Annotated in this window: 174 protein-coding genes, 2 pseudogenes and 1 riboswitch (1 of these 177 cut by a window edge); of the genes and pseudogenes, 76 read left to right on the top strand and 100 right to left on the bottom strand. The window is 70.8% G+C overall.

Translation table 11 applies throughout. The features are described 5' to 3' along the window. Positions 1-292: 292 nt before the first annotated feature. Positions 293-934, bottom strand: coding sequence for a DNA-3-methyladenine glycosylase (locus tag IQ210_RS20290; RefSeq protein ID WP_194080453.1), 642 nt, complete (start codon positions 932-934; stop codon positions 293-295). Between the two features lie 168 nt (positions 935-1,102). Between IQ210_RS20290 and IQ210_RS20285 the strand changes: the two genes are divergently transcribed. The 3 genes from IQ210_RS20285 to IQ210_RS20275 all read left to right on the top strand — a co-directional run bounded on the left by IQ210_RS20285 (position 1,103) and on the right by IQ210_RS20275 (position 3,132). Then, positions 1,103-1,885: a sporulation protein gene (locus tag IQ210_RS20285; RefSeq protein ID WP_194080452.1), complete on the top strand. Its 783-nt coding sequence runs from the start codon at positions 1,103-1,105 to the stop codon at positions 1,883-1,885. Positions 1,886-1,929: 44 nt separating this feature from the next. Next, complete coding sequence (locus IQ210_RS20280) at positions 1,930-2,469, top strand: YbhB/YbcL family Raf kinase inhibitor-like protein (RefSeq protein ID WP_194080451.1); 540 nt, start codon at positions 1,930-1,932, stop codon at positions 2,467-2,469. 156 nt (positions 2,470-2,625) lie between these two features. After that, positions 2,626-3,132: an HNH endonuclease gene (locus IQ210_RS20275; RefSeq protein ID WP_194080472.1), complete on the top strand. Its 507-nt coding sequence runs from the start codon at positions 2,626-2,628 to the stop codon at positions 3,130-3,132. Positions 3,133-3,203: 71 nt separating this feature from the next. On the opposite strand, the gene IQ210_RS20270 is transcribed toward IQ210_RS20275, so the two are convergent. The 3 genes from IQ210_RS20270 to IQ210_RS20260 form a co-directional block, all read right to left on the bottom strand. Next, positions 3,204-4,154, bottom strand: a complete 951-nt coding sequence (locus IQ210_RS20270; protein WP_194080450.1) for an SPFH domain-containing protein — start codon at positions 4,152-4,154, stop codon at positions 3,204-3,206. A 132-nt stretch (positions 4,155-4,286) separates the two neighbouring features. After that, positions 4,287-4,718: an NfeD family protein gene (locus IQ210_RS20265; protein WP_194080449.1), complete on the bottom strand. Its 432-nt coding sequence runs from the start codon at positions 4,716-4,718 to the stop codon at positions 4,287-4,289. A gap of 49 nt (positions 4,719-4,767) precedes the next feature. Further along, complete coding sequence (locus tag IQ210_RS20260; protein WP_059197192.1) at positions 4,768-5,565, bottom strand: ABC transporter ATP-binding protein; 798 nt, start codon at positions 5,563-5,565, stop codon at positions 4,768-4,770. Positions 5,566-5,704: 139 nt separating this feature from the next. Here IQ210_RS20260 and IQ210_RS20255 point away from each other — a divergent pair, with 139 nt between their 5' ends. Next, complete coding sequence (locus tag IQ210_RS20255; protein WP_228047998.1) at positions 5,705-6,493, top strand: hypothetical protein; 789 nt, start codon at positions 5,705-5,707, stop codon at positions 6,491-6,493. A 244-nt stretch (positions 6,494-6,737) separates the two neighbouring features. Here the strand turns inward: IQ210_RS20255 and IQ210_RS20250 are convergent, their stop codons facing one another. The 4 genes from IQ210_RS20250 to IQ210_RS20235 all read right to left on the bottom strand — a co-directional run bounded on the left by IQ210_RS20250 (position 6,738) and on the right by IQ210_RS20235 (position 9,345). Beyond that, positions 6,738-6,977 (bottom strand): chaplin family protein, encoded by a 240-nt coding sequence (locus IQ210_RS20250; protein ID WP_079312516.1) that lies wholly within the window; start codon positions 6,975-6,977, stop codon positions 6,738-6,740. A 188-nt stretch (positions 6,978-7,165) separates the two neighbouring features. After that, positions 7,166-7,408: a chaplin ChpE gene (chpE, locus tag IQ210_RS20245; protein WP_059197195.1), complete on the bottom strand. Its 243-nt coding sequence runs from the start codon at positions 7,406-7,408 to the stop codon at positions 7,166-7,168. Positions 7,409-7,565: 157 nt separating this feature from the next. Then, on the bottom strand, positions 7,566-8,207 hold the full coding sequence (locus IQ210_RS20240) for a response regulator (RefSeq protein ID WP_059197196.1): 642 nt from the start codon (positions 8,205-8,207) through the stop codon (positions 7,566-7,568). Beyond that, entirely contained in the window at positions 8,200-9,345 is a 1,146-nt protein-coding gene (locus IQ210_RS20235) for a GAF domain-containing sensor histidine kinase (RefSeq protein ID WP_194080447.1), read from the bottom strand. Before IQ210_RS20235 ends, IQ210_RS20240 begins: the two co-directional genes overlap by 8 nt. A 263-nt stretch (positions 9,346-9,608) precedes the next feature. Between IQ210_RS20235 and IQ210_RS20230 the strand changes: the two genes are divergently transcribed. From IQ210_RS20230 to IQ210_RS20220, 3 genes are all read left to right on the top strand, one after another. Next, positions 9,609-10,307, top strand: coding sequence for an SDR family NAD(P)-dependent oxidoreductase (locus IQ210_RS20230; RefSeq protein ID WP_194080446.1), 699 nt, complete (start codon positions 9,609-9,611; stop codon positions 10,305-10,307). Then, positions 10,304-11,479 carry an S-adenosylmethionine:tRNA ribosyltransferase-isomerase gene (locus IQ210_RS20225; protein WP_194080445.1) on the top strand — a complete coding sequence of 392 codons (1,176 nt, stop codon included), beginning with the start codon at positions 10,304-10,306 and terminating at the stop codon, positions 11,477-11,479. Before IQ210_RS20230 ends, IQ210_RS20225 begins: the two co-directional genes overlap by 4 nt. 278 nt (positions 11,480-11,757) lie before the next feature. Further along, positions 11,758-12,498 (top strand): transglycosylase SLT domain-containing protein, encoded by a 741-nt coding sequence (locus tag IQ210_RS20220; RefSeq protein WP_194080444.1) that lies wholly within the window; start codon positions 11,758-11,760, stop codon positions 12,496-12,498. Between the two features lie 107 nt (positions 12,499-12,605). Here the strand turns inward: IQ210_RS20220 and IQ210_RS20215 are convergent, their stop codons facing one another. Beyond that, entirely contained in the window at positions 12,606-15,137 is a 2,532-nt protein-coding gene (locus tag IQ210_RS20215; protein WP_194080471.1) for an ABC transporter ATP-binding protein/permease, read from the bottom strand. A gap of 237 nt (positions 15,138-15,374) precedes the next feature. Between IQ210_RS20215 and IQ210_RS48495 the strand changes: the two are divergent. Next, a pseudogene (locus IQ210_RS48495) lies at positions 15,375-16,919 on the top strand (streptophobe family protein); the annotation flags it as partial. Positions 16,920-18,184: 1,265 nt separating this feature from the next. After that, positions 18,185-19,396: a phosphoserine phosphatase SerB gene (serB, locus tag IQ210_RS20205; protein WP_194080443.1), complete on the top strand. Its 1,212-nt coding sequence runs from the start codon at positions 18,185-18,187 to the stop codon at positions 19,394-19,396. A 73-nt stretch (positions 19,397-19,469) separates the two neighbouring features. On the opposite strand, the gene IQ210_RS20200 is transcribed toward serB, so the two are convergent. From IQ210_RS20200 to IQ210_RS20190, 4 genes are all read right to left on the bottom strand, one after another. Next, entirely contained in the window at positions 19,470-19,988 is a 519-nt protein-coding gene (locus tag IQ210_RS20200; RefSeq protein ID WP_194080442.1) for a SixA phosphatase family protein, read from the bottom strand. A 100-nt stretch (positions 19,989-20,088) separates the two neighbouring features. Next, positions 20,089-20,295, bottom strand: coding sequence for a hypothetical protein (locus IQ210_RS20195; protein WP_059197204.1), 207 nt, complete (start codon positions 20,293-20,295; stop codon positions 20,089-20,091). A 241-nt stretch (positions 20,296-20,536) separates the two neighbouring features. Next, on the bottom strand, positions 20,537-20,653 hold the full coding sequence (locus IQ210_RS47920) for an SGM_5486 family transporter-associated protein (protein WP_097262240.1): 117 nt from the start codon (positions 20,651-20,653) through the stop codon (positions 20,537-20,539). Between the two features lie 48 nt (positions 20,654-20,701). Next, positions 20,702-22,039, bottom strand: coding sequence for a CynX/NimT family MFS transporter (locus IQ210_RS20190; protein ID WP_194080441.1), 1,338 nt, complete (start codon positions 22,037-22,039; stop codon positions 20,702-20,704). A 70-nt stretch (positions 22,040-22,109) separates the two neighbouring features. Here IQ210_RS20190 and IQ210_RS20185 point away from each other — a divergent pair, with 70 nt between their 5' ends. Further along, positions 22,110-22,799, top strand: a complete 690-nt coding sequence (locus IQ210_RS20185) for a FadR/GntR family transcriptional regulator (protein WP_194080440.1) — start codon at positions 22,110-22,112, stop codon at positions 22,797-22,799. A 3-nt stretch (positions 22,800-22,802) separates the two neighbouring features. On the opposite strand, the gene IQ210_RS20180 is transcribed toward IQ210_RS20185, so the two are convergent. The 3 genes from IQ210_RS20180 to fabG form a co-directional block, all read right to left on the bottom strand. Continuing rightward, on the bottom strand, positions 22,803-23,138 hold the full coding sequence (locus IQ210_RS20180) for a hypothetical protein (protein ID WP_194080439.1): 336 nt from the start codon (positions 23,136-23,138) through the stop codon (positions 22,803-22,805). 150 nt (positions 23,139-23,288) lie between these two features. Continuing rightward, positions 23,289-24,074: an enoyl-ACP reductase FabI gene (gene fabI / locus IQ210_RS20175; RefSeq protein ID WP_194080438.1), complete on the bottom strand. Its 786-nt coding sequence runs from the start codon at positions 24,072-24,074 to the stop codon at positions 23,289-23,291. Positions 24,075-24,079: 5 nt separating this feature from the next. Beyond that, positions 24,080-24,784, bottom strand: coding sequence for a 3-oxoacyl-[acyl-carrier-protein] reductase (gene fabG, locus IQ210_RS20170; protein ID WP_194080437.1), 705 nt, complete (start codon positions 24,782-24,784; stop codon positions 24,080-24,082). Positions 24,785-25,025: 241 nt separating this feature from the next. On the opposite strand from fabG, the gene IQ210_RS20165 reads away from it, so the two are divergent. From IQ210_RS20165 to tyrS, 3 genes are read left to right on the top strand one after another with little or no spacing between them, the layout of a single operon-like run. Further along, positions 25,026-26,549: a TldD/PmbA family protein gene (locus tag IQ210_RS20165; RefSeq protein WP_194080436.1), complete on the top strand. Its 1,524-nt coding sequence runs from the start codon at positions 25,026-25,028 to the stop codon at positions 26,547-26,549. Beyond that, on the top strand, positions 26,546-27,946 hold the full coding sequence (locus tag IQ210_RS20160) for a metallopeptidase TldD-related protein (protein ID WP_194080435.1): 1,401 nt from the start codon (positions 26,546-26,548) through the stop codon (positions 27,944-27,946). Before IQ210_RS20165 ends, IQ210_RS20160 begins: the two co-directional genes overlap by 4 nt. A gap of 56 nt (positions 27,947-28,002) precedes the next feature. After that, complete coding sequence (gene tyrS, locus IQ210_RS20155) at positions 28,003-29,271, top strand: tyrosine--tRNA ligase (protein ID WP_194080434.1); 1,269 nt, start codon at positions 28,003-28,005, stop codon at positions 29,269-29,271. 112 nt (positions 29,272-29,383) lie between these two features. Here the strand turns inward: tyrS and IQ210_RS20150 are convergent, their stop codons facing one another. Then, the gene (locus IQ210_RS20150) at positions 29,384-29,662 is read right to left on the bottom strand and encodes a GlsB/YeaQ/YmgE family stress response membrane protein (RefSeq protein ID WP_194080433.1); all 279 of its coding nucleotides are present in this window, start codon (positions 29,660-29,662) and stop codon (positions 29,384-29,386) included. Positions 29,663-29,906: 244 nt separating this feature from the next. Between IQ210_RS20150 and IQ210_RS20145 the strand changes: the two genes are divergently transcribed. Together IQ210_RS20145 and IQ210_RS20140 are read left to right on the top strand one after the other, a co-directional pair. Further along, a complete protein-coding gene (locus tag IQ210_RS20145) occupies positions 29,907-30,335 on the top strand; it encodes a DUF3099 domain-containing protein (RefSeq protein WP_194080432.1) in 429 nt (142 codons plus the stop codon). Between the two features lie 215 nt (positions 30,336-30,550). After that, positions 30,551-30,772 carry a hypothetical protein gene (locus IQ210_RS20140; protein ID WP_097262261.1) on the top strand — a complete coding sequence of 74 codons (222 nt, stop codon included), beginning with the start codon at positions 30,551-30,553 and terminating at the stop codon, positions 30,770-30,772. On the opposite strand, the gene moaA is transcribed toward IQ210_RS20140, so the two are convergent. The 3 genes from moaA to IQ210_RS20125 form a co-directional block, all read right to left on the bottom strand. After that, positions 30,769-31,758, bottom strand: coding sequence for a GTP 3',8-cyclase MoaA (gene moaA / locus IQ210_RS20135; RefSeq protein ID WP_256786181.1), 990 nt, complete (start codon positions 31,756-31,758; stop codon positions 30,769-30,771). The two genes, IQ210_RS20140 and moaA, sit on opposite strands and share 4 nt — an antisense overlap. A 176-nt stretch (positions 31,759-31,934) precedes the next feature. After that, a complete protein-coding gene (locus IQ210_RS20130) occupies positions 31,935-33,554 on the bottom strand; it encodes a solute symporter family protein (RefSeq protein WP_194080430.1) in 1,620 nt (539 codons plus the stop codon). After that, positions 33,551-33,907 carry a DUF485 domain-containing protein gene (locus IQ210_RS20125; RefSeq protein WP_194080429.1) on the bottom strand — a complete coding sequence of 119 codons (357 nt, stop codon included), beginning with the start codon at positions 33,905-33,907 and terminating at the stop codon, positions 33,551-33,553. The genes IQ210_RS20130 and IQ210_RS20125 overlap by 4 nt, the downstream gene beginning before the upstream one ends. Positions 33,908-34,235: 328 nt before the next feature. Between IQ210_RS20125 and IQ210_RS20120 the strand changes: the two genes are divergently transcribed. The 5 genes and pseudogenes from IQ210_RS20120 (at position 34,236) to IQ210_RS20100 (ending at position 40,463) form a co-directional block, all read left to right on the top strand. Next, the gene (locus IQ210_RS20120; protein WP_194080428.1) at positions 34,236-35,765 is read left to right on the top strand and encodes a S8 family peptidase; all 1,530 of its coding nucleotides are present in this window, start codon (positions 34,236-34,238) and stop codon (positions 35,763-35,765) included. Positions 35,766-35,844: 79 nt separating this feature from the next. Then, complete coding sequence (locus tag IQ210_RS20115) at positions 35,845-37,356, top strand: S8 family peptidase (RefSeq protein ID WP_194080427.1); 1,512 nt, start codon at positions 35,845-35,847, stop codon at positions 37,354-37,356. Positions 37,357-37,427: 71 nt separating this feature from the next. After that, a complete protein-coding gene (locus IQ210_RS20110) occupies positions 37,428-37,946 on the top strand; it encodes a hypothetical protein (RefSeq protein WP_194080426.1) in 519 nt (172 codons plus the stop codon). 57 nt (positions 37,947-38,003) lie between these two features. Further along, positions 38,004-39,352, top strand: a pseudogene (locus IQ210_RS20105) (CoA transferase). Positions 39,353-39,452: 100 nt separating this feature from the next. Then, positions 39,453-40,463 (top strand): CopD family protein, encoded by a 1,011-nt coding sequence (locus IQ210_RS20100; RefSeq protein WP_194080425.1) that lies wholly within the window; start codon positions 39,453-39,455, stop codon positions 40,461-40,463. A 3-nt stretch (positions 40,464-40,466) separates the two neighbouring features. Here IQ210_RS20100 and IQ210_RS20095 read toward each other — a convergent pair whose 3' ends face one another. The 8 genes from IQ210_RS20095 to IQ210_RS20060 form a co-directional block, all read right to left on the bottom strand. Continuing rightward, positions 40,467-41,510: a zinc-dependent alcohol dehydrogenase family protein gene (locus tag IQ210_RS20095; protein WP_194080424.1), complete on the bottom strand. Its 1,044-nt coding sequence runs from the start codon at positions 41,508-41,510 to the stop codon at positions 40,467-40,469. Between the two features lie 36 nt (positions 41,511-41,546). Beyond that, the gene (locus tag IQ210_RS20090; protein ID WP_194080423.1) at positions 41,547-42,266 is read right to left on the bottom strand and encodes a lysoplasmalogenase; all 720 of its coding nucleotides are present in this window, start codon (positions 42,264-42,266) and stop codon (positions 41,547-41,549) included. Next, positions 42,215-43,081 carry a sterol desaturase family protein gene (locus IQ210_RS20085; protein ID WP_194080422.1) on the bottom strand — a complete coding sequence of 289 codons (867 nt, stop codon included), beginning with the start codon at positions 43,079-43,081 and terminating at the stop codon, positions 42,215-42,217. Before IQ210_RS20085 ends, IQ210_RS20090 begins: the two co-directional genes overlap by 52 nt. 113 nt (positions 43,082-43,194) lie before the next feature. Beyond that, complete coding sequence (locus IQ210_RS20080; RefSeq protein WP_194080421.1) at positions 43,195-43,905, bottom strand: VIT1/CCC1 transporter family protein; 711 nt, start codon at positions 43,903-43,905, stop codon at positions 43,195-43,197. A 25-nt stretch (positions 43,906-43,930) separates the two neighbouring features. Next, positions 43,931-45,157 carry an amidohydrolase family protein gene (locus IQ210_RS20075; protein ID WP_194080420.1) on the bottom strand — a complete coding sequence of 409 codons (1,227 nt, stop codon included), beginning with the start codon at positions 45,155-45,157 and terminating at the stop codon, positions 43,931-43,933. Beyond that, positions 45,154-46,437, bottom strand: a complete 1,284-nt coding sequence (locus IQ210_RS20070) for an amidohydrolase family protein (protein ID WP_194080419.1) — start codon at positions 46,435-46,437, stop codon at positions 45,154-45,156. Before IQ210_RS20070 ends, IQ210_RS20075 begins: the two co-directional genes overlap by 4 nt. Positions 46,438-46,447: 10 nt before the next feature. After that, positions 46,448-47,332 (bottom strand): SDR family NAD(P)-dependent oxidoreductase, encoded by an 885-nt coding sequence (locus IQ210_RS20065; protein ID WP_194080418.1) that lies wholly within the window; start codon positions 47,330-47,332, stop codon positions 46,448-46,450. Beyond that, positions 47,332-48,129, bottom strand: a complete 798-nt coding sequence (locus IQ210_RS20060; RefSeq protein WP_194080417.1) for an acetoacetate decarboxylase family protein — start codon at positions 48,127-48,129, stop codon at positions 47,332-47,334. The genes IQ210_RS20065 and IQ210_RS20060 overlap by 1 nt, the downstream gene beginning before the upstream one ends. Before the next feature lie 100 nt (positions 48,130-48,229). On the opposite strand from IQ210_RS20060, the gene IQ210_RS20055 reads away from it, so the two are divergent. The 7 genes from IQ210_RS20055 to IQ210_RS20025 all read left to right on the top strand — a co-directional run bounded on the left by IQ210_RS20055 (position 48,230) and on the right by IQ210_RS20025 (position 56,871). After that, complete coding sequence (locus IQ210_RS20055; RefSeq protein WP_194080416.1) at positions 48,230-48,844, top strand: TetR/AcrR family transcriptional regulator; 615 nt, start codon at positions 48,230-48,232, stop codon at positions 48,842-48,844. A 157-nt stretch (positions 48,845-49,001) separates the two neighbouring features. Next, positions 49,002-51,830: an MXAN_6230/SCO0854 family RING domain-containing protein gene (locus IQ210_RS20050; protein ID WP_194080415.1), complete on the top strand. Its 2,829-nt coding sequence runs from the start codon at positions 49,002-49,004 to the stop codon at positions 51,828-51,830. 106 nt (positions 51,831-51,936) lie between these two features. Then, positions 51,937-52,938, top strand: a complete 1,002-nt coding sequence (locus IQ210_RS20045; RefSeq protein WP_194080414.1) for a DEDDh family exonuclease — start codon at positions 51,937-51,939, stop codon at positions 52,936-52,938. 181 nt (positions 52,939-53,119) lie between these two features. Next, the gene (locus IQ210_RS20040) at positions 53,120-53,353 is read left to right on the top strand and encodes a hypothetical protein (RefSeq protein ID WP_079083468.1); all 234 of its coding nucleotides are present in this window, start codon (positions 53,120-53,122) and stop codon (positions 53,351-53,353) included. 81 nt (positions 53,354-53,434) lie between these two features. Next, on the top strand, positions 53,435-54,238 hold the full coding sequence (locus tag IQ210_RS20035) for an SURF1 family cytochrome oxidase biogenesis protein (protein ID WP_194080413.1): 804 nt from the start codon (positions 53,435-53,437) through the stop codon (positions 54,236-54,238). An 84-nt stretch (positions 54,239-54,322) separates the two neighbouring features. Beyond that, a complete protein-coding gene (locus IQ210_RS20030; protein ID WP_194080412.1) occupies positions 54,323-56,110 on the top strand; it encodes a glycoside hydrolase family 15 protein in 1,788 nt (595 codons plus the stop codon). 5 nt (positions 56,111-56,115) lie between these two features. After that, positions 56,116-56,871, top strand: coding sequence for an SDR family oxidoreductase (locus IQ210_RS20025; protein WP_194080411.1), 756 nt, complete (start codon positions 56,116-56,118; stop codon positions 56,869-56,871). Positions 56,872-56,926: 55 nt separating this feature from the next. Here the strand turns inward: IQ210_RS20025 and amaP are convergent, their stop codons facing one another. Genes amaP through IQ210_RS20000 form a run of 5 tightly spaced genes read right to left on the bottom strand, consistent with a single transcriptional unit; the run spans position 56,927 to position 59,213 of the window. After that, a complete protein-coding gene (amaP, locus tag IQ210_RS20020) occupies positions 56,927-57,505 on the bottom strand; it encodes an alkaline shock response membrane anchor protein AmaP (RefSeq protein ID WP_194080410.1) in 579 nt (192 codons plus the stop codon). 5 nt (positions 57,506-57,510) lie between these two features. Next, complete coding sequence (locus IQ210_RS20015; RefSeq protein ID WP_194080409.1) at positions 57,511-58,149, bottom strand: DUF6286 domain-containing protein; 639 nt, start codon at positions 58,147-58,149, stop codon at positions 57,511-57,513. Continuing rightward, a complete protein-coding gene (locus IQ210_RS20010; protein ID WP_194080408.1) occupies positions 58,146-58,520 on the bottom strand; it encodes an Asp23/Gls24 family envelope stress response protein in 375 nt (124 codons plus the stop codon). The genes IQ210_RS20015 and IQ210_RS20010 overlap by 4 nt, the downstream gene beginning before the upstream one ends. Beyond that, positions 58,517-58,717: a hypothetical protein gene (locus IQ210_RS20005; protein WP_194080407.1), complete on the bottom strand. Its 201-nt coding sequence runs from the start codon at positions 58,715-58,717 to the stop codon at positions 58,517-58,519. The genes IQ210_RS20010 and IQ210_RS20005 overlap by 4 nt, the downstream gene beginning before the upstream one ends. Before the next feature lie 31 nt (positions 58,718-58,748). Next, positions 58,749-59,213, bottom strand: coding sequence for an Asp23/Gls24 family envelope stress response protein (locus tag IQ210_RS20000; protein WP_194080406.1), 465 nt, complete (start codon positions 59,211-59,213; stop codon positions 58,749-58,751). Between the two features lie 87 nt (positions 59,214-59,300). Between IQ210_RS20000 and IQ210_RS19995 the strand changes: the two genes are divergently transcribed. Then, positions 59,301-59,981, top strand: a complete 681-nt coding sequence (locus tag IQ210_RS19995) for a nucleopolyhedrovirus P10 family protein (protein WP_194080405.1) — start codon at positions 59,301-59,303, stop codon at positions 59,979-59,981. 13 nt (positions 59,982-59,994) lie between these two features. Here IQ210_RS19995 and IQ210_RS19990 read toward each other — a convergent pair whose 3' ends face one another. The 3 genes from IQ210_RS19990 to IQ210_RS19980 all read right to left on the bottom strand — a co-directional run bounded on the left by IQ210_RS19990 (position 59,995) and on the right by IQ210_RS19980 (position 63,073). Next, positions 59,995-60,789: an enoyl-CoA hydratase/isomerase family protein gene (locus IQ210_RS19990; protein ID WP_194080404.1), complete on the bottom strand. Its 795-nt coding sequence runs from the start codon at positions 60,787-60,789 to the stop codon at positions 59,995-59,997. 128 nt (positions 60,790-60,917) lie between these two features. After that, complete coding sequence (locus IQ210_RS19985) at positions 60,918-61,139, bottom strand: helix-turn-helix domain-containing protein (protein ID WP_004002281.1); 222 nt, start codon at positions 61,137-61,139, stop codon at positions 60,918-60,920. A 335-nt stretch (positions 61,140-61,474) separates the two neighbouring features. Beyond that, positions 61,475-63,073 carry an ABC-F family ATP-binding cassette domain-containing protein gene (locus IQ210_RS19980; protein ID WP_194080403.1) on the bottom strand — a complete coding sequence of 533 codons (1,599 nt, stop codon included), beginning with the start codon at positions 63,071-63,073 and terminating at the stop codon, positions 61,475-61,477. Between the two features lie 190 nt (positions 63,074-63,263). Between IQ210_RS19980 and ypfJ the strand changes: the two genes are divergently transcribed. Then, positions 63,264-64,157: a KPN_02809 family neutral zinc metallopeptidase gene (gene ypfJ, locus IQ210_RS19975; RefSeq protein WP_194080402.1), complete on the top strand. Its 894-nt coding sequence runs from the start codon at positions 63,264-63,266 to the stop codon at positions 64,155-64,157. A 115-nt stretch (positions 64,158-64,272) separates the two neighbouring features. Further along, complete coding sequence (locus IQ210_RS19970; RefSeq protein ID WP_194080401.1) at positions 64,273-64,686, top strand: VOC family protein; 414 nt, start codon at positions 64,273-64,275, stop codon at positions 64,684-64,686. A gap of 14 nt (positions 64,687-64,700) precedes the next feature. On the opposite strand, the gene IQ210_RS19965 is transcribed toward IQ210_RS19970, so the two are convergent. The 3 genes from IQ210_RS19965 to IQ210_RS19955 all read right to left on the bottom strand — a co-directional run bounded on the left by IQ210_RS19965 (position 64,701) and on the right by IQ210_RS19955 (position 68,635). Beyond that, positions 64,701-66,107 (bottom strand): hypothetical protein, encoded by a 1,407-nt coding sequence (locus tag IQ210_RS19965; RefSeq protein ID WP_194080400.1) that lies wholly within the window; start codon positions 66,105-66,107, stop codon positions 64,701-64,703. Positions 66,108-66,265: 158 nt separating this feature from the next. Continuing rightward, positions 66,266-67,393: an alpha/beta hydrolase gene (locus IQ210_RS19960; protein WP_194080399.1), complete on the bottom strand. Its 1,128-nt coding sequence runs from the start codon at positions 67,391-67,393 to the stop codon at positions 66,266-66,268. Between the two features lie 510 nt (positions 67,394-67,903). Then, entirely contained in the window at positions 67,904-68,635 is a 732-nt protein-coding gene (locus tag IQ210_RS19955; protein ID WP_194080398.1) for a class II aldolase/adducin family protein, read from the bottom strand. A 198-nt stretch (positions 68,636-68,833) separates the two neighbouring features. On the opposite strand from IQ210_RS19955, the gene IQ210_RS19950 reads away from it, so the two are divergent. The 10 genes from IQ210_RS19950 to cobI all read left to right on the top strand — a co-directional run bounded on the left by IQ210_RS19950 (position 68,834) and on the right by cobI (position 82,503). Beyond that, a complete protein-coding gene (locus IQ210_RS19950) occupies positions 68,834-69,583 on the top strand; it encodes a lysozyme (protein ID WP_194080397.1) in 750 nt (249 codons plus the stop codon). Positions 69,584-69,737: 154 nt separating this feature from the next. Continuing rightward, positions 69,738-70,982, top strand: a complete 1,245-nt coding sequence (locus IQ210_RS19945) for an inorganic phosphate transporter (protein WP_194080396.1) — start codon at positions 69,738-69,740, stop codon at positions 70,980-70,982. A gap of 25 nt (positions 70,983-71,007) precedes the next feature. Then, on the top strand, positions 71,008-71,229 hold the full coding sequence (locus IQ210_RS19940) for a hypothetical protein (protein WP_059197252.1): 222 nt from the start codon (positions 71,008-71,010) through the stop codon (positions 71,227-71,229). A gap of 160 nt (positions 71,230-71,389) precedes the next feature. Then, a riboswitch (cobalamin riboswitch) is annotated at positions 71,390-71,530 on the top strand. Positions 71,531-71,643: 113 nt separating this feature from the next. Further along, positions 71,644-72,585 (top strand): cobalamin biosynthesis protein, encoded by a 942-nt coding sequence (locus IQ210_RS19935; RefSeq protein ID WP_194080395.1) that lies wholly within the window; start codon positions 71,644-71,646, stop codon positions 72,583-72,585. Next, positions 72,582-74,090, top strand: a complete 1,509-nt coding sequence (locus tag IQ210_RS19930; protein WP_194080394.1) for a cobyric acid synthase — start codon at positions 72,582-72,584, stop codon at positions 74,088-74,090. Before IQ210_RS19935 ends, IQ210_RS19930 begins: the two co-directional genes overlap by 4 nt. Further along, on the top strand, positions 74,087-77,743 hold the full coding sequence (cobN, locus tag IQ210_RS19925; protein ID WP_194080393.1) for a cobaltochelatase subunit CobN: 3,657 nt from the start codon (positions 74,087-74,089) through the stop codon (positions 77,741-77,743). Before IQ210_RS19930 ends, cobN begins: the two co-directional genes overlap by 4 nt. Next, complete coding sequence (locus IQ210_RS19920; protein ID WP_194080392.1) at positions 77,740-79,731, top strand: putative cobaltochelatase; 1,992 nt, start codon at positions 77,740-77,742, stop codon at positions 79,729-79,731. The genes cobN and IQ210_RS19920 overlap by 4 nt, the downstream gene beginning before the upstream one ends. After that, positions 79,731-80,330 (top strand): cob(I)yrinic acid a,c-diamide adenosyltransferase, encoded by a 600-nt coding sequence (cobO, locus tag IQ210_RS19915; protein WP_194080391.1) that lies wholly within the window; start codon positions 79,731-79,733, stop codon positions 80,328-80,330. Before IQ210_RS19920 ends, cobO begins: the two co-directional genes overlap by 1 nt. Further along, on the top strand, positions 80,330-81,772 hold the full coding sequence (locus tag IQ210_RS19910; protein ID WP_194080390.1) for a cobyrinate a,c-diamide synthase: 1,443 nt from the start codon (positions 80,330-80,332) through the stop codon (positions 81,770-81,772). The genes cobO and IQ210_RS19910 overlap by 1 nt, the downstream gene beginning before the upstream one ends. Next, positions 81,757-82,503, top strand: a complete 747-nt coding sequence (gene cobI, locus IQ210_RS19905) for a precorrin-2 C(20)-methyltransferase (protein WP_194080389.1) — start codon at positions 81,757-81,759, stop codon at positions 82,501-82,503. Before IQ210_RS19910 ends, cobI begins: the two co-directional genes overlap by 16 nt. A gap of 17 nt (positions 82,504-82,520) precedes the next feature. Here cobI and IQ210_RS19900 read toward each other — a convergent pair whose 3' ends face one another. After that, on the bottom strand, positions 82,521-83,249 hold the full coding sequence (locus IQ210_RS19900; protein ID WP_194080388.1) for a ZIP family metal transporter: 729 nt from the start codon (positions 83,247-83,249) through the stop codon (positions 82,521-82,523). A 92-nt stretch (positions 83,250-83,341) separates the two neighbouring features. On the opposite strand from IQ210_RS19900, the gene cobM reads away from it, so the two are divergent. The 6 genes from cobM to cobC are packed head-to-tail and all read left to right on the top strand — an operon-like array spanning position 83,342 to position 89,668. Continuing rightward, complete coding sequence (gene cobM, locus IQ210_RS19895; RefSeq protein ID WP_194080387.1) at positions 83,342-84,160, top strand: precorrin-4 C(11)-methyltransferase; 819 nt, start codon at positions 83,342-83,344, stop codon at positions 84,158-84,160. Next, the gene (gene cbiE, locus IQ210_RS19890; protein ID WP_194080386.1) at positions 84,157-85,392 is read left to right on the top strand and encodes a precorrin-6y C5,15-methyltransferase (decarboxylating) subunit CbiE; all 1,236 of its coding nucleotides are present in this window, start codon (positions 84,157-84,159) and stop codon (positions 85,390-85,392) included. The genes cobM and cbiE overlap by 4 nt, the downstream gene beginning before the upstream one ends. Beyond that, entirely contained in the window at positions 85,389-87,089 is a 1,701-nt protein-coding gene (gene cobJ, locus IQ210_RS19885) for a precorrin-3B C(17)-methyltransferase (RefSeq protein ID WP_194080385.1), read from the top strand. The genes cbiE and cobJ overlap by 4 nt, the downstream gene beginning before the upstream one ends. Beyond that, entirely contained in the window at positions 87,086-87,673 is a 588-nt protein-coding gene (locus IQ210_RS19880; protein WP_194080384.1) for a precorrin-8X methylmutase, read from the top strand. The genes cobJ and IQ210_RS19880 overlap by 4 nt, the downstream gene beginning before the upstream one ends. Further along, on the top strand, positions 87,670-88,602 hold the full coding sequence (locus tag IQ210_RS19875; RefSeq protein WP_194080383.1) for a sirohydrochlorin chelatase: 933 nt from the start codon (positions 87,670-87,672) through the stop codon (positions 88,600-88,602). The genes IQ210_RS19880 and IQ210_RS19875 overlap by 4 nt, the downstream gene beginning before the upstream one ends. Next, positions 88,592-89,668: an Rv2231c family pyridoxal phosphate-dependent protein CobC gene (gene cobC / locus IQ210_RS19870; protein WP_194080470.1), complete on the top strand. Its 1,077-nt coding sequence runs from the start codon at positions 88,592-88,594 to the stop codon at positions 89,666-89,668. The genes IQ210_RS19875 and cobC overlap by 11 nt, the downstream gene beginning before the upstream one ends. Positions 89,669-89,691: 23 nt before the next feature. On the opposite strand, the gene IQ210_RS19865 is transcribed toward cobC, so the two are convergent. The 7 genes from IQ210_RS19865 to IQ210_RS19835 form a co-directional block, all read right to left on the bottom strand. Further along, complete coding sequence (locus IQ210_RS19865; protein WP_194080382.1) at positions 89,692-90,747, bottom strand: LacI family DNA-binding transcriptional regulator; 1,056 nt, start codon at positions 90,745-90,747, stop codon at positions 89,692-89,694. A 183-nt stretch (positions 90,748-90,930) separates the two neighbouring features. After that, complete coding sequence (locus IQ210_RS19860; RefSeq protein ID WP_194080381.1) at positions 90,931-91,836, bottom strand: SCO1860 family LAETG-anchored protein; 906 nt, start codon at positions 91,834-91,836, stop codon at positions 90,931-90,933. A 254-nt stretch (positions 91,837-92,090) separates the two neighbouring features. Next, on the bottom strand, positions 92,091-93,182 hold the full coding sequence (locus IQ210_RS19855; RefSeq protein WP_194080380.1) for an amidohydrolase family protein: 1,092 nt from the start codon (positions 93,180-93,182) through the stop codon (positions 92,091-92,093). A 30-nt stretch (positions 93,183-93,212) separates the two neighbouring features. After that, positions 93,213-93,989 carry a PIG-L deacetylase family protein gene (locus IQ210_RS19850; RefSeq protein WP_194080379.1) on the bottom strand — a complete coding sequence of 259 codons (777 nt, stop codon included), beginning with the start codon at positions 93,987-93,989 and terminating at the stop codon, positions 93,213-93,215. Positions 93,990-94,044: 55 nt separating this feature from the next. Next, positions 94,045-94,842: an amino acid ABC transporter ATP-binding protein gene (locus IQ210_RS19845; RefSeq protein ID WP_194080378.1), complete on the bottom strand. Its 798-nt coding sequence runs from the start codon at positions 94,840-94,842 to the stop codon at positions 94,045-94,047. Continuing rightward, the gene (locus IQ210_RS19840) at positions 94,839-95,672 is read right to left on the bottom strand and encodes an amino acid ABC transporter permease (protein WP_194080377.1); all 834 of its coding nucleotides are present in this window, start codon (positions 95,670-95,672) and stop codon (positions 94,839-94,841) included. The genes IQ210_RS19845 and IQ210_RS19840 overlap by 4 nt, the downstream gene beginning before the upstream one ends. Positions 95,673-95,676: 4 nt before the next feature. Then, complete coding sequence (locus IQ210_RS19835; protein WP_194080376.1) at positions 95,677-96,540, bottom strand: transporter substrate-binding domain-containing protein; 864 nt, start codon at positions 96,538-96,540, stop codon at positions 95,677-95,679. A gap of 219 nt (positions 96,541-96,759) precedes the next feature. Between IQ210_RS19835 and IQ210_RS19830 the strand changes: the two genes are divergently transcribed. From IQ210_RS19830 to thpD, 6 genes are all read left to right on the top strand, one after another. Beyond that, complete coding sequence (locus IQ210_RS19830; RefSeq protein WP_194080375.1) at positions 96,760-97,860, top strand: pyridoxal-phosphate-dependent aminotransferase family protein; 1,101 nt, start codon at positions 96,760-96,762, stop codon at positions 97,858-97,860. Between the two features lie 223 nt (positions 97,861-98,083). Continuing rightward, positions 98,084-98,527, top strand: a complete 444-nt coding sequence (locus IQ210_RS19825) for a DinB family protein (protein ID WP_194080374.1) — start codon at positions 98,084-98,086, stop codon at positions 98,525-98,527. A 305-nt stretch (positions 98,528-98,832) separates the two neighbouring features. Then, positions 98,833-99,363, top strand: coding sequence for a diaminobutyrate acetyltransferase (gene ectA, locus IQ210_RS19820; RefSeq protein WP_194080373.1), 531 nt, complete (start codon positions 98,833-98,835; stop codon positions 99,361-99,363). Positions 99,364-99,409: 46 nt separating this feature from the next. Then, positions 99,410-100,681 carry a diaminobutyrate--2-oxoglutarate transaminase gene (gene ectB, locus IQ210_RS19815; RefSeq protein ID WP_194080372.1) on the top strand — a complete coding sequence of 424 codons (1,272 nt, stop codon included), beginning with the start codon at positions 99,410-99,412 and terminating at the stop codon, positions 100,679-100,681. A gap of 44 nt (positions 100,682-100,725) precedes the next feature. Beyond that, positions 100,726-101,124, top strand: coding sequence for an ectoine synthase (locus tag IQ210_RS19810; RefSeq protein WP_194080371.1), 399 nt, complete (start codon positions 100,726-100,728; stop codon positions 101,122-101,124). Between the two features lie 5 nt (positions 101,125-101,129). Next, positions 101,130-102,017, top strand: a complete 888-nt coding sequence (gene thpD / locus IQ210_RS19805) for an ectoine hydroxylase (RefSeq protein WP_194080370.1) — start codon at positions 101,130-101,132, stop codon at positions 102,015-102,017. Between the two features lie 89 nt (positions 102,018-102,106). Here the strand turns inward: thpD and IQ210_RS19800 are convergent, their stop codons facing one another. The 5 genes from IQ210_RS19800 to IQ210_RS19780 form a co-directional block, all read right to left on the bottom strand. After that, the gene (locus IQ210_RS19800; protein WP_194080369.1) at positions 102,107-103,354 is read right to left on the bottom strand and encodes a maleylpyruvate isomerase family mycothiol-dependent enzyme; all 1,248 of its coding nucleotides are present in this window, start codon (positions 103,352-103,354) and stop codon (positions 102,107-102,109) included. A gap of 25 nt (positions 103,355-103,379) precedes the next feature. Beyond that, positions 103,380-103,985, bottom strand: a complete 606-nt coding sequence (locus IQ210_RS19795) for an RNA polymerase sigma factor (protein ID WP_194080368.1) — start codon at positions 103,983-103,985, stop codon at positions 103,380-103,382. A 40-nt stretch (positions 103,986-104,025) separates the two neighbouring features. After that, positions 104,026-105,120 (bottom strand): aminotransferase class V-fold PLP-dependent enzyme, encoded by a 1,095-nt coding sequence (locus IQ210_RS19790; protein ID WP_194080367.1) that lies wholly within the window; start codon positions 105,118-105,120, stop codon positions 104,026-104,028. Between the two features lie 61 nt (positions 105,121-105,181). Then, positions 105,182-105,898, bottom strand: a complete 717-nt coding sequence (locus IQ210_RS19785; protein WP_194080366.1) for a DsbA family oxidoreductase — start codon at positions 105,896-105,898, stop codon at positions 105,182-105,184. Positions 105,899-106,198: 300 nt separating this feature from the next. Further along, positions 106,199-107,158 carry a GlxA family transcriptional regulator gene (locus tag IQ210_RS19780; protein ID WP_228047991.1) on the bottom strand — a complete coding sequence of 320 codons (960 nt, stop codon included), beginning with the start codon at positions 107,156-107,158 and terminating at the stop codon, positions 106,199-106,201. A 70-nt stretch (positions 107,159-107,228) separates the two neighbouring features. Here IQ210_RS19780 and IQ210_RS19775 point away from each other — a divergent pair, with 70 nt between their 5' ends. Continuing rightward, the gene (locus IQ210_RS19775) at positions 107,229-108,650 is read left to right on the top strand and encodes an MFS transporter (protein WP_407699711.1); all 1,422 of its coding nucleotides are present in this window, start codon (positions 107,229-107,231) and stop codon (positions 108,648-108,650) included. On the opposite strand, the gene IQ210_RS19770 is transcribed toward IQ210_RS19775, so the two are convergent. Together IQ210_RS19770 and IQ210_RS19765 are read right to left on the bottom strand one after the other, a co-directional pair. Beyond that, a complete protein-coding gene (locus tag IQ210_RS19770) occupies positions 108,589-109,197 on the bottom strand; it encodes a DUF1349 domain-containing protein (RefSeq protein ID WP_194080363.1) in 609 nt (202 codons plus the stop codon). The genes IQ210_RS19775 and IQ210_RS19770 overlap by 62 nt on opposite strands. Positions 109,198-109,243: 46 nt before the next feature. After that, positions 109,244-110,773: an aldehyde dehydrogenase (NADP(+)) gene (locus IQ210_RS19765; RefSeq protein ID WP_194080362.1), complete on the bottom strand. Its 1,530-nt coding sequence runs from the start codon at positions 110,771-110,773 to the stop codon at positions 109,244-109,246. A gap of 133 nt (positions 110,774-110,906) precedes the next feature. Between IQ210_RS19765 and IQ210_RS19760 the strand changes: the two genes are divergently transcribed. The 3 genes from IQ210_RS19760 to IQ210_RS19750 all read left to right on the top strand — a co-directional run bounded on the left by IQ210_RS19760 (position 110,907) and on the right by IQ210_RS19750 (position 113,716). Beyond that, positions 110,907-111,680: an IclR family transcriptional regulator gene (locus IQ210_RS19760; RefSeq protein ID WP_194080361.1), complete on the top strand. Its 774-nt coding sequence runs from the start codon at positions 110,907-110,909 to the stop codon at positions 111,678-111,680. 21 nt (positions 111,681-111,701) lie between these two features. Continuing rightward, entirely contained in the window at positions 111,702-112,172 is a 471-nt protein-coding gene (locus tag IQ210_RS19755; RefSeq protein ID WP_194080360.1) for a GNAT family N-acetyltransferase, read from the top strand. 95 nt (positions 112,173-112,267) lie between these two features. Next, on the top strand, positions 112,268-113,716 hold the full coding sequence (locus IQ210_RS19750; protein WP_194080359.1) for a peptidoglycan D,D-transpeptidase FtsI family protein: 1,449 nt from the start codon (positions 112,268-112,270) through the stop codon (positions 113,714-113,716). Between the two features lie 103 nt (positions 113,717-113,819). On the opposite strand, the gene IQ210_RS19745 is transcribed toward IQ210_RS19750, so the two are convergent. Then, positions 113,820-115,277 carry an NCS2 family permease gene (locus IQ210_RS19745; RefSeq protein WP_194080358.1) on the bottom strand — a complete coding sequence of 486 codons (1,458 nt, stop codon included), beginning with the start codon at positions 115,275-115,277 and terminating at the stop codon, positions 113,820-113,822. A gap of 235 nt (positions 115,278-115,512) precedes the next feature. Here IQ210_RS19745 and IQ210_RS19740 point away from each other — a divergent pair, with 235 nt between their 5' ends. The 4 genes from IQ210_RS19740 (at position 115,513) to IQ210_RS19725 (ending at position 119,586) form a co-directional block, all read left to right on the top strand. After that, on the top strand, positions 115,513-116,079 hold the full coding sequence (locus tag IQ210_RS19740) for a SigE family RNA polymerase sigma factor (RefSeq protein ID WP_194080357.1): 567 nt from the start codon (positions 115,513-115,515) through the stop codon (positions 116,077-116,079). Further along, complete coding sequence (locus IQ210_RS19735) at positions 116,076-116,936, top strand: hypothetical protein (protein ID WP_194080356.1); 861 nt, start codon at positions 116,076-116,078, stop codon at positions 116,934-116,936. The genes IQ210_RS19740 and IQ210_RS19735 overlap by 4 nt, the downstream gene beginning before the upstream one ends. Positions 116,937-117,041: 105 nt before the next feature. Beyond that, a complete protein-coding gene (locus tag IQ210_RS19730; RefSeq protein ID WP_194080355.1) occupies positions 117,042-117,872 on the top strand; it encodes a pectate lyase in 831 nt (276 codons plus the stop codon). A 31-nt stretch (positions 117,873-117,903) separates the two neighbouring features. Then, positions 117,904-119,586 (top strand): rhamnogalacturonan lyase B N-terminal domain-containing protein, encoded by a 1,683-nt coding sequence (locus IQ210_RS19725; protein ID WP_194080354.1) that lies wholly within the window; start codon positions 117,904-117,906, stop codon positions 119,584-119,586. Between the two features lie 98 nt (positions 119,587-119,684). Here the strand turns inward: IQ210_RS19725 and IQ210_RS19720 are convergent, their stop codons facing one another. The 22 genes from IQ210_RS19720 to IQ210_RS19615 all read right to left on the bottom strand — a co-directional run bounded on the left by IQ210_RS19720 (position 119,685) and on the right by IQ210_RS19615 (position 145,619). Then, entirely contained in the window at positions 119,685-120,839 is a 1,155-nt protein-coding gene (locus IQ210_RS19720; protein WP_194080353.1) for a right-handed parallel beta-helix repeat-containing protein, read from the bottom strand. A gap of 130 nt (positions 120,840-120,969) precedes the next feature. Beyond that, positions 120,970-121,767 carry an HAD family acid phosphatase gene (locus IQ210_RS19715; RefSeq protein ID WP_194080352.1) on the bottom strand — a complete coding sequence of 266 codons (798 nt, stop codon included), beginning with the start codon at positions 121,765-121,767 and terminating at the stop codon, positions 120,970-120,972. Between the two features lie 108 nt (positions 121,768-121,875). Next, positions 121,876-122,988 (bottom strand): right-handed parallel beta-helix repeat-containing protein, encoded by a 1,113-nt coding sequence (locus IQ210_RS19710; protein ID WP_194080351.1) that lies wholly within the window; start codon positions 122,986-122,988, stop codon positions 121,876-121,878. 39 nt (positions 122,989-123,027) lie between these two features. Further along, complete coding sequence (locus tag IQ210_RS19705) at positions 123,028-124,077, bottom strand: dienelactone hydrolase family protein (RefSeq protein WP_194080350.1); 1,050 nt, start codon at positions 124,075-124,077, stop codon at positions 123,028-123,030. Next, complete coding sequence (locus IQ210_RS19700) at positions 124,064-125,302, bottom strand: pectate lyase family protein (RefSeq protein WP_194080349.1); 1,239 nt, start codon at positions 125,300-125,302, stop codon at positions 124,064-124,066. Before IQ210_RS19700 ends, IQ210_RS19705 begins: the two co-directional genes overlap by 14 nt. Beyond that, on the bottom strand, positions 125,295-126,317 hold the full coding sequence (locus tag IQ210_RS19695; RefSeq protein ID WP_194080348.1) for a pectinesterase family protein: 1,023 nt from the start codon (positions 126,315-126,317) through the stop codon (positions 125,295-125,297). Before IQ210_RS19695 ends, IQ210_RS19700 begins: the two co-directional genes overlap by 8 nt. A gap of 1 nt (position 126,318) precedes the next feature. Beyond that, on the bottom strand, positions 126,319-127,446 hold the full coding sequence (locus IQ210_RS19690; protein ID WP_194080347.1) for a pectinesterase family protein: 1,128 nt from the start codon (positions 127,444-127,446) through the stop codon (positions 126,319-126,321). A gap of 159 nt (positions 127,447-127,605) precedes the next feature. Next, positions 127,606-128,940, bottom strand: a complete 1,335-nt coding sequence (locus IQ210_RS19685; RefSeq protein WP_194080346.1) for a pectate lyase family protein — start codon at positions 128,938-128,940, stop codon at positions 127,606-127,608. Between the two features lie 39 nt (positions 128,941-128,979). Then, the gene (locus IQ210_RS19680) at positions 128,980-129,777 is read right to left on the bottom strand and encodes a rhamnogalacturonan acetylesterase (RefSeq protein WP_194080345.1); all 798 of its coding nucleotides are present in this window, start codon (positions 129,775-129,777) and stop codon (positions 128,980-128,982) included. Positions 129,778-129,877: 100 nt separating this feature from the next. Beyond that, positions 129,878-131,221, bottom strand: coding sequence for an ABC transporter substrate-binding protein (locus IQ210_RS19675; protein ID WP_194080344.1), 1,344 nt, complete (start codon positions 131,219-131,221; stop codon positions 129,878-129,880). 97 nt (positions 131,222-131,318) lie between these two features. Continuing rightward, positions 131,319-133,313 carry a pectinesterase family protein gene (locus IQ210_RS19670; RefSeq protein WP_194080343.1) on the bottom strand — a complete coding sequence of 665 codons (1,995 nt, stop codon included), beginning with the start codon at positions 133,311-133,313 and terminating at the stop codon, positions 131,319-131,321. 33 nt (positions 133,314-133,346) lie between these two features. Beyond that, complete coding sequence (locus IQ210_RS19665; protein WP_194080342.1) at positions 133,347-134,852, bottom strand: glycoside hydrolase family 43 protein; 1,506 nt, start codon at positions 134,850-134,852, stop codon at positions 133,347-133,349. Next, positions 134,849-135,694 (bottom strand): DUF6807 domain-containing protein, encoded by an 846-nt coding sequence (locus tag IQ210_RS19660; RefSeq protein WP_194080341.1) that lies wholly within the window; start codon positions 135,692-135,694, stop codon positions 134,849-134,851. The genes IQ210_RS19665 and IQ210_RS19660 overlap by 4 nt, the downstream gene beginning before the upstream one ends. After that, positions 135,694-136,833, bottom strand: a complete 1,140-nt coding sequence (locus IQ210_RS19655) for a Gfo/Idh/MocA family protein (protein WP_194080340.1) — start codon at positions 136,831-136,833, stop codon at positions 135,694-135,696. Before IQ210_RS19655 ends, IQ210_RS19660 begins: the two co-directional genes overlap by 1 nt. After that, positions 136,830-138,113 (bottom strand): pectate lyase family protein, encoded by a 1,284-nt coding sequence (locus IQ210_RS19650; RefSeq protein WP_194080339.1) that lies wholly within the window; start codon positions 138,111-138,113, stop codon positions 136,830-136,832. The genes IQ210_RS19655 and IQ210_RS19650 overlap by 4 nt, the downstream gene beginning before the upstream one ends. Positions 138,114-138,597: 484 nt before the next feature. Then, the gene (locus IQ210_RS19645) at positions 138,598-139,491 is read right to left on the bottom strand and encodes a carbohydrate ABC transporter permease (RefSeq protein ID WP_194080338.1); all 894 of its coding nucleotides are present in this window, start codon (positions 139,489-139,491) and stop codon (positions 138,598-138,600) included. After that, on the bottom strand, positions 139,488-140,423 hold the full coding sequence (locus IQ210_RS19640; protein ID WP_194080337.1) for a carbohydrate ABC transporter permease: 936 nt from the start codon (positions 140,421-140,423) through the stop codon (positions 139,488-139,490). Before IQ210_RS19640 ends, IQ210_RS19645 begins: the two co-directional genes overlap by 4 nt. A gap of 99 nt (positions 140,424-140,522) precedes the next feature. Then, positions 140,523-142,262 carry an L-arabinonate dehydratase gene (gene araD, locus IQ210_RS19635; protein WP_194080336.1) on the bottom strand — a complete coding sequence of 580 codons (1,740 nt, stop codon included), beginning with the start codon at positions 142,260-142,262 and terminating at the stop codon, positions 140,523-140,525. Continuing rightward, positions 142,259-143,167, bottom strand: coding sequence for a dihydrodipicolinate synthase family protein (locus tag IQ210_RS19630; RefSeq protein WP_194080335.1), 909 nt, complete (start codon positions 143,165-143,167; stop codon positions 142,259-142,261). The genes araD and IQ210_RS19630 overlap by 4 nt, the downstream gene beginning before the upstream one ends. Continuing rightward, positions 143,164-143,832 (bottom strand): GntR family transcriptional regulator, encoded by a 669-nt coding sequence (locus tag IQ210_RS19625; RefSeq protein WP_194080334.1) that lies wholly within the window; start codon positions 143,830-143,832, stop codon positions 143,164-143,166. Before IQ210_RS19625 ends, IQ210_RS19630 begins: the two co-directional genes overlap by 4 nt. 149 nt (positions 143,833-143,981) lie before the next feature. Continuing rightward, positions 143,982-144,743 carry an MBL fold metallo-hydrolase gene (locus IQ210_RS19620; RefSeq protein ID WP_194080333.1) on the bottom strand — a complete coding sequence of 254 codons (762 nt, stop codon included), beginning with the start codon at positions 144,741-144,743 and terminating at the stop codon, positions 143,982-143,984. A 285-nt stretch (positions 144,744-145,028) separates the two neighbouring features. Continuing rightward, positions 145,029-145,619 (bottom strand): TIGR03086 family metal-binding protein, encoded by a 591-nt coding sequence (locus IQ210_RS19615; protein WP_194080332.1) that lies wholly within the window; start codon positions 145,617-145,619, stop codon positions 145,029-145,031. Positions 145,620-145,746: 127 nt separating this feature from the next. Between IQ210_RS19615 and IQ210_RS19610 the strand changes: the two genes are divergently transcribed. Beyond that, complete coding sequence (locus IQ210_RS19610) at positions 145,747-146,997, top strand: MFS transporter (protein WP_194080331.1); 1,251 nt, start codon at positions 145,747-145,749, stop codon at positions 146,995-146,997. Here the strand turns inward: IQ210_RS19610 and IQ210_RS19605 are convergent. Next, positions 146,934-148,097, bottom strand: a complete 1,164-nt coding sequence (locus tag IQ210_RS19605; RefSeq protein ID WP_194080330.1) for a hypothetical protein — start codon at positions 148,095-148,097, stop codon at positions 146,934-146,936. The two genes, IQ210_RS19610 and IQ210_RS19605, sit on opposite strands and share 64 nt — an antisense overlap. Beyond that, the gene (locus IQ210_RS19600; protein ID WP_194080329.1) at positions 148,094-149,038 is read right to left on the bottom strand and encodes a 5-dehydro-4-deoxyglucarate dehydratase; all 945 of its coding nucleotides are present in this window, start codon (positions 149,036-149,038) and stop codon (positions 148,094-148,096) included. Before IQ210_RS19600 ends, IQ210_RS19605 begins: the two co-directional genes overlap by 4 nt. A 174-nt stretch (positions 149,039-149,212) precedes the next feature. On the opposite strand from IQ210_RS19600, the gene IQ210_RS19595 reads away from it, so the two are divergent. The 8 genes from IQ210_RS19595 to IQ210_RS19560 all read left to right on the top strand — a co-directional run bounded on the left by IQ210_RS19595 (position 149,213) and on the right by IQ210_RS19560 (position 156,887). Continuing rightward, positions 149,213-150,022 (top strand): NAD-dependent epimerase/dehydratase family protein, encoded by an 810-nt coding sequence (locus IQ210_RS19595; protein WP_194080328.1) that lies wholly within the window; start codon positions 149,213-149,215, stop codon positions 150,020-150,022. Between the two features lie 308 nt (positions 150,023-150,330). After that, positions 150,331-151,098 carry a DeoR/GlpR family DNA-binding transcription regulator gene (locus IQ210_RS19590; RefSeq protein ID WP_194080327.1) on the top strand — a complete coding sequence of 256 codons (768 nt, stop codon included), beginning with the start codon at positions 150,331-150,333 and terminating at the stop codon, positions 151,096-151,098. A 77-nt stretch (positions 151,099-151,175) separates the two neighbouring features. Beyond that, positions 151,176-152,546, top strand: a complete 1,371-nt coding sequence (locus IQ210_RS19585; RefSeq protein ID WP_194080326.1) for an ABC transporter substrate-binding protein — start codon at positions 151,176-151,178, stop codon at positions 152,544-152,546. Beyond that, complete coding sequence (locus IQ210_RS19580; RefSeq protein ID WP_194080325.1) at positions 152,543-153,481, top strand: carbohydrate ABC transporter permease; 939 nt, start codon at positions 152,543-152,545, stop codon at positions 153,479-153,481. The genes IQ210_RS19585 and IQ210_RS19580 overlap by 4 nt, the downstream gene beginning before the upstream one ends. After that, positions 153,478-154,314: a carbohydrate ABC transporter permease gene (locus tag IQ210_RS19575; RefSeq protein WP_194080324.1), complete on the top strand. Its 837-nt coding sequence runs from the start codon at positions 153,478-153,480 to the stop codon at positions 154,312-154,314. The genes IQ210_RS19580 and IQ210_RS19575 overlap by 4 nt, the downstream gene beginning before the upstream one ends. Next, on the top strand, positions 154,311-155,300 hold the full coding sequence (locus tag IQ210_RS19570) for a zinc-dependent alcohol dehydrogenase family protein (protein WP_194080323.1): 990 nt from the start codon (positions 154,311-154,313) through the stop codon (positions 155,298-155,300). Before IQ210_RS19575 ends, IQ210_RS19570 begins: the two co-directional genes overlap by 4 nt. A 72-nt stretch (positions 155,301-155,372) precedes the next feature. Continuing rightward, a complete protein-coding gene (locus tag IQ210_RS19565; protein ID WP_194080322.1) occupies positions 155,373-155,597 on the top strand; it encodes a hypothetical protein in 225 nt (74 codons plus the stop codon). An 87-nt stretch (positions 155,598-155,684) separates the two neighbouring features. Then, a complete protein-coding gene (locus IQ210_RS19560) occupies positions 155,685-156,887 on the top strand; it encodes a TerD family protein (protein ID WP_194080469.1) in 1,203 nt (400 codons plus the stop codon). Between the two features lie 75 nt (positions 156,888-156,962). Here the strand turns inward: IQ210_RS19560 and IQ210_RS19555 are convergent, their stop codons facing one another. After that, complete coding sequence (locus tag IQ210_RS19555) at positions 156,963-157,853, bottom strand: LysR family transcriptional regulator (RefSeq protein WP_228047989.1); 891 nt, start codon at positions 157,851-157,853, stop codon at positions 156,963-156,965. A gap of 72 nt (positions 157,854-157,925) precedes the next feature. Here IQ210_RS19555 and IQ210_RS19550 point away from each other — a divergent pair, with 72 nt between their 5' ends. Next, positions 157,926-158,354: a YybH family protein gene (locus IQ210_RS19550; RefSeq protein WP_194080321.1), complete on the top strand. Its 429-nt coding sequence runs from the start codon at positions 157,926-157,928 to the stop codon at positions 158,352-158,354. A gap of 13 nt (positions 158,355-158,367) precedes the next feature. Here the strand turns inward: IQ210_RS19550 and IQ210_RS19545 are convergent, their stop codons facing one another. From IQ210_RS19545 to IQ210_RS19525, 5 genes are all read right to left on the bottom strand, one after another. Continuing rightward, positions 158,368-159,384, bottom strand: coding sequence for a 1-aminocyclopropane-1-carboxylate deaminase (locus IQ210_RS19545; RefSeq protein WP_194080320.1), 1,017 nt, complete (start codon positions 159,382-159,384; stop codon positions 158,368-158,370). A gap of 27 nt (positions 159,385-159,411) precedes the next feature. Continuing rightward, the gene (locus IQ210_RS19540) at positions 159,412-160,041 is read right to left on the bottom strand and encodes a GntR family transcriptional regulator (protein WP_194080467.1); all 630 of its coding nucleotides are present in this window, start codon (positions 160,039-160,041) and stop codon (positions 159,412-159,414) included. A 102-nt stretch (positions 160,042-160,143) separates the two neighbouring features. Then, a complete protein-coding gene (locus IQ210_RS19535) occupies positions 160,144-161,724 on the bottom strand; it encodes a TROVE domain-containing protein (protein ID WP_194080319.1) in 1,581 nt (526 codons plus the stop codon). 350 nt (positions 161,725-162,074) lie between these two features. Continuing rightward, the gene (locus IQ210_RS19530) at positions 162,075-163,514 is read right to left on the bottom strand and encodes an alkaline phosphatase PhoX (protein WP_194080318.1); all 1,440 of its coding nucleotides are present in this window, start codon (positions 163,512-163,514) and stop codon (positions 162,075-162,077) included. Between the two features lie 175 nt (positions 163,515-163,689). After that, entirely contained in the window at positions 163,690-165,126 is a 1,437-nt protein-coding gene (locus tag IQ210_RS19525; RefSeq protein WP_194080317.1) for a hypothetical protein, read from the bottom strand. Positions 165,127-165,441: 315 nt separating this feature from the next. On the opposite strand from IQ210_RS19525, the gene IQ210_RS19520 reads away from it, so the two are divergent. Then, positions 165,442-167,271, top strand: coding sequence for an endonuclease/exonuclease/phosphatase family protein (locus IQ210_RS19520; protein ID WP_194080316.1), 1,830 nt, complete (start codon positions 165,442-165,444; stop codon positions 167,269-167,271). A 57-nt stretch (positions 167,272-167,328) separates the two neighbouring features. Here the strand turns inward: IQ210_RS19520 and IQ210_RS19515 are convergent, their stop codons facing one another. From IQ210_RS19515 to IQ210_RS47915, 5 genes are all read right to left on the bottom strand, one after another. Then, positions 167,329-168,030, bottom strand: a complete 702-nt coding sequence (locus tag IQ210_RS19515) for an antibiotic biosynthesis monooxygenase (protein WP_194080315.1) — start codon at positions 168,028-168,030, stop codon at positions 167,329-167,331. 73 nt (positions 168,031-168,103) lie between these two features. Then, positions 168,104-168,637, bottom strand: coding sequence for a DUF3618 domain-containing protein (locus IQ210_RS19510; protein ID WP_194080314.1), 534 nt, complete (start codon positions 168,635-168,637; stop codon positions 168,104-168,106). Then, on the bottom strand, positions 168,634-169,044 hold the full coding sequence (locus tag IQ210_RS19505; protein WP_194080313.1) for a phage holin family protein: 411 nt from the start codon (positions 169,042-169,044) through the stop codon (positions 168,634-168,636). Before IQ210_RS19505 ends, IQ210_RS19510 begins: the two co-directional genes overlap by 4 nt. A 52-nt stretch (positions 169,045-169,096) precedes the next feature. Beyond that, the gene (locus IQ210_RS19500; RefSeq protein ID WP_194080312.1) at positions 169,097-169,768 is read right to left on the bottom strand and encodes a hypothetical protein; all 672 of its coding nucleotides are present in this window, start codon (positions 169,766-169,768) and stop codon (positions 169,097-169,099) included. Further along, positions 169,765-169,893, bottom strand: coding sequence for a hypothetical protein (locus IQ210_RS47915; RefSeq protein WP_256783600.1), 129 nt, complete (start codon positions 169,891-169,893; stop codon positions 169,765-169,767). Before IQ210_RS47915 ends, IQ210_RS19500 begins: the two co-directional genes overlap by 4 nt. A 166-nt stretch (positions 169,894-170,059) precedes the next feature. On the opposite strand from IQ210_RS47915, the gene dapA reads away from it, so the two are divergent. Continuing rightward, positions 170,060-170,956 (top strand): 4-hydroxy-tetrahydrodipicolinate synthase, encoded by an 897-nt coding sequence (gene dapA, locus IQ210_RS19495; protein WP_194080311.1) that lies wholly within the window; start codon positions 170,060-170,062, stop codon positions 170,954-170,956. A gap of 1 nt (position 170,957) precedes the next feature. Here the strand turns inward: dapA and IQ210_RS19490 are convergent, their stop codons facing one another. Together IQ210_RS19490 and IQ210_RS19485 are read right to left on the bottom strand one after the other, a co-directional pair. Continuing rightward, positions 170,958-172,175, bottom strand: a complete 1,218-nt coding sequence (locus tag IQ210_RS19490; protein ID WP_194080310.1) for a WD40 repeat domain-containing protein — start codon at positions 172,173-172,175, stop codon at positions 170,958-170,960. After that, entirely contained in the window at positions 172,172-172,720 is a 549-nt protein-coding gene (locus IQ210_RS19485) for a SigE family RNA polymerase sigma factor (RefSeq protein ID WP_194080466.1), read from the bottom strand. The genes IQ210_RS19490 and IQ210_RS19485 overlap by 4 nt, the downstream gene beginning before the upstream one ends. Before the next feature lie 164 nt (positions 172,721-172,884). Here IQ210_RS19485 and IQ210_RS19480 point away from each other — a divergent pair, with 164 nt between their 5' ends. Further along, positions 172,885-173,379: a hypothetical protein gene (locus IQ210_RS19480; RefSeq protein WP_194080309.1), complete on the top strand. Its 495-nt coding sequence runs from the start codon at positions 172,885-172,887 to the stop codon at positions 173,377-173,379. A gap of 83 nt (positions 173,380-173,462) precedes the next feature. Beyond that, positions 173,463-174,341, top strand: coding sequence for a DUF4231 domain-containing protein (locus tag IQ210_RS19475; protein WP_194080308.1), 879 nt, complete (start codon positions 173,463-173,465; stop codon positions 174,339-174,341). A gap of 64 nt (positions 174,342-174,405) precedes the next feature. On the opposite strand, the gene dapD is transcribed toward IQ210_RS19475, so the two are convergent. Both dapD and IQ210_RS19465 read right to left on the bottom strand, forming a co-directional pair. Further along, on the bottom strand, positions 174,406-175,395 hold the full coding sequence (gene dapD / locus IQ210_RS19470; protein ID WP_194080307.1) for a 2,3,4,5-tetrahydropyridine-2,6-dicarboxylate N-succinyltransferase: 990 nt from the start codon (positions 175,393-175,395) through the stop codon (positions 174,406-174,408). A gap of 642 nt (positions 175,396-176,037) precedes the next feature. Then, the gene (locus IQ210_RS19465) at positions 176,038-177,315 is read right to left on the bottom strand and encodes an MFS transporter (protein ID WP_194080306.1); all 1,278 of its coding nucleotides are present in this window, start codon (positions 177,313-177,315) and stop codon (positions 176,038-176,040) included. Between the two features lie 142 nt (positions 177,316-177,457). Between IQ210_RS19465 and IQ210_RS19460 the strand changes: the two genes are divergently transcribed. Next, the gene (locus IQ210_RS19460; RefSeq protein ID WP_194080305.1) at positions 177,458-178,345 is read left to right on the top strand and encodes a winged helix-turn-helix transcriptional regulator; all 888 of its coding nucleotides are present in this window, start codon (positions 177,458-177,460) and stop codon (positions 178,343-178,345) included. Here the strand turns inward: IQ210_RS19460 and IQ210_RS19455 are convergent. The 3 genes from IQ210_RS19455 to IQ210_RS19445 all read right to left on the bottom strand — a co-directional run bounded on the left by IQ210_RS19455 (position 178,320) and on the right by IQ210_RS19445 (position 180,293). Then, positions 178,320-178,871, bottom strand: a complete 552-nt coding sequence (locus IQ210_RS19455) for a TetR/AcrR family transcriptional regulator (RefSeq protein WP_194080304.1) — start codon at positions 178,869-178,871, stop codon at positions 178,320-178,322. The genes IQ210_RS19460 and IQ210_RS19455 overlap by 26 nt on opposite strands. After that, a complete protein-coding gene (locus IQ210_RS19450) occupies positions 178,871-179,191 on the bottom strand; it encodes a DMT family transporter (protein WP_194080303.1) in 321 nt (106 codons plus the stop codon). Before IQ210_RS19450 ends, IQ210_RS19455 begins: the two co-directional genes overlap by 1 nt. A 64-nt stretch (positions 179,192-179,255) precedes the next feature. After that, positions 179,256-180,293 (bottom strand): sulfotransferase family protein, encoded by a 1,038-nt coding sequence (locus tag IQ210_RS19445; protein WP_194080302.1) that lies wholly within the window; start codon positions 180,291-180,293, stop codon positions 179,256-179,258. Between the two features lie 232 nt (positions 180,294-180,525). Here IQ210_RS19445 and IQ210_RS19440 point away from each other — a divergent pair, with 232 nt between their 5' ends. After that, positions 180,526-181,341 carry an AbfB domain-containing protein gene (locus IQ210_RS19440; RefSeq protein ID WP_194080301.1) on the top strand — a complete coding sequence of 272 codons (816 nt, stop codon included), beginning with the start codon at positions 180,526-180,528 and terminating at the stop codon, positions 181,339-181,341. A gap of 6 nt (positions 181,342-181,347) precedes the next feature. On the opposite strand, the gene IQ210_RS19435 is transcribed toward IQ210_RS19440, so the two are convergent. The 3 genes from IQ210_RS19435 to IQ210_RS19425 form a co-directional block, all read right to left on the bottom strand. Next, entirely contained in the window at positions 181,348-182,295 is a 948-nt protein-coding gene (locus tag IQ210_RS19435; RefSeq protein ID WP_194080300.1) for a hypothetical protein, read from the bottom strand. Then, a complete protein-coding gene (locus tag IQ210_RS19430; protein ID WP_194080299.1) occupies positions 182,292-182,681 on the bottom strand; it encodes a hypothetical protein in 390 nt (129 codons plus the stop codon). Before IQ210_RS19430 ends, IQ210_RS19435 begins: the two co-directional genes overlap by 4 nt. A gap of 183 nt (positions 182,682-182,864) precedes the next feature. Further along, positions 182,865-182,882, bottom strand: the 3' portion of a protein-coding gene (locus tag IQ210_RS19425) for a metal-sulfur cluster assembly factor (RefSeq protein ID WP_079308860.1). It continues 315 nt past the right edge of the window; 18 of the gene's 333 nt are visible here — the last part of the coding sequence; its start codon lies off the right edge, out of view; its stop codon occupies positions 182,865-182,867.

Here is a 182,882-nt window from a genome sequence, read left to right as displayed (position 1 = left end):
ATCTTGCGTTTCCGACTCTATCAGATCCTTTCGGCGTCCGATTCCCTGTCGGCGGGATTTGCCGGAGGCTTCTGGCTTTCGCCTGTCGGCCTTTCGACATTCACTACGTTAGCCCATCCTCTCGCCAACTCATAATCGAGTTCAGAGAGTTCGAATTCGAGCATGCGGGCACGTCGAATTCACCCTCGCTGAGAGGATGTCGTAGGTAGTGGTTTGGCCGCTTCCGGCTGCAGGCGATCGCCGTACCCGGTTCAAGCGGCTCGGGCTACATTACGCACCTCGCAAGGGCGCGTCAACTTGACCGACGCCTCGGCGTATGGGCCCGATAAGGGCTCACCGTCGGGTCGTTGGCGACCCAGTAGCGCCAGGGGTGGACGCCCCCGCCGCCCGAGACTCCGGTGCGTGGGCCGTTGCGTACCTGGTCGGAGGGGACCGGAGTGCCGGTCAGGACCCTCAGGGGGGTGTCGGCGGAGGTGCACGCGTCCGTGCCGTCGAGGGAGCGGTCCACGCCCAGGGCGGTGGCCAGGCGTGCGGGCCCTTTGGCCAGTTCCTTGTCATTTCGGGCCGAGAGTCGACGTTTACGTGCGAGCTCGGCGCCTTCGATCACCTCGCCGGCGCGGAGCAGGACCGCGCTCGCCCTGCCGTCCGGACCGCACACCAGGTTCATGCAGAACCACATGCCGTAGGTGAAGTAGACGTACACGTGACCGGGCGGACCGAACATCACGCCGTTGCGGGCCGTGCGGCCGCGATAGGCGTGGGAGCCGGGGTCGTTCTGGCCGTCGTATGCCTCGACCTCCGTGAGGCGCAGGGCGATCGGACCGTCCGGGGTGGTGCGTACGAGGATGCGGCCGAGGAGGTCGGGGGCGACCTCCAGTACGGGTCGGTCGAAGAACTCGCGTGGGAGGGGCGTACGGTCGGGGGTCGCGATCATGCCGTCCGAGGGTAGTGCAGACGGGTGGCGGCGACGGGGTGGTCACGGGGCGTTCGCCTTGCAAGGGTGAGGGCGCGGAACCGGCCGCGGTCGGATCGCGTTTGTAGGGATCGAGGATCTACGCGCGCGTGGGACGCGCGCGAAGCAGGACGACGTATAGGGAGAGTCATGGCGTTCAAGAAGCTGCTCGCGAGCCTGGGTGCCGGCGGGGCTTCGGTCGAGACGGTGCTGACCGAGGTCAACGTCGTGCCGGGTGGTGTCGTCCAGGGTGAGGTGCGGATCCAGGGCGGGTCCGTGAACCAGGAGATCGAGGGGCTGTCGGTCGGGCTCCAGGCCAAGGTCGAGGTCGAGAGCGGCGACGAGGAGTACAAGCAGAACATCGAGTTCACCAAGGTGCGGCTCGGTGGTGCCTTCGAGCTCCAGGCCGGGGCCGTGCACGCGGTGCCGTTCGGGCTCGAGATCCCGTGGGAGACGCCGATCACGATGATCGACGGTCAGGCGCTGCGCGGGATGAGCATCGGTGTGACGACCGAGCTGGCGATCGCGCGTGCCGTGGACTCCGGTGACCTGGACCCGATCAACGTGCACCCGCTGCCGGCGCAGAAGGCGATCCTCGACGCCTTCATCCAGCTGGGCTTCCGCTTCAAGAACGCGGACATGGAGCGCGGTCACATCCGGGGTACGCGGCAGAAGCTGCCGTTCTACCAGGAGATCGAGTTCTTCCCGCCGCAGCAGTACCGGGGTCTGAACCAGGTCGAGCTGAGCTTCGTGGCCGATCAGAGCGCCATGGACGTCGTCCTGGAGATGGACAAGAAGCCGGGGCTGTTCAGCGAGGGCAGTGACACCTTCCGGTCCTTCCAGGTGGGGCTCAACGACTACCAGGGCACCGACTGGGCGGCTTACCTCAACCAGTGGCTGTCCGAGGTCGGCAGCAAGCGCAACTGGTTCTAGGCTCGGGATTGCTGATTTCCGGCAATCGATCAGGAGGTACCGAGGTGTCCGAGCTCAAGCGGCGGCCTCTCCCCCATGACTTCCACCCGCCCGTCCCGTCGTTCACGGTGACGAGCGAGGACATCGAGGAAGGGGCGACGCTCAAGGACGCTCAGGTCTACGCGGCCGGCAACACCTCGCCGCAGCTGCGGTGGGAGGGCTTTCCGCCCGAGACCAAGAGCTTCGCCGTGACCTGCTACGACCCCGACGCCCCCACGGGCAGTGGGTTCTGGCACTGGGTCGTGTTCGACATCCCCGCCTCGGTGACCGAGCTGCCGGTGGGTGCGGGCAGCGGCAAGTTCGAGGGGCTGCCCGAAGGTGCCGTGCACGCGCGCAACGACTACGGCAGCAAGGACTTCGGTGGTGCCGCGCCGCCGCCCGGGGACGGTCCGCACCGGTACGTCTTCACGGTGTACGCGGTGGACCAGGAGAAGCTCGGTCCGGATGCCGATGCCTCTCCCGCCGTCGTCGGCTTCAATCTGCGGTTCCACACGCTCGGGCGTGCCCAGTTGATCGGTGAGTTCGAGAACCCCGAACAGAGCTGAGCGATCCGAGCGTTCATGGAACGTTTGCCCGCCCCTGGTCTTGGAAGTGATCAGGGGCGGGCACTTTTATTTCGTTGTCCATCTCGGCGTGCCCGGCCAGAGTTGATCCCAGCCCGCCAAGGAGGTGGGCGGGTGAGCGCAGGAGGTGGGCTGGTCATGCGGGACACGCTGGTACTGAACGCGAGCTTCGAGCCGCTGTCGACGGTGACGTTGAACCGAGCCGTCGTTCTGGTGCTTCAGGACAAGGCCGTTGTCGAGCAGTCTCACCCCGAACTGCGGATGCGCGGAGCCGCGGTGGACATACCGGCGCCCCGGGTGATCCGCCTGTGCAGGTACGTGAGGGTGCCGTTCCGAAGACAAGCTCCGTGGTCGAGGCGGGGTGTGCTGATCAGGGACCGGCACCGGTGCGCGTACTGCGGGCGCAGGGCGACGACCGTGGACCACGTGGTGCCGAGGGCGCAGGGTGGCCAGGACTCGTGGTTGAACACGGTGGCCTCGTGCGCGGAGGACAACCACCGTAAGGCGGACCGGACTCCGGAGCAGGCCGGGATGCCGTTGCTGAGGCAGCCGTTCGAGCCGACGCCGGCCGATGCGATGTTGCTGTCGCTGGGGGCCGACGACTTCCAGGCGCTGCCGGACTGGTTGGCGGTGGAGGCCGCGTAACGCCGTTGCCCACCAAAGACTTTGGGGCTCGCCTTCCTCAAGAAGGCGAGCCCCGTCGTCGTTTCCCGGTCTCAGTCGATCGGCGGCTTTTCCCTGCGTTCCGCGCCACCGTTGCCCGTTGAGCCGCCGCCTCCCGAACCGCCGCCCAGGGGGCCGAAGTTGCCCATGGCGCCGGACAGGCCCTTGAGGGCGTCGCCGATCTCGCTGGGGACGATCCAGAGCTTGTTGGCGTCGCCTTCGGCGATCTTCGGGAGCATCTGGAGGTACTGGTACGAGAGCAGCTTCTGGTCGGGGTCGCCGGCGTGGATCGCCTCGAAGACCGTACGGACGGCCTGGGCCTCGCCTTCTGCGCGCAGGGCCGCGGCCTTGGCTTCACCCTCGGCGCGCAGGATCTGGGACTGCTTCTCACCCTCGGCGGTGAGGATGGCGGCCTGGCGCGTACCTTCCGCCGTGAGGATCGCGGCGCGCTTGTCGCGGTCGGCGCGCATCTGCTTCTCCATCGAGTCCTGGATGGAGGTGGGCGGCTCAATCGCCTTGAGTTCCACGCGGTTTACGCGGATGCCCCACTTGCCCGTCGCCTCGTCGAGGACGCCCCGCAGGGCCGCGTTGATCTCCTCGCGGGAGGTCAGGGTCCGCTCCAGGTCCATGCCGCCGATGATGTTGCGGAGCGTGGTGACCGTCAGCTGCTCAATTGCCTGGATGTAGCTGGCGACTTCGTAGGTGGCGGCCCGCGCGTCCGTCACCTGGTAGTAGATGACCGTGTCGATGTTCACGACCAGGTTGTCCTGGGTGATCACCGGCTGGGGCGGGAACGGGACGACCTGTTCACGCAGGTCGATGCGGTTGCGGATGGTGTCGATGAACGGGACGACGATGTTGAGGCCCGCATTGAGTGTCCGCGTGTAACGGCCGAAGCGCTCGACGATGGCGGCGCTGGCCTGTGGGATGACTTGGATGGTCTTGATCAGGGCGATGAAGACCAACACCACCAGGATGATCAAGACGATGATGACCGGTTCCATCGTCGCTTCCCCGTACCCTTCTCCGCCTCGGCGCTTTCGGAAGATCTTATGGTTGTTGAAGATCTTGCTGGTCGAGTCTGACAGACCGTCGAGCAACTCGGGGGCTGTTCGGTTCAGTTGAGTCGTACGAGGTCAGATGACGATCGCGGTCGCTCCCTCGATCTCCACGACGTCCACTTCTTGTCCTACTTCGTAGGCGCGGCCGGCGTCGAGAGCGCGGGCCGACCAGACCTCTCCGGCCAGCTTGATCCGGCCGCCGGAGCCGTCCACGCGTTCCAGTACGACCGCCTGTTTGCCCTTCAACGCCTCCACGCCGGAGACGAGTTGGGGTCGTTGCGCGCTGTGCCGGGCGGCGATGGGCCGTACGACGCCGATGAGGGCGACCGAGACGACGACGAAAGCGAGCACCTGCACGACGACGCCGAAGCCCAGACCTGCGAGGATCGCGCCGGCGACGGCGCCCACCGCGAGCATGCCGAACTCCGGCATCGCCGTCACCACGAGGGGGATTCCGAGCGCGGCCGCGCCGATGAGCCACCACACCCATGCGTCGATGTCGTTCACATGGTCATGGTAGGACCGCGGGTCGTGCCGCGGACAGGGCGCGAGGGCGTCAGGCCATCGGCAGGCCCTGTGCCGTCCAGCGCTCGCCGACCTGCTCGACGACGAGCGGGAGGCCGAAGCACAACGACAGGTTGCGGGAGGTGAGTTCGAGCTCCAGCGGGCCCGCGGCGAGGACCTTGCCCTGACGGATCATCAGGACGTGAGTGAAGCCGGGGGCGATCTCCTCGACGTGGTGGGTGACCATCAGCATCGAGGGGGCGATCGGGTCGCGGGCGAGGCGGCCGAGTCGGCGTACGAGGTCCTCGCGGCCGCCGAGGTCGAGGCCGGCGGCGGGCTCGTCGAGGAGGAGGAGCTCGGGGTCGGTCATCAGGGCGCGGGCGATGAGGGTGCGCTTGCGCTCGCCCTCGGAGAGCGTGCCGAACTTGCGCTCCAGGTAGTCGCTCATGCCGAGGCGGTCGAGGAAGGCGCGGGCGCGCTGCTCGTCGATCTCGTCGTACTCCTCCTGCCAGCCGGCCGTCATGCCGTACGCGGCGGTGAGCACGGTCTGGAGGACGGTCTGGCGCTTGGGGAGCTTGTCGGCCATGGCGATGCCGGCCACGCCGATGCGGGGGCGCAGTTCGAAGACGTCGGTGCCGGGCTTGCCGAGGGTCTCGCCGAGGATGGTCGCGGTGCCCTTGCTGGGGTAGAGGTAGCTGGACGCGACGTTCAGGAGGGTGGTCTTGCCGGCGCCGTTGGGGCCGAGGATGACCCAGCGCTCGCCCTCCTTGACCGACCAGGAGACCTGGTCCACCAGAGCCCGGCCCTCACGGACCACGGATACGTCCTGAAGCTCCAGAACATCGCTCATGAGCGCGTTGTCTCCCCTTGCAGTGTGACCGGTCTCGGCGTCTCGGCTGTGGCGTGCGCGCGGTGGGCGCAGTCCTCAAGGAAATCTACGCCACCGGTCGGGCGGTCCATTCCATCGGTCCGGTCCTTAGGGTGGGGGCATGCTCTCGGAACCTCGCTCTGGACGCCTTGCCGCTTGGGGAAACGCCCTTTTGGCCGGACTTGTGTCACCTGACGACGCCGTGCTCGCCGCTGTCGGGGACGACGCGGTGCACCGGGTGGAGGGGCTGCCCGGTGAGTCGGGGCCGGTCGGGCTGACGCTGGCGTTGGGGCGGTTGCGGGCGCTCGGGGTGACCGGGTTGCGGGTGGCGCTGCCGGCGTCGGGGCATCCGCTGGGGCTGAGTGGACCGCCGGAGTTCAACGCGCGGGCGTTGGAGGCCGAGGAGGCGGTGATCTGTCACGGGGCCGCGCTCGGGTTGGTGCCGGAGGTGTACGAGGCCGGGCCTGACGGCGATGTGCATGTCGAGGTCGTGTGGCATGTGCTGCCGGTGCGGGAGGCTTCGCCCGCCGATGTGCCGTCGCTGGGTGAGGCGGAGCGGGAGCTGGCGGAGGCCCTTCGGGAGGCGACCGAGGTGTTGACGCGGCTGGATGTGGCCGGGTCGGGGCCGGTGGCGGAGGCGGCGATCGATGCGTACCGGGCGCGGGCCGAGCGGGGGCGGGAGGTGTTGGCGCCGGGGTATCCGCCGCGGGCGGTGCGGGTGCTGGAGCTTGCGCAGCGGGTGGGGTTGTTGATCTCCGTGGCGTATGAGAACGGGCACGGGGGTGCGGTGACGGCCGGCGAGATGGCGGCACGTTCCGCTGCGCTGCGGCCGGTGGAGCGGGTGGCTCGGCGGGCGCAGGTCGCGGCGTACAACGCGTATGTGGAGGAGCTGGAGCGGGGGGTGCGCTGAGCGGGGCTGTGGCTGAAGTGGGCGGGGTTTCACTCGCCCGCGTTGGCGGGGTGCCGCTGCGCCCACCCGTGCCGCCCCAGCGGCACGACTGCCCGCAGCTACGGCGAGTGGACCCACCTAAGGGGCGCGGGGAACTGCGCGACCAGCCCCCACTCACCCGCAGCCGAAGAACCGTACGTCACACAGACCAAGGGCCTCTCAAGTCGCCCTTGACTTGAGAGGCCCGACCGGCTCAGACCCGACGTCAGTCGTTCGCGCCGGTGTTGCCGAAGGCGGGGTTCAGGCCGGCGATGCCGTTGACCGTGTTGCCGACGACGTTGACGGGGACGTGGACCGGGACCTGGACGAGGTTGCCCGAGCCGACGCCCGGCGACTTCACGGCCGCGCCGTCGGCACCCGCGTCGGCGACAGCGGCACCGGCGGCGGCACCCGTGGCGATACCGGCGACGGTGAGGGCCACGGCGGCCTTCTTGGCGATGTTCATGAGAAGCGTTCCTCCTGCGTTTGCGTGTCCGACCCGGCCGCGGGTCGTGCCTGGTCAACGCGGAGGCCTGCGCGAACGGTACGGGAATCCGACTTCAACTGCCCGTTCGGATCATTGGCACGAAAAACTGACCGGCCTCCCGGGAGTGCCCGGGAGGCCGGAGGTCACTGCCGCTCCTGAGGCGGAGGTCAGTGGTTGACGCCGAGGTTGCCGAACGCGGGGTTGAGGATGCCCACGACGTTCACGCTGTTGCCGACCGCGTTGACCGGGATGTGGATCGGGGCCTGGACGAGGTTGCCCGAGGCGACGCCCGGCGAACCCACGGCCTTGCCGTCGGCGTGCGCGTCGGTGGCGGAGGCCATGCCGGCACCGGCGGCGATCAGTCCGCCGGCCACCATCGTCACGGCCGCTGCCTTCTTCAGGTTCTTCACTTCTGAGCCCTCCCTGGTGATCGCCGCGGCAGTCGCCGCAGCACGCACTGGAGAACGGTGGAGATCCACGAAGGGTGCGCCGTCCGGGTGACATTCCCACGACGGTATGAATCTCACTCCGGAGCGGAACCCTCCGTATTGCCGTCCGGCAGGTGGATCAACCGGTCACTCCGTGACGTACCGCCCACAGCGCGGCCTGAGTGCGGTCCGCCAGGTCGAGTTTCATCAGGATGTTCGAGACGTGGGTCTTGACCGTCTTCTCGGAGAGGACGAGGGCGCGGGCGATCTCGCGGTTGGAGCGGCCGTCAGCGATCAGGCCGAGCACCTCGCGCTCCCGTTCGGTCAGCGAACCCGCCCTCCCCTGTCCGGAGTTGGCCTCCTCCTGGGAGAGCAGGGCGCCCGCGACCTCGGGCTGGAGCAGGATGTGCCCGGCGTGGACGGAGCGGATGGCACCGGCGAGGGCGTCGGGGTCGACGTCCTTGTAGACATATCCGGCGGCTCCCGCGCGCAGGGCCGGGATCACTGTGCGCTGCTCGGTGAAGCTGGTGACGATGAGCACGCGCGCGGGGTTGTTCAGCTCCCGGAGCCGGCGCAGCGCCTCGACGCCGTCCATCCCCGGCATCTTGACGTCCATGAGGACGACGTCGGGCTTCAGCTCCTCGGCGCGGGCGACGCCCTCGGCGCCGTCGGACGCCTCGCCGACGACCTCTATGTCGTCCTGTACTTCGAGGAAGGTGCGCAGCCCGCGGCGGACCACCTGGTGGTCGTCGACGAGCAGCACCTTGATTGCGTCAGCCACCAGGGACCTCCATCTCGATCGTGGTGCCCTTGCCGGGCGCCGATTCCACGGTCAGCGCGCCGCCGACCCCGCTCGCCCGGTCCCGCATGGAGACGAGGCCGAGGTGGCGTCCCGCGCGGCGGGTCGTCTTCGGGTCGAAGCCGCTGCCGTCGTCGGTGACGCTCAGGACGGCTCCGGTGCCGCGGCGGGCCAGGGTCACGTCGACGTGCTCCGCCCCGGAGTGCCGCAGGGCGTTGTGCAGGGCCTCCTGGGCGACGCGCAGGAGGGCCTCCTCCTGGGCGGCGGGCAGGGCGCGTACTCCGCAGCTGTCGAAGGTCACGCGCGCGGTGTGGGCGCGGTCGAGGACCTGGATCTGGGTGCGGAGGGTGGCGACAAGACCGTCCTCGTCGAGGGCGGCGGGGCGCAGCTCGACGACGGCGGCGCGCAGTTCGTCGGCGGCCTCGGCGGCGAGGACGGCGACCTGTTGCAGCTCGCCCTTGGCGCGGGAGGGGTCGCGGTCGACGAGGGCGGCGGCGGCCTGGGCGGTCAGGCGCAGGGAGAACAGCTTCTGGGCGACCGCGTCGTGCAGTTCGTGGGCCAGCCGGGAGCGTTCCTCGGCGATGGTCAGTTCGCGGCTGCGCTCGTACAGGCGGGCGTTGGTGAGGGCGATCGCGGCGTGCTGGGCGAGGATCGAGAGGAGTTCCTCGTCCTCCGCGGTGAAGCCGCAGGTGCCGTCCGGCTTCGGACAGTTCTTGTTCGCCAGGAAGAGCGCGCCGATGACGTCGTCGCCGTCCCTGATCGGCAGGCCCAGGAAGTCCGACATGTCGGGGTGGGCCGAGGGCCAGCCCTCGAAGCGGGGGTCCTTGCGCACGTCCGCGAGGCGCTCCACCTTGGCTTCCTGGAGCATCGCGGCGAGGATGCCGTGCTGCCTGGGGAGCGGGCCGATGGCCTTCCACTGCTGGTCGCTGACGCCGTCGACGACGAACTGGGCGAAGCCTCCGTGGTCGTCGGGGACGCCGAGGGCGGCGTACTGCGCGTCGAGCAGCTCTCGGGCCGAGGCGACGATCGTCTTGAGGACGTCGCGCACCTCTAGATGCCTGCTCATGGCCAGCAACGCGGAGCTCACCGCGGCCAGACCGGACCTGGGGCCTTGACTCATGCCCTCACGGTACCGGCGGGGTGTGACAGTCCGTATCCGACCTGTGGCGGCGGCCGCCTAGGGCGGTGGGCTTAGGGCCAAGGGCCCGGACGGGGGCTTAGGGCGAAGGACCCCACCTGTTCGCGACCCTCGTCCGACGCGCGCGGGACCGTCCCGTTCCTACGTTGAGGCCACACCAAGTGACCTCGACGTCGGGGCCACGACAAGTGACCTCACCCTTCCTGCGGCGAGGGCACATCGAAGTGACGACGAGGGGACGTGTCATGCCGGTAGCGATCATCACGGGGGCGTCGCGGGGGCTGGGGCGGGCGCTCGCCGAGGCGCTCGCCGCGCGGGGCTGGGATCTGGTGCTCGACGCCAGGAACGCCGAGGTGCTGCGGAAGACGGCGGCGGATGTCGGGGCGTACGGCACGCGCGTGACGGCGCTGCCGGGCGACGTCGCGGACGCCGGGCACCGGGCCGCGCTGGTGGCGGCCGCGCGGGAGCTCGGCGGTCTCGATCTGCTGGTGAACAACGCCGGGGTGCTGGGCGCCGAGCCCTTGGTGCCGCTCGGCGAGCACTCCCTGGACGGCTTCCGCACGGCCCTGGAGATCAACGTGGTCGCGCCGCTGGGGCTGCTCCAGGAGGCGCTGCCCGAGCTGCGCGCGGCTCCCTCGGGGGCGGTCGTCAACGTGAGCTCGGACGCGGGCGCGGAGGCATACCGGACCTGGGGGGCGTACGGCGCCACGAAGGCGGCGCTGGACCAGCTGTCGGCGGTGCTGGCGGTCGAGGAGCCGGCGCTGCGGGTCTGGTGGGTCGACCCGGGCGGCATGCGCACCGACATGCTGGCCGCCGCCGAGCCCGACGAGGATCTGTCGGGAACGCCGACACCCGCGGACATCGCCCCTGCCTTCGTACGGCTCCTCGACCGGCGTCCGGCGAGCGGCCGGTACACGGCCGCCGCGCTGCTGGAGGCACGGTGACCCTGGCGCTGCGCGTCCCGGAGGAGCTGTCGGCCCGTGTCCCCGCCGAGCAGCGCGGCCCGGGCCTGGACCGGGACGCCGTACGGCTGCTGGTGTCGCGCGGTACGGAGGTGTCGCATCACGCGTTCCCGGAGCTGCCGTGTCTGCTGCGGGCCGGGGACCTGCTGGTCGTGAACACCTCGCCGACGCTGGCGGCGGCCGTGGACGGACGGATCGGCCACGCGCGCGTGGTGGTGCACTTCTCCACGCGCGGGGACGACGGACGCTGGGCGGTCGAGCTGCGGGAGCCCGACGGGCGGGGCACCACACGCGCGCGTGCGGGCGGGCCCGCGGGTACGGAGGTGCGGTTGCCCGGGGGTGTGCGGCTGACGCTGGAGGAGCCGCTGAGCGGGCGGAGCGAGCGGCTGTGGTGGGCGCGTACGCACTCCAGGGCGGGTGTGACCGGGGCGGAAAAGCCCGGGGCGGGAGAGCCCGGAGCAGATGTGGACGGGGCAAGAGTGCCTGGAGCAGGCGTGCCCGGGCTGCTGCGGGAGTACGGGCGGCCGATTCGTTACTCCTATACGGAGCGCGACCAGCCGCTGTCCGTGTATCAGACGGTGTTCGCGCTGCCGCAGCCCGGCGGGGTCGGCAGTGCGGAGATGCCGAGCGCGGCGCGGCCCTTCACGGCGCGGTTGGTGGCGGAGCTGGTGAGCCGGGGTGTGCAGTTCGCGCCGATCACGCTGCACACGGGCGTGGCGTCGGCGGAGGCGCACGAGCCGCCGTATCCGGAGCGGTTCGCGGTGCCGGAGGCGTCGGCGCGGCTGATCAACGCGGTGAAGGCGGGGGACGGCCGGGTCGTCGCCGTGGGGACGACCGCCGTGCGGGCGGTGGAGTCGGCGGCCGGCGCCGACGGGGTCGTACGCGCGCGTGAAGGGTGGACCGACCTCGTGGTGACCCCGGAGCGCGGTGTGCGGGTCGTGGACGGGCTGCTGACCGGGCTGCACGAGCCGGAGGCCTCGCATCTGCTGATGCTGCGGGCGGTGGCCGGAAGCGCGGCCGTCGACCGCGGTTACGAGGAGGCGCTGCGCGGGCTCTACCTGTGGCACGAGTTCGGGGACGTGCATCTCCTCCTTCCGGCGGAGGCCGGGGCGGGGGCTCCTCACACAGAGCATTGCTTCAGCAACTGCCGGTGAGACTGTTACGCGTCCGATGTGAGCCCGCGCATAGGGCGCACATCACGTACGAAGGGCAATAGGAGATAAACAGGTCCCGGGTGAGCGGGACAGACGTTCCTGTCTGTCCCGTTTTGCCCTTCCCTGATCCACTACCCGGGATCGTACGTCACACCTTTGCCACACATTTTTGCGGCCGCTAAGAATGGCTGCCGTCGCTCAGCGCCGCGGGTTCCGCCCGCGGCGTTTGTGCCGCAAGGACGCAGAGCGACTCCGCGCTATTCGAAGAGGTCCACCCCATGTCGCAGAAGTTCACCCGTGGTCATAGTCGCGCGCTGACGAAGCGCCACAAGGTCGCCATCGCCGGTGTCGCCACGCTCGGCGCCGCCGCCCTCGCGTTCTCCGCGGTGCCCAGCAACGCGGACACGACCACGAGCGAGGCCGCTTCCTCGGCCAAGGTCGCCTACAGCTCCGAGCAGCTGAAGGACCTCCGTTCCGGCGTCAGCGAGCAGCTCGCCGCGACGAGCCTCCAGGCGCAGGCCGCCGAGGCCGCCGCCGCGAAGAAGGCCGCCGTGGAGGCCGCGGCGAAGAAGAAGGCGGCCGCCGAGGCCGCTGCCAAGAAGAAGGCCGCTCAGAAGGCCGCTCAGGAGCGCAAGGCGAAGGAGGCCGCGAGCCGGTCCGCCAAGCGTGCCGCGGTCAAGGCCGCCCCCAAGTCCTACGCCAACAACCTCGACGGCTGGATCAAGCACGCCCTCGACATCATGGACGACAAGGGCATCCCCGGTACGTACAACGGTCTGTACCGCAACATCATGCGGGAGTCCTCGGGCAACCCGAGCGCCATCAACAACTGGGACATCAACGCGATCAACGGCACCCCGTCGATCGGTCTGCTCCAGATCATCAAGCCGACCTTCGACGCGTACCACGTCGCGGGCACGTCCTGGAGCCAGTACGACCCGGTCGCCAACATCGTCGCCTCCGCGAACTACGCGGCCGACAAGTACGGCTCGATCGACAACGTGAACAGCGCGTACTGAGGCCGCGCGGACCTCTCGTACACCGCTGTATCGCTGCATCGTTCGAGCACGCCGAAGGGCGGCACCCATCTGACGGGGTGCCGCCCTTCGGCGTCGTGCGAGCGCGACTACTTGCGCATGACCTCGGGCTCGTGGCGGCGCAGGAAGCGGGCCACGAGGAAGCCGCAGATCACGCCGAGGACGATCAGGGCGACCATGTCCATGCCCCAGGCGCCGACGGTGTGGGCCCACAGCGGGTCGTCGCTGTCGCCCTTGGCGGGCGGGCTGATCTTGTTGAAGTCGAGCGTGGCACCCGCGGCGGCGACCGCCCAGCGCGACGGCATCAGGTAGGAGAGCTGGTTGACGCCCACCGAGTTGGCCAGCGGGAACAGGCACCCGGTGAAGACGACCTGGACGATCGCGAACATGACCAGCAGCGGCATGGTCTTCTCGGCGGTCTTCACCAGGGCCGAGATGATCAGGCCGAACATCATCGCGGTGAAGCCGAGCGCCATGATCGGGATGCACAGTTCCAGCAGGATCTGGCTGCCGAAGACCAGGCCCTCGTCCGGGATGGTGCGGCTGGAGAAGCCGATGATGCCGACCAGCAGGCCCTGGAGCATGGTGACCAGGCCGAGCACGAAGACCTTGGACATCAGGTACGCCGAGCGGGACAGGCCGGTGGCGCGTTCGCGCTCGTAGATGACCCGTTCCTTGATCAGCTCACGGACGGAGTTCGCGGCGCCGGCGAAGCAGGCGCCCACCGCGAGGATCAGCAGCACCGTCAGGGCCGTGCCGTTGGCGACGGGCTTGCCGGTGTTCGGGTTGATCTCCGTGTTGACCAGCAGGTCCTTGCCGGAGTCGATGAGCAGGCTCACCGAGCCGAGGACGAGCGGCAGGATGATCGACAGGGCCAGGAAGCCCTTGTCGGAGGCGATCACCGAGACATAGCGGCGCACCAGCGTGCCGAACTGGGACATCCAGCCCTGGGGCTTCGGCGGCCGCATCGCCTGCATCGGCGGCATCTGTACGGACTGCGGCGCAACGGCGTCGATGTCCGCGGCGTACATCTGGTAGTGCTGCGAGCCCTTCCAGCGTCCGGCCCAGTCGTAGTCGCGGTAGTTCTCGAAGGCGGAGAAGACGTCGGCCCAGCTGTCGTAGCCGAAGAAGTTCAGCGCCTCCTCGGGCGGGCCGAAGTAGGCGACCGCACCGCCGGGAGCCATCACGAGGAGCTTGTCGCAGATCGCCAGCTCGGCCACCGAGTGGGTGACGACGAGGACCGTGCGGCCGTCGTCGGCGAGGCCGCGCAGCAGCTGCATGACGTCGCGGTCCATGCCCGGGTCGAGGCCCGAGGTGGGCTCGTCCAGGAAGATCAGCGACGGCTTGGTGAGGAGCTCCAGGGCCACCGAGACGCGCTTGCGCTGGCCGCCGGAGAGGGAGGTGACCTTCTTCTCCTTGTGGATGTCCAGCTTCAGCTCGCGCAGCACCTCGTCGATGCGGGCCTCGCGCTCGGCGCCGGTGGTGTCGGCGGGAAAGCGGAGCTTGGCCGCGTACTTGAGGGCCTTCTTGACGGTCAGCTCCTTGTGCAGGATGTCGTCCTGCGGGACCAGACCGATGCGCTGACGCAGCTCGGCGAACTGCTTGTAGAGATTCCGGTTGTCGTAGAGGACGTCGCCCTGGTTGGCGGGCCGGTAGCCCGTCAGCGCCTTGAGCAGCGTCGACTTGCCGGACCCTGACGGTCCGATGACCGCGATCAGCGACTTCTCCGGGACGCCGAAGGAGACGTCCTTGAGGATCTGCTTGCCGCCGTCGACCGTCACCGTCAGGTGGCGGGCCGAGAAGGAGACCTCACCGGTGTCGACGAACTCCTCGAGCCGGTCGCCGACGATCCGGAACGTCGAGTGGCCGACACCGACGATGTCCGCCGGGCCGAGCAGCTGCGAGCCGCCCTTGGCGATCGGCTGGCCGTTGACGTACGTGCCGTTGTGCGAGCCGAGGTCGCGGATCTCCATGCGGCCGTCGGGCGTCGAGCGGAACTCGGCGTGCAGACGGGAGACCTGGAGGTCGGAGACGACCAGTTCGTTCTCCAGGGCACGACCGATGCGCATGACGCGGCCGATCGAGAACTGGTGGAACGTGGTCGGGCTGCGGTCGCCGTAGACCGGCGGCGCCCCCGCGCCGACGCCGGGGCCGCCCTGCTGCGGCGGGATGTTCGCGGGCGGCTGCTGCCAGCCGGCCTGCGGGGCCTGCTGCGCGGGTGCCTGCTGGTGCGGCGCCTGCTGCTGGGGCGCCTGGGCCCAGCCCGGGCCCGCACCCTGCGCGGCATACGGCTGCGGCTGCTGCTGGGGCTGCGGCGTGACCGCCGCCGCGGCGCCGGAGACGCTCACGCGCGGCCCGTCGGTCGCGTTGCCGAGATGCACCGCCGTGCCAGGGCCGATCTCCAGCTGGTGGATCCGCTGGCCCTGCACGAAGGTGCCGTTGGTCGAGCCGTGGTCCTCGATGACCCAACTGCGGCCGCTCCAGCTGATGGTGGCGTGACGCCAGGACACCCTGGCGTCGTCCAGCACGATGTCACCCTGCGGATCGCGTCCGAGGGTGTAGGGCCTGGACGGGTCGAGCGTCCAGGTACGTCCGTTCAATTCCAGTACGAGTTCCGGCACTCCATGCCCCATGAGTAGTCCCCCGAGTTACCCCCAACACAGGGAGTCTAGGGATGTCGAACATCGTCGGGAACTATTTCAGGCTCGGCCCCCTGACCGAAAGTCGGGCCTTGTGAAGACCACGCACGTACGCATCGACCGGTCCCGTTGACGGGGTTGAAACCGACCCGGAGAGTGGTAATCCACGCGAGGGGGACATGCGCGGCGATCGCCGCGCCGCGGATCGGGGGGTCTGCCATGAGTGTGTCCACGAACGTCGAGACCACGAAGTACGGCGCGAAGCCGCCGTGGGGAGACATCCTGCTGACCGCGGTCGTCGCCGTGAGCTGGGCGTTGATCGGCATGGCCGGCGTCGCGGCGCTCGGGCTGCATCTGCTGGGGGCGGACGCGACGGCCTCGCTGGGCCCGATGACCGCGGCGGTGGTGGCCCTTGGGGCGGGTGGTTCGGTGACGCCGTCCGGCGACGTGTCCGCTTTTGGACTCACCGGCGCGGAGGCGGCGACCGCCATCGAGATCACGCCACTGGGGGTGAGCCTGGTCGGCGCGCTCCTTTTGTCATGGTTCTTCCTACGATCCCTGCGGTCGGCGGGAGTTGTGATCGCACCGGCCGAACTCCTCGCGCGCGCGGGCGCGGTGGTCGTCCTCTTCGTCGCCACGCTGGGCGGGCTGGCCTGGGCGGGGCACGATGTCATCACGATCGACGGCGGCGCGCTCGGCCTCGACAAGCTGCCCGGCGGCGGGGGCGGGGGCGGTGGCCTGGAGATCCCCGGGCTCGGTGACGTCGGGGACATCGGAGGGCTGCTGCCGGACCAGATCGGCGACCTGGTCGACGCGAAGGCAGCGGTCGGCTTCACCGTGGACACGGTGCCGACGCTGCTGGGCGGTCTTGGCTGGTCGGCGGGCATCCTGCTGATCGCCCTGCTGGCGTCTCGCCGTACGCCCCTCCCCCGCGGCCTGGAGGCCGTGCACCGGGTGGTCCGCCCGGCCGTGTCCGCCCTGGTGACGGTGTTCCTGCTCGCGGTCGCGGCGGGGCTCGCGGCGGCGGCGTACGCGGCGATCGGCGACGACCACCCGAAGCGGATCGCGGGCGCGGCGCTGCTGGGCACGCCCAACGGCACCTGGCTGGGCATCCCGATCGGCCTGTTCGTCCCGTGGGACGGCCGCGCGACGGGCCCCCTGACCGCCTTCCTCCCCCACCCCCTGGACGACCTCCTCAGCTCCGAACGCGACGAGTCCGTCTCCCTCTCCCGCCTCGCCGAACTCGACGGCCGAGTCTGGCTGTTGGCGGTCGCGGCGGCCGTGATGATGCTGCTGGCGGGGGTGCTGGCGGCGGTGCGGACGCCGGTGGGGGTGGTGGTGAAGGGGGCGGGAGCGGGTTCGGGTGCGTTCGCGAGTGCGGGCCCGGGGGCGAGTGTGGGTGCGGGTGCGGGCCCGGGGGCGAGTGCGGGTGCGGGTGCGGGTGCGGGCCCGGGTGCGGGTGCGGGTGCCTCGTACGTACGTGATCCGGGTGTCCTCGGCTTTGCCGGGCGCTGTGCGCTGCGGCTGGGGTTGGTGACGGCGTTGGCGTTGCCGTTGCTCGCCTGGCTGACGGAGGTGTCGGTGGACGCCTCGCTGTCGGTCCTGGGCTTCGACGCGTTCGGCGCCGGCATCGAACTCCACGGCCACCTCGGCATGGCCCTGCTCCTGGGCGCCTTGTGGGGCGCGGGAGCGGGCGCAGCAGGGGCCCTGCTGGCACGGGCGACGGGCGCGGCTGGGCAGCGGGCGGCTGCGCTGGCACTGGGTGACTTGGCGGGGGTTGCGGGAGGTTCGGGGGGTGGGGGCGGCTCTGGGGTCGCGGTGGCTTCGGGAAGTGTGCCGGGGCCGTATGCCGGGCGGTCGGGGGCTGGGCCGGATGGGGGCGGGTCGTCCTGGGCGGGGCCGTATGCGGGTGGGGGTGGAGCTTCGGGGGTGAGCGGTGGCGCCGGGGCAGCGGGGGCCGGTACGGGTGGGGCGTGGCCGCGTGAGGGTGGGGCTGGGCCTTATGCCGGTGAGGGCGGGGGCCGGTCGCGCGAAGGTGGGGCTGGGTCGCACGCCGGTGGGGGCGGGGACTGGTCGCGCGGAGGCGGGGCTGGGGCGCACGCCGGTGAGGGCGGGGGCTGGTCGCGTGGCGGTAGGGCTGGGCCGTATGCCGGTGAGGGCGGGGAGTGGTCGCGCGAAGGTGGAACTGGGCCCTACGCCGGTGAGGGCGGGGAGTGGTCGCGCGAAGGTGGAACTGGGCCCTACGCCGGTCACGGCGGGGCTTCGCATGCGGGGCCGGGTGGAGCTTCGGCTTCTGGCGCGGGTCAGGGGGCGGCTTCCGGGGCGGGGCCGGGTGGGGCCACGGACGAGGCGGGGCCGCGTGGACCCTCAGGCGAGGCGGGGCCGGATGGAGGCTCGGGTGAGGCGGGACCCGGCGGAGGCTCGGGCGAGGCTGGGCCGTATGTGCCGGGTGTGCCGTATCGGCCGCCGAATCCTGACACCAATCCGTACCTGCGTGTGCCGGAGGAGCTGCGAGGCCCGGAGGACGCACGGCCGCCCGGCGGGCGTGGTGCGGGGGTGGCGGACGCCGGGCCCGGCGGCTCACGGCCGCAGTACGGCTCACCACACGCACCTGGACGTCCACGTCCCGGGGAGCCAGGAGGTGACGCCGGGCAGCCTGGCGGGCGGACCGGGGACCGAGGTCAGCCCGGTGGTCGGCCTGATGATGGGCGCACGGCCGACGACGGCGACCCGGCTGACGAGTCGCCCCCCGCCGGGGACGACGTGTACGGCGCGCCCACCATGGTGCGGCCGATGCGGCCGCCCTCGCGGAAGCCTCCGTCGGCGCCCGGTGAGGGGACGCCGCCGCCTCCGCCTCCGCCGCCCCCGCCTCCTCCCCCGCCCGGCAGGCCCAAGGGGCGGAGGTGACTCCGCGGGGCCGTGGGGCGGCGCGTAAGATTCGATCCATCTGAACGACACCGAGTGTTCCCTGTCCGCCAGGCGGACCTCAGGGGCGGAAGGCACTGCGTGCCGGATACGGTGGGTCCACCATGAGCGCTTCGCAGACCTCCGACGTACCCACTCTTCTCGTCAAGATCTTCGGCAAGGACAAGCCGGGCATCACGGCCGGTCTCTTCGACACCCTCGCCGCCTACTCTGTCGACGTCGTCGACATCGAGCAGGTCGTCACCCGTGGCCGGATGGTGCTGTGCGCGCTCGTGACCGAGCCGCCGCGCGGGCTCGAGGGCGATCTGCGGTCGACCGTCCACAGCTGGGCGGAGTCGGTGAAGATGCAGGCGGAGATCATCTCCGGCCTCGGCGACAACCGCCCCCGTGGCCACGGCCGCTCCCTGGTCACCGTGCTCGGGCACCCGCTCACCGCGGAGGCCACGGCCGCGATCGCCGCCCGGATCACCAAGGCCGGCGGCAACATCGACCGTATCTTCCGGCTCGCCAAGTACCCGGTGACAGCCGTGGAGTTCGCGGTGTCCGGTGTCGAGACCGAGCCGCTGCGCACCGCGCTGGTGACCGACGCCGCCGCGCTCGGCGTGGACGTCGCCGTCGTCGCGGCCGGGCTGCACCGGCGCGCCCAGCGTCTCGTCGTCATGGACGTGGACTCCACGCTGATCCAGGACGAGGTCATCGAGCTGTTCGCGGCGCACGCCGGCTGCGAGGACAAGGTCGCCGAGGTGACGGCGGCCGCGATGCGCGGCGAGCTGGACTTCGAGCAGTCGCTGCACGCACGCGTGGCCCTGCTGAAGGGGCTTGACGCGTCCGTCGTCGAGAAGGTGCGCGCCGAGGTACGGCTGACCCCCGGCGCCCGCACCCTCATCCGCACTCTCAAGCGCCTCGGCTACCAAGTCGGCGTCGTCTCCGGCGGGTTCACCCAGGTCACCGACGATCTGAAGGAGCGGCTCGGGCTGGACTTCGCCCAGGCCAACACCCTGGAGATCGTCGACGGCAAGCTCACCGGGCGGGTCACCGGCGAGATCGTGGACCGGGCCGGCAAGGCGCGGCTGCTGCGCCGGTTCGCCGCCGAGGCGGGGGTGCCGCTGTCGCAGACCGTGGCCATCGGCGACGGTGCCAACGACCTGGACATGCTCAACGCGGCCGGCCTCGGTGTCGCCTTCAACGCTAAGCCGGTGGTGCGGGAGGCCGCGCACACCGCGGTGAACGTGCCGTTCCTGGACACCGTCCTCTATCTGCTCGGCGTCACCCGCGAAGAGGTCGAGGCGGCGGACACCCACGACGAGCTGCTCTGAGACCTCCTGATCATCCAGTGAGGGCCCGGCACCTCCACGGTGCCGGGCCCTCACCGTCATGAGGCGGTGCGGATCATTCCGAGGGTGCCCAGTAGTCGAGGAGGGTGGCCACGCCCGGCTCCAGGCTCTTCCAGGAACCGGTGAAGGACAGGACCGCGAATGCGGCGGCCGGGAAGCCGCGGCGGCTCATCCGCTCGCGGGCGTCGCCCTCGGCCGCGCCCGCCAGGATCTCGGCGAGACCCTGCACCCCGGGGTTGTGGCCGATCAGGACGACGTTCTGGGCGTCGTCCGGGTTCTCGTTGAGCACGGCGATGAGCTCGCCGGGAGAGGCCTCGTAGACCCGCTCCTCATAGACGGTTTTCGGCCGGTGCGCGAGTTCGTGCACGGCGAGCTTCCATGTCTCACGGGTCCGGATCGCCGTGGAGCACAGGGCCAGGTCGAGGGTGATGTCGGAGTCGGCCAGCTTCCGCCCTGCCACGGCCGCGTCCATGCGCCCCCGCTCGGCAAGCGGTCGCTCATGGTCGGACACCTGTGGCCAGTCGGCTTTCGCATGCCGGAAAAGGACAATCCTGCGGGGTTCTGCGACGCTCATGGGACCCAGCTTCGCATGAAACAGGCCATGGGGCGCAGGGAGTTGACATGCGGCTCCGGCAGTGCCGGGCGATCACCGCGGGCCGGGGAATCCGGGCCGGTCAGCGCGCGGCCAGCTGCTGTATGCGCTCGAAGAGGTGGGTGATCGCCGGGTCGCCCGCGGCGGCCTGCGCGTCGGCCGGGTTGAGTATCAGCGCGAGCAGGGTGATGAAGGCGAGCGTCGGCAGGGCGAGGGCCCACCAGGGCAGCCGGATGTCGGCGCGACCCCGGGTCGCCGGGTGGGGCGGGGTGTGCGATGGGGCCGACATGGTGCCTCCGCGTCTCTCCGAGTGGGCCGGTGGTCCGCTCGGTCGCGGCCACATCTCGAAGGTACGGATTCGGCGGCCCCCAACCCATCCGGTGATCCACCCAGTTGACCCTGAGACCGGCCCCCTAGGGGATGGGGGGATAACCCCACCACGGCCCCCGGGCGACGGGCTCACCGGTCACAAGGGCCCCGGCTCACGGTCACGAAGGCCCCGGACTCACGCGCTCACGAGGGCCCCGGGCTCACGGCGAGGCGATCGTCGCGATGACGGCGATGATCACGAAGATGGCGAGGAACGAGCCGAAGACGAGCAGCATCTTCTTCTGGCCGTTCTGGGGGTTCGGGTCGAGCACTGGCATGCGGCAAGTCTCGCACCCCCGTCCGCCACCGGCCCCGTCGGGGTGGGGTCAGCGGGCCGCTTCCTCCTCGACCGTGCGATCGCGCCCGGCGAGGACGCCCACGACCATCTGCGGGATCATCAGCCCGGCCATGAGGGCGATCGGCAGCCCCCAGCCGCCGCTGTGCTGGTAGAGCACGCCCACGAGGAGCGGCCCGGGGATGGAGATCAGGTAGCCGGTGCTCTGTGCGAAGGCGGACAGCTGGGCGACGCCCGCGCCGCTCCTGGCCCGCATGCCGACCATGGTGAGGGCCAGCGGGAAGGAGCAGTTGGAGACGCCGAGGAGCAGGGCCCAGACCCAGGCTCCGGCGGCCGGCGCGAGGTACAGCCCGGCGTAGCCCACGAGGCCGCAGACGCCGAGCACGAGCACGATCGGGCCCTGGTGCGGTAGCCGGGTGGCCACGCGCGGGATGACGAAGGCGAGCGGTACGCCCATCACCATCGTGACGGCCAGCAGCAGTCCCGCCGTGCTCGCGGGCACGCCCGCGTCCCGGAAGACCTGCGGCATCCAGCCCATCGTGATGTAGGCGGCGGTGGCCTGGAGGCCGAAGAAGACGGCGAGCGCCCAGGCGGTGCGGCTCCGGGTGATCCGCAGCGCGGGCCGCTCTTCACGCGCGGGCGCCTGCCCGGCGGGGGCCGCACCCTGCTGCCGTACGACGCCTCCCTGCCGTACGCCGTCGTCCTGTCGTACGCCGTCCCGCTGCCGTACGAACGGGATCCACGGCAGTACGGCGACGGCGGCCAGGCCCGCCCACACCGCGAGGCCGGTCTGCCAGCTGCCGCCCAGCAGGTCGGTCACCGGGACGGTCGCCGCGGCGGCCGTGGAGGTGCCGAGGGCCAGGGCCATCGAGTACAGGCCGGTCATGGAGCCGACCCGGTCGGGGAACCAGCGCTTGACGATGACCGGCATCAGGACGTTGCTGACGGCGATGCCCATGAGGGCGAGGGCGCTGGCGGCCAGGAAGCCGGCGGTGCCCCCGACGTAGGGCCGGATCAGCAGGCCCGCGGTGATGGCGGCCATGCCGGCGCAGACGACCGCGCCCGGGCCGAAGCGGCGGGCGAGGCGGGGGGCCATGACGCCGAAGACGGCGAAGCACAGCGGGGGCACGGAGGTGAGGAGCCCGGCGACGCTGCCGCTCATGCCGAGTCCGTCGCGGACCTCCTCCAGGAGGGCGCCGAGGCTGGTGATGGCGGGGCGGAGGTTGACGGCGGCCAGCACGATGCCGAGCACGAGCAGCCGTGTCGTCCACGCGCGCGTGGCCGGTTTCGGGGTCTCGCCGGTCGCCGAGCTTCGTATGTGCGGGGACGTCGTCGTCCGGGTTTCCTCGCTTGCCATGCTGCCCATCATAGAATCATGGGATGATTGGTTGTCCATTCCCCGGCCGCCTCCGGGCGCCCGTCCCGTGCGAAGGTGTGCCATGCCTCTGAGCCACCCGCGTCGATCGGCGCTGTCCGAGCAGGTCATCGCCGCGCTGCGGCAGCAGATCACCTCCGGCGAGTGGCCGGTCGGCTCGCGCATCCCGACCGAGCCGGAGCTGGTCGAGCAGCTGGGGGTGGCCCGCAACACGGTCCGTGAGGCCGTCCGCGCGCTCGCGCACAACGGCCTGCTGGATATCCGCCAGGGCTCCGGCACGTACGTCGTGGCGACCAGTGAGCTGGCCGGGGTGATGCACCGCAGATTCGCCGACGCCGACCCCCGCCACATCGCCGAGCTGCGCTCCACGCTGGAGTCGTCCGCCGCGAAGCTGGCCGCCGAGCGGCGCACGGAGAAGGACCTCAAGCAGCTCGACGCGCTCCTCGTACGCCGTGAGGAGGCCTGGGAGGCCCGCGACAAGGAGGCCTTCGTGACGGCGGACGCGACCTTCCACCTCGCGGTGGTGTCCGCGTCCCACAACGACGTCATGACGGCGATGTACGCGGACCTGGGCGAGGTGCTGCGGGACTGGCTGCGCGACGACGTCGGCGAGGAGATGACGCCGGAGTCGCATCTGGACCACTCGGGGCTGGTGGACGCGATCCGCGCGGGCGACGCGGAGACAGCGGCGGCACAGGCGGCGAGCTATCCGTTCCAGTGCCGGCCGGGGCTGTTCACCTCCGCCGACGACTGACCGTCACCGCTTCTGGTGGCTGACCCACGCCGAGCGGACTTCCTTCCAGCAGCGGCCGTCGAGCCGTACGGTCTGCGCGGGCCCGGCCTCCACGGGGGCACTGTCGCTGTCGACGTCCCACCAGCGGTCGCACTCGATGTGCAGCCGGACCCGGTCGACGTCGGGGTAGGGGTTGTGGCAGTAGGCGGTCACATGGGAGCCGGTGATCTTGCTGTAGCACGCGGCGCCGAAGAGGTCCGGTGCCTTGTCCTCGCGCGCGTGGGGCGACGCTTCGTGCGGCAGGGACATCAGCAGAACGGCTGCGACGGCTATCGGGGCCAGGCTGCGGGACAGGCGCACAAGGGGGACCTCCTCGGCCGTGCTGGGGAGGGAAGCGGTGAACGCGTAATCCAGAGTGCCCAGTTGTGCTGCTCCCCCGCCCGGCCGGATGGGCCGAACGGGTGAGGGCCCGCGTTCCGGAGAACGCGGGCCCTCACACCGTAGGAAAGATCACGCACCGATGGCGTGCAGACCGCCGTCGACGTGGACGATCTCGCCGGTGGTCTTCGGGAACCAGTCGCTCAGCAGGGCGACGACGCCCTTGCCGGCCGGCTCCGGGTCCTCCAGCTTCCACTCCAGCGGGGAGCGGCTGTCCCAGACGGCCGCCAGCTCGGCGAAGCCCGGGATGGACTTGGCGGCCATGGAGCCGATCGGCCCCGCCGAGATCAGGTTGCAGCGGATGTCGTGCTTGCCCAGGTCACGGGCCATGTAGCGGTTGGTGGCCTCCAGGGCGGCCTTGGCCGGGCCCATCCAGTCGTACTGCGGCCAGGCGAACTGCGCGTCGAAGGTGAGGCCGACGACGGAGCCGCCCTCGGTCATCAGCGGCAGCAGCGCCATGGTCAGCGACTTCAGGGAGAAGGCGGAGACGTGCATGGCGGTGGCCACGGACTCGAACGGCGTGTTCAGGAAGTTGCCGCCGAGCGCGTCCTGCGGCGCGAAGCCGATGGAGTGCACGACACCGTCGAGCTTGTCGCCGAGGTGCTCACGGACCTGGCCCTCCAGGCGGGCGAGGTGCTCGTCGTTGGAGACGTCGAGCTCCAGGACCTTGACCTTCTCCGGCTGGGGCAGCTTCTTGGCGATGCGCTCGGTGAGGGTCGGCCGCGGCCACGCGGTGAGGATGATCTCCGCGCCCTGCTCCTGGGCCAGCTTGGCGGTGTGGAAGGCGATGGAGGACTCCATCAGCACACCGGTGATGAGGATCTTCTTGCCCTCGAGGATTCCAGTCGTGTTCGTCATCGTGCTCAGTGACCCATTCCCAGTCCGCCGTCAACCGGGATGACGGCTCCAGTGATGTACGAGGCGTCGTCGGAGGCGAGGAACCGCACCGTCGCGGCGACTTCCTCCGGCTGCGCGTAACGGCCGAGCGGCACGGCCTGCACGATGTTCGCGCGCTGCTCGTCGGTGAGCACCTTGGTCATGTCGGTGTCGACGAAACCGGGGGCGACGACGTTGAACGTGATGTTGCGCGAGCCCAGCTCACGCGCGAGCGAACGCGCGAAGCCGACCAGGGCGGCCTTGGAGGCGGCGTAGTTGGCCTGCCCGGGACCGCCGTACAGCCCGACGACCGACGAGATCAGGACGACGCGGCCCTTCTTGGCGCGCAGCATGCCGCGGTTGGCGCGCTTGACGACACGGAAGGTGCCGGTGAGGTTGGTGTCGAGGACGGATGTGAAGTCCTCCTCGGACATCCGCATCAGGAGCGTGTCCTTGGTGACGCCGGCGTTGGCGATCAGGACCTCGACCGGGCCGTGCTCGGCCTCGATCTCCTTGTAGGCCTGCTCCACCTGCTCGGTGTCGGTGATGTCGCACTTGACGGCGAGGAAGCCGGCCGGTGGCTCGCCCGAGCGGTACGTGATCGCGACCTTGTCGCCGGCGTCGGCGAAAGCGCGGGCAATGGCGAGGCCGATGCCCCGGTTGCCTCCGGTGACGAGAACCGAGCGGCTCAACGGATCACCCTTTCGATAGCGGTCTGAATGCCCGCCCGAACACCTGGATGACAGGCGGCTTCCTCGAAAACCTATCGGTCCCCGACCTCCGGCGGACAATCGGGCACCGACAGTGGCTAAGGGGACTCGCTGTCGGGTCTCTACAGAAGGACGCGCGTTCCGGACGGAAACGTATGGTCCCTGGACCCGCCCACGCGACATGATCGGAGTCCACAGGTCACGACAGCAGGGAGATACCTCGGTGCCTCATACCATCGACGAAGCCTTCACAGCGCTTCCGCTACGCGCCCTCGCCGACGCCGCGCTGGCACGCGCGCGTGCGCTGGGTGCCGAGCACGCGGACTTCCGGTTCGAGCGGGTGCGCAGCGCGTCCTGGCGGCTGCGGGACGCCAAGCCCGCCGGGTCCTCGGACACCACCGACCTCGGGTACGCGGTGCGGGTCGTGCACGGTGGGACCTGGGGATTCGCGTCCGGCGTCGATCTGACCATGGACGCGGCGGCGCGGGTCGCCTCGCAGGCCGTGGCCATGGCGAAGCTGTCCGCCCAGGTGATCAAGGCGGCCGGGTCCGACGAGCGGGTCGAGCTGGCCGACGAGCCTGTACACGCCGAGAAGACGTGGATCTCGTCGTACGAGATCGATCCGTTCACCGTGCCCGACGAGGAGAAGGCCGGGCTGCTCGCGGAGTGGAGCGCGCGGCTGCTGGCGGCGAACGGGGTCAACCACGTCGACGCCTCGCTGCTCACCGTCCACGAGAACAAGTTCTACGCCGACACCGCCGGGACCGTGACCACCCAGCAGCGGGTGCGGCTGCACCCGGCGCTGACCGCGGTGTCGGTCGACGAGTCGAGCGGCGAGTTCGACTCGATGCGGACCATCGCGCCGCCGGTCGGCCGGGGCTGGGAGTACCTCACCGGCACCGGCTGGGACTGGGAGAGCGAGCTGGCGCAGATCCCCGAGCTGCTCGCCGAGAAGATGCGGGCGCCGAGTGTCGAGTCCGGGGTGTACGACCTGGTCGTCGACCCGTCCAACCTGTGGCTGACCATCCACGAGTCCATCGGCCACGCCACCGAGCTGGACCGCGCCCTCGGCTACGAGGCCGCCTACGCGGGCACCTCCTTCGCCACCTTCGACCAGCTCGGCAAGCTGCGCTACGGCTCCGACCTGATGAACGTCACCGGTGACCGCACCGCCGAGCACGGCCTCGCGACGATCGGCTACGACGACGAGGGCGTCGAGGGCCAGTCCTGGGACCTGGTGAAGGACGGCACGCTCGTCGGCTACCAGCTGGACCGGCGCATCGCGAAGCTGACCGGCTTCGAGCGCTCCAACGGCTGCGCGTTCGCCGACTCCCCCGGCCATGTCCCGGTGCAGCGCATGGCCAACGTGTCCCTCCAGCCCGACCCGGCCGGCATGTCGACCGAGGACCTGATCGGCGGCGTCGACCGCGGCATCTACGTCGTCGGCGACCGCTCCTGGTCCATCGACATGCAGCGCTACAACTTCCAGTTCACCGGCCAGCGCTTCTTCAAGATCGAGAACGGCCGGATCACCGGCCAGCTGCGGGACGTCGCCTACCAGGCGACCACCACCGACTTCTGGGGCTCCATGGCCGCCGTCGGCGGTCCGCAGACCTATGTCCTCGGGGGCGCCTTCAACTGCGGCAAGGCCCAGCCGGGCCAGGTCGCCGCCGTGTCGCACGGCTGCCCGTCGGCCCTCTTCAAGGGCGTCAACATTCTGAACACCACCCAGGAGGCCGGTCGATGAGCTCTCGTACGAACAAGCCGCACGAGATCGTCGAGCGCGCCCTGGAGCTGTCCCGCGCGGACGGCTGTGTCGTCATCGCCGACGAGCAGTCCACGGCGAACCTGCGCTGGGCCGGCAACGCGCTCACCACCAACGGCGTCACGCGCACCCGCACGCTCACCGTGATCGCGACGGTCGACGGCAAGGAAGGCACCGCCTCGGGTGTGGTCTCCCGGGCCGCCGTCACCGTGGACGAGCTGGAGTCCCTGGTGCGGGCCGCGGAAGCTGCCGCGCGCGGGGCCGCGCCCGCCGAGGACGCGCAGCCGCTGGTCAGGGACGTACCGGCGTCCCCGGACTTCACGGACGCGCCCTCCGAGACGTCCTCCGCCGTCTTCGCGGACTTCGCCCCCGCGCTCGGTGAGTCCTTCGCACGCGCGCGTGCGGGCGGCCGCGAGCTGTACGGCTTCGCCAACCACGAGCTCGTCTCCAGCTACCTCGGTACGTCCACCGGTCTGCGGCTGCGGCACGACCAGCCCAACGGCACCCTTGAGCTCAACGCCAAGTCGCCGGACCGTACGCGCTCGGCGTGGGCGGGCCGCTCCACCCGGGACTTCAAGGACGTCGACCCGGCCGCGCTGGACGCCGAACTCGCCGTACGCCTGGGCTGGGCCGAGCGGAAGCACGACCTGCCCGCCGGGCGGTACGAGACGCTGCTGCCGCCGACCGCCGTCGCGGACCTGCTGATCTACCAGATGTGGTCGGCGTCGGGCCGGGACGCGTTCGAGGGCCGCACGGTGTTCTCCAAGCCGGGCGGCGAGACCCGGACCCGGCTCGGCGAGAAGCTCACCGAGCTGCCGCTGACGCTGCGCAGCGACCCGAACGAGCCGGGCCTGGAGTCCGCCCCGTTCGTGCTCGCGCACTCCTCCGGCGGCGACTCCTCGGTGTTCGACAACGGGCTGCCGCTGACGGCCACTGAGTGGATGCGCGAGGGCGAGCTGAGCAACCTGCTCACCAGCCGCCACAGCGCCGGGCTGACCGGGCTGCCGGTGGCGCCGGGGATCGACAACCTGATCCTCGACGGCGGCGACGACCGGTCCCTGGAGGAGATGGTCGCGAACACCGAGCGCGGGCTGCTGCTGACCTGCCTCTGGTACATCCGCGAGGTCGACCCGGCGACCCTGCTGCTGACCGGGCTGACCCGGGACGGCGTCTATCTCGTCGAGAACGGCGAGGTGACCGGCGAGGTCAACAACTTCCGGTTCAACGAGTCGCCGGTGGACCTGCTGGGGCGGGCCACCGAGGCCGGGCGCACGGAAAAGACGCTGCCGAGGGAATGGAGCGACTGGTTCACTAGGGCTGCGATGCCGGCCCTGCGGGTGCCGGACTTCAATATGAGCTCTGTCAGTCGGGGCGTATAACCTCGTAGCCGGTGGTCACTCGACTGCCCGAAGATCATCAAGGAGACGCGAGAACCGTGACGGACATCGTCGACGAGCTGAAGTGGCGTGGGCTGTGGGCCCAGTCCACTGACGAGGACGCTTTGCGCAAGGCGCTCGCGGACGGTCCGGTCACGTTCTATTGCGGCTTCGACCCGACCGCCGCCAGCCTCCACGTCGGTCACCTCGTCCAGGTCCTCACGATGCGCCGGCTCCAGCAGGCGGGCCTGCGCCCGCTGGCCCTGGTGGGCGGCGCGACCGGGCAGATCGGCGACCCCCGCCCGACGGCGGAGCGAACGCTGAACGACCCGGAGACGGTCGCGAACTGGGTGACCCGGCTGCGCGGGCAGATCGAGCCGTTCCTGTCCTTCGAGGGCGAGAACGCCGCGGTCATGGTCAACAACCTGGACTGGACGGCCGGGATGTCGGCCATCGAGTTCCTGCGTGACATCGGCAAGCACTTCCGCGTCAACAAGATGCTGACCAAGGACTCCGTCGCCCGCCGGCTGGAGTCCCAGGAGGGCATCAGCTACACGGAGTTCAGCTACCAGCTGCTCCAGGGCATGGACTTCCTGGAGCTGTACCGGCGGTACGGCTGCACGCTCCAGCAGGGCGGCAGCGATCAGTGGGGCAACCTCACGGCCGGCCTGGACCTGATCCACCGGCTGGAGCCGGACGCCGAGGCGCACTGTCTGGCGACGCCGCTGATGGTCAAGGCGGACGGCACCAAGTTCGGCAAGACCGAGGGCGGCGCCGTCTGGCTCGACCCCGAGATGACGACGCCGTACGCGTTCTACCAGTTCTGGCTGAACGTGGACGACCGGGACATCTCGACGTACATGCGCATCCTGTCCTTCCGGACCCGCGAGGAGCTCGAGGAGCTGGAGAAGCAGACCGAGGAGCGGCCGCAGGCCCGTGCCGCCCAGCGTGCGCTGGCCGAGGAGCTGACGACGCTGGTGCACGGCGCCGACCAGACGGCGGCCGTGATCGCCGCGTCCAAGGCCCTCTTCGGTCAGGGCGAGCTGGCGGACCTCGACGCGAAGACGCTGGCGGCGGCCCTGTCCGAGGTGCCGCATGTCCAGGTCTCCGAACTCGGCCTCGTCGTCGACCTGTTCGCCGAGGTCGGGCTGGTCGCCAGCAAGTCGGCGGCGCGGCGGACCGTGAAGGAGGGCGGGGCCTACGTGAACAACGTCAAGGTCGCGGCCGAGGACGCGGTGCCGTCCAAGGAGGACCTGCTTCACGGGCGGTGGCTGGTGCTGCGGCGGGGGAAGAAGAACCTTGCCGCGGTCGAGGTGACCGGAGCGTAGAACGCCGTAGGGGCGCGGGTGGACCGGCGACTGCCGCTTTGTCGTGGCTGGTCGCGCTCACGCGGCGGAGCCGCATATCGATGCAGCCCCGCGCCCCTTTGGGCGTTCAGGCTCAGGCTTGCTGCTTTCGCTTGCCGAGCGTCGCCATGTACAGCATGTCGCCCACGCCCACGATGATGATCGCGGCGATCAGCTGGAAGGCGTGGCGGCTCCAGTCGATGCCGGAGGTGGCGTCGACGCCCGCCCAGCGGGCGATGGCGTTGCCGACGAGGGCGCCCAGCATGCCGAAGATGGTCGTCAGCCAGAGCGGACTGTGCTGCTTGCCCGGGAGGATCGCCTTCGCGATCAGGCCCAGCACGAATCCCACGATGATCGCCCACAACCAGCCCATGGCTGCCTCCTTGTACGGCTCGACGTGAGCATTACGGTCAGTGTCGGCCCATGCGCCGTACGACGCATGTCGAGTCGCCCGTACGTGCGGAAGCGCAGGTCGTTCGCCTCCGCGGGAGGTGCCCCGGTCTCGTAGGCGGCGGAGGCGCGGCGTAACGTAGGACGTGCCCGGGCCCGGTTCTCGTGCCGGGAGCGGAGCGGGAACGGGCCGGGGAGAGTCCGATGCGGGCGGATGGTGGAATGTGATGCGGAAGCAGCATGCAGGCGGCGGCGCCCAGGTGTTCCGGATCACCGGAGCCCGTGCGGGCCTTCAGGAGGACGTGCGCGGCCGGCAGCGGCGGTACGTGATCTCGATGTCGGTGCGCACGCTGTCGGTGATCCTCGCGGCCACCCTGTGGAACGTCGAACGGCACGTCGCGATCGTCGCGTTGGTGCTGGGGGCGCTGCTTCCCTACATCGCGGTGGTGATCGCGAACGCGGGGCGGGAGAACGCGCCCGGATTGCCGTCCACCTTCGTGGCCGCTCCGATGCGACTGGGGGCACCTCCCGCGCTTTCGGCAGCGGGGGAGATCTCCCCCGCACCGGCTGATGAGCCCTTCGCGGAATCCGTCCCGGAAGACGCCGCGAGCGGTCCGGCGGCGGGTGCGCGCAGCGAGCCTCACGAGCGGATGTGACGCTCGGCGGAGGGCTCGCAACCGGACGTCACCTCCGGACCAAGCTCAAGAAAAGCTCAGATCAATCATGTTGTTCCAGTGCCGGGCGACGGGTTACCCGTGACATACTTCCTACGCGCTCCGCATCCCCCGTCGGAGCGACAGACCGACGCCGGGCAGCTCCCCCCGTGGCTGCTCGGCGTCGCCTTGTTCAGCGCAGTTTGTGAGACGGACCAGTGAGTGAAGAGACCGCGCCGATCTGTTCGGCGAAGGGGTGCCGGGCCGACGCGGTGTGGGTGCTCGCGTGGAACAACCCGAAGATCCACACGCCGGAGCGGCGCAAGACATGGCTCGCGTGCGACGAGCACCGCGAGCATCTGTCTCAGTTCCTCGGGGTGCGGGGGTTCCTCAAGGACGTGGTCCTTCTCAAGGAGTGGGAAGCCCCCGAGGGCGCCTAGCCGCCGATAGCCGACATCGGCCGGTCCGGCTGTACGAACGTCGGGTCGTCCAGGCCCGCGCCCGCCTTCTTGCCCCACATCGCCGTCCGCCAGATGCTCGCTATCTCCTCGTCCGGGGCGCCCGAGCGCAGGGCCGCGCGGAGGTCGGTCTCCTCCCGGGCGAACAGGCAGGTGCGAACCTGGCCGTCGGCCGTCAGGCGGGTGCGGTCGCAGGCCGCGCAGAACGGGCGGGTGACCGAGGCGATGACACCCACCACGTGCGGGCCGCCGTCGACGATCCAGCGCTCCGCCGGGGCCGAGCCGCGCTTCTCGGAGCCTTCCTCGGTGAGCTCGAAGCGGGTGCGCAGGGAGGTGAGGATGTCCCCTGCCGTGATCATGCCGTCGCGCTTCCAGCCGTGCTGGGCGTCGAGGGGCATCTGCTCGATGAAGCGCAGTTCGTAGTCGTGCTCGACGGCCCAGGCGAGGAGGTCGGGGGCCTCGTCCTCGTTGAGCCCGGGCATGAGGACCGAGTTGACCTTGACCGGGGTCAGGCCCGCCTCGCGCGCGGCGTACAGGCCCTCGATGACGTCCTTGTGGCGGTCCCGGCGGGTCAGGGTCTTGAAGACGTCCGGGCGCAGGGTGTCGAGGGAGACGTTGACCCGGTCCAGGCCCGCGGCCTTCAGGGCCGTCGCGGTGCGCTTGAGGCCGATGCCGTTGGTCGTCAGCGACATCTGGGGGCGGGGTTCGAGGGCCGCGACGCGCTCCACGATGCCGACCAGGCCGGGGCGCAGCAGCGGCTCGCCGCCGGTGAAGCGGACCTCTTCGATGCCCAGGGAGGTGACCGCGATGTCGATCAGGCGGACGATCTCGTCGTCCGTGAGGAGGTCGGGCTTGGCCAGCCACTGCAGGCCCTCTTCCGGCATGCAGTACGTACAGCGCAGATTGCACCGGTCGGTCAGCGACACGCGCAGGTCGGTGGCCTGCCGGCCGTAGGTGTCGATGAGCACGTGGGCCCCCTCCCTCGTCGCGGAACACTGCGGATCATCGCGGATCATTCATTTTCCGTCACTTGCGAGCCTACGTGACCGCACTGACATCGACAGTGCCCGATCCCACGAGGTATGACGCGGCCGCGTCGTAGTTCCCTACGACGCGGCCGCTCAGAGATCGCCCGGGAGGGGGCTCAGTGCGCGCCGGTGCCGGTCAGGGACCGGACCTCCAGCTCCGCGTACTTGCCGGCGTCGGGCTCCTCCTTGGACAGGACGGTGCCGAGGAAGCCCATGAGGAAGCCGAACGGGATGGAGATGATGCCCGGGTTCTTCAGCGGGAAGTAGGCGAAGTCGACGTCGGGGAACATCGCCTTCGGGTCGCCGGAGACCACCGGGGAGAACAGCACCAGGCCGGTGGCGACGATCAGACCGCCGTAGATCGACCACAGGGCGCCCTGGGTGGTGAACCGCTTCCAGAACAGGCTGTAGAGGATCGTCGGCAGGTTGGCGGACGCGGCGACCGCGAACGCCAGCGCGACCAGGCCGGCCACGTTGAGGTCGCGGGCGAGGGCGCCCAGGCCGATGGAGACGATGCCGATGAAGACGGTCGCCCAGCGGGCCGCGCGGACCTCCTCCTTGCCGGACGCCTTGCCCTTGCGGATGACGTTGGCGTAGATGTCGTGCGCGAAGGAGGACGAGGAGGCGAGGGTCAGACCCGCCACCACCGCGAGGATCGTCGCGAAGGCCACTGCGGAGATCGTGGCCAGCAGGATCGCGCCCCACGCCGAGTCGACGCCGCCGAGATGGAGCGCGAGGAGTGGCGCCGCCGTGTTGCCGGACGGGTTGGACTCGATGATCTCGTCCTGCGAGATCAGGGCCGCCGCGCCGAAGCCGAGGGCGATGGTCATCAGGTAGAAGCCGCCGATGATGCCGATGGCCCAGTTCACGGACTTACGCGCGGCCTTGGCGTTGGGCACCGTGTAGAAGCGGATCAGGATGTGCGGCAGGCCGGCGGTGCCGAGGACCAGGGCGATGCCGAGCGAGATGAAGTCCAGCTTGGAGGTGCCGGTCGCGCCGTACTGGAGGCCGGGCTCCAGGAACGCGGTGCCCTTCCCGCTGTTCTCGGCGGCCTTGCCGAGCAGGTCGGAGATGTTGAAGTCGAACTTCAGCAGCACCAGGAACGTGATCAGGATGGTGCCGGTGATCAGCAGCACCGCCTTGACCATCTGGACCCAGGTGGTGCCCTTCATGCCGCCGATGGAGACGTACACGATCATCAGGACGCCGACGAGGGCGACGATGCCGATCTTGCCCGCGTCGGAGGTGATGCCGAGCAGCAGCGAGACGAGGACGCCGGCGCCGGCCATCTGTGCGAGCAGGTAGAAGATCGAGACGACGATCGTGGAGGTGCCGGCCGCGGTGCGGACCGGGCGCTGGCGCATGCGGTACGCCAGGACGTCGCCCATGGTGTAGCGGCCGGAGTTCCGGAGCGGTTCGGCGACCAGGAGCAGGGCGACGAGCCAGGCGACCAGGAAGCCGATGGAGTACAGGAAGCCGTCGTAGCCGAACAGGGCGATGGCGCCGGCGATGCCGAGGAAGGACGCGGCCGACATGTAGTCGCCGGAGACCGCGAGGCCGTTCTGGAAGGCGCTGAACTGGCGGCCGCCGGCGTAGAAGTCGGCGGCGTCCTTGGTCTGGCGGCCCGCCCAGACGGTGATGACGAGGGTCGCGAGGACGAACACGGCGAACAGGCTGATGATCAGCGGCCGGTGCTCGCTGGCCTCGCCTGCGGCCAGGGTGATCGCGGGGCTCATGCGCCGCCCTCCATCCGGGACTTGATCGCCTCGGCCTTGGGGTCGAGCTTCGCGGCGGCGTGCCGCGAGTACCACCAGGCGATGAGGAACGTGGTGACGAACTGGGCGATGCCGAACACGAAGGCGACGTTGATGTTGCCGAACAGCTTGGTGCCCATGAAGTCGCCCGCGAAGTTCGACAGCAGGACGTACAGCAGGTACCAGGCGATGAAGGCGATGGTCAGGGGGAAGGCGAAGTTGCGGTAGGAGCGGCGCAGTTCACCGAACTCCGCGCTCTCCTGCACCGCGGTGAACTCCTCGGTGCTGGGGAGTTTGTGTTGCTCTTTCGAGGGGGGCGGTGCGTCGGTAGCCACGGAGTCTCCTCGCGTTGCGGGCGCTGTTGCCACGGCGGACGGGGGCTGTTCGGGGGTGGGGGACGGGTTCGGTACGACGGACATGGACGGCTCTGTTCCTCGTGGTTCGTCAGGGGGCTCGATCGTGCTCGTGCTCCCTGCCCAAGGTCACGGCGGCACGCGAGGACCGGTTCAACTGGGTTTGCTTCTTCTTGAAGTCATCCCGGGAAGGTCATTGCTGGCCAATGACTGTGAGAGATAACTTCGGGCCTGCACCACCCCGTCATGTACCTGCCCGAGCACCACCTGTGTCTCGGGCGGTTTCGTTTCCGGATGATGTGGAGACCCCATGTCCCGTCTGCGTTCCAGACGTCGGCTCGCCCTCGCCGTACCCGTCGTGCTCTCGCTGACCGCCTCGCTCGGCTTCCTGCCGGCGGCCGCGTCGGCCGCCCCCTACGCGGAGTCCACCGCGCAGACAGCGGACGCACCGAACCTGTCGTACGTCGTCAACACCAAGGTGGACCGTTACACGATCGCGTCGGTCAAGAAGGCGATCGCGGCGGCCGGCGGCACGGTCGTCATCACGTACGACAAGATCGGCGTGATCGTCGTCCACTCGGCCAACCCCGACTTCGGCTCCCAGATACGGAAGGTCCGCGGCGTGCAGTCGGCGGGCGCGACCCGTACCTCGGCGCTGACCCCGGCCGGCACCACGGACGAGGGCGCGGCGCAGCTGCTGACGAAGGAGCAGGCCGAGAAGGTCGAGAAGGCGTCGGCCGCCGACGCGGCGAGCGAGCCCCTCGAGGCCGACCAGTGGGACCTGCGGGCGATCGGCGCCGACAAGGCCGCGCAGATCAACCCGGGCAGCAAGAAGGTCACCGTCGCCGTGATCGACACCGGCGTCGACGACACCCACCCGGACATCGCCCCGAACTTCTCCGCGTCCCAGTCCGCCAACTGCGACGGCGGTGTCCCCGACACCACCGAGGGCGCCTGGCGGCCGTACACCGCGGAGGACTACCACGGCACCCACGTGGCCGGTGAGATCGCCGCCGCCCGCAACGGCATCGGTGTCGCCGGTGTCGCGCCCGGTGTGAAGGTCGCGGCCATCAACGTGACCGACCCGAGCAACGGCCTCTTCTACCCGGAGAGCGTCGTCTGCGCGTTCGTGTTCGCCGCCGACCACGGCGTGGAGATCACGAACAACAGCTACTACGTTGATCCATGGCTGTACAACTGCCTGGACGACCCCGACCAGCGGGCCATTGTTGATTCGGTCAACAGGGCGTCTCTCTACGCTCAACACAAGGGCACGCTCAACCTGGCGTCGGCGGGCAACTCCAACGACGACCTCGACTCGGACGCCCTCGTCGACGACTCCAGCCCCGACGACTCCACGCCGGTCACCCGCACCGTCGACCCGCACGAGTGCTTCGACGTGCCGACCATGCTGCCGGGTGTCGTCACGGTCAGCGCGACCGGCGTCAACAACCTCAAGTCGTACTACTCGTCGTACGGTTACGGCGTCGTCGACATCGCGGCGCCGGGCGGCGACCGGCTCTACCAGATCCCGGACACCCCGTCGAAGAACGGCCGCATCCTGTCGACGATGCCGAACAACTCGTACGGCTTCCTCCAGGGCACCTCGATGGCGTCCCCGCACGCCGCGGGTGTCGCCGCGCTGCTGAAGTCGACGCATCCGTGGGCGACTCCGGCGCAGCTCCAGGCGCTGATGAAGGCGCAGGCCGACAACCCGGGCTGCCCCGCCTCCTACGACCAGGACGGCGACGGCACGCAGGACGCGACCTGCGTGGGCGGCAAGCGGGTCAACGGGTTCTACGGCTTCGGCATCGTGAACGCGCTGCGCGCGGTCAAGTAACCGCGGTCAGGCAGCCCCCGTACAGCACCCGCACGGTCCGCTCGTACCGCTGGTACCGCGAACGAACTGGAGATCCAGAATGACAGCGCCTCACCCGCGCTTCCGCCGTGCGATGGCCGTCCCGGTCGGGATGGCCATGGCGACGGCCCTCGCGTTCCTGCCGAACGTCTCGGCGTCGGCGGCGGAGGAGTACCCGGCCGCCGAGGCGACCGCGCTCAGCTATGTCGTCAACGTCAGCCCCGGGCACGGGCCTTCGAAGCACGTGAAGAAGGCCATAGCCGACGCCGGCGGCACCATCGTGACGTCGTACGACCAGATAGGCGTCATCGTCGTCCACTCGGCGAACCCCGACTTCGCGAAGATCCTGCGCACCGTGCGCGGGGTGGAGTCGGCCGGCAACACGCGCAACGCGCCGCTGCCCGCCCAGTCGACGACCGACGTGGGCACCCCGAAGGTGCTCGACGCCGAGGACCTCGCGGACGTCCAGGCCGCCGAGGCGCAGGACCCGCTGGAGCCGTTGCAGTGGGACCTGCCCGCCATCAAGGCGGACAAGGCGCACGAGAAGTCGCTCGGCAGCAGCAAGGTGACCGTCGCCGTGATCGACACCGGCGTCGACGACACCCACCCGGACATAGCGCCGAACTTCGACCGGGCCGCGTCGGTCAACTGCGTGACGGGCAAGCCCGACACGACCGACGGGGCATGGCGGCCGACCACGGGCGAGAGCCCGCACGGCACGCACGTCGCCGGTGAGATAGCGGCCGCCAAGAACGGCGTGGGCATGACGGGTGTCGCGCCGGGCGTGAAGGTGTCCGGCATCAAGGTGTCCACGACGGCCGGCTACTTCTACACGGAGGCCGTGGTCTGCGGCTTCGTGTGGGCGGCCGAGCACGGCGTCGACGTCACGAACAACAGCTATTACACCGACCCGTGGTACTTCAACTGCAAGAACGACCCGGACCAGAAGGCGCTCGTCGACGCCGTCTCCCGGGCCTCGCGCTACGCGGAGAAGAAGGGCGCGGTCAACGTCGCGGCGGCCGGCAACGAGAACTACGACCTCGCGGCCGACGAGATCACCGACCCGGTCTCCCCCAACGACGCCACGCCCTCGGACCGGGTGATCGACCCCTCCGAGTGCTACGACATCCCGACCCAGCTGCCGGGTGTCGTGACGGTCGCGGCGACCGGCGCGAAGGGCATCAAGTCGTCCTTCTCCAACCACGGTCTGGGCGTCATCGACATCGCCGCTCCCGGCGGCGACTCGACCCGCTTCCAGACCCCGGCCCCGCCGGCCACCAGCGGCCTGATCCTGGGCACGCTGCCGGGCGGCGGCTGGGGCTACATGGCCGGTACGTCGATGGCCTCGCCGCATGTCGCGGGCGTGGCCGCGCTCATCAAGTCGACGCACCCGAAGGCCTCTCCGGCCCTGGTGAAGGCCCTGCTGTACGCGGAGGCCGACGCCACGCCGTGCACCGACCCGTACGACATCGACGGCGACGGCAAGGTCGACGCGGTGTGCGAGGGGCCGAAGAACTACAACGGCTTCTATGGCTGGGGTACGGCTGACGCACTGGACGCGGTCACCAAGTAGCGGCACGCGCGCGTGAAGGGGTCGGGGACCGTGTCCCCGGCCCCTTTGTGCGTGGGGGATGATCTACGGCCATGGATGTGTACGAAGATCCGGCGACATGGACGGCCGAACCGGTGCGCCCCAGAGGGCTGTTGACCGCGCGCTTCATCGCGACCGTACTGGTCATGCCGGTGCTCTGGGTGTTCTGGCTGGCGGTCATTCTGGTCACCTTCGCCGTGGGCATGGTGACGGAGGTGATCGTCGTGTTCAGCACCTCGTACGAGAACGGCCTGTTCAACCTGCTGGACCGTGCCACCGCTCGTATGCGCCTGCCCTCCTGGGGCGTGACCTGGCCCGAGCTGATCCACGAGGGCGACACCGCGTACTACAAGGCCCGTGTCGAGCGGGAGGTCCGCAATTGGACGACCCAGGCCCAGTTTCCGCGCGACCCCAAGAAGTTCCGGCGGGTGATGGAGTGCGAGATACCGATGCGCCACTACCGCGGCATCGGCGGCTGGTACGTCGCTCAGGTCGCCCTCGCTCAGGGGTGGGAGCTGCGGCCCACCGATGTGCGGAAGGAGGTGCGGCTCTGGTGGTCCGCTGCGTCATGAGTTGATCTCAGGTTGGTTGATCTCAGGTTGATTGAATCAATACTGCATAGTGAAGTCATGACTGACGTGGTGCGCGAGGGTGCTCTTCAGGCGCGGCTTCCCGTACGGGAGTTGGCGCGGGCCTGCGTCGACGCGTGTGCGCGGGCCGCCGCTGAGCTGGGGGCGCGGCGGGCCGGTTTCGATGCCGTGCCGGATGTGTGGGTGGACGACGGGGCCGTCGCCACCGCGTTCACGAGTGAGCGGCATCTGTTGATCAATGGTCGGGCTCCGGTCAACTTCGCGCCCCTTTCCCGGTTCTGGCGGACCGCCGACGGGTGGGTGCGCACGCACGCCAACTATCCGCACCACCGCGAGCTGCTGCTCAAGGTGATGGGGCCGGCTGACTCCCTGGAGGCCGCTTTCGCCGAGCGGTCCGCTCTAGAGGTTGAGGAGGCCGTTTACGGGGCCGGGGGTCTCGCCGTCGCGTTGCGGACGCCTGAGGAGTGGGCGGCGCACGAGCAGGCGGTGGAGCTGGCCAAGCGCCCGCTCCTGGAGCGCGAGCGGCTCGACTCCGCCCCCGCGCGCGTGCTCGCGCCGATCGACGCCACTCCCCTGCTGCCCGCCGCCGGACTTCGGGTCCTGGACCTGACCCGGGTCATCGCGGGCCCGGTCGCCACGCGCACGCTCGCCCTACTGGGTGCCGACGTACTGCGGATCGATCCGCCCCACCTCCCCGAACTCCCGGACCAGCATGCCGACACCGGCTTCGGGAAGCGGTCCGCGACGCTGGACCTGGCGGCCGATCGGGGTGCCTTCGAGGAGTTGCTGGCGGTGGCCGACGTGGTCGTCACCGGGTACCGGCCCGGCGCCCTCGACCGGTTCGGGCTGTCGGCGGAGGCGCTGGCCGAGCGGCGGCCGGGGATCGTCGTGGCGCAGTTGTCGGCGTGGGGCGCGTACGGGCCCTGGAGCGAGCGGCGGGGCTTCGACAGCCTGGTGCAGGTGCGACCGGGATCGCGGCGGTCGAGGGGTCGCCGGAGCAACCCGGCGCGCTTCCTGCGCAGGCGCTGGACCACGGGACGGGGTATCTGCTGGCGGCGGAGGTGCTGCGGGCGGTGCGCGAGCAGTCGTACGACGGCGGCAGCCGGTGCGTGCGGCTGGCGCTGGCCCGGACGGCGCAGTGGCTGATGGAGGAGGTGCCGGGCGGGTCAGCCGGACGGTTCGGAGGGCTTGGCGCGGCCGGACAGGAAGGGGCGGCCGGGCAGGCCGCACAGGCCTCGTACGACGGTCCGGACGCCTGGCTTGCCGAGACCGACAGCCGCATCGGGCGGTTGCGGTACGCCCGGTCGCCGGTGTCGTTCGCCGGCGGACCGGTCGACTGGGCGCGGCCGCCGGGGCCCTGGGGCGCCGATCCCGCGCGGTGGGCGTGAGCGGCGGTCGGCCGGAAAACGTACCCCTGGGCGGAATGGCGTAGCGCCAGTTGTTTTTCTGGACTTGCCCTGTTCTGCGACGGCTGGTGAAGATCTTGAGGTGACCTTGATAAGACCCAGCACCGGGACGCCGGACGCCGGCGGACCGCTGCCGCGCCGGTCCGGCACCGGCCGCGCCGTCGCCGTTCTCGTCCTGGTGGCCCTCGGGGCCCTGATACCCCTGCTCGGCCCGTCCGCCGCGCTGCACGGCACCGGCGAGGCCGCGGCACCCGGCGACGGCGGCATCGCGCTGCTGCGGGCGGTGCTGTTCGCCGCGCTGTGTGTCCCGGTGGGCGAGCTGTTCGTGAACCGGCTGGCCCGTGCGGTGCCCGGCGCTCCCCAGGCCATGCCGCGCAGTTGGGCCGTGTACGCCGCGGGCGCCGGTTTCGCGGCCGCGCTGGGGCTGGCCTCGGTCGTGGCGACCGGGAACCTCGTGCCGCACAGCCTCGCCGAGATCGATGTGGGCGGCCTGTACGACTCCCGGGACGGCAAGCTCGCGCTCGTCGAGGTGAATGCGTTCCTCCTGGCGGGGCTGTGCGCCCGTTCGGCCCGCCCCTCCTCCCAGGCCTGGCCGCTGGCCGCGATCGTGGTGGCGGAGGCGCTGCGGGCCCACCCGGCGACCGAGCACGATCCGCTGGTCGGGTCGGGGCTGACGCTCGTTCATCTGACCTGTGCGGCGCTGTGGGTGGGCGGGCTGCTGTACGCGCTGCGGACGCTCCGGGGGTGGGGTGCGTCGGAGGCGGGCTCGGCCCTGCTGGGGCTCTACGCGCGCGTGGCCGCCGTACTGCTGGCCGCGATCACGGCGACCGGGGTGTGGAGCACCCTGCGCCGGATGCCGCCGGAGACCGTCCTGGACCAGCTGACGTCGACGGCGTACGGGCGCGTGCTGCTCGCCAAGGTGATCCTGGTGGTCACGGTCGCCGGGCTCGCCCTGTGGGCGCGGCTCCGGCTGCGCCGGGCGCCCGACCCGCTGACCGCCTGCTCCCCCGCGCGGGCGGAGGTCGCCTTGCTGGGCGTGGTGGTCGTGGTGTCGGGGCTTCTGACAGCGCTGCCGTTGCCGATCCGCTGGTGAGCGTCAGCCGGTGACGAGCACCTTGAGGGCGGTGCGCTCGTCCATCGCCTTGTAGCCGGCCGGGACGCCCTCCATGTCGACGGTCAGGTCGAAGACGGGCGACGGGTCGATGCTGCCGTCCAGGATGTCGGGGAGCAGCTCGGGGATGTAGGCGCGGACCGGTGCGACGCCGCCGCGCAGGGCGATGTTCCGGTCGAACATGACGCCGAGGTCGAGTCCGGTACCGCTGCCGTGCGGGACGCCGACCCAGCCGACGGTGCCGCCGTCGCGGGCGATGCCGACCGCCGTGCGCATGGACTGCTCGGTGCCGACGGCCTCGACGACGGCGTGCGCGCCCTGGCCGCCGGTCAGTTCACGGACGGCCTCGACGGCCGCGTCACCGCGCTCGGCGACGACGTCGGTGGCGCCGAAGCGGCGTGCGATGTCGGTACGGGCCTCGTGGCGGCCCAGCGCGATGATCCGCTCGGCGCCCAGCCGCTTGGCGGCGAGGACCGCGCACAGGCCGACGGCGCCGTCACCGACGACGGCGACGGTGGCGCCCGCGCGGGCGCCGGCGCCCAGGGCGGCGTGGTGGCCGGTGCCCAGGACGTCGGAGAGGGTCAGCAGGGCCGACAGCAGGTGGTCGTCGGAGGCCGCCTCCTTGGGCAGCTGGACGAGGGTGCCGTCGGCGAAGGGCACGCGCACGGCCTCGCCCTGGCCGCCGTCGTAGCCTACGGAGCCCCAGAAGCCGCCGTGCTCGCAGGAGGTGTTCAGGCCCTCGCGGCAGTAGTCGCAGACGCCGTCGGACCACATGAAGGGCGCGACGACCAGGTCTCCGCGCCGTACGGTGTCCACCTCGGAGCCCGTCTCCTCGACGATGCCGAGGAACTCGTGCCCGATGCGCTGTCCCGGCTGCCGGGCGGCCTGCCCGCGGTACGCCCACAGGTCGCTGCCGCAGATGCAGGCGCGCAGGACGCGGACGACGGCGTCGGTGGGCAGCTGCACGACCGGGTCGGGCACGTCCTCCACGCGCATGTCGAAGGGGGCGTGGATGGTGGTGGCGCGCATGGCGAGGGTCCTTCTCGTCTGTGGTGGTACGTGCGCTCAGGGGGTGGTCGAGCGCACTTCACCGTACGCCGCCCCGGGCAGCCGTCGCTCGCCGAGTGCCCCGGTGACCAGCAGGGACTGCGCGGCGACATAGGTGAGCATGATCCACAGGTCGGGGCGCGGCAGCTGGTCCCAGTCGGCGACACCGCTCGCGATGAGCGTGTCGGAGAGCACGAACAGCACACCGCCGATCCCGGCCACGCGGCCCATGCGGGCGGCGGCGAGGTACGCCATGACGGTGAGCAGGACGCTGTAGCCGGCGACGGGGACGCGCAGGTCGGCGGGTAGGTCCGGCCAGAGGGACTGGATGGTGGTGGACAGCATGACGGTGTAGATGACGGCGAGGAAGCCGCCGCGCGCGCGTACGGTCGCGATGTCCGTGCCGTGCTTCTGGAACAGGACGATGTAGCAGACGTGCCCGGCCGCGAAGGAGGCCATCCCCGCCAGGAACGCCGGATCGGCGTCGAAGAGCAGCAGGACGTCGCCGCCCCAGCCGCAGAGCAGGGCGGCGATGAGGAGGCGGGGCGCGCCCCTGGACGCCGCGTACGCGGCCAGGAGCGGCATCAGGAGCGGCTTGGTGACCAGGTGCCCGATGTCCCAGTCGGCGGCGAGGGAGGCGAGGTCCACGGCGGCCGCGAGGGCGAAGGCCCTGAGGAGGAGGCGTGTCACGCGGCGATGATCTCCTTGGCCGGCTCCTGGGCGGTAGCGGGTTTCCATCCCGGGCCCCGGAAGAGGACCCCCACGCGATCACGCCACCTTGGAGCCGCCTTGATGTCCTTGGCGATCGACATGTATTCGTGGGTGGCGACCTTGATCGGGTTGAACGTGTTGATGTTCTTGGTCAACCCGTAGACGGGCCGGTCGGTCTCGGCGACGAACGAGCCGAAGAGCCGGTCCCAGACGATGAGGATGCCGCCGAAGTTGCGGTCCAGGTAGCCGCCCTGGGAGGCGTGGTGGACCCTGTGGTGGGAGGGCGTGTTGAAGACGAACTCGAACCACCGGGGCATCTTGTCGATGCGCTCGGTGTGGATCCAGAACTGGTAGACGAGGTTCGCCGAGGAGCAGAACGCGAGCGCGGCCGGATGCACACCGGCGGCGATCAGCGGCACGTAGAACGGCCAAACGGTCAGCGAGGTCCAGGGCTGCCGCAGGGCGGTGGTGAGGTTGAACTTCTCGCTGGAGTGGTGGACGACGTGGCAGGCCCACAGGATGCGGATGACGTGGTGGCCGCGGTGGGACCAGTAGTAGAAGAAGTCCTGCGCGAGCAGCATCAGCGGGACGGTCCACCACAGCACGGGGACGCGCAGGGGCGTGAGTTCGTAGATCGCCGTGTAGATCGCGACGATCGGGATCTTCCACAGGAAGTCGAAGACGAGGCTCCCCAGGCCCATGCCGACGCTGGTCGCGGCGTCCTTCGTCTCGTATCCGGCGGCGTCCTCGTCGGGGTGGATGCGGACGCTGATCATCTCGACCACGGTGAGCAGCACGAAGGCGGGTATCGACCACAGCACGACATCGGGCAGGTTCGGCATGGTGGCACCGTAGAACCGCTGGTGAGCCGCGGCTAGACGTTGTTACTCACAAGTATTACCGGCGGTACGCGCTTACTTGTTGGTGATCTCCGCCAAAGTCTGCACGGGCGGTTTCAGACTCCGGCCGCGCCCAGCAGCGTCCCCGCGGCGTACGTGACGCCCATGGCCAGCGCGCCGCCCGCCACGTTCCGCAGCATCGCCCTGCCCGGGTCGGCCGCGCCGAGGCGGGCGCTGCTCCAGCCGGTGAGGACGAGGGCGGCGAGGACGGAGACCACGGTGACCGCGAGGCGCCAGCCAGCCGGCGGCAGGACCATCGCCAGGAGCGGGAGCAGGGCGCCCGCCGTGAATGCCAGGAAGCTCGCCCAGGCGGCGTGCCAGGGGTTGGTCAGCTGGTCGGGGTCGATGCCGAGCTCCACCCGCGCGTGGGCGCGCAGGGCGTCCCTCGCGGTGAGCTGCTCGGCGGCCTCGCGGGCCACCTCCCGGGACAGCCCGCGTTCCTCCAGCAGTCCTGTGAGCTCCTCCAGCTCGGCCTCCGGCTGGTCGCGCAGCTCCCGCTTCTCCACCGCCAGGGCCGCCTTCTCCGAGTCGCGCTGGGTGGAGACGGACACGTACTCCCCGGCCGCCATGGACATCGACCCGGCGAGCAGTCCGGCCAGGCCGGCCGTCAGCAGGGCGGAGCGGTCGTCGGTGGCGCCGGCCACGCCGACGACGAGGCCCGCGGTGGACACGATGCCGTCGTTGGCGCCCAGGACGGCGGCCCGCAGCCAGTTGAGCCGCGCTCCGAGGGCGCCGCCATGGGTCTCGTCATGCGTGGGTTCGGTCACAGACGCGAGGATGGCACCGCGGGTGTCACCAGACCCGTACCGACGCCCCCTTCGCGAACACCGGGCTCGTCGCGTCCGCCGGCGGTTGCTCCAGCGGCTCCGCGATCTCCTCCACCGTCGGCCCCACCTTCGCCGCGATCGGGTCGAGGAGGTCGAGGTCGAAGCCGTACACGCGCGCGGCGTTGCCGCCGATCATCGCCGCGACCTCGTCGCGGGGCACGCGCGCGTAGGCGTGGCGCAGGCCCTCGCGCGTGTACGGGTACGTGCCCTCGTCGTGCGGGTAGTCGCTGCCCCACATGATCTTGTCGACGCCGATCCGGTCCCGCAGCGGCACCTCGTGCGGGCGCATGAAGCTGGCGCCGACGAAGCAGTTGTCGCGCCAGACCTGTGAGGGCGCGTCGCCCATGCGGGCGGCGAGTCCGGCGCCGAACTTGGACTCCGCGGTGGTGGCCTTCGTCGCCGCCGCGACCAGGCGTCCGTGGTAGTAGTCCAGCATCTCCAGCACGCCGGGTATCCAGCCCGAGCCCTGTTCGGTGAGGACCAGTTTCAGCTCCGGGTGGCGGCGGAAGGCGCCGCCGAAGACGAGGTGCCACAGCGCCCGGTGCGAGAACCAGGTCGTCTCGACCATGAAGACCGCGCGGGCGGCCGGTTCGTCGCCGAGCGGCGGGGACGCCGATCCCGCGTGGTGGTTGACGGGGACGCCGAGCTCCGCGCAGACCGCCCAGAGCGGGTCGTACGCCGAGGAGTACAGCTCGGGCAGGCCCGAGCCGGGCGGGGTGCCGGGGAGCAGGACGCCGCCCTTGAGGCCCGCTTCGGCTGCCCACCGGACCTCCTTGACGGCCTCCTCGACGTCGTTGAGGAGGATCTGGAAGACGCCCGCGCGGCGGCCGGGCGCGGCGGCGCAGAAGTCCGCGATCCAGCGATTGTGGGCGCGCAGACCGGCCCAGCGGCGCTCAAAGTCCTCCGCGGTGGGTGCGGGCGCCATGAGCGAACCCGACGGGAAGAACGGCGGGACCGTGTTCGGGAACACCACCTCCGCGACGATCCCGTCCGCCTCCAGCTCCGCGAGCCGGCGCTCGGAGTTCCAGTTCTTGTCGGCGGTGTCGGCGACCAGGTCCTCGTAGGGGTTGACGTACGTCGCCGCCCACCCGTCGAACTCGTCGTGGTACCGCTTCTCCAGATAGGGCCGATAGTCGAGGAGGTCGGCGCCCGCGTGGCAGTCGGCCGAGATCACCGTGTAGCGGTCGGTCATGAGGATGCCCCCAGCACCGGGAAGTCGTGGTCGGTCAGCCAGTGCCGGCCCACCTCGCGCGAGCGCGCCCACGACGCTTCCACGGCCGCCTGGTCGGCGCTCTGGCCGAGGTCGGCGGGGGTGGGGCCGATCCGGCGGGCGAGCGGGGTCAGCTTCTCGACGTCGAAGCCGAAGGCGTCGGCCGCGGCGAGGCCCAGCATGCGGCGGGTCTCGGCGACCGGGATGTCGTGGAAGGTGCGCCGCAGCCACGCGCGCGTGTCGGGCCAGGTGCCCTCGGGGTGCGGGAAGTCGCTGCCCCAGAGGATGTTGTCGACGCCGATCTCGTAACGCTGGGCGAGTTCGCGGCGCTTGGTGTTGGTGGCGCAGACGAAGACCTGGCGGTCGAGGTACTCGTGCGGCGGGCGCTTGAGCTCCTGGAACGGGGAGAGCTTCTTGCCGCCGTGCGCGCCGAGGTAGAGGCGGTCCATGAACCACAGCAGGTTCGGCAGCCACCAGCAACCCGACTCCGCGACACCGAACCTGAGCCCGGGGTGGCGTTCGAAGACGCCGGACCAGAGCAGGAACCACAGCGGCCGGGCGGGCCACCAGGTCACCTCGCTCACGTAGATACCCAGATGGTCGCCGTACTCGTGGCGCGGGGCCGCTCCCGAGTGGGTGAGCACCGGCATCGCGCACTCGGCGGCCGCCGCCCACACCGGGTCGTAACGGCGGTCGTGGTACGGCTCCTTGTCGACCCACATGGACGGGATCATCAGCGCGCCGAGGCCGGACTCCTTGGCGCGGTACACCTCGGCGACGACCCGCTCGGTCGGGGCCGTGACCGGCAACAGGGCGACTCCGCAGTGCCGTTCGGGGTGCTCGGACACGAAGTCGGCCAGCCAGCGGTTGTGCGCCTGGGCGCCGGCCATGCCCAGCTCCGGGTCCTGGTCGCCGGAGAGCCCGAGGCCCACCCCGAAGGGCGCCGCCGTCTGGCTGTCGACCGCGTCGGCGTCCGGGAAGACGACCTCGGCGGCCACCCCGTCACCGTCCAGCTCCTTGAGCCGCTGGGCGGTGTCCCAGCCCCCGCGCAGGCCCTCCTCGTTGTCCTGGAACCACTTGGCGGCGAAGGCCTCGTTGCGGATGCCGAGCCGGGTCATCTCCTCGCGGCGCCGCTCGCGTCCGGCGAGGAAGTCGTCGAAGTCCCGGTGGAAACGGGCGTCCAGATAGGGCCGGTACTCCTCGGTGGGCAGCCCGGCGTGGCAGTCGGAGGAGATGATCAGGTACGGCTCCTGGTCGGTCACGTCGACCCCCTCAGTCCAGAATGAAGTTCTCCAGGTACGCCGGGTTCGCGCGGTCCAGCATCGACCGCGCACGCGCGCGTATCTGCGCGTCGCTGTGCTCGCTCGGCGGCAGCATCCAGAAGCGGTCCGCGCGGATGCCGTCCACGACGGTCTCGGCGACCTCCTCGACCGGGGTGAAGCGCACCTCCCGGCCCGCTTCCCTCATCGCGGCCTCCCACTGGTCGAGGCTGCGGTACGGCGTCCTGCGGGGCCGCTCCTTGGCGTACCGCTCGGGGCGGTTGCGGTGCGACTCCCACAGGCCGGTGCGGAGCATGTGCGGGCCGGGGAAGAGCACCGAGGCGCCCACGCGCGCGTGCTCGGCCTTGAGATGGGCGTACAGGGACTCGGTCATCGTCACGACGGCCGCCTTGGTGACGGCGTAGACGGAGGCGGTGGGGAGCGGGGCGATGCCGCCGTCGCCGGAGGATGTATTGACCACATGACCGGGTTGACCCGACTTGATCATGTGGGGGACGAACGCCTGGACACCGTGGAAGACGCCCCACACGTTGACGGAGAACGCCCACTTCCAGTCGTTGGGTTCGTGCTCCCACATCCGGCCCTCGGCGCCCGAGCCGACCCCGGCGTTGTTGCACAGCACATGGACGGCGCCGTACGTCTCGTAGGCGAAGTCGGCCAGTTCCAGCACCTGTTCGCGCTCGCCGACGTCGACCACGCGCGCGTGCACGTCGGCACCGTCCGCGCGGAGCGCCGAGACCGCCGCGTCCAGCGCCGGTCGCTCAACGTCGGCGAGGACGACCTTCAGCCCCTCGGCGGCGAACCGGCGGGCCATCGCGAGACCGATGCCGCTCGCGGCACCGGTGACGACGGCCACCTGCCCGGGAAGCAGCTCCATCAGGCACTCCCCTCCGGGGGCCCGTCCAGTACCTGCGCCGGGTCGTCGTAGCGCTGATGGACGTACGACAGCAGCGCCCGCGCGTCCACCCGTTCGACGACCTTGCCGCGCTGGTCGCTGGTCTTCTCGCCGATGGTGATCTCCACCAGCCGGCGCACCGGCAGGTCGGCCACCGGGTCGTACATCGACTCGCGCAGGACGACGTCGCCGGTGATCCGTTCCAGGCGGCGCACCTTCTCGTTGCGCAGACAGTGCACGAGGACCGGGTCGCCGTCGAAGCCCGAACCGTCCACCGCAGGAAGGAACTTGAAGTAGAAGTCGGTCTTCTGGGCGGGCTCCGGCAGCGGCAGCGCACCGGCGACCGCGCCGCGCACCTCCACGAACGCGATGCCGTGCCGGGCGAGGAAGGCGCGCACGACCAGGCCCTCGCGCTCCACCACCACCTCGCCGAGCTTCTTGGGCTCGCCGAACACCTCACGGCCGCCGATCAGGGCCCGCTCGTGGGTCATCGGCATGACCAGCGGGTACCAGCCGTCGACGCCGTCATGGGCCGCCGCGACCGCGAACGAGCCCGCGCCGAGCGGGTATCCGGGCAGGTCGACCTTGCTGATGTTGACCCGGGCCAGCGGCCTGCCCGTGGGCTTCAGGGGCGGCGGCAGGACCGCCGCGACCGCGTCCGGGTCGGTCTCCCAGACGGCCACCACCCCGGTGGACCAGATGTCGGGAAGCCGAGCGCTCGCGGTGCGCGCGGCGGCGATCTCCGCCTCGGTCCGCGCGCCGTACCGTACGCGTGCCATGCCGTACCGCCCTTCTTCTGATGGGCCGTCACCTGTAACACAGTTACAGCAGACCCCTCGCGGGGTAAATACGCGTGCACGAACGGGACTTGGGGGCAGCATGGCGAGAGCGTCGCTCACCAGGGACGACGTCCTGGACACGGCCGCGAACCTGGTGAAGCAGCACGGCCCCGAGGCGCTGACGATGCGCAAGCTCGCCGCCGAGCTGGGCACCGCCGTCACCTCGATCTACTGGCACGTCGGCAACCGCGAGTCCCTGCTGGACGCCCTCGTACGGCGGACCGTGGCCGAACTCGGCGAGATCAGGCCCGTCGGGCGCACCCCGGCCGAGCGGGTCGTGTCCGTGGCCCGCATCCTGCGCCGACGGCTGCGCGCGCATCCGCACCTCGTCGCGATGGTCCACGAACGCGGCCTGACCGAGCGGATGTTCCTGCCCGCGCAACAGGCGCTGGTACGCGAGGTGCACGCGGCCGGGCTGCGGGGCGCCCGCGCGGCGGAGGCGGTGCGGGCCGTGCAGTTCCAGGTCGTGGGCTTCGTACTCGTAGAACGCAATCGCGAGCGGGCGCCCGCACAGCAGCCCACGGAGGACCGCTACGACGACCCCGCGCTCGCCCGCGCCTTCGCCCGCCCCGTCGACGAGGAGCGGCTGTTCGTGACGTCCGTGCGGGCCCTCGCGCAATCGCTGCTCGACAGCGGAGAAGCCGCTCGGAAATAAATCGGTGGCGCCCGCCGACACCGCCCTCCTACAGTCGTGATCGCGGGGACGGCTCCGCCGCGTGCTTCCTTCTCTCTTTCCTATGACATCGACAGCGCGCCCACTCTCCGTCCCCGCCTCTGAGACTTCTCTCCACCTTCCCCCAGGGGGCTTCCGCTTGTCCGTACTGTCGTCCGTGCTGCTCCGCCGCCTCCGTACCGTCTACGTCGACCAGGCCGGGCCGCGCCCGGGCGACCCGTCGACGGCGCCAGGGCTCGTCGCGCTCGAAGCCGAGCTGCTGGACCGGGCATTCGCACCGACGGCGGAGCTGCACGCGGCGCTCGCCTGGCTGGGGCCCGCCGGGCTCGCGGACGCGGGCAAGCAGCTGATCCGGCACATCGACGCGGAACTGGGCGCGGACCGCACCCACATGCCGATGTTCCGCAGCTTCCCGGCCTCGGTCCCCGACGACACCTTCCAGCTGTTCGTCGACCGGGTCTTCACGCTGTTGCTCCAGTGGCCGAAGCAGCCGTGCGTGCTGTGCGGCACGGTCGGCAGCGTGCACCCCGTGTCCCCGTGCGCGCATCTGGTGTGCCGGGAGTGCTGGGACGGCGCGGACTACGCGGGCTGCCCGATCTGCCACCGCCGGATCGACCGCGACGACCCCTTCCTGAGGCCCGCGCCGCCGCGTCACGCGCGTGAAGTCGCCGTAGGCCCGCTGAAGTTGCTCGCGCTCGGCAAGGACGCCCGCGCGGACGCGGTGCGGGCGCTGCTGCGGCTGCTGGCCCGGCGGACCCCGCTGCCGCCGCAGGACCGCGACGACGTGAAGATCCTGCTGGCGCACGCGCCGAAGGACCTGGGCTGGTTCCCCGAGGACATCCCGGTGCGCCAGACCAAGGCGCTGGCCCTCGGCATGCTGCTGCTCGACCGGCACACGCGCGTGGCGGCCACCGAGCTGCTCGACGCGCAGCTGACGACGGCGACGGATGCACTGCGGCTGCTGTGCGTGTGGTCCGGCGGCGACGGCGACCTGCTGGAGCCGCCGCGCATGCGCTCCCTCCCGCGCGCGCTACGACGCCGGCTGCTCGGCATCCTCGACGGGCTGGCGATGCCGGCGCTGGTCGAGGACGTGCTGCGGCACCCCGGCGCCTGGAAGCGCGCCGCCGAGATCCTGCACCCCTACGAGCAGCACACGCGCCACCCGAAGGCCGCGCTCGCCTTCGCGGTCCTGCGCGCCACGGACGTCTCCGAGGGCCCCCTCGGCGAGGCACTCCTGCGGACGGCCGCGGAACATCCCGACGCGGTGCGGGTGACGCACAGGGACGCAGTGCGGACGACCGCACAACACCCCGACGCGGTGCGGGTGCCACAGCACGATGTGGTGCGAGCGGACGCGGAACAACCCACCGGAGCGCAGGCGAACGCGAGACACCCCGCCGAAGCGGGGACGGACTCGGAACAACCCGCAGCAGCGCGGACGCTCGCGGAGCACTCCGCCGAAGCGCGGACGGCCGACGACCACCCCGCCGAGGCACAGACGGCCGGAACCCTCGTCAAGCCGGCCACCTGGGCGGCACGCGTCGAACAGGCGCTGTACGAGAAGGACTTCCAAGTCGCCCTCGACCTGCTCGCCCAGCGCCCCGGCGAGCTGCTGCGCCGCCTCGACCATCTGCTGCGGCTGCGCGAACTCGACGTACTGCCGGACGGGTTCGGGGACACCCTGCGCCGGGTCCTGCCCAAGGCCGGCCCCGGGCCGCTGCTCGCCGTGCTCGGGCGGATGCGTATCCGTCATCTCCCGGGCGGGCGGCGGGTGTTCTTCCCGCGCGGCCAGGTGACGCGCTCGTTCACGATCGACGACACGCGCGTGCCGCTGTCGCCGAAGGTGACGGACGCGGTGTGCGACCTGCTGGAGGCCGAGGCACTGCGCCGCCTCGGCCGGCATGACGAGCCCCGTCTCGACCTGTCCGTACTCGACTCGGCGCTCACCGGACTCGCGGTGCCCGCCGCCGAGACCGCCGCCAGCAAGGCCCTCGTCACCGTCCCGCGCGGCAGCACGCAACCCCTGCCCGAGGGCGAGGTGCTGCGGCTCTTCCTGCACTGGATGGAGCCCGCCAAGCAGCGCGTGGACCTCGACCTGTCGGTGGCCCTGTACGACGCCGAGTGGGACTTCGCGGGCCTGTGCGACTACACGAACCTCGTCCATGAGGGCCGTTCGGCCGTCCACTCCGGCGACCTGGTGTCGGCGCCCGCGCCGGACGGGGCCACCGAGTACGTGGACCTCGACCTGGCGGCACTCGCGGAGCGCGGTGTGCGCTACGCCCTGCCGGTCGTCTTCAGCTTCAACGACATCGCGTTCGACGAGCTCCTGGACGCCTTCGCCGGCTTCATGGCGCTTCCCTCCGCGGCCGAGGAGGACCGCAACGCGTCGTACGACCCGCGTACGGTCCGTCAGCGCTACGACCTGGTCGGCGACTCGCGCATCCACGTCCCGATGCTGGTCGACCTCGACCGCCGTACGTTCCTCTGGACGGACCTCCACCTCCCGGCCGACGAGGGCTTCCACAGCCTGTACCGGCACGGCGCCGACCTCGGCCGCGTCGCCCAGGACCTGCACCAGTACTTCGCGTCGGGCCGTACGACCCTGTGGGACCTGGCGGTGTGGCGGGCGGCCGCGCGCGGCGACGAGGTCGCGGTGATACGGCGCGCGCCGCATCCGCGCGCCGTGGACGAACTCTGGCGCTACCGGCGGCAGGAAGGGGAGCCGGACACCGCGTTCGCCGCGCGCGTGCGCGACCTCGAACCGCCCGAGGCGCGGCAACCCTCCGAGACGGCCGACGCCCTCGCGGGTGAAGCCGCGTCACACCGGCACGTGTTCCTCGCGCTCGTCCACGGGGGCGTAGCACCGGCGGGCGCGACCGGGTCGGCGTACCGGCTGCTGCCGGGGCCGGTCGACGGCTGCGGCCTGGAGACGCTTACGGCGGGGGATCTGGTGGCGGCGCTGGGCTGAGGAATTCGAGGCCCACTGGAAGAGCACTGAAGTGCCCGGTGCCGGAGCGGGGTTGCGGGGCGGGTGGGCGCGGGACTGTCAGTGGGGGCCCGTATCCTCAGGGACCATGCTCGAAGACCGTACCGCCGAAGCGTCCTCCCCCACCCAGTGGCCGGCCGCGTATCCGAAGGGATACGCGGTCGTTGACGTGGAGACCACCGGACTGGCCCGCGACGACCGGATAATCTCCGCGGCCGTCTACCGGCTGGACGCGCGCGGCGAGGTCGAGGACCACTGGTACACGCTGGTCAACCCGGAGCGCGACCCGGGCCCGGTGTGGATCCACGGTCTGACGAGCGACGTGCTGGAAGGCGCGCCCCTGTTCCAGGACATCGCCGAGGAGTTCTCCGCCCGTCTGGAGGGCCGGGTGCTGGTCGCGCACAACGCGGTCTTCGACTGGCAGATGATCGCCCGGGAGTACGCGCGCGCGGAGCGCGAGGCGCCGGTGCGGCAGCGGCTGTGCACCATCGCGCTGTCCAAGGAGCTCGCGCTGCCGCTGCCCAACCACAAGCTGGAGTCGCTGGCCGCCCACTTCGGCGTCGTCCAGCAGCGTGCGCACCACGCGCTCGACGACGCGCGCGTGCTGGCGGAGGCGTTCCGGCCGAGCCTCAGGGCGGCGGCCTCACAGAGCATCCGGCTGCCGCTGCACGAGTGCCGGCCGCTGACGGAGTGGACGGACCGGGCGGTGCCCCGGCAGCAGGGCAGCGGCGGTGGGTACGGCGGCTACAGCAGCTATCGGCCGACCAGTTGGCGCCCGGCACGCAAAAGGCCCGCATGCCCCTATCCCAACCCGGGGCGTTACGAAGAGGGCAAACCACTCAAGCAGGGCATGCGGGTCGCGTTCTCCGGGGACACCTCGACCGAGCGCGACCTGCTGGAGGACCGCGCGATCGAGGCCGGGCTGCACGTCGCGACGAGCATCTCCCGACTGACCAGCCTCCTCGTCACCAACGACCCCGACTCGGGCACGTCGAAGGTCGTCAAGGCCCGGCAGTACGGCACCCCGGTCGTCGACGAGGCGGCGTTCGGCCAACTCCTGGGCAACGTGGCACCGGCGTCGGAGGACTGACCGTACGCGCGCGTGGCACCGGCGTCCGAGAAGCGACCGTACGCGCGCGGCACCGGCCTCGGACAGACGACCGTACGCACCGAACCGGCGTCGGAGGCGCGACCGTACGGACGGGTGATTGCGGCGCGACTCGCCCCGTGGCCGCTCGCCCGCGCCGGGTCGACGGCTCACCCTGTGGCGCATGGCGACTTGCGAAGTTTGCGGCAACAACTACGGCATGACCTTCGAGGTGCACGCCCAGGGCGCGGTCCACGTCTTCGACTGCTTCTCGTGCGCGATCCACCGCATGGCCCCGATCTGCGAGCACTGCCGGGTCCAGATCATCGGCCAGGGCGTCGAGGTCGAGGGCCACTGGTTCTGCGGTGCGCACTGCGCCCGCGCGGAGGGGAAGGTGGGCATCGTCGACCGGGTCTGACCACCCGGACGGCCAGGACAGCCGCCGGTTCCGGCACACCCCTGTGCGAACACCCCACGGCCCGAGTTGTACGGTCGTGGGGTGTACCGCTTCCTGTTGTCCCGGCAGTGGGTGATCCTCACGCTGGTCGCCCTCCTCCTCATCCCCACGATGATCAGGCTGGGCATCTGGCAGATGCACCGCTACGACGAGCGCACCGCCCGCAACCAGCTGGTCTCCGACGCGCTGGACGCGAAGCCGGTGCCCGTGGAGACGCTGACGTCCCCGGGGCACACCGTGACCAGCAAGGAGCGGTACCACTCGGTGACCGCGAAGGGCCGGTTCGACACCGACGACGAGGTCGTCGTCCGCCGCCGCACCAACTCCGACGACGAGGTCGGCTACCACGTCCTGACCCCGTTCGTCCTGAACGACGGCAAGGTGCTGCTGGTCAACCGGGGCTGGATCGCCGCGGACGGCCCGAGCCAGACCGCGTTCCCGAAGATCCCCGCTCCGCCGCGCGGCGAGATCACCGTCACCGGGCGGCTGATGCCCGACGAGACGACCGAGGCGAGCGGCATCAAGGACCTCAAGGGCCTGCCCGACCGCCAGATCATGCTGATCAACAGCGCGCAGGAGGCGAAGCGGCTCGGCGCCGACGTCCTCGGCGGCTACATCGCCCAGACCGCGCCCGAGCCGAAGGGCGACACCCCGGAGCTGATGGGCAGCAAGCCCGGCATGGAGAACGCCGCGCTGAACTACGCGTACGCCTTCCAGTGGTGGCTGTTCGCCGCGGGCGTGCCGATCGGCTGGGTCGTGCTGGTGCGGCGCGAGACGCGGGACCGCCGGGAGAAGGCGGAGAAGGAGTCAGGCGCGGAGTCGGAAACGGAACCGGCCACGGTCTGACGCGCGGGCCTTCCTTACCGGCCCTCGTCACCCAGCCGGCTCCACCCCGGATTGCCCTGCCACCCCTCCGGGAACCCGCATCCCGTGCACCCCCGTATCGAGGACTACGCCCTCATCGGCGACGAACAGACCGCGGCCCTGGTCGGCAAGGACGGCAGCGTCGACTGGCTGTGCCTGCCCCGCTTCGACTCGGCCGCCTGCTTCGCCCGGCTGCTCGGCGACGAGAGCAACGGACACTGGCGCATCGCGCCCCACGACGGTCCGGACCGGTGCGCCCGTCGCGCCTACCGCCCCGGCACCCTCGTCCTGGACACCGACTGGGAGACCGACACCGGCTCGGTGCGGGTCACCGACCTGATGCCCCAGCGCGACCGCGCCCCCGACCTCGTACGCGTCGTCGAGGGCCTGAGCGGCGAGGTCACCGTCCGCAGCACGCTCCGCCTGCGTTTCGACTACGGCTCGATCATGCCGTGGATGCGCAGGTCCGACGGGCACCGGGTCGCCGTCGCCGGCCCCGACTCGGTGTGGCTGCGCAGCGAACCCGAGGTGCGCACCTGGGGCGAGGACTACTGCACGCACTCGGAGTTCACCGTCAAGCAGGGCGAGAAGGTGTCGTTCGTGCTCACCTGGCACCCCTCGCACGAGCCGCGCCCGCCCCTGACCGACCCGCTCGACGCGCTGCGCACCAGCGTCGAGGACTGGCAGTCGTGGTCGGCCGACTGCCGCTACGACGGCCCGCACAAGGACGCCGTCCTGCGTTCGCTCATCACACTCAAGGCCCTCACCTACGCCCCGACCGGCGGCATCGTCGCCGCGGCCACCACCTCGCTCCCGGAGGAGCTGGGCGGCGTACGCAACTGGGACTACCGCTACTGCTGGCTGCGCGACTCCACGCTCACCCTCGGCGCGCTGCTGTCGGCCGGCTACCACCAGGAAGCCGAGGCCTGGCGCGACTGGCTGCTGCGCGCGGTCGCGGGTGACCCGGCCGACCTGCAGATCATGTACGGCCTCGCGGGCGAGCGGCGGCTGCCCGAGTTCGAGCTGCCGTGGCTCACCGGCTACCGCGGCTCGCAGCCGGTGCGGATCGGCAACGAGGCCGTGAACCAGCTCCAGCTGGACGTGTACGGCGAGGTCATGGACTCCCTCTCGCTGGCCCGCAGTTCGGGACTGTCCACCAAACCTCACATCTGGTCCATCCAGTGCGCCCTGATGGAGTTCCTGCGCGGGGCGTGGCGGCAGCCCGACGAAGGGCTGTGGGAGGTGCGCGGCGGACGCCGTCAGTTCGTCCACTCCAAGGTGATGGTGTGGGTGGCCGCCGACCGGGCCGTGCGCGCCGTGGAGGACAACCCCGAGCTGCACGGAGACGTCGACGGCTGGCGGGAGATGCGCGACGAGGTGCACCGCGAGGTGTGCGAGAAGGGCTTCGACACCGAACGCAACACCTTCACCCAGTCCTACGGTTCGGAGGAGCTCGACGCCTCCCTGCTGCTCATCCCACGCGTGGGCTTCCTGCCGCCCGACGACCCGCGCGTGATCGGCACCGTCGACGCGATCCGCGAGGAACTGGGCCACGGCGGCTTCCTGCGCCGCTACAGCACCGACGGCACGACGGTCGACGGGCTGCCGGGCGAGGAGGGCACGTTCCTGGTGTGCTCGTTCTGGCTGGCGGACGCCCTGCACATGACGGGCCGTACGAAGGAGGCCCGCGAGCTGTTCGAGCGACTCGTGGGGCTGGCCAACGACGTGGGGCTGCTGTCCGAGGAGTACGACCCGGTGCACGAGTGCCAGCTCGGCAACTTCCCACAGGCGTTCAGCCACATCGGACTGGTGAACACCGCCCTCGCCCTCTTCGGGGACGACGAGGCAGGATAGGGGCCATGGATCTTGGACTGAAGGACCGGGTGTTCGTCGTCACCGGGGCCACGCGCGGCCTCGGAAACGCGTCCGCGCGCGAGCTGGTCGCCGACGGGGCGAAGGTGGTACTGACCGGGCGGGACGAGAAGCGGGTCGCCGACGCGGCGGCCGAGCTGGGGCCGAACGCCGTCGGCGTGGCCGTCGACAACGCCGACCCGGAGGCCCCGGCCCGGCTGATCGCGGCCGCGCGGGAGCACTTCGGCGGCTTCGACGGCATCCTGATCAGCGTGGGCGGGCCCGCGCCGGGGTTCGTCGCGGACAACACGGACGAGCAGTGGACCAGCGCGTTCGAGTCGGTGTTCCTGGGCGCGGTACGGCTCGCTCGCGCGGCCTCCGCCGAGCTGGAGGCGGGCGGTGTCATCGGGTTCGTGCTGTCGGGCTCCGTGCACGAGCCGATTCCGGGGCTGACGATCTCCAACGGGCTGCGGCCGGGGCTCGCCGGGTTCGCGAAGTCGATCGCGGACGAGTTGGGGCCGCGGGGGATTCGGGTCGTGGGGTTGCTGCCGTCGCGTATCGACACGGATCGCGTGCGTGAGCTGGACGGGCTGTCCGCGGATCCGGAGGCCACGCGGGCCGCGAACGAAGCTCGGATTCCGTTGCGGCGGTATGGGACGCCGGAGGAGTTCGGGCGTACGGCGGCGTTTCTTTTGTCGCCCGCTGCTTCTTACTTGACCGGGATCATGGTTCCTGTTGATGGGGGCATGCGGCACGGCTTTTAAGCTGCGGCCGGTGGGGGCTGGGCGTGCAGTTCCCCGCGCCCCTAAAGACAGAACCTCAACTGACCCTCTCTGCCCGGTGCTTGACCGCCTTCATGCGGACCTCCGCCGGCAGTGACTCCAGGCCCGCCGAATTCCTCGCGTGCGTCAGCGCCTCGGCCGTCACGTGGCTCAATGCCGTCCCGGGGTCCACGTGCGGTTCCAGCAGGAGCCGTACGCGGGTCTCCGGGGCGTTGCGGCGGCCCCTCAGATGCACCTGGGCGTGGGCGACGCCGTCCAACCGCGTGGCCTCGTCGGCCAGTACGCCCTCCAAGGCCCGGCCGCGCAGCAGCGCGCCCTCGCCGTCGCCGGTGTCGACCAGGACCTCGGTGAGGCGGTGGCGGCGCAGGTTCGCGACCAGCCACCACAGGGCGAGCAGGACGAGAACGGCCAGTACGGCGAGGACCGTCGGCCACCACCATCCGTGGCCCTCCCAGCGGGTGCGTTCGGCGGTGTCGAGGAGTACGTCGTGGCGGCTGTCGTGGATCCACCAGGAGGGCGGGTTCGCGCCCAGCCCCACGGCCAGCACCGCGCCGCCCACGACGACCAGCACGAGCCCGATCAGGCCCAGCAGCACCCGGTTGACGACCCTGAGCACGGCCCTCACCCCTTCTTCCCGGGCCGCCGCACATGCAGCGACAGCGACGGCGGCCGGGCCAGGCCCAGTCCCTGGATCGCGTCGCCGAGCACGGCGTCCAGATCGGCGCGTACGTCGTCCAGTTCACGGAAGTGGGAGACCGCGCTGACGTCGGCCTTGGCGCGGGAGAGCCGGACCCGGACCGACTGCACGCCGGCGACCTCGACGGCCCGGTCGCGCAGGACGAGGGCGGCGGCCTCGCGGTGCAGTCCGGCCCGTACGTCCGTGTGGGTGCGCCGCATGGGCAGGAGGCCGCGCAGACCGGGGGTGGCGGCGAGGACGACCAGCCAGAGGCCGAGGGCGGCGGCGACGCCGGCGCCGACGAGGACCCAGGTGTCGTCCAGGGGGCGCTCGGCGAGCTGGGTCGCCAGTTCGCGGCGCCAGCGCATGGCCGGCTGTTCGGCGCGGACGGCCGCGATGTCGTAGAGGAAGAGTCCGGCGACGGCGAGGAGCAGCACCGCGACGACGGCCGCGGGGACGCGCCGGGGCGACCAGAAGCGGCCTTCGCCGCCCTCAAGGGCAGGTGGCGAAGGGTCCGGCTCGGTCGGCTTCTCCAGAACCGGCAGTCGTTGGGTCGTGCCTTCGGAGCCCTGGGGCTCGCTCATCGCGTCCTCCCCTGTGCCGCGCCGTGCGCCGGGGTCAGATGCAGCCGCTCGACCTGGACCGCGACCTCCGACACCTCCATTCCCACCAACGCGCGTACCCGCTCCACCACATGTCGACGCACGCGCGCGCAACGGGCGCCGATGTCGGTGGGGTAGCCGAGTTCGAGGTGGACGTGGACGCGGGCGACGTCGTGGTGGACCACCACGGTGGCGTGCGCGGGCGCGGCCTCGTCCGGGACCTCCCCGATCGCCTCGCGCGCCGCCTGCGAGGCGATCTTCGCCACGACGCGGTCGGCGATCCTGGTCGCGCCGCGCTCACCTGGTGGTACGACGGTCAGGGGTCTGCGCAGCTCGCCGGTCTCGGCGGTCATCTGGGTCCCCGCCGGTCACGGCGGTCGTCGCGGGTGCGGAAGAAGTCGCCGATCTCCAGGTCCCCTTCCATGAAGCGGCCGACGACGAACCCGATCGCGCCCAGGGCCGCCACCAGCAGGAAGGCTCCGAACCCGCCGAAGTACCCGGCGAAGCCCAGCGCCATACCGGCGATCATGCCGATCACGGCCATGCTCATGCCGCACTCCCCTCAGCCGTACGGAAACCGTTCACTGGATCCGGGGCTCCGGCTCCTCGTCCTCTTCCTCGGGCAGTTTCACGTCGCTCACCGCGATGTTGACCTCGACGACCTCGAGGCCGGTCATCCGCTCCACCGCCGCGATGACGTTCTCCCGGACGGCGTGCGCCACGTCGGAGATCGACACGCCGTAGTCGACGACGATCTCCAGGTCGAGGGCGGTCTGCACCTCGCCGACCTCGGCCTTCACGCCGCGTGTCACGGACTTCGAGCCGCCGGGCACCCGGTCGCGGACGGCCCCGAAGGTGCGGGAGAGCCCGCTGCCCATGGCGTGCACGCCGAGGACGTCCCGGGCTGCCAGCCCGGCGATCTTCTCCACGACTCCGTCGGCGATGGTGGTCCGCCCGCGGGTCGCCGGGTCACCGCCGCCGCGCTTGACGGCCTTGCGCGGCTGCGTGGCGGTCTCCATGTCGGGAGTCTGCGTCTGCTCAGTCATCGCCGTACATCCCTTTCGATCGTCGTCCTTGAACCACCGTAAGTGGGGTTGCGTCCGCGCGCGCCGGAGATGCGGCAGGCTGGAGCAATGACCGACCGATGGACACAGTCCGTACGGCATCAGCTCGGCCTCGGCAGACTGCTCCCCCTGGGTGGCGCGCGCGACGGCGCGTGGATCGCGGAGGAGGCGGCCGAGGCGGTGCTGCGGCGTGCGGTACGAGGGTTGCGCGGCGTACGTCTGGAGTCGCTGCGGATCGCGCTCGCCGATCCGGAGGCGGCGCACGAGCCCGTCGTACCGCCGCCGCCGAGCGCGCTGCCGCCGGGGCCGTTGCGGGTCTCGGCGCGATTCGCGGCGACCGCGCAGGAGCCGCTGCCGACGACGGCGGAACGGCTGCGGGCGGGCCTGGCGACCGCCGCCACGGAGCTGCTGGGGCTGGCGGTGGCGGAGGTCGATCTGGAGGTGACGGCGCTGCTGGACGAGGAGCCGGAGGCCCCTGCCGTACGACAGCCCGAGCCGCCGTCGGCCGTGGTGGCCGACGATCCCGCGGCGGCCGCCGCCCTCGCGGTGCCCGGTGTCGCGGGGCTCACCGCCGCGCTGGGGCAGACGGTGCGGAGCGAGGCGGCGCTGCCGCGGCGCCACGTCCGGGTGGAGGTGGCGGTCGACGCGGACCACCGGGCGCTGGACGTGGCCCGGGCGGTCCGCGAGCAGGTGGGGAAGGCGCTCCCCGGTCATCCGACGGTGGCGGTGCTGGTCACCACGGTCGGGTGAACGCCTGTGAGGGCTATTCGCCGATGCCGGCCAGGTCGCGCAGTCGGCGCGCCTGTGCGGCACGCTCGGCGGCGCGCTGCTCGTCGTAGGTGCGGTCCTGGGCACCGCGGAGCAGCGCCTTGGTCTCGATGACGGCGTCCCGCGGCGCGGCCAGCAGGGCGCCGGCGAGGTCGCGTACGGCGTCGTCGAGCTGGTCCCGGGGGACGGCGATGTTGGCGAGGCCGGTGTTGACGGCTTCCTCGGCCAGGACGAAGCGCCCGGTGGCGCAGATCTCCAGCGCACGGGCGTAGCCGACCAGCGAGACGAGCGGGTTCGTGCCCGTGAGGTCAGGGACCAGGCCCAGACCGGTCTCGCGCATGGCGAACTGCACGTCGTCGGCGACGACGCGAAGGTCGCAGGCGAGCGCGAGCTGGAAGCCCGCCCCGATGGCATGCCCCTGGACGGCGGCGATGGACACGATGTCGCTCCGCCGCCACCAGGTGAAGCCCTCCTGGAACTCCGCGATGGCAGCGTCGAGTTCGGCGTCACCACTACGGGCGAGGTCGATGAACGACGGCTCGCCCTCGATCCCCTCCGGCGTGAACATCTGCCGGTCGAGCCCCGCGGAGAAGGACTTGCCCTCACCGCGCAGCACGACGACCCGGACGGAGCCCGGCACGAGCCGACCCGCCTCGGCGAGCGTCCGCCACAGAGCGGGGCTCTGCGCGTTGAGCTTGGCCGGGTTGGTCAGCGTCACCGTGGCGAGGGTGTCCTCGACGGTGAGCCGTACGCCGTCCTTGTCGAGCAGGGGAACGAGTTCCTGGCCCATGGGGCGCCTCCGATGAGTGCGGTCATCCGCCGTGCCACACGGCACGGCTAAGTGACTGCACAGTAACCACCCGGACGGTCAGCCGACCGACCGGGTGGCCACCATCGAAGCCGAGGGGCCGCCCGGAATCAGGACGACGCGGCCTTCTTGCCCCGGGTCGCGCCGCCACGCCCACGAAGCGTGACGCCCGACTCGCTGAGCATCCGGTGTACGAAGCCATACGAGCGGCCGGTCTCTTCGGCCAGCGCCCGGATGCTCGCACCGGAGTCGTACTTCTTCTTCAGGTCTGCCGCGAGCTTGTCGCGCGCGGCGCCGGTCACCCGGCTGCCCTTCTTCAGAGTCTCGGCCACCCGTGCCTCCTCATGGGAAGTGCGCTCTGGTCTCCTCATGATCACCCCTCCCGGGCTTCCTGGCCACCCATTCGGCAAGGTCCGTAAGACAAGGTTGTGACGACAGGAGCGCATCCCCACATACGGAATCCGGGATTCCATCGCGGCACGTTCGTACCGCCGAACGGGTTCATTTGTGAAGGGGCAGGTCAGAGACGTACGACGGCCGATCCCTTGTCGACAAAGGGATCGGCCGCGAAATGGATGTAGGACACACCCCGGTACGAGGAGATCTCACACAGATGATGGATCACCGGTAAGCCGAATGATCCATACGCCGTGGATCACGCATTCGATCAAGCCAGGGCGACCAGATCCGCGTAGTCGGCGCCCCACAGGTCCTCGACGCCGTCCGGCAGCAGAATGATCCGCTCCGGCTGGAGCGCCTCGACGGCGCCCTCGTCGTGGGTGACCAGGACGACGGCGCCCTTGTAGGTGCGCAGCGCGCCGAGGATCTCCTCGCGGCTGGCCGGGTCGAGGTTGTTGGTGGGCTCGTCGAGCAGCAGCACGTTCGCCGACGACACCACCAGGGTGGCGAGGGCGAGACGGGTCTTCTCACCACCGGAGAGGACGCCGGCGGGCTTGTCGACGTCGTCGCCGGAGAACAGGAAGGAGCCCAGCACCTTGCGGACCTCGACCAGGTCCAGGTCGGGTGCGGAGGAGCGCATGTTCTCCAGGACCGAGCGCTCGGGGTCGAGCGTCTCATGTTCCTGGGCGTAGTAGCCGATCTTGAGGCCATGACCGGGCACGACCGCACCGGTGTCCGGCTGCTCGGCACCCGCGAGGAGCCGCAACAGGGTCGTCTTGCCCGCACCGTTGAGCCCGAGGATGACCACCCTCGACCCCTTGTCGATCGCCAGGTCGACGTCGGTGAAGATCTCCAGCGAGCCGTAGGACTTCGACAGGCCCTCGGCGGTCAACGGGGTCTTGCCGCAGGGCGCGGGCTCCGGGAAGCGGAGCTTGGCGACCTTGTCGGAGACCCGGACCGCCTCCAGGCCCGCGAGCAGCCGGTCGGCGCGCTTGGCCATGTTCTGCGCGGCGACCGTCTTGGTGGCCTTGGCGCGCATCTTGTCGGCCTGCGAGTGCAGGGCGGCGGCCTTCTTCTCGGCGTTCTGCCGCTCGCGCTTGCGGCGCTTCTCGTCGGCCTCGCGCTGCTGCTGGTAGAGCTTCCAGCCCATGTTGTAGACGTCGATCTGGGCGCGGTTGGCGTCCAGGTAGAAGACCTTGTTCACGACCGTCTCGACCAGGTCGACGTCGTGGGAGATCACGATGAAGCCGCCGCGGTAGGTCTTGAGGTAGTCGCGCAGCCAGACGATCGAGTCGGCGTCGAGGTGGTTCGTCGGCTCGTCGAGGAGCAGCGTGTCCGCGTCCGAGAACAGGATGCGGGCCAGCTCGATACGGCGGCGCTGACCACCGGAGAGGGTGTGCAGCGGCTGGCCGAGCACCCGGTCGGGCAGGTTCAGCGCGGCGGCGATGGTGGCGGCCTCGGCCTCGGCGGCGTACCCGCCCTTGGTGAGGAACTCCGTCTCCTGGCGCTCGTACTGCTTGAGCGCCTTCTCGCGGGTGGCGCCCTGGCCGTTGGCGATCCGCTGTTCGTTCTCGCGCATCTTGCGGATCAGTACGTCGAGGCCGCGCGCGGAGAGGATGCGGTCGCGGGCGAGGACGTCGAGGTCGCCGGTGCGGGGGTCCTGCGGGAGGTAGCCGACCTCGCCGGAGCGGGTGATCTGGCCGGCGGCGGGGATGCCCTCGCCGGCGAGGCACTTGGTGAGGGTGGTCTTCCCCGCGCCGTTGCGGCCGACCAGGCCGATGCGGTCGCCCTTGGCGACTCGGAAGGTGGCGGACTCGATGAGGACTCGGGCGCCGGCGCGCAGCTCGATACCGGTGGCGGAGATCACGGACAGACTCCAGGGCGTGTGTTTGACGGGTTGTGGGCGGCTGAGGACGTTCCCGCCGTCTAATGCGCGAGGAGAATGGCCATGGGCCAAGTCTAACGGGGGCGTGCAAGCACTTTTTCTGGGTGCGGGTGTTCGGGAACCGCGGCCTGCTCCGGGTGCGGGTGCCGGAGCCGTGGATCACGATGACGGCATGCAGTTCGACGACGACGCCAAACTGGACACCTCCGAGGTCCAGGACGTGCGCGGCAGCCGCATCCCCGGAGGCAGGGCGACCGTCGGCGGCGGCGTCGCCGGACTGATCGCGCTGCTGCTGGGGCTGTTCCTGGGGGTGGGCCCCGACCAGCTGGGCCTCTCCGACAGCGGCTCCGACCAACCCGCCGCCACGGCGTCCGGTCTCGCGCAGGTCCAGCAGAGCTGCCGGACCGGGCAAGACGCGAACACCCGGGACGACTGCCGGATGGTGGCCGTGGTCAACAGCGTGCAGGACTACTGGGACCAGGAGTTCGCGCGGCGCAGCGGCTCGTACTCCCGCTCCCCCACCGTCTTCTTCAGCCAGCGGGTGGGCACGGCGTGCGGGTCGGCGACCTCCGCGGTCGGGCCGTTCTACTGCCCCGGCGACCGGAAGGTCTATCTGGACCTCGGCTTCTTCGACGAGCTGCGGTCGAAGTTCGGCGCGAGCGGCGGCGCCTTCGCGCAGGCCTATGTCGTCGCGCACGAGTACGGGCATCACGTGCAGGACCTGATGGGAACGCTGAGCCGGTCCCAGGACGGGCGCACGGGCGCGAGCAGCAACGCGGTCAAGGTCGAGCTCCAGGCGGACTGCTACGCCGGGGTGTGGGCGCACCACGCGACCACCACGAAGGACGAGTCGACGGGCCGGCCCCTCATCACCAGCCTCACCACCGCCGACATCACCGACGGCCTGGACGCGGCGGCGGCCGTGGGCGACGACCGGATCCAGGAGCGGTTCCAGGGGCGGGTGACGCCGGAGTCGTGGACGCACGGGTCGGCGCAGCAGCGGCAGCAGTGGTTCCGGACGGGGTACGAGAGCGGCGACATGGCGAAGTGCAACACCTTCCGCTGACCGGCGTTGGGGTTTTCCCAGGTCAGGGGCCGTTGTCAGTGGTCGCTGCAAGACTGGGCCGCACGTCGCAGTCATCGATTTCCGGGTGTTTCCGGATCACGAGGGAGTGATCGGTATGGCAGGCACGAACGCGGGACGACCCAGCATCTATCCGACGCTGCTGTACGCGGACGCCAAGGCGGCGATCCGGCAGTTGACGGAGGCGTTCGGCTTCACCGAGCTGTCGGTGTACGAGGGTGAGGACGGCTCGGTGTTCCACGCCGAGCTGGTGCAGGGCAACGGCGCGGTGATGGTCGGCTCCAAGGGGCGCGGCGGTCTCTTCGACGCGGCGATGAAGGACGCGGGCACGACCGGGGTGTACGTCGCCGTGGACGACGTCGACGCACACCACCGGCACGCCGTGGAGCAGGGCGCGGAGATCCTGATGCCCCCGACGGACCAGGACTACGGAGCGCGGGACTACATGGCCCGTGACGTCGAGGGCAACATCTGGAGCTTCGGGACCTATACGCCGGAGATAGGCGGCTAGGGCTCCTCGCCTTCCTAGCTCCGGCCCGTGTGCACCTGGAAGGCCGCCCGGCGGACCGCCTTGGCCAGGGCGGGGTCGGGGTGGGCGGCGGCGAGGGCGACCAGGACCTGGACGGTGCGGGGGTGACCGACGGCCCGCACCTCGTCGAGGAGCATGGGCACGGTCGGCTGCACCGCGGACTCCAGGTGCCGCACCAGCAGGGGGGCCTCGCCGTGGTCGGCGACGGCGGCCGCGGTGTCGACCCAGAGCCAGGTGGCCTCCTCCCGGGTGAGCACCTCGTGGGCGTCCTCCGGGTCGTGGCCGTCGTGCTCGGCGAGCCACAGCAGGGCGTACGGCCGCAGCGTCGGCTCGTCGGCCACGGCGCGGACATCGGGCTCGGCGGGGGCGCCGACGACCCGCAGCGCCTCGAAGGCGAGGCCGCGCAGCAGGGCGTCCTCGCCGCGGGCGGCGTCGATGAGTTCGGTGACGGCGCTGCCGACGGGGCGGGCGGCGAGCCAGGCCCGGTACTCGGCGCGGGCGGCGTTGGGGCGCAGTTGGGCGCAGCCGCGGAGCATCTCCTCGGCGACGACCTCGATGTTGCCGGCGGGGCTCTGCGCGGCGACGCAGATCTGCTCCAGCTTGACCCACACCGCCCAGCTGCCCAGCGGGGTGAGGGTGGCCTGGCCGTCGCCGTAGGTGAGGGCGCCGACGGAGGCCAGGGCGTGCAGGGCCCAGTCGAGGAGCGGTGCGAGGGGGGCGTCCGCGGTCTGCGGCTGGGGCTGCGCGGCGGGGTCGGGCTGCGGGCCGTAGGGGATCTCGCAGCGTTCGGTGCGCAGTTCGGTGACGCGCTGCTCCAGGAGGTCCAGGAGCTGTTCCACGGGCACGGGGCCGGCGGAGAGCTGGAGGAAGGAGAGCACCTGCGGCATGGCCGAGACGACCTCGGCGACGGCGGCGGGTTCGTGGTCCGCGGGTTCGGGGTGGGCCAGCGACCAGGCGTCGAAGAGGGCGACCCAGCCGCGCAGGACGGCGCTGTCGTCGCGGTCCCAGGCGCGCAGGCGCCAGCCGGGGCGGGCGCTGTCGCCGTGCACCTCGACGAGGCCGGCGAGGCGGGCGGTGTCCCAGTCGGCGCGGATCTGAGCGGGGGTCAGGCCCAGGTCGGCGGCGGCCCGTTCGGCGGTCTCGTCGGAGAGGGTGGCCTTGCCGTCGGCTCTGCCGCCGTCCCGGCCGGGGCCGAGGGCGGCGTCGGCCCAGTGGGCGACGCGGGCCGCGCCGGCGAGGCCGGAGCGAGCCATTCTGGCCAACTCGGCCTGTGCCGGGGTGCCCTCCGGGGGGCGGGGTGCGGGGCGGCGCGAGCGCCGCTGGTTCATCGCTCGGGGGGCGGCGGCCAGGGGTCGCGTGCGGACGAGTCGAAGCCTGGAGTCGCGCGGGATACGGGACGTCACGGGTGCAGTCTTCCGGTTGACGGTCCGAAAACCCAAACGGAATGTAACGGCGGGCTACGGGGATGGCCAACGCACGGGTCGCGGCGGGCGGTCGGGGACCGGGATCAGGCCAGTGGTACGGCCTTAAACGGAACCTTCGCGACCGGCGGCGTACGCCGTTACATCAGCGGCGTCAGGAAGCGGCGGAGCGCCTCTTCGTAGCCCGTCGGGTCGGCGTTCCACATGGCTCCGTGCGGGGCGTGCGGGACGGTGTGGAGGGCGACGAGGTTGGGGCGGGTGGCGGCGAGGCGGCGGGAGAGGGCCCAGGGGGCGACGGTGTCGTCCGGGCCGTGCAGGATCAGGGTGGGCACCTTGAGCAGGTCGGGGTCGACGGCTTCGGCGAGGCGGTCGCCGTGCAGTCCGGTGCGGCCCTGGGCGGCGCGGACGGCGAGGGGCAGCAGGGCGCCCGGGGTGCGGCGGGCCGAGGCGAGGGCGCGCAGGGTGGTCTCCCAGCTGAGCACCGGGGAGTCCAGGATCAGGCCCTTGATGCGCTCGCGGACGCCGGAGTGGGCGGCGGCGCGCAGGGCCATGGTGGCGCCGGTGGACCAGCCGTGCAGGACGACGTTCCGGGCGCCGTTGCGGAGGGCGTGGCGGATCGCGGCGTCCAGGTCGCGCCACTCGGTCTCGCCGAGGTGGTTGAGGCCGTCGGGCTGCCGGGGTGCGCCGGGGTCGCCGCGGTAGCCGAGGGCGAGCACCGGGAAGCGCCGGTCGACGAGGAACTGCATGACGTTCATGGAGAGTTCGCGGGTGGCGCCGAGGCCGTGCACGGCGATGACCCAGGTGTCGCGGACGCCGGGCACGAACCACGCGGGCAGGGTGCCGAGTTCGCCGGGAATGTCGACGTCGGCGTGGTCGAGGCCGAGGGCGGAGCGTGGGTCGCCGGTGTGGACGTTGGAGGTGAACCACACCTTGTCGCCGGGCTCCAGGGTGCCGTGCGTGACGCGTTCGAGGCGGCGTACGACGGTGTCGGCGGAGTGGGACGCGGTGCCGAGGACGGGGCCGACGACCGCGTGGACACCGTCGCCGGCGAGGCCGTACGTGCCGGGGCGCAGGGCGGCGAGGTCCCGGGTCAGGGCGATCTGGCCGGCGGCCGTGGCGTGCACGGTGAGCCGGGGTTCGCTGGGCAGGGGCCGGCCGGGGGGCGCCTTGAGAGCGGCATCGCTGGCGAGCCGCCCGGCGGCAACGCTCGCGGCTCCGGCGGCCAGGGCCACGGTGACGGCGGCGGCCGTCGCTTTGACAGTGCGCACCCGTCCAGTGTCCGGGTGGAGGGGGGTGGGGGCCAGTGGGAGGGCGGGTGAGGGTGATGGTCGGTGGCGGGTGGGGGTGCGTTGTGGGTGGCGCGGGCGGGGTGGGTACGGCCGGGCTGGGGTGCGTTGCCGACTGTGCGGGCGGGGGCGGTACGGCCGGGCTGGGTGCGTTGCCGACGATCCGGGCGGGTTCGATACGGCCGGGCTGACATGCGTTGTCGGCGGCGCGGGTGGGCAGGGCGCGTTGCCGACGATCCGGGCGGGTCCGTTGGCGCCGGACAGGTGCGTTGTGGCGGGGCTCCGAGGGGGCGGGAGGCCGTGGCAGCGGGGGGCACCGACCCGGCGGGGCGCCTTCGCGGCAGGGCGCAGGCGCGGCGGCGTGCCGTCGTGGCGGGTGCCGACCCGGCCCGGGCACAGTCCCGGCGGGCTGCCGTCCCGGCCAGGCACCGTCCCAGCCAGGCGCCGTCGCGGTGGGCGTCAGGAGCCGTCGATGTCCCTGGCGGCCATATGTCACCCGCGCTGGCCGTACCCCCGTAGCTTCTCCCCCGCCTCGGCCACCTGTTCCTCCGACAACAGGGTCGGGGTCAGGCCCGGTACCGACGAGGCCGTCAGCCACAGGTGGCACATCCACTCCAGTTGAGCGGTGCGGTCGAAGGCCTGGTCGAGGGTGTTGCCGTAGGCGATCGTGCCGTGGTTCTGGAGGAGGCAGGCGGTGCGGTCGGCGAGGGCGTGGAGCATGTTCTCGGCCAACTCCTCGGTGCCGTACGTCGCATACGGGGCAACCCGGACGGCGCCGCCGAGCGCGCCGGACATGTAGTGGACCGCGGGGAGCTCCGGCACGAGCGTGGAGACGGCCGTCGCGTGGACGGCGTGGGTGTGGACGACGGCGCGGGCGCCGGTGGAGTGGTAGACGGCGAGATGCATGGGCAGTTCGCTGGTCGGGACCAGGCTGCCGAGGACCTGCCGGCCGTCGAGGTCGACGCCGGTGACGTCGTCCGGCGTCAGCCGGTCGTACGGCACTCCTGACGGCGTGACCAGCACGGTGTCGCCGACGCGGACGGAGACGTTGCCGGAGGTGCCGACGACGAGTCCGTCGGTGACGGTGCGGCGGGCGGTGGCGACGAGCTGCTCCCAGGCGCGGGCCTCCTCGTCGCGCACACCGCGCCCCCACGGTTCGCCCACGGTCCGCGCGTCCTCCCGGGCGTCCCGTCCGTCCCGCTGCTCCTGCCGCTGCTCAGCCATGCCGCGATCCTGCCAGGCGCGGCTCCGACGTAACGCCGGGCCGGGGCACTTTAGGGCGGAGGCACGGCGTCCGGAAGTGCGCATATACGGATACATCACCCTCTTGCGCAGCTTGGCCAGACATCACCGAGCGTTCCCTGATCTTCCAGTAATCTCGCTGCCTGATTTGTCGTGCACGTCGCCATTCCGGGGGGAAATATGGCTCGTGATCGCAAACCGTCCCGTCATCGCGGCCGCGTCCTCGCGGCCTCCGTGGCCGCGCTCGCCCTCTCGGGCACCGCACTGGCCGAGTTCCCGGCCGCGGCGGCGGGCAAGCCGAAGGGGCACGACGTCTCCTCGCACCAGAAGAACGTCAACTGGCAGAGCGCGAAGAGCAAGGGCGCCAGGTTCGTCTACGTCAAGGCGACCGAGGGCCGGACCTATCGCAACCCGTACTTCGACCAGCAGTACAACGGCTCGCGCAACGCGGGACTCATCCGCGGCGCGTACCACTTCGCACTGCCGGACAAGTCGTCGGGCAAGGCGCAGGCGCAGTACTTCGTGAACAACGGCGGCGGCTGGAGCGCGGACGGCTGGACTCTGCCGCCGGCGCTCGACATCGAATACAACCCGTACGACGCCAAGCACCGGTGCTACGGCCTGAAGAAGGCCGCGATGGTCAACTGGATCAAGTCCTTCAGCAACGAGGTCAAGCGGCTCACCGGCCGGCGCCCGGTGATCTACACGACCGCCCATTGGTGGAACGTCTGCACCGGCGGCAGCCGCGCCTTCGCCGCGAATCACGCGCTGTGGGTGGCCCGCTACAACACGGCGGACGCCGGATCACTGCCGAACGGATGGTCGTACTGGACGATCTGGCAGTACGACAACAGCGGCGGCCTGCCGGGTGATCAGAATCTCTTCAACGGCTCGGCGGCACAACTGAGGAAGTTCGCCCGGGGCTCGTGACCGTGCGGTGCACGGGCCGCGCGGTGGGTGCCGTCGACATCGGAGGGAAAACCCTCGGTTCCGGACACCGTGCGGCCCGCCTCAGTTCATCTTCCGTTCACCCTGGTTACCTACGTTCAACGAGCCAATGACGCTCGAACGATTGCCTGGGTAAATGGAAAACTTCTCGCTGATCCTCGCGATTGTGGTGGTAACCGCACTTGCGTTCGATTTCACGAACGGTTTTCACGACACCGCCAACGCGATGGCCACGACCATCTCGACCGGTGCACTCAAGCCCAAGGTCGCGGTGGCCATGTCCGCCGCGCTCAACCTTGTGGGCGCCTTCCTCTCCGTGGAGGTCGCCAACACGATCTCCAAGGGTCTCGTCGACGAGAGCGGCATACGTCCTGAGGTGATCTTCGCGGCCCTGGTGGGCGCGATCCTCTGGAACCTGCTGACCTGGCTGGTCGGACTCCCCTCCAGCTCCTCGCACGCCCTCATGGGCGGTCTGATAGGCGCCACCATCGCTTCGGCGGGCACGGGCGCGGTCCACGGTGACGTCCTGGTCACCAAGGTCCTGATCCCGGCGATCGCGGCCCCGCTGGTCGCGGGCATCGCGGCCATGCTGGCCACCCGGCTCTCCTATTCCCTCGGCAAGAAGGCGGACGGCAAGTCGGCCGCCAAGGGCTTCCGCGCGGGCCAGATCGCCTCGGCCGGCCTGGTCTCCCTCGCCCACGGCACGAACGACGCGCAGAAGACGATGGGCATCATCACCCTGGCCCTCGTCGCCGGCGGCGCCGTCGCGCCCGACTCCGACCCGCCCACCTGGGTCATCCTCTCCGCGGGTCTGGCCATCGCGCTCGGCACGTACCTGGGCGGCTGGCGCATCATCCGCACGATGGGCAAGGGCCTGACCGACCTCCAGCCGCAGCAGGGCTTCGCCGCCCAGACCAGCGCGGCGACGGTCATCCTGGCCTCCTCGCACCTCGGTTTCTCCCTCTCCACCACGCACTCCGTCTCCGGTTCGGTGATGGGCGCGGGTCTCGGCCGCAAGGGCGGCGTGGTCCGCTGGTCGACGGCGACGCGGATGTTCGTGGCGTGGGGTCTCACGCTCCCGGCGGCCGCCCTGGTGGGTGCGCTGGCCGAGTCCGTGTGCGACCTCGGCGACTGGGGTACGGCGGTCGTCGCGGTCTTCCTGATCGCGTCCAGCGCGGCCATCTGGAAGATCTCGCGCCGTGAGGTCGTGGACGCGTCGAACGTCAACGACACCGACGAGCCGGCCGGCGTGGTCACCACGGCGATCGCGGCCGTGACTCCGCCCCCGGCGGGCACGGTGGCGGACGACCTGAGCGCCACGATCCCGGCACCGGCAGCGGCCACCACGGAGCCGGCGGCGCCGCCGGCGGCCGCGGTCTGAGTCCCAGCGAAGGAAAGCAAGCAACATGAAGATCGACTGGCAAGCACTGGGCTCCGTCTTCGGCGTCAGCCTCGTCGTCACCGTCGCCCTCGTGGCCCTCTTCACCCTCGGCATCATGGGCCTGTCCCGCCAGGAACGGGCCTCGGCCGCGGGCGGCTCGGCGGCGCTGGCCGTGACCGGCGCGTACGCCTGCTTCGCCGCGTGCGCGGCGGCGGTGGGGTACGGCATCTATCTGATCGTGGCGTAACACCCGCCTCGACGATTTTCGCGCCCTGTTCCGGGCCCCCTGAAGGGGGTTACGGAACAGGGCGCTTTCGCGTTCCCGACCCCACGTTCCAGGTCCGCGTCGCCCCGCCGATGTGGGGTTCTGCACACTCCGCTCTCGCAGGTCAACAGCGAGTTGACGGGTCTTCCGGGGGCGTGGTGGACTGCCGGGGCCAAGTACGGCGGCCAGGGAGGAAGTCCGGTGTGAATCCGGCGCGGTCCCGCCACTGTCACCGGGGTAGGTAGCCCCGGGAGCCAGGAACTCCCACCGCCGGTCTCGTCGAACCAGGGCGTGGACACCCTGAGTGAGGACATATCGCCATGCTCGCCTGCCGTTTGAGGTACAGCACCCGGACAGCCACCAGGTCGCTGCCCGACCCCACGGCCGGCTGAGCCGATGTGTGCCGATCGCGTCTTCGCGTACGGCGCCGCCGCCGGGCTCGTCGGGGATCTGCTGCTCGGTGATCCGCGCCGGGGGCATCCGGTCGCCGCGTTCGGGCGGGCCGCCGGTGCCGTGGAAAAGGTGCTATGGCGCGACCACCGTGGGTGGGGGGCGCTGCACACCACCGTGTGTGTCGGGGGTGCCGTGGGGCTGGGTGCCCTCGCGCAGAGAGTCGTACGTCCTTCCCGTATCGCCTCCGTCGTGCTGACCGGCGCCGCCACCTGGGCCGTCGTCGGGGGAACCTCGCTCGCGCGGGAGGCGCGGGGCATCGGGCGGGCCTTGGAGGCGGGTGATGTCGAGGGCGCTCGTGCTCGGCTGCCGCATCTGTGCGGGCGTGATCCGCAGGCCCTCGATGCCGACGGGATCGCCCGGGCCGTCGTCGAGTCCGTCGCCGAGAACACCTCCGACGCCGTCGTGGGCGCGCTCGTGTGGGGGGCCGTCGGTGGTGTGCCGGGGCTGCTCGGGTTCCGGGCCGTCAACACCCTCGACGCCATGGTCGGGCACAAGTCCGAGCGGTACCGGCGGTACGGATGGGCCTCGGCCCGGCTCGACGACCTCGCCGGCTGGCCGGGGGCGCGGCTCACCGCCGTACTCGCGACCGTGACCGGTGGTGATCCGCGCAGTGCCGTGCGCGCCTGGCGGGCGGACGCCGGCAAGCATCCGAGTCCCAACGCCGGGCCCGTCGAGGCCTCGTTCGCGGGGGCGCTCGGGGTGCGGCTCGGGGGGACCTTGTCGTACGGAGGGCGGGTCGAGCACCGGCCCGTCCTGAATCAGGCCGGGCGGGCCGTCGCCACCCACGACATCGAGCGCGCCGTACGGCTGTCCCGGCGCGTCGGGCTGCTCGCGCTCGGCGTCGGGGTCGCCGCGCGCTTCGTCATGAAGGGACGCAGGTCATGAGTGGTGGACTGCTCGTCGCCGGGACCACCTCCGACGCCGGGAAGAGTGTCGTCACCGCCGGGATCTGCCGGTGGCTGGTGCGGCAGGGGGTCAAGGTCGCGCCCTTCAAGGCGCAGAACATGTCCCTCAATTCGTTCGTGACGAGGGAGGGTGCGGAGATCGGGCGGGCTCAGGCCATGCAGGCGCAGGCCTGTCGGGTCGAGCCGACCGCGCTCATGAATCCCGTGCTGCTCAAGCCCGGTGGGGAGCAGAGCAGCCAGGTCGTGCTGATGGGCAAGCCCGTCGGTGAGATGAGCGCGCGCGGGTATCACGGGGGGCGGCAGCAGAAGCTGCTCGGGACCGTGCTCGACTGTCTCGCCGAACTGCGGGGCACGTATGACGCGGTGATCTGTGAGGGGGCCGGCAGCCCGGCCGAGATCAATCTGCGGCGGACCGACATCGTCAACATGGGGATCGCCCGCAATGCCGGGCTTCCGGTGCTGGTGGTCGGGGACATCGACCGCGGTGGCGTGTTCGCCTCCTTCTTCGGGACCGTCGCGCTGCTCTCGGAGGAGGACCAGAAGCTGGTCGCCGGGTTCCTCGTCAACAAGTTCCGGGGGGACGTCTCGCTGCTGGAACCCGGGCTCGACATGCTTCACGGGCTCACCGGGCGGCGCACGTACGGCGTCCTGCCCTTCCAGCACGGCCTCGGTATCGATGAGGAAGACGGTCTACGGGTTTCCCTCAGAGGGACCGTGCGGGAGTCGAACACCGCGCCGCCCGTCGGCGAGGACGTGTTGCGGGTCGCCGTGTGTGCCGTCCCGTTGATGTCCAACTTCACCGACGTCGACGCGCTCGCTGCCGAACCCGGAGTCGTCGTGCGGTTCGTGGACCGGCCGGAGGAGCTCGCCGACGCCGACCTGGTGGTAATCCCGGGGACGCGCGGGACCGTGCGGGCGCTGGAGTGGCTGCATGAGCGAGGGCTCGCGGACGCCCTCAAGCGCAGGGCTGCCGAAGGGCGGCCCGTCCTCGGCATCTGCGGTGGCTTCCAGGTACTCGGCGAGCACATCGAGGACGAGGTCGAGAGCCGGCAGGGGCATGTCGAGGGGCTCGGGGTGCTGCCCCTAAGGGTTCGGTTCGCCCCCGAGAAGATCCTTACCCGGCCTGAGGGGGAGGCACTCGGGGAGCGGGTGACGGGGTACGAGATCCATCACGGGGTCGCCGACATCCACGGAGGGACCCCCTTCCTCGACGGCATCCGGGTCGGCCAGACCTGGGGCACGCACTGGCACGGCTCGCTGGAGTCGGACGGCTTCCGGCGGGCCTTCCTGCGCGAGGTGGCCGCCGCCACGGGCCGCCGGTTCGTGCCGGCGCCCGACACCTCGTTCGCCGCGCTGCGCGAGGAGCAGCTCGACCGGCTCGGCGACCTGATCGAACAGCACGCGGACACCGACGCGCTCTGGCGGCTCATCGAGTCGGGCGCGCCGCAAGGACTGCCTTTCATTCCACCGGGAGCGCCCGCATGAGCACTGTGTTGTTGTTGTCGACCGCCGACACGGACCTGTTGGCGGCCCGGGCCGCCTCCGGTGCCGAGTACCGGATCGGCAATCCCACCCGCGTGGACGTGGCCGAGGAGCTGCCCGGTCTCCTCGACGGCGCGGACATCGCCGTCGTCCGGCTGCTCGGTGGCAAGCGGGCCTGGGAGGACGGACTGGCCGCGCTGAGGGCGTCCGGTGTGCCGACCGTGCTCCTTGGCGGCGAGGCCGTGCCGGACGCGGAGTTGATGGCCGAGTCGTCCGTGCCCGCCGGTGTCGTGGCCGAGGCGCTGAAGTACCTCGTCGAGGGCGGGCCCGCCAACCTCACCGAGCTCGCGCGGTTCCTCTCCGACACCGTGCTGCTGACCGGTGAGGGGTTCCTGGAGCCGCAGAAGATGCCGGAGTACGGCGTCCATGGCGACCGTGCCTTCGTCGAGGGCCGCCCGACCGTCGGCGTGCTCTTCTACCGGGCCCATGAGCTGAGCGGCAACACCGCCTTCGTGGACACTCTCTGCGATGCGATCGAGGCGCGTGGCGCCAACGCCCTTCCCGTGTACTGCGGTTCGCTGCGCGGGGCCGACGCCGGGCTGTACGAGATCCTCGGCAGGACGGACGCTCTCGTCGCCACCGTCCTCGCCGCCGGTGGCACGCACGCCTCGCAGGCTTCTGCGGGCGGTGACGAGGAGGCCTGGGACATCGGCGCGCTCGCCGAGCTCAACGTGCCGGTCCTGCAAGGGCTTTGTCTTACGTCGTCCAAGGCGGCCTGGGACGAGTCCGACGCCGCCCTCTCCCCCATGGACGCGGCGATGCAGGTCGCGATCCCCGAGTTCGACGGGCGGATCATCACCGTCCCGTTCTCCTTCAAGGAGCAGGGGCCGGACGACGTCCCCGTGTACGTCGCCGATCCCGAGCGGGCCGGGCGCGTCGCCGGGATCGCCGTACGGCACGCGCAGTTGCGGCACAAGCCGAACGCCGAGAAGAAGCTCGCGCTCGTCTTCACCGCGTACCCGACGAAGCACTCGCGGGTCGGCAACGCGGTCGGTCTGGACACGCCCGCCTCGGCGGTGCGGGTGCTGGACGCCCTCAAGCAGGCGGGGTACTCGCTCACCGAATACCCGTCCGGCGGCGACGAGTTGATCCACCGGCTCATCAACGCCGGTGGCCACGACGTCGAGTGGCTCACGGAGGAGCAGCTGGCCGCAGCGCCCGCGCGGGTGCCGCTGGCCGACTACCGGGCGTGGTTCGACAAGCTGGACCCGGAGCTGCGGGACGGCATGCTGGAGGCGTGGGGCGAGCCGCCGGGCAGCCTCTACGTCGACGGGGACGACATCGTGCTCGCCTCCCTCCAGTTCGGGAACGTCGTCGTGATGATCCAGCCGCCGCGCGGCTTCGGGGAGAACCCGATCGCGATCTACCACGACCCGGACATGCCGCCGTCGCACCACTACATGGCGGCCTACCGCTGGCTGGAGAACTCTTTCGGTGCCGACGCGATCGTCCACATGGGCAAGCACGGCACGATGGAGTGGCTGCCGGGCAAGGGCCTCGGGCTCAGCGGGGGTTGTGCGCCGGACGCGGTGCTCGGGGACCTGCCGCTGATCTACCCGTTCATCGTCAACGACCCCGGTGAGGGCACCCAGGCCAAGCGGCGCGGGCACGCCACCGTCGTCGACCACCTGGTGCCGCCGATGGCGCGGGCCGACACCTACGGCGACCTCGCCAAGCTGGAGCAGCTCCTCGACGAGTACGCGCTCGTCTCGGACTTGGACCCGACGAAGGCGCCGGCCGTGCGGGCGCAGATCTGGACGCTGGTCAAGGCGGCCGAGCTCCACCACGACCTGCATGTCGAGGACCAGCCGGACGACGACGACTTCGACGAGTTCGTCATGCACATCGACGGCTATCTGTGCGAGATCAAGGACGTGCAGATCAGGGATGGTCTGCACATCCTCGGCGGCGGGCCAGTCGGTGAGGCGCGGGTCAACCTCGTGCTGGCGGTGCTGCGCGCCTCGCAGGTGTGGGGCGGGCAGGCGAACGCGCTGCCGGGGCTCCGGGCTTCCTTCGCGGCCCATTTCGGGCTCAGCGAGAAGGAGTTGCTGGCCGAGCCGGGTGCGCCGGTGAAGGTGCCGGTCGAGCTGACGGAGCTGGTCGAGGGCCCGTCCCGGAGCGCCGCCGACGCGATCGACCTGCTGGAGCAGCTGTGCCGGCGGGTCGCGGAGGGCATGGAGGCACGGGACTGGGACATCGCGGTCGCCCCGGCCGTGCTGCGGGGTGTGCTCGGGACCGAACTCCCTGACGGCGTGGCCGTGTTGGAGTTCGCCTGCACCGAGGTGGTACCGCGGCTCGCCCGCACCACCGACGAGATCGACCACATCCTCAAGGCGCTCGACGGTGGTTACGTCCCGGCGGGCCCGTCGGGTTCGCCGACGCGTGGCCTGGTCAACGTCCTGCCGACCGGGCGGAACTTCTACTCGGTCGACCCCAAGGCCATTCCCTCCAGGCTGAGTTGGGAGGTCGGGCAGTCGCTCGCCGACTCGCTCGTCCAGCGGTACCTGGCCGACACCGGCGGGTACCCGAAGTCCGTCGGGCTGACGGTGTGGGGTACGTCCGCGATGCGCACCCAGGGCGACGACATCGCCGAGATCCTGGCGCTGCTGGGCTGCCGCCCGGTGTGGGACGAGGCGTCGCGCCGGGTGACCGGCTTCGAGATCATCGGGCTCGAGGAGCTGGGGCGTCCGCGCATCGACGTCACCGTCCGCATCTCCGGGTTCTTCCGGGACGCGTTCCCGCACGTGGTCGGGCTGATCGACGACGCGGTGCGGAAGGTGGCCGAGCTGGACGAGCCCGTCGACCGCAACTTCGTGAAGGCGCACGCCGACGAGGACACCGCCGAGCACGGTGACCGGCGGCGCGCCACGGCCCGTATCTTCGGCTCCAAGCCGGGCGCGTACGGCGCCGGTCTGCTGCCGCTGATCGACGCCCGCAACTGGCGCTCCGACGCGGACCTCGCCGAGGTGTACGCGGTGTGGGGCGGCTACGCCTACGGGCGCGGGCTGGACGGGCGGGCGGCGCGCGGGGACATGGAGACGGCCTTCAAGCGGATCAACGTGGCCGCGAAGAACGTCGACACCCGCGAGCACGACCTCGTAGACGCCGACGACTACTTCCAGTACCACGGCGGCATGGTCGCCATGGTGCGGCATCTGACGGGCGCCAACCCCGAGGCGTACGTGGGCGATTCGGCCACCCCGGACCAGGTGAAGACGCGCACGCTCGGCGAGGAGACGCACCGCGTCTTCCGGGCGCGTGTCGTGAACCCCCGCTGGATGGCCGCCATGCGCCGGCACGGCTACAAGGGCGCCTTCGAGATGGCGGCGACCGTCGACTACCTCTTCGGCTACGACGCCACCGCGGGCGTGGTCGACGACTGGATGTACGAGAAGCTCAGCGCGGAGTACGTCTTCGACCCGGAGAACCGGGACTTCATGAAGAAGTCCAACCCGTGGGCGCTGCGCGGCATCACCGAGCGGCTGCTGGAGGCCGCCGAGCGCGGACTGTGGGCCGAGCCGGACGCGGACACCCTGGAGCGGCTGCGCGCCACGTACCTGGAGCTCGAAGGCGACCTGGAGGGCGACGACCAGTGAGTACCCCGTTTCCGTTCACGGCCGTCGTCGGCCAGGACGATCTGCGGCTCGCGCTGCTGCTGAACGCCGTGTCACCGGCGGTCGGCGGTGTGCTGGTCCGCGGCGAGAAGGGCACCGCCAAGTCGACGGCGGTGCGGGCGCTTTCGGCGCTGCTGCCGGAGGTGCCGGTTGTCGCGGGCTGCCGCTTCTCCTGTGATCCGGCCGCTCCCGATCCCTCGTGCCCGGACGGTCCGCACGAGCCTGGTCCCGGCACGTCGCGTCCCTCCCGCATGGTCGAACTGCCCGTCGGCGCCTCCGAGGACCGGCTCGTCGGTGCCCTCGACATCGAGCGGGCGCTGGCGGAGGGCGTGAAGGCCTTCGAGCCGGGCCTGCTGGCCGACGCGCACCGCGGGATTCTCTACGTCGACGAGGTCAACCTTCTGCACGACCATCTCGTCGACCTGCTGCTCGACGCCGCCGCCATGGGCGCCTCGTACGTGGAACGCGAGGGTGTCTCCGTACGGCACGCCTCGAAGTTCCTGCTCGTCGGGACCATGAACCCCGAAGAGGGCGAGCTGCGGCCGCAGTTGCTCGACCGGTTCGGGCTGACCGTCGAGGTGGCCGCCTCGCGCGAGCCCGACCAGCGGGTGGAGGTCGTACGGCGGCGGCTCGCGTACGACGACGATCCGGCGGCTTTCGCGGCACGTTGGGCCGACGAGGAGGCCGCCGTACGGCAACGGGTCGTCGCGGCGCGGGAGTTGTTGCCGTCGGTGCGGCTCGGGGACGGGGCGTTGCGGCAGATCGCGGCGACCTGTGCCGCGTTCGAGGTGGACGGCATGCGGGCCGACATCGTCATGGCGCGTACCGCCACCACGCTGGCCGCGTGGGCCGGGCGGACCGACGTGCTCGCCGAGGACGTACGGCAGGCCGCGCTGCTCGCGCTGCCGCACCGGCGGCGGCGTAATCCCTTTGACGCGCCGGGACTTGACGAGGACAAGCTCGACCAGACGCTGGAGGAGTACAGCGGCGAGGGCGAGGACGATCCCGACCCGGACGGGCCCGGCGGGGGTGGCGGGCAGCCGACGCCGGACGACGGGTCGCAGGGGGACTCCGGGGGCGCGGCGCAGCCCGAGGCCGGGGAGGGCGGGGAGCCGCAGGCCGGCGGTGCCGGTGGCGGTGAGCAGTCCGCCGTACGGGCTTCGGAGCCGTTCCGTACCAAGGTGCTCAGCGTGCCGGGGCTCGGGGACGGTGCTGCGGGGCGGCGTTCGCGGGCGCGGACCGAGCATGGGCGGACCACGGGGGCGCGTCGCCCTCGGGGTGCGCTGACGAAGCTGCATCTCGCGGCGACCGTGCAGGCCGCCGCCCCGCATCAGCGGGCTCGTGGCCGGTCCGGGCCTGGGCTCGTGCTGCGCCGGGACGATCTGCGGCAGGCAACTCGGGAGGGGCGTGAGGGCAACCTGGTGTTGTTCGTCGTGGACGCCTCCGGGTCCATGGCCGCTCGGCAGCGGATGGGTGCCGTGAAGGGTGCCGTGCTGTCGCTGCTGCTCGACGCGTATCAGCGGCGGGACAAGGTGGGGCTTGTGACGTTCCGGGGGACGGCGGGTGAGGTGGCGTTGCCGCCTACGTCGTCCGTGGACGCCGCCGCCGCCCGGTTGGAGTCGCTGCCGACCGGTGGGCGTACGCCGCTCGCCGCCGGGCTGCTGAAGGCGCACGAGGTGCTGCGGGTCGAGCGGTTGCGCGATCCGGCGCGGCGGGCGCTGGTGGTCGTGGTGACCGACGGGCGGGCCACGGGTGGGCCCGAGCCGGTCGCGCTGTCCCAGCGGGCGGCCCGGTTGTTCGCCGCGGACGGGGTCGCCTCCGTCGTCGTCGACTGCGAGTCCGGGCCCGTGCGGCTGGGGCTCGCCGGGCAGTTGGCGGGTGAGTTGGGGGGTACGGCGGTGACGCTCGACGAGTTGCGGGCCGACTCCATCGCCGGGCTGGTCAAGGACGTACAGAGGAGGGCCGCGTAATGCCTCAGGGGCAGCCGAGTGTGGTGCCGGACGATGGACTGACGACCCGTCAGCGTCGTAATCGGCCCTTGGTGGTTGTGCATACGGGAGTTGGCAAGGGCAAGTCGACCGCTGCCTTCGGGCTTGCCTTGCGGGCCTGGAACCAGGGGTGGCCCATCGGGGTGTTCCAGTTCGTCAAGTCGGCGAAGTGGAAGGTCGGCGAGGAGAACGCGCTGCGGGTGCTGGGCGCCTCCGGTGAGGGCGGGTCCGTCGACTGGCACAAGATGGGCGAGGGGTGGTCCTGGGTGCAGCGGGACGCCCAGATGGACAACGAGGAGAAGGCCCGGGAGGGCTGGGAGCAGGTCAAGCGGGACCTCGCCGCCGAGACGTACCGGCTTTATGTGCTGGATGAGTTCGCTTATCCCATGCACTGGGGGTGGGTGGACACCGATGAGGTGATCGCCGTTCTGCGGGACCGTCCGGGGACCCAGCATGTCGTCATCACCGGGCGCAACGCCCCCGAGAAGCTGGTCGACTTCGCCGATCTCGTCACCGACATGTCCAAGGTCAAGCATCCGATGGACGCCGGGCAGAAGGGGCAGCGGGGTATCGAGTGGTGATGTCCTCCTCCGTCTCCGTCCCTCGGCTGGTCATCGCCGCGCCCTCCTCGGGCAGTGGGAAGACCACCGTCGCCACGGGGTTGATGGCCGCGTTCGCCGCGCGGGGGCTTGCCGTGTCTCCGCACAAGGTCGGGCCGGACTACATCGACCCCGGGTATCACTCGCTCGCCACGGGGCGGGTGGGGCGGAATCTCGACGCGTATCTGTGTGGCCCGGAGTTGATCGGGCCGTTGTTCGCGCACGGGGCACGTGGGTGTGACATCGCCGTCGTCGAGGGTGTGATGGGGATGTACGACGGGGCGGCGGGGGAAGGTGAACTGGCGTCCACCGCTCATGTCGCGAAGCTGTTGGGGGCGCCGGTCGTTCTTGTCGTCGACGCCTCTTCGCAGTCTCGGTCGGTGGCTGCGCTGGTGCACGGGTTCGCTTCGTGGGATCCGGAGGTGCGGGTCGGGGGTGTGATCCTCAACAAGGTCGCGTCCGATCGGCATGAGGAGCTGCTGCGGGAGGCGTTGGAGTCGGCCGGGGTGCCTGTGCTCGGGGTACTGCGGCGGGTGGCTCAGGTGGATACGCCCTCTCGGCATCTGGGGTTGGTGCCGGTCGCTGAGCGGCGGGGGGCGGCGCTTGAGGCTGTGGCGGCTATGGGGGCGCAGGTTGCCGACGGGTGTGATCTGGAGGCGTTGGAGGCGCTTGCCCGCGCTGCGGGTGCCGTACCAGGGGGCTCCGCCCCCTGGACCCCCGCCTCGCCCACCCACCACCCGACTCGGTTGGTCGAAGAGCGAGGCACGGACGTCGACTCGGACGGCATCGAGGAGCGAGGCGCAGGCGGCACCGAACCGCGTAACCCCGTCGTCGCCGTCGCCGGTGGGCCCGCGTTCACCTTCTCCTATGCCGAGCACACCGAGTTGCTCGCCGCCGCCGGGGCCGAAGTCGTCACCTTTGATCCGCTGCGTGATGAGCAACTGCCCGAAGGAACAGGCGGGTTGGTCATCGGTGGTGGGTTTCCCGAGGTGTATGCCAGTGAGCTGTCCGCCAACGAGCCCCTGCGCAAGGCCGTCAGCGAGCTCGCCCTCGGTGGGGCGCCCGTCGCCGCCGAGTGTGCCGGGCTGCTCTACCTCTGTCGTGAGCTCGACGGGCTCCCCATGTGCGGCGTGCTCGATGCCTCCGCGCGGATGAGCGAGCGGCTCACGCTCGGGTACCGGGACGCGGTGGCCGTCAGCGACAGTTCGCTCGCCGTCGCCGGGACGCGGATGCGGGGGCACGAGTTTCACCGGACCGTCGTGGAGCCCGGGGCGGGGGCGGCTCCCGCATGGGGGGTGCGCGCCCCTGCGCGGCGCGTCGAAGGTTTCGTACAACAAGGTGTGCACGCGAGTTATCTGCACACGCACTGGGCGTCGCAGCCCGGTGTGGCCCGTCGGTTCGTGGAGAGGTGCCGGACGTCATGAGCAGCAGCAGGTTGATCGGAGTCGGGGTCGGTCCCGGCGATCCGGAGCTGGTGACCGTCAAGGGCGTCAACGCACTGCGTGCCGCCGATGTGGTCGTCGTACCCGTGATGGACACCGGGGAGCGGGGGCGGGCCGAGGCCACCGTTCTCCATTACGTCGGGCAGGAGAAGGTCGTCCGGGTGGTCTTCGCTCTCAACGAGCGAACCGACCGGGGGCGGCGCGAGGCCGCCTGGGACGCCGCCGGGGAGCGGGTCGCCCAGTTGCTCGGTGAGCACGGCACCGTCGCCTTCGCCACCATCGGCGATCCCAACGTCTACTCCACCTTCACCTATCTCGCGCAGACCATCGCCGAACTGGTGCCGGGAACCGTCGTGGAGACCGTGCCCGGTATCACCGCCATGCAGGATCTCGCCGCGCGTTCCGGGGCCGTCCTCACCGAGGGCACCGAGCCGTTGACGCTCGTGCCCGTCACCGCCGGTGCCCAAGCGCTCAAGGACGCCCTCGCCGGGCCCGGGACCGTCGTCGCGTACAAGTTCGGGCGGCAGGCCCAGGAGGTCGCCGAGGCGCTGCGGGAGACCGGGCGGATCGACGACGCCGTGTGGGGGTCGGCGCTCGGGCTGCCGGAGGAGTCCGTGCGGCCGGCCGCCGAGCTCGACGGCGCCCCGCTCCCCTACCTCTCCACGCTCATCGCGCCCGCCCGGCGTGACGGCGGGCGGGGCGGCAAGCTGTGACACCCCCGGTCAGGGGCTCAGTCGGCGATGCCCACCACCAGCCAGATGAACGCCGCGCCCGCGACCGTGCACAGCAGGGTCGAGCGGGCGGGGTGTTCGTGGTGGGCCTCGGGGAGGATCTCGGCGGCCGCCAGATAGAGGAGCGCGCCGCCGAAGAAGCCGAGATACGCGCCGAGCAGCTTCTCCGGGATCGTGAAGAAGAGGGTCGACGCCGCGCCCACGACCGGTGCCGCCGCGTCCGCCACCAGCATCGCCACCGCCCGGCGCCGGGCGTTCCCGTACAGGCTCGTGATCGTGTACGTGTTGAAGCCGTCCGCGAAGTCATGGGCGATGACCGCGAGGGCCACCGCGGCGCCCATGCCGCCGCCCACCTGGAAGGCCGCGCCGATCGCCACGCCGTCCATGGCGCTGTGGCCGACCATCGCCGCGGCGGCCGTCAGGCCCACCTCGGGGACCCGGGCGTCCCGCTCCTCGCCGCCGTGCGCGGCCTGGCGGGCGGCGAGGAGACGTTCCACCAGATGGGCCATCAGGAAGCCGGCCACGAACAGCAGCAGCGCGGCCGGTACGCCGAACACCTCGGTGCCCGCCGCCTCCAGCGCCTCCGGCAGCAGGTCCAGGCCGACCACGCCCAGCATCAGGCCGCCGGCCAGGCCGAGGACCAGGTGACGGCGGTCGGTCACCCGCTGTGCCGTCCAGCCCCCGGCCAGAGTCATCAGGAACGCGCCGAGCGCGACGAACACCGCCATAGGCCCTTGGTATCCGATGCGGGCCCGTTCGCGCACATCCAGAACCCCCTGTTCGCACACCAGTGATTCTTCGTACGAGAGGACCCGAACCCATGGCCGACGCCCCCACCGGCAAGGTGACCTTCGTCGGTGCCGGACCCGGCGCCGCCGACCTGCTGACGTTCCGTGCCGCGCGCGCCATCGCCGAGGCCGACGTCGTGATCTGGGCGGCGAGCCTGGTCCAGGCGGAGGTCCTGGAGCATGCCCGCGAGGGCGCGGAGATCCTCGACTCGGCGACGATGTCGCTGGAGGACGTCGTCGCCGTCTATCAGAGGGCCCTGCGGGACGGCCTTCGTGTCGCCCGCATCCACTCCGGCGACCCCGCCCTCTGGGGCGGTACGCAGGAGCAGCTCGACCGGTGCGCCCGGATCGGCATCGCGACCGAAGTGATCCCCGGCGTCTCCGCGTTCTCCGCCGTCGCCGCGCTCGCGCAGCGCGAGCTGACCATTCCCGAGGTCGCGCAGTCCGTGGTGCTCACCCGCCTCGGCGGCGGCAAGACGCCGATGCCGCCCGGCGAGGAGGTACGGGAGTTCGCCAAGCACGGCACCACCATGGCGATCTTCCTGTCGGCGGCGCGGAGCGGTCAGCTGGTGCGGGAGCTGCTGGAGGGCGGCTATCCGACCTCCACCCCGGTCGTCGTCGCCTACCAGGCCACCTGGCCCGAGGAGCTCGTCGTGCGGTGCACGATCGAGACGCTGGAGGAAACGGTCAAGGAGCACAAGCTCTGGAAGCACACCCTCTTCCTGGTCGGGCCCGCGCTCGACGCCGAGGGCACCCGCTCGCACCTGTACCACCCCGGCCACTTCCACGGCTACCGCAAGGCCGACCCGGAGGCCCGCCGGGCCCTGCGCGCGCGGGGTGCGAGTACGTGATCACGGTCTTCGGTACGGGGACGGGGGCGCCGGTTCCTGCCGACGTGCTGGCCGGGGCCCGGCTGGTGGTGGGCGGCCGGCGTCATCTGGCGTCCGCGCCCGTGCCCGACGACGCCGAGCAGGTCGTCCTCGGGCCGCTCGCGCCCGCGCTGGACGTCATCGAGCGGCATCTGAAGGTGGAGAGCCGGGTCGTCGTGCTCGCCTCCGGTGATCCCGGGTTCTTCGGGGTCGTGCGGGCGCTGGCCGAGCGGTTCGGGTCCGAGCGGTTGGACGTACGGCCCGGGGTGTCGTCCGTCGCCGCCGCGTTCGCGCGGCTCGGGCTGACGTGGGACGACGCGGTCGTGGTCAGCGCGCACGGGCGGGAGCTGCGGACGGCCGTCAACGTGTGCCGGGCGCGGCCCAAGGTCGCCGTGCTGACCGGGCCGGGGTCCGGGCCCGCCGAGCTGGGCGCCGCGCTGCGGGCCGACGCCCGGGTGCTGGTCGTCGCCTCCGCGCTGGGCTCCGCCGAGGAGCGCGTCGAGCGGGTGACACCGGCCGAGGCCGCCGCCCGTGACTGGGGGACGTCGGTCAGCGTGGTGCTGTGCCTGGACGAGACGCGGCTGCTGGGCGCGGGTGCGCGGACGGTCGCCGGGTCCGACGTCGGCCCCGGTCGATGGGCGCTGGACGAGGGCGAGTTCACGCACCGCGACTCGATGATCACCAAGTTCGAGGTACGGGCCCTCGCGCTGGCCCGGCTCGGCCCTCGTCTCGGCGACCACGTCTGGGACATCGGGGCGGGCTCCGGTTCCGTCGCCGTGGAGTGCGCGCGGCTCGGCGCCGCCGTCACCGCGGTCGAGAAGACCCTGGACGGCGTCGAGCGGGTGCGCGCCAACGCGGTGGCGCACGGGGTCGACGTACGGGCCGTGCACGGGGCCGCGCCCACGGTGCTGTCCGATCTCGACGACCCCGACGCCGTGTTCGTCGGCGGCGGCGGGCGCGAACTGCCCGCGATCGTCACCGCGTGCGCGAGGCGCGCCCGGCGGACGGTCGTCGTGGCGATGGCCGCGCTGGACCGGGTGCCGGCCGTGCGCGAGGCGCTCACCGGCGCCGGGTTCTCCTGCGACGGCGTGCTGTTGCAGTCGTCGCGGCTGGCGCCGCTGCCGGGAGACGTGACCCGGCTCGCGGCGACCAACCCTGTTTTTCTGCTGTGGGGGTACCGAACCCCCGTTTCTCATGAGGGAGTTGCCCTGTGATCGGCCTCATTTCCGCCACCTCGGCGGGCGCGGCTGCGCGCGACCGGCTGGCCGCGGCGTGGCCGGAGCGGACGCGCGTGTACGAGGGTCCCGTCGGCGACGCCGTACGGGCCGCGTTCGCGGAGTGCGAGCAGCTGGTGTGCTTCCTCGCCACGGGTGCCGTGGTGCGGCTCGTCGCGCCGCTGCTCGGCGACAAGACGTCCGACCCGGGTGTGGTGTGCGTCGACGAGGGCAGCCGGTTCGCCGTGTCGCTGGTCGGCGGGCACGGCGGCGGCGCCAATGAACTCGCCCGTGAGGTCGGGGAGTTGCTGGGTGCGGAGCCGGTCGTCACGACGGCTACGGACGCGGTCGGGCTGCCCGGGCTGGACACGCTCGGCTTCCCCGTCGAAGGCGATGTGGCCGCCGTCTCGCGGGCGCTCCTCGACGGTGAACCGGTCGCGCTGGAGGCGGAGTTGGCGTGGCCGCTGCCCGCGCTGAAGGTCTCGGCCGAGGGTGACCACGTCATCCGGCTCACCGACCGTCTCCTCCAGCCCGCCTCGCAGGAGGTCGTCCTGCGGCCGCCGTCCCTCGTCGTCGGCGTCGGCGCCTCGAAGGGCGCGCCGGTCGAGGAGGTGCTGGAGTTGATCGAGAGCGCCCTGCGCGACGCGGGGCTGTCCCGTCTCTGCGTCGCCGAACTCGCCACCGTCGACGCCAAGTCCGAGGAGCCGGGCATCGTCGGGGCGGCTCGTGAGCTGAATGTCCCCTTGGTCACCTACTCCGCCGAGGAACTCAAGGCCGTCGAGGTGCCCAACCCCTCCGACGCGCCCCTCGCCGCCGTGGGCACCCCGTCCGTCGCCGAGGCCGCCGCGCTCGTGACCGGCGGCGAACTCCTCGTACCCAAGCGGAAGTCGGAGCGTGCGGACGGGCTGCCCGCGATGGCTACCTGTGCCGTCGTACGGCGTCCCGCGCGCGGCCGGCTCGCGGTGGTCGGGCTCGGGCCCGGCGCCCGGGACCTGCTGACCCCGCGCGCGAAGGCGGAGTTGCGGGGCGCTGCCGTGCTGGTCGGCCTGGACCAGTACGTCGACCAGATCCGCGATCTGCTGCGGCCCGGCACCGTGATCCTGGAGTCGGGTCTCGGGGCCGAGGAGGAGCGGGCCCGGACGGCCGTGGCGGAGGCCCGTAAGGGGCAGGCCGTCGCGCTGATCGGCAGCGGGGACGCGGGCGTGTACGCCATGGCCTCCCCCGCGCTCGCCGAGGCCTCCGACGACATCGAGGTCGTCGGTGTGCCCGGGGTGACGGCCGCGCTCGCCGCCGCAGCGATCCTGGGCGCCCCGCTGGGCCACGACCACGTCTCCATCAGCCTCTCCGACCTGCACACTCCGTGGGAGGTCATCGAGCGGCGGGTGCGGGCGGCGGCCGAGGCGGACATCGTGGTCACCTTCTACAACCCGCGCTCCCGGGGCCGCGACTGGCAGCTGCCGAAGGCGCTGGCGATCCTCGCCGAGCACCGAGAGCCGACGACGCCGGTCGGGGTCGTACGGAACGCGTCGCGGCCGGACGAGTCCAGTCGGCTCACGACACTGGGGTCCCTGGACCCGGCGACGGTCGACATGATGACGGTCGTGACCGTCGGCAACACGGCGACCCGGGACATCGCGGGGCGCATGGTGACACCGCGCGGCTACCGCTGGCAGACCGCAGAGGAGGGCTCCAAGTGATCCGTGAGGTCCACCCCATCGAGGCGGAGTCCTACCGGCGGCTGCGGGCCCGCCTGGACACCTCGCACTTCCCGCCGCTGACCCGGACAGTGGTCGAGAGGGTCATCCACTCGGCCGCCGACCTGGAGTACGCCGACGACCTCGTCATGGACGAGGGCGAGCTGGAGAAGGCTCATGCCGCGCTGCACGGCGGGGCGCCCGTCGTCGTGGACGTCGAGATGGTGGCCGCCGGGATCACCCGGCGCGAGACCGTCTGCCGGCTCCGCGACGCCGTGGCCGGTCCGGGCCTGACCCGCTCCGCGCACGCGATCCGGCTCGCCTACGAGCAGGTCGGCCCCGGTGCCCTCTGGGTGATCGGCAACGCGCCGACCGCGCTGGAGGAGCTGCTCACCCTGGACGCCGCCCCGGCGCTCGTCATCGGTCTGCCCGTCGGCTTCGTCGGCGCGGTCGAGTCCAAGGCCGCGTTGCGTGAGAGCGGGCTGCCCGCCGTGAGCAACGTGTCCGAGAAGGGCGGGTCGGCCGTCGCCTCGGCCGCGCTCAACGCCCTGCTGTACCACCCCGTTTCCACCGAGGAGAAATCGTGACCACCCCCCAGCCCGCTCTGCTCATCGCCGGCCACGGCACCCGGGACGAGGCCGGGGCCGAGGCGTTCCGCGACTTCGTACGGGAGTTGGGGCGCCGCCACCCCGAACTGCCCGTCGCGGGCGGCTTCATCGAACTGTCCCCGCCGCCGTTGGGCGAGGCCGTCACCGAGCTGGTGGACAGAGGCGTACGACGGTTCGCCGCCGTGCCGCTGATGCTGGTCTCCGCCGGTCACGCCAAGGGCGACATCCCGGCGGCGCTGGCCCGCGAGAAGGAACGGCACCCGGGGATCTCGTACACCTACGGCCGTCCGCTGGGCCCGCATCCGTCGGTGCTGAACGTCCTGGAGCGGCGGCTGGAGGAGGCGCTGGGCACCGAGGGGCGCGCGCCCGGCGACCTCGCCGACGTCACCGTGCTGCTCGTCGGGCGCGGTTCCACCGACCCGGACGCCAACGCCGAGGTGCACAAGGCGGCGCGGCTGCTGTGGGAGGGGCGCGGGTACGCGGGTGTCGAGACGGCGTTCGTGTCGCTGGCGGCGCCGGACGTGCCGAGCGGACTGGACCGGTGCGTGAAGCTGGGCGCGCAGCGGATCGTCGTCCTGCCCTACTTCCTGTTCACCGGCATCCTCCCGGACCGCGTCCGGCAGCAGACCGAGGGCTGGGCCGCCGCCCACCCCGAGGTCGAGGTGCGCTCGGCCGACGTCATCGGTCCGGAGCCGGAGCTGCTCGACCTGGTGATGGAGCGGTACGAGGAGGCGATCAAGGGTGATCTGCGGATGAACTGCGACTCGTGCGTGTACCGCATCGCGCTGCCCGGCTTCGAGGACAAGGTGGGCCTGCCGCAGCAGCCGCACTTCCACCCCGACGACGACGGCCACCATCATCACGGCCATGGACACCACCACCACGGCTCCCACTCCCATGCACACTGACAGACAGGACACCGGCAGCCACGACCTGCGGCACCACGGTGACGCTGAGGTCCGGGACGACGGGGCGCGGCTCACCGACCTCGCCGTGAACGTCCGCGCGGACACGCCCCCGAGATGGCTGCGGGAGCGGATCGCCGAGTCGCTGACCGGGCTGGCCGCCTATCCGGACGGCCGTGAGGCGCGTGAGGCGGTCGCGGCCCGGCACGGGCTGCCCGCGGAGCGGGTGCTGCTCACGGCCGGCGCCGCGGAGGCCTTCGTGCTGCTCGCACGGGCGCTGAGGGTTCGTCAGCCGCTGGTCGTGCACCCGCAGTTCACGGAGCCGGAGGCGGCGCTGCGGGACGCGGGGCACACCGTCAACCGGCTGCTGCTGCGCGAGGAGGACGGCTTCCGACTCGACCCGGCGGCCGTCCCCGAGGATGCCGACCTGGTGGTGATCGGCAACCCGACGAACCCGACGTCGGTCCTGCACCCGGCGGACACGATCGCCCGACTGGCCCGCCCCGGACGGACGTTGGTGGTGGACGAGGCGTTCATGGACGCGGTGCCGGCCGAGCGGGAGGCGCTCGCGGGACGCACCGACGTCCCCGGACTCGTCGTCCTGCGCAGCCTGACCAAGACCTGGGGGCTGGCCGGGCTGCGCATCGGTTACGTCCTCGCCGCCCCGGAGACCATCGAGGAACTGGAACGGGCCCAGCCGCTGTGGCCGGTGTCCACCCCGGCGCTCGCGGCTGCGCGGGCCTGCGTGCAGCCGCAGGCACTGGCCGAGGCGGCCCACGCGGCCCACCGGATCGCCGCCGACCGGGCCCATCTCGTCGCCGGGCTGCGGGAGTTCGCCCCGGACGGACTCAGGGTGGCCGAACCGGCGGAGGGCCCCTTCGTCCTCGTACGCCTGCCGCGGGCCGCCGCCGTGCGCCGGCACTTGCGCGACCTCGGTTTCGCGGTGCGGCGCGGGGACACGTTCCCCGGCCTGGACGAGGAGTGGCTGCGGCTCGCGGTGCGGGACCGGACAACGGTCAACTCGTTCCTCCAGGCGCTGGACCAGGCGATGGTGCTGTCACAGCACTGACCGGCCACGACGGCCCGGCGGGCTCACGACGGCGGGTGGCTCACGCTGCCGCGTACGACGATGTGCGTGCCCAGCACATGGTGGCTGCCGGCGGCCTGGTCCGGGTCTCGCAGCGCTATCCGGACCGCCGCCCGCCCCAGTTCCTCGGCGGGCGTACGCACCGTCGTGAGCGGCGGGTTGAAGTCCTCGGCGAGCGGGATGTCGTTGTAGCCGACGACGGAGACGTCCTCCGGCACCCGCAGGCCGGCGTCGGCGATGGCGCGCAGCGCACCCGCGGCGACCATGTCGTCCCCGGCGACCACGGCGGTGAAGTCCCGTGTCTCCTTGAGGAGTTCGGTCATCGCCCGGAGTCCGGCCGCCCGTCCGAGGCCGCAGTCGACGACCCGGGCGTCGGCGGCCGGGACCCGGTGCTCGGCGAGCGCGGCCCGGTAGCCGGCGACGCGCGCGTCCAGGGCCGTGTTCCCGGGCAGGCCTCCCAGGAAGACGATCCGCCGGTGCCCCGCCGACAGCAGATGCCCGGTGATCGCGCGGGCCCCCGCCTCGTTGTCGAACTCGACGACCAGGGCCGGGATCTCCGGATCGGGGGCGGGTCGGCCGCACAGCACGAGGCGGGCCCCGCTCGCGTCGAGGGCCTGCGCGTAGTGCGTCACGCGGGAGCGGTACGCGTCGTCCTCGACGACCCCGCCGACCAGGATCACCAGCCGCGCGCCCTCCTCCCGCATGAGCTGCACGAACTCCATCTCCCGCTGCGGGTCCCCGCCCGTCGTGCCGACCACGCACAGCCAGCCCCGGTCGGCGGCCTCGGCCTCTACGCCCTCGGCGACCTGGGCGTAGAAGGGGCTGGTGACCTGGCGGACGACGACCGCGACCGTCTTGCGGCCGCCGCCCACCAGGGCGCGTGCGTGGGCGTTGGCGACGTAGTCGAGGTCGCGGGCGGCGCGCAGGACGCGGGCCCGGGTGGTGGGCGGCACGGGATGGTTGCCGCTGAGCGCGCGGGACGCGGTCGCCGTGGACACGCCCGCCCGCTCGGCGACCTCGCGGATCGTGACCCGCCCCTTGCCTGCCTTGTCGTTGCCCATCCCCCGCGTCTCCTGTCCCACCGGCGGCCCGGCACGCGTCGGCCGCGTAGCCCTTGGCGGACCATTCTGTCGCCGCCGCGGGCCCGCCGCTGCGGGGAGGGCCCCAAGGGTGCTGCTGTGGGCGTCGGAGGGCACCCCGAGGGTGCCGTGGGCGTCGGACGGGCCGGGTGGGTCAGCGCGGGGTCAGTTCCTGCCGCGCCGCGCCACCGCGACCGCTCCTCCGCCCGCGACGAGCAGGGCGATCGCGCCGCCCGCGATGTACGGGGTCAGGGAGTTGCCGCCGGTCTCGGCCAACCCGGCCTCGGCGGGGGCGCCTTGGGGCTTCACGTCACCGGCTGGGGTCTCCGAGGGCGCCGCGGAGGCGGGTGCCGCCGGGGCCTCGCAGGTGGCCTTCGCCAGGGTCAGGGTGCCCTCGACCTCGGCCACGTTGAGCTTCAACGGGTTGACGGAGACGGTGAGTTCGAGGGCGGTGGCGGCGGCCGTGCGCGAGGTGGTCTCGCGCTTGGACAGGTCGAGGCGGACCTCGCCGACGCCCGGGACCTTCACCTCGGTCGGGCCGCCCGCGCTCAGCGTGACCTTCTTGCCGAGGACGGTGACGTCACCGAGCACGTTGGACGTGGCGACCGGCGTCTTACCGGCCTCGCAGACCGCCTCGGACTTGACGGCGCCGAGCTCGACGACCGAGAGCAGCGGCAGGCCGGGGACATGGAGCTTGGCGTGCGCCAGGTTGGTCGAGGCCTCGGCCTTGGTCGCGGTGACGTTCGCCTTCGCCGACGCCACCTCGGCGTTCAGGACGCTGAAGGCCTGGCCGTTGTTCACGCCGTTCAACTCGGCGGTCAGCGCGGTCTTCTCGGCGCTCTGCGGCGCCTGCACTTCGTTCAGGGAGACCGCGAGCGGGACGTTCACGGTCTTGTTGAGCAGGGACACGTCGAGCCCGGTGCGCAGGACGACGGCGCTCGCGCGGCCCTCGTCGCCGGTGGCGTGTGCGGACCCCGCGCCCGCCAGGGCCGCGGGACCTGCGGCCAGGGCGGTGGCCGTCGCGACGGTCGCGAGACGGCGTGCGGGCATACGGAAGTTCTTGCCGTTCAAGGTGGGGACCCCTCAGAGGAGACTTGCTCGGGACTCGGCAAGAATTACGCACTGAGAGTGAACAGTCAGCAGTCCGACGGGACTTCACCCCAACGTGGTGCTCCCGTGAACCTTTTCGATTCATGCGGCACGGGTGTTCCTCGAAGTCACCCCCGTACCCCCTTCTGTGCGAGCGCGCCCGTTGACGGGGCGGCGCGTGAGCGGGAGTGCAGAACGAGCCAGATCGGTCGCTGGTTACGCTGCGTCAACGTGGCTCAGGCGGTGACCCGGCCGTTGAGGACGACGCGCTGCGGGTCCGCCAGTACGCGGACGTCGGCGCGCGGATCGGACGCGTAGACCACGAGGTCGGCCGGGGCGCCCTCCTCCAGGCCGGGGCGGCCGAGCCAGGTCCGGGCTTTCCAGGTCGTCGCCGCGAGGGCCTCGACCGGCGGGATGCCGGCGGTGACCAGTTCCGCGACCTCGGCCGCGACCAGACCGTGCGGGAGGGTGCCGCCGGCGTCGGTGCCGACGTACACCGGGATGCCGGCGTCGTAGGCGGACCGTACGGTGTCGTAGCGCCGCTCGTGCAGTCGCCGCATGTGGGCCGACCAGCGGGGGAACTTGTCCTCGCCGCCCGCCGCGAGCTGCGGGAAGGTGGCGATGTTGACCAGGGTCGGGACGATCGCCACGCCGTGTTCGACGAAGAGCGGGATCAGTTCCTCGGTCAGCCCGGTGGCGTGCTCGACGCAGTCGATGCCGGCGCCGACCAGGTTCGGGAGGGAGTCCGCGGAGAAGCAGTGGGCGGTGACCCGGGCGCCGAGGCGGTGGGCCTCGGCGATGGCCGCGTCGAGGGCGTCCCGGGGCCAGACCGCGGACAGGTCGCCGAGGTCGCGGTCGATCCAGTCGCCGACCAGCTTGACCCAGCCGTCGCCGCGCCGGGCCTCCTGGGCGACGTACGCGACCAGGTCGTCCGGCTCGATCTCGTGGGCGTAGCCGCGGATGTAGCGGCGGGTGCGGGCGATGTGCCGGCCGGCGCGGATGATCTTCGGGAGGTCCTCGCGGTCGTCGGTCCAGCGGGTGTCCGAGGGGGAACCGGCGTCGCGGATCAGCAGGGTGCCGGCCTCGCGGTCGGTGAGCGCCTGCTTCTCGGCGACGTCCTCCGGGACCGGGCCGTGCGGGCCGAGGCCGACATGGCAGTGCGCGTCGACCAGGCCCGGCAGGGCCCAGCCGACGACGGTACGGATGTCACGGGCGCCGGCGGGACGGTCGTAGGAGATCCGGCCGTCGACGATCCACAGCTCGTCGCGGACCTCCTCGGGTCCGACCAGGATCCGTCCCTTGACGTGCAGCACCGCGTGATCGCTCATGCCTCGCACCTTAATAGGAGCTCTGGCAGGTCACTGCTCCCAGGGCGGCGGGCCCTCGAAGGCGAGCATGTGGACGTCGAAGAGGACCGCGGCCTCGACGCCGAGTGCGGGGCCGCCCTGGTGGGCCGCCCAGGTCAGGAAGGGGCGGGGTTCGAAGCTGCCGGCGCCGAGGCCCTTGGTGTACTCGGCGTGGGCGGCGAGGGAGGCGATGCCGCGTTCCAGGGGTGCGCCGGTGACGTCCACGCCGTGGGTGGGGCGTTCGGCGCCGGCGAGGCACACGAAGCGGACGCCGCCCCAGGGTTCGAGGCCCTCGTCGGCGAGTTCGGGGAAGATCCAGCGGTTGCCCGCGTCCCGGGCGGCGTCGAGCGCGGCGAGGCCGACCACGCGATGGTCGGCCTGGTTGACCACGCCGGCGACCATGCGGACGGTGTACGCGCCGGTCACGAGGATGTCGGGCCGGTGGCGGCGGATCGCGCGGACGATGTCCCGGCGCAGGGCGGGCCCGTACTCGATCACGCCGTCCCGGTGGTCGAGGAACTCGACCGTGTCCACGCCCACTTCACGGGCCCCGGCGCGTTCCTCGGCCTCGCGCAGTGGAGCCGCCTGATCGGGGTGGAGGCCGTCGATGCCGGCCTCGCCGCGGGTGGCCAGCAGATACGTGACCTGCTTGCCCTGGGCCGTCCAGCGGGCCACGGCCGAGGCGGTCCCGTACTCGATGTCGTCCGGGTGGGCCGCCACGGCCAGACAGCGTTCCCAGTCCTCCGGCAGCGGCGGCAGCGTGGTGCCCGTCTCCTCTTGGGGTGTCATGACCGAATGATGACGGTTGGCGGCGTGCGAGGGACAGAGGAGCGTATGTCCCTCTTCAGTCGGTCTTGCCACCCACCTGGTCGGACGTCTCCTCCTCCACGTCGGCCATCGCCGGGTCGAGGAGGCGGGACAGGAAGTGGCGGGTGCGTTCGTGGCTCGGGTTGCCGATGACCTGGGCGGGGACGCCGTCCTCGACGATCACTCCACCGTCCATGAAGACGACCCGGTCGGCGACCTCGCGCGCGAAGGTCATCTCGTGGGTGACGACCATCATCGTCATGCCCTCGTCGGCGAGCATCCGCATCACCGCGAGGACGTCGCCCACGAGTTCGGGGTCGAGCGCCGAGGTCGGCTCGTCGAAGAGCATCACCTCCGGGCCCATGGAGAGCGAGCGGGCGATGGCGACGCGCTGCTGCTGGCCGCCGGAGAGGGAGGCCGGGTAGGCGTCCGCCTTCTCCGACAGGCCGACGCGTTCCAGGTTCTCGGCGGCCACCTTCGCCGCCTCCGCCTTGCCGCGCCTGAGGACCCGGCGCTGCGGGAGCGTGAGGTTCTCGGTCACGGTGAGGTGCGGGAAGAGGTTGAACTGCTGGAAGACCATGCCGATACGGCGGCGTACGGCGTCGATGTCGACGTCCGGGTCGGTGAGTTCGGTGCCGCCGACGAAGACCTGGCCCTTGGTGGGCTCTTCGAGGAGGTTCACGCAGCGCAGCAGCGTGGACTTGCCGGAGCCGGAGGGGCCGATGACACAGACGACCTCGCCGCGTCCGATCTCCAGGTCGATGCCCTTGAGGACCTCGTTGGCGCCGAACGACTTGTGCAGGCCCCGGACTTGGATCTCTGCGGTGCTGGTCACTTGACCGCCTCCTGGGCCTTGGCCTCCATACGGCGGACGACGAAGCCGAGCGGGATCGTCACCAGCAGATAGCACAGCCCTGCGACGAGGATCGGCGTGGAGTTGGCGGTCTGGCTGGCCAGATCGCGGCCGTACTTGGACAGTTCGCGCTCCTCCAGGGTGACGCCGAGGAACAGCACCAGCGAGGAGTCCTTGAAGAGCAGGACGAGTTCGTTGGTGAGCGGCGGCAGGATGATGCGGAACGCCTGCGGGATGATGATCGAGACCATGGCCCGCGCGGGCGAGAAGCCCAGTGAACGGGCCGCCTCCATCTGCCCCTTGGGGACCGCCTGGATGCCGGCGCGGATCGTCTCCGCCATGTAGGCCGCGGCGACCAGGCCGAGCGCGAGCGCGACCTTGCCGTAGGTGCCGCCGGGGATCTCGGTCCCGGGGAAGGCGAGCGGCACGGCCACGCCGATGAAGATGAAGATCAGCAGGGCGGGCAGGCCGCGGAAGATCTCGATGTAGACGCCGGCGAACCAGCGGTACGGGCCCACCGACGACAGCCGCATCAGTGCTATGACCATGCCGAGCACGAGCCCGAAGGCGAAGCCGGACAGCGTGTACAGCACGGTGTTCTTGAGCGCCAGCGTGATGACGTCCGGGAACATCTCCTTGGCGATGTCCCACTGGGCGAACTGGTTCTTCAGCCGGTCCCAGTCCGCCGACACCGCGAAGGCGATCACGGCGCCGACGAACACCACGTACTGCGCGCCGCGCGACAGACTGCGCTTCTGACGCCGGGTCAGGCCCTTCTTCCTGGGCTGGATCTGTACGTCCGTATCAGCCATGGGGTCAGGATGCCGACGCGGACGGGGAGGCGGAGGCCGCCGAGGCGTCGTACGGGCCGATCCACTTCTCGTACAGCTTCTTGTAGGTGCCGTCGGCCTTGGCGTCGGCGAGGGCCTTGTTGATGGCGGCGAGGAGCTTGGTGTTGCCCTTCTTCACCGTGAAGCCGTACTGCTCACCGGTGTTGATCTGCTCAGCCACGGAGAAGGCGTCGGAGTTGGCCTTGTCCTTCAGCCAGCCCTGGACCACCGGGTAGTCGATGACGACGGCCTTGACCTGGCCGGAGCGCAGGCCGTTGAGGACGGCGTCGGAGGACTCGAAGGAGACCGGGTCGAAGCCCTGGCTCTTGGCGTAGTCCTCGCCGGTGGTCTGGGCCTGGGCGCCGAGCTTGACCTTCTTGGCCTTGGCGTCGGCGAGGGAGGTGATCCCGCTGTCCTTGTCGACGAGCAGGGCCTGGGTGGCGTCGAAGTACGGGTCCGAGAAGTCGACGTTCTTCTTGCGCTCCTCGGTGATGGTCATGCCGGCCGCGGCGACGTCGCACTCGCCGGAGTTGAGGAAGGCGCCCGTCTTGAAGTTCTCGAAGGGGGTGTCGAGGATCTCCTGCTTCACGCCGAGGTCGTCGGCGACCAGGTCGATCAGCGAGACGTCGAAGCCCTGCACCTTGCCGTCGATCTCCGACTGGAAGGGCGGGTAGGGCAGGTGGGTGCAGGTGGTGAGCTGGCCCGCCTTGACGAGCTCGACGCCACCGGCGGCGGTCTTGGTGCCGCTGCCGCCGTCGTCGTCCGAGGAGCAGCCGGCCACGAGCAGGAGCCCGGCCGTCGCGGTGGTGGCGGCCAGGATGCGGGTCCGGCGCCCGAGGATCGTCTTCACGGGGGAGCCTCCTGTGGGGGAACTGTGGGTTCCGATTATAAGGAAAGGTTTGGGTCTCTCAAACCAAAGCGATGGTCGGGAGGCCGTTCAGCCTAAGAAGCACGGGGGTGGTCGGCCGCGGGCGGTGATGGACGGTCCGTGCGGCACCGGTCGGTGGTGGTGGACGTGGGGCGGTTACCCTCGATCACGTCTACCCCAGTGAGCGAAGAGAGCACCGCAGTGACGCACCCGTTCCTTGACCTGGCCCCGCTGAGCGCCGCGCACTTCGCGTCGATCGAGGACCGCGTGGCGCGGCTGCTGAGCACCGAGCAGGACGTCGTGATCATGCAGGGTGAGGCGCTGCTGCCGCTGGAGGGGGCGATCCGGGCGACGGCGGGACCGGGGACCGTCGCGCTGAACGTCATCACCGGCCCCTACGGGCAGACCTTCGGGGACTGGCTGCGAGACTGCGGGGCGACGGTCATCGACCTCGCGGTACCCTTCCACACCGCCGTCACGGCCGAGCAGATCCGTCAGGCCTTCACCGAACACCCGTCGATCGACTTCGTGTCGCTGGTGCACGCGGAGGCGGCCACCGGCAACACCAACCCGGTCGCGGAGATCGGGGAGGTCGTACGGGAGCACGGCGCGCTGTTCTACCTGGACGCGGTCGCCTCGATCGGCGCGGAGCCGGTGCTGCCGGACGCGTGGGGGGTCGACCTGTGCGTGATCGGGGCGCAGAAGGCGATGGGCGGGCCGGCCGGGGTGTCGGCGGTGTCGGTGAGCGAGCGGGCGTGGGCGCGGATGGCGGCGAACCCGCGGGCGCCGCGGCGGTCGTATCTGTCGCTGCTGGACTGGAAGGAGCGGTGGGTCGACGGCGGCCGCAAGGCGCTTCTGCACGCGCCGGCGCAGCTGGAGATGCTTGCCCTTGAGGCGTGTGTCGAGCGGATCGAGGAGGTCGGGCTGGATGCGGTGATGGCCCGGCATGCGGCGGCCGCCTCCGCGACTCGGGCGGGTGCGGTGGCGTTGGGCGGGGGGCTTGAGCCGTACGTGTACGAGGCTCGGGATGCCGCGCCGGTCGCCACGACGCTGCGGGCGCCTGCCGGGGTGGTGGCGTCCGAGCTGGTGGCTCGGGCGTTGGCCTCGGATCCGGCGTTGCCGCTGGCCGCGGGTGGGGGTGCGCTGGCCAAGGAGATGATCCGGGTGAACCACTACGGGGTGGACGCTACGCCGGGGGCGGTGCGGGCGAGTTTGGCGGCGCTCGGTGCGGCGCTGGCGGAGCGGGGGCTGGGTGTGGATGTGGAGGGGGCGTTGCGGGCGGTTGAGGGTGGGTGGCGGTAGAGGGTTTTCGCCCCCGCCGCCCCTACCCGTCCCATCCTGAAGGGGCTCCGCCCCTTCGACCCCGCCAGGGGGCTCCGCCCCCTGGACCCCCGTCGGCCCTGAAGGGGCCTCGTCCTCAAACGCCGGACGGGCTGAGGGATGCGGGGCGGCGTTCAAAGGTGCCGCCTCGTCCTCGGACGCCGGACGGGCTGGATTGTCAGACCCCGCGTGTCATGCTCCCCGCATGACCACCGACACGCCCCACACCCTTCCCGACGGTCGCCCCATCCCCCTCATGACCGGGCCCGAACTGCCCATGCTGGAAAGCTGGTTGGAGTTTCATCGGGCCACGCTCGCGCTGAAGTGCGCGGGGCTGGACGATGCGCAGGCGCGGGTCGCCTCCGTCGAGCCCTCCTCGCTCACCCTGCTCGGGCTGGTGCAGCATCTCGCCGAGGTGGAGCGGAACTGGTTCCAGCGGGTGATCGGGGGGCTGGAGCTGCCGCCCGTCTTCGACGGTGATGCGAGCGGGTACGTCCTCGATCCCGCTCGTACGCTCGACGAGGCCCCCTTCACCGGCACCGAGGTCAGTCTGCGGTGGGTGTTCATCCACATGATCGAGGAGTACGCCCGGCACAACGGACATGCGGACCTTTTGCGGGAACGTATCGACGGGGTAACCGGCGCATAATTCCTCGCTAATTCAGGAATTCTTTTCAGCGCAGCTTCCCGTATTCTTCTGCCCGCTTTTCCTCGACCTAAACGCAAAGATTTCGCGAACGCCAAGCGGGGTAATTCGGGCAGATCTCGTGGGGGTTACATGGGTGTGACGCGTTACACAACGCGACCGTTTTGCGTGGTTCATCCCGGTGATATCGGGGCATATGGCATCGCTCTCGCGCAACCGCACGCGCCCGCGCGATAACACAGCAGGGCCCACCATGTAACCCCTCCCGGCAATGCAATTCAGAATTTCCCTCGGTAAATTCAATCCGCATGACTGCCTCACCAGCAGACCTGCAAGCCGACCCGCAAACCGAACTGCGAATCGACCGCCCGTCCGTGACGGACGGTGCCGCATTGTGGCGGATAGCGAGGGACTCGAAGGCCCTCGACCTGAACTCGTCGTACAGCTATCTGCTGTGGTGTCGTGACTTCGCCGCCACGTCCGCCGTCGCGCGGGACGGGCACGGGGAGCCGGTCGGGTTCGTCACCGGCTATGTGCGGCCCGACCGTCCGCGCACCCTGCTCGTCTGGCAGGTGGCCGTGGACGAGGCGCACCGCGGGCGCGGGCTCGCGGGCACGCTGCTCGACGGGCTGGCCGCGCGGACCGCCGCCGAGCACCGGATCACCGCCGTCGAGACCACCATCACGCCGGGCAACACCGCCTCCGAGCGGCTCTTCGCCGCGTTCGCCGAGCGGCACGACGCGGAGGTGGAGCGTGAGGTCCTCTTCGACACCCGGCTGTTCCCCGACGGCCCGCACGACCCCGAAGTCCTGTACCGCATCGGTCCCCTCTCCCTCTGATCTCCCTCCGATTCCCCCCACACACGCCATCGAGGAGCGATTCGTCGTGACCATCACCCAGCCCGACCTCAGTGTCTTCGAGACCCTCGAGTCCGAGGTGCGCAGCTACTGCCGCGGCTGGCCCACCGTCTTCGACCGCGCGCACGGCAGCCGTATGTACGACGAGGACGGCCACGAGTACCTGGACTTCTTCGCCGGTGCCGGTTCGCTGAACTACGGGCACAACAACCCCGTCCTGAAACGGGCGTTGATCGACTACCTGGAGCGGGACGGCGTCACGCACGGGCTCGACATGTCGACCAGTGCGAAGCGGGCCTTCCTGCAGACCTTCCAGGACCTTGTGCTGCGGCCGCGCGATCTGCCGTACAAGGTCATGTTCCCGGGGCCGACGGGCACCAACGCCGTGGAGTCCGCGCTCAAGCTGGCGCGGAAGGTGAAGGGGCGCGAGGCGATCGTGTCGTTCACCAACGCCTTCCACGGGATGTCCCTCGGGTCCCTCGCCGTGACCGGCAACGCCTTCAAGCGGGCCGGGGCCGGGATACCGCTGGTGCACGGCACGCCCATGCCGTTCGACAACTACTTCGAGGGGACCGTCCCCGACTTCCTGTGGTTCGAGCGGCTCCTGGAGGACCAGGGCTCGGGGCTCAACAAGCCCGCCGCGGTGATCGTGGAGACCGTGCAGGGGGAGGGCGGCATCAACGTCGCCCGGCCCGAATGGCTGCGCGCGCTCAAGGAGTTGTGCGAGCGGCAGGACATGCTGCTCATCGTCGACGACATCCAGATGGGCTGCGGGCGCACCGGCGCGTTCTTCTCCTTCGAGGAGGCGGGCATCACGCCCGACATCGTCACCGTCTCCAAGTCCATCAGCGGCTACGGGCTGCCGATGTCGCTGTGCCTGTTCAAGCCCGAGCTGGACATCTGGGAGCCCGGCGAGCACAACGGCACGTTCCGCGGCAACAACCCCGCGTTCGTCACCGCGACCGCGGCCCTGGAGTCGTACTGGGCCGACGGGTCGGCGATGGAGAAGCAGACCCGGGCGCGCGGCGAGCAGGTCGAGCAGGGGCTCATCTCCATCACGGAGGAGAACCTCGCCGACGTGAAGGAGTACCGGGGCCGGGGTCTGGTGTGGGGCCTGGAGTTCCATGACAAGGCGCGGGCCGGACGGGTCGCCGCGCGCGCCTTCGAACTCGGGCTGCTCATCGAGACGTCGGGGCCGGAGAGCGAGGTCGTGAAGCTGCTCCCGGCGCTGACCGTCAGCCCGGACGAGCTGGACGAGGGTCTGAGCGTCCTCGCCCGCTCCGTACGCGAAACCGTCTGAGAAGCCTTACCCGAGACCGTCCGAGAAGAGGAGCTGTTCAGCACGTGATCGTCCGATCGTTCAAGGACATCGAAGGCACCGACCGGCATGTGAGGTCGGCGTCCGGCACCTGGGAGAGCAAACGGATCGTGCTCGCCAAGGAGAGGGTCGGGTTCTCCCTCCACGAGACGATCCTGTACGCGGGTACGGAGACGTCGATGTGGTACGCGAACCACATCGAGGCCGTCGTCTGCGTCGAGGGCGAGGCCGAGCTGACCGACGACGAGACCGGGCTGAAGTACACGATCACGCCCGGGACCATGTACCTCCTCGACGGTCACGAGCGGCACACGATGCGGATCAAGGAGGACTTCCGCTGCATCTGTGTGTTCAACCCGCCCGTGACCGGACGGGAGGACCACGACGAGAACGGTGTCTATCCGTTGCTGACCGAGGAGGGCTGAGCCCGATGACCACCATCACCGATCTGTACCCGAGCCGAGGCGCCGCCGAGGTCACCGTCCCGCGCCAGGACCCGGTCGTCTGGGGTGCCCCGGACACCCCCGGCCCGATCTCCTCTCTCGACCTCCAGTCGTACGAGCGGGACGGCTTCCTCGCCATCGAGGAGCTGATCACCGAGGACGAAGTGTCCGTCTACCGGCAGGAGTTGGAGCGGCTCGTCACCGATCCGGCGATCCGCGAGGACGAGCGGTCGATCGTCGAGCCGAAGTCCAAGGAGATCCGCTCGGTCTTCGAGGTGCACCGGATCAGCGAGGTGTTCGCGGCGCTGGTGCGGGACGAGCGGGTCGTCGGCCGGGCCCGGCAGATCCTCGGCTCGGACGTCTACGTCCACCAGTCGCGGATCAACGTCAAGCCGGGCTTCGGGGCCAGTGGCTTCTACTGGCACTCGGACTTCGAGACCTGGCACGCCGAGGACGGGCTGCCGAACATGCGGACGGTGTCCGTCTCGATCGCGCTGACCGAGAACTACGACACCAACGGCGGGCTCATGATCATGCCCGGTTCGCACCGGACCTTCCTCGGGTGCGCGGGGGCCACGCCGACGGACAACTACAAGAAGTCGCTCCAGATGCAGGACGCGGGCACGCCGTCGGACGAGGCGCTGACCGCGATGGCCGGCGAGTACGGCATCAAGCTGTTCACCGGCAAGGCCGGTTCGGCGACCTGGTTCGACTGCAACTGCATGCACGGCTCCGGCGACAACATCACGCCGTTCCCGCGCAGCAACGTCTTCATCGTGTTCAACAGCGTGGAGAACGCGGCGGTGGAGCCGTTCGCGGCGCCGGTGCGGCGGCCGACGTTCATCGGATCGAGGGATTTCACTCCCGTCCGGTGAGCCGAGCCCGGCCGGGGGTCCGGGGGTTGTCCCCCGGAGAATGCGGCATCGAGGCCCGGGACTTCACGCCGGTGCGCTGACCTCCCGCATCACAGCCACGCCAGCGACGCGGCCCGCTCCAGTACGTTCCGTACGGCGGCCGCGTCGCCGGTGGCGTTCGCGGGCACCGTGCCGGGGTCGTGCCGGCCGCCGACGAGCAGACAGAAGTCGTAGGCGTCCAGGGCGAGTTCAGCCCGTACGGGTTCGCCCTCGGCGCCCAGCACCCACTCCTCTCCCCCGGTGACCGAGAGCAGCACCGGGGGTGCGGTGGGTCCGAGGGCGATGCCGAGGACGCGGACGGCCAGCCGGACCAACTGCCACAAGTGCCGCTCGGGCGGTGGCGGTACGACGAGGCCCAGGGCGCGGCCGATGTCGTCGGTGTGCATCCACGTCTCGAAGGCCCGCCCCAGGTAGTGGTCGGCGACCGGCAGCCGCAGGCCCATCAACTCGACGGCCCGCGCGGCGCGTTCGGGATCGTGGGCCTCGGGCACGGCCAGCAGCCCGTCCGCCTGCGCGGCCCAGTCGGCGACGGTCTCCTCCGGTGCCCGCCCGTGCTCGTGTGCGATGACGTCGGCGGTGCGCCGCTCCCAGGCGTCCGTCCAACTCAGGTCCGCCGGCAGGCGCGAGGGTGGCACCCGCGGGGCCAGGCCCACCAGACGCGCCAAGTGCTCGTCGGCGGCGAGGAGATGGGCGACGGTGGCATGCACGTCCCAGTCGTGCACCACCGGCGTCGACCAGCGCCCCACCATCTCGGGCAGCAACGCCCTGAGCCCGGCGACAGCAGCGGCATACGGCACGGCGTGCACGGCCACGCGGGGCGAGGCGGGCCGGGTGCGCCGGGCGGCGGCGAGGATGTCGGCGGCGGGGCGACGAGCGGCCCCGGCCGGTCCGGGCTCGGCGAGGACGCCGGCAGCGGGACGACGGGCGGCACCGCCGGGGTCGGGTGCGGGTCCCGATCCGGACGCGGGCTCGGGTGCGGGTTCCGGTGCGGGTGCTGATCCGGGTGCGGGCTCGGGTGCCGGCCCCGATCCGGGCGCAGGTCCGCGTTCGGGCCCGGGTCCCGGCGCGGGATCAGGTGCGGGTACGGGTGCTGATCCGGGCGGGGGTTCGGGTGCGGGGGTGGGTGCGAGTGCCGGGTTGTCGAGCAGGCGTACCGTCTCGTGCAGACGTTCCGCTTCTGTGGCGCACGCCTCGCACTCGGCCAGGTGCTGCGGCACCGTGTGGCGTTCTGTGGGGTCCAGGGCTCCGAAGGCCCAGGCGGCCAGCAGGTTCCGTACGTCGTCGTGTTCCGTGGTCATCGCGTCTCACCTCCCCTGTCGGCCATCATGCGCCCCTTTCCAGCGCGGGGTCGGGCGGGTCGGCCAAAGTCTCGGCCAAGGTGCGTAACGCGGTGCGCAGGCGGGTCTTCGCGGTGCCCTCGGGGATGCCGAGTTCGACCGCCGCCTGCCGGTAGGTGCGGCCCGCGAAGTACGCCAGGTGCACCACCTCCCGCTGATGGGGCGGGAGTTCGGCGAGGGCGGTGTGCAGCAGCAGGGAGCGTTCCCGGTCGACGACCGTCTCGTCGGGGCCGGGTCCGGGCTCGGGGATGGCGTGCAGGGCCGAGTCGTCGGCGCGGGCGTCCTTGCGGTGCCGTTCCTCGCTGCGCACGTAGTCCACGGCCCGCCGGTGGGCGAGCAGGGACAGCCAGGTGCGCAGCGAGCCGCGGCGCGCGTCGAAGGCGTACGGCCTGCTCCACAGCTGGGCGAAGACCTCCTGCGCCACGTCCTCGGCGGCCCCTGGGCTGCGGGTGACCCGTACGGCGACCGCGCGCACCAGGCCGCCGTACGCCGCGTACGCCTCGGCCAGCGCGGACTCGTCGCCGTACACGAGCCGCCGGTGCAGCTCCGTGTCCGCGGGCGGCTGTACGGAGGCGTTCTCCGTGGACTCCACGTGCCCTTCCTAGCGTCCCCGCCGGGCCCGCGCCAGTGGTTCAGGAAGACAGGGCGTCCAGCAGCCGGTCGACGTCGTCGGTCGTGTTGTACAGATGGAACGCCGTCCGCAGGTTGCCCGCCCGGTCGGAGACCTCGATCCCGGCCTCGCTCAACTCGCCCTGGCGGTGGCCGAGTTCGGGCACGGAGACGATCGGTGAGCCCGGGGACGGGACGGGGGTGTGGCCCAGGGCGGCGAGGCCGGTGCGGAAGCGGTCGGCGAGGGCGAGGTCGTGGGCCCGGATGGTGTCCACGCCTAGTTCCGCGAGGAGTTCTAGGGAGCGCCGGGCGCCCGCGTAGGAGAACAGGGCCGGGCTCTCGTCGAACCGGCGTGCGGAGTGGGCGAGTTCGTCGATGGGGCCGTAACACGCGTCCCAGGGGCGCTCCCCCGCCACCCAGCCGGCGAACAGCGGGGTGAGTCCGCCGAGGTCCGCCGGGACGACGAGGAAGGCCACGCCCCGCGGGCAGAAGAGCCACTTGAAGCCGACGGAGACGGAGTAGTCGTGGGCGTCCGCGTCGAAGTCCAGCCAGCCGGTGGCCTGGGAGGCGTCGACGTAGGTGCGAGCGCCGTACTGCCGCGCGGCCTCGCCGATCGCGGGCAGGTCGGCGATCCGGCCGTCGGCGGACTGCGCGGCGCTGACCGCGACCAGGGCGGTGCCGGGGCGGACGGCCTCGGCGAGCCGTTCCAGGGGGACGCTGCGGACCTTGAGGTCGGAGCGGATGTGGAAGGGGTTCACCAGCGAGCTGAAGTCGCCCTCGGCGGTGAGGACTTCGGCGCCCTCGGGGAGGGAGGCGGCGATCAGGCCGCTGTAGACGGCGACCGAGGCGCCGGCCGCGACGCGGCTGTCGGGCACGCCGACGAGGCGGGCGTACGCGGTGCGGCTCGCCTCGACGTCCCCGAACATGTCGGTGGGGTCGCCGGCGGCGGCCGACTCCACGGCGACGCGCATCGCGGCGACGGTGCGGGCCGGGAGCAGGCCGGTGCTCGCGGTGTTGAGGTAGGTGTTCTTCGGGGCGAACTCGGCACGGACGAGGCTCTCGAAGGTTCCCAAGGTCTCCATGGATCCACTGTGGGCCCCGGAGAACTCCCCGTCCATTACCGATTTTTACGTGGTTTTCCTAAGCATCGCTTATACGTCCGCCCCGACCTGCGGCTCTCTACCGCTGCGGGACCGCGCATCCGTCCGGGCCGCAGGCGTCCGCGTCGCCCTGGTCGATGAGCTGGAGCGGGGAGCGCTCGCCCCAGGCCTGGGTCAGCGCCTGGGCGAAGACCTCGGCGGGCTGGGCGCCGGAGACGCCGTACTTGCGGTCGAGGACGAAGAAGGGCACGCCGTTCGCGCCGAGCTCGGCGGCCTCGCGCTCGTCGGCGCGGACGTCGTCGGCGTAGGCGGTGGGGTCGGCGAGGACCTTGCGGACGTCGGCCTCGTCGAGACCGGTGCCGACGGCCAGCTCCACGAGCCGTTCGTCGCCCTCGGCGAAGACGGAGCGCTCCTCGGCGAAGTTGGCGCGGTAGAAGGCCTGGATGAGGTCGTTCTGCTTGCCGTGCTCCTTGGCGAGGTGGAGCAGGCGGTGCATGTCGAAGGTGTTGCCGTGGTCGCGGTCGCGGGTGCGGTAGTCCAGGCCCTCGGCGGCGGCCTGGGCGCCGAGGTTCTCCTCGCCGGCCTGGGCCTGGGCCTCGCTCATGCCGTACTTCTTGGTGAGCATCTTGATCACGGGCTGTACGTCGCCCTTGGCGCGGCCGGGGTCCAGCTCGAAGGAGCGGTGCACCACCTCGACGCCGTCGCGGTTCGGGAAGGCCTCCAGCGCCTTCTCGAAGCGGGCCTTGCCCACGTAGCACCAGGGGCAGGCGATGTCGCTCCAGATCTCGACGCGCATGTTCTCGGCTCTCTCCAGGTCGGCGTGCGGGTGCGGAGGCTTCCTCCGGCTAGTGGGTGAACGTTCAAGCAGCGGGGTTCATTCCCTGGGAGCGCTGCGGGACCGTGGCGGTTCGCGTTTCGCGCTTGCGGTTCGTTGGGGGTCGGGGCCGCGCCGGGGGGTGTCCGTCCTCGGAACGGCGCGGAATCGGTCAGCTATCAACGCGGCCGTGTTGACGCGCCAACCGCTGCGGGCGGACACCCCCCGACACGTCCCCTTCCCGCCGTCGCGCGCTGCGGGTCCTCGGGGGGCGTCGTCGTCCTACGCGTTTGCCCCCACGCGGCTGAACTGGGTCCTGTACGCCGTGGGGGTCAGGCCTGTGCGGCGGGTCAGGTGGGTGCGGAGGGAGTCTGCTGTGCCGAGGCCCGAGGCGTGGGCGATCTGGTCCATGGGGAGGGTGGTGGTCTCCAGGAGTTCCTTGGCTCGTTCTATGCGCTGGTGGAGGAGCCATTGGAGGGGGCTCACGCCGCTCTCGGCGTGGAAGCGGCGGGTGAGGGTGCGGACCGACACCCCTGCGTGACGGGCCAGGTCTGTCAGGGTCAGGGGTTTGTCCAGGTTGCGCATCGCCCAGCCCCTGGTGTCTGCGCAGGCCGTGCCGCGTTCCGGTGGGAGGGGGGTCTGGGTGAACTGAGTCTGGCCCCCGGGACGTACGGGGGCCACCAGGGCCAGGCGGGCCACCTCGTTGGCGACGGCCGCGCCGTAGTCGGTGCGGATCATGTGCAGGCACATGTCGATGCCGGCCGCGTAGCCGGAGGAGGTGAGGATCTGGCCGTCCTGCACATAGAGGACGTCGCCCTTGAGGTCGAGCGCCGGGTAGCGGTCCCGCAGCTCGTCCGCCAGCTGCCAGTACGTCGTCGCGCTGCGGCCGTCCAGCAGGCCCGCCTCGGCCAGCACGAAGGCGCCGCTGCAGATGGAGGTGACCCTCCTGCCGGCGGCGGCAGCGGTACGGACGGCGGCGACCGTGCGGGCGTCCGGGGCGTACTGCTCCCCGGTGCCGGCGACCAGCACGGTGTCGGCGGACTCGACGGCGTCGAGGCCACGGGAGACGTGCAGGTCGAGGCCGCCGGTGGTGGTGACGGGGCCGGGGTCCGGGGTGCAGACGGTGACCTCGTAGCCGGGCGCCCCGTCGATCTCCACCTTCGCGAACAGCAGCTCCGGAATGGCGAGGTTGAACATCGAGACCGGGGACGGCGCGATGACGACGATGCGGTGCGGTGTCATGGCCAGAACCTCCGGGTGCATGGCATTCAGGCCACTACTGTACGGCGGCGGAGATCCGCAGCATGAGGTCATGCCGAGTCAACAGTCGAGCAATCATCCGACCAAGGAACATCAGCTCCCCGGGCAACCGGGGGACCCGTCCGCCATGAAGCCCGCGCCCGCCCTCGCTCTCACCGCCGCCCTCCTCGGCTTCGCGCTGATCACCCTGGACGCGTCCGTGGTGAACGTGGCGCTCCCGGCCGTCGGCTCCTCGCTGGGCGGCGGGATGACCGGGCTCCAGTGGGTGGTGGACGCCTACACCCTCGCCTTCGCCGCCCTGATGCTCTCCACGGGCGCCTTCGCGGACCGCGTCGGGGCGAGCCGGGCCTACACGCTCGGCATCACCGTCTTCACCCTCGCCTCGGCGGCCTGCGGGCTCGCGCCGAACCTCGCGACACTGATCGGCGCGCGGGTGGTGCAGGGTGTCGCGGCGGCGGTCGTGCTGCCGGCGTCGCTGGCTCTCGTACGGCAGGCGTACGCCGACCCTGCGCGGCGGGCACGGGCGGTGGCCGTGTGGGCCGCGGGCGGGTCGGTCGCGGTGGCCCTCGGTCCGGTGGCGGGCGGTGCGCTGACGACGGCCTGGGACTGGCGGGGCATCTTCTTCGTCAACCTGCCGCTGGGCGCGGTGGCGTTGGCGCTGCTGGTCCGGGCGCCCCGGTCGCGGCCCCGGCCCGCGCCGCTCGACCTGCCGGGACAGATGACGGCCGTCGTGACGCTGACCGCGTTGACGTTCGCGGTGATCGAGGGAGGGGCAACAGGGCTCGCGGCGCTGGCGGTTGCCGCGGTGGCCGGTCTTCTCTTCCTCCGGATCGAGCGTCGGCAGCCCCACCCCGTCGTGCCGCTCGGGCTCTTCCGCAGCCGGAACATCTCCGTGGCGGTCGCGGCGGGAACCGCGTGCAGCGTGGCCTTCTACGGCATGGTGTTCGTCTTCTCGCTCTTCTTCCAGCAGGTCCAGGGCCGCTCCGCGCTCTACGCCGGGCTGCTGTTCCTGCCGATGAGCGCGCTGATCGGGGCGACGAACGTGGCCTCCGGCAAGCTGGCGGGCCGGTACGGGCCACGGCTGCCGATGCTGATCGGGCAGGGCGTCGCCCTCGCCGGGCTGCTGCTTCTGCTGACCGTCGGGGCGGGCACCCCACCGGCGCTGGTGGCCCTGCTCCTCGTACCGATGGCCCTCGGCTGCGCCCTGACGGTCCCGCCGTTGACCGCCGTGATGATGGAGGCGGTGCCGGCCGAGCGGGCCGGCCTCGCGGCCGGGGTCCTCAACTCGGCGCGGCAGGTGGGCGGCGGGCTGGGGATCGCCGTGTTCGGGGCGCTGGTGTCGGGCGGGTTCGTCGAGGGGATGCGGGTGAGCCTGGGGATCGGGGCGGCCCTGTTCGCGGTGACCTGGCTGTTCAGCTTCCGTCTCGCAGGTCCTGCATCCAGTTGGGCCGGAACTCCAGGTGGTCGTACGTGACCACACACCCCTCCCCCATCGGCGACTGGGTCATGAAGCCGACGAGGGCGGCGCCGGTCTCCTTCTCCTCGCCGAGGGTGAAGAGCCGGACGAAGGTCCAGTGCTTGCCGTCCCGGGAGGCGTGGAAGGCGAACGCGCGCCCGGTGCGGCTCACTCTGAGCCAGACCGAACTGCCCTCCACGGTGAAGGAGTTGGCGTCGTCGGAGTGGCCCCGGGTGACCACCGTGCAGACGGTGGGCACGTCCGGGGAGTACTCCAGGCACAGCTTTGCCCAGGCCCGGTCACCGACATGGACGTAGAGCACCCCGGCGTCGAAGGACGCACTGAAGCCGACGGTGACCCGGGCGATGAGCTGGAAGTCCCCTTCCGGCGCGCCGAGCAGACGCGGCGCGTCGGAGGCGGGGTCGAGGGCCTCGTCGGTGGGCGGGACGAAGCGGTCCTGCCGCGCGCCCGCCCAACCGGTGAGGACCCCGTCCTCGTACGACCAGTGGCCGTCGGGGCCGTAAGTCCGCAGAGGGAAAGGAAGTTCAGGAAGTTCCACGTCCATGCTCAGAGTTTCCCAGCTTCCTTTTCTCCGTGCGGCCCCGGGGGGTTCAGCGTTCGAGGTGGTTGTTGAAACGGCGGGGCAGGCCCAGCGGGTTGTCGTCCCGCAGCTCCGGGGGAAGCAGTGCCTCCGGCGCGCCCTGGTAGGCAACCGGCCGCATCCACCGCTCGATTGCCGTACCGCCGACCGAGGTGGACGTCGACGTCGTCGCCGGGTAGGGCCCACCGTGATGCTGGGCCGGTGCCACGGCGACGCCCGTCGGCCAGCCGTTCACCAGCACGCGACCGGCCAGCGGCGTCAGCTCCGCCAGGATCTCCGCGCCGCGTCCCTCACCGGCGGCCTCCTCGGCCGACAGGTGGACCGTCGCCGTGAGGTTGCCCGGCAGCCGGGACAGCACGGCACGGGCCTGTGCGTCGTCGTCGTAGCGGGCGACGACCGTCACCGGGCCGAAGCACTCCTCGAGGAGCAGGTCGTAGGCGCCCGCCTCGGCCAGTTTGTCGGCGGCGACCGTGAGGAAGCCCGCGCTGACGGTGTGCTCGCCGCCCGCGCCCGGCGTCACCGGCGACTCGACGTCGGGCAGCTCGACGCGCTCGGCGACGCCCGCGATGAAGTTGTCCCGCATGCGGTGGTCGAGCAGGACCCCGGCGTCGGTGTCGCTGACCGCGTCCGTGAGGGACTTGACCAGGCCGTCGCCTGCCGCACCGGACGGTACGAGCACCAGGCCCGGCTTGACGCAGAACTGGCCGACGCCCAGCGTCATCGAGCCGGCGAGGCCGGTGCCGATGGCCTCCGCGCGCTCGGCGGCGGCGGCCTCGGTGATGACGACGGGGTTCAGGGAGCCCAGCTCGCCGTGGAACGGGATCGGGACCGGACGGGCCGCCGCCGCGTCGAACAGCGCGCGGCCACCGCGGATGGAGCCGGTGAAGCCGGCCGCCGCGACCAGCGGGTGCTTGACCAGCTCGACGCCCGCCTCGAAGCCGTGGACGAGTCCGACGACGCCGGCCGGGATGCCGTGCTCGGCGGCGGCGGCGCGCAGCACGGCCGCGACCAGCTCGGACAGGCCGGGGTGGTCGGGGTGGGCCTTGACGACGACCGGGCAGCCGGCGCCGAGCGCGCTCGCGGTGTCGCCGCCGGCGACCGAGAAGGCGAAGGGGAAGTTGGAGGCCGAGTACACGGCGACGACGCCGAGGGGCACCTTGTAGCGGCGCAGGTCCGGGATCGGCGGGGTCGCCGTGTCGTCGGGGTGGTTGATCACGACGTCGAGGAAGGCGCCCTCGTCGACGATGCCCGCGAAGGCGCGCAGCTGGTAGCAGGTGCGGGCGAGTTCGCCGGTCAGGCGGACCGGGCCGAGCGCGGTCTCGGCGTCCGCGGCCTCGACGAGCTGGTCCTTGGCGGCCTCCAGCCTGTCGGCGGCGGTGCGCAGGAACGCGGCGCGGACCGTGCGGTCGGCGAGGGAGGCGCGGGCGTCGTGCGCGGCGCGGACGGCGGCGTCGACCTCCTGGGCTGTGGCCTCCACCGCAACCTGTTCACGCTGCTTCCCGGTTCGGGGGTCGACACTCCAGACTGGTGCTGCTGCCACCGCGGGTCCCTCCACACATGTAATGCCGCAGTACTGGGTCAGTCATCAGGCTCGTTCGATATACTGAACGCTGTCTCTGATGATGAATATGCTGTTGGAGACTATTTCCCGTCGAACGAAGGGGTCAAGGGCGATGTCGGCTGGCGAGACGGGGGGCGGCGCGCAGGTCAAGTCCGCTGTACGGACGGTTGAACTGCTCGAATACTTCGCCGGACGCCCCGGTATGCACTCCCTCGCGGCGGTCCAGGAGGCCGTCGGGTACCCGAAGTCCAGTCTCTACATGCTGCTGCGCACCCTGGTCGAACTGGGCTGGGTGGAGACCGACGCGACGGGCACGCGGTACGGCATCGGCGTCCGCGCCCTGCTGGTCGGCACCTCCTACATCGACGGCGACGAGGTCGTCGCGGCGGCGCGGCCCACGCTGGACCGGCTGTCGGACGACACCACCGAAACCATCCACCTGGCGCGGCTCGACGGCACCAACGTCGTCTACCTCGCCACCCGCCAGTCCCAGCACTACCTGCGCCCCTTCACCCGGGTCGGCCGCCGCCTCCCCGCGCACTCAACGTCCCTCGGGAAGGCGCTGCTGAGCACGTACGCGGACGAACAGGTCCGCAAGATGCTCCCGGAGACCCTCCCGGCGCTCACCGAGAACACCATCACCGACCGGGAGAAGCTCATCGAGGAGCTCCACCAGGTCCGCGAGCAGGGCTTCGCCGTGGACCGCGAAGAGAACACGCTGGGCCTGCGCTGCTTCGGCGTCGCGATCCCCTACCGGACGCCCGCGCGGGACGCGATCAGCTGCTCGGTGCCGGTGGCGCGGCTGACGCCCGCCCACGAGCAGATGGTGAAGGACGCGCTCTTCGACGCCCGGGACCGGCTGACACTGGCCACCCGCAGGCTCTGAGGCGCCCCTAAGCTTCGGGGCATGCAGATCGCGCTCCGAGAGGTTCATGACAGTGATCTGCCGGTCTTCTTCCGGCAGATGAACGATCCCGAGTCGGTGCACATGGCCGCCTTCGTCCCGAGGGACCCGGCCGACCGCGAAGCGTTCGACGCCCACTGGAAACGGGTCCTCGCCTCCGACGCCGTCAACCGCACCATCCTCGTCGACGGTGACGTGGTGGGCAGCGCGGCGGTGTACGGGGAGCCCGGTGAGCGTGAGGTCACCTACTGGGTCGACCGGGCGTACTGGGGACGCGGGATCGCCACGGCCGCTCTCGGGGCGCTGCTCGCCGAGGTCACCGAACGCCCGCTGTACGCCCGCGCGGCGGCGGACAACGCCGGTTCGCGGCGGGTGCTGGAGAAGTGCGGCTTCCGGCTGTCGGCGCACGACCGGGGGTACGCCCACGCGCGCGGCGAGGAGATCGACGAGGTCGTGCTGAGGCTGGACGCCTGACACCGCCGTAGACGCTGCGCCGCACATGAACGTCCGATGAGAAAACCGGACGCAAGGGAACGATTCGATCGGACCCGGTCGTCTATCAGTGCGGGATGAACAAGACGATCAGGCGCGCGTCGGTCTTCGCGCTGCTGCTGGTGTTCGCTCTGCTGCTGCGGGCGACCTGGGTGCAGTTCTACGAGGGCCAGGCGCTGGCGGACGACAGCGACAACCGGCGGAACGCGATCGAGACGTACTCGTCTCCGCTGGGGAACATCATCGTGGCCGGTGAGTCGATCACCGGTTCCGCGAAGACGACAGGGAGCGACCTCAAGTACAAGCGCACGTACAAGGACGGCGAGCTGTACGCGGCGGTGACCGGCTATGCCTCGCAGGCGTACGCGCCGACCCAGCTGGAGGGCATCTACGCCGACCTCCTCAACGGCTCGGACAGCCGGCTGAAGAGCGTCATGGACACGGTCACCAACCAGCGCGCCGAGCCGGGCAACGTGGTCACCACGATCGACCCGGCCGTGCAGAAGGCCGCCTATGACGCGCTCGGCGACAAGAAGGGCGCGGCGGTCGCGATCGACCCGAAGACCGGCCAGATCCTCGCGGTCGTGTCCACACCGTCGTACGACCCGTCCTCGCTGACCGACGCCAACACCGCCGGATCGGCGTGGAAGAAGCTGAACAAGGACTCCGACAAACCGCTCACCAACCGCGCGCTGCGGCAGCCGGTGGCGCCGGGTTCGACGTTCAAGCTGGTCGTCGCGGCGGCGGCGCTGGAGGACGGTCTGTACTCGTCGGTGGACGAGAAGACCGACAGCCCGGACCCGTACACCCTGCCGGGCACGGTCACCCCGCTGGAGAACGAGAACAAGTCCGCGCCCTGCGAGAACGCGTCGATCCGCACCGCGCTCCGGTACTCCTGCAACAACGTCTTCGCGAAGATGGCCTACAACCTCGGGCAGGACAAGCTGCGGGCGATGGCGGAGAAGTTCGGCTTCAACGACAAGGAGCAGGACGTACCCGTCCGGGCCTACACCAGCGTCTATCCCTCGGACATGAACGACTCGTCCACGGCCCTCACCGGCATCGGCCAGTTCGACGTCACCGCGACCCCGCTCCAGATGGCCATGGTCTCCGCGGCCATCGCCAACGGCGGCAAGCTGGTCTCGCCGCACATGGTCTCGCAGCTCACCAACAGCGGCGGTGACGTGCTCAAGGACTACGACGACGACACGTCCACCGAGCAGGTCATCAGCTCCGACACGGCCGAGCAGCTCCAGTCGGCGATGCAGACGGTCGTCGAGGACGGCACGGGCACGAACGCGCAGATCGACGGCGTGACGGTGGGCGGCAAGACGGGCACGGCCCAGCACGGCGAGAACAACAGCGAGACGCCGTACGCCTGGTTCACCTCGTACGCCAAGAACGGGGACAAGGAGGTCGCGGTGGCGGTGCTGGTGGAACAGTCGAACGCGGCCAGGTCAGAGGTCAGCGGCAACGGCCTGGCGGCGCCGGTGGCCAAGGCAATGATGAAAGCGGCGGTGCAATAACGCCCTGCTTTTAGGTTTTCAGGGGCGCGGGGCTGTATCGATTTGCGGCTCCGCCGCGTGGGCGCGACCAGCCACGACGTACCGGGCTGGTCGCGCAGCGTCCTCACTTCACGCCGAGAATCTGCTCAATGGGGTCAATGGCGAAGTAGACGAGGAACAACGCCGAAACCCCCCACAGCAACCAGTGGATCTCCTTCGCCTTCCCGAGCACCACCTTGATCACCACGTACGCCAGGAACCCGGCACCAATACCGTTCGTGATCGAGTACGTGAACGGCATCACCGCGATCGTCAGGAACGCCGGGATCGCGATGTCGTACTTGTCCCAGTCGATGTTCTTGACCTGCGTCATCATCAGGAACCCGACGGCGACCAGTGCCGGCGCGGCGGCCTGGAGCGGCACGATGGTCAGCAGCGGCGTCAGGAACAAGGCAAGCCCGAACAGCCCACCGGTCACCAGGTTCGAGAAGCCCGTGCGCGACCCTTCACCCACGCCCGCCGCCGACTCGATGTACGACGTCGCGGAGGACGAGGACGCCGCACCACCCGCGACCGCCGCCGCCCCGTCGATGAGCAGCACGCGGCCGAGGTTCGGGACCTTGCCCTCCTCGTCCAGCAGCCCCGCCTCCGCGCTGATGCCGACGACCGTGCCCATGGTGTCGAAGAAGTCGGACAGCACGAGGGTGAAGATCAGCAGGACGACGGTGATGATGCCGACGCCCGCCGCGTCGAACGCGCCGAACAGGCTGAAGTGACCGATCAGGCCGAAGTCCGGGGTGTCCACCAGCTTGTCCGGCCACGCCGGCGTCGTGAGCCCCCAACTCTTCACGTCCGCGGCCGAGTTGATGATCATCGCGAGGATCGTCATCGTCACGATGCTGATGAGGATCGCGCCCTTGACCTTGCGGGCGAGGAGTCCGATGGTCAGCAGCACGCCGAGGCAGAAGACGAGAATCGGCCACCCGGCGAGCGAGCCGGTACCGCCCAACTGCACCGGAACCGTGGTGTTCGCGGCATCGGGGATACGGCTGACGAATCCGGCGTCGACGAATCCGATGAACGCGATGAAGAGGCCGATGCCGACGCTGATCGCCTGCTTGAGCGGCTGCGGGATCGCGTGCATCACGGCCTCGCGCAGACCGGTGACCACCAACACGCAGATGAGCAGCCCCTCCAGGACGACCAGACCCATCGCGTCGTCCCAGCTCATCAGCGGGGCGATCTGGAAGGCGACGACCGCGTTGAGGCCGAGGCCGGCGGCGAGGGCGAGCGGCAGGTTGCCGCCGACGCCCATGATGACCGTCATCACCGCGGCCACCAGGGCGGTGGCGGTGGTGAGTTGGACGGCGTCGAGCTGGTGGCCGAACTTGTCCTTCGCGCTGCCCAGGATGATGGGGTTCAGGACAAGGATGTAGGCCATCGTGAAGAACGTGGCGAATCCGCCGCGTATCTCCCGGCCGAAGGTGGACCCCCGCTCGGAGATCCTGAAGTACCGGTCGACGCCGTTCGCCGCCTGAGGTGGGGCGGTTGGCCGGTCGGCCACCTTCTTCGTCTCGGACATGGCTGTGCTCCTTGTTGCCTGAATGATCGGTGCGCGGATGCTGGCTGGATTGTTCCCGCGTTGAACGGGTTTCAGGTTTTCAACGTGTTACGGAATCGGGGTCGACCCGCCAGACTGTGTTCGAAGCCCCGTACGAACCAAGCGGTTGATCACTGCTACGCTTCCGGATCTCATCCGGGACCACCTCCGGATGATCACATGTCATTCACATGACAGGCACAGGGAGGTTTCGCCCGTGGGCACGGTCGTCGACGACGCAGCCTCCGTGGAGTTCCATGCCTTCTTCGAGCGCCACTACGCCGAACTGTCGCGTCTCGCCCATCTGTTGACCGGGGAGTCGGACGCCGCCGACGACCTGGCCGCGGACGCGCTGCTCGCGCTGTGGCACCGCTGGGACCGGGTGCGCGCCGCCGACCATCCGGTGGCGTACGCCCGTGGCGTCGTCGCCAATCTGGCCCGCACCCGCATCCGCAGCGCCGTGCGGGAGCGGCGGCGGATCGCCCTGTTCTGGTCGCAGCGCGAGGAGAAGACCGAGAACCCGGACATAGCGGGAGTCGTGGACGTCCAGGGCGCGTTGCGCCGGCTCCCGTTCCGCAAACGGGCGTGTGTGGTGCTCCGGCACGCGTTCGACCTGTCGGAGAAGGACACCGCTCTCGCCCTCGGTGTTTCCGTGGGTACGGTTAAGTCCCAGACGTCCAAGGGCATGGCCGAACTCCAGCGGTTGCTCGGCTCCGAGGGCGTACCCCAGAAGGTGCACGTGGCGATGGCGCGCGGCGGCGAGACCGTAGGACGGAACCGATGAGGCAGCAGGACGTGCATGACGAGCTGCGCGCCCGGCTGCACGAGGCGGCCGGGCAGCACGAGCCGGACCGGGCGCGCATCCTGGCGCGGATCGAGCGCGGCATGGCCGAGCAGACCCGCCCCGACCACCGGGCCACCCGGCCGCCGGTGTTCGGCTGGGTGCGCGTGGTCTCCGCGACGGCCGCGGTCGCGTGTGTGCTCGGCATCGGCGGTTACGCGGTGGCGTCAGCCGTGAAGGACGACTCCCCGCAGCAGACGGTCGCGACCACGGCGACGCCCGAGCCGTCGCCGGACGCGACGAGCCGGGCGCCGATCCATCCGTCGGCCCCGGAGCCGCGCGAGACACCGAAGACCGAGAAGCCGCGCAGCACCCCCACCGCGAAGGCACCCTCCGCGACCGTCACCGCGCAGCCGCCGGTCACCGCCTCCGGCGAGGAGGACGGTCCGCTGTGGTCGGACGGCTCGGTGGACCCGCACAGCAACGACTTCTGGGCGCAGAGCAACATCACCCTGAAGACCTCCGAGGAACTGACCGCGCTCACCGTGCAGTTGAGGATCGCGCAGACCGGCGGGGTGACCTCGGCGGGCGCCTGGCGGTCGCTGCCGGAGGACGACTTCACCCTCACCAGCGAGGAGAAGGACGGCTTCCTCGTCTACACCTGGACGCTCAAGGAGGGGCGCAAGGTCCCCAAGGGCGAGTGGGTGTTCGCGGGCCAGTACGACCATGAGCGCGGCGGCCGGGACGCGGGCGACGACAGCTACACGGCGACCGGTACGGCGGACGGTGAACAGCTCGCGGTGAAGGGCGACTTCGCGTCCCACAGCGGCGACGACGCGTCGGACGACGGCGACTCGTAGGCCCCGCGCAGGGGGTTCGTAAAGAAATTCCGGAGACGCGGCAACCCTTTCTCCGCCCGTGGCGACCAGGAGACGCAAGGATCCTCTCCCACGCAAGGAATGGGCATGACTGCACGAGCCGAACAGCGCGTCCGCCACCGTCGCCGGGTCACCAAGCGCCGGGCGGTGATCGCCGGGGCGTCGGCCCTCACCCTCACGGGCGCGGCGATCGTCACGACGACGCTGCTGTCCACCGCAGGCGCGGCCTCCTCCTGGCCGACCGCCACCGGCAGCAAGGCCGTGTCCGCCACGATCAAGGTGTCCGGGACGCTCGACGGCAAGTACGTGAAGTACTACGGCTCCGGCGCCCTGGGCAGCGACAGCCAGGACGAGGACCAGGGCCCGATCTTCGAACTGGCCGACGGCGCCACGCTGAAGAACGTCATCATCGGCACCCCGGCCGCGGACGGCGTGCACTGCCTGGGCAGCTGCACCCTGCAGAACGTGTGGTGGCTGGACGTCGGCGAGGACGCGGCGAGCTTCAAGGGCAAGTCGTCCTCGGCCGTCTACACGGTCTACGGCGGCGGCGCGAAGAACGCCTCCGACAAGGTCCTGCAGTTCAACGGCGCCGGGAAGCTGGTCGTCTCCAAGTTCCAGGTGGAGAACTTCGGCAAGCTGGTGCGCTCCTGCGGCAACTGCAAGACGCAGTACAAGCGCACGATCATCATCAACGACGTGGACGTCACCGCGCCCGGCAAGTCGATCGTCGGCATCAACTCCAACTACGGCGACACGGCCGCGCTGCGCAAGATCCGCATCCACGGCGACAGCAGCAAGAAGATCAAGACGTGCACGCGGTTCAAGGGCAACAACACGGGCGCGGAGCCGACCGAGATCGGTTCGGGTCCGGACGGAACCAACTGCCGGTTCACCTCCTCTGACCTGTCGTACGAGTGAGTGAACCTTCAAGCATGACGGAGCCGGCCCCTTGAGCACCCACAAGAGACACCTCACGCGCCGCCGGGTGCTCGGGGCCTCCGCGATCGGCGTCGCCGCCACCGGCGCCGCCGTCGCGGGCGGCACCGGACTCCTGTCGTCCGCGTCCGCCGCGACCTTCGGCTACAAGGACGACGGCACGAACTACGTCGTCGACACCGGCGCCTCCCTCGTCTTCAAGGTCTCCAAGTCGACGGGCGACCTCACGTCCCTCGTCCACCGGGGCAAGGAGTACGAGGGCTACGGCGGCAAGCACTCGCACGTGGAGTCCGGCCTCGGCGCGTCCACGGTCACGATCAGGCAGTCCGGCGCGACGATCCTGGTGAAGGTCGTGCACGGCGCGATCACCCAGTGGTACGCGGCCCGCAGCGGCCAGAACAACGTCTACCTGTGGACGCACAAGAAGGACGCCTCCTTCACCGCGACCCGCTACCTCGTCCGCCTCAAGCCGGGGATCTTCCCCAACGAGGGCTCGGACAGCTGGATCGAGGCCTCCGACAAGGTCATCGAGGCCGGAGACGTCTGGAAGCGCGCGGACGGCACCACCCACTCCAAGCACTACTCGGGCAAGCGCACCATCGACTACGACCACGTCGGCTTCACCACCGGCTCGGTCGGCCTGTGGCTGGTGCGCTCCAACCACGAGAAGGCCTCGGGCGGCCCCTTCTACCGCTCGCTGCTGCGCCACTCCAACGACAAGGGTGCCGGGCTCTACGAGATCCTGCACTACAACCAGGCGCAGACGGAGCCCGAACGCTTCGGTCTCCAGGGCCCGTTCGTGCTGTCCTTCACGGACGGCGGTACGCCCTCCCCCGCCCTGTCCGCCGGGAAGCTGGACACCTCCTGGGTGGACGGCCTCGGCATCACCGGCTGGGTCGGCGCGGCCGGCCGCGGCAAGGTGGCGGGCGTCGGTCTGAAGAACATGGACGCCACGTACCCGTACACGGTCGGCTTCGCCAACGCGGACGCCCAGTACTGGGCGAAGGCCGCGGCCGGGACCGGCGCGTTCTCCTGCAAGGGGATGCTGCCGGGGACGTACACCCTGACCGTCTACAAGGGTGAACTCGCCGTGCACACCGGCACGGTGAAGGTCACGGCGGGCGGTACGACGTCCCTCAACTCGCTGACCATCACCGGTGACCCGTCCACCGCCAAGGCCATCTGGCGGCTCGGCGACTGGGACGGCACGCCCGGCGAGTTCAAGAACGCCAAGCTGATGACGTACGCCCACCCCTCCGACGCACGTGCGGCGAAGTGGACCGGCAACGTCGTGATCGGCGCCGGCGGCGAGGCGGCGTCCTTCCCCGCGTACATGTGGAAGGACGTCAACGACGGCGTCCTGATCTACTTCAAGCTGACCAAGGCGCAAGCGGCGGCCGCGCACACGCTGCGGGTCGGGGTGACGGACGCCTTCTCCAACGGCCGTCCGCGCATCGCCGTCAACGACTGGGTCTCGGCCGTCCCCACGGCTCCCGCTCAGCCCTCGACGCGCTCTCTCACCACGGGTTCGTACCGTGGGAACAACCATTCGTTCGCTTTCAACGTCCCAACCAGTGCGTGGAAGACGGACCCGAATCAGTACAACGTCCTGAAGCTCACGATAGTGAGCGGGTCGGGCGGCACGGCGTTCCTCAGCGCCGGTACGTCGTTCGACTGCATAGACCTGCTGACCTGAGCCCCCCTCGGTCAGCAGCCGCCGGCAGAGCCCCCCTCGGCCGGCAGGGAAACGCCCCGCCTGTGACGACAGGCGGGGCGATTCTCTTTCTCGCGCGTTCAGTTCATCGTCGAACCGATGGTGGTGGAGCCGGTGGTGAGGAAGGTGGTGGCCGGGAGTGAGCCGTCCGACTTGCGGGCGCTGTACGCCGTCGTCGCGTCCGTCGTCTTGAAGGAGGGCGTGGAGACGCCGCTGTCCCAGTTGTTCGCGGCGGAGACGGTGGCCGAACTCAGCTTCGACAGCCCGCCCTTGTTGCTCACCGCGAGGTTGCGGGCCAGCCGGGCCTTGCCCGTGGCGAAGTAGAAGCCGGCCTCGGCATTCGCGTACGCCGTGTTGCGGTTCAGGACGATCGCGCCGGGGTTGGAGTTCTCCGTGAACCCGTTGAGCGTGTTGTCCCAGGCCGCGTTGTTGTTGACGACGTGCGCGACCGTGACGCCCCCGCCGCCCAGCTTGTACCCGTTGCCGTTGCCCTCGAAGGCCGAGTCGTTCCAGCGGTTCTTGCCGTTGCCGAAGGCCCAGGAGTGCTCGATGGTGACGGGCGAGGAGAACTGCCAGAGGTCGAGCCCGTCATCCGAGTTGTTGTACAGGCGCGCGCCGGTGACCTTGTTGCCGGTCCCCGAGCCGAACTTGATCGCGATGCCGTCCGCGTTCTGGCCGTGGCCCGCCGGGTCGTAGTTGCCGTAACTGTCCAGGTTCTGCACGAGGTTGTTCGTCGTGCCGTCGCCGCGCAGCGTGAAGCCGGAGTCGCCGTTCTTCGCGGTGACGAGGTTCTTGAAAACACCGCCCACGGACGACGTGACGACGAAGCCCTGGGCCGGGGAGTTCTGGAAGGTGAGGTCGGAGACGGTCCAGTAGTCGCCGTAGATCCCGGCCAGCCAGGACCCGGCGGGCAGCTTGGAGCCGTCGATCTTCACCTTCTCGCTGCCGTACGCCCGGAGCGTGATCCGCGCCGAACTCGTGCCGTTCGCCGTCGACTTCAGGGTGGCCGTCGGGTAGTACGTGCCGGCGCGGACCTGAATGACGGTCCCCGCGGTGGCGCTCTTCACGGCCGACTCCAGCTGGGCGGTGCTGGAGACGGTGACCGTCGTCGAGGCGGCCTGGGCGCCGCCGTTCGACAGCCCGAGGTACACGCCGCCCGCCCCCGCGGCGACGGCGACGGCCGCGGCGATGGAGAGGGTGCGGGTCCTGCGGTGGCGTCCGGTGCTGTGACGCACGGAGCGTTCCTTTCCTAGGGGGTTCGTACGCTCAGCAGTCGTCACCGTGATCCTGGGAGGTTGCCGCGCCGCGGCGAAAACCAGCGAAACTTTCGCTCACCGGTGCATCGCCGCGGCGCTCAACCGGCCGCTAGCTGACGAAGTACGTCGGGTTCGGCAGCTTGTACGTGCGGTCGGCGTAGCCGCCGTCCAGGTCCGAGTACTGGTCGCCGAAGTTGGCGATGATCTCGTACCCGAGGTCGTCCTCGATGTGCTGCCGCGTGCCGCCCTTGTACTGCACGGTCGTGCAGGTCCAGGTGCCCGGCGTGGCGCAGGCGCTCAGGTAGGCCGGCGGGTTCGCCTTGTCCTTGAGGAACATGTGGTCGGCGTCGAGGTTCACATCGGCGCCGATCTTCTTCAGGTTCTCGACGGCGGCGGTGCGCTGCGCCTCGGAGAGACCGGAGTTGTAGAAGACCTCCACGCCCTTGGACTCGGCGTACTGGACCAGCTCGGCGCTGCCGAAGACCCCCGGCCGGTCGGCCTTGTTCACGTAGTCGGCCCACGTGGCCGAGTTGTACGTGTAGTTGTAGCGCTTCTCGTAGTCGAGGCTGAGCAGCAGCGTGTCGTCGATGTCGAAGACGACCGCGGGCTTCTCGCCCTTGTGGTGGGCCTTGCGGGCCGCCTGGTCGATGTACTTGCGGGCGGCCTTGTCGATGGCCGCGAGGTCCTTGGCGTACTGGCTGTCCGGGGACGCCTGGTAGACACCGTTGGCGTCGGCCGTGGTGCCGTAGTAGGTGTCGATGTCCTTGACCAGGAGCCCGATGTTGTAGGGCTCGTGGGTGCTGTTCGCCGTCGACTGGCCGGCGGTGGCCGCGCCGGCGCCGTAGAGGCCGGCGCCGGCGACGGCACACGCGGCGGCGATGGCCGCGATACGCAGTGGCTTATGCATGACAGAGTTCTACGCGCGTCACCACGGCGGGCGCGAGACCCGTTGCCCGATCGATACCTCCTGCACAGGCAAAAAACGGGTCAAGCGCCCTGGTGTGTCGACAAGTGGTCAGTTCATCGTGGCCCCGATGGTCGACGAGCCCGTCGTCAGGAACGTCGTGGCGGGCAGGGTGCCGCTCGAACTACGGGCGTTGTACGTCGTCGACGCGTCCGTGGAGATGAAGGACGGGGTCGAGATGCCGGAGTCCCAGTTGTTGCCGGCCGAGGTGACCGAGGAGCCCTTGTTGACCAGGCCGCTGCCGTTGCTCACCGCGAGGTTCTTGCCGAGCTTCGCGGAGCTGGTGGCGAAGTAGTAGCCCCACTTGCTGTTGGCGTAGGCGGTGGTGCGGTTGATGACGATCGCGCCGGTGTTGGAGTTCTCGGTGAAGCCGTTGCCGGCGTTGCCCCAGGCGGCGGAGTTGTTGACGACGTGGGCCACGACCTCGCCGTCGCCGCCCAGCTTGTAGCCGTTGCCGTCGCCCGCGAAGGCGGAGTCGGACCAGCGGTTGACGCCGTTGCCGAAGGACCAGGTGTGCTCGATGGTGACCGGCGAGGAGAAGGACCAGAAGTCGATGCCGTCGTCGCTGTTGTTGTAGAGGCGGGCGCCGGTGATCAGGTTGCCGGTGCCGGAGCCGAACTTCACGGCGACGCCGTCGGCGTTCTCGCCGTGGTTGGCGGCGTCGTAGTTGCCGTAGGAGTCGATGTTCTTGACGGTGTTGTTCACGGTCCCGTCGCCGGTGAGCGTGAAGCCGGAGTCGCCGCCGTTGATGGTCTTGATGTTGTTCCAGTTGGTCCCGGTGCAGGACTGGCAGACCACCGCGCTGTCCGGGGAGTTCTGGAAGGTGATGTTGGAGACGTTCCAGTAGTCCGCGGTCAGCTTGAAGATCCAGTCCCCGTCGGGGAGGGAGGAGCCGTCGATCTTCACGGTCTCGCTGCCGTACGCGGTGAGCTGGATCGGGCTCGACGACGTGCCGTTGGCGGTGGACTGGAGGGTGGCGGTCGGGTAGTAGGTGCCGCCGCGGACCTGGATGACGGTGCCGGCGGTGGCGTTCTTGATGGCGTTGGACAGGTCGGTGGAGTTGGAGACGACCACCGTCGCGGCCTGTGCCTGGGTGGGGAGGACGGCGATGCCGGAGCCGAGGGCGAGGGCGGCCGTCGCGAGGAGAGCGGTACGACGAGACATGGAGTGCGGGTCCTTTCTCGTACTGCGGGGATGGGGGGATCAGAGGACGTGGTCGAGCCAGTCGAAGACCTCGTCCTGCATGCGGTCGACGAAGACATGGCCGAGGTCGGGCCAGGTCCTGAGGTGCAACCGCTCCTCGGCGTGGCGGGAGTGCCAGACGGCGCGCAGCTTGTCGTACGCGACCTGGACGCCGTCGGCGGGGAACAGCGGGTCGAGCCCACCGTTGAAGAAGAGCATCGGCCTGGGTGCGGCGATGCTCGCCACGTCGGGGAAGTCGAGGAACCGGGGCAGCCCGGGGTGGAGCATGTAGTACGACGACTGCCCGCGCAGCGTGTTGTTGCCGGGCACCATCATTTCCTTGAGGCCGGTCATCCAGCAGACGGCGGCCGTCGCGGAGACGGCGTCGGTGAGCGCGGCCGCCTGCCAGGCGCGGTAGGCGCCCATGGAGAAGCCGACGGCGGCGACGCCGCGCCCACGGTTCAGGCTCGCCAGGAAGCCGGCGGCGCGGGCGTCCTCGCGGGCCATGAGTCCGGCGAGGGAGGAGCCGAGGTTGTAGAAGTTGCTTGCCAGGGCCTGCTGTTGGTCGTAGGTGATCGGACCCCGGTCGCCCCAGCCGGGCGCGTCGAGGCAGAGGACCGTGTAGCCGCGCCGGGCGAGTTCGTCGCCGACGAAGCGTCCGCTGAAGTACTTGTCGGCCCAGGCCTGTGCGGCGGCGAGCCGGGTGTCGTCGTACCAGGGCCGGACGAGTTTCTCCTTGCCGATGTCGAACCTGGCCCCGTGGTCGTGGAGCAGGAGCACCGCGCGGAACGGGCCGGGGCCGTGCGGGGTGAGCAGGGCGCCGCGGACCCGTTCGTGGCGGGTGAGGGAGAGGGTGACCAACTCCTGGGTGTAGGCGTCGGTTTGCGCGCGATCGCTGTACTCGGGCGCGTACGGTGTCTCGTCCTGCCGGTCCACGAGGAGGTGTTCCTCGACCATCGCGCGGGCGGTCCGCCGCCACTCCCGGAAGTCGCGGATCGGCGAGGTCCCCCAGGCCAGGGGGAAGTCGAGGTCCTTCTTCAGGTCCTCGTAGAGGCTGTCAGGAGTGGCCATGAGGCCTCCCGGCACCGGCGTGGGTGAGGACGTAACGCTCCACCGCGGCGGGCGACTTGAGCGCCCGGTACTCGTACGCGTCCGCCGGGTCCCAGCCGACGTCGTCCGTCAGCCCGAGGCTCGCGGCGACCTTGTCGAGCCCGGCCGGGCGGCCGTCGATCCAGGAGCTGGTGTCGTGGAAGTGCTCGCCTCCGTAGGCGGCGAGGGTGGCGTCGTACCGGAAGACGTTGCGCTCGGAGTAGATCGCGGACTCCACTCCGACGCCGAGGGCGTAGAGCGGGGTGCGACTCCGGGACACGTACACGTTGTTGAGGACGTGCACCTGCCCGAAGCGGACGCGCGGTCCGCGCTGCACGATGTCGCTGAACAGGTTCCGGGCGAAGGTCACCTTGAGGTGCCCGCGGTCGCGGTCGCCCCGCCCGTCGCCGGAGCCGATGAGGAGCGCCTTGTCGTGGTCCTCGAAGCGGCTGTCGGAGACGGTGATGAAGTCGGAGCCGTCCTCGATGTCGAGCAGCCCGTCGTGCCGTTGGACGTGCTCGCCGTGGAAGCCGACGGGGGCCTCACTGTCCGGGTAGCGGCCGTCGGTGAAGGTGCAGTGGTCGACCCAGATGTTCTTGCCGGTGATGACGGTCATCGCGTCGAAGCGGGCGTTCCAGTTGCCCTGGGTGCCGTCGTCGGGTGACCAGCTGGTGAAGTGGTCGACCGGAGCCTCCAGTTGGAGGTTTCGCACGATGATGTTCGTGCCGGTGTTGACGGTGAGGAACACGCCCAGAAGCCGGGCGTTGTCGCCGACGCCGACGAGCGTGGTGTCGCTCGGGATCGTCAGCTGGATCTGCGCCTTCTCCTTGTTAGAGCCGGTCTGCCGCAACTGGCGTTGCTGCTTGCAGTAGTCGTAACGGGTGTCGGACCAGGTGGAGCCGTCCTCGCCGAAACAGGACATGTACTTGGCGAGGTCGTAGCCGGGGGCGTAGTCCTGCTCACCGAGCAGCGAACCGTCGTCCGTCTCATGGCCGTTGATGGTGCCGACGACCCGGACCACCTTCGGACCGGTGGCCGCGAGGGCCTCCTTCAGCTCGGCGCGCGTGTGCACGGTCCAGGTGGTGCCGCCCGCCCCTCCGGTGGTGCCGGCGCCCCAGCCGACCGGGGTTCGGTCAAACGCCTGGGCCTGGGGCGCGCCGAGCAGCAGGCACGCCCCGGCGAGGAGGGCGGCCGACAGCCTACGCATGGGGACGCCAGTCGCCGAGGTAGGCCGCCTTGGTGTGCAACTGGGCTTCCTCGTCGGTCAGTTGCGGCCGGTTCTCCGGGACCGTGATCTCCGCGCCCGGGCCGGAGTTGCGGTACTCCCGGAAGCGCATGGTCTGCCAGGGGTACTGCTCCCGCATGTTGGTGTACGGGGTGACCGGGTCGATGCCGGGCCCGATGCGGGTGTCCCGGACGACGAGGGACGGCCAGGCGGTCGTCTCGTACGAGGGGACCCAGGGCCGCGCGAGCTTGTACGCCGCGTCCTCGGCGCCGGAGGTGATGCGGGAGCGGACGGCGAGGATGCCGTACGGGTTGGCACGGGCGGTGGAGGGGGCGAAGACCATGCCCTTGGGGGTGAAGGTGACGTCCCGTTGCAGGGTGTGGAAGTGGCAGTCCTCGAAGACGGCGGTGGCCCGGCCGAAGACGAAGTCGACGTCTCCTTCGATGTAGCAGTGGTGGAAGTACTGCCGGTCGAAGGAGGTGAGCGCGGTCGTCTCGACGAAGAGGGTGTCCTGGTGGGCGAGGAGCCGGACGTTCTCGAAGTGGGTGCGGTCGCCGTAGGTGTAGGCGGCCACCGCCTGGGTGCCGGTGATGTCGGGGTGGTCGGCGCGCAGCCAGTCGTTGGCGAGGGTGAGGTCGCGGACGGTGAGGCCGGGGGCCGCCGAGGTGAAGGTGGCGGAGCCCGCGGTGCCGTAGGTCGTCCCGTCGGGCTTCTTCGTGCCGTTGGCGTTGTCGTACACGATGACGGCGTCGCGCGGGTCGCAGGAGGCGCCGCGGATTGTCAACTCGGCTTTGTCGGCGGGCACGTTGACGACCTCGCGATACGTCCCTGGGTGCACGACGATCGTCCAGCCGGCCCCGGTCACCGCGTCCACGGCGGCCTGGACGGAGTCGCCGGGCCGGACGTGCAGGACACGGCGACCGCTCGCGAAGGCGTCGGTGGAGCCGACGGCCAGCAGGCCCGCCGTCAGGCCCGTCAGCAGGGTGCGTCGGCGCATGTCAGCACGCCTCCTTCCACGGCTGCCAGTCACCGAGGTAGGCCTCGCGGGTCGCCGACTCGGCCTGCTCGTCGGTGAGTTGGGGCCGGTTCTCGGGGACGGTGATCTCGGCGCCGGGGCCGAGGTTGCGGTACTCGGCGAAGCGCTGGTTCTGCCACGGGTAGGAGGTGGACATGTTGGTGTAGGGCGCGACCGCGTCGATGCCGGCGCCCATCCATGTGTTCCGCACGACGAGACTCGGCCGGGCGGTGGTGTCGGAGCTGGGCACCCAGGGGCGGGCCAGCTTGTACGCGGCGTCCGGGGCCTCGCTGCTGATCCGGCCGCGGGAGACCAGGTAGCCGAGGGGGTTGGCGCCGGCCGTGGAGGGCGCGAAGACGAAGCCGTAGGGGGCGGCGGCCAGGTCGGTGCGGTCCAGGGTGCGGAAGTGGCAGTGCTCGTAGACCGCGGTGGCCCGGCCGAAGACGAAGTCGACGTCGCCCTCGGCGTAGCAGTGGGAGAAGTACTGGCGGGCGAAGACGGTCAGGGCGAGGGAGTCGGCGTACAGGGTGTCCTGGTGGCCGAGGAAGCGGCAGTGGTGGAAGGCGGAGCGGTCGCCCATGACCTTGAGGGCGACGGCCTGGGTGCCGCTGATGTCGGGGTGGTCGGCGCGCAGCCAGTCGTTGGCGAAGGTGATCCAGCGGGCGGTGAAGCCGTCGGCCCTGAGGGTGGTGGTGGCCGAGCCGGTGGTGCCGTACGTTCCCGAGCCGTCGGGCTTCGGGGTGCCGGCCGCGTTGTCGTAGACGATGACGACGTCCCGCGGGTCCTCGGAGGCGCCGATCCAGGTGGCCTCGGTGCGGGTGGCGTCGAGGCTGACGGTCTCGCGGTAGGTGCCCGGTGCGATGACCAGGGTCCAGCCGCTGCCGGTGGTGGCGTTGACGGCGGCCTGGACGGTGGTGTGGTCGCCGCGGCCCTGGGTGTCGACGTAGAGCGTGTTCGGGGTCAGGCGCCTGGCCGGGGAGCCGAAGCGGCCGAAGGGCCTGGAGCCCGCCAGGGCGGGGGTGGGGGCGAGGGCGAGGGCGGCGGCCGCGCCGGTGCTCGCCAGCAGGAATCCCCTTCTGGACAGGGGGAGTTGAACGTGGGGCGAGGACATGCGGGTGCTCCTTGGAAGTGCGGCTCAGCAGGGGGTTTCCTCGCGTGGGGGGTGCCGGGGCGGACGCGCTCGGGATGTGAGCACGATGCGGTCCGCCCCGGCCGTTTCAGGTGGCGGGCGTCAGCAGGCGTTGCCGACACCCGTACGCCGGGCGGGCGTTCAGCAGGCGTTGCCGGCGCCCGCGCGGTGGTCGACGATCGCCGGGACCGCCTTGACCGGGTCGACCTTGGTGCGCAGGGTGGGCGTCCAGCCGGCGCCGGACTCCAGGGTCTCGGCCGGGATCTCCGCGTTGTGGACGGCGATCAGGTCGGTGACCTCGCCGTTCACGGTGTTGTCGGCGGCGGTCAGCGGCGACACGTTCCACCGCTTGAGCACCTTGGCCGCGCTGATCCCCTCCGGCAGCGTGAACGCGTTGTGCTCGGCGACGAGTTGGGACTCCTTGCCGATGCCGAAGCTGTAGGCGTAGTCGTCGTTCGCCACGAAGTGGTTGTTGTACGAGTCGACCTGCCCGAAGCGGACGCGCGGCGCGCGCTCGACCAGGTTCGAGAACAGGTTGTGGTGGAACGTCACCTTCAGGTGGCCCCGGTCGATCGCCGTGGTGGCGGCGTTGTCGCTGTTGCCGATGAGGATCGTCTTGTCGTGGTCGGCGAAGACGTTCCAGGAGGCGGTGACGTAGTCGGCGCCCTTGACGATGTCCAGCTCACCGTCGTGCTGCTGGTAGAGCATGCCGAAGTAGGTCGGCGCGGCACTGTCGGGGTGGGAGCCGTCGGTGAACGTGTTGTGGTCGATCCACACATGGGTCGAGCCGTAGACGACGGCGGTGTCGTACTCGGAGTTCCAGTTGCCCTTGTCGCCGTCGGTCGGGTCCCACTGCGGGAAGCAGTCGATCGGGCTCTCGAAGGTCAGGTTGCGGACGATGACGTTGTCGACGCCGGTGATCTGGAGGCTGGCGCCCTTGAAGCCAGCGTTCCTGCCGATGCCGACGATGGTGGTGTTGGCGGGGACGGCGGCCTTGATGACCTTGTTCTGATTGGCGGCGGAAGCGGCCCGCAGCCCTTCCGGACTGTCGGCGGGCTCGGCGCTCAGGTCGGTGTCGAGGCCCCAGGCCTCCGGCGAGTACTTGGCGAGGTAGGCGTCGAAGTCGTACCCGTCGGCGGCGAAGGCGTCACAGCCCTCGGAGACGGCGTCGATGGTGCCCTTGACCTTGATGATCTTCGGCGCGTCGCCGCCGGCGGCGAGGGCGGCCTTGAACTCGGCCCAGGTGGAGACGGTGTAGACGTGATCGGCGTCGGCCTTGGCGCCGCCGGTGGTCCCGGTGCCGTACGACGCCCAGCCGTCGTTGGCCGGGAGGGTCTGCCGGGCGAGGTCACGGCCCTGCGCCTGGGCGCTGGGGCCGGTCACGGCGAGGACGAGGGCGGTGCAGCCGACCACGGCGGCGGCAGCGCGCGCCACCGAGGTCACTGTGACATGCCCATGCCATTTCTGTGCGTTCATTGTGCGGCTCTCTTTTCTCAGGTCGGTGGGTGGTGCCGGTTACGCGGTGGCTTCGGGCCAGGTGATCCAGGACGTGGGGATCTCGTCGTCCAGGCGGCAGACGTCCTGCGGACGCAGCACCCGGGTCCGCAGCAGCTCCCGCACCACGAGCCGCGCCACGGCGATCGCGCCCGGCGGGTTGAAGTGCGTGTTGTCCTGCTCGGTCGCGGTCCAGTTGAAGTACGTCTTGGTCTCCTCGACCCCGAGTCGCTGCCACAGGGCGAGGGACAGGGCCTGGATGTCGAGCAGCGCCACGCCCTCCTCCTCGGCCAGCGCCCGCATCGCCGCCGGGTAGTCGCCGTGGGTCGGCAGGGCGTTGCCGGCCGCGTCGAACTTCCGCCGCTCGACGGAGGTGGCAAGGACGGGGCGGGCACCGTGGGCACGGGCGCCGTCGATGTACAGCCGCAGATAGTCCTGGTACGTCGTCCAGGGCTCGGTGTACCGGGTCGGGTCGGCGGACTTCTCGTCGTTGTGCCCGAACTGGATGAGGAGGAAGTCCCCCGGCTGAATGGCCGCGAGGATCACATCGAGCCGGCCCTCGTCGACGAAACTCTTCGAACTCCGCCCGTTCACCGCGTGATTGGCGACGGGCCGGTCCTTGTGCAGAAAGAACGGGAGTGCCATGCCCCACCCGGTCTCGGGCGCGGCGTCGGCGTATTTCTGAGCGGCGGTGGAATCACCGGCGATGTAGAGAGTGCGATTACGCAATGGAGCGGCCTGAGCGGTACCGGTGGCCGCGAAGGCGAGAGGAACGGCGCCAAGAGCGGCTGCCGTGACCTGACGGCGCGAAATTGACATGCGATGCCCTTCTGCCCCTAGGGGCGCGGGGAACTGCGCGACCAGCCACAACGGCCCGCAGTCCCCCACGAACAGAAACCACCCGAGCTCTGGGGAAAAATCAGCCCTTCTGCGAATTCCACTCCGCCTGGGCGTCGTTCAACTGGTCGGCGAACGTGTCCAGGAAGTCCTTCGCGCTCATCTTCCCGAGCAGCACCTTCTGGAAGTTCGGCTCGTTGTCGGCCTTGGAGATGGTCCCCCAGTCAGGCAGGTAGTACGGCAGCTGAACAATGGTGGTCGACCCGTCGGTCAGCGCCGCGGCGGCGAGCTTCGTGGGCTCGGCCTTGGAGATCCACGCGTCCTTGGCCGCCTCGTTGTTCGCCGGCACCTGCCCCGCGGACTCGTTGAACTTGGAGTTCTCCGCGCGCGAGACCGCGAACTCGATGAACTTCCAGGCCGCTTCCTTGTTCTTGGAGCTCTTGAACAGGCCGACGCCGTCCACGGGGTTGGACACCTGAACCCGCTTGCCGGAGGCGCCGATCGGCTGCGGAATACCGCGGAACTTCTCGACGCCCAGCGACTTCACGTGGTCCTGGTACGAACCCAGGTTGTGGTTGAGCATTCCGATCGTGCCGGAATCCCACTGGGCGACCATCTTGGTGAAGTCGTTGTTGAGGTCGGCGGACGGGGTGTCCTTCTTGTAGAGCGCGGCGTACTTCTCCAGCGCCTCGACGTTCTTCGGGTCGTTGACGGTGGTCTTGTCGCCGTTCCAGAAGGACGTGATGCCGCTCTGTCCGTACATCGCGTCCAGCGCCTGGGCGATGGAGCCGGCGCCACCGCGGATGGTGTAACCGAACTCGTTCTTCTTGGCGTCGGTGAGCTTGTCCGCGGCCTCGTAGAACTTGTCCCAGGTCGTCGGCTCGTCCAGGCCCGCCTTCTTGAACAGGTCGGTGCGGTAGTACAGCACGCCGTTGTTCGCGGAGGTCGGCACCGAGTAGAGCGTGTCGTCGACGCCGCCGGCCGCCTTCAACGAGGTGACCATGTCCTCGTTGAGCTTGCCGTTGAGGGAGGACTTGGCGAGCCGGTCGTCGAGCGGCTCCAGCACCTTCTGCGCGGAGAAGCTGGCGATCATCGCCGCGCCGACACCGCCGACGTCCGGCAGACCGCCGCCCTGGATGGCGGTCTCGACCTTGGACTGGTAGTCCGCGGAGGGGATGCCGACGTACTCGACGTCGATGTCCGGGTTGGCCTTCTCGAAGTCGGCGATGATCGCCTTCCAGGCGTCGGTGCGGACACCGCCGTTGTTGTCCCAGAAGACGATCTTGCCCTTGCCGCTGCCCTCGTCGCCCTTGTCGCCGCCGGTGCCGCTGCCGTCGTCACCGCAGGCGGTGGCGGTCAGGGCGAGGACGGAGCCCAGGGCGACGGCCACGGCGGCGCGCCTGCTTCTGCGGATGTTGATCTTCATGGGTCGGCTCTCTTCTTCTGGATCAAACACTTCTTCGACCGGGTGGAGCTGTGCAGTCGTGGAGCTGTGAAGTTGTGGCGCTATGAAGTTGTGGGGGTCAGTGGCGGGCGTGCGGCGCCCAGCCGTCGCTTCCCGCGAGGTAGTCGGCGACGGTGTGGGCGCGGACGTCCTCGTCGCTCATCTGCGGCCGGTCCGCGGTGACTTCGGCGCCGGGGCCGTAGTTGCGGTACTCGGTGAAGCGCGCGTCCTTCCACGAGAAGCCGCTCATGTCGGTCCACGGCGCGGACTTCACCGCCGCGGGCAGTTCGGTGTCGCGGATCAACACCTGGGCGACGGCCTCCGGTTCACCGCCCGGGTGCCACGGCCGGCCCAGGTGGAAGGACTGGTCCGGCGCGTCGCTCACGACCTTCGACCGGGTGATCAGGAAGCCGTAGGGGTTCCCGGTCCACGTCGAAGCGGCCGTCATGTAGCCGTTGTTGGTGGTCGAGCCCCGGCTCAGCAGCTTGATCACCGAGCGCTCGATCACCGTCGTGGCCCGCCCGTAGACGAAGTCGACGTCGCCCTCGATGTACGAGTCGCGGACGTAGACCCGGCTGACGGTGGTCAGCTTGGGGCTGTCGGTCATCAGGGTGTCCTGGTTGCCCAGGAAGGCGGTGTCCTCGAAGACGATCCGGTCGCCGGTCGTCTTCATGGCGAGGGCCTGCTCGCCGTTCAGCTCGACCGCGGCCTCGTCGAAGTCGTTGCTGAAGGTGAGGTGGCGTGCCGTGACGTCGTTCGCGGCGATCCGCACGGTGGCGCTGCCGGTCGAACCGCCGTACGCGGCGGGTGTGTCGTAGACGATGACGGTGTCGGCGCGATCTTGTCCAGTCCCCTGCAGCACAATGTTCGGCTTGGTCGCGGGGATGTACACCTTGGCCCGGTAGGTGCCGGGCGCGATGGCGACCGTCACAGGCACGGCGTTGCCATCGGGAACGGCGTCCACGGCGGACTGCACGGTCGGGTAGTCGGCCGGGACGTGCAGGGTGACGCCGATCTGCCGCTGCGGCCCCGAGAAGCGCGTCACGAGCGCCGGCACCGCGGCGGCCGGGTCCAGGCGGTAGTCGTAGAACTCGTGCGGGTCAAAGGCCGTACCCCACGCGTCGGTTCGCCCGGTGGTGTTCTTCAGGATCGACCCGCGCTGCACCAACTCGGCCGTGGCGTCGGCCTGGTAGGGGTGCTGGACACCGTCGTAGTAGCTGTTCTCGATGACCATCCTGGTCTTGCCGCGCGCCCAGTTCCCGTACGTCCACACCGGGTCGCCGTCCTTGACCTGCGAGGACAGGTAGTTGTTGTACAGGTGGGCGTAGGCGAGGTTGTCCGCCGAGGGGTTGCGCTGCTTGGTGCCGTTGAACCAGTTGTGGTCGATCGTCATCTCGGTCAGGACGTTGGTGGTCCAGCCGATGCCGAAGGCCTTGTTGTGGTTGGTGAACTGGTTGTAGGAGACGGTGATGTAGCGGCTGTCCTTGCGGATGTCGAGCAGCCCGTCGCCCATGTGCGTGAACCGGTTGTGGTCGATCCAGACGTGGTCGACGGTGTCCATCTGGATCGCGTCGAAGTCGGTCGTCTTGCCGTCCCAGTCACCCTCGACATAGCTGTCGCGAATGGTCAGGTTGCGGATGATGACGTTGCTGGTGCCGGGGTTGAGGTGCAGTTCGCCGTGGACGATCTCGCCGGTGTCGCCGACGCCGATGACCGTCTTGTTCGAGGCCACGACGATGTCCGAGCCGAAGGGCTCGACGGCTATCGACCCCGACACCCGGATGACGTACGGCTCCTCGGCCGCCGCGTACTTGGCGAGCGAGGCCTGGTCGGTGACCGTCACGACCTTGCCGCCGGCCCCGCCGGTGGTGCCACCGGCGAGCGAGGCGAAACCGTGCGGCTGGTCGGTCCACCGGGAGGCGGCGGCCGGGGCCTTCTCAGGCGAAGGCGTGTCGGCTCGTGCCTGCCCCACCGACCCGAGTCCCAGCGCGGCGACGAGGCCGAGCACGGCGGCCAGCACTCTGCCCTGACCGGCTCCCGGTCTCGGCAAGCGCTTGCCCTGGAGTTGCGTCATTGCGGCTCCCAAAAGGCGTCCGTACGAGGTGAGTTACAGAGAGGTGATCCTGAACTGCGTGAAGGTTGCCGCGCCGGCGTGCCCGTTTCCGGTGGGCGCGAGGGCGACGAGGCCGAGCAGGGCGCCGACCCAGCGCCAGGGGGTGGCGGCGAAGACGGGTCCCGAGGGGTGCGGGCCGTCGCCGACGTCGTAGGAGAAGCGGCAGCGGGCGCCCGCGCCGATCTCGATCCGCAGCCGCACCCGCCCTTCGGGGGCGGGTCGGGGGTGGTCGGCGTCGCGTTCGCGCTCGGCGACGCCCTCGGCGAACCGGTGCACGACCTGGACCGTGCCGTCGGAGCCGCGCTCCAGGCCGATCCAGCTGAACGCGTCCCCCAGCACCGTGAGTCCGGCGCGGGCGCCCGGTTCCTCGCTGTCGAGGCGGAGTTCGACCTCGACGGCGGACGGCGTGCCGGGCAGTCGCTGGGTGAGGACGTTCGGCAGCTTGCGCAGGTCGTGCGCGTCGGCCGAGCGGACGCAGGTCAGGCGGAGGCCGTCGCCGGAGTGCTGGGTGGCCCAGCCGTCCTCGGGGTTGGCGGTCCAGCTCCACTGGCGGCCGAAGCGTCCGCCGGGGAAGTCGTCGTCGGTGGCGGGCGCGGCGGGCGACTGCGGCGGCAGATCGGGCTTGCGGTGTACGGCCACGGGGGCGCCCTCGTCGCCGAGGACCGGCCAGCCGTCCTCGTCCCAGCGCATCGGCTGGAGGTGGACGACCCTGCCGTAGGCGCCGCGCTGCTGGAAGTGCAGGAACCAGTCCTCACCGGACGGGGTGCGCACCCAGCCGCCCTGGTGGGGGCCGTTGACGTCGGTGTCCTTCTGCTCCAGGACGATCTTCTCCTCGTACGGCCCGAAGAAGCCGCGCGAGCGGAAGGCGCCCTGCCAGCCGGTCTCCACTCCCCCGGCGGGGGCGAGGATCCAGAACCAGCCGTCGTGCCGGTAGAGCTTGGGACCTTCCAGGGTGAACCAGCCGGGTATCCGGTCGCCGTCGACGATGACCTTGCCCTCGTCGAGGAGTTCGGTGCCGTCCGGGCGCATCCGGTGGCCGGTGAGGCGGTTCTTGACGCCGGAGCGGGACTTGGCCCAGCCGTGCACCAGGTAGGCCTCGCCGGTCTCCTCGTCCCACAGCGGGCAGGCGTCGATGAGTCCCTTGCCCTCCTTCAGGAGGTGCGGGCGGGTCCAAGGGCCCCTGATCTCAGGGGCGTTGATCTGGAAGATGCCCTGGTCCGGGTCGCCCCAGAAGATCCAGAAGCGTTCGTCGTAATACCTCAAGGACGGTGCCCAGACGCCGCAGTCGTGCCGCGGCGTCCTGAACTCGGCCGCCGGTTCCAGGCGTTCGAGGGCGTGACCGACCAGGGTCCAGTTGACGAGGTCGCGGGAGTGCAGCAGCGGCAGGCCGGGGGCGCGGCCGAAGCTGGAGGCGGTGAGGTAGAAGTCGTCGCCGACGCGGAGGACGTCCGGGTCGGACCAGTCGGCGTTAAGGACGGGGTTGGTGTAGGTGGCGGTCACAGGCTCACCGCCTTGCGGATGAGCGCGGCGGCGCCGTGCCGGTCGAGGCGGCCGTCGGCTACGACGGTGACGACCCGGCGGACGAGGGTGTCCCCGGCGGCGATCGGCACCCGCTCGGTGTGCGCCAACGACGAGCCCACGCCCGGGTATTCGGCGGTGCGCACGAACCACGGGTCGCGGCGGGTCTGCTCGGTGGCCCCGGCGAAGACGAGCGTCCAGGTGGAGCCGGCGAGGGCCAGCCAGTCGGCGCGCCGGCCGTGCACCTCGGGCTCCCCGTCGGTGTCGGCGGTGAAGACGTCCGGCGCCTGTGCCTCCTTGCGGGCCCGCCAGAAGAAGCCGCCGTACGCGGCGCCGGGGCGGCCGTTGGTGGCCGGGCTGCCGATCGACAGGGGGCGGTCGGTGACGTTGGTGAGCGAGAACGTGAAGTCCAACGCCCAGGCGGTGTCGGTGAGTTCGCCGGCCGCCACCGTCCGGCGCTCGCGCAGCAGCTCGCCGCCCCCGGCGACCCAGCGCAGCTCCTCCACGAAGCCGTCCGGGTCGCGCAGCTGGAACGCGGTGTGCCGCTGGGCGCCGTGGTTGTCGAGCTCGGTGGGGCCCTGGTCGCGGACATAAGTACGCCCGCCCCAGAAGTTGTGCCCCTCGACGTCGGGAACGGCGACACCGACGCCGAGGTGGTGCAGATGGTCGGCGGGGCTGAGCTCCGTGACAGCCGTGCCGGCCAGGGTGGTGACCGGATGGAGGTAGGGGCGCGGCGAGAGCCGGGGGGCCAGCTCGGGCCGGGTAACATAGCGGCCGACCGGGCGGCCCGCGACGCGCAGGACCGGGGTGTCGTTGGCAGTCATCAGGTGCTCACCTCTTTCGGTAGGGCCCAGGAGGCGCCGAGCTCGGAGAACAGGGCGAGGGTGTCGGCGGAGGCCGCGACAAGGCCGTCGACGCCGGGGACGACCCGGCGGTCGTCCACGAGATGCCAGGCGCTGCGAGGCAGCGGGGCCGGGTCGGGGGCGGTGCGGATCGCCTCGACGACCTTCATGAAGGCACCGGTCACGTCCGGCGGGACGATCAGGTCGGTGCCGTCGGTGAGGTGGTCGACGAGGTTCTCCAGCAGGTCGGTACGGCCGTGCTCGTACTCCTCGGGGCCGTGGCCCGCGCGCTGGAGCAGGACGCGGTCCTGCTTGTACCAGAACGTGATCCGGCCGCGGCTGCCGTGCACCAGGACGTACGGGTCGTCCGGGTGCTCGGCGCACAGCGTCGCCGCGACGGTGACCGGGCGGCCCTGTGCCGTGGTGACGCGGACGCACGAGGTGTCGTCGGACTCGATGTCGTTGGCGCGCAGCAGCTCGGTCTGGATGTCGATGACGTCCTCGGCGCGCGTGGAGCCGTTCAGGGCGAGGCCGGTGGCGACGGCGTGCGCGAGGGGGTTGGTGAGCGCGCCGTCGATGACGTCGACGCCGTTCAGGCGCCGCTTGCCGGCCCAGGGGGCGCGCCGGTAGTAGGACTCCGGGCGGGCCCACGCACCGGCGCCGCCGATCCCGGCGACCGCGCCGATCGCGCCCTCCTCGATCAGCTGCCGGATCGCGGGCACGGCGTGCGAGCCCAGCGACTGGAAGCCGATCTGGCAGACGACCCCGGCGGCGGCGACCCCGTCGGCCATGCGCCGGAACTCGGCGTACGACGGCGCCGGCGGCTTCTCCAGCAGGATGTGCACGCCTCGGCGAGCGGCTTCGAGCGCGAGGTCCGTGTGGGTCGGGATCGGCGTGCAGATCACCGCGATCCGCGCCCCGGTCGAGTCCAGCAGGGCACCGAAGTCGGCGGACTGCTCGGGCGTGCCGAGCCCTTCGGGGATCTCCGCGGCCTCCAGCGGGGTCAGCTCGCAGATGCCCGCGAGCCGCACGATCCCCTTGTCCTGGAGCCAGCGGATGTTCTCCAGGTGCCAGCGGCCGTGGCCGCGCGCGCCCGCCAGGACGATGTCTACGGTGCTCATGGGATCCTCCCTGCGCCCGCGCCGCGTGCCACCTCTCGGTCGGCCGCCTCGGCGCTGTCGATCTTTGTGTGCAGGGTAGGCGTCCAGCCGACGTCGGCCGTGAGGTCGCGCTCGCTGCCGGAGTTGTAGGCGTTGTAGATCGGCAGCAGGTCGACGGGGAAGCCGTTGAAGAGGGTGCCCTCGTCGTGCAGGGCGGCGCCGTTCCAGCTCTTGACCAGGTCGGCGACCTCGATCCGGCCGAGGGTGGTGAAGGCGTTGTTCTGGGCGTAGACGCCGGACTCGGTCGACACGCCGATCGAGTAGCGGTAGTCGTCGGTGGGGACGACGTACCGGTTGTTGTAGACGTGCACCTGCCCGAAGCGGACACGCGGCGCACGCTGTACGACGGACTCGAACTGGTTGTGGTGCAGGGTGACGCGGAGCTTGCCGCGATCGCCGGTGGCCGAGTCGCTGTTGCCGATGAGCATCGCCTTGTCGTGGTCGGCGAACCGGCTCCAGGAGACGGTGACCAGGTCGGAGCCGTTGGTGATGTCCAGCAACCCGTCGTGGCGCAGGTAGTTCCGGCCGAAGTAAGTGGGTTCCTTCTCGTCCGGGTGGCCCTTGTCGCTGAGGGTGACGTGGTCGACCCAGACGTGGTTCGAGCCGGTCAGCCAGATGTTGTCGTACGCCGTCTTCCAGTCGCCGAGGCCACCGGTGTTGGGCTGCCAGACGGGGAAGCAGTCGTAGGCGTCACGCGAGTCGAGGTTGCGGATGATGACGTTGGTGGCGTTCTTGACCTGGAGGTTGGCGCCCTTGAGGACGGCCCCCTTGAGGCCGACGATCGTGGTGTTGGAACCGACGGTCAGCGTGACCCGCTCGGCCTGCCTGGCGGCGGAGGCCTGACGGGCCTCCTCCTGCGGACCGCTGGGCTTGGCGGAACCCCAGGTACGGGGATCGTAGGCGGCGAGGTACTTCTGGAGGTCGTAGCCGTCCGTCGCATAGTCGGCGCAGCTCAGGTGGTCACCGTCGTCGTCGGTGTTGGCGTCGATGGTCCCGGCGATCTTGATGATCTTCGGCGTGGCACTGCCGCCGTCGAGAGCCGCGACGAGCTCGGCCCGGTCGGTGACGACGAAGACATGCTCGGCATCGGCGGCGGCCCCACCGGTGGTGCCCACCCCTTCCGAGGCCCACCCGTCGTTCGCGGGCAGCGTGTCCCGGCTGATGTCCCGCGCGTCGGCGTGGGCGGGCACGCAGAGCACTCCCAACACCCCTGCCGCTGCGGCGATGTGTCGAAGCCTCATGCCCACACCTCCCTGAGCGAGTCCGACGAGTTCGGGTACGGTCCGGCAGCGCTCCGAAGGGGAGCGGAGCTGTATCGATGCGCAGCACCACCGCTGGGCGTGGCCGGCCACGAGTCCCCGGACGACTGAGGGACCGTCGTGATGGCTCCGCCGGAGCGCTTGGCGCCGAACCCGGAGGTCAACAGCGTCCAAACGCGGTCGCCCCGGCCGGCAGCTGCTTCGACAGGACCTCCGTCGACCGCACCCCCCGGTGCGGCAGGCCGGCCATCGGCTGCCGTCGGGATGCCGCGGCAGACGCTCCGCGCGTGCCCGCGGTCGGCGCGGCCGAGAGAATCCGGCCCCAGGGCTCCCCGCACGGTGCGGAGGTGACCCGGCCCTGCACTACCCCGCACGGTCCGGAGGAGACCCGGCCCCGCGCCACCCCGCACGGTCCGGGGAAGCCCCGGCCGGGAGCTGCCCCGCGCGATCACGATCCGGCGGCGCCTCATCCCTTCACCGCCCCCGCGCTGAACCCCGTGATCAGCCACTTCTGGATGAAGGCGAAGACGAGCACGACCGGTACGGCCGCGATGATGCCGCCCGCGGCGAGGGCGCCGAGGTCGACGCTGTCCGCGCCCATCAGGGTGTTGAGGCCGACCGGGATGGTCTGCTTCTCCGGGTTGTTGAGGAACATCAGGGCGAACAGGAAGTGGTTCCAGGAGTGCACGAAGGCGAAGGAGCCGACGGCGATCAGACCGGGCCGCAGCAGCGGCAGGACGACGATCCGGAACGCGGTGAAGCGGTTGCAGCCGTCCACCCAGGCCGCCTCTTCCAGGGACGGCGGCACGTTCTTGATGAAGTTGCTGATCAGGATGATCGACAGCGGCAGCTGGAAGACGGTCTCGGCGATGATCACGCTGCCCAGCGAGTTGATCATCTGGATCTTGGCGAAGATCTCGAACAACGGCACCAGCAGCAGCGCGCCCGGCACGAACTGGGAGCAGAGCAGCCCCAGCATGAACGCCCGCTTGATCTTGAAGTTGAACCGCGCGAGGGCGTAGCCGCCGGCCAGCGCGACCAGGGTCGTCATGACCAGGGTGGCGACGCCGACGAGGACGCTGTTCTGGAAGTAGGTGCCGAATTCACGCTCGGTCCACACCTTCTCGAAGTGGTCGAAGGTCATGGGCCAGGGCACCAGCGAGGTGGACCCGGTCGGGCGGAGCGCGAAGAGCAGGATCCAGTAGAACGGGATCAGGGTGAAGAGCAGGTAGATCCCCAGCGGGAGGTAGATCTGCCAGCGGGGCACGTCGTCCCAGGCGCGCTGCCTGGCCTTGGGCCGGGGCGGCGGCGGGGACTTGCGGGTCTCGGACACGACCGGGGTGGCTTCCTTGATGCTCACTTGTCCTCGCCTCCGAACTTGCTCAGGCGCAGATAGACCATCGAGCAGAAGAGAAGAATCACGAACGCCACCGTGGTCAGGGCGGACGCGTAGCCGAAGTTGTGGGCGTCGACGCTGGTGTTGGCGATGTAGAGCGGGAGGGTCGTCGTCTCGCCGGCGGGTCCGCCGCCGGTGAGGGTGTAGAGCAGGTCGACGTTGTTGAACTCCCAGACCGCGCGCAGCAGCGTGGACAGCACGATCGCGTCCTTCAGGTGCGGCAGCGTGATGTGCCAGAACTGCTTGAGGCGGCTGGCCCCGTCGACCTCGGCGGCCTCGTACAGGTCCTTGGAGACGGACTGGAGGTCGGCGAGGATGAGGATCGCGAAGAAGGGGACACCGCGCCACAGGTCGGCGACGATCGCCGCCGGGAACACGGTGGAGGTGTCCGACAGCCAGCTCGTGCCGTACGACCCGATGCCCATGTCGGCGAGGTAACGGGTGATACCGGTCTGGGAGTTGTAGAGCAGCACCCAGATCGCGGAGGTCAGCACGCCGGAGACGGCCCAGGGCGAGAAGACCATCGCCCGGCCGAGCGCGCGCCCGACGAAGGTCTGGTTGACGATGAGCGCCAGCGCGAGCCCGAACAGCAACTGGAGGCCGACCTCGACGAAGACCCACTTGGCGCTGAAGGTCAGCGTGTCCCAGAACGCCGGGTCGTCGGTGAAGATCTTCGTGAAGTTGTCGAAGCCCGCGTAGCCGTTGCGCCACGGCTTGGTCGGGTTGTAGTTCTGCAGGCTGTAGTAGAAGACGCTGATGACGGGGTAGGCGATGAAGCCCAGCATGAGCAGCGCCGCCGGCGCGATCAGCAGGTACGGGAGCCTGCGCGGGGTGGCGGAGGCACGGCGCCGCCGGGGTGGCGCGGGCGGTTTCGCCACGGCTGCGGCTTGGGCCATGACTGTTCTCCGATCAGTTCAGTACGTGGTGCGGGAAGCGCTTTCTCTTGGTGCAGGGTTGTGCGAAGGCCACGAAGAAACAGGCCGTGGTGCTCGGGATCAGCTCGCGTAGGGGTCCTGCACGGTGCCCTTCCGGGCGAGGAACTCGAAGTCGCAGCCGGTGTCGGCCTGCGTGATCTGCTCGTTGTAGAGGGCGCCGTAGCCGCGCTCGTAACGCACGGGCGGCGGCGTCCAGTCGGCCCGTCGCCGCGCCAACTCGTCCTCCTCCACATGGAGATGGAGGGAACGGGCCTCGACGTCCAGGGTGATCTGGTCACCGCTGCGCACGAGGGCGAGCGGTCCGCCGACGTACGACTCGGGCGCCACGTGCAGCGCGCAGGCGCCGTAACTCGTGCCGCTCATACGGGCGTCGGAGATCCGGACCATGTCCCGCACCCCCTGCTTGAGCAGATGGTCGGGGATGGGGAGCATGCCGTACTCGGGCATGCCCGGACCGCCCTTGGGCCCGGAGTTGCGCAGCACGAGCACACTGTCGGCGGTGATGCCGAGCGACGGGTCGTTGATCGTCCGCTGCATGGTCTTGTAGTCGTCGAAGACGACCGCGGGACCGGTGTGCTTGAGCAGGTGCGGCTCGGCGGAGATGTGCTTGATGACCGCGCCGTCCGGACAGAGGTTGCCGCGCAGAACGGCGACGCCGCCCTCGCTCGCGACCGGGTTCTCCCGGCCACGGATGACGTCGTCGTCGTGGACGACCGCACCCTCCAACTGCCCGCCCAGCGTGCCGTTGACGGTCGGCCGGTCCAGGTGGAGCAGATCGGTGATCCGCGACAGGAAGCCGGGCAGGCCGCCGGCGAAGTAGAAGTCCTCCATGAGGTACGTCTGACCACCGGGCCGCACGTTCGCCAGCACCGGCACGGTACGGGCGATGCGGTCGAAGTCGTCGAGGGTGAGCTTGATGCCGGCGCGACCCGCCATCGCGATGATGTGGATCACGGCGTTGGTGGAACCGCCCAGCCCGAGCACGGTGGTGACGGCGTCCTCGAAGGCCTCACGGCTGAGGATCTCGGACGGCTTCAGCGCGGTCCAGGCCAGCTCCACGGCCCGGCGCCCGGAGGCGGCGGCCATCCGCTCGTGCGCGGAGTCGACGGCCGGGATCGAGGAGGCACCGGGCAGCGTCATCCCGAGCGCCTCGGCGGCCGCGGTCATGGTGGACGCCGTACCCATGGTCATGCAGTGACCGGGAGACCGCGCCAACCCACCCTGCAATTCCCGGAGTTCGCAATCGGTCAGATTCCCGGCGCGATGCTCGTCCCAGTACTTCCACATGTCGGTACCGGACCCGAGCGTCTCACCGCGCCAGTGCCCGGGCAGCATGGGCCCGGCAGGGACGAAGATTGACGGTACGTCAGCCGAGGTGGCGCCCATGAGCAGGGCGGGCGTCGACTTGTCGCAACCACCGAGCAGCACGGCCGAGTCGATCGGATACGACCGCAGCAACTCTTCGGTCTCCATCGCAAGCAGGTTGCGGTAGAGCATCGGGGTCGGCTTCTGATAAGTCTCCGACAGAGTCGCGACCGGAAATTCGAGCGGGAACCCCCCGGCCTGCCACACCCCCCGCTTGACGGCCTCGGCACGCTCGCGCAGATGCACATGGCAGGGATTGATGTCGGACCAGGTGTTGAGAACGGCGACGACCGGCCGCCCCCGGTACTCCTCCGCCTCGTAACCCAGCTGCCGCATCCGGGCGTTGTGCGACCAGGTGCGCAACTGCCCTTCGGTGCCGTACCACTGATGGCTGCGGAGTTGCTCCGCGCTCAACCGCTCTCTGCTGTCCGTCATATCGACCACCCGGCGGCTATGGCGGCGACCTCGTCCCGCTCGTCCTCGGGCAGCGGCTTGCTCGGCGGCCGGACATCGCGGCGGCACAGCCCCAGGGAGGCGAGAGCCTCCTTGACGACGGTGACGTTGTTGGCGGAACCGTTGGCCGCGCGAAGCTCCTCGAAGCGGCGGATCTGCTCCCAGACCTTCATGGCGGCCGGGTAATCACCGGATCGAAGCGCTTCGATCATGTTCAGCGAGACGGCCGGGGCGACGTTCACGAGCCCCGAGGTGAACCCGGTGGCACCCGCAGAGAAGTAGGAAGGGGCATAAGGCTCGGCGAGCCCGGCGACCCATACGAACCGGTCGAGCCCCGCGTCCCGGGCGAAGCCGGCGAACCTCGACGCGTCCGGAACGGCGTACTTCACACCGATGACGTTCGGGCAGAAGTCGGCGAGCTCAGCCAGCCTCAACCCGCTGAGCTGAGCGTTCCGGATGTACGGCACGACACCCAGCTCGGGCACGGCCTCTGCGATGGCACGGTGGTAGTCGACCCAACCACCCTGGGAGACGTACGGATGGACGGGCTGGTGGACCATCACCATGGCGGCGCCCAGCTCCCGGGCATGCCGCGCGGAGGCGACCGCGGTGGGCACGTCATGACCGACACCGACGAGGATCACGGCACGCTCACCGGCCTCGTCGATCGTCATCTCGGTGACAAGCTGCCGCTCCTCCGGGGTCAGGGCATAGAACTCGCCGGTGTTCCCATTGGGAGTGAGCGTGCGCACCCCCCCATCGAGCAGACGACGCAGCAGGGCCCGGTGGGCGTCCTGGTCGACGGAGCCGTCCTCGGCGAAGGGTGTCACCGGGATCGCGACCACGTCGGCCAGGGCGGCCCGCTGGGTCTCGAACGTCGTTGTCATGCCTGACCGTCCTCTCCCTGGGCCTCGGACTCGGCGTCCGGGAAGGCCCGTTGCACGAACGACGCGATGTGCGCGTGGAGGGCGCGGGCGGCGCCGTCGGCGTCACCGTCGAGGGCGAGCCGCAGGATCTCGCGGTGCTCACCGGCCTCCCGCTCCCAGGAAGGCGAGGCCGCCCAGGCGACGGCGGAGACGAGGGCGGCCTGGTCACGGACCTCGTCGAGCATCCGGCCCAGCAGCGGGTTGCCGCACGGCAGATACAGGGCGCGGTGGAACTCCCGGTTGGCCAGCGAACGTTCGGCGGTGTCGGTGGCCTGGTCCGCACGGGTCAGCGCGTCCCGGGCCTCGGCGAGGGAGGCCCCGCGCTTGACGGCCCGCTTCAACGCCTCTGGCTCCAGGAGCAGCCGGACGTCATACACCTCGCGCGCCATGTCCGCGTCCACCATGCGCACCGTGACGCCCTTGTACTGGCTCATCACGACGAGCCCGGTACCGGCGAGGGTCTTGAGCGCCTCGCGCACCGGGGTCTTGGAGACCCCGAACTGCGCGGCGAGGTCGGTCTCGACCAGCGCCTGCCCGGGCGTCAACTGCCCGGTGAGGATGCGGTGTTTGATCGCGTCCAGCACGAACTGCGTGCGGGACGGGATCGGCGTGGGCACAGAGGTCATGCGCGCCTCTCGGAAGTCACGTATCAGATCTCGGGTATCTGATCTCGCGTATCGCGTCTCATATATGACGTACGAAGTACGACGCGTTGAAGGTAGGAGGGGGTAAGGATTTCGTCAATGCTTCTGACAAAGGAAGTTGAGGTTGCCGATCAGACGGTGTGGGTCTCGCCGACACGGGCGGCGACCGTAGGCCCGCCGAAAGCCGAGGCCGCACGGGCAGTCGCGTCCTCAACACTCAAGCTGGGACCGACGTGGGTGATCACCAACTTCCCCACGCCACCGGCCATTCGGGCACCGGCACCGGCTTCCTCGGGCGTCAGATGCACCGGATCGACTTCACCCTTGCAATGTGCGTCCACATCGGCCTCACAGAGGAACAGGTCGGCACCGCCGGCGAGATGCAGGAGCGAATCGCACGGGCCGGTGTCCCCGGAGTAGGCAAGCACCCGGCCACCAGCCGCCGCGCGCAGACCGTAGGCCTCGACCTCGTGCTCGACCGCGGAGGCGGTCAGGGTCAGGTCTCGGTGCTGGACGGTGTACCCGTGGCGCAGCGCACGGAAGTCGAAGACCCCGTTCAGGAACCCCGTGTCGGGCCGTCCGAAGAACCCGGCGAGGCGCGAGGCGCAGTCGCGCGGCGCGTACACCGGGATCGGCGCGGACAGGGTGAGCCCGCCGTACGCGAACCCGTAGAAGGCGGCCGTCAGATCGGCGTAGTGATCGGCATGCAGATGCGAGATCCAGATGGCATCGAGCCGCGTCGGATCAGTGTGCCGCCGCAACTCCGCGAAGCTCCCGAACCCGGCATCGACCCACACCTCGGCCCCGCCACCCCGCACCAGATAGCCGGAGCAGGGATTGTCGGGGCCGGGGTGGGGCGAGGCGGTACCGAGAACGGTGACACGGAGAGACATGCGGGGAGGGTAGGCGGAGGCACGGTTGGGCGCCCCTCATTTAGCGCCCAAGGGACTGCCACGAAGACAAGTCGGGCGACTGCGGCAGCGTCGTGGCTGGTCGCGCAGTTCCCCGCGCCCCTGGGGGGCGTCACCCGCAGCCGCGTTCGAACGTGAGGGGACGTGTCGGGGGGTGTCCGCCCGCAGCGGTTGGCGCGTCAACACGGCCGCCCTTTATAGGTGACCGATTCCGCGCCGTTCCGAGGACGGACACCCCCCGGCGCGGCCCCGACCCCCCACGAACCCTCAGCGCCCTGCCCACCCCGGCGCCCGCCCACTCAACCCCACCGTCCGCTCCAGCAGCGACGCATCATCCGCAACCGGCACCACCGGCCCGAAAATGCCACCACCTCGACTCGGGTCTTCGGCAGCAGCCAACAGGAAGTCGTACGTCGCCCGAAGCGCGGCCGGATCAGGCTCGTACCGCTGACCGGTCGCGACCGCCAGATCCCAACCATGGATCACCAGCTCGTCGACCGCGACAGCACCGCCGACCTCACCCGGCAGATCGACACCCCCGGCCCGGGTCATGCCGGTCCAGGCGCCCGGGTCACGCCACGCATCCGCAAGCTCGGCCAGCACCTTCGGCAGCTCCTCACGCCAGCCGGGCCCGATGTCCGGCACCGCAGCCGTCGGCGGGGTGTCCGTCGTGGCGCCGAGATCCTTCCGGGCAGCGTCACGGAAGGCCACGGACAGATGAAGCAGGTGGCCCAGCACATTCCGTACCGCGTACTCCGGACACGGCGTCCCGTCCGCCAGCTGCTCGTCGGTCACCGCCTCCGCGAGACGTGCCACGACACGGGTCTGCGGTCCGAGATCCAGGGGTGCGTCAGTCATTCGCTTCTCCTCAGAGCGTCGTCTGAAGGATGGACCGCCCCCACCGCCAAAACTCATCGCCGCCCACCGATTTCTAGGGCACCTTCCCCATCCCACCACCCCCTCCTTAGCTCCACGATCAACAGACATGACACCCCCGAAGCCCCCGAAGCCCCCAAACCCCCGCCCCCTCCTCCACGACCACAACGCCCGCCTCTACCTCACCGTGGTCATCGTCTCCGGCTTCGGCACCTCCGCCCTCTGGCTGGCCTCCGGCGTCTGGGTCAAGGACCTCACCGGCTCGAACAGCCTCGCCGCACTCTGCATGCTCGCGATGTGGACCCCCACCCTGGCCGGCCCCGCCCTCGGCACCCTCGCCGACCGCAGCCGCCGCAAACCGCTCCTCATCGCAGCGAACCTGCTCCTCGCCACCCTCCTGCTCACCCTCACCACCGTGGACGCCCCCGCCGACCTGTGGCTCCTCTTCACGGTGCTCTTCGTATACGGCGCGACCGGCATCGTCCACGACGCCGCAGAGTCCGCCCTCGTCGCGACAGCCGTGGACCACACCCTCCTCGGCGACTTCAACGGCCTGCGCATGTCGGCCACGGAGGGCATGAAACTCCTCGCCCCACTCGCAGGCGCGGGCCTGTACGCGACGTACGGCGGCCCGGCCGTCGCAGCCCTGGACGCCGCCACGTTCCTGATCGCTGTCGGCCTGTACACCCGCCTCCGCGTCCACGAGCCCCGCCCCGACCGACGCCCCACCCTCACCTGGCGCGCACAGACCACCGAGGGCGCCCGCCACCTGTGGCGACACCCCCGGCTCCGCCCCCTCGTCCTGGCCGGCGGCACCACCATGCTCTTCGCCGGCCTCAACGGCGCGCTGATCTACGCGGTCGTGGACGCCCTCGGCCACGCCCCCGCGTACACCGGTGTCCTGTACGCCGTCCAGGGTGCCGGTTCCCTGACGGCCGGCCTGCTCTCCGGCCCCGCGCTGCGGCGCTTCGGCGAGCGCCGGTTCGCGGCGTACGGCATCGCGCTGACGGCAGTCGCGGCGGGCCTGCGCGCGATACCGGCCGACCCGCTGGCGCTGGCGTGCAGCGCGGCGATCGGCCTGGGCCTGCCGTGTGTGCTGGTGACCGTACTGACAGCCGTACAACGGGACACCCCACCCACCCTGCTCGGCCGCACCATCGCCACGGCCAACACCTTGGTGTTCGCCCCGAACGTCCTCGGCCTGGCCGCAGGCGCCGCACTGATCGAACCGCTCGGCCTACGCCCCCTGTTGCCGATCCTGGGCGCAGCGTGGCTGGCCACCGCCCTCCCCCTGCTTCACAACCCGGCGAGCGCCGACCGCACCGCCTCCAGGTCCGCGTCCGACGCCAACCCGGCGTGATACAGCCGCAGTTCCGTGGCCCCGAGCGCACGCGCGCGTGCCGCGTCCGAGGCGAGGGTGCCGGGGCTGCCGCCCATGCCGGAGACGACGGTGAAGTTGGCGGCGACGACGGAACCCTCGGCCCCGACCTCCGCGAACGGGGTCAGAAGGCCCGGCCCGCCGGCACAGGGCACGACCACCCCGTCCGCGACGGACAGGATGTGCGCCGGGTCCACGCCGGGGTTGGCGCCGACGTGGTACGAGACCGGGTCGGCGTGCAGCAGAACCTGGAAGCCCTCCGGAGCGGCACCGCGCACCGCAGTCACCGCCGCCTCCTGGAGCGTACGGGCGGTGTCGTCACGCCACGCGCGCGTGGCGCCCGCCATCGAAGCACCCAGCAGCTTCTCGACCCCGTCCCAGCCCCCGTCGGACGGCGCCCCCCGCCACACCGGCTCCAGGGCGGCGCGGACGACGGCCGCCAGCTCGTCGGCGTCGACGCCCTGCGCGCCGTAGCCCTCCCGGCAGGTGGGGCAGAAGCAGAGGGCCATCAGGTACAGGCCCGCGTCGCCGAGGCCGATGCCGCCGGTCTTGTCGTGGGCGTGCAGATGCTGGAGGCCGTACCAGCCGAGGGACTCCAGTTCGGTGCCGTGCGCGCCCGGCCGTACCGCCGCCTCGGCGGCCAGGTCGACGAGGTACGCGCGCGTGGCGGGCTGGGCGATGCACGGGGCCCATGGGTAGCGGTCGCCGTAGGCGTTGACGACGGAGGTGTCCGGATGCTCGGCGCCCAGCCGGGAGTTGTGCGCGAGGACCACCCAGGTGTGCACCTCGAGACCGGCGTCGGTGAGCGCGGCGGCCGCCTCGCCGAAGGCGTCGCCGGGCGCCCAGTCACCGGCCGTGTAGGGACGCAACTCCCGGCCCTGCCAACGGTCGTCGGTGGGGTAGAGCACGGCCGCGTGCTCGGCGGTGACGATGCGGTGGCGCGGGTGGCGGGGCGTCAGCGCGCGCGTGGAGTGGTAGGCGGAGGCGAGCGTCACCTGCTGGACGCCGGTGGCCGCGATGGTTCCGGCGGCCTGCGGATCTCCGTTGACGTCCCAGGGGTAGACGAATGTCGACGCCTTCACTTGCTCTCCTCCTCCAGCAGCGCGTAGCCGCGTTCGATGATCTGCGCGAGCCGCTTCACATGGTCCTCGGTCGGCTCGTGCAGCGGCGGCCTGACCTCCCCCACGTCGAGCCCGCGCAGTCGGACACCCGCCTTGACCAACGCGACGGCGTAACCGCGACCCTGGGCGCGCAGTTCGACGAAGGGACGGTAGAAGCCGTCGAGAAGGCGGTCCACCATCGCCCGGTCGCCCGTCTCCAGCGCCCCGTGGAAGGCGAGGGCGATCTCGGGGGCGAAGCAGAAGACGGCGGACGAGTAGAGCGGCACCCCGACGGCACGATAGGCGAGCTGGGTCTGTTCGGCGGTCGGCAGTCCGTTGAAGTAGAGGAAGTCGCCCGGGACCTCACTCCGTACGGCGCTGACGATCCGCTGCATCAGGTCGAGGTCGCCGAGCCCGTCCTTGAGCCCGACGATCCCTTGCGTACGGGCCAGTTCGACGACGGTCTCCGGGGTGAACACGGCGTTGTCGCGCTGGTAGACGATGACGGGCAGCGCGGTGGCGGCGGCGAGCTCGCGGTAGTGCCGCAGCAGCCCCTCCTGTCCGGCGATGACCAGGTACGGCGGCAGGGCGAGCAGCCCGTCCGCGCCGGCCGCCTCGGCGAGCCGCGCGTACCGCACGGCGAGTGCGGTGCCGTACCCGGCGCCCGCGACGACCGGCACCCGTCCCTCGGTGGCCTCGACCGCGGCCCGTACGCACGCCTCGAACTCCTCGGGCGTGAGCGCGTGGAACTCCCCGGTGCCGCAGCAGGCGAACACGGCGGCGGCCCCCGCCTCGACGCCCCGGCGGACATGCGCGCGGTAGGTGTCGAGGTCGACGGCGCCGTCGGGACCGTAGGCGGTGACGGGGAAGAACAGCGGCCCGCTGGGGATGCCGAGGCGAGCGGCGAGGTCGGCAGGCGTCACGGGCACTCCCTAGAACGAGAAACGGCGGCGTCGGAGCAAGAAAAACCAGCGTGCGGGATTCTGATCGAAGTTTACATTTATGAACATGACCCGCACCACCCTTGACGAGACGAGCCGATGATCCTTAGCTTGTCCACGAATGTGAATACGGGTCCACTCCAAGGAGAACCGAGCATGCCAGCGCCCCGCACCGTTCTGCTCACAGGCGCCGCCGGCGGCCTCGGCACCCTGATGCGAGAGCTGCTGCCCGCGTACGGCTACGAACTGCGCCTGCTCGACCTGCTGCCGATCGAGGGCGAACCGGACGCGATCGTCGCGGACCTCGCCGACAAGGACGCGGTCCGCGAAGCCGTCCGGGGCGTCGACGCGATCATCCACCTCGCGGGCATCTCCCTGGAAGCGTCCTTCGACAAGATCCTCAAGGCGAACATCGAGGGCACGTACAACCTGTACGAGGCCGCCCGCGAGGAGGGCGTCCCGCGGATCGTCTTCGCCTCCTCCAACCACGCGGTGGGCTTCACCCCGCGCCCCGAGGGCGACGCCCCGCTCATCCCGATCGACACCCCGCACCGCCCGGACACCTTCTACGGCCTGTCCAAGTCCTTCGGCGAGGACCTCGCCCAGCTGTACTGGGACAAGTACGGCCTGGAGACGGTCTCGGTCCGCATCGGCTCCTGCTTCGCCGAGCCCACCAGCGTCCGCATGCTCTCGGTCTGGATGAGCCCCGCCGACGGCGCCCGCCTCCTGCACGCGGCCCTGACCGCCGAGGACGTCAAGCACACGGTCGTCTACGGCTCCTCCGCCAACACCCGCCTGTGGTGGGACCTGACCACGGCCCGCGCCCTCGGCTACGACCCCCAGGACGACTCCGAGCCGTACGCCGAGAAACTGATCGCCGAACAGGGCGACCTGGACCCCGACAACATCGCCCACGCCTACCTGGGCGGCCACTTCGTGAGCGACCCGCCGATCTGGCCGTACTAGTCTGTCTCGATCACACTACGGACGGGCACCGAACGGGCCCGTCCGCAGGCGTATCCGGGCAACAGAGGTGATGCCTGGACGGGGCGCGTCAGCGCCCGTCCAGGGGCGCGGGGAACTGCGCGACCAGCCAGAACGCACCCGCAGCCGCCACACAACCGCACTCCCCGAGCGCTTCGGCGCAGCCTGCCCGAACGGGCACACCCGGTCACTATCCTTCCTGCAACAGGCCTGGTCACCGCCTCCCACCCGCTGTAGAACTTCCTGCAGACGGCCCGAACGGGCAGTGCACCAGGAAAGCGGGTGACCTCATGACCAGCACCGCGGAAGAACGCCAGCGGGAAATCGTCCAGGCCGCCCGCAGGACCGGCGCCGTGGACGTCAACACCCTCGCCACCCAGCTCGGCGTGGCCAAGGAAACCGTCCGCCGAGACCTCCGCGCCCTGGAGGACCACGGCCTCATCCGCCGCACCCACGGCGGCGCCTACCCCGTGGAGAGCGCCGGCTTCGAAACGACGCTCGCATTCCGCGCCACCAGCCATGTCCCCGAGAAACGCAGGATCGCCACCGCCGCGGCCGAACTGCTCGGCGACGCCGAGACCGTCTTCGTCGACGAGGGCTTCACCCCCCAGCTCATCGCCGAGGCGCTGCCCAGGGACCGCCCGCTGACCGTGGTCACCGCGTCCCTCCCGGTAGCCGGCGCGCTCGCCGAGGCGGAGAACACCTCCGTCCTGCTCCTCGGCGGCCGGGTCCGCCCCGGCACGCTCGCCACCGTGGACCACTGGACGACGAAGATGCTCGCCGGCTTCGTCGTCGACCTCGCCTACATCGGCGCCAACGGCATCTCCCGCGAACACGGCCTCACCACCCCCGACCCGGCCGTCAGCGAGGTCAAGGCGCAGGCCATCCGGGCCGCGCGCCGCACGGTGTTCGCGGGCGTCCACACCAAGTTCGGGGCGGTCAGCTTCTGCCGGTTCGCGGAGATCGGCGTACTGGAGGCGATCGTCACGAGCACGCTGCTGCCGTCGGCGGAGGCCCACCGCTACTCCCTGCTCGGGCCACAAGTCATCCGCGTCTGAAAGCCCAACCCACCCCTCGATGCGGCGCGTCACACCCTGTCGCGCCCTTTATCTCCCCATTTATGCAGGAGCGATCCATGCGAACCCCGAGCCGACGACGGCCACCGCGAGCCCCGCTCGCCCTGGCCGCCGCAGGGACGCTGCTCGCCCCGCTGCTCTCCGGCTGCTGGGCCGGAGCCGGCGGGGCGGGATCGGGCGGCGACTCGATCAACGTCCTCATGGTCAACAACCCCCAGATGACCGAACTCCAGAAGCTTGCCCCGCGCTTCACCGAGGAGACCGGCATCAAGGTCAACTTCACCGTGCTGCCGGAGAACGACGTCCGCGACAAGATCAGCCAGGACTTCGCCAACCAGGCCGGCCAGTACGACGTCGCGACCCTCTCCAACTACGAGATACCGATCTACGCCCGCAACGGCTGGCTGCACGAGATGGACTCCTACGTCGCCAAGGACCCGGCGTACGACGAACAGGACGTCCTCAAGCCGATGCGCGAGTCCCTGACCGGCGACGACGGCAAGCTCTACGGCCAGCCCTTCTACGGCGAGTCGTCCTTCCTGATGTACCGCAAGGACGTGTTCGCCGCGAAGGGCCTGACGATGCCCGCTCACCCCACCTGGACCCAGGTCGCCGACCTGGCCGCGAAGGTGGACGGCGCCGAGTCCGGCATGAAGGGCATCTGCCTGCGCGGACTGCCCGGTTGGGGCGAGGTGATGGCGCCGCTGACGACCGTCGTGAACACCTTCGGCGGCACCTGGTTCGACAAGGACTGGAAGGCCCGGCTCGACTCCCCCGAGTGGGAGAAGGCGGCGAAGTTCTACGTCGACCTGGTCCGAGAGCACGGCGAGTCCGGCGCGGCCCAGTCCGGCTTCGCCGAGTGCCTGAACAACATGACCCAGGGCAAGGTCGCCATGTGGTACGACGCCACGAGCGCGGCGGGTTCCCTGGAGGCGAAGGGCTCCCCGGTCAAGGGCAAGATCGGCTACGCCCCCGCTCCGGTGGAGGAGACCAAGTCGTCCGGCTGGCTCTACACCTGGGCCTGGGGCATCCAGGACGCCTCCCGCAACCCCGACAAGGCCTGGAAGTTCGTCTCCTGGGCCTCCAGCAAGCAGTACGAGGAACTCGTCGGCGACGAGATCGGCTGGTCCAACGTCCCGGCCGGCAAGCGCGCTTCGACGTACACGAACGCCGCGTACCGCCAAGAGGCCGCCGCCTTCCAGGAGATGACCAAGGAGGCCATCGAGGGCGCCCGGCCCACCGACCCGGGGGTGCAGCCGCGCCCCGCGCCCGGCATCCAGTTCGTCGGCATCCCCGAGTTCACCGATCTCGGCACCAAGGTCTCCCAGGAGATCAGCGCGGCGATCGCCGGACGCCAGTCCGTCGAGTCGGCGCTGAGCAAGTCCCAGCGGCTCGCCGAGAAGATCTCCGAGGAGTACGAGGGACGATGACCGCGACGACGACGGCCCCCCTGGCCACCACACCCGTACCGACCACGCGCCAACCGTCGGCCCGCCTGCGCGCCTGGGCCACCCGAGCCCCGCTGCTCCCCGCCCTCATCTTCATGATCGCGGTCACTCAACTCCCGTTCGTGGCCACGCTGGTGATCTCGTTCTTCGACTGGAACGCGCTCTACCCGAAGGCCCGGCACTTCACGGGCGTCGACAACTACCGCGAGGTCCTCACCGACGCGGACCTGCGCCACTCGGTGTGGACGACGGTCCTGCTGACGGTGGCCGTGGTCCTGGCCAGCCTGGTCCTGGGCCTGGTCCTTGCACTGCTCCTCGACCGGAAGTTCCGGGGCCGAGGAGTGGTCCGCACCCTGCTCATCGCCCCCTTCCTGGTGGTCCCGGTGGCGGCGGCACTGCTGTGGAAGCACGTCCTCTACAACCCCGAATACGGCCTGCTGAACGGCCTGTTGCACTACGTCGGCGGCCCGCAACCCGACTGGATCTCCAACACCCCGCTCCTCGCGGTCGAGGCGTCCCTGGTGTGGCAGTGGACCCCGTTCATGATGCTGATCCTGCTGGCGGGCCTGCAGAGCCGTGACCCCCAACAACTGGAGGCGGCAAGGGTGGACGGCGCGAGCGACTGGCAGATCTTCCGCCACCTCACGCTCCCGCACCTGCGCCGCTACCTGGAACTGGGCGCCCTGCTGGGCTCGATCTACATCGTCCAGAACTTCGACGCGGTCTTCACGATCACGTCCGGCGGCCTGGGCACGGCGAACCTCCCCTACACCGTCTACCAGAGCTTCTACCAGGCCCACGAGAACGGCCTCGCCTCGGCCGCGGGCGTCCTGGTCGTCATCGGCTCGATCATCATCGCGACCTTCGCCCTGCGGGTCGTCTCGTCTCTGTTCCGCGAGGAGGTGGGCCGGGCATGAGCACAACCATCCTGAAGCGCAAGGGACTTGGCCTCGGCGTGACCGCCTGGCTGCTGGGGATCCTCTTCTTCCTCCCCATCGCCTGGATGGCCCTGACGTCCTTCCACTCGGAGTCGGACGCCGCGACCAACCCCCCGTCCTTCGGAGCGGCGTTGACGCTGGACGGCTACCGCGAGTTCTTCGGCACGGGCGGCGGCGCGAGCCCATGGCCGGCGCTCATCAACTCGACGGTGGCGTCGGTGAGTTCGACGCTCCTCGTCCTCCTCCTGGCCCTCCCCGCGGCCTACGCCCTCTCCATCAACCGGGTCCGGAAGTGGACGGACGTCCTGTTCTTCTTCCTGTCGACGAAGATGCTCCCGGTGGTGGCGGGCCTGCTCCCGATCTACCTCTTCGCCAAGAACACCGACATGCTCGACAACATCTGGCTGCTGGTCATCCTCTACACGTCGATGAACCTGCCGATCGCGGTGTGGATGATGCAGTCGTTCCTGGCCGAGGTGCCGGTGGCGATCATCGAGGCGGCAAGGGTGGACGGCGCGCGGCTGCCCACGATCCTCGCGCGCGTGGTCGCCCCGATAGCCCTCCCCGGCATAGCGGCGACATCGCTGATCTGCTTCATCTTCAGCTGGAACGAACTGCTGTTCGCGAGGGTGCTCACGGGAGTCGTGGCCGAGACGGCCCCCGTCTTCCTGACCGGCTTCATCACCAGCCAGGGCCTGTTCCTGGCGAAGGTGTGCGCCGCGTCGCTCGTCATCTCCCTGCCGGTGCTCGCCGCGGGGTTCGCCGCCCAGGACAAGCTGGTCCAGGGCCTGTCGTTGGGAGCAGTGAAATGAAGGCCGCCGTCATCGAGTCCGTGGGCAGGGCCGTCGTTGCCGAGGTCCCGGACCCGACGCCGGGCCCGCGGGACGTGGTGGTCGAGGTCGCGGCCTGCGGGCTGTGCGGCACCGACCTCCACATCCTCCAGGGCGAGTTCGCCCCGAAGCTGCCGATCGTGCCGGGCCACGAGTTCGCGGGCGCGGTGGTCGGGGTGGGCACCCAGGTCACGGAACTGTCCGTGGGCGACCGGGTGGCGGTGGACCCGTCCCTCTACTGCCACGAGTGCCGCTACTGCCGTACCGGCCACAACAACCTCTGCGAACGCTGGGCGGCGATAGGCGTGACGACGGCGGGCGGCGCGGCGACCTACGCGGTCGCCCCGGTCGCGAACTGCGTACGCCTCCCCGACCACGTCCGCACCCAGGACGCGGCGCTGGTGGAACCGCTGTCGTGCGCGGTACGGGGCTACGACGTCCTCCAGTCCCGCCTGGGCGCCCATGTCCTGATCTACGGCTCCGGCACGATGGGCCTGATGATGCTGGAGCTGGCCAAGCGCACGGGCGCGGCGAGCGTGGACGTGATCGACGTGAACCCGACCCGCCTGGAGACGGCCCGCCGACTCGGCGTCTCGGCATCGGCGGCGAACGCGGACGAGCTGGACCGCCCCCAGGGCTGGGACCTGGTGATCGACGCCACGGGCAACGCGGCGGCGATCCAGGACGGCCTGGACCGGGTGGCGAAGGCCGGCACGTTCCTCCAGTTCGGCGTGGCCGACTACGCGACGAAGGTCACGATCGACCCGTACCGCATCTACAACCAGGAGATCACCATCACCGGCTCCATGGCGGTGCTGCACAGCTTCGAACGCGCGGCGGAACTCTTCGCGAACGGGGTGCTGAACCCCGACATCTTCATCAGCGACCGCATCCCCCTGGACCGGTACCCGGAGGCGCTGGAGCAGTTCGCGGCGGGGGTGGGCAGGAAGATCGTAGTGGTGCCGTAGAGGTTTCCCGGTAGGGGCGGGTGGGCGAAAACCCTTGGCGCCCACCCCCACCGGGCCCCCTACCATCCGCCCATGCCGAACCCACACGGCTTCCGCTACGAAGCCCACGCCGACGGAACCGTCCACATCACCCACCACCACCGCCCCGCGACCACCCTCCACGGTCCCCGGGCCGCCCAGTTCCTCGCCGAGGTGGAGTCCGCCTCCGACCCCCAGCTCGTCATGGCCCGCTGGACCGGGAACTACAAGCGCGGCAACGAACGCACGGCCCGGAACCACCCCCGCAACCGCCGCTGATCCACCCCCCGCCCCCACCTCTGATCCGAACGGTCGCGGGTAAGGGAACGGTAAAGCGGGCTGGATCGTTCACGAGGCATGACAGCTATGACCCCCGGCTCGAACATCCCTCTCTCCACCGCGCGCGTGACGGTGGACGTCGCCGCCCCGGTGCGGCTCGACGTATCGGGCCTGCTGCTCACCGCCGACGGCAAGGTGCGCTCCGACGACGACTTCATCTTCTACAACCAGCCGAGCGGCCCGGGCGTGACCTACCGCTCGGGCGGCGGCGCGGCCCCGGACGCGATCATCGTGGACACCGCCGCCGTCCCCCCGGGCATCGAGAAGATCGTCGTCACGGCCAGCCCGGACGCCGCCGGCCAGACCTTCCAGGGCATCGAACCGACGGCCACGATCCGCAACGCCGACGACAACTCCGTCCTCGCCACCTTCACGCCCCCGCAGCTCGGCACCGAGACGGCCCTGGTGGTCGTGGAGATCTACCTGCGCAACGGCGCCTGGAAGGCCCGCGCGGTCGGCCAGGGCTACGCCAACGGCCTGGCAGGCATCGCCACCGACTTCGGCGTGACGGTCGAGGAACCGGCCCCGGCCCAGGCCCCGGTGGCACCGCCCCAGCCGGTCGCCCCGCCGCAGCCCACCATCCAGACCCCGGTCACCCCGCCGGCCCCGCCGATGAGCACGCCCCCGCCGCCCGCGCACGCGCCCGGCACCGGGAAGATCAACCTCGACAAGGGCCGCGTCAGCCTCCAGAAGAACCAGACCGTGTCCCTGGTCAAGGGCGGCCGCCCGCTGCTCTCCCAGGTCAAGATGGGCCTCGGCTGGGAGCCGGCGTACCGCGGCAAGGACATCGACCTGGACGCCTCGGTCATCGCCTACGGCCCGCAGCGCAACCACGTCGACAGCTGCTACTTCGGCAAGCTGTCGATCGTCGGCGGCGCGATCAAGCACTCCGGCGACAACCTCACGGGTGAGGGCGGTGGCGACGACGAGGTCATCGTGGTCGACCTCGGCCGCCTCCCGCAGGACGTCACGGGCCTGGTCTTCACGGTGAACTCCTTCTCCGGCCAGAAGTTCACCGAGGTCGCCAAGGCCTACTGCCGCCTCCTGGACGCGGCCACCGGCGAGGAGCTGGTCCGCTTCGACCTCACCAACGCCGAGCCCCAGACCGGCGTGATGATGGCGAAGCTGATCAAGCAGTTCTCCGGTGAGTGGGAGATGACGGCGATGGGCGACTTCGTGAAGTCGCGCACGGTGAGGGGAATGGTGAAGCCGGCCGCCCAGGCCCTGTAAGCCGCCGCCTCACCAGCCACCCCGGAACGGCCGCCCCCGCGCACCGCGCGCAAGGGCGGCCGCGCCGTTTCCGGATCACGCCGTCGAATCCGCACCCCAGTCCCAACCGCTGATCACCGTACGCATCAAGCGCGCGGCAGCCGGCAGATGGTTCTGGGCGCCCCAGTGCAGCGTGACCGTGCGGCGGCAGTCCGGGCTGTCCACGGGAATCCACGCGACCGGCGCCTGGGTGGCGCTGAGGCGGGCGATCGCGGGAGCGAGGCCGATGCCGAGACCCGCGCTGATCAGGTCGGCGATGGCGCTGTGCTCGTCGGTCTCGCAGACGATCCTCGGGGTGAGGCCCCGCGCCGCGAAGAGCCGCTCCAGCAGCCGCCGCAGCCAGTGCCCTTCGCGGGCGGTGACGAAGGGCTGGTCGGCGAGTTCGTCGACGGTGACGGACGTACGCCCGGCCAGCGGATGACCGAGCGGCGTGCCCACACCCACCGGCTCCTCGAACAGCGCCACGGACTCCAGCCCCTCGGCGGGGATCGGCTGCGAGGCGACACACAGGTCGACCTCCTGGGCGCGCAGCCGCCGGGCCATGTCCTCGGGCGGCGACCAGTGCAGCGCGATCTCGACGGCGGGATGCGCGCGCTTGTAGGCGGCCAGCGGGCCCGAGAGGGTCAGGAAGGTCTCCGACGCCAGCCGTACGACACCCACCCCCTCGCCGCCGGCCTCGGCGACGGCACGCCGCCCCGCGTCGAGTTCGCCCAGGGCACGTTCGACGTGGTCGCGGAAGATCCTGCCGCTGTCGTTCAGCCGGAGCCGGCCGCCCCGGTCGAACAGCGGGGTGCCGAGCTCGCTCTCCAGCCGGGCGATGGTCCGGCTCAGCGACGGCTGGGCGAGGCGCAACTCGTCGGCGGCCCGGCTGAGGTGCTCCAGTCGCGCCACCACCAGGAACTGCCTGAGCGAGTTCAGCTCCATCATGCCTCCGGACGCATAACCCCATCGCGATATCGGTCTTGGACAAGATAACCACGCGGTCATAGCGTCGAGTTCATGAGAAGCGAAGAAGCAGAGATCCGCCGGCACATCGAGAAGCTCGTCGAGGGCCTCCGGGCCAAGGACCCCGACGCCCTGAGGCCGCTCTACGCGCCGGACATCGTGTCCTTCGACGTCCAGCCACCGCTCCAGCACGTGGGCGTCGAGGCCAAACTCAGGAACTGGGAGCCCGTGTTCACGGGTTTCGAGACGGTCACGTACGAGCTCCGCGACCTGACGCTCACTGTGGGCGACGACCTCGCGTTCGGGCACGCCTTCGGCCGGCTCGGCGGCACCCTGAAGGACGGGACGGCGATCGGCGGAATGTGGGTCAGGGTCACCTACTGCCTCCGCAAGACCGACGGCGGATGGCTGATCACGCACGACCAGGTCTCCGTACCGTTCGACATCGCGACCGGCAAGGGAGTGACCGACCTCGAACCCTGACCCCGCCCGTCGGCTAGAACAGCGCGCTGTACGCGTTCAGCGCCGGCTGCCCGCCCAGGTGCGCGTACAGCACGGTCGCGTCCGGCCCGATCTCCCCGCGCTCGACGAGGTCGATCATCCCGGCCATCGACTTGCCCTCGTAGACGGGGTCGGTGACCATCCCCTCGGTGCGGGCCGCGAGGCGCATCGCGGCGAGGGTGGTGTCGTCGGGGATGCCGTACACGCCGGCGTGGTAGCGCTCGTCCAGCTCGACGTCGGCCACCGTCAACTCCCGCTTCACACCGATGAGTCGGCCGGTGGCGTGGGCGATCCTGGCGATCTGCTCCCGGGTGGCGGCGGGCTTCGCCGAGGCGTCGATGCCGAGCACGCGCCGCGGCCGTCCGCCCGCCTCCTCCAGCGCGGCGAACCCGGCGACCATGCCCGCCTGGGTGGAGCCGGTCACCGAGCACACCACGACGGTGTCGAAGAAGACCCCCAACTCCCGCTCCTGCTCGGCGACTTCGTAGGCCCATCCGGCGAAGCCGAGGCCGCCGAGCGGATGGTCGGAGGCGCCGGCCGGGATGGCGTACGGCTTGCCGCCCGACTCCTCGACCTCCCTCAGCGCCTGCTCCCAGCTCCCCTTGAACCCGATCCCGAACCCGGCCCGCACCAGCCGTACGTCGGCCCCGGCGAGCCGGCTGATCAGGATGTTGCCGACCTTGTCGTAGACCGCGTCCGGCCAGTCCACCCAACTCTCCTGCACCAGCACGCACTTGAGCCCGGCGCGGGCGGCGACGGCCGCGACCTGCCGGGTGTGGTTGGACTGGACGCCACCGATGGAGACGAGGGTGTCGCAGCCCTGCGCGAGGGCGTCGGCGACGAGGTACTCCAGCTTGCGCGTCTTGTTCCCGCCGTACGCGATCCCGGAGTTGCAGTCCTCCCGCTTGGCCCACAGGGACGCCCCGCCGAGGTGCGCGGTGAGACGCTCCAGGGGGTGGACGGGCGAGGGCCCGAAGAGGAGGGGGTAACGCTCGTACGAGGAAAGGGACATGTGGGCCTCCCTGGATCGGTCGCCTGTTCAGTCGGTGTCGGCGAGCTCGGCCAGCCCGCGCCAGATCTCCGCGGTGACCCGCACGGCCGCGTCCACGTCACCGGCCGCGCACGCCTCGATGAGCCGCTCGTGCAGCCCGGCGGAGCGGCAGTTGCCGCCCTCGCCGAAGCGGCGGCGTTCGAGCCTGCGGATGAGGGGGGTGTAGCGGGCGGCGGTCGCGGCGGCGGCGCGGTTGCCGCTGACGCGGACGAGGACGTCGTGGAGGTCGTCGTCGGCCTGGAGCGCGCCGTCCACGTCACCCGCGCGGACGGCCGCGGCGAACCGCTCGTTGGTCGTCCGCATCGCCTCGATGTCCGCGGCGAACAGCCGGGGCACGGCGATCCGGGTGACCAGTTCGTGCATGGCGCCGACGACCGCGGCGGCGTCCCGTACGTCGGCGGCCACGACCGGCGTCACCCGGGTGTAGCTCTGCGGCTTGCTCTCCAGCAGCCCTTCGTCGACCAGCCGGGAGAACGCCTCCCGTACCGGCGCCCGTGACAGCCCGAGCCGCTCGGCGAGCTCGGCGTCCCGCACCACCGCGCCGGGCTCCAGCTCCCCGGCCACGATGGCGTCCCTGATGGCCGCGTAGGCGCGGTCCCTGAGCAACGTACGCGGTATGGCCTCCACAACTGAAATGTTAGATGTCAGTCCTGGATGCCGACAAGGGTGTGGCCCGCACCCTCGTGAAGTGCGGGCCACCCCCTGCGTGCGCGCTCGGCCTCAGGCCGCCCACGGCCAGTCGGCGTCGCGAGCGCTCTCCAGCAACGGCACCATCCGGAACGCCGCGTCCGAGAGCCCCCCGAAGGTGTGCCGGTTCGCCTTGCCCGACGGGCCGTGGCCCGCCCGGTAGCCGGCGAGGTTCCAGGTGTAGACCGGCACGTCGGCGGGGACCTGCTCGGTCGGGTCGCCGTAGTGGCTGTACGCGTACTGCTCGTCGGTGACGACCAGCACCCGGTCGTGCTTGCGGTAGTGCCGGCGGACCGCGCCCGTGGTGTCGGTGCCGCCCAGGTTGCCGAAGCGCTCCAGGATCTTCAGCACCGACTCGCCCTTGCGGAACCGCACTTCGGCGCTGGTGGTGCCGAACTGCACCAGGTCCGCGTTCTCGGCGCGCAGCGCGAGCGCCGTGCCGAAGATCGCCGCCGCGTCCGCCCGGTTGAGCTGCGAACGGTCGGACAGCGGACGCCACATCGAGCCCGAGCGGTCGACGAGGACGAGCGTCCGGCCGGGCAGCGCGGGCACGTTGGCCAGCGAGTGGCCGAGCGCCTGCTCCAGCGGGTACGCCCAGCGCAGCGACGGCGCGTGCTGGTACGCGGCGAGGTAGCGGAAGGGGAACTGCCGCGACCGCGCGACCTCCGCCGGGTCACTGATCCGGGCCGCGACCTGGGCCGCGACCTCGTCGGAGACGCCGGCCTGGTCGAAGTTGCGGAGATTCCGTACGAGCGCCATCGCGCCCATGGACGGAATGACCGCCTCCCAGGCTGCCTTGTCCATCGGCCCCTGGAGCCACCCGGCCAGCGCCTCCCAGGTCATCCCGGCCGCGGCGAGCCGCTCGGCGCCGCCCGCGGAGGTGACGACCGCCCGCCGCTCCGCGACCGGCAGCGCCATCAGCTCGCGGTGCGCGACCAGCGTCCGGTTCGACGCGGGCGGCACGGCCGTGTCCGGGTTGTGCCGGCGGTCGAGCGCGTACCGGAACAGCTCGCCCTGCCACGGCTTGTCCGGGTCGGGCGACGCGTGCACCAGGTTGAGGATGTCGCCGAAGCGGTAGCCCTTGGCCGCGGTGTCGTACTTCAGCAGGGACTTTCCGCTGTAGAGACGTCGTACGGCGTCGGCGACGCCGCGCTTGACGGGCTTGGGCACGTTGCGGCCGTACGTCGCCGTCCAGTACGCGAGCAGCTCGCCGGGCTCGTCCGGACGCCGGAGCACGGAGTCGACGACCTGCCGGTTGGAGGGGCCGCCGGTGGCGCCCGCGTCGAGGCGCGCCTTCACGTACTCGGCGGCGCCGACGACGGAGGCGGTACGCAGGTTGCCCTCGCCGCGCAGCCAGCCGAGCAGCCCGGCGGTCCACTCCGGGTCGGTGACGGCGAGCTCCCGCACGAGCGTCGCGAACCGGTCGTCGCGGTCGCCGCCGGTCTCGTAGAAGGTCTGCTGGGAAACGAAGTTGGCGACGGCGAGCAGAAAGAGCTCGGAGCGCGCGTCCCGCTCACGGCCTCGGCCGCCCTGGAAGGTACGCAGAATACGGCCCGTGGAGGTGACGCGCGAAGTGGGCTGCGCCCGCGCGGCCTTGGTGTTGAATCGCGCCATGGTGAATTCCCCCGAATTCATGGAAGGTTTCGGAGGGAGGCGCGGCAGAAGGAGGGTGCCCGAGATCAGAAGTCGGCCACGGAACTAAGTCAGATGCTCTATCCATTGAGCTACATCGACCCTGAGTCGATGACGGGATTCGAACCCGCAACCTTCTGATCCGGAGAAGTAGCCGTGGCCTGCGCACCGGGCACCCACCATGAGCTGCGCCTCCCGAGATCAAGTCGGTGGCGGCATCGGATTCTTTGGAAGAAGTAGCCGCAACCTTCGCACCGGGAGGTGCGTTGTCGTGATCTCACTGTAGGAGGCGCAACTCAGGCGGGTCGAACGAATTAATTACCGTGTGGCCTTTACCGCTTCTGGCGCTTCCAGGGGCCGGTGATGGCGAGCATGATGCCCGGCGTCTGGATGTTGGCGAACAGGATCTTTCCGTCGCAGGAGAAGGTGACGCCGGTGAACTCGCTGTACTCGGGCTCCTCTTCGGTGCCGATGTTGAGTTCGTTGCGGGCGATGGGGTAGGTGCGGCCGCTGTCCGTGGCGCCGAAGAGGTGCTGGACGCCCTCGCCGTCCTCGGCGATGACGAGGCCGCCGTACGGGGAGACGGTGATGTTGTCGGGGCCGTCGAAGGCGCCGTCGACGGAGGGGTCGGGGTTGACGCCGAGGAGGACCTTCAGGGTGAGGGTGCGGCGCTTGGGGTCGTAGAACCAGACCTGGCCGTCGTGCTGGACGGGGCTCTCCGCGCGGGCGTAGGAGGAGACGATGTAGGCGCCGCCGTCGCCCCACCACATGCCCTCCAGCTTGCGGGCGCGGGTGACCTGGCCGTCGGTGAACTGCTTGCGGACGGCGACGGTCTTGGCGTCGCGGTCGGGGACGTCGACCCAGTCGACGCCGTAGACGGTGCCGATCTTCGTGGCGCGGGAGAGGTCGTCGACGAACTGGCCGCCGGAGTCGAAGCACTTGAAGGCCTGGAGGGAGCCGGCGTCGTCGGCGAGGGCGCGGAACTTGCCGCGGCCGTACGCGAAGCCCTGCGGCGGGGTCCAGCGGAAGAGCAGGCCGTTGGGCGAGGCGGCGTCCTCGGTGAGGTAGGCGTGGCCGCGCTTGGGGTCGATGACGACGGCCTCGTGGTCGTAACGGCCGAAGAACTTCAGCGGCTTGGGGTCGCGGTTGGCGCGCCGGTCGGAGGGGTCGACCTCGAAGACGTAGCCGTGGTCCTTGGTCATGCCGTTGACGCCGGCCTTGTCGGAGTTCTCCTCGCAGGTGAGCCAGGTGCCCCAAGGGGTGCGCCCGCCCGCGCAGTTGGTGGAGGTGCCGGCGATGCCGACCCACTCGGCGACGTGTCCGTCGGGGCGGACCTCGACGACGGTGCAGCCGCCGGCCGCGGCGGGGTCGTAGACCAGGCCCTCGGTGAGCGGGACGGGGTACTTCCAGTTGGCGCGCGGGCCCTTCAGCTCGTGGTTGTTGACGAGGAGGGTGGTGCCGCGGGGGCCGTCGAAGGTGGCCGTGCCGTCGTGGTTGGACGGGGTGATCTCGCCCGACTCCAGCTTCGTCTTGCCGCTGTAGGTGATGACGCGGTACTTGAACCCGGCGGGCAGCGCGAGGATGCCGTCGGGGTCGGGGATCAGGGGGCCGTAGCCGACTCCGCCGCGAGCGTCCGCCCCGCTCTCGGCGTCGATGTCGGTGGACGCGAGGGCTTGCGGCGCGGTGGCGAGGGCGCCGACGCTGCCGGCCAGCGCGACACCGGCACCGGTGATCGCGGAGTTTCTGGCGAAGTCCCTGCGGGTGAGCGACATGGTGTCTCCTGTGTGGCGGTGGGTGTGCCGTGGGAGGTGGCGGACCTCGGGTCGGCGTCACCGTCCCGCCCACGCCTGAACGGGGGTTGAACACGGGACGACGTCCGCAGGTTCGCTTCCATGAATCCGTTGGCACACCGCGGCCGGACCGACCGCCTCACGGCACCGCCCCGACTCAACCGCCTTGCTGCGAGCGGGCCTTGAAGGCCGCCTTGCGCGCTTCCTTCGCGATCTTCTTGTCCGGGTGCAGCCGCCCCATCGCCTCCAGCACGTCCGCGGTGGCCGGGTGGCCCACCCGCCACGCGGCGGCGAAGAACCCGCTGTGCTGCTGGGCGAGGCCCTCCACGAGCCCCTGCAACTCCTCGGAGTTGCCTTCGGCGGCGAGCTGCGCGGCGACGGTGTCGACGGTCAGCCAGAAGATCATCGCCTCCGACGGCGGCGGTACGTCGGCGGCGCCGCGCTCGGTCAGCCAGACGCGGGCCAGTCCGCCGAGCTCCGGGTCGTCGAGGACCGCCCGCAGCGCGGGTTCGGCCTCCGGGCCGACGAGGGAGAGTGCCTGCTGGCAGCGCAGTCGGCGCAGCGGCGCGCCTCCGTCGCCGCCCCGGCTGGCGGCCAGCAACTCCCGGGCGGCGTCGAGGGGTTCACGCCGGTCGAGCCACTGCTCGGTCTCGGCCTGCGCGGCCCCGGGCGGGAAGTGGGCGGTGCCGTCGAGCAGGGCGTCCGCACCCTTGTCGACGAGGTCCCCGACGGCGGGCGCCGCGAACCCGGCCTCCAGCAAGCGCGCCCGGAGCCCGTACAACCCGAGCGGGGTGAGCCGCACCATGCCGTAGCGGGAGACGTCGGTGTCGTCGACCGGCGCGGCGGGCTCCTCGTCGGCGTCGGCCATGAGCGCCTCGTCGACGGGCTGGTACTCGACGAGCCCGATCGGCTCCAGGACCCGGAACTGGTCGTCGAGGCGCATCATCGCGTCGGAGACCTGCTCGAGGACGTCGTTGGTGGGCTCCCCCATGTCGTTGGGCACGATCATGGACGCGGCGAGCGCGGGGAGCGGCACCGGCCGGTCACCGGGACCGTCCTCGTTGGCGGTCAGCAGATAGAGGTTGCCGAGCACGCCGTCGAGGAACTCGGCCTCGGCCTCCGGGTCCCAGTCGAGGGAGGAGAGATCGATCTCGCCGGCTCCTTCTTCGAGGTTCATGGCCTCCATCAGATCGTCAAGGTCGGGCACGCTCGCGTCGGCGACGACCGTGTCCAGCGCGCCGAGCCACACCCCGAGCACGTCCTGCGGGGAGCCGCCGGTGAGCAGGGCGAGGTCCTCGCCGGCCGCGACGGTGCCCTCCTCCTCGTCGGTGATCTCGACGAGCCCGGTGTCGATCGCGACCCGCCAGGCCTCGCTCGCCCAGGCCGCGGCGTCGTCCCCGGTCAGGCCGAGGTACTCGGCGGCGGCGGGGAGCTGGTCCTCGACCAGTCCGCCGCCGGCGTCGACGCGGGTCTCGGGAGAGGCCCAGCGGGCGAGCCGGGCGGCCCGGGAGAGCAACGGCGTGGACAGCGCGTCCCGCGCCAGCTCCGCTTCGGGGTGCAGCCGCACCGGCGGCAGGGGGGAGCTGTCTGACATCGGCTGCTTCTCCTAGACATCGCGCACATCGCGAACATCGCGTCTTACCACTCAGCCGCTCAGCCTAGACGGATTTGGCCCCATGCCGCCCGGTTCATCTCCCCGTCAGGTCCCGTACATGGCCGAAACCTTGACAACTGACCTGATCACGCAGGAGATTACGCGCGTAGAAACTCACTGCACACCTGTTCACCGCCCTGACATCCGTGCACGCTATTTTCTACGCGCGTCGCCTCCGCCCCACCGGTCGCGGCTCCCACCGTTCCACGCTCCACCCTCGTCCCGGCGCTCAAGAACGTCCCCGGAGGGATCCCGTTGCCGAGCAAGTCTTCCGCGCGCCTCGCCGCGCTCACCGTCGCCGCCGTGTGCTCCGCCGCTTCCACGGTCGTCCTGATCTCCCCCGCGCACGCGGACTCCGTGCGCATCCATGACATCCAGGGCACGACCCGGATATCCCCGTACGCCGGCCAGAAGGTCGCGGACGTGTCCGGCGTCGTCACCGGCATCCGTACGTACGGCTCGTCCAAGGGTTTCTGGATCCAGGACCCGAACGCGGACGACAACCCCGCCACCAGTGAGGGCGTCTTCGTCTTCACCAGCTCCACGCCGAAGGGCGTCGCCGTCGGCGACCTCGTCACGGTGTCCGGCACGGTCTCGGAGTACGTCCCCGGCGGCACCTCCTCCGGCAACCAGTCGATCACCGAGATCACCAAGCCGACCACCACGGTCGTCTCCAGCGGCAACGCCGTCCCGGCCGCCGTGGTCGTCGACGCCAAGTCGGTCCCGGCGGCCTACGCCCCGGCCGGTGACACCGCCGCGAACAACTCCATCAACGGCCTGACCCTGGAGCCGTCGAAGTACGCCCTGGACTACTACGAGTCCCTGGAGGGCGAGAACGTCCAGGTCGCCGACACCCGTGTGGTCGGCGCCAGCGACCCGTACACCGAGCTGTGGGTGACGGTGAAGCCGCACGAGAACGCCAACCGCCGCGGCGGCACGGTCTACGGCTCCTACGACTCCCAGAACACCGGCCGTCTCCAGATCCAGTCGCTCGGCTCGACCGCCGCCTTCCCGAAGGCGAACGTCGGCGACGTCCTGGAGGGCGCCACCACCGGCCCGCTGGACTACAACCAGTACGGCGGCTACACCCTCGTCGCCAACACGATCGGCACGCTGAAGAGCGGCGGCACCGAGCGGGAGACGACGCAGAAGCAGAAGCGCGGCGAGCTCGCGGTCGCGACGTACAACGTCGAGAACCTCGACCCGTCCGACGACACCTTCGCCGCGCACGCCGCCGCGATCGTGAACAACCTCCAGTCGCCCGACATCGTGTCCCTGGAGGAGATCCAGGACAACAACGGCGCGACGAACGACGGTACGGTCGCCGCCGACCAGACGGTGCAGAAGCTGATCGACGCGATCGCGGCCGCGGGCGGCCCGACGTACGACTGGCGCTCCATCGACCCGACGAACGGCACGGACGGCGGTGAGCCGGGCGGCAACATCCGCCAGGTGTTCCTGTTCAACCCGGAGCGGGTCTCCTTCACCGACCGCGCGGGCGGCGACGCCACCACGGCCGTCGGTGTGACGAGGGAGCACGGCAAGGCGGCCCTGACGGTCTCGCCCGGCCGTATCGACCCGACGAACGAGGCCTGGGCGTCCAGCCGCAAGCCGCTGGTCGGCGAGTTCGTCTTCCGCGGCCGGACGGTCTTCGTGATCGCCAACCACTTCAACTCCAAGGGCGGCGACTACGGTCTGACCTCGGCGACCCAGCCGGTGCCGCGCAGCTCCGAGGTCCAGCGCCACCAGCAGGCCACCCTGGTCAACGCGTTCGTCAAGGACGTCCTCGACACCCAGAAGAACGCGGACGTCATCGCGCTCGGCGACATCAACGACTTCGAGTTCTCCGACACCGCCAAGATCCTGGAGACCGACGGCGCCCTGTGGTCGGCGATCAAGTCGCTGCCGAAGAGCGAGCGTTACTCGTACGTCTACCAGGGCAACGCCCAGGTCCTGGACCAGATCCTGGTCTCGCCGTCGATCCGGCGCGGCTGTGACTTCGAGTACGACAGCGTGCACGTCAACTCGGAGTTCAACGACCAGATCAGCGACCACGACCCGCAGGTCCTGCGCTTCAAGCCGTAACGGCACGGCACGTCAACAGGCCCGGTCGAACAGGGAGTTCGGCCGGGCCTGCCTGCGTCAGCGGGGCAGCAGCCCGAGCACGTGCTCGTACCGGCTGACCGTGCTGCTCTTCAGGCCGGGGAAGTTCTGGACCCGCTTCCACAGCTCGGTCGCCGAGCCGACGCCGTCGCCGGGGGCGGCCAGGGCGTCGATGTGGGCCTGGGCGGTCTCCCACTCGGCGTAGTTGAGGACGCGAGTGCCGTCGGTGCTGAGGTGGAAGTGGGCGCCGATGCCGCCGGGGCGCGGGTCCGGCTCACTCTCCAGCGCCTCGAAGACGGCGTCGACCCAGGCCCGCTGCCGCTCCGGGTCGGGGCCCTCGAACTCGACGTCGACGATCACGATGCACCCCGGCACCCGTGTGTCGCCCTCCCGGGTGCCGCTGCGATAGCGGCGGAAGCGATCGAGCCCGACGCGTTCGATGCCCGGTACGGCGGTGTCGACCTCGTCGACGCGCTCCTGCCGGTGGGTCTTCACGAACGCCTCGTACGCCGACTCGCTCGTCCACTGGGAGTGATGGAGCAGGGTGGAGCCGTCGTGCCCGGCGTAGACGTGGTAGCCGAGCAGACCGGCGGCGGGCCAGTCCCGGCGTTCCCAGGTCCGCGCGATCGCCTCCACCGTCAGGCGCTGCCGTTCGGGGGTGCCGACGCGCCAGGTGCTGAAGAAGGGCGCTCCGACGCGCGGGTCGGTCAGGTCGGGGTGGTCGCCGGTACGACGGGTCATGTCGGTCTCCGCTGCTCGAATGCCGGATGCGTGTACCGACGACCCTCCAACCTCAACCGCGATTCAGGTCAAGTCACCTCTTGGGGTACCGCCACGACACCACGACCACCGCGGCGAGGGCCGCGCTGATGACGAGCGCGGGCCGCGGATGCCGGATCGCCGCCCGGACGACGGGCCGGGCGGGCTGCGGAACGCTGTGTTCGACGCGGTGTTGCAGGTCGTGCCCGGTCTTCGCGGCCCTGCCCTGCACCTGATGACCGGTCCTGGTCGTCCGGTCCTGGACCTTGTGGCTCGCCTGCATGGCCTTGTCGTGCATGGCGTGACCGGCTTGGGTCGCCCGGTCGTGCATGGTGTGGCCGGCGTGCGTGGCCCTGTCGTGGGCCGTGTGGCCGGCCTGCGCCGCGGTGCTGCGCAGCTGCACGGTCATCGCGCCCGCCTTGTCCCTCAGGTCGGCCGCCCGAGCCCGCGCTCGGCCCTTCACGTCCATCTTTCCTGCCAACTCCTCCACTGTGTCGCCGAGTTGGCTGCGGGTCCGCTCGATCTGCTCGCGCAGCTCCTCGGGGCCCTTGGCCCCGCCGCCCACACCCGGCGTCGTCCTGTCCGTCATCGATGCGCCCTTTCCCTGATCTCCTCGACATCGGCCCTGACGCTGCCGAAGGCCTCCTCGGGCGTGGGGGGTGCGGCGCGGCGGAGCTGGGCGCGGCCGCGTGCGGCCAGCAGGGCGGCGGCCAGGAACAGCACGGCCGTCACGATGAGCGCCGCGGCCCAGACGGGCAGCGTCAGCGAGAGGGCGGCGGCGGCCGTGGCGGCGAGGGCGAGCAGGCCGGCGTAGGCGACCGCGCCGGCGGCGCCGATCATTCCGCCGCCGCGCCCGGCCCGCCGCCCCTTCTCGGCGAGCTCCTCCTTGGCGAGGGCCACTTCCTGCCGTACGAGCTGGGAGAGCTGCTCGGTGGCCTGGCCGACGAGTTCGCCCACGGAGTGCTGGGCTTGCCGGGGCTCCTGGGTCTGGGTCACGGTGTCCGCCTCCTCTCGGTTCGGACCGTCCGAGTACCCGGACCCGCCCCCGCTACCCCTGTGAACCCGCCTCAGGGCCCCGTTCCCCCAGCCTCGCGAGCTGGGTCTGGAACCAGTCGAGGCGTGCCTGCAACAGGGCGGCCTCCGCGGCGAGTTCGGAGACGCCGAGGTCCGCCGGTGCCGTGCTCCCGCTGCCCGCCACCACCCGCAGCCCCTCCCCCGCCAGCCGTGCGAAGGAGGCGAGCGAGACGGACGTACGACCCCGAAGGCAGGCCGCACAGGACGGGGCGAGGCCGCGCCAGCCGGGTCGGCCCCAGCCGGCGTCGGCGAGAGCGGAGGCGGTCGTACCGCAGGCGCAGGGGCCGACGGTCGCGGTGCGGACGCGCTGGCGGGCGTAGCGGTAGCCGAGTTCGAAGCGGAGGTAGCGGCCGAGGACGGAGACCTCCAGCAGGACGGCCGTGCGGTGCTCGGCGGTGCAGAGCAGCGCCTCGGCGGTCGTACGGTCGTGGACGCAGTGGAAGCCGCAGTCGCAGCGGCGGTGCGGTGCCCGGTGCCGCAGGCCGTAGACGCAGGACGCGTCGGCCAGGACCCCGTACGGCAGCGCGCCGCCCAGCGACACCCCGGTGAACCCGGCCCGGGTGCCGTCGTGGGACAGCACCGGGTGGGCGATCTTGTATCCGGTCGGCGGCTCCGTCGGGCGTTCCTCCGGAAGCCGGAGCCTCATCGGGCGGCCGGTACCTCTTCGGGCGCCTTCAGTTCCTCGATCTCCTCGGGGAGTTCCAGCGCGGGTTCCTCCACGCGGTCCCGCTCTTCCGCGACTCCGGTGGCGAGTGCCTTGCCGAGCTTCATGACGCCTCCCATGACCAGGGGTCGATGACCGTCCTGGCCATGGTGACCCATGAGGGGCCGATTTGGACATAGGGCCTGCCCCGGACCCCATTTCTCAGCATTGCTTACCAATACATCGTAGAAGAATTAAGTGGAGCTTCACGATGACTGTGCCGAGACTACTCCCATGACGTACTCCGGCTCCCCCGCCCCGCTCTTCGGCCGCGCCCTCTGCGCGATGATCACGCCCTTCACCGAGGGCGGTGCCCTCGATCTGGCCGGGGCGCAGCGGCTCGCCGAGAAGCTGGTGGCGGAGGGCTGCGACGGCCTGGTCCTGTCCGGCACCACGGGCGAGTCGCCGACCACGTCGGACGCCGAGAAGGCGGACCTCGTCCGGGCGGTCCGGGAGGCGGTCGGCAGCGGGGCGTCGATCCTCAGCGGCATCGGCACCTTCGACACCCGGCACACCGTCGAACTCGCCCTGGAGGCCGAAAAGGCGGGCGCGGACGGGGTGTTGCTGGTCAGCCCGTACTACAGCAAGCCCCCGCAGGACGCGTTGGAGGCGCACTTCCGTCAGGTCGCGGACTCCTCGGGCCTGCCGATCGCCCTCTACGACATCCCCGGCCGCACCGGTACCCGTATCGAGCCCGACACCCTGATCCGGCTCGCCGAGCACCCGAGGATCGTCGCGGTCAAGGACTGCTCCTACGACTTCCTCGGCGCCCAGAAGGTCATCGCCCGCACGGAGTTGGCGTACTACGCGGGCTGCGACGAGCACAACCTCGCCCTGTACGCGGTGGGCGGGGCGGGGTACATCAGTACGGTGGCGAACGTCGCCCCGGCCCAACTCCGCGCTGTCCTGGACGCGTTCGACGCGGGCGACACGGCGAAGGCGGCCCGTCTCCAGCAACAGGCCACTCCTCTCATCGAGTTGATGATGTCGGCGGGCCTGCCCGGCACGGTCACGGCGAAGGCCCTGCTGAACGAGCTGGGCCTGCCCGCGGGCCCGGTCCGCGCACCGCTGCTGCCCGCCGGCCGGGAGGCGGTCGACGGGCTGCTGGCGGCGTACCGGGAGCTCGGCTGAGTCAGCGCTCCGCGAACACCGGCTCCCATGCCAGGCGTTGGGGACCGTCGTCCGGATCGCGCTCGCCGCTCAGGGGGACGATCTTGTCGCTGCCGATCGTGACGAGGACGAGGCGGTCCTTGTAGCCGGCGTTCTTGAGGGGCGTGGTGCGCTCCCAGGCGATGAGGCGGTGGTCGTCGACCCAGGCGAGGAGCTGACCGCCGCGGACCTTGGTGATCTCCTTGCCGGTGAGAGGGTTCCGGATCGAGGAGTAGGACTTGCCGGGGAGCTTCTTGCCCATGTTGACCTCTTTGGTCAGACCGAGGGCGGCCAGCTCACCGTTCGGGGAGATCCGGGCCGGGACGTCCCAGCGCAGGTACTTCTCCTTCGCGGGCGCGGTGATCTTCTTGCCGGAGAGGTCGTAGAACTCCTCCATGCCGTCCTGGCCACCGACGATCCGCGCGTACACCGCCTTGTCGTCGCCGGTGAAGGCGAAGTCCGCGCGGCTCGGGACGTCACGGCCGGACTTGATCTGCCACCAGGCTCCGTTGCCGTCCTCCACGTCGAGGATCATGTATCCGTTGCGGGACGTGGGCCGGCCCGCCATCCAGCCGTTCACGCCGCCGTCGGCGTTCTTGACCTCGAACATCCGGTCCGGGTTCTCGTCGTACGTCGTGACGACCAGCTTGGTCCCGTCGCGGGAGAACGACAGCCCGCCGATCCCCATCCTGATCTCGTACCACTTCCTGACCTTCCCCGTCGTGAGGTCGAGCAGCCCGACCCGGGAAGCGGGCAGGGTCCGTTCGAGGACGGCGGCGGTCTTGGCGCCCGGCGCGACGGCGACGTAGGACCATCGGGTGTCCTTCTTGTACCGCCCGGTGCTGGGGTCGAGGAGCCGGTAGGTCCGTTCGGCGACCCCCTCGCCCTTGCCGCTCTTCCTGGTCTTCGTCGTGTAGTAGGCGGCGACCACGGTCCGCCCGGCCGAGATCGCCGTCACCGGCAGCGACTGTCCCCCGGTCACCTCGCTCGGGCGTACGTCGTCCCGGCCGCCGGAGACCAGCTGCGGCACCGCCACCGAGACGGCGACCACGGCCGCGGTGGCCGCCGCTACGGAGGCGAACCTGCGGGTACGACGCCGGCGGCGCACCGCCAGCACCCGGTCGGCGAACCCCGGCGCCGCCGGCTCCTGCTCACCGGCCAGGTCCCGCAGGGAGTCCCGTACGAGTTCCTCGACGTTCACGGTCGTACCTCCACGGGTGCGTAGTCACGGGACGGCCGGCTCGGGGCGTTCAGAGCGGCCAGTTCGGGGGCGAGGGTGCGCAGTCGGGCGAGCGAGCGGTGGGTGGTGGACCGTACGGTGCCCACCGAGCAGCCCAGGATGCGGGCCACGTCCGCCTCCGGGAGGTCCTCGAAGTAGCGCAGCACGAGCACGGTGCGCTGCCGGGCGGTGAGCCGGGCGAGCGCGCCCCGCATCACCAGGCGCACCTCGGCGGCCGACGAGTCGTCGCCCGCGGTACGGCCCTCCGGCGGCTCGGCGACGCTGAGCTCGCGTCTGGGCCACTTCAGCCGCCAGCGGCTGATCTGCTGCCGGTAGAGGATCTGCCGTACGTACGCCTCGGGCTCGTCGATGCGGTGCCAGCGGCCGGCCGCCTTGATCAGCGCGTTCTGCAGCAGGTCCTCGGCGGTGTGCCGGTCGCCGCCGCTGAGCAGCACGGCCGTCTTCAGCAGCGCGGACGACCGGTGCTCCACGAACTCCCGGAAACTGTCCTGCGCCTCGGCATCCATCGTCACCTTCTCTTCCCCGGGGCGGTTCCCCGGGGCCCGTCCCCGGAACGGACCCGGTGTCCGTCCCCTCCGCCCCTTGTGACGCGCGCGGCCGCGTCCCGCTATGCCTGCCGCGCACGGGAATTTCAGCGACCGCTCTCCCCTCCCTGCCGTACGGTGATCCGGTGAGCCGCCCTCTGCTCTTCCTCGACGTCGACGGCCCCCTGAACCCGTACGCGGCGCAGCCGGAGCGCCGACCCGAGGGTTACACGACGATCCGGGTGGCCCTGCACCCGGGCCGCCCGCTGCGCGTGTGGCTCAACCCGTCCCACGGCCCGGCCCTCCTCACGCTCCCCTACGACCTGTGCTGGGCGACGACGTGGATGGACGCGGCCAACCGCTGGATCGCCCCGGTCGTCGGCCTCCCCGAGCTGCCCTACGTCGACTTCGGCGACCGTCTCCTCGCCCACCGCCCGGACGGGGTGCACTGGAAGACGGAGGCGATCGTGGCGTACGCCGAGGGCCGGCCCTTCGCCTGGGTGGACGACGAACAGAGCCCGGCGGACGAGGCGTTCGTCGCCGAGCACCACCCCGGCCCCGCCCTGCTGCACCACGTCGACCCCCGAATCGGCCTGCGCGAGCGGGACTTCGCGATGTTGCGGAACGCTACGCTGAGCTGATCGCGCATCCGGCACAGAGCGGGAACCACTTGATGCTGCCTCAGAGTCCTCCCGGTCCTCCCGAAGGGGCCGATCTTCCCGGGGTGTTCGAGTCGGCGGACGCGATATCCGGGGAGGGGCAGCGGGATTACCTCAAGTGGACCCGTGGCCGCCTTCAACTCGCTTTGGCCGCAGCCCTGTTCGGCGGCATCGCGGCCGCCGTCGACCGGCACGGCGCGGTGGAGAAGACGGCGGCGGCCCTCGCCCTGACCGCCTTCATCGCCGCCCTGCTCACCGAGGTCCATCTGCTCCGGGACAAACCCGAGGAACGCTGGTACAACGGCCGGGCGCTCGCCGAGTCCGTGAAGACACTGGCGTGGCGCTACATGGCGGGCGCGGAGCCGTTCCCGCCGTCCCTCGGGGACGACGACGCCCGCGAGGTGATGCTGACCCGCATCCACGACCTGACGACCGAGGCGAACCTCCCCGGCCTCACGTTCGGCCAGGTCCAGGTCACCGACCGGATGCGGGAGGTCAGGGCCCTGGACTTCGCGGGCCGGAAGTCCGCCTATCTGCGGCTGCGGGTGGCGGACCAGGAGTCCTGGTACGAGAACAAGGCCAGGTTCAACAAACGGAACTCCGGCAGATGGCGGACCATCCTGATCGTCTTCGAGGTCCTCGGCGTGGCCGCCAGCACCGTCAGCCTGCTGGACATCGCGGACGTCGACGCGGGCGGCGTGGTGGCCGCCGCCGTCGCCGCGGCGGGGGCGTGGCTGGAGGTCAAGCAGTACGACAACCTCGCCTCCGCCTACTCCCTCACGGCCACGGAACTCGGCTTCGTCCGCATGACCGGCGAGAACGTCACGACCGAGGCGGACTGGTCGCGCTACGTCGTCTCGGCGGAGCAGGCGATCAGCAGGGAGCACACGATGTGGCTGGCGCGGCGGCTGGGGATGCGGGCGGTGCGGATGAATGCGGAGTGAGCAGGGAGCGAGCCGCCCTCCCGGAGGGGGCCCACCGGGAGGGCGTGGGTGTGGCGCCGGCTGATCAGTTGTGGCTGTGCAGGATCTCGTTCAGACCGCCCCACACCGCGTTGTTCGGGCGGGCCTCGACCGTGCCGGTGACCGAGTTGCGGCGGAAGAGGATGTTGGAGGCGCCGGAGAGCTCGCGGGCCTTGACGATCTGACCGTCGGGCATGGTGACGCGGGTGCCGGCGGTGACGTACAGCCCGGCCTCGACCACGCACTCGTCGCCGAGCGCGATGCCGACGCCGGCCTCGGCGCCGACGAGGCAGCGCTCGCCGATGGAGATGATGACGCTGCCGCCGCCGGAGAGGGTGCCCATGGTGGAGGCGCCGCCACCGATGTCGGAACCGTCGCCGACGACGACGCCGGCGGAGATACGGCCCTCGACCATGGAGGTGCCGAGGGTGCCGGCGTTGAAGTTGACGAAGCCCTCGTGCATGACGGTGGTGCCCTCGGCGAGGTGCGCGCCGAGGCGGACGCGGTCGGCGTCGGCGATGCGGACGCCCTTGGGGGCGACGTAGTCGGTCATGCGCGGGAACTTGTCGACGGACGTGACCTGAAGATGGAGCCCCTCGGCGCGGGCGTTGAGCCGCACCTTCTCGACGTCGTCGACGGCGACGGGGCCGAGGGAGGTCCAGGCGACGTTGGCGAGGAAGCCGAACATGCCCTCGAGGCTCTGGCCGTGCGGCTTGACGAGCCGGTGGCTGAGGAGGTGGAGGCGCAGGTAGACGTCGTGGGCGTCGATGGGCTTGGCGTCGAGCGAGGAGATGACCGTACGAACCGCGACGACTTCGACCCCACGCCGCGCATCCGTCCCGACCGCCTTGGCGGCACCGGCACCGAGCGCCTCGACGGCCTGCTCGGCGGACAGCCGCGCGGTACCGGAGGGCCCGGCCTCCTCCGTCAGCTCGGGCGCGGGGAACCAGGTGTCGAGAACAGTGCCATCGGCGGCGATGGTGGCAAGCCCGGCGGCGACAGCGCCGGTGGTACGGGAAACGTTCGTGTCGGTCATGAGGGCAACCTAACCGCCGGGGGCCCACAGAGGCTAACCAGCGGGGGGCGCGTCTCAGGTGGCGGGCCGCGTGGGCCAGGGTCGCGTCTCAGGTGACGGGCCACACGGGGTTCCGTCGTGGGTGGGGTCGCGTCTCGGGTGACGGGCCGCCCGAGGGTTTCGTCGTGGGTCGGGGCCGCGCCGGGGGGTGTCCGTCCTCGGAACGGCGCGGAATCGGTCCTTCATAAGGGGCACCCGTGTTGACGCGCCAACCGCTGCGGGCGGACACCCCCCGACACGTCCCCTCACCGCCGTACGCGACTGCGGGTAGACCCCGGGCCAAGGGCGTGCCATCCACGGCTACGGGCAAGCTCCGGGCCAGGCGAGCGCCGTACGCGGCTGCGGGTAAGCCCCAGGCCAAGGGCGCGCCGTACGCAGCTGCGGGTAACGCCCCGCGGGCCAGGGGCGCGGGGAACTGCGCGACCAGCCACAACGCACCCGCATCCGCACACCCATCCAGCCCGTCCGGCGTTCGAGAACGAGCCAACACCCCTCAACACCACCCCACACCCCTCAGCCCGCCCGCCATTCAAGGACGACGCAGCACCCCTCAACACCGCCCCCCACCCCTCAGCCCGTCCGGCGTTTGAGGACAAGGCCCTTTCAGGGCCGGCGGGGGTCTGGGGGCGGAGCCCCCAGGTGTGGCGGGGTCGAAGGGGCGGCAGCCCCTGGGGATGGGAACGGGTAGGGGCGGCGGGGGCGAGGAAACACGTCGGTCAGAAGCACCGCCACCCCAGCCCCCACCCCCAACCCCGCACAAACCGGCCACACCACCCCCGGAGCCACGGCATACATCCCCCCACCCAACGGCGCAGCCAACACCACCCCACTGATCGACGCCCCGGCGTACAACGACTGAAACCGCCCCACCATCTGGTCCGGCGCCTGATCAGCTACATAAGCCGTAGCCGTCGTCTTGTACAGCGCCTCCCCCAAGGTCAGCAGCGCCATCATCACGACCGCGGCACCCACCCCGGCCCCCACCAACAACACCCCGTACCCCGCCCCCACCAACACCAGCCCCACCCCGACCACCCGCAACGGCGACCGCTTCCGCAGCACCACCGCGACCGGCACCTCCAGACACAGCAGAATCCCCCCGTTGACGGCGAGCAACGTCCCGTACACCCGCGCGTCCATCCCGTGATCCGCGAGGAAGACAGGAAACGTCGAGTACTGCTGCCGGTAGACGACGTCGATGACCACGATCGCCGGCAGCAACACCAGCACAGCCGGCCGCGCCCGCAACGCCCCCCAAACACCCCCACCCTCCCCACCCTGCCCACCCTGCCCACTCCGGCCGCGCCGCCGCGTCACACCCCGCCCCACCGACACCACCCGCCCCGTCCACCACGCCAACCCCACACTCCCCACCCCCTCCCCCACATACAGCCAGTCGTACGAGAACCTCGTCGCGACCAGCGCCCCCAGCACCGGCCCCACCGTGAACCCCCCGTTAGCAGCCGCCCGCACCACCGCGAACGCCTGCCGCCGCACCCCCTCCGGCACGATGACCGCGACCAACGCCGCCTGCGCGGCCCGCTGCACCCCGGACGCGTACTGCGCCAACGGCAGCGCCACGTACAGCACCGGCGTCGACAACAACGGCACCGCCCCCAGCAGCACCCCCGACACCACGGCCGCGCACAACAGCACCCGCCGATGCCCGAACCGGTCCCCGTACCAGCCCCCGGTGAAGTTCCCCGCGACGAGCCCCGCACCTCCGACCCCGACGAGCACCCCGGCCGCCCCCGCCCCCAGCTCCCGCGGACCGGTCGCGTACAGGAACACGAACGCGAACCCGACACTCACGACCATGTTCACGAACGTCCCGCAGGCCAACAGCCAGACCGCCCGCGGCACCTCTCGCAGCGCTCGCACCGCGCCCCCCTAGTAAGTTCCTTTTGGGAACCGACTATGTCAACATGACAGCCTCGGGTCAACGCAGCGAAAAGACCGCAGCGACAAAAGGCCGCAGCCACACCGCCGCGCAGGACTCCGACGATCGAAGGGACGGGACGCCATGGCCCGCAGGACGAGCCTGGAGGACTCCACCTGTGCCATCGCACAGGCCCTGGACGTCGTGGGCGACTGGTGGACCCTGCTGATCGTCCGCGACACCGCCCGCGGAGTGCACCGCTTCGACGAGCTCCAACGCGAACTGGGCATGTCCAGAAAGGTGTTGACCGAGCGTCTGCATCTCCTCGTGGACGCCGACGTCCTCACCCGGGTGCCCTACCAGGAGCGGCCCGTCCGGTACGAGTACCGGCTCACGCCCCGCGGCCACGCCCTGCTGCCCGTCCTCGTCGCCCTCCAGGACTGGGGCGACGCCTGGGTCCTCGGCGACGGCGGTACGACGGCCACCGCGACCGAGGCCTCGACGGAGGCCCGGCGGGTCCACGAGCTCGTCGGCACCCGCCTCCCTGAGCTCCAACTCCTCGACGACCACGGCGAGTTGCGCGATCCGGTCGCGGACGGCACCCCGTTCACCGTCCTGTACGGCTTCCCGGGCGCCTACGCCCGCGCCGACTCCTATCCGCCCGGCTGGTCGGACATCCCCGGCACCCCGGGCTGCACCCTGGAGTCCTGCACTTACCGCGACCGCCGCCCCGACTTCACCGCGGCGGGCGCCACGGTCCACGGCGTCTCCACCCAACGCCCGGACGAACAAAGGGCGTTCGCGGAGAAGGAGAACCTGGGTTTCCGTCTCCTCTCCGACGCCGACCTGTCCCTCATCGCCGCGCTGCGCCTGCCGACGTTCCGTGCGGCGGGCGTGAGCAGGCTCAAGCGGCTCACGCTCGTGATCGACCGGGAGCGGGTGGTGCGGGACGTGCAGTATCCGGTGACGGACATCGCCGGGAGCGTGGCGGCGGCGCTGGCGACGGTCAGGCGCCTGAGCGGGGCGGAATGATCCGCGCCAGCACCTCCCGCGCATACGCCTCGTCGTACACCCCGTCCGTCAGCAGCACCTGAAGGCAGATCCCGTCCATCAACGCGACCAGCGCCCGCGCCGTGACCGGATCGGTGTGCCGGGCCACCAGGTCGACGAGCCGCTCGGTCCACTCGGCGGCGACCGGGCGCAGGGCGGGGCGGCGCAGGGCGGCGAGGTAGAGCTCGTACTCCAGCTCCACACCGGTACGGTCACCGGCGAGCCACTCCCCTATCCAGCCGGCGAGCTCCGCGGCCAGGTCGGCGCGCGGGTCCTCGAGGCCGCCGCGCGCCGCGATCACCTTCGCGAAGCCCTCGTTCGCCTGCCGCAGGGCCGCGACCATCAGCTCGTCGAGGGTCTTGAAGTGGTACGTCGTCGAACCGAGCGGCACATCGGCCTCCGCGGCGACCGTGCGATGACTCAGCCCGGCCAGCCCCTTCTCGCCGACGACCCGGATCGCCGCGTCGATGATCCGCTGCCGGCGCTCGGGATCGTAGCGCCGGGCCATCAGTGCGCACCACCCAGGTTCAGCACGACCACCCCGACGATGATCAGCGCGATCCCGGCGGCCTTGGCGGCCGTCATCCCCTCCCCCAGGAACACCATCCCGATGGCGGCGATGGAGGCGGTACCGACACCGGCCCAGATCGCGTACGCGGTGCCGACCGCGACCGTCCGCAGGGTCTGCGCGAGCAGCGCGAACGAGACCACGTAGCCGAGCACGGTGAGCAGCGAGGGCAGCAGTCGGCTGAACCCCTCGCTGTACTTCATCGCGGTCGTCGCGCCCACCTCGGCCGCGATGGCCCCGGCCAGCAGTACATATCCCATGTGTACGAGTGTACACATGGTGCGTACGAGCGTACACAACGGCAGGGGACGTACGTCTCCCGCGTCACACTCTGAACTCCGAGGTGGTGACCGGACGGGCCGCCGAGACGGGGCCCGGTTCGCGCACCCGTGCCACGCGGTCGAGCAGGCGCCGCTTGGCGTGGGCGGCGCGGCGCAGGGCGGAGACCCTGCGGTAGCGGAACAGTTCGGCGGGGTCGGGCGGGACGGCTCCGCTGAGTTCGTAGCCGTTGCGGAGCAGACGTTCGCCCAACGCCGCCTCGCACAGCCATATCTGATCGGGCGTCAGGCGCTGCTGCCAGCTGCCCGCGCGGGAGGTGTCGAGTGCGCCGTGGGTGCGGCTGTGCCAGGTCTTGCGGGCGGGGACGGCCTTGCTCGCGAGGCGGCGCGGCTCGGCCATGCGGGGGTCGTACTCCTCGCCCAAGTAGCCGCAGAGTCGGCGCAGTTGCGGCTCGGGGTCGGCGACCAGGTCCTCGAAGCGGAGTTCGTGCCAGCTGTCGGGGCCGAGGCGCCGGGCGTGTCTGCGGGTGGTGTCCATGACCTGGGCCCAGGTGGCGACGGCCTCGTGGAAGCCGCGGTGCCACCAGGGCATGCCCAGCAGGGAGGCGACGCAGTCGCGACCGTCGCGGACGAGGTGCACGAACTGGGCGTCGGGGAAGAGGCGCAGGATCTCCTCGACATGTAGGGCGTAGGCGGGCCGCTTGTCGCCCCAGCGGACCTTGCCGTGGCGCTCGGCGTACGCCTTGAGCGTGATGCCCAGCGCGGAGCCCAGGGTGGGCGGCCCGTCCGCGATCCGCTCGGCCACCGTCTGCGCGTCCAGGCCGAGTTCGTGGAAGCGGGTCTCCTTCCGTCCGGTGATCCACTGGGCGAGCCCGGCACGGTTGCCGGCGTCCCGGAGGTCGCCGAAGCGGAGTCGCTTCTCGTAGGCGGGCAGCACGAAGCGGGTCTCCGGGGGCAGGGCGATGCGGGGGTGCGCGTGCAGCATGAGTTGCAACAGGGTGGTCCCGGAGCGGGGGCAGCCGAGCACGAAGACGGGGCGTACGCCGGCCGGTGTGAAAGGAGCGGAAGGTACTGAGGTAGCCACGCTCGCCACGCTGCCGAGCGGGGATGAGGCGGGCCTGGGAGGGCGCTGAGAAAGGGATGTGGAAGCGGCCGCGAAGGCGATGTGAACGATCCGTGGAGAACGATATGGAAACCGCTCGCTGAAAGGGCTGCTGCGAAGGAAGCGGTTCCACTACTGTGCCGTTTGCTTCACCATTCACATACCCCCCATCACAGCCGCGGCCTTGCCATGGGCTCCGCCGGAGGAACCGCGCATGCCAGAAAACCAGTCCCGTCCTCCCCAGCCCTGGGAGAACGGGTGGGCCCCCGACACGTCCCGGCCGCCCGGGACCCGGCGTCTCTATCTCGCGGGCGCGCTGGCGGTGGCCACGATCGTCGCCTGCGTGACGGCGATAGCCTGGACGGACAAGGGACCTGAGACCCTGTCACAGCCGTCGCCCTCGGGCACCGGGACGCTGCCCGGCCTGATCTCGTTCGGCACGCCGTCCCAGCCGGAGGTGACGCCACCGAAGGGGAAGAGCGGCCTCACCACCGACGAGGCCACGACCTCGACCCCGCGCCAACAGGGCTCCGCCTCCCCGTCCCCGGCCGCGCACCCCACGACCAAGCCCCCGTCCTCGCACCCGAGTTCATCGGCCCCGAGGCCGACGACCACCTGGCGCTCCGTCCGCTCGGTCAACTACCCCGACCGCTACTGGCACGTGAGCGGCGGCTACGTGAAACTCGACCCCGTAGGCGGCTCGGAGTCCCGCGAGGACTCCACCTTCAAACTGGTCAAGGGCCTGTCCGACAGCTCCTGTTACTCCTTCGCCACCGCCGACGGCCAGTACCTCCGCCACCGCAACTTCATCCTGGTCGCGAACCGCAACGACGGCTCCCCCCTGTTCCACCAGGACGCAACCTTCTGCCCCCACGCCTCCTCCGTCCCCGGCGCGATCATGCTGGAATCGGTCAACTACCCCGGCCGCTTCCTCCGCCACCAGAACTTCCAACTAAAACTGGACCCCTACCAGTACAACGACCTGTACCGCCAGGACTCGGCGTTCCGCCTGGTGGCCGGGTTGGCCTGAGCCAGGTCACCACTCGCTGTTCTCCCCACCGTCCACCGCGACGATGAGGGGAACGGAGTCCGGGCGGGCGGGACCGACGGAGAACACCGCCGTGGCGCCTTCGATGGTCGAGAAGCAGTAGGTGCGCCCGACAACGGCATCGACTCGCAGGCCCGGGACCTCAGGTGCGTCGAGCAGCGGCAACTCGCAGTCCCAGAGGGCCTGTTCGACGGCCGCGTCATCATCCAGACGTGCGGACGTCTCCGCCGCGACGCCGCTTGCGATCACGATGGTCGTGGCCGTGCCGCTGCCGTCGGCTTGGAGGTCGGGATCCGTCGTGGTCATCCGTGCACCGTTCTCGTCGAAGGCCACGCCGGACACGGACGTTGAGTCGGGGGACAACGGCAGTGCCACCGCTTCCAGCCAGTACGGGGCGGGCGGGTCCATGCCCTCGTCCGTGGCGTCGTCCGTGGGCGGGGCCGACTCGTCATAGGTGTCCTGCGTGGCCGGGGCTCCGACGTCGTACGTGCCGTCTGGTCCCGTAGGCGTCACACTCACCACCGGCCCGCCGAGCGCCGGTCCCGTCGTGTCCTGGAGACCGGCCACGGCAAGCCCGGCCATCACCACCCCGCCCACCAACACCAATGTCGCCCACCGCACGCGGGCCACTCCCACCGCGCCGCCCCGCACCGGGACGATCCCCTGCACCCGCACCACGGAGGTCCGATCCCGCCGCGTCTTGGGCCGGCGCCGCACGCCCGGCACCGCTCCGGTCCCGGCCGCGACGCCCCCTCCCCCGCCCCGGCCGCCCCGCGCCACTCCGCTCGGCCGCAACCCCAGCACGGAGGCCAATATTCGCCGCCCCAGGGACAGTTGGCGCCACATCTGCACGCCCGGCAGCCTGGGAGCCACCCCTCGTACCCGACTCACCCCGAACACGGCCGCCGCCACCCGGCGCCCCGTCCCGCCGCTCACGGCTCCACCCGAACCTCGGTGCCCTGCGGCACGGGCGGGCCCGTCACCGCCTCGCCCACCGTCTGTACCCGGCCCAGCTGCGTCAGCAGTGCCGGTGCCGAGACACCGACCACGAGCGCGGCATACACCCCGCTGATCTGCCCGGACAGACCGAACAGCACGGCGCAGGCCGCACCCATCCCCATGTGGACCAGAGCGGCGACCGCATCCGGGATCGGATCGAAGTAGTCTCCGAACCGCGGCGGCGGGTCATCGCCTTCACCGTCCGCCGCGCGGCGATACTCCCGCCGCGCCTCCTGCCAGGCCATCGTCTGGTTGTAGACGTCCACCAGAGCGCGCAGCGAGCCACCCGCGGCCCCCAGAACCAACAGCAACCCTGCGTCCATGGACGTCCCCCGACGACCGGCCGTTCCCCCACGCGGCCCGTGAGGGCCTGGCTCTCCTCACGAGGGTATTGCGCCCCGCCCCCGACCGAACCCGCCGTGAACGCATTTGTGGCCTCCCGGCGTCATGCCGGAAGGCCACAAACAGAACCGCACAGGCGGCCGAGGCACGCCCGCGGTCGAGACTCAGACGTTGAACCCAAG

This window comes from Streptomyces justiciae (assembly GCF_015163075.1).
Lineage (GTDB): Bacteria > Actinomycetota > Actinomycetes > Streptomycetales > Streptomycetaceae > Streptomyces > Streptomyces justiciae.
The sequence above is the reverse complement of the archived record's forward strand: the minus strand, read 5'-3'. Positions and strand labels throughout refer to the sequence as shown.

Coding starts and splice junctions, on each gene's coding strand:
- IQ210_RS19935 (WP_194080395.1), top strand. CDS start 71,644: ATGTGTGCCGATCGCGTCTTCGCGTACGGCGCCGCCGCCGGGCTCGTC.
- IQ210_RS19990 (WP_194080404.1), bottom strand. CDS start 60,789: ATGGGCCAGGAACTCGTTCCCCTGCTCGACAAGGACGGCGTACGGCTC.
- dapA (WP_194080311.1), top strand. CDS start 170,060: ATGACGTACTCCGGCTCCCCCGCCCCGCTCTTCGGCCGCGCCCTCTGC.
- serB (WP_194080443.1), top strand. CDS start 18,185: ATGAGCGCTTCGCAGACCTCCGACGTACCCACTCTTCTCGTCAAGATC.
- IQ210_RS20065 (WP_194080418.1), bottom strand. CDS start 47,332: ATGGAGCTGCTTCCCGGGCAGGTGGCCGTCGTCACCGGTGCCGCGAGC.
- IQ210_RS19430 (WP_194080299.1), bottom strand. CDS start 182,681: ATGGACGCAGGGTTGCTGTTGGTTCTGGGGGCCGCGGGTGGCTCGCTG.
- IQ210_RS19585 (WP_194080326.1), top strand. CDS start 151,176: ATGCGAACCCCGAGCCGACGACGGCCACCGCGAGCCCCGCTCGCCCTG.
- IQ210_RS20150 (WP_194080433.1), bottom strand. CDS start 29,662: ATGGGCTGGTTGTGGGCGATCATCGTGGGATTCGTGCTGGGCCTGATC.
- IQ210_RS19745 (WP_194080358.1), bottom strand. CDS start 115,277: ATGTCCGAGACGAAGAAGGTGGCCGACCGGCCAACCGCCCCACCTCAG.
- IQ210_RS19680 (WP_194080345.1), bottom strand. CDS start 129,777: ATGTCAATTTCGCGCCGTCAGGTCACGGCAGCCGCTCTTGGCGCCGTT.
- thpD (WP_194080370.1), top strand. CDS start 101,130: ATGACCACCATCACCGATCTGTACCCGAGCCGAGGCGCCGCCGAGGTC.
- IQ210_RS19955 (WP_194080398.1), bottom strand. CDS start 68,635: ATGGCTGAGCAGCGGCAGGAGCAGCGGGACGGACGGGACGCCCGGGAG.
- IQ210_RS20185 (WP_194080440.1), top strand. CDS start 22,110: ATGCCTCTGAGCCACCCGCGTCGATCGGCGCTGTCCGAGCAGGTCATC.
- IQ210_RS19825 (WP_194080374.1), top strand. CDS start 98,084: ATGACCACCGACACGCCCCACACCCTTCCCGACGGTCGCCCCATCCCC.
- IQ210_RS20230 (WP_194080446.1), top strand. CDS start 9,609: ATGCCGGTAGCGATCATCACGGGGGCGTCGCGGGGGCTGGGGCGGGCG.
- IQ210_RS19660 (WP_194080341.1), bottom strand. CDS start 135,694: ATGACTGCCAACGACACCCCGGTCCTGCGCGTCGCGGGCCGCCCGGTC.
- IQ210_RS19695 (WP_194080348.1), bottom strand. CDS start 126,317: ATGCGCCGACGCACCCTGCTGACGGGCCTGACGGCGGGCCTGCTGGCC.
- IQ210_RS20290 (WP_194080453.1), bottom strand. CDS start 934: ATGATCGCGACCCCCGACCGTACGCCCCTCCCACGCGAGTTCTTCGAC.
- IQ210_RS20095 (WP_194080424.1), bottom strand. CDS start 41,510: ATGCGCGCCACCACCATCCACGCCCCCTTCGACATGCGCGTGGAGGAC.
- IQ210_RS20200 (WP_194080442.1), bottom strand. CDS start 19,988: ATGAGCGTCGCAGAACCCCGCAGGATTGTCCTTTTCCGGCATGCGAAA.
- IQ210_RS19770 (WP_194080363.1), bottom strand. CDS start 109,197: ATGGACGTGGAACTTCCTGAACTTCCTTTCCCTCTGCGGACTTACGGC.
- IQ210_RS19525 (WP_194080317.1), bottom strand. CDS start 165,126: ATGTCAGACAGCTCCCCCCTGCCGCCGGTGCGGCTGCACCCCGAAGCG.
- IQ210_RS19850 (WP_194080379.1), bottom strand. CDS start 93,989: ATGACACCCCAAGAGGAGACGGGCACCACGCTGCCGCCGCTGCCGGAG.
- IQ210_RS20145 (WP_194080432.1), top strand. CDS start 29,907: ATGCGGAAGCAGCATGCAGGCGGCGGCGCCCAGGTGTTCCGGATCACC.
- IQ210_RS19625 (WP_194080334.1), bottom strand. CDS start 143,832: ATGACCTCTGTGCCCACGCCGATCCCGTCCCGCACGCAGTTCGTGCTG.
- IQ210_RS19575 (WP_194080324.1), top strand. CDS start 153,478: ATGAGCACAACCATCCTGAAGCGCAAGGGACTTGGCCTCGGCGTGACC.
- IQ210_RS19460 (WP_194080305.1), top strand. CDS start 177,458: ATGGCCCGCAGGACGAGCCTGGAGGACTCCACCTGTGCCATCGCACAG.
- IQ210_RS20040 (WP_079083468.1), top strand. CDS start 53,120: ATGGCGACTTGCGAAGTTTGCGGCAACAACTACGGCATGACCTTCGAG.
- IQ210_RS19995 (WP_194080405.1), top strand. CDS start 59,301: ATGACCGACCGATGGACACAGTCCGTACGGCATCAGCTCGGCCTCGGC.
- IQ210_RS19580 (WP_194080325.1), top strand. CDS start 152,543: ATGACCGCGACGACGACGGCCCCCCTGGCCACCACACCCGTACCGACC.
- IQ210_RS19775 (WP_407699711.1), top strand. CDS start 107,229: ATGCCGAGTCAACAGTCGAGCAATCATCCGACCAAGGAACATCAGCTC.
- IQ210_RS19900 (WP_194080388.1), bottom strand. CDS start 83,249: ATGGCGGTGTTCGTCGCGCTCGGCGCGTTCCTGATGACTCTGGCCGGG.
- cobO (WP_194080391.1), top strand. CDS start 79,731: ATGCCTCAGGGGCAGCCGAGTGTGGTGCCGGACGATGGACTGACGACC.
- IQ210_RS20000 (WP_194080406.1), bottom strand. CDS start 59,213: ATGACTGAGCAGACGCAGACTCCCGACATGGAGACCGCCACGCAGCCG.
- IQ210_RS19455 (WP_194080304.1), bottom strand. CDS start 178,871: ATGGCCCGGCGCTACGATCCCGAGCGCCGGCAGCGGATCATCGACGCG.
- IQ210_RS20115 (WP_194080427.1), top strand. CDS start 35,845: ATGACAGCGCCTCACCCGCGCTTCCGCCGTGCGATGGCCGTCCCGGTC.
- IQ210_RS19705 (WP_194080350.1), bottom strand. CDS start 124,077: ATGGCCACTCCTGACAGCCTCTACGAGGACCTGAAGAAGGACCTCGAC.
- IQ210_RS19690 (WP_194080347.1), bottom strand. CDS start 127,446: ATGTCCTCGCCCCACGTTCAACTCCCCCTGTCCAGAAGGGGATTCCTG.
- IQ210_RS19650 (WP_194080339.1), bottom strand. CDS start 138,113: ATGAGGCTTCGACACATCGCCGCAGCGGCAGGGGTGTTGGGAGTGCTC.
- IQ210_RS19485 (WP_194080466.1), bottom strand. CDS start 172,720: ATGGATGCCGAGGCGCAGGACAGTTTCCGGGAGTTCGTGGAGCACCGG.
- IQ210_RS19500 (WP_194080312.1), bottom strand. CDS start 169,768: ATGAGGCTCCGGCTTCCGGAGGAACGCCCGACGGAGCCGCCGACCGGA.
- IQ210_RS19615 (WP_194080332.1), bottom strand. CDS start 145,619: ATGACTGACGCACCCCTGGATCTCGGACCGCAGACCCGTGTCGTGGCA.
- IQ210_RS19655 (WP_194080340.1), bottom strand. CDS start 136,833: ATGAGCACCGTAGACATCGTCCTGGCGGGCGCGCGCGGCCACGGCCGC.
- IQ210_RS19730 (WP_194080355.1), top strand. CDS start 117,042: ATGACTGCACGAGCCGAACAGCGCGTCCGCCACCGTCGCCGGGTCACC.
- IQ210_RS20085 (WP_194080422.1), bottom strand. CDS start 43,081: ATGCCGAACCTGCCCGATGTCGTGCTGTGGTCGATACCCGCCTTCGTG.
- IQ210_RS19560 (WP_194080469.1), top strand. CDS start 155,685: ATGACCCCCGGCTCGAACATCCCTCTCTCCACCGCGCGCGTGACGGTG.
- IQ210_RS20250 (WP_079312516.1), bottom strand. CDS start 6,977: ATGAACATCGCCAAGAAGGCCGCCGTGGCCCTCACCGTCGCCGGTATC.
- IQ210_RS20130 (WP_194080430.1), bottom strand. CDS start 33,554: ATGAGCCCCGCGATCACCCTGGCCGCAGGCGAGGCCAGCGAGCACCGG.
- IQ210_RS19620 (WP_194080333.1), bottom strand. CDS start 144,743: ATGTCTCTCCGTGTCACCGTTCTCGGTACCGCCTCGCCCCACCCCGGC.
- IQ210_RS19710 (WP_194080351.1), bottom strand. CDS start 122,988: ATGTCTCGTCGTACCGCTCTCCTCGCGACGGCCGCCCTCGCCCTCGGC.
- IQ210_RS20275 (WP_194080472.1), top strand. CDS start 2,626: ATGCGGGACACGCTGGTACTGAACGCGAGCTTCGAGCCGCTGTCGACG.
- IQ210_RS19555 (WP_228047989.1), bottom strand. CDS start 157,853: ATGATGGAGCTGAACTCGCTCAGGCAGTTCCTGGTGGTGGCGCGACTG.
- IQ210_RS19510 (WP_194080314.1), bottom strand. CDS start 168,637: ATGACGGACAGGACGACGCCGGGTGTGGGCGGCGGGGCCAAGGGCCCC.
- IQ210_RS19440 (WP_194080301.1), top strand. CDS start 180,526: ATGCCAGAAAACCAGTCCCGTCCTCCCCAGCCCTGGGAGAACGGGTGG.
- IQ210_RS19945 (WP_194080396.1), top strand. CDS start 69,738: ATGGAAAACTTCTCGCTGATCCTCGCGATTGTGGTGGTAACCGCACTT.
- IQ210_RS19630 (WP_194080335.1), bottom strand. CDS start 143,167: ATGACAACGACGTTCGAGACCCAGCGGGCCGCCCTGGCCGACGTGGTC.
- IQ210_RS19610 (WP_194080331.1), top strand. CDS start 145,747: ATGACACCCCCGAAGCCCCCGAAGCCCCCAAACCCCCGCCCCCTCCTC.
- IQ210_RS20235 (WP_194080447.1), bottom strand. CDS start 9,345: ATGAGTCAAGGCCCCAGGTCCGGTCTGGCCGCGGTGAGCTCCGCGTTG.
- araD (WP_194080336.1), bottom strand. CDS start 142,262: ATGACGGACAGCAGAGAGCGGTTGAGCGCGGAGCAACTCCGCAGCCAT.
- IQ210_RS20045 (WP_194080414.1), top strand. CDS start 51,937: ATGCTCGAAGACCGTACCGCCGAAGCGTCCTCCCCCACCCAGTGGCCG.
- IQ210_RS19950 (WP_194080397.1), top strand. CDS start 68,834: ATGGCTCGTGATCGCAAACCGTCCCGTCATCGCGGCCGCGTCCTCGCG.
- fabI (WP_194080438.1), bottom strand. CDS start 24,074: ATGACGAACACGACTGGAATCCTCGAGGGCAAGAAGATCCTCATCACC.
- IQ210_RS20025 (WP_194080411.1), top strand. CDS start 56,116: ATGGATCTTGGACTGAAGGACCGGGTGTTCGTCGTCACCGGGGCCACG.
- IQ210_RS19675 (WP_194080344.1), bottom strand. CDS start 131,221: ATGAAGATCAACATCCGCAGAAGCAGGCGCGCCGCCGTGGCCGTCGCC.
- IQ210_RS19590 (WP_194080327.1), top strand. CDS start 150,331: ATGACCAGCACCGCGGAAGAACGCCAGCGGGAAATCGTCCAGGCCGCC.
- IQ210_RS19790 (WP_194080367.1), bottom strand. CDS start 105,120: ATGGACGGGGAGTTCTCCGGGGCCCACAGTGGATCCATGGAGACCTTG.
- IQ210_RS19685 (WP_194080346.1), bottom strand. CDS start 128,940: ATGAACGCACAGAAATGGCATGGGCATGTCACAGTGACCTCGGTGGCG.
- IQ210_RS47915 (WP_256783600.1), bottom strand. CDS start 169,893: ATGAAGCTCGGCAAGGCACTCGCCACCGGAGTCGCGGAAGAGCGGGAC.
- IQ210_RS19940 (WP_059197252.1), top strand. CDS start 71,008: ATGAAGATCGACTGGCAAGCACTGGGCTCCGTCTTCGGCGTCAGCCTC.
- cobC (WP_194080470.1), top strand. CDS start 88,592: ATGCACACTGACAGACAGGACACCGGCAGCCACGACCTGCGGCACCAC.
- IQ210_RS20120 (WP_194080428.1), top strand. CDS start 34,236: ATGTCCCGTCTGCGTTCCAGACGTCGGCTCGCCCTCGCCGTACCCGTC.
- IQ210_RS20010 (WP_194080408.1), bottom strand. CDS start 58,520: ATGACCGCCGAGACCGGCGAGCTGCGCAGACCCCTGACCGTCGTACCA.
- IQ210_RS19755 (WP_194080360.1), top strand. CDS start 111,702: ATGCAGATCGCGCTCCGAGAGGTTCATGACAGTGATCTGCCGGTCTTC.
- cobN (WP_194080393.1), top strand. CDS start 74,087: ATGAGCACTGTGTTGTTGTTGTCGACCGCCGACACGGACCTGTTGGCG.
- IQ210_RS19515 (WP_194080315.1), bottom strand. CDS start 168,030: ATGACCCGTCGTACCGGCGACCACCCCGACCTGACCGACCCGCGCGTC.
- IQ210_RS19535 (WP_194080319.1), bottom strand. CDS start 161,724: ATGGCGCGATTCAACACCAAGGCCGCGCGGGCGCAGCCCACTTCGCGC.
- IQ210_RS20195 (WP_059197204.1), bottom strand. CDS start 20,295: ATGTCGGCCCCATCGCACACCCCGCCCCACCCGGCGACCCGGGGTCGC.
- IQ210_RS20285 (WP_194080452.1), top strand. CDS start 1,103: ATGGCGTTCAAGAAGCTGCTCGCGAGCCTGGGTGCCGGCGGGGCTTCG.
- IQ210_RS20220 (WP_194080444.1), top strand. CDS start 11,758: ATGTCGCAGAAGTTCACCCGTGGTCATAGTCGCGCGCTGACGAAGCGC.
- IQ210_RS19530 (WP_194080318.1), bottom strand. CDS start 163,514: ATGTCGCTCACCCGCAGGGACTTCGCCAGAAACTCCGCGATCACCGGT.
- IQ210_RS19780 (WP_228047991.1), bottom strand. CDS start 107,158: ATGACACCGCACCGCATCGTCGTCATCGCGCCGTCCCCGGTCTCGATG.
- IQ210_RS47920 (WP_097262240.1), bottom strand. CDS start 20,653: ATGCCAGTGCTCGACCCGAACCCCCAGAACGGCCAGAAGAAGATGCTG.
- IQ210_RS19785 (WP_194080366.1), bottom strand. CDS start 105,898: ATGCGCGTCGAGATCTGGAGCGACATCGCCTGCCCCTGGTGCTACGTG.
- IQ210_RS19595 (WP_194080328.1), top strand. CDS start 149,213: ATGCCAGCGCCCCGCACCGTTCTGCTCACAGGCGCCGCCGGCGGCCTC.
- IQ210_RS20260 (WP_059197192.1), bottom strand. CDS start 5,565: ATGAGCGATGTTCTGGAGCTTCAGGACGTATCCGTGGTCCGTGAGGGC.
- IQ210_RS20110 (WP_194080426.1), top strand. CDS start 37,428: ATGGATGTGTACGAAGATCCGGCGACATGGACGGCCGAACCGGTGCGC.
- IQ210_RS19840 (WP_194080377.1), bottom strand. CDS start 95,672: ATGGCTGATACGGACGTACAGATCCAGCCCAGGAAGAAGGGCCTGACC.
- IQ210_RS19970 (WP_194080401.1), top strand. CDS start 64,273: ATGGCAGGCACGAACGCGGGACGACCCAGCATCTATCCGACGCTGCTG.
- IQ210_RS20190 (WP_194080441.1), bottom strand. CDS start 22,039: ATGATGGGCAGCATGGCAAGCGAGGAAACCCGGACGACGACGTCCCCG.
- IQ210_RS20060 (WP_194080417.1), bottom strand. CDS start 48,129: ATGGCACGCGTACGGTACGGCGCGCGGACCGAGGCGGAGATCGCCGCC.
- dapD (WP_194080307.1), bottom strand. CDS start 175,395: ATGACCGACACGAACGTTTCCCGTACCACCGGCGCTGTCGCCGCCGGG.
- IQ210_RS19565 (WP_194080322.1), top strand. CDS start 155,373: ATGCCGAACCCACACGGCTTCCGCTACGAAGCCCACGCCGACGGAACC.
- IQ210_RS19700 (WP_194080349.1), bottom strand. CDS start 125,302: ATGCGTAGGCTGTCGGCCGCCCTCCTCGCCGGGGCGTGCCTGCTGCTC.
- IQ210_RS20015 (WP_194080409.1), bottom strand. CDS start 58,149: ATGAGCGAGCCCCAGGGCTCCGAAGGCACGACCCAACGACTGCCGGTT.
- IQ210_RS19865 (WP_194080382.1), bottom strand. CDS start 90,747: ATGGGCAACGACAAGGCAGGCAAGGGGCGGGTCACGATCCGCGAGGTC.
- IQ210_RS19450 (WP_194080303.1), bottom strand. CDS start 179,191: ATGGGATATGTACTGCTGGCCGGGGCCATCGCGGCCGAGGTGGGCGCG.
- IQ210_RS19550 (WP_194080321.1), top strand. CDS start 157,926: ATGAGAAGCGAAGAAGCAGAGATCCGCCGGCACATCGAGAAGCTCGTC.
- IQ210_RS19715 (WP_194080352.1), bottom strand. CDS start 121,767: ATGCATAAGCCACTGCGTATCGCGGCCATCGCCGCCGCGTGTGCCGTC.
- IQ210_RS20270 (WP_194080450.1), bottom strand. CDS start 4,154: ATGGAACCGGTCATCATCGTCTTGATCATCCTGGTGGTGTTGGTCTTC.
- IQ210_RS19855 (WP_194080380.1), bottom strand. CDS start 93,182: ATGAGCGATCACGCGGTGCTGCACGTCAAGGGACGGATCCTGGTCGGA.
- IQ210_RS20075 (WP_194080420.1), bottom strand. CDS start 45,157: ATGACCGACCGCTACACGGTGATCTCGGCCGACTGCCACGCGGGCGCC.
- cobM (WP_194080387.1), top strand. CDS start 83,342: ATGGCCGACGCCCCCACCGGCAAGGTGACCTTCGTCGGTGCCGGACCC.
- IQ210_RS19910 (WP_194080390.1), top strand. CDS start 80,330: ATGTCCTCCTCCGTCTCCGTCCCTCGGCTGGTCATCGCCGCGCCCTCC.
- IQ210_RS19570 (WP_194080323.1), top strand. CDS start 154,311: ATGAAGGCCGCCGTCATCGAGTCCGTGGGCAGGGCCGTCGTTGCCGAG.
- ypfJ (WP_194080402.1), top strand. CDS start 63,264: ATGCAGTTCGACGACGACGCCAAACTGGACACCTCCGAGGTCCAGGAC.
- IQ210_RS20005 (WP_194080407.1), bottom strand. CDS start 58,717: ATGAGCATGGCCGTGATCGGCATGATCGCCGGTATGGCGCTGGGCTTC.
- IQ210_RS19735 (WP_194080356.1), top strand. CDS start 116,076: ATGAGGCAGCAGGACGTGCATGACGAGCTGCGCGCCCGGCTGCACGAG.
- IQ210_RS19670 (WP_194080343.1), bottom strand. CDS start 133,313: ATGACGCAACTCCAGGGCAAGCGCTTGCCGAGACCGGGAGCCGGTCAG.
- IQ210_RS20255 (WP_228047998.1), top strand. CDS start 5,705: ATGCTCTCGGAACCTCGCTCTGGACGCCTTGCCGCTTGGGGAAACGCC.
- IQ210_RS20090 (WP_194080423.1), bottom strand. CDS start 42,266: ATGGAAACCCGCTACCGCCCAGGAGCCGGCCAAGGAGATCATCGCCGC.
- ectA (WP_194080373.1), top strand. CDS start 98,833: ATGACTGCCTCACCAGCAGACCTGCAAGCCGACCCGCAAACCGAACTG.
- IQ210_RS20055 (WP_194080416.1), top strand. CDS start 48,230: ATGGCGAGAGCGTCGCTCACCAGGGACGACGTCCTGGACACGGCCGCG.
- IQ210_RS19930 (WP_194080394.1), top strand. CDS start 72,582: ATGAGTGGTGGACTGCTCGTCGCCGGGACCACCTCCGACGCCGGGAAG.
- IQ210_RS19640 (WP_194080337.1), bottom strand. CDS start 140,423: ATGGCCCAAGCCGCAGCCGTGGCGAAACCGCCCGCGCCACCCCGGCGG.
- IQ210_RS20160 (WP_194080435.1), top strand. CDS start 26,546: ATGAGCTCTCGTACGAACAAGCCGCACGAGATCGTCGAGCGCGCCCTG.
- IQ210_RS19800 (WP_194080369.1), bottom strand. CDS start 103,354: ATGACCACGGAACACGACGACGTACGGAACCTGCTGGCCGCCTGGGCC.
- IQ210_RS19545 (WP_194080320.1), bottom strand. CDS start 159,384: ATGTCCCTTTCCTCGTACGAGCGTTACCCCCTCCTCTTCGGGCCCTCG.
- IQ210_RS19750 (WP_194080359.1), top strand. CDS start 112,268: ATGAACAAGACGATCAGGCGCGCGTCGGTCTTCGCGCTGCTGCTGGTG.
- IQ210_RS19760 (WP_194080361.1), top strand. CDS start 110,907: ATGTCGGCTGGCGAGACGGGGGGCGGCGCGCAGGTCAAGTCCGCTGTA.